161 protein-coding genes are annotated in these 171904 nt (G+C 67.5%); 79 read left to right on the plus strand and 82 right to left on the minus strand.

Going from position 1 to position 171904, the window contains the following annotated elements; translation table 11 throughout:
* Positions 1–932 precede the first annotated feature (932 nt).
* The 5 genes from ABS88_RS05365 to ABS88_RS05385 all read left to right on the plus strand — a co-directional run bounded on the left by ABS88_RS05365 (position 933) and on the right by ABS88_RS05385 (position 8088).
* Positions 933–1196 carry a GlsB/YeaQ/YmgE family stress response membrane protein gene (locus tag ABS88_RS05365; protein ID WP_067110264.1) on the plus strand — a complete coding sequence of 88 codons (264 nt, stop codon included), beginning with the start codon at positions 933–935 and terminating at the stop codon, positions 1194–1196.
* A gap of 324 nt (positions 1197–1520) precedes the next feature.
* Positions 1521–1793: a GlsB/YeaQ/YmgE family stress response membrane protein gene (locus ABS88_RS05370; protein ID WP_174521660.1), complete on the plus strand. Its 273-nt coding sequence runs from the start codon at positions 1521–1523 to the stop codon at positions 1791–1793.
* 281 nt (positions 1794–2074) lie between these two features.
* Positions 2075–3280: an efflux RND transporter periplasmic adaptor subunit gene (locus tag ABS88_RS05375; RefSeq protein ID WP_420894035.1), complete on the plus strand. Its 1206-nt coding sequence runs from the start codon at positions 2075–2077 to the stop codon at positions 3278–3280.
* Positions 3281–3314: 34 nt separating this feature from the next.
* Positions 3315–6731: an efflux RND transporter permease subunit gene (locus tag ABS88_RS05380; protein WP_286749379.1), complete on the plus strand. Its 3417-nt coding sequence runs from the start codon at positions 3315–3317 to the stop codon at positions 6729–6731.
* 73 nt (positions 6732–6804) lie between these two features.
* Entirely contained in the window at positions 6805–8088 is a 1284-nt protein-coding gene (locus tag ABS88_RS05385) for a DUF445 domain-containing protein (RefSeq protein ID WP_420854273.1), read from the plus strand.
* Positions 8089–8368: 280 nt separating this feature from the next.
* Here ABS88_RS05385 and ABS88_RS05390 read toward each other — a convergent pair whose 3' ends face one another.
* Complete coding sequence (locus ABS88_RS05390) at positions 8369–9163, minus strand: Rossmann-fold NAD(P)-binding domain-containing protein (RefSeq protein ID WP_076074317.1); 795 nt, start codon at positions 9161–9163, stop codon at positions 8369–8371.
* Between the two features lie 169 nt (positions 9164–9332).
* Between ABS88_RS05390 and pepN the strand changes: the two genes are divergently transcribed.
* Positions 9333–11918, plus strand: coding sequence for an aminopeptidase N (gene pepN, locus ABS88_RS05395; protein WP_286749381.1), 2586 nt, complete (start codon positions 9333–9335; stop codon positions 11916–11918).
* A 188-nt stretch (positions 11919–12106) separates the two neighbouring features.
* Here pepN and ABS88_RS05400 read toward each other — a convergent pair whose 3' ends face one another.
* The 5 genes from ABS88_RS05400 to ABS88_RS05420 all read right to left on the minus strand — a co-directional run bounded on the left by ABS88_RS05400 (position 12107) and on the right by ABS88_RS05420 (position 16198).
* Positions 12107–12427: a DMT family transporter gene (locus ABS88_RS05400; RefSeq protein ID WP_067181715.1), complete on the minus strand. Its 321-nt coding sequence runs from the start codon at positions 12425–12427 to the stop codon at positions 12107–12109.
* 246 nt (positions 12428–12673) lie between these two features.
* Positions 12674–13273 (minus strand): ABC-type transport auxiliary lipoprotein family protein, encoded by a 600-nt coding sequence (locus ABS88_RS05405; RefSeq protein WP_076074320.1) that lies wholly within the window; start codon positions 13271–13273, stop codon positions 12674–12676.
* A gap of 11 nt (positions 13274–13284) precedes the next feature.
* Positions 13285–14226, minus strand: a complete 942-nt coding sequence (locus ABS88_RS05410) for an MlaD family protein (RefSeq protein WP_067110222.1) — start codon at positions 14224–14226, stop codon at positions 13285–13287.
* Positions 14226–15092, minus strand: a complete 867-nt coding sequence (locus ABS88_RS05415) for an ABC transporter ATP-binding protein (protein WP_076074324.1) — start codon at positions 15090–15092, stop codon at positions 14226–14228. The genes ABS88_RS05410 and ABS88_RS05415 overlap by 1 nt, the downstream gene beginning before the upstream one ends.
* Entirely contained in the window at positions 15092–16198 is a 1107-nt protein-coding gene (locus ABS88_RS05420; protein WP_067110229.1) for an ABC transporter permease, read from the minus strand. Before ABS88_RS05420 ends, ABS88_RS05415 begins: the two co-directional genes overlap by 1 nt.
* 98 nt (positions 16199–16296) lie before the next feature.
* On the opposite strand from ABS88_RS05420, the gene ABS88_RS05425 reads away from it, so the two are divergent.
* Positions 16297–17004 carry an HAD family hydrolase gene (locus ABS88_RS05425; RefSeq protein ID WP_083675021.1) on the plus strand — a complete coding sequence of 236 codons (708 nt, stop codon included), beginning with the start codon at positions 16297–16299 and terminating at the stop codon, positions 17002–17004.
* A gap of 272 nt (positions 17005–17276) precedes the next feature.
* On the opposite strand, the gene ABS88_RS05430 is transcribed toward ABS88_RS05425, so the two are convergent.
* The 6 genes from ABS88_RS05430 to lgt all read right to left on the minus strand — a co-directional run bounded on the left by ABS88_RS05430 (position 17277) and on the right by lgt (position 23308).
* Positions 17277–18569 (minus strand): cystathionine gamma-synthase family protein, encoded by a 1293-nt coding sequence (locus tag ABS88_RS05430; protein WP_067110232.1) that lies wholly within the window; start codon positions 18567–18569, stop codon positions 17277–17279.
* A 94-nt stretch (positions 18570–18663) separates the two neighbouring features.
* A complete protein-coding gene (locus ABS88_RS05435; RefSeq protein ID WP_076074329.1) occupies positions 18664–20070 on the minus strand; it encodes an SLC13 family permease in 1407 nt (468 codons plus the stop codon).
* Between the two features lie 24 nt (positions 20071–20094).
* Entirely contained in the window at positions 20095–20862 is a 768-nt protein-coding gene (pgeF, locus tag ABS88_RS05440) for a peptidoglycan editing factor PgeF (protein ID WP_076074332.1), read from the minus strand.
* Complete coding sequence (locus ABS88_RS05445) at positions 20859–21380, minus strand: GNAT family N-acetyltransferase (RefSeq protein ID WP_076074334.1); 522 nt, start codon at positions 21378–21380, stop codon at positions 20859–20861. Before ABS88_RS05445 ends, pgeF begins: the two co-directional genes overlap by 4 nt.
* Positions 21381–21384: 4 nt before the next feature.
* Complete coding sequence (locus tag ABS88_RS05450) at positions 21385–22380, minus strand: class I SAM-dependent methyltransferase (RefSeq protein ID WP_234002572.1); 996 nt, start codon at positions 22378–22380, stop codon at positions 21385–21387.
* 52 nt (positions 22381–22432) lie between these two features.
* Positions 22433–23308: a prolipoprotein diacylglyceryl transferase gene (gene lgt / locus ABS88_RS05455; protein WP_076074339.1), complete on the minus strand. Its 876-nt coding sequence runs from the start codon at positions 23306–23308 to the stop codon at positions 22433–22435.
* A gap of 76 nt (positions 23309–23384) precedes the next feature.
* On the opposite strand from lgt, the gene ABS88_RS05460 reads away from it, so the two are divergent.
* From ABS88_RS05460 to ABS88_RS05500, 9 genes are all read left to right on the plus strand, one after another.
* Positions 23385–25091: a class I adenylate-forming enzyme family protein gene (locus ABS88_RS05460; protein WP_076074341.1), complete on the plus strand. Its 1707-nt coding sequence runs from the start codon at positions 23385–23387 to the stop codon at positions 25089–25091.
* Between the two features lie 367 nt (positions 25092–25458).
* Positions 25459–26700, plus strand: a complete 1242-nt coding sequence (locus ABS88_RS05465) for an SAM-dependent methyltransferase (protein WP_076074344.1) — start codon at positions 25459–25461, stop codon at positions 26698–26700.
* A gap of 82 nt (positions 26701–26782) precedes the next feature.
* Positions 26783–27037, plus strand: coding sequence for a type II toxin-antitoxin system RelE/ParE family toxin (locus tag ABS88_RS05470; protein ID WP_324787703.1), 255 nt, complete (start codon positions 26783–26785; stop codon positions 27035–27037).
* Complete coding sequence (locus ABS88_RS05475; RefSeq protein ID WP_076074348.1) at positions 27034–27318, plus strand: addiction module antidote protein; 285 nt, start codon at positions 27034–27036, stop codon at positions 27316–27318. Before ABS88_RS05470 ends, ABS88_RS05475 begins: the two co-directional genes overlap by 4 nt.
* A gap of 148 nt (positions 27319–27466) precedes the next feature.
* Entirely contained in the window at positions 27467–28705 is a 1239-nt protein-coding gene (locus ABS88_RS05480) for a mechanosensitive ion channel family protein (protein ID WP_076074351.1), read from the plus strand.
* A gap of 469 nt (positions 28706–29174) precedes the next feature.
* Entirely contained in the window at positions 29175–30392 is a 1218-nt protein-coding gene (locus ABS88_RS05485) for an argininosuccinate synthase (protein ID WP_286749386.1), read from the plus strand.
* Positions 30393–30585: 193 nt separating this feature from the next.
* Positions 30586–30804 carry a hypothetical protein gene (locus ABS88_RS05490; RefSeq protein WP_067181756.1) on the plus strand — a complete coding sequence of 73 codons (219 nt, stop codon included), beginning with the start codon at positions 30586–30588 and terminating at the stop codon, positions 30802–30804.
* Between the two features lie 49 nt (positions 30805–30853).
* A complete protein-coding gene (locus ABS88_RS05495; protein ID WP_076077624.1) occupies positions 30854–31855 on the plus strand; it encodes a threonine aldolase family protein in 1002 nt (333 codons plus the stop codon).
* Entirely contained in the window at positions 31852–32844 is a 993-nt protein-coding gene (locus ABS88_RS05500; RefSeq protein ID WP_076074353.1) for a DMT family transporter, read from the plus strand. Before ABS88_RS05495 ends, ABS88_RS05500 begins: the two co-directional genes overlap by 4 nt.
* Before the next feature lie 299 nt (positions 32845–33143).
* On the opposite strand, the gene murA is transcribed toward ABS88_RS05500, so the two are convergent.
* A complete protein-coding gene (murA, locus tag ABS88_RS05505) occupies positions 33144–34427 on the minus strand; it encodes a UDP-N-acetylglucosamine 1-carboxyvinyltransferase (RefSeq protein ID WP_067113200.1) in 1284 nt (427 codons plus the stop codon).
* Between the two features lie 73 nt (positions 34428–34500).
* Between murA and ABS88_RS05510 the strand changes: the two genes are divergently transcribed.
* A complete protein-coding gene (locus ABS88_RS05510; protein WP_199775058.1) occupies positions 34501–35502 on the plus strand; it encodes a DMT family transporter in 1002 nt (333 codons plus the stop codon).
* Here ABS88_RS05510 and ABS88_RS05515 read toward each other — a convergent pair.
* Positions 35499–36101, minus strand: a complete 603-nt coding sequence (locus ABS88_RS05515; RefSeq protein ID WP_076074361.1) for a 2-hydroxychromene-2-carboxylate isomerase — start codon at positions 36099–36101, stop codon at positions 35499–35501. The two genes, ABS88_RS05510 and ABS88_RS05515, sit on opposite strands and share 4 nt — an antisense overlap.
* Positions 36102–36301: 200 nt before the next feature.
* Positions 36302–37045, minus strand: coding sequence for an SDR family oxidoreductase (locus ABS88_RS05520; protein ID WP_286749387.1), 744 nt, complete (start codon positions 37043–37045; stop codon positions 36302–36304).
* 157 nt (positions 37046–37202) lie between these two features.
* Between ABS88_RS05520 and ABS88_RS05525 the strand changes: the two genes are divergently transcribed.
* A complete protein-coding gene (locus ABS88_RS05525) occupies positions 37203–37697 on the plus strand; it encodes a winged helix-turn-helix transcriptional regulator (protein WP_076077627.1) in 495 nt (164 codons plus the stop codon).
* A gap of 281 nt (positions 37698–37978) precedes the next feature.
* On the opposite strand, the gene clpS is transcribed toward ABS88_RS05525, so the two are convergent.
* The 3 genes from clpS to ABS88_RS05540 form a co-directional block, all read right to left on the minus strand.
* Positions 37979–38344 (minus strand): ATP-dependent Clp protease adapter ClpS, encoded by a 366-nt coding sequence (gene clpS, locus ABS88_RS05530; protein ID WP_067113696.1) that lies wholly within the window; start codon positions 38342–38344, stop codon positions 37979–37981.
* A gap of 183 nt (positions 38345–38527) precedes the next feature.
* On the minus strand, positions 38528–39265 hold the full coding sequence (locus tag ABS88_RS25020; RefSeq protein WP_104959390.1) for a phasin family protein: 738 nt from the start codon (positions 39263–39265) through the stop codon (positions 38528–38530).
* A gap of 122 nt (positions 39266–39387) precedes the next feature.
* Positions 39388–41199: a PHA/PHB synthase family protein gene (locus tag ABS88_RS05540; RefSeq protein WP_076074366.1), complete on the minus strand. Its 1812-nt coding sequence runs from the start codon at positions 41197–41199 to the stop codon at positions 39388–39390.
* A gap of 115 nt (positions 41200–41314) precedes the next feature.
* On the opposite strand from ABS88_RS05540, the gene ABS88_RS05545 reads away from it, so the two are divergent.
* The 3 genes from ABS88_RS05545 (at position 41315) to ABS88_RS05555 (ending at position 44991) form a co-directional block, all read left to right on the plus strand.
* Complete coding sequence (locus tag ABS88_RS05545) at positions 41315–42529, plus strand: LL-diaminopimelate aminotransferase (protein WP_067113702.1); 1215 nt, start codon at positions 41315–41317, stop codon at positions 42527–42529.
* 76 nt (positions 42530–42605) lie between these two features.
* Positions 42606–43085 (plus strand): DUF2721 domain-containing protein, encoded by a 480-nt coding sequence (locus tag ABS88_RS05550; RefSeq protein WP_067113704.1) that lies wholly within the window; start codon positions 42606–42608, stop codon positions 43083–43085.
* Between the two features lie 592 nt (positions 43086–43677).
* Complete coding sequence (locus ABS88_RS05555; RefSeq protein ID WP_076074369.1) at positions 43678–44991, plus strand: spinster family MFS transporter; 1314 nt, start codon at positions 43678–43680, stop codon at positions 44989–44991.
* Here the strand turns inward: ABS88_RS05555 and ABS88_RS05560 are convergent.
* Positions 44988–45578: an NADPH-dependent FMN reductase gene (locus tag ABS88_RS05560; RefSeq protein WP_067113033.1), complete on the minus strand. Its 591-nt coding sequence runs from the start codon at positions 45576–45578 to the stop codon at positions 44988–44990. The two genes, ABS88_RS05555 and ABS88_RS05560, sit on opposite strands and share 4 nt — an antisense overlap.
* Positions 45579–45674: 96 nt before the next feature.
* On the opposite strand from ABS88_RS05560, the gene ABS88_RS05565 reads away from it, so the two are divergent.
* On the plus strand, positions 45675–46559 hold the full coding sequence (locus tag ABS88_RS05565; protein ID WP_076074371.1) for a haloalkane dehalogenase: 885 nt from the start codon (positions 45675–45677) through the stop codon (positions 46557–46559).
* Here ABS88_RS05565 and ABS88_RS05570 read toward each other — a convergent pair.
* From ABS88_RS05570 to ABS88_RS05590, 5 genes are all read right to left on the minus strand, one after another.
* A complete protein-coding gene (locus tag ABS88_RS05570; RefSeq protein ID WP_286749388.1) occupies positions 46556–47158 on the minus strand; it encodes a hypothetical protein in 603 nt (200 codons plus the stop codon). The genes ABS88_RS05565 and ABS88_RS05570 overlap by 4 nt on opposite strands.
* A gap of 46 nt (positions 47159–47204) precedes the next feature.
* On the minus strand, positions 47205–48494 hold the full coding sequence (locus ABS88_RS05575) for an adenylosuccinate synthase (protein WP_067113039.1): 1290 nt from the start codon (positions 48492–48494) through the stop codon (positions 47205–47207).
* 247 nt (positions 48495–48741) lie between these two features.
* Positions 48742–49857: an ATP phosphoribosyltransferase regulatory subunit gene (locus tag ABS88_RS05580; protein WP_286749389.1), complete on the minus strand. Its 1116-nt coding sequence runs from the start codon at positions 49855–49857 to the stop codon at positions 48742–48744.
* Positions 49858–50004: 147 nt separating this feature from the next.
* A complete protein-coding gene (gene serA / locus ABS88_RS05585) occupies positions 50005–51591 on the minus strand; it encodes a phosphoglycerate dehydrogenase (protein WP_076077632.1) in 1587 nt (528 codons plus the stop codon).
* Positions 51592–51711: 120 nt separating this feature from the next.
* Entirely contained in the window at positions 51712–52839 is a 1128-nt protein-coding gene (locus ABS88_RS05590) for a phosphoserine transaminase (RefSeq protein WP_076074376.1), read from the minus strand.
* A gap of 224 nt (positions 52840–53063) precedes the next feature.
* On the opposite strand from ABS88_RS05590, the gene ABS88_RS05595 reads away from it, so the two are divergent.
* Positions 53064–53735, plus strand: coding sequence for an extensin family protein (locus ABS88_RS05595; RefSeq protein WP_234002577.1), 672 nt, complete (start codon positions 53064–53066; stop codon positions 53733–53735).
* Positions 53736–53772: 37 nt separating this feature from the next.
* Positions 53773–54645, plus strand: a complete 873-nt coding sequence (locus ABS88_RS05600; RefSeq protein ID WP_076074379.1) for an LOG family protein — start codon at positions 53773–53775, stop codon at positions 54643–54645.
* A gap of 67 nt (positions 54646–54712) precedes the next feature.
* On the opposite strand, the gene ABS88_RS05605 is transcribed toward ABS88_RS05600, so the two are convergent.
* Together ABS88_RS05605 and ABS88_RS05610 are read right to left on the minus strand one after the other, a co-directional pair.
* Entirely contained in the window at positions 54713–55162 is a 450-nt protein-coding gene (locus ABS88_RS05605) for a c-type cytochrome (protein ID WP_076074381.1), read from the minus strand.
* Positions 55162–55812, minus strand: coding sequence for a c-type cytochrome (locus ABS88_RS05610; RefSeq protein WP_067181810.1), 651 nt, complete (start codon positions 55810–55812; stop codon positions 55162–55164). Before ABS88_RS05610 ends, ABS88_RS05605 begins: the two co-directional genes overlap by 1 nt.
* Positions 55813–55980: 168 nt before the next feature.
* Here ABS88_RS05610 and ABS88_RS05615 point away from each other — a divergent pair, with 168 nt between their 5' ends.
* Positions 55981–56871, plus strand: coding sequence for a prephenate dehydratase (locus tag ABS88_RS05615; RefSeq protein ID WP_067110357.1), 891 nt, complete (start codon positions 55981–55983; stop codon positions 56869–56871).
* 24 nt (positions 56872–56895) lie between these two features.
* Here ABS88_RS05615 and ABS88_RS05620 read toward each other — a convergent pair whose 3' ends face one another.
* The 5 genes from ABS88_RS05620 to guaA all read right to left on the minus strand — a co-directional run bounded on the left by ABS88_RS05620 (position 56896) and on the right by guaA (position 63167).
* Complete coding sequence (locus tag ABS88_RS05620; RefSeq protein ID WP_076074384.1) at positions 56896–57573, minus strand: CDP-alcohol phosphatidyltransferase family protein; 678 nt, start codon at positions 57571–57573, stop codon at positions 56896–56898.
* 123 nt (positions 57574–57696) lie between these two features.
* Positions 57697–58188: a hypothetical protein gene (locus ABS88_RS05625; RefSeq protein WP_104959391.1), complete on the minus strand. Its 492-nt coding sequence runs from the start codon at positions 58186–58188 to the stop codon at positions 57697–57699.
* Positions 58185–60992 (minus strand): DNA polymerase I, encoded by a 2808-nt coding sequence (gene polA, locus ABS88_RS05630; RefSeq protein WP_076074389.1) that lies wholly within the window; start codon positions 60990–60992, stop codon positions 58185–58187. Before polA ends, ABS88_RS05625 begins: the two co-directional genes overlap by 4 nt.
* 66 nt (positions 60993–61058) lie before the next feature.
* Positions 61059–61547: a GFA family protein gene (locus ABS88_RS05635; protein WP_286749390.1), complete on the minus strand. Its 489-nt coding sequence runs from the start codon at positions 61545–61547 to the stop codon at positions 61059–61061.
* A gap of 42 nt (positions 61548–61589) precedes the next feature.
* Positions 61590–63167, minus strand: coding sequence for a glutamine-hydrolyzing GMP synthase (gene guaA / locus ABS88_RS05640; protein WP_076074394.1), 1578 nt, complete (start codon positions 63165–63167; stop codon positions 61590–61592).
* Positions 63168–63392: 225 nt separating this feature from the next.
* Between guaA and ABS88_RS05645 the strand changes: the two genes are divergently transcribed.
* Positions 63393–65825 carry a TonB-dependent receptor plug domain-containing protein gene (locus ABS88_RS05645; protein WP_104959426.1) on the plus strand — a complete coding sequence of 811 codons (2433 nt, stop codon included), beginning with the start codon at positions 63393–63395 and terminating at the stop codon, positions 65823–65825.
* Positions 65826–65845: 20 nt separating this feature from the next.
* Here the strand turns inward: ABS88_RS05645 and ABS88_RS05650 are convergent, their stop codons facing one another.
* From ABS88_RS05650 to ABS88_RS05670, 5 genes are all read right to left on the minus strand, one after another.
* A complete protein-coding gene (locus tag ABS88_RS05650; protein WP_076074397.1) occupies positions 65846–66895 on the minus strand; it encodes a glycosyltransferase family 4 protein in 1050 nt (349 codons plus the stop codon).
* Complete coding sequence (locus ABS88_RS05655; RefSeq protein WP_076074400.1) at positions 66892–67773, minus strand: UDP-2,3-diacylglucosamine diphosphatase; 882 nt, start codon at positions 67771–67773, stop codon at positions 66892–66894. Before ABS88_RS05655 ends, ABS88_RS05650 begins: the two co-directional genes overlap by 4 nt.
* Positions 67774–67890: 117 nt before the next feature.
* Positions 67891–69330 carry an aldehyde dehydrogenase family protein gene (locus ABS88_RS05660; RefSeq protein ID WP_104959427.1) on the minus strand — a complete coding sequence of 480 codons (1440 nt, stop codon included), beginning with the start codon at positions 69328–69330 and terminating at the stop codon, positions 67891–67893.
* Between the two features lie 68 nt (positions 69331–69398).
* Positions 69399–69692 (minus strand): GIY-YIG nuclease family protein, encoded by a 294-nt coding sequence (locus ABS88_RS05665; RefSeq protein ID WP_104959428.1) that lies wholly within the window; start codon positions 69690–69692, stop codon positions 69399–69401.
* Between the two features lie 97 nt (positions 69693–69789).
* Entirely contained in the window at positions 69790–71436 is a 1647-nt protein-coding gene (locus tag ABS88_RS05670; RefSeq protein ID WP_067111237.1) for an acetolactate synthase large subunit, read from the minus strand.
* A gap of 456 nt (positions 71437–71892) precedes the next feature.
* On the opposite strand from ABS88_RS05670, the gene ABS88_RS05675 reads away from it, so the two are divergent.
* The gene (locus tag ABS88_RS05675) at positions 71893–72900 is read left to right on the plus strand and encodes a hypothetical protein (RefSeq protein ID WP_104959429.1); all 1008 of its coding nucleotides are present in this window, start codon (positions 71893–71895) and stop codon (positions 72898–72900) included.
* A gap of 41 nt (positions 72901–72941) precedes the next feature.
* Here ABS88_RS05675 and cobT read toward each other — a convergent pair whose 3' ends face one another.
* Both cobT and ABS88_RS05685 read right to left on the minus strand, forming a co-directional pair.
* Complete coding sequence (cobT, locus tag ABS88_RS05680; protein WP_067111243.1) at positions 72942–74771, minus strand: cobaltochelatase subunit CobT; 1830 nt, start codon at positions 74769–74771, stop codon at positions 72942–72944.
* The gene (locus tag ABS88_RS05685; protein ID WP_076074410.1) at positions 74768–76006 is read right to left on the minus strand and encodes an alpha/beta hydrolase; all 1239 of its coding nucleotides are present in this window, start codon (positions 76004–76006) and stop codon (positions 74768–74770) included. The genes cobT and ABS88_RS05685 overlap by 4 nt, the downstream gene beginning before the upstream one ends.
* Before the next feature lie 119 nt (positions 76007–76125).
* Between ABS88_RS05685 and ABS88_RS05690 the strand changes: the two genes are divergently transcribed.
* Positions 76126–77190, plus strand: a complete 1065-nt coding sequence (locus ABS88_RS05690) for a DUF5694 domain-containing protein (protein WP_076074412.1) — start codon at positions 76126–76128, stop codon at positions 77188–77190.
* Between the two features lie 18 nt (positions 77191–77208).
* On the opposite strand, the gene cobS is transcribed toward ABS88_RS05690, so the two are convergent.
* The 3 genes from cobS to ABS88_RS05705 form a co-directional block, all read right to left on the minus strand.
* Positions 77209–78198 (minus strand): cobaltochelatase subunit CobS, encoded by a 990-nt coding sequence (gene cobS / locus ABS88_RS05695; protein WP_067111248.1) that lies wholly within the window; start codon positions 78196–78198, stop codon positions 77209–77211.
* Between the two features lie 93 nt (positions 78199–78291).
* Positions 78292–78729, minus strand: a complete 438-nt coding sequence (locus tag ABS88_RS05700) for a nuclear transport factor 2 family protein (RefSeq protein WP_076074415.1) — start codon at positions 78727–78729, stop codon at positions 78292–78294.
* 11 nt (positions 78730–78740) lie between these two features.
* Positions 78741–79331, minus strand: coding sequence for a J domain-containing protein (locus tag ABS88_RS05705; protein ID WP_083675022.1), 591 nt, complete (start codon positions 79329–79331; stop codon positions 78741–78743).
* 58 nt (positions 79332–79389) lie between these two features.
* Here ABS88_RS05705 and ABS88_RS05710 point away from each other — a divergent pair, with 58 nt between their 5' ends.
* The 3 genes from ABS88_RS05710 (at position 79390) to ABS88_RS05720 (ending at position 81537) form a co-directional block, all read left to right on the plus strand.
* Positions 79390–79656 carry a BolA family protein gene (locus ABS88_RS05710; protein ID WP_067111256.1) on the plus strand — a complete coding sequence of 89 codons (267 nt, stop codon included), beginning with the start codon at positions 79390–79392 and terminating at the stop codon, positions 79654–79656.
* Positions 79653–80540, plus strand: coding sequence for a pirin family protein (locus ABS88_RS05715; RefSeq protein ID WP_076074421.1), 888 nt, complete (start codon positions 79653–79655; stop codon positions 80538–80540). The genes ABS88_RS05710 and ABS88_RS05715 overlap by 4 nt, the downstream gene beginning before the upstream one ends.
* A gap of 73 nt (positions 80541–80613) precedes the next feature.
* Positions 80614–81537: an alpha/beta fold hydrolase gene (locus tag ABS88_RS05720; protein WP_076074424.1), complete on the plus strand. Its 924-nt coding sequence runs from the start codon at positions 80614–80616 to the stop codon at positions 81535–81537.
* On the opposite strand, the gene ABS88_RS25025 is transcribed toward ABS88_RS05720, so the two are convergent.
* Positions 81534–81971, minus strand: a complete 438-nt coding sequence (locus ABS88_RS25025; protein WP_324787705.1) for a hypothetical protein — start codon at positions 81969–81971, stop codon at positions 81534–81536. The genes ABS88_RS05720 and ABS88_RS25025 overlap by 4 nt on opposite strands.
* A gap of 26 nt (positions 81972–81997) precedes the next feature.
* Here ABS88_RS25025 and ABS88_RS05730 point away from each other — a divergent pair, with 26 nt between their 5' ends.
* Positions 81998–83137 carry a serine hydrolase domain-containing protein gene (locus tag ABS88_RS05730; RefSeq protein WP_286749396.1) on the plus strand — a complete coding sequence of 380 codons (1140 nt, stop codon included), beginning with the start codon at positions 81998–82000 and terminating at the stop codon, positions 83135–83137.
* Between the two features lie 24 nt (positions 83138–83161).
* Here the strand turns inward: ABS88_RS05730 and ABS88_RS05735 are convergent, their stop codons facing one another.
* Both ABS88_RS05735 and pdxH read right to left on the minus strand, forming a co-directional pair.
* Positions 83162–83989 (minus strand): PhzF family phenazine biosynthesis protein, encoded by an 828-nt coding sequence (locus ABS88_RS05735; protein ID WP_076074432.1) that lies wholly within the window; start codon positions 83987–83989, stop codon positions 83162–83164.
* On the minus strand, positions 83986–84564 hold the full coding sequence (gene pdxH, locus ABS88_RS05740; protein ID WP_234002583.1) for a pyridoxamine 5'-phosphate oxidase: 579 nt from the start codon (positions 84562–84564) through the stop codon (positions 83986–83988). Before pdxH ends, ABS88_RS05735 begins: the two co-directional genes overlap by 4 nt.
* 193 nt (positions 84565–84757) lie before the next feature.
* Here pdxH and ABS88_RS05745 point away from each other — a divergent pair, with 193 nt between their 5' ends.
* From ABS88_RS05745 to ABS88_RS05785, 9 genes are all read left to right on the plus strand, one after another.
* Positions 84758–85687 (plus strand): DnaJ C-terminal domain-containing protein, encoded by a 930-nt coding sequence (locus tag ABS88_RS05745; protein WP_067111274.1) that lies wholly within the window; start codon positions 84758–84760, stop codon positions 85685–85687.
* A gap of 3 nt (positions 85688–85690) precedes the next feature.
* Positions 85691–86773, plus strand: a complete 1083-nt coding sequence (locus ABS88_RS05750; RefSeq protein WP_076074434.1) for a YihY/virulence factor BrkB family protein — start codon at positions 85691–85693, stop codon at positions 86771–86773.
* Positions 86770–87597, plus strand: a complete 828-nt coding sequence (locus ABS88_RS05755) for an SDR family oxidoreductase (protein WP_076074437.1) — start codon at positions 86770–86772, stop codon at positions 87595–87597. Before ABS88_RS05750 ends, ABS88_RS05755 begins: the two co-directional genes overlap by 4 nt.
* Positions 87590–88117: a GNAT family N-acetyltransferase gene (locus ABS88_RS05760; RefSeq protein WP_104959430.1), complete on the plus strand. Its 528-nt coding sequence runs from the start codon at positions 87590–87592 to the stop codon at positions 88115–88117. Before ABS88_RS05755 ends, ABS88_RS05760 begins: the two co-directional genes overlap by 8 nt.
* A 68-nt stretch (positions 88118–88185) precedes the next feature.
* Positions 88186–88548, plus strand: a complete 363-nt coding sequence (locus ABS88_RS05765) for a VOC family protein (protein ID WP_234002584.1) — start codon at positions 88186–88188, stop codon at positions 88546–88548.
* Complete coding sequence (aroC, locus tag ABS88_RS05770; protein WP_076074443.1) at positions 88545–89621, plus strand: chorismate synthase; 1077 nt, start codon at positions 88545–88547, stop codon at positions 89619–89621. Before ABS88_RS05765 ends, aroC begins: the two co-directional genes overlap by 4 nt.
* A gap of 7 nt (positions 89622–89628) precedes the next feature.
* The gene (locus ABS88_RS05775) at positions 89629–91398 is read left to right on the plus strand and encodes an SLC13 family permease (protein ID WP_076074445.1); all 1770 of its coding nucleotides are present in this window, start codon (positions 89629–89631) and stop codon (positions 91396–91398) included.
* A gap of 99 nt (positions 91399–91497) precedes the next feature.
* Entirely contained in the window at positions 91498–92844 is a 1347-nt protein-coding gene (locus ABS88_RS05780; RefSeq protein ID WP_067181885.1) for a dicarboxylate/amino acid:cation symporter, read from the plus strand.
* A gap of 53 nt (positions 92845–92897) precedes the next feature.
* Positions 92898–94223, plus strand: a complete 1326-nt coding sequence (locus ABS88_RS05785; RefSeq protein ID WP_212597522.1) for a dicarboxylate/amino acid:cation symporter — start codon at positions 92898–92900, stop codon at positions 94221–94223.
* 50 nt (positions 94224–94273) lie between these two features.
* Here the strand turns inward: ABS88_RS05785 and ABS88_RS05790 are convergent, their stop codons facing one another.
* Positions 94274–95131 carry a chromosomal replication initiator protein DnaA gene (locus tag ABS88_RS05790; RefSeq protein WP_199775061.1) on the minus strand — a complete coding sequence of 286 codons (858 nt, stop codon included), beginning with the start codon at positions 95129–95131 and terminating at the stop codon, positions 94274–94276.
* Between the two features lie 239 nt (positions 95132–95370).
* On the opposite strand from ABS88_RS05790, the gene ABS88_RS05795 reads away from it, so the two are divergent.
* Both ABS88_RS05795 and ABS88_RS05800 read left to right on the plus strand, forming a co-directional pair.
* Positions 95371–96762 carry a cytochrome P450 gene (locus ABS88_RS05795; protein ID WP_083675024.1) on the plus strand — a complete coding sequence of 464 codons (1392 nt, stop codon included), beginning with the start codon at positions 95371–95373 and terminating at the stop codon, positions 96760–96762.
* 37 nt (positions 96763–96799) lie between these two features.
* On the plus strand, positions 96800–97516 hold the full coding sequence (locus ABS88_RS05800) for an extensin-like domain-containing protein (RefSeq protein WP_234002585.1): 717 nt from the start codon (positions 96800–96802) through the stop codon (positions 97514–97516).
* Between the two features lie 224 nt (positions 97517–97740).
* Here the strand turns inward: ABS88_RS05800 and ABS88_RS05805 are convergent, their stop codons facing one another.
* From ABS88_RS05805 to ABS88_RS05845, 9 genes are all read right to left on the minus strand, one after another.
* A complete protein-coding gene (locus tag ABS88_RS05805) occupies positions 97741–98103 on the minus strand; it encodes a HesB/IscA family protein (RefSeq protein ID WP_076074451.1) in 363 nt (120 codons plus the stop codon).
* A 101-nt stretch (positions 98104–98204) separates the two neighbouring features.
* The gene (locus ABS88_RS05810; RefSeq protein ID WP_067110457.1) at positions 98205–98687 is read right to left on the minus strand and encodes an SUF system Fe-S cluster assembly protein; all 483 of its coding nucleotides are present in this window, start codon (positions 98685–98687) and stop codon (positions 98205–98207) included.
* Complete coding sequence (locus ABS88_RS05815; protein WP_083675027.1) at positions 98684–99886, minus strand: aminotransferase class V-fold PLP-dependent enzyme; 1203 nt, start codon at positions 99884–99886, stop codon at positions 98684–98686. Before ABS88_RS05815 ends, ABS88_RS05810 begins: the two co-directional genes overlap by 4 nt.
* 38 nt (positions 99887–99924) lie before the next feature.
* Positions 99925–100656 (minus strand): SufD family Fe-S cluster assembly protein, encoded by a 732-nt coding sequence (locus ABS88_RS05820; protein WP_104959431.1) that lies wholly within the window; start codon positions 100654–100656, stop codon positions 99925–99927.
* A gap of 121 nt (positions 100657–100777) precedes the next feature.
* Positions 100778–101539 carry a Fe-S cluster assembly ATPase SufC gene (gene sufC / locus ABS88_RS05825; RefSeq protein ID WP_104960305.1) on the minus strand — a complete coding sequence of 254 codons (762 nt, stop codon included), beginning with the start codon at positions 101537–101539 and terminating at the stop codon, positions 100778–100780.
* 81 nt (positions 101540–101620) lie between these two features.
* A complete protein-coding gene (gene sufB / locus ABS88_RS05830; RefSeq protein WP_104959432.1) occupies positions 101621–103108 on the minus strand; it encodes a Fe-S cluster assembly protein SufB in 1488 nt (495 codons plus the stop codon).
* Positions 103109–103112: 4 nt separating this feature from the next.
* Entirely contained in the window at positions 103113–103616 is a 504-nt protein-coding gene (locus tag ABS88_RS05835; protein WP_104959433.1) for an Rrf2 family transcriptional regulator, read from the minus strand.
* A 295-nt stretch (positions 103617–103911) separates the two neighbouring features.
* On the minus strand, positions 103912–104793 hold the full coding sequence (locus tag ABS88_RS05840) for a helix-turn-helix domain-containing protein (protein ID WP_076074466.1): 882 nt from the start codon (positions 104791–104793) through the stop codon (positions 103912–103914).
* A gap of 95 nt (positions 104794–104888) precedes the next feature.
* Positions 104889–106697: a DUF885 domain-containing protein gene (locus ABS88_RS05845; protein ID WP_076074468.1), complete on the minus strand. Its 1809-nt coding sequence runs from the start codon at positions 106695–106697 to the stop codon at positions 104889–104891.
* Between the two features lie 83 nt (positions 106698–106780).
* On the opposite strand from ABS88_RS05845, the gene ABS88_RS05850 reads away from it, so the two are divergent.
* From ABS88_RS05850 to ABS88_RS05860, 3 genes are all read left to right on the plus strand, one after another.
* A complete protein-coding gene (locus ABS88_RS05850; protein ID WP_076074471.1) occupies positions 106781–107851 on the plus strand; it encodes a quinone-dependent dihydroorotate dehydrogenase in 1071 nt (356 codons plus the stop codon).
* 70 nt (positions 107852–107921) lie between these two features.
* The gene (gene ggt, locus ABS88_RS05855; protein ID WP_212599090.1) at positions 107922–109613 is read left to right on the plus strand and encodes a gamma-glutamyltransferase; all 1692 of its coding nucleotides are present in this window, start codon (positions 107922–107924) and stop codon (positions 109611–109613) included.
* A 61-nt stretch (positions 109614–109674) separates the two neighbouring features.
* Positions 109675–111504 (plus strand): AMP-dependent synthetase/ligase, encoded by a 1830-nt coding sequence (locus tag ABS88_RS05860; RefSeq protein ID WP_199775062.1) that lies wholly within the window; start codon positions 109675–109677, stop codon positions 111502–111504.
* Between the two features lie 368 nt (positions 111505–111872).
* On the opposite strand, the gene ABS88_RS05865 is transcribed toward ABS88_RS05860, so the two are convergent.
* From ABS88_RS05865 to ABS88_RS05895, 7 genes are all read right to left on the minus strand, one after another.
* Positions 111873–112319, minus strand: a complete 447-nt coding sequence (locus ABS88_RS05865) for a hypothetical protein (RefSeq protein ID WP_234002586.1) — start codon at positions 112317–112319, stop codon at positions 111873–111875.
* A gap of 64 nt (positions 112320–112383) precedes the next feature.
* Positions 112384–113112 (minus strand): hydroxyacylglutathione hydrolase, encoded by a 729-nt coding sequence (gene gloB, locus ABS88_RS05870; RefSeq protein ID WP_067181927.1) that lies wholly within the window; start codon positions 113110–113112, stop codon positions 112384–112386.
* A 67-nt stretch (positions 113113–113179) separates the two neighbouring features.
* Entirely contained in the window at positions 113180–114271 is a 1092-nt protein-coding gene (locus ABS88_RS05875; protein ID WP_076074473.1) for an NAD(P)H-dependent flavin oxidoreductase, read from the minus strand.
* A gap of 1 nt (position 114272) precedes the next feature.
* Positions 114273–114710, minus strand: coding sequence for a VOC family protein (locus ABS88_RS05880; RefSeq protein ID WP_076074476.1), 438 nt, complete (start codon positions 114708–114710; stop codon positions 114273–114275).
* 23 nt (positions 114711–114733) lie between these two features.
* Positions 114734–115171 (minus strand): acyl-CoA thioesterase, encoded by a 438-nt coding sequence (locus tag ABS88_RS05885; protein ID WP_076074478.1) that lies wholly within the window; start codon positions 115169–115171, stop codon positions 114734–114736.
* A 9-nt stretch (positions 115172–115180) separates the two neighbouring features.
* The gene (locus ABS88_RS05890) at positions 115181–115981 is read right to left on the minus strand and encodes an alpha/beta fold hydrolase (protein WP_076074481.1); all 801 of its coding nucleotides are present in this window, start codon (positions 115979–115981) and stop codon (positions 115181–115183) included.
* 117 nt (positions 115982–116098) lie between these two features.
* A complete protein-coding gene (locus tag ABS88_RS05895; RefSeq protein WP_076074483.1) occupies positions 116099–116503 on the minus strand; it encodes a MerC family mercury resistance protein in 405 nt (134 codons plus the stop codon).
* A gap of 149 nt (positions 116504–116652) precedes the next feature.
* Here ABS88_RS05895 and thrS point away from each other — a divergent pair, with 149 nt between their 5' ends.
* From thrS to ABS88_RS05915, 4 genes are all read left to right on the plus strand, one after another.
* On the plus strand, positions 116653–118671 hold the full coding sequence (gene thrS / locus ABS88_RS05900; protein WP_104959434.1) for a threonine--tRNA ligase: 2019 nt from the start codon (positions 116653–116655) through the stop codon (positions 118669–118671).
* The gene (locus ABS88_RS05905) at positions 118668–119429 is read left to right on the plus strand and encodes a sulfite exporter TauE/SafE family protein (protein ID WP_067110498.1); all 762 of its coding nucleotides are present in this window, start codon (positions 118668–118670) and stop codon (positions 119427–119429) included. The genes thrS and ABS88_RS05905 overlap by 4 nt, the downstream gene beginning before the upstream one ends.
* A gap of 77 nt (positions 119430–119506) precedes the next feature.
* Positions 119507–119956 carry a DUF7662 domain-containing protein gene (locus ABS88_RS05910; RefSeq protein WP_234002587.1) on the plus strand — a complete coding sequence of 150 codons (450 nt, stop codon included), beginning with the start codon at positions 119507–119509 and terminating at the stop codon, positions 119954–119956.
* Positions 119953–120318, plus strand: coding sequence for a type II toxin-antitoxin system VapC family toxin (locus tag ABS88_RS05915; RefSeq protein ID WP_067110504.1), 366 nt, complete (start codon positions 119953–119955; stop codon positions 120316–120318). The genes ABS88_RS05910 and ABS88_RS05915 overlap by 4 nt, the downstream gene beginning before the upstream one ends.
* A gap of 9 nt (positions 120319–120327) precedes the next feature.
* Here ABS88_RS05915 and ABS88_RS05920 read toward each other — a convergent pair whose 3' ends face one another.
* Together ABS88_RS05920 and ABS88_RS05925 are read right to left on the minus strand one after the other, a co-directional pair.
* Positions 120328–122832, minus strand: coding sequence for an ABC transporter permease (locus ABS88_RS05920; RefSeq protein ID WP_104959435.1), 2505 nt, complete (start codon positions 122830–122832; stop codon positions 120328–120330).
* A 28-nt stretch (positions 122833–122860) separates the two neighbouring features.
* Entirely contained in the window at positions 122861–123562 is a 702-nt protein-coding gene (locus ABS88_RS05925; protein ID WP_076074491.1) for an ABC transporter ATP-binding protein, read from the minus strand.
* Between the two features lie 17 nt (positions 123563–123579).
* Here ABS88_RS05925 and ABS88_RS05930 point away from each other — a divergent pair, with 17 nt between their 5' ends.
* Positions 123580–124296 carry an arylesterase gene (locus ABS88_RS05930; RefSeq protein ID WP_076074495.1) on the plus strand — a complete coding sequence of 239 codons (717 nt, stop codon included), beginning with the start codon at positions 123580–123582 and terminating at the stop codon, positions 124294–124296.
* A 3-nt stretch (positions 124297–124299) separates the two neighbouring features.
* On the opposite strand, the gene ABS88_RS05935 is transcribed toward ABS88_RS05930, so the two are convergent.
* Both ABS88_RS05935 and ABS88_RS05940 read right to left on the minus strand, forming a co-directional pair.
* Positions 124300–124950 carry an MOSC domain-containing protein gene (locus tag ABS88_RS05935; RefSeq protein WP_076074497.1) on the minus strand — a complete coding sequence of 217 codons (651 nt, stop codon included), beginning with the start codon at positions 124948–124950 and terminating at the stop codon, positions 124300–124302.
* The gene (locus tag ABS88_RS05940; protein ID WP_104959436.1) at positions 124947–125498 is read right to left on the minus strand and encodes a MarR family winged helix-turn-helix transcriptional regulator; all 552 of its coding nucleotides are present in this window, start codon (positions 125496–125498) and stop codon (positions 124947–124949) included. Before ABS88_RS05940 ends, ABS88_RS05935 begins: the two co-directional genes overlap by 4 nt.
* A gap of 95 nt (positions 125499–125593) precedes the next feature.
* On the opposite strand from ABS88_RS05940, the gene ABS88_RS05945 reads away from it, so the two are divergent.
* The gene (locus tag ABS88_RS05945) at positions 125594–125833 is read left to right on the plus strand and encodes a thioredoxin domain-containing protein (protein WP_067113722.1); all 240 of its coding nucleotides are present in this window, start codon (positions 125594–125596) and stop codon (positions 125831–125833) included.
* A gap of 78 nt (positions 125834–125911) precedes the next feature.
* Here the strand turns inward: ABS88_RS05945 and ABS88_RS05950 are convergent, their stop codons facing one another.
* The 3 genes from ABS88_RS05950 to ABS88_RS05960 form a co-directional block, all read right to left on the minus strand.
* Positions 125912–126370 (minus strand): outer membrane beta-barrel protein, encoded by a 459-nt coding sequence (locus tag ABS88_RS05950; RefSeq protein ID WP_067113725.1) that lies wholly within the window; start codon positions 126368–126370, stop codon positions 125912–125914.
* 410 nt (positions 126371–126780) lie between these two features.
* Positions 126781–128013, minus strand: coding sequence for a dual-specificity RNA methyltransferase RlmN (gene rlmN, locus ABS88_RS05955; protein ID WP_199775063.1), 1233 nt, complete (start codon positions 128011–128013; stop codon positions 126781–126783).
* A 61-nt stretch (positions 128014–128074) separates the two neighbouring features.
* Positions 128075–128419, minus strand: a complete 345-nt coding sequence (locus tag ABS88_RS05960) for a hypothetical protein (RefSeq protein WP_067181969.1) — start codon at positions 128417–128419, stop codon at positions 128075–128077.
* Positions 128420–128693: 274 nt separating this feature from the next.
* Here ABS88_RS05960 and ABS88_RS05965 point away from each other — a divergent pair, with 274 nt between their 5' ends.
* Positions 128694–129377 (plus strand): hypothetical protein, encoded by a 684-nt coding sequence (locus tag ABS88_RS05965; protein WP_076074506.1) that lies wholly within the window; start codon positions 128694–128696, stop codon positions 129375–129377.
* Positions 129378–129396: 19 nt separating this feature from the next.
* Here the strand turns inward: ABS88_RS05965 and ABS88_RS05970 are convergent, their stop codons facing one another.
* Positions 129397–129891 (minus strand): hypothetical protein, encoded by a 495-nt coding sequence (locus tag ABS88_RS05970; protein WP_076074508.1) that lies wholly within the window; start codon positions 129889–129891, stop codon positions 129397–129399.
* 161 nt (positions 129892–130052) lie between these two features.
* On the opposite strand from ABS88_RS05970, the gene dnaN reads away from it, so the two are divergent.
* Positions 130053–131168, plus strand: a complete 1116-nt coding sequence (gene dnaN, locus ABS88_RS05975) for a DNA polymerase III subunit beta (RefSeq protein WP_067105679.1) — start codon at positions 130053–130055, stop codon at positions 131166–131168.
* A 267-nt stretch (positions 131169–131435) separates the two neighbouring features.
* Here dnaN and ABS88_RS05980 read toward each other — a convergent pair whose 3' ends face one another.
* Positions 131436–132776 (minus strand): PQQ-dependent sugar dehydrogenase, encoded by a 1341-nt coding sequence (locus ABS88_RS05980; RefSeq protein ID WP_076074511.1) that lies wholly within the window; start codon positions 132774–132776, stop codon positions 131436–131438.
* 159 nt (positions 132777–132935) lie between these two features.
* On the opposite strand from ABS88_RS05980, the gene ABS88_RS05985 reads away from it, so the two are divergent.
* Complete coding sequence (locus ABS88_RS05985; protein WP_082796929.1) at positions 132936–133151, plus strand: hypothetical protein; 216 nt, start codon at positions 132936–132938, stop codon at positions 133149–133151.
* 13 nt (positions 133152–133164) lie between these two features.
* Here the strand turns inward: ABS88_RS05985 and argC are convergent, their stop codons facing one another.
* The 3 genes from argC to ABS88_RS06000 form a co-directional block, all read right to left on the minus strand.
* Entirely contained in the window at positions 133165–134091 is a 927-nt protein-coding gene (gene argC / locus ABS88_RS05990) for an N-acetyl-gamma-glutamyl-phosphate reductase (protein WP_076074514.1), read from the minus strand.
* Positions 134088–135038 carry a C40 family peptidase gene (locus ABS88_RS05995; protein WP_234002588.1) on the minus strand — a complete coding sequence of 317 codons (951 nt, stop codon included), beginning with the start codon at positions 135036–135038 and terminating at the stop codon, positions 134088–134090. The genes argC and ABS88_RS05995 overlap by 4 nt, the downstream gene beginning before the upstream one ends.
* A gap of 84 nt (positions 135039–135122) precedes the next feature.
* On the minus strand, positions 135123–136526 hold the full coding sequence (locus tag ABS88_RS06000; protein ID WP_076074518.1) for a leucyl aminopeptidase family protein: 1404 nt from the start codon (positions 136524–136526) through the stop codon (positions 135123–135125).
* A 205-nt stretch (positions 136527–136731) separates the two neighbouring features.
* Between ABS88_RS06000 and ABS88_RS06005 the strand changes: the two genes are divergently transcribed.
* Genes ABS88_RS06005 through ABS88_RS06015 form a run of 3 tightly spaced genes read left to right on the plus strand, consistent with a single transcriptional unit; the run spans position 136732 to position 138738 of the window.
* Positions 136732–137574, plus strand: coding sequence for a DUF4163 domain-containing protein (locus ABS88_RS06005; RefSeq protein WP_076074521.1), 843 nt, complete (start codon positions 136732–136734; stop codon positions 137572–137574).
* A gap of 5 nt (positions 137575–137579) precedes the next feature.
* Positions 137580–138515: a glucose 1-dehydrogenase gene (locus tag ABS88_RS06010; RefSeq protein WP_104959437.1), complete on the plus strand. Its 936-nt coding sequence runs from the start codon at positions 137580–137582 to the stop codon at positions 138513–138515.
* 40 nt (positions 138516–138555) lie between these two features.
* On the plus strand, positions 138556–138738 hold the full coding sequence (locus ABS88_RS06015) for a DUF3008 family protein (RefSeq protein ID WP_076074523.1): 183 nt from the start codon (positions 138556–138558) through the stop codon (positions 138736–138738).
* 13 nt (positions 138739–138751) lie between these two features.
* On the opposite strand, the gene ABS88_RS06020 is transcribed toward ABS88_RS06015, so the two are convergent.
* Entirely contained in the window at positions 138752–140308 is a 1557-nt protein-coding gene (locus ABS88_RS06020; RefSeq protein WP_076077659.1) for a flavin-containing monooxygenase, read from the minus strand.
* Positions 140309–140499: 191 nt separating this feature from the next.
* Between ABS88_RS06020 and ABS88_RS06025 the strand changes: the two genes are divergently transcribed.
* Entirely contained in the window at positions 140500–141624 is a 1125-nt protein-coding gene (locus ABS88_RS06025) for a DUF47 family protein (protein ID WP_169799626.1), read from the plus strand.
* 173 nt (positions 141625–141797) lie between these two features.
* The gene (locus tag ABS88_RS06030; protein WP_067105665.1) at positions 141798–142811 is read left to right on the plus strand and encodes an inorganic phosphate transporter; all 1014 of its coding nucleotides are present in this window, start codon (positions 141798–141800) and stop codon (positions 142809–142811) included.
* Positions 142812–142857: 46 nt separating this feature from the next.
* On the opposite strand, the gene ABS88_RS06035 is transcribed toward ABS88_RS06030, so the two are convergent.
* Positions 142858–143493: a response regulator transcription factor gene (locus ABS88_RS06035; protein WP_076074526.1), complete on the minus strand. Its 636-nt coding sequence runs from the start codon at positions 143491–143493 to the stop codon at positions 142858–142860.
* Between the two features lie 321 nt (positions 143494–143814).
* On the opposite strand from ABS88_RS06035, the gene ABS88_RS06040 reads away from it, so the two are divergent.
* From ABS88_RS06040 to ABS88_RS06065, 6 genes are all read left to right on the plus strand, one after another.
* Complete coding sequence (locus ABS88_RS06040) at positions 143815–144276, plus strand: curli assembly protein CsgF (RefSeq protein WP_067105661.1); 462 nt, start codon at positions 143815–143817, stop codon at positions 144274–144276.
* Positions 144273–145382 carry a CsgG/HfaB family protein gene (locus tag ABS88_RS06045; protein WP_076074529.1) on the plus strand — a complete coding sequence of 370 codons (1110 nt, stop codon included), beginning with the start codon at positions 144273–144275 and terminating at the stop codon, positions 145380–145382. Before ABS88_RS06040 ends, ABS88_RS06045 begins: the two co-directional genes overlap by 4 nt.
* A 315-nt stretch (positions 145383–145697) precedes the next feature.
* Entirely contained in the window at positions 145698–147113 is a 1416-nt protein-coding gene (locus tag ABS88_RS06050; RefSeq protein WP_076074531.1) for a hypothetical protein, read from the plus strand.
* 64 nt (positions 147114–147177) lie between these two features.
* A complete protein-coding gene (locus ABS88_RS06055; RefSeq protein ID WP_104959438.1) occupies positions 147178–147801 on the plus strand; it encodes a hypothetical protein in 624 nt (207 codons plus the stop codon).
* Positions 147798–148268, plus strand: coding sequence for a hypothetical protein (locus tag ABS88_RS06060; protein WP_104959439.1), 471 nt, complete (start codon positions 147798–147800; stop codon positions 148266–148268). Before ABS88_RS06055 ends, ABS88_RS06060 begins: the two co-directional genes overlap by 4 nt.
* 83 nt (positions 148269–148351) lie before the next feature.
* On the plus strand, positions 148352–148633 hold the full coding sequence (locus ABS88_RS06065; RefSeq protein ID WP_076074539.1) for a hypothetical protein: 282 nt from the start codon (positions 148352–148354) through the stop codon (positions 148631–148633).
* On the opposite strand, the gene ABS88_RS06070 is transcribed toward ABS88_RS06065, so the two are convergent.
* Positions 148634–150115: a DUF4403 family protein gene (locus ABS88_RS06070; protein WP_076074541.1), complete on the minus strand. Its 1482-nt coding sequence runs from the start codon at positions 150113–150115 to the stop codon at positions 148634–148636.
* Positions 150116–150189: 74 nt separating this feature from the next.
* Positions 150190–151560 carry a 30S ribosomal protein S12 methylthiotransferase RimO gene (rimO, locus tag ABS88_RS06075; RefSeq protein WP_286749401.1) on the minus strand — a complete coding sequence of 457 codons (1371 nt, stop codon included), beginning with the start codon at positions 151558–151560 and terminating at the stop codon, positions 150190–150192.
* Between the two features lie 84 nt (positions 151561–151644).
* Between rimO and ABS88_RS06080 the strand changes: the two genes are divergently transcribed.
* The 3 genes from ABS88_RS06080 to ABS88_RS06090 all read left to right on the plus strand — a co-directional run bounded on the left by ABS88_RS06080 (position 151645) and on the right by ABS88_RS06090 (position 154205).
* Complete coding sequence (locus tag ABS88_RS06080) at positions 151645–151971, plus strand: DUF423 domain-containing protein (protein WP_076074544.1); 327 nt, start codon at positions 151645–151647, stop codon at positions 151969–151971.
* Between the two features lie 108 nt (positions 151972–152079).
* The gene (locus tag ABS88_RS06085) at positions 152080–153231 is read left to right on the plus strand and encodes an acyl-CoA dehydrogenase family protein (RefSeq protein WP_234002590.1); all 1152 of its coding nucleotides are present in this window, start codon (positions 152080–152082) and stop codon (positions 153229–153231) included.
* On the plus strand, positions 153228–154205 hold the full coding sequence (locus ABS88_RS06090; RefSeq protein ID WP_234002591.1) for an acyl-CoA dehydrogenase family protein: 978 nt from the start codon (positions 153228–153230) through the stop codon (positions 154203–154205). Before ABS88_RS06085 ends, ABS88_RS06090 begins: the two co-directional genes overlap by 4 nt.
* Here the strand turns inward: ABS88_RS06090 and ABS88_RS06095 are convergent.
* Complete coding sequence (locus tag ABS88_RS06095; protein WP_158682094.1) at positions 154172–154966, minus strand: IclR family transcriptional regulator; 795 nt, start codon at positions 154964–154966, stop codon at positions 154172–154174. The genes ABS88_RS06090 and ABS88_RS06095 overlap by 34 nt on opposite strands.
* A 101-nt stretch (positions 154967–155067) precedes the next feature.
* Here ABS88_RS06095 and ABS88_RS06100 point away from each other — a divergent pair, with 101 nt between their 5' ends.
* The 3 genes from ABS88_RS06100 to dmpG are packed head-to-tail and all read left to right on the plus strand — an operon-like array spanning position 155068 to position 157815.
* A complete protein-coding gene (locus tag ABS88_RS06100; protein ID WP_286749402.1) occupies positions 155068–155847 on the plus strand; it encodes a 2-keto-4-pentenoate hydratase in 780 nt (259 codons plus the stop codon).
* Between the two features lie 4 nt (positions 155848–155851).
* Positions 155852–156781, plus strand: a complete 930-nt coding sequence (locus ABS88_RS06105) for an acetaldehyde dehydrogenase (acetylating) (protein ID WP_104959442.1) — start codon at positions 155852–155854, stop codon at positions 156779–156781.
* Positions 156778–157815 (plus strand): 4-hydroxy-2-oxovalerate aldolase, encoded by a 1038-nt coding sequence (dmpG, locus tag ABS88_RS06110; protein ID WP_286749403.1) that lies wholly within the window; start codon positions 156778–156780, stop codon positions 157813–157815. Before ABS88_RS06105 ends, dmpG begins: the two co-directional genes overlap by 4 nt.
* Before the next feature lie 229 nt (positions 157816–158044).
* On the opposite strand, the gene ABS88_RS06115 is transcribed toward dmpG, so the two are convergent.
* Positions 158045–158860 carry a hypothetical protein gene (locus tag ABS88_RS06115; RefSeq protein ID WP_234002592.1) on the minus strand — a complete coding sequence of 272 codons (816 nt, stop codon included), beginning with the start codon at positions 158858–158860 and terminating at the stop codon, positions 158045–158047.
* A 39-nt stretch (positions 158861–158899) separates the two neighbouring features.
* Here ABS88_RS06115 and ABS88_RS06120 point away from each other — a divergent pair, with 39 nt between their 5' ends.
* From ABS88_RS06120 to ABS88_RS06145, 6 genes are all read left to right on the plus strand, one after another.
* A complete protein-coding gene (locus tag ABS88_RS06120) occupies positions 158900–160084 on the plus strand; it encodes a CaiB/BaiF CoA transferase family protein (protein WP_158682096.1) in 1185 nt (394 codons plus the stop codon).
* 2 nt (positions 160085–160086) lie between these two features.
* Positions 160087–160953, plus strand: coding sequence for a crotonase/enoyl-CoA hydratase family protein (locus ABS88_RS06125; RefSeq protein ID WP_076074561.1), 867 nt, complete (start codon positions 160087–160089; stop codon positions 160951–160953).
* Positions 160954–160964: 11 nt separating this feature from the next.
* Positions 160965–162587, plus strand: a complete 1623-nt coding sequence (locus ABS88_RS06130) for an acyl-CoA dehydrogenase family protein (RefSeq protein ID WP_286749404.1) — start codon at positions 160965–160967, stop codon at positions 162585–162587.
* On the plus strand, positions 162584–163342 hold the full coding sequence (locus ABS88_RS06135) for a crotonase/enoyl-CoA hydratase family protein (protein WP_076074564.1): 759 nt from the start codon (positions 162584–162586) through the stop codon (positions 163340–163342). Before ABS88_RS06130 ends, ABS88_RS06135 begins: the two co-directional genes overlap by 4 nt.
* Positions 163343–163453: 111 nt before the next feature.
* Positions 163454–164056: a Yip1 family protein gene (locus ABS88_RS06140; RefSeq protein WP_076074565.1), complete on the plus strand. Its 603-nt coding sequence runs from the start codon at positions 163454–163456 to the stop codon at positions 164054–164056.
* 170 nt (positions 164057–164226) lie between these two features.
* A complete protein-coding gene (locus tag ABS88_RS06145) occupies positions 164227–166740 on the plus strand; it encodes a TonB-dependent receptor (protein WP_076074567.1) in 2514 nt (837 codons plus the stop codon).
* A gap of 99 nt (positions 166741–166839) precedes the next feature.
* On the opposite strand, the gene ABS88_RS06150 is transcribed toward ABS88_RS06145, so the two are convergent.
* Complete coding sequence (locus ABS88_RS06150) at positions 166840–169926, minus strand: TonB-dependent receptor (RefSeq protein ID WP_286749407.1); 3087 nt, start codon at positions 169924–169926, stop codon at positions 166840–166842.
* A gap of 434 nt (positions 169927–170360) precedes the next feature.
* Here ABS88_RS06150 and folE point away from each other — a divergent pair, with 434 nt between their 5' ends.
* On the plus strand, positions 170361–170957 hold the full coding sequence (gene folE / locus ABS88_RS06155; protein ID WP_067105618.1) for a GTP cyclohydrolase I FolE: 597 nt from the start codon (positions 170361–170363) through the stop codon (positions 170955–170957).
* A 141-nt stretch (positions 170958–171098) separates the two neighbouring features.
* Here folE and rplI read toward each other — a convergent pair whose 3' ends face one another.
* Together rplI and rpsR are read right to left on the minus strand one after the other, a co-directional pair.
* Positions 171099–171728 (minus strand): 50S ribosomal protein L9, encoded by a 630-nt coding sequence (gene rplI / locus ABS88_RS06160; protein WP_067105617.1) that lies wholly within the window; start codon positions 171726–171728, stop codon positions 171099–171101.
* Positions 171729–171741: 13 nt separating this feature from the next.
* Positions 171742–171904, minus strand: a 163-nt coding sequence (gene rpsR / locus ABS88_RS06165; protein ID WP_286749413.1) for a 30S ribosomal protein S18, incomplete at its 5' end; no start/stop codon positions are given.

The following is a 171904-nucleotide window of genomic DNA, read 5'->3' on the forward strand; positions in this document are numbered from 1 at the left end:
AATGGCTTCGATCTCAGGCTCGTGCGGCCTTGCGGGTAGCGATGCTACCCGCTGCGTCCGCCCAAGCCCGATATCTTCGCCATTTCGACGCCTCGAACGGCAAATTAATGGGCCCTGACCCTAAGACCCGTGGGGATTCGGATTTCGGCACGGTTTCTCTTTTCCGTCACCCGAACTTGTCTGGCAATGATCCCTCGACAAGGAACTGTTCCCCGGCGAAAGCCGGGGTCCAGATGGCACAGCGCTGCCCCGCATGGACCCCGGCTTTCGCCGGGGAACAGTTCCTGACTTGCCTGAAGGACATATGTGCCAACCTGTTTCAGAGCCTGCCCCGGAGCCGATCCGGGGGGCCATGGTCCGCCCTCGTCCGAAAGGCGGCGGAAAAGGGAAGGTCCGGCCATGGATGCTGAAACGCGTTCAGCATGACGAACCGATGAGGCAGCGTGACCCATCGTCCCGTTCGTGTCGAGAGCAGTCGAGACACCTGTCAGCGCGGCGCAAGGCCGATGGGTGTCTCGACTGCGCTCGGCACGAACGGATATGGGGGGCGTCGCGGGTTTATGGCACGCCGCTCTATCCTGAGCGTCTGCAAGACAGTCGAAGGCTCGCGATGACCGGGGGCGGGGGGCGGACGCGGCCTGCACCGTGATGCCGCGTCGAACGGGCGATCCGCCCAACTGCGGCGTCGCGGTGTGATGGCTGTCACAACGCCGTCGCCATTCCTCCCCTATGCCTGCTCCTGCGACCCAGATCAGTTCCCCGATCCGGAATTGATCTCCCTTTCCCGGCCGGGCCTTTCGCGGTCCGGCCGGGAACCTTTTTCGCCCTTCTCGCATTATGTCCGCATCGTCGGGACGATGCCCGGATCGCCGGGCATCGGCATCATCTGCCGCCGTCGGCGGCTTCCCGAACCGACAGAGAAAGGGACGGACATGGGTATCATCATCACGTTGATCGTCGGCGGCATCATCGGCTGGCTGGCCAGCATCGTCATGCGGACCGATGCGCAACAGGGCATCCTCCTCAACATCGTCGTCGGCGTCGTCGGCGCATTCCTCGGCAACATCCTCGGCGGGATGTTCGGCATGGGCGCCTCGCTCGACGCGTTCAGCCCGATCGGCCTGCTGTGGTCGTTCATCGGCGCGGTCGTGCTGCTCGGCCTGATCAACCTCGTCCGCCGCGGCAGCGTTCGCTGATCCGAAACGGGGCTTTGTCCGGCGGCTGCCATTTCGCTAGAGCGGCGAGCATGAAATCTGCATCATCCACACGCGTTCGTGCTGAGCTTGTCGAAGCACCGTCCTTCTTCTTACGGCGCTGAAAGCAAGAACGACCCTTCGACAAGCTCAGGGCAAACGGTGCAGATTTGAAGCACGGCGCTCTAGGACATTGTTTTTCCGTGTTTTCCGAGGCGTCGGGCGAGTCCGCCCGACTGGAAAACACTTCTAGGCGGCCGCGGATATTTACGTTACCACCATGTGCCTGCTGCGTCGGGCAGACCAATGATCGTAGGGGGTCAAATCATGATTGATTTCATCATTGCACTTGTCATGGGCGGCATCATCGGCTGGCTGGCCAGCATCGTGATGCGGACCGATGCCCAACAGGGCATCTTCCTGAATATCGTTGTCGGTTGTATCGGTTCGATCCTCGGTCGGCTGCTGCTGGGCGGCCTGATCGGCGGCGGGCATCTGCGCGGCGACGCGTTCGACTGGCGGACGCTGCTGACCGCGTTCGTCGGTGCGGTGATCCTGCTTGCGATCGTCAACCTCGTCCGGCGCGGCCGCGTGCGCTGAAATCCCGTGGCGGCCGGGCGCGACGCCCGGCCGACGCAAGGGCGGCCACCCGCAGGGGTGCGCCGCCCTTTCCGTTGTCCGAAGCCGCTGGAATCGGCCGTCCATCCCGTCTATGAGCGGGCGGCGGACGGAGCGATGGCAGCCGGCGTTTGCCTCTTGCCACTAGTGATGTAATACGGTAATACACCTACGAGGATTTGGGTCCTGTCATGCGGGCGGGGGCGTATCGCTGTCGGCGGTCGTCGCGTCGGCTGCCATGGGCAGCGGATGGGGATTTCGGCGTGAACTACGAGCGGAAAGTGGAAGCGATGGACAGCCTGGCGGGATCGACCCCGAGCTTTTATGACGAGGGCGAGAGCCGCCGCAAGCGCACGCGACTGATCGTCGCGCTGGTGCTGATCGGGTTCGCGCTGGCCGCGACCTGGTATGCCTTCACGCACCGGGGCACCGGCGCCGCGACCGCCGAAGGAGCGGACGGCGCAGCCGCGCAGAGCGTCCCCAACGTCACCGTGGTGATCCCCGGCCGGGTTTCGGTGCAGGCGGCGATCGCCGCGAACGGCACGATTGCCGCGCGCCGCGAAATGCCCGTCGGGGTCGCGGGCGAAGGCGGCCAGGTGATCCGCGTCCTCGTCGAACCCGGCCAGTGGGTCGGCGCCGGACAGGCGCTCGCGGTCATCGACCGTTCGGTGCAGACGCAGCAGGCGGCCAGCCTCTCCGCCTCGATCCGCGTCGCGCAGGCCGACGCGAGCCTCGCGCAGGCCGAACTCGAGCGTGCCGAGGCGCTGGTGTCGCGCGGCTTCATCTCGAAGGCCGACCTCGACCGCAAGCGCGCGACCCGCGACGCCGCCAACGCGCGCGTCCGCGTCGCGCAGGCGCAATATCAGGAAGCCGTCGCGCGCAACGGCCGCCTCAACATCGTCGCGCCCGCCGCGGGGCTGGTGCTGACGCGCGAGGTCGAACCCGGCCAGGTGGTCGGCGCGGGCAGCGGCGTGCTGTTCCGCATGGCGAAGGGCGGCGAGATGGAAATGCTCGCCCAGCTCGCCGAGGCCGACCTCCAGCGCGTCCGCGTCGGCACGCGCGCGACGATCACCCCGGTCGGCACCGACCTGCAGATCGCGGGGCAGGTGTGGCAGGTGTCGCCGATCGTCGACATGAACACGCGGCAGGGCACCGCGCGCATCGCCATCCCCTACAGCAGCGCGCTGCGCCCCGGCGGCTTTGCCGACGCGCGGCTGGTGTCGGGCACGGCGGAGGCCCCGCTGCTCCCCGAAAGCGCGGTGCAGAGCAGCCCCGACGGCAATTTCGTGCTGATCGTCGGCAAGGACGACAAGATCGAGCGGCGCGCCGTGAAGGTCGGGACCGTGACCGACGGCGGCGTATCGATCGCCTCCGGCCTGTCGGGCACCGAAAAGGTGGTCGTGCTTGCCGGCGCCTTCCTCAACCCCGGCGAAAAGGTGAAGCCGGTGATCCAGAAATCGGCGCAATAAGCGCACCCGGACCAGCACGTAAGGCGTTTGAATCATGAGCTTTCGCAACATCTCCGCCTGGTGCATCCGCAATCCGGTGCCGCCGGTCGTGCTGTTCATCCTGTTGCTGCTGGCGGGCCTCGTCAGCTTCAATCGGATGGACGTGAACGACAATCCGGACGTCGAGTTCCCGCTGGTCCAGGTCATCGTCGTGCAGCCCGGCGCCGCGCCGGCGGAGCTGGAGACGCAGGTGACGCAGCGCGTCGAGGCGGCGGTCCGCGGGGTCAGCGGCGTCGACGAAATGTCCTCCTATGTCAGCGAGGGCAACAGCCGCACGATGGTGCAGTTCGCGATCGGCACGCCGATCGACCGCGCCTATAACGACGTCAACCAGGCGGTTCAGCAGATCCGCAGCGACCTGCCCGACGGCATCCTCGAACCGCAGGTGGTGCGTATCGACGCGGCGGGCGGGCCGATCACCTATTTCGCGGTCGAGGCGACCGACATGACGCTGGAACAGCTCAGCTGGTTCGTCGACAACACGGTCGCCAAGGAACTGCTGTCGATCCCCGGCATGGCCAAGGTCAGCCGCGCCGGCGGCGTCGATCGCGAGATCCGCGTCATCCTCGATCCCGCGCGCATGCAAAGCTATGGCCTGACCGCGAGCCAGGTGAACCAGGAACTGCGGCAGGTGAACCTGAACGCCGCGGGCGGGCGGACCGAGATCGCGGGGGCCGAACAGGCGGTGCGCGTGCTCGGCAACGCCGCCAATGCCTTCCAGCTCGGCGAGACGCGCATCGCGATCGGCAACGGCCGCACCGTCCGCCTGGCCGACATCGCCAAGGTGACCGACGGCTATGCCGAACAGCGCAACCTCGCGATGATCCGCGGCAAGCAGGTGCTGTCCTTCTCGATCGAGAAGGCGAAGGGATCGTCGGACGTCACCGTCCACGACGAGACGATGAAGAAGCTCGCCGAGATCAAGAAGAACAACCCCAAGGTCGACTTCAAGATCCTCTTCACCAAGACCGAATATGTGAAGGAGCAGTATCGCAGCTCGATGGCCGCGATGATCGAGGGCGCGGTGCTCGCCGTCGTCGTCGTCTTCCTGTTCCTGCGCGACTGGCGCGCGACGCTGATCAGCGCGATGGCGATCCCGCTGTCGGCGATCCCGACCTTCTGGTTCATGGACATGATGGGCTTTTCGCTGAACAGCCTGTCGCTGCTCGCGCTCAGCCTCGTCGCCGGGGTGCTCGTCGACGACGCGATCGTCGAGATCGAGAATATCGTCCGACACATGCGAATGGGCAAGACGGCCTATCAGGCCGCGATCGACGCCGCCGACGAGATCGGCCTCGCCGTCGTCGCGACGACGTCGTCGATCGTCGCGGTCTTCCTGCCGGTGGCGCTGATGCCCGGCATCTCCGGGCAGTTCTTCATCCAGTTCGGCATGACCGTCGTCTTCGCGGTGCTCGTCAGCCTGGCCGTCGCGCGCATGATCACGCCGATGATCGCCGCCTATTTCCTGTCGGCGCAAGGCGAGCAGGAGCATGCCGGCGGCCCGTGGATCGACCGCTACGAACGCATCCTTGCCTGGACGCTCGACAACAGCAAGCATCACGCGGTTCGCGCGCGTTACGACGCCATCGCGACGCGGCCGGCCTTCCTGTCGGTGCCGCTGATCGCCGCCGGCCTCGCCGTGCTGTTCATGGCCTTGCGCTATTTCCAGCCGGTGCCGGTGGGACAGGACGCGCCGAATCCCGCGATCCATTTCCTGCTGCTGACGCCGATCAGCTTCGTCGCCGCCTATCTGCTCGTCGGGCTGGTGCAGATCGTCGTGGGGGCGCTCGCCTATGCGGCGGGGATGCGGCAATGGGCCTTCACCCACTGGGCCATGTTCATGGCGCGGCGCTTCTGGGCGCGATTGTTCGACCATCGCGTGTGGATCGTCGGGATCGGCCTGTTCGCCTTCCTCGGCAGCATCCTGCTGTTCACGCAGCTGCCGAACCAGTTCCAGCCGACGATCAACAGCGATTACAGCCAGATCAAATATGAGCTGCCGCCGGGCTCGACGCTGGCGCAGAGCACGCATGTCTCGAACGAGATCAACGCGATCCTCGCGGACGACAAGGTGGTGGAGAATGCCTTCTACGACGTCCAGGTCGGCAGCGGCGGGGTCTATATCACGCTGAAGAAGCATCGCGAGGTCACCAGCGTCGAATGGGAACGCGGCCTGCAGCCGAAGCTGGCGGCGATCCCCGACGCGCGCGTCTCGTTCCAGAGCCAGGCGGGCGGCTTCTCGGGCCGCGACATCACCTTCATCATCGGCGGCGACGACCCGGTGCTGCTCGAACGCCATGCGCAGAAGATCGTCGCGGAGATGGGCAAGCTCAAGGAACTGCGCTCGGTGCGGATCGAGGGCGACATTCCGCGGCCGGAGATCATCGTGAAGCCGCGGCTCGACCTCGCGGCGGAACTCGGCGTCACCACCGCGGCGCTCAGCCAGACGATCCGCATCGCGACGATCGGCGACATCGACCAGAATGCCGCGAAATTCTCTCTGTCGGACCGCCAGATTCCGATCCGCGTCCTGCTGTCGGAGGATTCGCGCCGCAGCCTGGCGACGATCGAGACGCTGCCCGTGCCGACCTCGCGCGGGACCACCGTGCCGCTGAAGGCGGTGGCGGAAATCGGCTTCGGGGCCGGCCCGACCGAATTGCGCCGCTACAACCAGACGCGACGCATCGTGATCGGCGCCGACCTCGCGCCGCGGCTGGTGACGAGCGACGCGCAGACCCGGATCGACGCGCTGCCGGCGGTCAAGTCGATGCCGCAGGGGGTGCGCAAGATCATCCAGGGCGACGCCAAGTGGCAGGCCGAACTGGCGACCAACTTCATGATCGCCGTGGTGGCGGGGCTGATGCTCGTCTTCTCGACGCTGGTGCTGCTCTATCGCCGCTTCCTGTCGCCGCTGGTCAACATGTCGTCGCTGCTGCTCGCGCCGCTCGGCGGTCTGCTGGGCCTGTGGATCACGGGCATGGAAATCTCCATGCCGGTCTATATCGGCCTGCTGATGCTGCTCGGCATCGTCGCGAAGAACTCGATCCTGCTCGTCGACTTCGCGATCGAGGAGATGGACCATGGCGTCGACAAGCTCGCGGCGCTCAAGGATGCGGGCCGCAAGCGCGCGCAGCCGATCGTGATGACGACGGTGGCGATGATCGCCGGCATGGTGCCGACCGCGCTGTCGCTGTCGGGCGACGGGGCGTGGCGCGCGCCGATGGGCGTCGTCGTGATCGGCGGGCTGGCGCTGTCGACGCTGCTCACGCTGCTGATCGTCCCGGCGGGCTTCAGCCTGGCCGACAGCATCGAAAAGCGCCTGGGCCGCTTCTTCTCGGCCAACCTGCTCACCTATCGCAAGGGCGACGACACGCGTCCGCACGGCGACCCGGCGCCGTCGCCGGCGGAGTGACGCGGGGGCGGCATCGGCGCGAGCGGACGCCGCGCCGGTTGCAACCTTTGGCGCGCTTCGCCATTTGTTGGGCATGACCGAGCCGACCCCCGCCCGCCCGAGCGCGCCCTCCGACCATTGGGGCGTTGCGGTTCCGACGGGCGGGCTCAATATCCGGGTCGTCGCGACCGGGCTGCTCGTCGTGATGGCGCTGATCTTCGTCAGCGCCAAATATTATCAGGACGTGCACCCCGCGATCGGCTTCGTGCGCGCCTTTGCGGAGGCGGCGATGGTCGGCGGGCTCGCCGACTGGTTCGCGGTCACCGCGCTGTTCCGCCACCCGATGGGGCTGCCGATCCCGCACACCGCGATCGTGCCGCGCAACAAGGACCGCATCGGCGACACGCTGGCGCGGTTCCTGCTCACCAATTTCCTGCTGCCGCGCCTGATCGCGCGCAAGATGCAGACGGTCGACGTCGCGGGCGCGGTCGGCAAGTTCCTGTCGGAACCGGCCGAGGGCGGCGGGCGGCTGAAGCTCGGTGCGTCGCGGATCATCGCCGACGCGCTCGGCGCGCTCGACCAGCAGCGGCTGGGCGGGATGGTCAAGTCGGCGATCGCCGACCGGCTGCGCGAACTCGACGTCGCGCCGCTGCTCGGCCAGGCGTTGCAGGCCGCGCTGGCGGAGGGGCGGCACCAGCCGCTGCTCGATGCGATGGTCGGGTGGGGATCGAAGACGCTCGAACTCAACGAGCATCTGATCCACCAGATGGTCCACGACAACAGCAACGCGATCGTCCGCTTCACCGGGCTCGACGAAAGCATCGCGAACCGCATCGTCGCCGGCCTGTCGAAGCTGCTCGCCGAGATGGCGGTCGACGAGACGCACCCGCTGCGCATCCGCGTCGAGGAGGGGCTCGCCAAGATGGCGCTCGACCTCCAGCACGACCCGGAGGTCAAGGCGAAGGTCGCGCGCGTGCGCGACGAACTGCTCGAGAACAAGGCGGTCAAGCGCTGGCTCGACGGCCTGTGGGAACAGGGCCGCGCCGCGCTGCTCAAGGCGGCGCGCGATCCCGAAACCATGCTCGCGGGGCGCATCGGCGAACTCATCACCCAGTTCGGCGCGATGCTGGGCGAGGACGAGGCGATCCGGCGCACGCTCAATCGCTACGCGCGCCGCGCGGTCGTCGGCATGGTCGACAGCTATGGCGAAACGGCGCTGCGGCTGGTGTCGGACACGATCCGCGGCTGGGACGCCAAGACGATCACCGACCGGCTGGAAAGCGCGGTCGGCGACGACCTGCAATATATCCGCATCAACGGCACGCTGGTCGGCGGGCTGGTCGGGGTGCTGATCCACGCGGTGGATGTGCTGCTGTAGCCGGGGCGGGTTTTTCGGAAAATCTCACGCAAAGGCGCGAAGGCGCGAAGAAGATAATCCGGCGCGGCGTAGCGACAATCTCACACAAAGACACAAAGAGGGCGGAGGAAATATCGACCTCCGTTCATCATCCTGTCGAGTGCATGGAAAAGGACCGGACAAAGTCCGGTCAATTTATCTGCTGTGGCTGCGGATCAAGGGAGAGGTGGCGATATAGGCCGCCCTCTTTGTGTCTTTGTGTGAGATATTTTTCTTCGCGTCTTTGCGTCTTCGCGTGAGATCAATCGAGCATTGCCCTCAACCCCTCGCGCCACGTCGGATAGGTCGGCGCCCATCCCAGCAGCCGCTTCGCCTTGCCGTTCGCGACGCGCCGGTTCTCGGCATAGAAGGCGCGCGCGGCGGGCGACAGGGTCGCGTCGTCCAGCGATTGCAGCGGCGGCAGCGGCGCCCCCAGCATCGCGCAACCCCATTCGACGAGCCGGTTCTGCGAACAGGGTTCGTCGTCGGCAAGGTTGTAGACGCCCGCCGGCCCGCGCATCGACGCGATGACGCCGCCCGCGATGTCGTCGACATGGATGCGGCTGAAGACCTGTCCGGGCAGCGCGATGCGATGCGCGCGCCCGTCGCGAATCCGGTCGAGGATCGACCGGCCGGGGCCGTAGATGCCGGGCAGGCGAAGGACGCGCACGTCGCCGCGCAGCGCCTGCCACGCGGCGTCTGCGGCATTGCGGTCGGCGCGGCGGCCGTGGACGGGGGCGCTCTCGTCGACCCACGCGCCGCGCGCGTCGCCATAGACGCCGGTCGAGGACAGATACCCGACCCAGCGGGCGGGCGCGACGGCGATCGCCTCGCCATAGCGGGCGAGCACCGGATCGCCCCCGTCCGCCGGGGGCACCGACGACAGGATATGCGTCGCGTCGCGCAGCGCCGCCAGCACCGCCGGCGCGTCGGCGAAGGCGGTGCTGCCGCCGCGCCCGTCGCGCGTGGTGCCGATGACCTCCCACCCGCGCGCGCGCAGCCGTGCCGCGAGGTGCCCGGCCGCATAGCCCATTCCGAAAATCAGCATGTTGCTCATGGGTCGCCTTATTGCGCGGCGCAGCCGCCAAGCCTAGGACAATGACCGACAGTTTTTCCCGTTCGTGCTGCGCTTGTCGAAGCATCGTCCTTTCTTTCGGCGCCGAAACGAAGGACGGCCCTTTGGCAAGCCCAGGGCGAACGATTCCCGTTCGAGGTTTCTCCCGCACATGACCGACGCGTCCTCCTCTCCCGTCCCCCCCGTCACCATCCATCGCACCGCCTATCGCCCGCCCGAATGGCGGGTGCCGGAAGTGGCGCTCGATTTCGCGCTCGGGCTCGAAGAGACGCGTGTGACGGCGGCGCTGTCGGTGGTGCGCGATGCCGATGCCGCGGCGCCGCTCGTGCTGCGCGGCGACGCGCTGACGGCAGAAGCGGTGCGCGTCGACGGCGAGGCGTGGAACGGCTGGCGGATGGACGGGCCGGACCTGGTCGTCGACCTGGGCGACCGGACCGCCGCGGTGGTCGAGGTCGATACGCGGATCGACCCCGCCGCCAACAGCCAGCTGATGGGGCTCTATGCCTCGAACTCCATGCTCTGCACGCAGTGCGAGGCGGAAGGGTTCCGCCGCATCACCTTCCACCCCGACCGTCCCGACGTGCTCAGCCGCTACCGGGTGCGGATGGAGGGCGACAAGGCCGGCTTCCCGATCCTGCTGTCGAACGGCAATTGCGTCGCGACCGGCGAGGGAGAAGGCGGAACGCACTGGGCATTGTGGGAAGACCCGTGGCCGAAGCCTTCCTATCTGTTCGCGCTCGTCGCCGGCGACCTCGTCGTCAACCGCGATCATTTCACCACCCTGTCGGGACGCCGCGTCGAACTCGGCATCTGGGTGCGCGCGGGCGATCAGGACCGCACCCACCATGCGATGGCTTCGCTCAAGCACAGCATGGCGTGGGACGAACAGGTCTATGGCCGCGAATATGACCTCGACCTGTTCAACATCGTCGCGGTCAGCGATTTCAACATGGGGGCGATGGAGAACAAGGGGCTGAACGTCTTCAACACCCGCTATATCCTCGCCGACCCCGACACCGCGACCGATGCCGATTACGACGGGGTCGAGGGGGTCGTCGCGCACGAATATTTCCACAACTGGTCGGGCAACCGCGTCACCTGCCGTGACTGGTTCCAGCTCAGCCTGAAAGAGGGCTTCACCGTCCATCGCGACCAGAGCTTTTCGGCCGCGATGGGGTCGGCGGCGGTCAAGCGGATCGAGGATGTGCGCGTGCTGCGCGCCGCGCAGTTCCCCGAGGATGCCGGACCGCTCGCGCACCCGATCCGCCCCGATAGCTATCAGGAAATCTCGAACTTCTATACCGCCACCGTCTATAACAAGGGCGCGGAGATCATCCGCATGATGGCGACGATGGTCGGCCCCGAACGGTTCCGGCGGGGCACCGACCTCTATTTCGACCGCCACGACGGCGAGGCGGCGACCTGCGAGGATTTCGTCCGCGCGATCGAGGACGGCGCGGGCATCGACCTGACGCAATTCCGCCTTTGGTACAGCCAGGCCGGAACGCCGCGGATCGCCGCGCGTCTTGAGGGCGACGCGGCGAGCGGCGAATGGGTGCTGCACCTCGCGCAGACCATCCCGCCGACGCCGGGGCAGCCCGACAAGGCGCCGATGCTGATCCCGCTGCGGATCAAGGCGTTCGACCGCGACGGCGCGGTACAGGATGCGGCGGAGCAACTCGTGCTGCTCGACCGCGCCGACGCGACGGTGTCGCTCGGCCGTTTCGCCGGCCGGCCGATGCTGTCGATCAACCGCGGCTTCTCCGCCCCGGTGATCGTCGATTGCGCGCGCGCGCCGGGCGAACTCGCGTGGCTCGCGGCGCACGACGACGATCCCTTTGCGCGCTACGAAGCGTTGCAGCAGCTGATGCTCGACACGCTCGTCGCGGCGGTGTCGGGGGAGGCGGCGGAGCGCGGCGCGGTGGTCGATGCGGTGCGCGAGACGCTGGCGGGCGCCGCCGTCGCGGAAGCGGTGCTGCTGCCGAGCGAGGCCTTCATCGGCGACCAGATGGTGACGGTCGATCCCGATGCGATCCGCCGCGAACGACTCGCGCTGCAGGCCGCGATCGGCGAGGCGCTCGAAAGCGAATGGCGCGCGATCCTGGCCGATCCCGCGCCGCCCGCGACCGACCTCTCTCCCGCCGCCAAGGGACGCCGCCGGCTGCGCGGGGTCGCGCTCGCCTACCTTGGGGCGACGGCAAGGGACGACGCGCCCGCGCTGGCCTTCGCCATCTTCTCCGACGCCGACGGCATGACCGAGCGGCAGGCGGCGCTCGCGACGCTCGCGCACGGCGACAGCGATGAGCGCGCCCATGCGCTCGACATCTTCTACCAGCGCTACCGCGACAATCCGCTCGTGCTCGACAAATGGTTCCAAGTGCAGGCGTGGTCGCTGCGCCCCGACACCGTCGATGCGGTGCGCGACCTTGCGCGCCATCCCGATTTCACGCTGGCGAACCCCAACCGCGTGCGGGCGCTCTATGGCGCCTTCACCGCCAATCAGGCGGCGTTCCACCGCGCCGACGGCGCCGGCTATCGCCTGCTCGCCGACCTCGTCATCGCGCTCGACCCGAAGAACCCGCAGACCGCCGCGCGCCTGATCCCGCCGCTCGGCCGCTGGAAGCGCTTCGACGAGGCGCGGGCGGCGCTGATGAAGGCGGAACTGGACCGCATCCTGGCGCAACCGGGCCTGTCGCGCGACGCGACCGAGCAGGCGAGCAAGAGTTTGCTGGGGTAGGGGTAGAAGGCCGTCGTTTGCGTCACATACCGGTTCCCCTCCCGCAGGCGGGAGGGGCAGCGAGACTTAAGAACTTGTTCGTTAGTCGCAGCGGGGTGGGCCTTTGCGCCGCTGCTGCCCACCCCCGACCCCTCCCGCAAGCGGGAGGGGAGACAAATGGCGCCTTTCGGCCGTTTCCGCGCTCTTCATCACCCGGCCGAAAACAGCTTGGTGCCCACCACGCCGATCACGATCAGCGCCATGAAGCCGACCTGCACCGCGCTGACCTTTTCGCCGAACAGCAGGATGCCGCCGATGATCACGCCGACCGCGCCCAGCCCGGTCCAGATCGCATAGGCGGTCCCGGCCGAAATCTCGCGCATCGCGAAGGCGAGCAGCGCCATGTTGACGAAACTCAGCGTCACCGGCACCGCCGACGCCTGCCACGTCCCGACCGTCGCCGCCCATTTGAGGCTGAGCGCCCAGCAGATTTCGGTGAAAACGGCGATGGCGAGGATGATCCATCCCATGAAGAGTCCTTTCCGGTCGGCGGGCTCGGGGGAAGGGCGCACGCCGGAAACCCGAAAGAGGCGCGCAAGCCGCAGCATGACTGCGCGGCGCGCTTAGATCGGAACGCCGTGAATTGGAACCGTCATTGCGAGCGAAGCAATCCGGAGGGTGTACGTCAGAGCGGCGCGCCCTTGATCTGACCGATCTTCAGTTCCGCGTTCTACCCGGGTTGCTTCGTTTCGCCCGCAATGACGAGGCGGGATATCTCAATCCCCCAGCCACCCCGCGACGTCGCTCGCGACCTTGTTCGCGGCGCGGGTCAGCGCTTCACCCACCGGCTTGGCCTCGATCCGGCCGCCGATCGGCTCGCGCGCTTCGAAGCGGCGCTGGGTGACGGTCTTGCCGCCCGCGCCGACGCGCATCGCCTGGTAGACGACGATCGCCTCGTTCGACCGCGCATCGACCCCGAACTCCATGAGCTGCCCGGCAAGCTGCTCGCCCGGCGCGGTCAGATACTGGCCTTCGTCGATCACCACGCGGTTCGTGCGCGCGGCGACGGTTTCGGACAGCAGGCGCTGGAACAGCCGCTGCGGCGCCTCGACCCATTGCGCGTCCTTGACATAGGCGACGCTGGCATCGTCCTGTTGCACCGGGATGCGCGTCGTGCGCAGCTTCTGCGGCGCGGCGGGGATCAGGATGGTCAGCGTCGCGGCGTCGCTGGCGGTGCGCGCCTCGCCCGCCGCCGGGGCGGCGTCGGCATCGAGCGTCAGCAGGAAGGGCGGCACCTTGCCGCCGAAACTGACGCACCCCGAAAGCAGCAGGGCGCCGAGCGCGAGGGTCAAGGGAGTACGAAGGCGGCTGGGCATCGGACGAATCCTCATTTCTTGTAGTCGGGCAGCTTGCTGCCGCCGATCACGGCTCCGGCGCCCTGCTGGTCGAGCTTGTCGGTCAGGCTGGAGAGCGACGAGGAGGTGCGGCGCAGGTCGCGGATCAGCGCATTGGCTTCGGGAACGGTCGTCTCGCTGAAGGTGCGAAGGCCCGGCCGCGCGTCCGAAATCGCCTGTTCGAGCGTCTGCATCGACTGGTTGGCGGAGGCGAGCGTGTCGCGCAGATTGCGCATCGCCGGGTCGACGTTGCGGTCGATCGTGCCCTGCGTCGCGGCGGCGAGATTGCCGATCTGCTCGGCGGCGTTGCCCGTCTGCTGGATCGCGATGCGCGTGTCGGCGAGCGCCTTTTCGAGCGCAGGGCCGTTGCGCGCGAGGATCGCGGTCGATTGCTCGACATTGTTGAGGATGCCCTTGATGCTCGCCTGATTCTCGTCATCGACCAGTTCGGCGAGCCGTTCGGACAGCGTTGACAGGCGCTGGAGAAGCTGCGGCGCGGTGTTCAGCAGCTCGCCCAGCCCGCCGACGCGCGTCGGGATCACCGGCTTGCCCGCCGGCCCCTTGTCGCTGATCGGCGGTGCCCCCTTCACCGCGCCGTCGAGCGCGATCTGCGACACGCCGGTGAAGCCGACGCCCTCCAGCGCGGCGGTGGTGCCCTGCAGGATCGGCACGCTCTCCTCCACCTCGATGCGGACGCGGACGAACTGCGGATCGTCGGGCCACAGCGCGATCTGGCGCACCTGTCCCACCGGCACGCCGGAGAATTGCACCTGCGCGCCCTTGTTCAGCCCGTCGACCGACTGTTTGAAGAAGATGTCATATTCGCGCTTCGCGCCGCCGCTGTCGTTCGCCAGCCAGACCACGAAAAAGGCCAGCGCGACGGTGAAGAAGAGGACGAAGGCGCCCACCAGCACATTGTTCGAGCGTGTTTCCATCAGCTTTTCCTATCGCGCGGGACGCGCTCGTGCGATTCCGTCGCGGCGCGGCCGCGCGGTCCGTTGAAATAATCCTGTATCCAGGGGTGTTCGGTGGCAAGCAGTTCCGGGATCGTCCCGACTGCGATCACCTTCTTTTCGGCCAGCACCGCGACGCGGTCGCAGGTCGCATAGAGCGTGTCGAGGTCGTGGGTGATCAGGAAGACGGTCAGCCCCATCGTGTCGGCAAGCTCGCGGATCAGCGCGTCGAACTTGGCGGCGCCGATCGGATCGAGCCCGGCGGTCGGCTCGTCGAGGAACAGCAGCGCCGGGTCGAGTGCGAGCGCGCGCGCCAGCCCGGCGCGCTTGACCATGCCCCCCGACAGTTCGGCCGGATATTTGGGCCCGGCATCGGGCGGCAGGCCGACCATCGCGACCTTGTAGGCGGCGATCTCGTCGAGAAGCTGTTGGTCGATGCGCGGATAATATTCGCGCAGCGGCACCTGGATATTCTCGGCGACACTCAGCGTCGAGAAGAGCGCGCCGCCCTGGAACATCACCCCCCAGCGGCGGCGCAGGTCGCGCGATTCCTCTTCGTTGGCGATCGTGTCGAGCGAGGTGCCATAGACCTCGATCTCGCCCGCGGTCGGAATCTGCAGGCCGACGATCGACCGCATCAGCACCGACTTGCCGGTGCCCGACCCGCCGACCACCCCCAGTATCTCGCCCGACCGCACGTCGAGGTCGAGGCCGTCGTGGACCACCGCGTCGCCGAACCGGTTGACGAGGCCGCGGACGCGGATCGCATATTCGAACTGCTCGGGCCGCACCGCCTCGGCCGCCGCGATCTCCTGCCGGATCTCCTCTTCCTGCTCGTCGGTGCTCATCAGTTCCACCCGATCGTCGAGAAGAAGACGGCGAAGAAGGCGTCGAGGACGATGACGAGGAAGATGGCGGCGACGACCGCAGAGGTCGTGCGGCGCCCGACCTCCTCGGCATTCTGGCGCACCTGCATCCCCTCATAGCAGCCGGTGACGCCGATCAGGATGCCAAACACCGGCGCCTTGATCAGCATGATCCAGAAATCGGTCATCGGGATGATCTCGCGCAGCCGCTGGATATAGGTGAGCGGCGGCAGGTCGAGCCCGACCCAGCAGAAGGCGCCGCCGCCGACGATCGCGCAGATGCTGGCATAAAAGGCGAGCAGCGGCATGGTGATCGTCGACGCGGCGACGCGCGGCAGGATGATCGCCTCCATCGGGGAGACGCCGATCGTGCGCATCGCGTCGACCTCTTCGGTCAGCTTCATCGTGCCGATCTGCGCCGCGAAGGCGGAGCCCGACCGGCCCGCGACCATGATCGCGGTCATCAGCAGCCCCAGCTCGCGGATCGAGGCGCGGCCGACGAGGTTGATCGTGAACACCTCCAACCCGAACTGGCGCAACTGCACCGCGCCCTGCTGCGCGATGACGATGCCGATCAGGAAGCTCATCAGCCCGATGATCGGCAGCGCGTCGACGCCGACGGTCTGGAAGCGGGTGACGATCGCGTGCCAGCGGATGCGCCGGCGGGCGCGAATCTGGATGAACAGCGCGATGATCATCGCGCCGAAGAAATCGACGATGCCGACCAGCTCGCGCCATATGCTGACGCTCGCGGTGCCGATCTGCTCGAGCATGCGCGCCCACATCGGCCGCCGGTCGCGATGGACGCGATATTCGCTCTTGTCGTCGGCCAGCGCCTTCAGCAGCCGCTGCGCCTCCTCACTGGCGCCGACCACCTTCGCGTCGTGCGCCTGCGCGGTGCGCGTCACGATCCAGGCGCCGACGGTGTCGATTCGCTCGATCGCGGAAAGGTCGAGCGTCGCGACGGGTCCCAGCGCGTCGAGCCGGGCGGGCAGGTCGCCGAGCCGCGCGAGCGTCAGACGCCCGGTAAAGCGCACATCGACGCCATCGGCTCCTTCGTCCGTCTCGAAATCCGCCCTGGCCGCCATCGTGCGGACGACCTTGGATTATTTGCCGAATGACGGCAAGCGAATCCGTGGCGCGGGCCGGGCTTGGCCGACGATGGCGGCGGGGGTAAGGAAGGCGCATGGATCGCCCGGCCGCCCCCGATTACGCCCACCGCATCGCGATGTACGACATGGATCGCACGATCACGCGCGCGGGCACCTACAGCGGCTTCCTGATGCACGTCGCGCGGCGGCGCCAGCCGTGGCGGCTGCTGCTGCTGCCGCTCGTCGCGCTCGCGGGGCTGGCCTATGCGCTGCGGCTGATCGACCGGTCGCGGCTCAAGGCGATCAACCTGCGACTGCTGGTCGGCAAAAGCTTTCGCCGGTCGGAGATCGCGCCGCTCGCCGAAAGCTATGCCGACAAGGTCGTCGCGCGCGGGCTGCACCCGGCGGCGCTCGACCAGATCGCGGCCGATCGCGCGGCGGGCTATCGCCTGCTGCTCGCGACCGCCTCCTTCCACCTTTATGTCGATGCGATCGCGCGGCGGCTGGGGATCGACGACGTCCTCGCGACGCGGCTCGACGAACCCGACGGCGCCGACCATGTCCATGCCCGGCTGGCGGGCGACAATTGCTATGGCGAGGCGAAGTTCGCGCGCATCGGCGAATGGCTCGCCGACAACGCCATCATGCGCGAGGCGGCGCATATCCGCGCCTATTCGGACCATGTGTCCGACCGGCCGATGCTGCATTTCGCCGATCAGGCGGTGGCGACGACCCCGTCGCGCCGGCTGAAGAAGCTTGCGCCGACGATGGGCTGGCAGGTTGTCGACTGGCGACGGAAATAGAATGTCGACGTCGCCGCTGCGAAAGCAGGGGTCGCTGTCGTCCTGCCGCCGCGCGTCATGAATTTCGCGCAGAGGCGCAGAGTTCGCGGAGGCTTTCCGAGTTTGTCGAAGCCTGTCCTGAGCGCCTGTCGGGCAGTCGAAAGGGGCCGTTCTTGCTTTTGAGGTCGAAAGATCAAGAACGGTGCTTCGACAAGCTCAGCACGAACGGGAGGGTTCCGTTTCTCTGCGAACTCTGTGCCTCTGCGCGAAAGATCCTACACTGGCTTTGCGGCTCAAACCGCCGCCAGCGCCTGGTCGAAATCGGCGATCAGGTCGTCGGCGTCCTCGATGCCGATCGACACGCGCACCAGATTGTCGGTGATGCCCAGCGCCTTCTTGCGCTCGTCGGGAACCGACAGGTGGGTCATCGCCGCGGGGTGACTGGCGAGCGTTTCGGTGCCGCCGAGGCTGACGGCGAGTTTTGCGATCTTCAGGGCGTCGAGGAAGCGGAAGCTTTCGGCCTCGCCGCCGCGGATGAACAGCGAGAAGGTCGATCCCGCGCCCGAACAGTGCCGGTCGAAGATGTCCTTTTGCCGGGGGTCGGCGATGAAGCCGAGGTAGCCGAGTCCCTCGACCTTCGGATGATCCTTCAGGAAGGTGCAGACCTTCAGCGCATTCTCGCCCGCGCGGCTCATCCTGAGTTCGAGCGTTTCGAGGCTGCGCAGCAGCATCCACGCGGTGTTCGGGTCGCAGATGGTGCCGATGGTGTTGCGCATCGGTCGGATGATGTCGATCAGCCGCTGGTCGCCCGACACGCCCCCGGCGACGAGGTCCGAATGCCCCCCGGCATATTTGGTGAGGCTGTAGACGACGAGTTCGGCGCCCTGTTTCAGCGGCTGCTGCCACAGCGGGCCGAGGAAGGTGTTGTCGATCGCGATCGCGGGCTTCTGATCGCCGGGGAAGGCGGCGTCGCGCGCCGCGCGCACCGCCTCGACATCGACCAGCGCATTGGTCGGGTTCGCCGGGCTTTCGAGATAGACGAGCGCGACCTTGCCGCCCTTTTCGTCGGCCAGCGTCCTGGCGCGCGCGAGCAGCGCGTCGAGTTCCTCGCGCGTCGCGCCGGCGGGGAAATCGACGAAGCTGACCCCGAAGCGCGACAGGATGCGCGCGATCAGCGTCTCGGTCGCGGCATAGAGCGGGCCCGAATGGACGACGACATCATTCTGGTTGACCAGCGACAGTAGCAGCGTGGCGATCGCCGACATGCCGCTGGAAAAGACGAGGCTGTCGTCGGCGCCGTCCCATATCGCGAGGCGGTCTTCGAGGATTTCCTGGTTCGGCCCGTTGAAGCGCGAATAGACGAGGCCGTCGGCCGGCCCCTGCCGCTTGCCGGTGATATGTTCGAAGAAGCGCTTGCCCGCCGCCGCATTCTCGAAGGCGAAGGTCGAGGTGAGGAAGATCGGCGGCTTCAGCGATCCTTCGGACAGCACCGGGTCGTAGCCATGCCCCATCATCAGCGTCGCGGGATTGAGCGTCCGGCCGCCGATCGTCTTGATGTCCGCCTTGGGTTTGCCGCGCATGGCCATGAAATGCTCCTTTGGATGAGGCGTTCCGTCTACAACAGCGCCGGTTGCAATTGAAACGAAATCCGCGCGCGGCGCGTGCCACGGCCGCCCCGCCCTACACCAGCATCGCGACGGTCCAGATCACCCCGATCAGCAGCGGCGCGCCGATGATGTCGAGGACCAGCCCGGCCTTCAGCATGCGCGGCAGCGCGATGTGGCCGGTCGACCAGGCGAGCGCGCTCGGCCCGGTGCCCGACGGCAGCATGAAGCCCCAGCTCGCCGCCATTGCGACGGGCAGGGCGAGCAGGATCGGATCGGCCCCCGTCGCCGCGATCAGCGCGGTCAGCACGGGCATGATGCCGCTCGCGGTCGCGACATTGCTCGCGAACTCGGTGACGAGGATGGTCAGCGCAACGATGATCAGCGCCAGCAGGATCGCGGGCATCGCGCCGAGCGGGGCGAGGATGGTGCCGAGCCACGCCGCGAGCCCGCTTTCGGTCATCGCCGCCGCCAGCGCCAGCCCGCCGCCGAACAGCATGATGACGCCCCACGGCGCCCGGTCGGCTTCCTTCCAGACCAGCAGCGGACGGCCCGTCCCGTCGGGAACGACGAACAGCAGCAGGCTGCCCGCCACCGCGATCGTGCCGTCGGTCAGTGCGCCCTTCGGAAACAGCGGCGCCAGCAGCGGCTGCGCGATCCACGCCGCGACGACCAGCAGCGCGACGGGCACGACGCGGCGCTCGGCGCGGCTCCACGTCGTCGCCTCGCCCAGCGCGCTCGCCGCGGCGGCGGCGTCGAAGGGATGGTCCTTCAATCGCTGGACGCGCGCGAGGACGAAGGTGACGATCGGCACGCTCAGGATCACGACCGGCAGGCCGAACATCAGCCAGTCGAGGAAGGAGATGTGCACGCCCAGCGTCCGCTCGATCAGCCCGGCGGCGATCGCGTTCGTCGGCGTCGCGACCAGCGTCCCGAACCCGCTGATCGTCGCGCCGAAGGCGGTGCCCATGATCACCGCACCGGCGAAACCCTCTGTCTCTCCTTCCGGGATGCCCGCCGCCTCGATCACCGCGAGCGCGATCGGGATCATGATCAGCGCGGTCGAGGTGTTGGAGACGAGCAGGCCGATCGCCGCGGTCGCCGCCATGAAGGCGAAGAGCAGCCCGGTCGCGGTCGGCGGCGCGCGCTTGAGCAGCGCCAGCGCGACCCGGCGGTGCAGGCCGACGCGCTCGATCGCCAGCGCCAGAAAGGCGCCGCCCAGGATCAGGAACAGGATCGGCGAATAATATTCCTTGGCGATGGCGTTGGAATCCATCACCCCGAAGCTGGGCACGAGCAGGAAGGGCAGCAGCGCGGTGACCGTCAGCGGCATCGCCTCGGTCATCCACCACACCGCCATCAGCAGCGTCATCGCCGCGACCGCCCAGGCGCCCGGCTCCATTCCCGCGGGCGCCGGCAGCATCCGCATCAGGGCGAACGCCAGCAGCCCGCCGACCAGCCCGAACAGCCGTGCCCCCGTCATCGCACCTCCCTCATCGCGTTCCCCTCATCGCGCCGCGATGCCGATCAGCGCCATCTGGCGTCCATAGCTGTCCTCGCCCCGGTGGCAGGCGCGGCGATAGCTGAAATACTCCGCGGCCTCGGCATAGGTGTCCTGCCCGTCGATCGCGATCCGCGCCACCCCCGCCGCGGCAAGGCGCGCGGCGACATAGGCGGCGATGTCGAACATCGCGTGGCCGGCGCGCGCGGCGGCGAAGAAGCGCTCGTTTTCGGGGTCATCGTCGACGAAGCGCTGCACGAAAGCCTCGTCGACCTCATAGGAGGCGCGGCCGATGCACGGGCCGATCGCGGCGGTGATGCGCGAGGCGTCGGCGCCCAGTCCCTGCATCGCGTCGAGCGTCGCGTCGGTGACGCCCGCGAGCGCGCCTTTCCACCCGGCATGTGCGGCGCCGACGACGCCGGCCTCGCGGTCGGCGAACAGCACCGGCACGCAGTCGGCGGTCAGGATCGACAGCAGGATGCCCGGGGTGCGGGTCGCAAGCGCGTCCGCCTCCGGCCGCGCGGCGGGGTCGCTTGCCGCATCGACGACGACGCAGCGGTTGCCGTGGACCTGATAGAGGCCGGCCAGCGCCGCGCCGGGCAACAGCGCGTCGGCGGCGCGGCGGCGGTTCTCGGCGATCAGCGCGGGATCGTCGCCCGACCCGAGCCCGCAGTTGAGCGAAGCGAGGTCGCCGCCCGACACCCCGCCGCGGCGTCCGAAGAAACCGTGCGGGACGCCCTCCAGCGGCGCGGCGGTGCGAAAGGGCGGGGTCACAGGTCGAGCCTCCAGATGCGATCTTCGTCGATATGGTTGCCGACCCGGAAAGCGTTGCGGCCGACGTCGACGAAACCATAGCGGCGATAGAAGGCCTGCGCGCGCGGATTTTCGGTGAACACCGACAGATAGAGGATGGCGGCGCGCTCGCGGGCCCAGGCGATGCTCCATTGCATCAGCGCGGCGGCGACCCCGGTGCCCTTCGCCGCCTCGCCGACATAGAGTTGGTGCAGTTCGGTCGCATCGTCGGCGGGCTGGCCTTCGGGCAGCGCGAAGTCGATCGGGCCGAGCTTCGCAAAGCCCGCGATCGCGCCCCCTGCATCGCGCACCAGCCCGATCGTCCAGGCGGGGTCGGCGATCTGCGCGCGGATGCGCGCGGGCGGGTTCCAGTCGGCGAGGAAGGCCGCGAGGTCGGCGGGGTCGTAGAGAGGGCCGAAGGTGTCGACGAAGGCCGCTTCGGCAAAGCGCGACAGCGCCTCGGCATCGTCGGCGCGGGCGGGGACGACGGCGGCGGTCATGCGGTCACTCCGGAAAGCCGGCGGGGCGCGGCCAGCCGGCCGCCGACACCGCGAGGCACTGGAACAGCTCGCCCATCTGGCCGGGCTCGACCAGCCGGTCGCGCTGGCCGCGCAGTTCGGCGGCGCGCGCGGGCGCCGCGGCGCTCAGCGTTTCGAGCCGCGCGTCGATTCCCATCGCGCTCAGCCAGATGCCCTGTCCGACGGGGCCGAGGACGTGGGTCGAGGGGCGCCGCGCGGCATGGGCGAGCGCGGCGAAATCGACATGCGCGGTCAGGTCGGCCTCGCCCGGATCGGCGAAGGGATCGGCGAAGCGATGCGCCTTCACCGCCTGCAGCGTGTCGCCCGCCGCCGGGCCGCTGTAGCCATAGTCGACGGCCAGCATCGCGCCGCCCTGCCGCGCGAGGCGGGCGCTGCACTTGTGCATGACCGCCGCCGCCGCCGGGGCGGTCTCGACGATCGTGCCCTCGCCGCGCACGCGCAGCGCCGGGGGGATGATCTCGTCCACCGGCGTGTCGCCGGGGACCGCGACGAGGCGGCCGTCGCGGCGCTCGACCATGCGCTCGCGCCAGCCGTCCGCCGTCCGCACATATTGATGGATCGGCAGCGCGTCGAAGAATTCATTGGCGACGACGATCAGCGGCAGGTCGTCGGGCAGGGCGTCGACCGCGTCGTGATGCTCGGCCGACGACAGGCGCGCCGCCTGCGCCGCGCGCAGCACCGGGCTCGCCTCGACCAGATGGATGCCCTGCGGCGCGCAGCCGAAGCGCGCGAGCGTGCGCAGCGCGTCGGCGGCCAGCGTGCCGCGGCCGGGGCCGATCTCGACATAGCGAATCGCGGGGCTGCCCGCGCGCCGCCACAGGTCGGCGATCCAGATGCCGATCATCTCGCCGAACATCTGGCTGATCTCGGGCGCGGTGGTGAAGTCGCCGGCGGTCCCCAGCGGGTCGCGCGTCGCATAATAATGCGCGTTGGCGGCCGCCATATAGTCGGCGACCGTCATCGGCCGTCCCGCCGCCACTTCCCTGATCAGCTGCGCCGGCGTGGGCGGGCCGTCACGCAATGCTGTCGGGCCCCGCGATCGGCTCGACGCGCTGGCGGCGGCCCCTGGCGGTCGCGACCAGCCAGATTCCGGCGATCAGCATCGGCACCGTCAGCGTCTGCCCCATCGTCAGCCCCCACGGCAGCGTGCCGAGCTGGACGTCGGGTTCGCGGACGAATTCGAGCGCGAAGCGGCTGAGGCCATAGAGGATCGCCGCCATGCCGAACAGGAAGCCGGGCTTGTAGCGCGCATCGGTGCGCCAGAAGATGAAGGCGAGGACGAGGAAGGTCACGACGCCCTCCAGCCCCGCCTCGTAGAGCTGGCTCGGGTGGCGCGGGTCCATCGTGCCGCTGCCCGGAAAGATGATCGCCCAGGGCACCGTCGTCGGGCGTCCCCACAGCTCGCCGTTGACGAAATTGGCGACGCGGCCGAAGAAGAGGCCGAAAGGCACGACGCACGCGATATAGTCGCAGAAGCGCAGGAAGCTCAGCTTTTCCTTGCGCGTGACGTACCAGATGGCGATCAGCACGCCGACCACGCCGCCGTGCAGCGACATGCCGCCGTCCCACAGGCGGAAGATGGCGATCGGGTCGGCCAGATAGGCGCCGAGATTGTAGAAGAGGACATAGCCGATGCGGCCGCCGAGGATGATGCCGAGCATTGCATAGAAGATCATGTCGTCGGCGTGGCGACGCGCCATCGGGGCGCCCGGCTGCGCGATTAGCCTCAGCAGATACCAATAGCCGACGAAGATGCCGGCGAGATAGGCGAGCGCGTACCAGCGGATCGGCAGGCCGAAGACGTGGAAGGCGATTTCGCTGTTTTCGCCCATCAGATCATGGAAGTTCAAATATTGCGTTGCTTCGGCTAGAAGCGCAGGAAATGTCATAAAGGCTCGGCCCTTCCCCAGGAGAGGCCTTTCCCCATAAGGGGTAAGCGCACCGAGACCAAGAGGAGAGATACTGATGCCATCCGCGCTCGACCTGCGCCTGGACGCCGCTTACGAACAGATCACCGGCCCCGGAGGGCTCATCCAGGTCGGATCGGTCGAACGCTTCGGGCGGGACCTGCCGTTCATCACCAATGCGCCGACCAACCTCGCCGACTATGTCGCCTTCTTCTGCGCGCAGCACGGCGACGCGACCTTCCTGGTCGAGGGCGACGAGCGCCTGTCGTTCCGGCAGACCTATGCGGCCGCGCGGCGGGTCGCGGCGGCGCTGGTCGAAGGGCACGGGGTGCAGCGCGGTGACCGCGTCGCGATCGCGATGCGCAACGCCAACGCCTGGTGCGTCGTCTATATCGGCGTGCTGCTGGCGGGCGGCTGTGCGACGCTGCTCAACGGCTGGTGGCAGGGCGGCGAGCTGGCGGCGGGGATCGCCGACAGCGAGGCGAAGCTGGTCATCGCCGACCCGCAGCGCGCCGAACGGCTCGCCGGAACCGCGCACGGCGCGACGGTGATCACGCTCGACATCGCCAGGCCGATCGACGAGGCGATCGCGCCGATCACCGACGCGGGCGGCAGCGCGGAGACCGAATTGCCGCGGCTGACCGGGCAGGACCTTGCGACCATCCTTTTCACCTCGGGATCGACCGGCCAGTCGAAGGGCGCCTATTCGCGGCACGAGGCGGTGGTGCAGGCGGTCTTCAACTATGTGACCCAGACCGCCAGCATCGTCCATCTGCTGACCCAGGACGGGCTGATGTCGGACATCCAGCCCGCGACGCTGATCTGCACGCCGCTGTTCCACGTCACCGCCGAGATTCCGGTGTTCCTGCAAAGCTTCGCGCTGGGGCGCAAGCTGGTGCTGATGCCGAAATGGAACGCCGAAGAGGCGATGCGGCTGATCCAGGACGAACAGGTCAATTATTTCGTCGGCGTGCCGCTGATGAGCTACGAGATCCTCGTCCATCCGAACCGGTCGAAATACGACCTGTCGACCTGCAAGAGCTATGCGGGCGGCGGTTCGCCGCGTCCGCCCGAGCACGTCAAGCGCCTCGCCACCGAGATGGGCGACGGCAAGCCGCTGCTCGGCTACGGCCTGACCGAGACCAACGCCGTCGGCTGCGGCATCATCAACGAGAATTATCTCGAAAAGCCGCTGTCGACCGGCCCGGCGTCGAAGCCGCTCGTCGACCTCGCGATCCTCGACGACGACGGCAACGCGCTGCCGCAGGGACAGGTCGGCGAAATCTGCATCCGCTCGGTCTGCAATTTCGAAGGCTATTGGAACAATCCCGAGGCGACGAAGGCGGCGATCTTCGCCAACGGCTATTTCCGCTCGGGCGACCTCGGCTATCTCGACGCGGACGGCTATCTGTTCATCGTCGACCGCAAGAAGGACATCATCATCCGCGGCGGCGAGAACATCAGCTGCCAGGAGGTCGAGGCGGCGATCTACGAACATGACGACGTGAACGAATGCGCGGTGTTCGGCCTGCCCGACGAGCGGCTGGGCGAGGTGCCGGGCGCCGTGTTGTGGACGAAGCCGGGCAGCGCGCTCGATGCCGCGGGGCTGGCCGATTTCCTGAAGGCGCGCCTCGCGCCCTTCAAGGTGCCGCAGCGCATCTGGATCGCGCGCGATCCGCTGCCCAAGCTCGGCACCGAAAAGATCGACAAGGTGACGCTGCGCACCCGCTACCGCGAGGAATATGCGGCGGAGGCGGCCGCCTAAGGTCTGTGGGATTCAGATTGCGGCTTGTTCCGGGTCGTGTGTCCCCGCGAAGGCGGGGACCCATCTCCGGTCGGCGCAAGATGGAACCGGTGGGAGATGGACCCCCGCCTTCGCGGGGGAACACGACTTTTACAAATCAACGCGATATGATCTGAATTCCCGCAGTTCTTAGACTGTCCCGCCGTAGCGCTTCGAGGTCGTCCGGCCCCGAACGTCGTGCCGGCTTTCGCTGGGATGACGGACAATCGGGCATTGCGTGCACGACGCGGGCTCCGCGCCGCGACCGGGACGACATCGGCGATCCTGCATGCTATGCCGGCAACCGAGCGCAACCAAATGCCGCCACGGGGGTTCTGAACCGAGACCTATGTCGATCCTGCGTCCCTTCCTTACCCGCGTCGTGCGCCGCGGCAGGTTGACCGTCGTCATGCCCGACGGTCGCGAAGAGCGTTTCGGCGAGCCCGAATCCGGTTTTCCGGAGGTCACCGTCCGCTTCCGGAACCGGCGCGCGATGCGCCGGATCATCTTCGATCCGCGCCTCGGCGCCGGCGAAACCTTCATGGACGGCGACCTCCAGATCGTCGAGGGCGACATCATGGAGCTGATCGCGCTGCTGCGCATGAACACGCCGTGGGACCGCGGGGCGAAGCTCAAGGACAAGACCGTCTTCGGCGAATGGCTGGAAGGGGTGCGGACGCGATTCAACTCGATCAACCGCCGCCGCAGCGCGCGCGCCCACGTCCATCATCACTACGACATCGGCAACGATCTCTATCGCCTCTTCCTCGACGACGACATGCAATATAGCTGCGCCTACTGGCCGCGGCCGGACATGACGCTGGAGCAGGCGCAGGCGGCGAAGAAGGCGCATATCGCGGCAAAGCTCGCGCTCGCGCCCGGGCAGCGCGTGCTCGACATCGGCTGCGGCTGGGGCGGGATGGCGATCACGCTGGCGAAGCTGGAGCAGGTCGAGGTGCTGGGCATCACCCTGTCGGACGAGCAGCTCGCCCTCGCGCGCCAGCGTGCGGAGGCGGCGGGGGTCGCCGACCGCGTGCGCTTCGAACTGATCGATTATCGCGACCTTGCGGCGCGCGAGCCGGGGCGCTTCGACCGCATCGTTTCGGTCGGCATGTTCGAACATGTCGGCGCGCGCAATTTCGAGGCCTTCTTCCGCGCCTGCGCGAACCTGATGACGGCGGACGGGGTGATGCTGCTCCACACCATCGGCCGCTTCGGGGGGGCGGGATCGACCGACGCCTTCACGCGCAAATATATCTTCCCCGGAGGCTATATCCCCGCGCTCAGCGAGACGGTGGCGGCGAGCGAGAAATGCCGGCTGATCGCCACCGACGTCGAGACGCTGCGCCTCCACTATGCGCTGACGCTGCGCCAATGGTATGCGCGCACCGTCGCGCACGAGGCACAGATCGTGGCGATGATGGGCGAGCGCTTCTTTCGCATGTGGACCTTCTACCTCGCCGGCGCGACCGCGGCGTTCGAGAGCGGCAGCATGGGCAATTACCAGATCCAGTTCGCCCGCAGCCGCCGCGCGCTGCCGCTGACGCGGGATTATATGGGCGAGGCGGAAGCGCAATATGGCGCGATGTAATCCGTAGTTGACACGTCTGACCGTGTAATCTATAGTTCACATATGATCGAAATTCGGCGCACGGACGATTTCATCCAGTGGATTGCCGGACTTCCGGGACGTTGCAGCACGCGCTCGTATCGCAAAGCGCCTCAATCGTCTTGCGACGGGTAACTCGGGGGATGTCAAATCGGTCGGCGGCGGAGTCAGCGAACTGCGCTTCACGTTCGGGCCCGGATATCGCGTTTATTTTACGAGGCGGGGCGATGTCGTGGTGATCCTGCTGTGCGGTGGCGACAAGGGATCGCAATCGCGCGACATCGAAAAGGCCAAGGCGATGGCGAAGGAGATCGAATGATGGCTATTGAAACCAAAATCTGGGATCCGGCAGAACTTCTTCGCACGCCCGAGGATATCGCCGCCTATCTCGACACCTATCTGGAAGACGGCGACAGCGAGGAAATCCGCGAGGCGTTGAGGACCATCGCTCGCTCGCAAGGCATGACGGCGCTGGCCCGCAAGACCGGTCTGACGCGGGAAGCCCTCTACAAGGCGCTGGGTGAGAACGGCAATCCGACCCTCGATACGCTGGTCAGGATATGCAGGGCATTGGGGCTGCGACTTTCGCTGGCGGCGTGAAAAGGCGGAAACGGGTTCGGCATGACAAAGGCGTAGGTCAGCCTGCGGAAGTCGGCGAAATTTGACACCGGCGCGCGGGGCGTGCGATGTTTTGATATCCCGTCCATAGCCAAAGGAGACAGGCCTGCGCGCCAGCAGGCACGATGTCATGCATTCCATCACGACCGAAACCCTCTCGATCGCTGCTGTTTTTCCCTTCCTTGCCGACCTGCCGCCCTGGGCCGAGACCTTGATCGGCCTGGGCCTGCTCCTCACCATCGCCTGGGTCGTCAACTTCATCGTCAAGCATGTCGTGTTGCGCGTCGCGCTGCGCTGGCTGCCGCAGGGCGGGCCGACGCCGGTTCCCGTCGCGGCAAGGCTTGCCAACGTCTTTCCCGCGCTTGTCATCTCGTCGGGCATCGGAGCGGTGCCGCATTTGCCCGCGGGCGTCGTCACCGTGGTCGGCAATGTCGTCGCCGCCTCCATCATCCTCTTCATCGCCATGGCGATCAGCCGGGCCTTCAGCCTGGGGAACGAGATATACGAGCGGCGGCCCGACGCCGCGAGCCGGCCGATCAAGGGCTATATGCAGGTGCTGAAGATCATCCTCTATGCCGGGGCGGCGATCCTGATCGTCGCGGCATTGATGGAGCAATCGCCCCTGCTGCTGCTGTCCGGCCTCGGCGCGATGGCCGCGGTGCTGATGCTGGTGTTCAAGGATACGATACTTTCGCTCGTCGCGTCGGTGCAGCTCACCTCGAACGACATGCTGCGCGTCGGCGACTGGATTGAAATGCCGCAGCTCAACGCCGATGGCGACGTGATCGACATCGCGCTGCACACGATCAAGGTGCAGAATTGGGACAAGACGATCACCACCATCCCGACGCATCGCCTGATCGCGGAGAGTTTCAAGAACTGGCGCGGCATGTCGGAATCGGGCGGGCGCCGGATCAAGCGGTCGCTGCTGATCGACCAGAACTGCATCCGCTTTCTGACCGCGGACGAAGAGCAGCAACTGCGCCGCCTGCGGCTGATCGACGATTATCTGGAGAGCAAGCAGGGCGAACTGGGCGAATGGAATGCCCGGGTCGAACGGGCCGGGCACGATCCGGTCAACAGCCGCCGCGTCACCAACGTCGGCACCTTCCGCGCCTATGTCCTCGCCTATCTGCGGGCGAACGGTCGCATATCGAAGGACATGACGTTGCTGGTCCGGCAGCTGGCGCCGACGGCGCAGGGCCTTCCCATCGAAATCTATTGTTTCACCAGCACGACCGCGTGGGCGGAATATGAGGATATCCAGTCGGATATCTTCGATCATCTGTTCGCGATCATGCCCGAATTCGGACTGCGGCCCTTTCAGGACCCGAGCGGCGTCGACTTCCGGCTTCTGCGCGCCGCCTGACGCGCTGTTCCTACGCTCCGCGCGCTCGCGGTGCGGTCAGAGCGCGATGACATCGAATGGACTCGTCATTGCGAGCGGCGAAGCCGCGCGGCAATCCAGAGTGCGCGGTAACCGCCCTGGATTGCTTTTCCCGGATCAGGTCCATCCTTCGTCATGCTGAACTTGTTTCCCTTTTGCGCCGCTTTTCATTCGAGGGCAGGCCATGGACCCCCGGATCGGGTCCGGGGCAGGCTCTGAAACGAGTTGGCGTTTATACCCTTGAGACAGGGACGCTGGTGATCCCCGGCGAAAGCCGGGGTCCATGCGAGGCAGGCGCACGTAGCTGGACCCCGGCTTTCGCCAGGGAAAGTTCCGCATGGCGAAGGATGTGGCCGCGCCCTTTTCCGCCCCTTCGCCCGATCAGGCCGTTGCGCCGCGCGGGCTGGCCTGCTAGCCGCGCCCGCGTCGTCTCCCGCCAGAAGGTGCCATCATGTCCGAGTCCATCAAGCGCGTCGTCCTCGCCTATTCGGGGGGGCTCGACACCAGCGTCATCCTCAAGTGGCTGCAGACCCGCTATGGCTGCGAGGTCGTGACCTTCACCGCCGATCTGGGGCAGGGCGAGGAACTGGAACCCGCGCGCGCCAAGGCCGAGCTGATGGGGATCAAGCCCGAGCATATCTTCATCGACGACCTGCGTGAGGAGTTTGTCCGCGACTTCGTCTTTCCGATGATGCGCGCCAACGCCCGCTACGAGGGCGACTATCTGCTCGGCACCTCGATCGCGCGGCCGCTGATCTCGAAGCGGCTGGTCGAGATTGCGAAGCAGACCGGCGCCGACGCGGTCGCGCACGGTGCGACGGGCAAGGGCAACGATCAGGTGCGCTTCGAGTTGTCCTGCTATGCGCTGAACCCTGACATCAAGGTGATCGCGCCGTGGCGCGAATGGGACCTGACGAGCCGCACCGCGCTGATCGACTTCGCCGAAAAACACCAGATTCCGGTGCCGAAGGACAAGCGTGGCGAAAGTCCCTTCTCGACCGACGCGAACCTTCTCCACACTTCGTCGGAGGGCAAGGTGCTCGAGGATCCGTGGGAAGAGACCCCCGACTATGTCTATTCGCGCACGGTGAACCCCGAGGATGCGCCCGATGCGCCCGAATATGTCACCATCGATTTCGAGCGCGGCGACGGCGTCGCGCTGAACGGGCAGGCGATGTCGCCCGCGACGCTGCTCGCGGCGCTCAACGACCTTGGCCGCAAGCATGGCATCGGCCGGCTCGACCTCGTCGAGAACCGCTTCGTCGGCATGAAGTCGCGCGGCATGTACGAGACGCCGGGCGGCGAAATCTATGCCCGCGCGCATCGCGGGATCGAAAGCATCACGCTCGACCGCGGCGCGGCGCACCTGAAGGACGAGCTGATGCCGAAATATGCCGAGCTCATCTACAACGGCTTCTGGTTCGCGCCCGAGCGCGAGATGCTGCAGGCGGCGATCGACCACAGCCAGGAAAAGGTGACGGGCACGGTGCGGCTCAAGCTCTACAAGGGCAGTGCCGCCGTTGTCGGCCGCAATTCGCCGCACAGCCTGTACAGCGAGCGCCACGTCACCTTCGAGGACGACGCCGGCGCCTATGACCAGAAGGACGCGGCGGGCTTCATCAAGCTGAACGCGCTGCGGCTCAAGCTGCTGGCGAAGCGCGACCGCTGATCGCGCGGCGCGGCGCGGTTTTCGGCTGGCCGCGCTCGCGCGGCCGAAGCCGGTCGGTCCGGTCGTTTCATGCGCCGTGCCGTCCGCCCCTGCCACCACCATGCAACCGAATCGCGGTAAGGACGTTCCGGGTCCGATGGAGTCTCCCGCCATCGGAACGGGGCGATTTTGCTCGGGAGCGGAGTGGTCCGCCATGGAGAATCCTGCCGCGCCGAACGACGGCGTCTACGAATGGCACAGCCGTTCGATCCTGCTGCCCCGTTTCGGTCTGCTGCTCGACCGCAACGGCACGCACTTCCGCCTGCTGATGCCGGGCGAATATCTGGTGCGCCGGTCGCGGACCAAGGGCAAATGGCTCTACCGTCCGCGCTCGCCCGACCGGGACGCCGCGCCGGACGCGTGGAGCAAATAACGGCTTAGCAGGATGCCCGTCCTGCGCTAAGGGCGGCGGCATGACCGCCCTGCGCTTCTTTTCCGACAATGCGGCTGCGGTCCATCCCGCGGTCATGGACGCTCTCGCCGCGGCGAACCACGTCGATACCGCCTATGACGGCGACGCGCTCAGCCGGTCGCTCGACGCGGCCTTTTCGGACCTGTTCGAAACGGAGTGCGAGGTCGTCTGGATTTCGACCGGAACCGCGGCGAACAGCATTATCCTCGCCCATTTCGTGCGGCCGTGGCAGGGCATCCTCTGCTATGAGGAAGCGCATATAGAGGTCGACGAATGCGGCGCCCCGACCTTCTATTCGGGCGGCGCCAAGCTGATGCCGCTGCCCGGCACGGGGGCGAAGATCGACGCCGATGCGCTGAAGGCGCGAATCGCCGGCATCCGCGCCGACGTCCACCAGGTCCAGCCGGCGGCGATCAGCATCACCAACGCGACAGAATATGGCCTGTCCTGGCGTCCCGACGAGGTCGCCGAGATCAGCGAGATCGCGAAGGCCAGCGGCATGAAGCTGCACATGGACGGCGCGCGCTTCGCCAATGCGGTCGCCTTTCTCGGCTGCACGCCGGCCGACGTCACCTGGCGCGCCGGGGTCGACGCGCTGTCGTTCGGCTTCACCAAGAACGGCGCGATGATGGCCGAGGCGCTGGTGTTCTTCGGCGGCAGCGGCGGTGCTGGCGTACGCGAACTCAAGAAGCGCGGCGGGCACCTGCTCAGCAAGGGGCGCTTCGTCGCGGCGCAGATCCGCGCGATGCTGAAGGACGATCTGTGGCTCGCCAACGCGCGCGCCGCCAACGCCGGGGCGGCGGCGCTCGCCGCGGCCTGCGGCGACCGGCTGATGTATCCGGTCGAGGCGAACGAGCTGTTCGTGCGGCTGACCGCCGAAGAGGCGGCCGATCTGCGCGCACAGGGATTCGATTTCTACGACTGGGGCGAAGGCGCCGCGCGCCTCGTCACCAGCTGGGATCAGGACGCCGCCTCGACGGCGCCGCTCGCGGCGGCGATCGCCGCGCTATGAGCCAGCCCGGCGTATCGCTCCTCCATCCGCGCGTCCTTATCCCCTTCGCTCTGGTAACGCTGATCTGGGGATCGACGTGGATCGTCATCAAGGGGCAACTCGGCATCGTCCCGCCGAGCTGGTCGGTGACCTATCGCTTCATCGTCGCGGCGGCCGCGATGTTCCTGTTCGCCGCGATGCGGGGTGAACGGCTGTGGCTCGACCGCCGGGCCTTCGCCTTCGTCGTGCTGCTCGGCATCGCGCAGTTCACCTTCAACTTCAATTTCGTCTATCGCGCCGAACAGCATATCACGTCGGGGCTGGTCGCGGTGCTGTTCGCGCTGCTCATCGTGCCGAACACGCTGTTCGGGCGGCTGTTCCTGAAGACTCCGCTCGAAGGGCGCTTCCTGGCGGGTGCCGGAATCGCGATCGTCGGCGTCGGGCTGATGATCCTGCACGAATATCGCGCCGCGGCGCTCGGTCCGCAGGCGGTGGTCGCGGGCACGCTGCTGACGCTGACGGGGGTTTTCTCGGCCTCGATCGCCAACGTCATGCAGGGGACGAAGATCGCCCGCGCGCAGTCGATGACGGTGATGATCGCATGGGCGATGCTCTTCGGCGCGCTCGCCGATGGCGGCTTTGCATGGATTACGACCGGGCCGCCGACGATCGAGGCGACGCCCGTCTATCTGCTGGGCGTCCTCTATCTGGGTATCGTCGCCAGCGCGGTGTCCTTTCCGCTCTATTTCAGCGTGATCCGCGCCGTCGGCCCGGGGCAGGCGGCGTGGTCGAGCGTGCTGATCCCGATCATCGCGATGGGTTTTTCGACCGTCTTCGAAGACTATCACTGGGCGCCGCTGTCGATCGCAGGCGGCGCGGTGGCGCTCGCCGGACTGATCATCGCGGTGGCGAAGCGGCCCGAGCGCCCCTCGGTCAGCGGAAACATGGTATCGGTCGCGGTCGACGCCCCCGAATGCTCGGCCATGGCGAGCGAGAACCCGCGCGACTGACGCCGGAGCGACCTACGAAAGGCTTTCCTACGTTATCGCGCCGTGCCGGCCTTCGACGCATGACTGCTTCAATTTGTGCATACACGCGTCTCCCCTCCCGCTTGCGGGAGGGGTCGGGGGTGGGCCAGCGGCGTTGCATTTGCCCACCCCGCTGCGGCTAGCGAACAAGTTCGCAAGCCTCGCTGCCCCTCCCGCAAGCGGGAGGGGAGGTCGAATGGACGCACGACCCCTCGAACAAAGGGGCGTACCGTGTGCTCTGTATGCCTTGAAATGATGTTGCGCGCTTTTCGCACACCGCGTCAGTCGTCGCTGACCCGCTCGATATCGGCGCCGACCGCCTGCAATTTTTCTTCCAGCCGCTCATAGCCGCGGTCGAGGTGATAGACGCGGTTGACCTGCGTCTCGCCCTCGGCGGCGAGCCCGGCGATGATCAGGCTCATCGAGGCGCGCAGGTCGGTCGCCATCACCGGCGCGCCGACCAGCTTTTCGACGCCGCGGACGACTGCGGTGCGGCCCTTGACCTGGATGTCGCAGCCCATGCGCGCGAGTTCGGGAACGTGCATGTAGCGATTCTCGAAAATCGTCTCGGTGAACAGCGAAGCGCCGGTGCCCAGCGTCGCCATCGCCATGAACTGCGCCTGCATGTCGGTCGCGAAGCCGGGGTAGGGCGCGGTCGACAGCGTCACGGGTTCGGCGCGGCCCGACATGGCGACGCGGATACCGCCCTTGACCTCCTCCACCGTCGCGCCCGCCTCGCGCAGCGCGGCGAGCGTCGCCTCCATCTCGGCCGCCTTCGCGCCGACCAGTTCGACGTCGCCTTCGGTGATGACCGCGGCGCAGGCATAGCTTCCCGCCTCGATGCGGTCGGCCATGACGCGATAGGTCGCGCCGTGCAGCCGGTCGACGCCCTCGATGGTCAGCGTCTCGCTGCCGATGCCGTCGATCTCGGCGCCCATCGCGGCGAGGCAGTTGCACAGGTCGACGATCTCGGGCTCGCGCGCCGCATTTTCGAGCACGCACGTCCCCTTGGCGAGCACCGCCGCCATCACCGCATTCTCGGTCGCGCCGACCGACACGACGGGAAAGGTGAACCTGCCGCCGGCCAGCCGTCCGCCCGGCGCACTCGCCTTCACATAGCCCGAGGCGAGCTCGATCTCCGCCCCGAAGGCTTCGAGCGCCTTCAGGTGCAGGTCGATCGGCCGGTTGCCGATCGCGCAGCCGCCGGGCAGGCTGACCGTCGCCTCGCCCGCGCGCGCCAGCAGCGGGCCGAGGACGAGGATCGACGCGCGCATCTTGCGCACGATGTCATAGGGGGCGACGGTCGAGGTCAGCGTCGTCGCGCGCGCGGTCATCACGCGCCCGAAATCCTCCGGCCGCGACCCTTCGATCGTCGTCGAGCAGCCGAGCTGGTTGAGCAGGTGGCCGAAACCGTCGACGTCGGCGAGTCGCGGCAGGTTGCGCAGCGTCAGCGGCTCGTCGGTGAGCAGCGCGCAGGGGAGCAGGGTGAGCGCGGCATTCTTGGCGCCGGAAATGGGGATACGGCCCTTGAGTCGCTGGCCGCCGCGAATGACGATTTGATCCATCGAGCGTGTTTAGCGGATGCGCGGGAGCGCGCAAGCGGTTGCCTCCGGATGCCCGGCACGGCACGGAGGCGCGATGAACGACGGAACAGGCATGGAAGAATCGGTGCGCGCGGCTCCGGGGGCGGGGCTGGCGGGATTGTGGGCGCGGCCCTATCTGCTGCTGACGCTGACCGCGGCCTGCTGGGCCGGCAATTCGATCGTCGGGCGGGCCGCGCGCGATTTCGTGCCGCCGATCGCCTTGTCCTTCTGGCGCTGGGCGCTCGCATTGCTGCTGTTGCTGCCGCTCGCCTGGCCGCACCTTCGGCGCGACTGGCCGGTGCTGCGCGCGCACTGGCCGATCATGATCCTACTGGGGATGCTGGGGATCGGGTCGTTCAATACCCTGCTCTACAGCGGGCTCCAGACCACGACCGCGCTCAATGCGATGCTCATGCAGTCGGCGCAGCCGGCGCTGATCCTGCTGATCGGGGCGCTGCTGATGAAGGAGCGCACGACGGCGCGGCAGATCGCGGGCGTGGCCGTCTCGCTGGCCGGGGTATTGACCATCATCTCGCGCGGCGACCTGCAGGCGCTGCTCGCGCTGCGGCTCAACGGCGGCGATGCGATCATCGGTTTCGCGGTGGTGCTGTGGGCGGTCTATTCGGTGCTGCTGCGCCGCCGCCCGCCGGTTCATCCGCTCAGCCTGCTGGCGGGTTCGATCCTGATCGGGATCGTGGCGATCGCGCCCTTCTATGCCGGCGAACTGGTGCAGGGGCGGCGGATCGTCGCCGCGCGCGAAAGCGTGCTGGCCATCGCCTATGTCGCGATCTTCCCCTCGTTCCTTGCCTATCTCTTCTTCAACCGCGGCGTCGAACTGATCGGGTCGGCGGCGACGGGGCAGTATATGAACGTCATGCCGCTGATCGGCGCCGGGCTGGCGATCGCGTTCCTGGGGGAGGAACTGCATCTCTTCCACGTCGCCGGGCTGTTTCTGGTGATCGCGGGAATTTTCGTGGCCGGCCGCAGCATGCAGGCGCCGGTTACGGCGGCCGATGCGGTGGTTCCGGCGCGGCCGTCCGATGGCGGCAGATTCTAGCCCAGCAGCGCCTCTTCGACCTGGGCCAGGCGATCCTTGCCGAAGAACATCGCGTCGCCGACGAAGAAGGTCGGGATGCCGAACACTCCGCGCGCGACGGCGGCCTCGGTATTGGCGGCGAGCTTTTCCTTGATGGCGGGCTCCTGCGTCCGTGCGAGCAACGCCGGGCCGTCGAAACCGTTGGCCGACAGGAAGGCGGCGGCGACGGCGTGGTCGTCCATCTTCAGCCCTTCCTCCCACATCGCGCGGTTCACCGCCTCGACATAAGCGTCGAGCCGCCCTTCGTCCGCGGCGACGATGGCGCCGCGCATGATCAGCAGGGTGTTGACCGGGAAATGGGGGTTGAGCTGGAAGCGGGTCAGCCCATGCCGTTCGATGAAGCGGCGCATTTCCAGATTCTCGTAGGCGAGCTTTGCCGGCACCCCGGCATATTGCACCATCGGCGCCTTGTTGCCCGTCGCCTTGAAGATGCCGCCGAGCAGGCAGGGAGTGACCGCCAGTTCGGCGCCGGTGCGATCGAGGATGCCCGGCAGGACCTTCAACGTCAGATAGGCGTTGGGACTGCCGAAATCGAAGATCAGTTCGAGGGTCTTGGTCATGCTTCAAATCCTTTCCCTTCTCCCCTTGCGGGAGAAGGATAGGGAGCCTTATCGCGAAGCGATTAGGCGGACTTGGATGAGGGGTTGCGAGCGAAGCTCGCGCGATCCTGTGGATCGCATACCCCTCACCCAGCTATGACTAGGCGGCCGAGCCGCCAAGTCTCCGCAACCCTCTCCCGCAAGGGGAGAGGGAATTTCCGTCACCATTTTTCTCCCCATGGGCGAAGGTCGAGTTCGTGCGTCCACGCGCTCCGCGGTTGCTTGTGCAGCGCCACATATTGTGCGGCGATCGCGTCGGGGTTCAGGATCAGATCCTGCGCCCTGGCATTGTCGAAATCGGGGTGGCGGTCGCGGATGAATTCGGTGTCGATCGCGCCGTCGATCACGACATGCGCGACGTGAATGCCCTGCGGCCCCAACTCGCGCGCCATTGACTGGGCGAGCATCCGCAGCGCCGCCTTCGCCCCCGAAAAGGCGGCGAAGCCCGACCCGCCGCGCAAGCTGGCGGTCGCGCCGGTGAATATTATGGTGCCGCGACGGCGCGGCGTCATGCGTTTCGCGGCCTCGCGCCCCATCAGGAACCCGGCCAGGCACGCCATTTCCCAGACCTTGCTGTAGACGCGCACCGTCGTCTCGCCGATCGGGAAATTCACATTGGCGCCGATGTTGAACACCGCGACCTCGACCGGCCCGACCTCTGCCTCGACCTGATCGAACAGGGCGATCATCGCGTCCTCGTCGCGGGCGTCGGCGGGGAAGGCGCGCGCCTGATGCCCCGCGTCGTGGATCGACTGCGCGAGCCTTTCGAGCGCGTCGGCATTGCGCTCGCGCCGGTTGACGCAGACGGTCAGCCCTTCGGCGGCGAAGGCGCGCGCAATGGCGCCGCCCGTCGCATCGCCGGCGCCGACGATGACGGCCGCGCGAGTGGATGCTGGATCGGTCACGGGCGAATCTCCTCTTGCGGGTGATAGTAACTATGATAATCATAGTAACAAGAGTAAAAGTCATTCGTCATTCCCGCGAAAGCGGGAATCCAGCGAACCGGCGTTGGAACTGGATTCCCGCTTTCGCGGGAATGACGAACGAAGGAGGGGCTAGAGTTTGCCCAAACGCACCGACCTGTCGAACACCTTCTGCCCGCTCGGCCGCTCGGCCGAGCTGCTCGGCGACCGGGCGGTGCTGCTGATCCTGCGCGAGCTGTTCTTCGGGCGGCGGCGGTTCGAGACGATCGTCGCGACCACCGGCCTTGGGCCGCAGCTCGTCTCGGCGCGGCTCAAGCGGTTGCTTTCGGAAGGGGTGATCGAGCGCCATGCCTATCGCGACCGGCCGCCGCGCCACGAATATCGGCTGACCGCCAAGGGCAGGGATCTGTTCGACGTGCTCTATGCCCTGCGCGGCTGGGCCGAGCGCTGGGCCTATACGCCCGGCGAGACGGGCGGCGGGCCGGCGATGCGCTATGTGCACCGCGCGTGCGGCGCCGATGTCGGGACGGCGACGATCTGTCCGGGGTGCGGCGAGCCGCTGCGCTATGGCGAGCTGAAAGGCGAGCCGTCGCCCGCGCTCCGGGCCGAACAGGCGGCGCGTTCGGGCGGTTGATTTCCCCTTCGGCTTGCCGCTAGAGCGGCGTGCCATGAATCTGCAACGCCCCTTATCCGTTCGTGTCGAGCGAAGTCGAGACACTCATCGACCTTGCGCCACGCTGATGGGTGTCTCGACGGCGCTCGACACGAACGGGACGATGGGTCAGATTTAACGCTCGATGCTCTAGTCGTAGTGGAGAGGGTAATGGTGCGCGCATTGCAGCCCATCCCGCTGCGAGTAGCGAGCAAGCTCGCAACCCTCGCTGCCCCTCCCGCATGCGGGAGGGGATGAACCGTTTACGCCTTCTCCAGCGTGCACTGCAGCGGGTGCTGGTTCTGCCGTGCCGCGTCCATCACCTGGTTGACCTTGGTCTCGGCGACCTCGTAGCTGAAGACGCCGCAGACGCCGACGCCCTGCTGGTGGACGTGCAGCATCACCTGCGTCGCGCGCTCGATGTCCATGTTGAAGAAGCGCTGGAGCACCATCACGACAAATTCCATCGGCGTGTAGTCGTCGTTGAGCAGCAGCACCTTGTACATCGACGGCTTCTTGGGCTTCGCGCGCGTGCGCGTCGCGATGCCGACGCCGGGGGTGCCGGGCGCGCCATCGTCCTTGTCCGCCATCGCGTGGACCAGATGCGGGATCGAAGCGGGAAGCATCATCGGGGGAATATCGCAAGCCCAGCCGGAATCGCAAGAGGGAGGGGTGGTTAATTCGCCGCGCCGCAAGGGCCGGCGAAAGCAAGAACCGCCCGCTTCCGAAAAGGAAGCGAGCGGTCTTGGGAGTGTCGGCGCGGGCGGGGAGAGGAGGGGGAGTGCCCGCACCAACCGGGAAGAAAAAGGCCCTTAGGCTGCCTTCATCTTCGAGCTGATGACCGAAACGCGGTTCGAGATCGGCGCAAAGCTGTCGTTCGCCAGCTTGACGACCAGCTCGCTGGTCTTCGAGGTCTGCGCGACGGCGGCGTCGAACGCCTTCTTGCTGTTCTCGGCATAGAGCTTCAGGAACTCGGCCGGCGACTTGACGGTGGTGTAGCCCTTCAGCGCGGCGGTGGTGTCCTCGAAGCTCTTGCGGGCGAAGGCAACGCCTTCCTGGCCCAGCGTTTCGAAGCCCTTGGCCGCGATCTTGCCCGATTCGACGATCGCTTCGATGTTCGCCTTGTTGAACTCGGCGGCCTCTTCGGCGATCTTGCCCGACTTCGCCATCGCATCCTTGGCGCGCTGGTTGAAATCGGCGGTCAGGGTCTCGACGCGGGTCTTGGCTTCGTCGGCGAACTTCTTGACGGTGTCGTTCATGGTCTTGAATCCTTTGGTGGCGGCGGCGACCGGCTTCGGCGCGGCCTTGGGGGCGGTCTTCCTGGCAGCCGCCTTCTTGGGGGCGACCTTCTTGACGGCCGGCTTCGCGGCCTTCTTTTGGACCGGCTTGGCCTTCGCCTTCACGGTCGGGGTCTTGGGCGCTTCGGCCTTCGCGGGCGCCGGGGCGGCGTCTGCGGTCACGGCCGGGGCAACCGGAGTCGCCGGCTTGGCGGCGGTTTCCAGCGTCGCGGCTTCGAAAGCCTTTTCAGCACTGTCCATCTTGGTAGCCATCGAAACAACTCCTTTATGTTGCAGTGCACAATATAGGAGGGAGTCGTCGATTTCAAGAGATTTTTTGTGCGCTGCACAAAAAATTCGTGGCGCCTGTCGGGGGCCGCTATATTCGCGCGATATTACCGCTGCTTGACATAGCGGCCGGGGGCATCCTCGATCGCCTTTTTCTTGCCCTTGCCGGGGATGCGCGCGCCCTTGGCGGCCGTTTTCTTGCCGTCCTGCGCCGAGATCCAGCCGATCCAGTGCGGCCACCAGCTTCCCTTGGTCTCGGTCGCGCCGGCCTCGAACTCGGCGAGCGATTTGGCGTCGTTGTCGCCGGTCCAATATTGATATTTGTGCGCCGCAGGCGGGTTGACGACGCCCGCGATATGCCCCGATCCGGCGAGCACGAAGGTCCTGGGACCCGACAGATGGTCCATCAGCCGCCAGACGCTGGCGAGCGGCGCGATATGATCCTCCCGTCCCGCCTGGATATAGGCGGGGGTCTCTATCTTGCGGAGGTCGACGGGCGTGCCGCACACCGACAGGCTGCCGGGAAGGACGAGGCGGTTGTCGCGATAGAGATCGACCAGATATTGCCGGTGCCACTTCGCGGGCAGGTTGGTCGTGTCGCCGTTCCAGTAGAGCAGGTCGAAGGGCGGATAGTCGTTGCCGAGCAGATAATTGTTGACGACATAGTTCCAGATCAGGTCGCGGCCGCGCAGGCTGTTGAAGGTCGCCGCCATGTAGCGCCCATCGAGGAAGCCCGGCGCCGACAACTGCTGGAGCAGCGCGAGATAGCTATCGTCGACGAACAGCTTGAGGTCGCCCGCGAGCTCAAAATCGACCTGCGCGGTGAAAAAGGTCACCGACCTGACCTTGTCCGCCTCGCCCCGCGCCGCGAGCATCGCCAGCGTCGCGGCGAGCGTCGTCCCGGCGACGCAATAGCCGATCGTATGGACGTGCGGCACGCCGAGCAGGTCGCGCACCGTGTCGATCGCATCGACCTGCGCCGCGACATAATCGTCCCACACCACGTCCTTCATCGAGGCGTCGGCCGATTTCCACGACACCATGAACACCGACAATCCCTGATCGACAGCCCAGCGCACGAAGCTTTTCTGCGGGTTGAGGTCGAGGATGTAGAAGCGGTTGATCCATGGCGGGAAGATGACGAGCGGGACGGTGAAGACCTCCGCGGTCGTCGGGGCATAATGGATGAGCTGGTAGAGTTCGGTTTCGTGGATGACCCTGCCGGGAGTCGTCGCGATATTGACCCCGACCTCGAACGCGTCGGTATCGACATGGCTCAATTGCCCGCGCGCGAGGTCCGCGAGCATGTGCTTCAGCCCCTTGAGCAGGCTTTCGCCGCGCGTCTCGACCGCGCGCTTGATGACCTCGGGATTGGTGATCGCAAGGTTGGTCGGCGACAGCGCCTCGGCGGTCGCCTTCGCCGCGAACTCCAGCTTCGCGCGCGCTTCGGGGTCGAGGCCCGAAAGCTGGCGGGTGGTGGCGAGCATCTGGTCGGATAGCAGGCCGTAGGTCTGGCGAATCAGCGCGAACACCGGGTTCTGTGTCCAGTCGGGATCGGTAAAGCGCCGGTCCTTCGGTGCGTCGGCCGGTGCCGCGGGCGCAAAGGGCGGTTGCAGCGTCGCGAGCGACGACCAGAACTGCACCCCCTGTTCCCACATCCTGGCGCTCTGTTCGGCCCACATCTGCGCCGCGGGGTTTGCCAGCCAGGTGGCGGGGTCGAACGGCGACGCCGCGCCCGCGCTTCCATCCTTGTCGGTCTGCCTGTCAGCCCCGGCCTGCCCCATCGCATGGTCGAGCATCATCTGCTGCGCGCGGGCCATCACGCTCGCCCAATGCTGCATGTCGTCGGGGGAGGGGATGAAGGGGTTCGGCGTCGTGCCGTTGTCGTCCCCGCCCGTATTGCCGCCCGCGTCGCTCATGCTCGTTCCTGCTGGTCAGTGCCGATATTATGCCTATAACAAGCCGCGATGCGGCTGGCGAGATTGCCGCTCGCGTCAAGGCCGAACTTAACGAAAAGGAGTTGTTCCAGTTCCCATGTCCGAGGATGAATTCTATCGCATCAAGCGCTTGCCGCCCTATGTCATCGCCGAAGTCAACGCGATGCGAGCGGCAGCACGCGCGGCGGGCGAGGACATCATCGATCTGGGGATGGGCAACCCCGACCTGCCGCCGCCGCAGCACGTCATCGACAAGCTGTGCGAGGTCGCGCAGAAACCGGACGCTCACGGCTATTCGCAGTCGAAGGGGATTCCGGGGCTGCGCCGCGCGCAGGCCAATTATTATGCGCGCCGCTTCAACGTCGAACTCGACCCCGAAAGCGAGGTCGTGGTGACGATGGGGTCGAAGGAAGGGCTCGCGAGCCTCGCCACCGCGATCACCGGGCCCGGCGACGTCGTGCTCGCGCCGAACCCCAGCTATCCGATCCACACCTTCGGCTTCATCATCGCCGGGGCGACGATCCGCAGCGTGCCGACGACCCCCGACGAGAATTACTGGCGGGCGCTCGACCGCGCGATGGCCTTCACCGTGCCGCGTCCGTCGATCCTGGTCGTCAACTACCCGTCGAACCCGACGGCCGAAGCGGTCGACCTCGCCTTCTACGAACGGCTCGTCGCCTGGGCGAAGGAAAACAAGGTCTGGGTGCTCAGCGACCTCGCCTATTCGGAGCTGTATTACGACGGCAACCCGACGCCCTCGATCCTTCAGGTGCCGGGGGCGAAGGATGTCGCGATCGAATTCACCTCGATGTCCAAGACATACTCGATGGCGGGCTGGCGTATGGGGTTCGCGGTCGGCAACAAGCGGCTGATCGCGGCGATGACGCGCGTCAAATCCTATCTCGACTATGGCGCCTTCACGCCGATCCAGGCAGCCGCCTGCGCGGCGCTCAACGGCCCGCAGGACATCGTCGCGCGCAACCGCGACCTGTATCAGAAGCGCCGCGACGTGATGGTCGAAAGCTTCGGCCGCGCGGGTTGGGAGATTCCCAGTCCGCCGGCATCGATGTTCGCCTGGGCGCCGCTGCCCCCCGCGCTGCGGGACATGGGCAGCCTCGAATTCTCGAAACAGCTTCTGACCCACGCCAAGGTCGCGGTCGCGCCGGGCGTCGGCTATGGCGAGGACGGCGAGGGCTTCGTCCGCATCGCGATGGTCGAGAATGAGCAGCGCATCCGGCAGGCGGCGCGCAACATCCGCAAGTTCCTGCAGATGCACGGCGTCAATACGCCGTCGGTTGCGGCGGGCGGCTGACCGGTGACCGGGCGGGCGGGTCGCGGCCCATGAACGGACGGGACTACCGGTTCGCGGCGGAGCGGCCGGCTTGACGATGGCGGCGGACGCGAGCGCGATTGCGCAGACGATCCAGTTGTCGGTGACGCCGGTATTCCTGCTGGTGGCGACCGGCAGCCTGCTCAACGTGCTCGCGGGCCGGCTGTCGCGCGTCGTCGACCGTTCGCGGGTGCTGATGGCGCGCTGGCCGGAAACCGAGGGTGATGAGCATGCGCGCGTCGTCGCCGAACTGCGCGCCGCCGACCGCCGGATGCGGGTCATCAACAATTCGATCCTCGCCGCCGTCGCCTGCGGCATCGTCGTCTGCCTGCTCGTCGCGCTGCTGTTCACCCAGGCGTTCACCGGCCTGAACCTGGGGGTCGCGGCGTCGTGGGCCTTTGCGCTGGCGATGCTGCTGCTGCTCGCGTCGCTGCTGCTGTTCCTCCTCGAGGTGCGCCTTGCCATTCGGGCCATTCAGGTGCCGATGGATTTGCTCGAGGGCGAGGAAGCCGGGTGGCTGCGCCGGTCGCGGCGCTAGACCGTGATGACATCGAATGGAATCGTCATTGCGAGCGGCGGAGCCGCGCGGCAATCCAGAGTGTGCGGTAACCGCTCTGGATTGCTTCCCCCGGATCAGGTCCGGGGTCGCAATGACGAAGTGGGTCAATCTAAAGTCATCAGAGTCTTGAGCGCCGTGTCCTAAGTCCGAACCCTTTGCCCTGAGCCTATCGAAGGGCTTGTTCTTTCCTTTGGCGCCGCAAGAAGAAGCACGGTGCTTCGACAAGCTCAGCACAAACGGACGAGCGGTTCGGATTTAGTACTCGCTGCTCCGGCACTTTTCATGCCGGTTCGGGCGGCGCCCCGGGGCCAGCGAAATTTTCGGCGCATCTCCGTCGATACATGGAGCGGTTCCGGTTCCCCGGCGACAGATGGCCATGCCCGATGGCGCCGCCTCGTCTGGACCCCGGCTTTGGCCGGGGAGCGGATATGGCGGATGAAGCATCCCCATTTTTTTTTGCTGCACGCGGGCCCGGTCGCCGTAACGGCAAAGCCGGCGCGGTCTTTCGCACCGCTTTCAGCGCCATTGACACGCTCGTTTGGCCTCTGCACCCATGGCGGCGGAGAGACGAATGAACGATAAATCTGCCCTTGCACCGGGGCTCGGGTCGCCGCCCACGGACGGCATGGGCACGGGGACGCGCGCGACGCTGTGGCTCCTGCTGATCGTCTATATCTTCAATTTCCTCGACCGGCAGATCGTCAACATCCTTGCCGAACCGATCAAGGGCGACCTCGGCTTGACCGATACCGAACTCGGGCTGCTCGCCGGCCCGGCCTTCGCGGTCTTCTATGCGCTGCTCGGCATCCCGATCGCGCGCCATGCCGACAAAGCCGGGACGAACCGCGTCCGGCTGATCGCGCTGGCGCTCGCCATCTGGTCGGTGATGACTGCGGTGTGCGGGCTAGCGCAGAATTTCGTGCAGCTTCTCCTCGCGCGGATCGGCGTCGGCGTCGGCGAGGCGGGCTGCACCCCGGCGGCGCATTCGCTGATCACCGACAGCGTGCCGGCGGCGAAGCGTTCGTCGGCGATCGCCTTCTACGGCCTCGGCGTCCCGGTCGGCTCGCTGCTCGGATTGATCCTCGGCGGCGTGGTCAACGACCTTTATGGCTGGCGCATCGCGCTGATGCTCGTGGGCCTGCCGGGATTGATCCTCGCGCTCGTCGTGCTCTTCGTCATGCGCGAGCCGCGCCATCACCGCGTCGCGGAGGCGACCGCCGCTTCCGCGACCGCGGCGCTTCCCGCAAGCGCGGCGCTCAGGGAGGTCTTCGCCTCGCGCGCCTTCGTCTACATCCTGATCGCGGCGTCGGTGACGGCCTTCCTCGGCTATGGCAAGGCGTTGTGGACGATCAGCTTCTTCATCCGCAGCCACGGCCTGTCGACGACCGAAGCGGGGCTGTCGATGGCCGTGGTGCTGGGACTGGCGGCGGCGTTCGGCACCTGGCTGGGCGGCAAGGCGGCGGACGTCTTCGGCCGGCGCGACAAGCGGCATATCCTGACCTTTCCGGCCTATGGCATGGCGATCGTCGCGCCGCTGCTGTTCCTCGGCTATTATATGGAGGACTGGCGGGTCGCGATGGCGCTGCTGATCGTGCCCAGCATCGTCAATTCGGCCTATTACGGCCCCGCCTACGCCTGTGTGCAGGGACTGGTGCGGCCGCAGGCGCGCGCGGTCGCGGCGTCGATCATGCTGTTCGGGCAGAATCTGATCGGGCTCGGGTTCGGGCCCTTCCTGTTCGGCGTCCTGTCCGATGCATTGGTGCCGAGCGTCGGCGGGGAAAGCGTGCGCTATGTCCTGTACGGCGCCGCGTGGCTGGGGTTGATCCCCGCCTTCTTCTTCTGGCGCGCCAGCCTGCGCCTGACGGCGGAGCTCAAGACGGGTTAGAAGGGCGGACGCTCGGCGGCGCGCTGCGCTTTCGCCGCGTCGATCCACCAGCACAGATCGTCGGCGAAGCGCGGAAAGGCCTTGATCAGCCGGCCGCCGTCCTCGCCCGCGGGCAGGCCCGCGGTATCGAAGGCGCCGCCGATCCGCGCCAGGCTGAGCGGGGTCGAGGTGACGACCATGCCCATCGCGCCCAGCGTGGTGCGCCACGCCGTCGCGGCGCGGATGCCGGCGAAGGGGCCCGCCGAGTAGGACGCGACCGCGGCCGGACGCCACGCGAACTGCGGCAGATAATGATCGACGAGATTCTTGAGCCCCGGCTGCAGGCCGCCGTTATATTCGCCCGCCACGAAGACGAAGCCGTCGGCGGCCGCGATCCGGTCGGCCAGCGCGGCCATCGCCGCGGGCGCTTCGCCCTCGCGATAGTCGCTGTGCCGCCGGTCGAGCATCGGCAGGTCGACGGCCTTCGCATCGACCAGTTCGGCGCGGTCGCCGCGCGCGGCGAGGGCTTCGACGATCCAGCGGGCGAGCTTGATGCCCTGCCGGTCCTGGCGATAGCTGCCGTAGAAGACGAGGATGACGCGGCTCATGCGCCTCTCGTGCCACGTCTGCCGCCCGAACGGAAGCGGGTTGCGCCTGCCGGGCGCGTGTCTAAGCTGGATCGGGGAGAAGTGGGGGAGAAGGATATGCGCGTATACCGCACGCCGGACGACCGGTTCGCCGGGTTGCCGGACTGGCCCTTTGCGCCGCAATATGTCGAGATCGCGGACGGTCTGCGCGTCCATCATGTCGATGAAGGCGACGCCGCGGCGCAGCCGGTGCTGATGCTCCACGGCGAGCCGACCTGGGGGTATCTGTATCGCAAGATGATCGGTCCGGCGGTCGATGCCGGGTTTCGCGTCGTCGTGCCCGACCTGATCGGCTTTGGCCGGTCCGACAAGCCGCTTGAGGCATCGGCCTACAGCTATGCGCAGCAGGTCGCGTGGATGCGGCAGTGGATCGAGGCACTGGATCTGAAGGACATCATCCTCGCCTGTCAGGACTGGGGTTCGCTGATCGGCCTGCGGCTGGTGGCGGAAATGCCCGAGCGGTTCGCCGGCGTCGCGCTGTCGAACGGCGGCCTGCCGGAAGGGCAGCCGGCGCCGCGCGCCTTTGCCATCTGGCGCGCCTTTTCGCGATACAGCCCGGTCTTTCCGATCGGGCGCATCGTCAATGCCGGGGCGAAGCGGTCGCTGACACCAGAGGAAATCGCCGCCTATGACGCGCCCTTTCCGACGCGCGCGTCGAAGGTTGCGGCGCGTATCTTCCCGTCTTTCGTGCCGCTGGGCGACAATGTCGCGGTGCCCGACCAGAAACGGGCGTGGGCGGCGCTGGAGGCATTCGACAAGCCGTTCCTGTGCTGCTTTGCCGACGGCGATCCGATCACGCGCGGCGGCGATGCGCTGTTCGTCGAGCGCATCCCCGGCGCGCGCGGCATGGCGCACCGTACGCTGCACGGCGGGCATTTCATTCAGGAGAACGACCCGGCGGGCTTCGTCGCCGCGATCCGCGACGTGGCGGCGGCGCGCTAGGCAGTCGCCCTCTTTCGCGCCGGAACGAACCGGACCGCGGCGGCGGCGATCAGCAGTAGCGCCGGCGGGATATACATCGGGGCGATCGCCGCGCGGCCCCCATAGCTGACCATGAAGATCAGCCAGATGTACCAGACGCCGGCCTTGCGCAGCCGCTGCCAGTTCTTTGTGCCGAGCGTCCGCACGGCGCCGTCGAACGAGGTCGCCGCGAGCAGGGCGATGAAGACATAGGCGATTCCCCCGCCGACGAGCGTCGAGATCGGGGGCGGAGGTGTCCGGTCGCCATAGGCGCCGAACAGCCACAGGATGGCGAGCAGGTGGATGAGGTGCGAGAAGGCGAAACCGAGCCCGAGCCAGCGCCGGTTGCGGATCGTCCAGCGTGTTGCCGGCGTCGACCGCAGCCGGAAGAGCGCACCGGCGGTGAAGGCGGCGACGAACAGGAGAAGCGAGGAGCGCGCGCTCGCGCGGATCAGCATGCGCGTGCCGTCGATTCCGCTGCCCGCGATGGCGAGGACGATCGCGCTCATCACGAGCAGCATCGCCATCAGCAGGATCAGCAGCCGCCCGCCTTCGCTCCATCCATCGGTTCGCGTCGCCATAGGCCCCCTCCCGATGGCAGGGTTATAGCGCGTTCGCGCGCGCTTCCTAGTCGCTGAACGGATCGCGGATCAGGATAGTGTCCTCGCGCTCGGGACTGGTCGAGACGAGCGCGATCGGGGTTTCGATCAGTTCCTGCACGCGCTGGATATATTTGATCGCCTGCGCCGGCAGATCGGCGTAGCTGCGCGCGCCCGCGGTCGATTCGGCCCAGCCCTCCATCTCCTCGTAGATCGGTTCCACCGCGGCCTGATCGGCGGCGTGGCTCGGGAAATAGTCGAGGATCTTGCCGTGCAGACGGTATCCGGTGCAGATGCGCACCTTCTCGAACCCGTCGAGCACGTCGAGTTTGGTCAGCGCGATGCCGGTGACGCCCGACACCGCGCAGCTCTGCCGCACCAGCACCGCGTCGAACCAGCCGCAGCGGCGCTTGCGGCCGGTGACGGTGCCGAATTCATGCCCGCGCTCGCCGAGCTGCTGGCCGGTCTCGTCCTCCAGTTCGGTCGGAAAGGGGCCGCTGCCGACGCGCGTCGTATAGGCCTTGGCGATGCCGAGCACGAAACCCACCGCCGAGGGGCCGAGGCCCGAGCCCGCCGCCGCGGTGCCGCTGACGGTGTTCGAACTGGTGACGAAGGGGTAGGTGCCGTGGTCGATGTCGAGCAGCACGCCCTGCGCGCCCTCGAACAGGATGCGCGCGCCCGCCTTGCGCACCTTCTTCAGCCGCTTCCACACCGGCTGCGCATATTCGAGCACGAAGTCGGCGATCTCGGCGAGGTCGGCGAGCAGGCGCTCGCGGTCGATCGGCGGCTCACCGAAGCCCGCGCGCAGCGCGTCGTGGTGCGCGGTCAGGCGGTCGATCTGCGGTTCGAGATGGTCGAGGTGCGCAAGGTCGCAGACGCGGATCGCGCGGCGGCCGACCTTGTCTTCATAGGCGGGACCGATGCCGCGCCCGGTGGTGCCGATCTTCCCCGCGCCCGCCGCCGTCTCGCGCAGCGCGTCGAGGTCGCGGTGAAAGGGCAGGATCAGCGCGCAATTGTCGGCGATGGCGAAATTGTCGGGATTGATCTCGACCCCCTGTCCGCGCAGCTTTGCGATTTCGTCGCGCAGCGCCCACGGATCGAGCACGACGCCGTTGCCGATGATCGACAGCGTGCCGGTGACGATGCCCGAGGGCAGCAGCGACAGCTTGTAGGTCTGGTTGCCGACGACGAGCGTATGGCCGGCGTTATGCCCGCCCTGAAAGCGGACGACCGCGTCGGCCCGATTGGCGAGCCAGTCGACGATCTTGCCCTTGCCCTCGTCGCCCCATTGCGACCCGATGACGGTGACATTTGCCATGATGCTGTCCTGCTGAATGCGGCCCGGTCCGGCCCGGCGCGGGCTTAGCGGATTTGGCCGCAGAGGCAAGGGGCGGGGCGTGGAATATGCGGTGGGTCCGTGCCGGATCCCGGTCGTGCAGGGGAACACCCCCAAGGTCGTTTGTGCTGAGCTTGTCGAAGCACCGTCCTTCTTCTGCGGCGCCTGATAGAAAGAACGGCCCTTCGACAAGCTCAGGGCAAACGGTGCATATTTAAGGCATGATGCTCTATACCGCGACCGGCCCGTCGGGCCCCAGGCTCCACCCGCAACCGAGTCGTCCGGCCTCGTCGGCGTCGGTGAGCGCGGCGATCGTCCGCCAGCCATCGGCGCGCAGGCTGGCGGCGAGCGCCGCGTCGTGGCCCAGCGGCAGGAAGATGCGGCGCTCGGCCTCGTTCGCGGCGCCCAGGCCGTCGTCGATCAGCGGGTCGGGATAGAGCGAAAAGCCGACCGCCGGCTCCTCCTGTTCCTCGCCGAGCGGGATCGCATAGCCGCCGCCGCGGCCGATCGCGTCGCCATGGCCGGGAACGAAGATCTGGAAACCGAACCAGCTTTGATAGGCGAAGCCGTGGCGCTCGGTGGGATCGAGGGTCAGCGCGGCGCGCTGGCGGATCGGCGCGGCGATCGCCTCGAGCGCGTCGAGGCGGCTTGCCAGCGTGCCGTCGCGGTCGAAGGCGCGCAGGTCAGCGAGCGCGCGGTCGAACGGCCCGGTCGCGCGGAGCAGCGGCAGATAGGCCTGGGCGCCGAGACGGACGAGCGCGCCCGCATCCTTGGCGTCGAGCGCGTCGCGCAGATTTTCGCGGTCGGCGGCGACGGGCAACGGACCGTTGGCGAGCAGGTCGACGACGTCTGGGAGGGTGAAGTCGATCGTCGCCGATCCGATCCCCGCCGCGTCGAGCGCGTCGATCGCGACCGAGACGATCTCGCGCGCCGCCGCGACGCTGTCGCTGCCGATCAGTTCGGCGCCGACCTGCAGCATCTCGCGCGCCGGGCGAAGCTGACTCGCGCGCAGCTTCACCACCTGCCCCGCGTAGCAGAGGCGCAGGGGGCGCGGCGCGGCGGCGAGCAGGGAGGTGGCGATGCGCCCGACCTGCCGCGTGATGTCGGGGCGCAGCGCCAGCGTGCGCTGCGACACCGGGTCGGTGAAGCGCAGCAGGTCGCGCGCCGCGCGGGCGTCGTCTCCGCTCAGCGTCTCGCGGAACTCGGCGAGCGGCGGCGCGACGCGGCCGTAACCGTGCGCGCGCATCGCATCGACCAGCGCGCGCGTCACGCGCGACGCCGCCTCCGCCTGGCGCGGCAGGCGGTCGCGGAGGCCTTCGGGAAGCAGAGCGGGGGCCTTGGTCATGGGGCTGGCCTTAGGAGGGTGAAGGCAGGGATTCAACCGACCTCGAAATCCGTTCGTGTCGAGCGTAGTCGAGACACCCCGAAGGGAAGCGTTTCATCGATGGGCATCTCGACTTCGCTCGATGCGAACGGGATTTGAAAAGCTGGCTTAAAACGTCAGTCCCTTCACCGTCTTCACGCCGGGAAGCTGGCAGACCTGCCACAGCAGCGGTTCGGGCATCGGCGAATCGAGGCTGAGCAGCAGCACCGCTTCGCCCCCCGCGGCGCGGCGGCCGAGGTGGAAGGTGCCGATGTTGAGCCCCGCCTCGCCGAGCGCGGTGCCGATGCGGCCGATGAAGCCGGGCGCGTCCTCGTTGACGATATAGAGCATATGGCCGTCGAGGTCGGCCTCGACCTTGATCCCGAACATCTCGACGAGGCGCGGTTCGTTGTTGCCGAACAGCGTGCCCGCGACCGACCGATCGCCCGCCTCGGTCGCCACGGTGACGCGGACGAGCGTCTGGTAATCGCCCTCGCGGTCGTGGCGCACCTCGCGCACGTCCAGCCCGCGCTCGCGCGCGAGGTGGGGGGCGTTGACCATGTTCACGCTGTCCGAATAGCGCCGCATCAGGCCGGTGAGCACCGCGGCGGTGATCGGCTTCATGTTGAGCTCGGCCGCCGCGCCCTCGACCTCGACCGAGATCGTGGTCAGATTGTCGTGCGCGAGCTGGCCGACGAGGCTGCCGAGCTTTTCGGCCAGGCTCATATAGGGGCGCAGCTTGGGCGCTTCCTCGGCCGACAGGCTGGGGACGTTGAGCGCGTTGGTGATGCCGCCGGTCAGCAGATAGTCCGAAATCTGTTCGGCGACCTGGATCGCGACATTGACCTGCGCTTCGTCGGTCGAGGCGCCGAGGTGCGGCGTGCAGATGAAGTTCGGCGTACCGAGCAGCGGATTGTCCGCGGCCGGCGGTTCGGTCGCGAAGACGTCGAGCGCGGCGCCCGCGACATGGCCCGAATCGAGCGCTTCCTTCAACGCCGCCTCGTCGATCAGGCCGCCGCGCGCGCAGTTGATGATGCGCACGCCCGGCTTGGTCTTTGCGATATTCTCTTTCGACAGGATGCCGCGCGTCTGATCGGTCAGCGGCGTGTGCAGCGTGATGAAGTCGGCCTTTGCCAGCAGCGTGTCGAGGTCGACCTTCTCGACGCCCAGTTCGATCGCGCGCTCGGGGGTCAGGAAGGGGTCGAAGGCGACGACCTTCATCCTCAGGCCCAGCGCGCGTTCGGCGACGATGCTGCCGATGTTGCCGCAGCCGATCAGGCCGAGCGTCTTCGACGTGAGTTCGACGCCCATGAAATCATTCTTCGGCCATTTACCCGCCTGTGTCAGCGCATTGGCTTCGGGAATCTGCCGCGCCAGCGCGAACATCATCGCGATCGCATGCTCGGCGGTGGTGATGCTGTTGCCGAAGGGGGTGTTCATCACGACGACGCCCTTCTTCGACGCTTCGGGGATGTCGACATTGTCGACGCCGATCCCGGCGCGGCCGACGACCTTCAGATTGGTTGCGGCGGCGAGGACGTCGGCGGTGACCTTGGTCGCCGAGCGGATCGCGAGGCCGTCGTAATCGCCGATGATCGCGATCAGCTCGTCCCTGGTCTTGCCGGTGATCTCGTCGACCTGGATGCCGCGCTCCTTGAAGATCTGCGCGGCCTTGGGGTCCATTTTGTCGCTGATGAGGACTTTGGGTGTGGTCATTTCGGTGACTTTCAAAAACGCCGTTCGTCCCGAGCCTGTCGAAGGACAGTTCCTCTTTTGGACGTCGGAAGAAAAGGGCGGCCCTTCGACAAGCTCAGGGCCAACGGAAAAGAGGGAGCGTCAGGTCGACAGTTCGGCGTAAGCCCAGTCGAGCCACGGCCCGAGCGCTTCGATGTCGGCGGTGTCGACGGTCGCGCCGCACCAGATGCGCAGGCCCGGCGGGGCATCGCGATAGCCCGCGATGTCATAGGCCGCGCCCTCGGCTTCGAGCAGGCCGGCGAATTTCTTGATGAAATCCGCGTCCGCGCCGGCGACCGACAGGCAGACCGAGGTTTTCGACCGGCTCGCCGGATCGGCTGCGAGGTGGCTCAGCCAGTCGCGGTCCGCGACGATCGCGTCGAGCGCCGCGGCGTTCGCATCGCTGCGCGCCTTCAGGCCGTCGAGCCCGCCGAGCGCCTTTGCCCATTCGAGCGCGAAGATCGCATCCTCGACCGCGAGCATCGACGGGGTGTTAATCGTCTCGCCCTTGAACACGCCCTCGGTCAGCTTGCCGCCCTTCGTCAGGCGGAACACCTTGGGCAGCGGCCATGCGGGGGTGTGGCTTTCGAGCCGCTCGACCGCGCGCGGGCCGAGGATCAGGACGCCGTGCGCGCCTTCGCCGCCCAGCACTTTCTGCCAGCTGAAGGTCGCGACGTCGATCTTGTCCCACGGCAGGTCATAGGCGAACACGGCGCTGGTCGCGTCGGCGAAGCACAGCCCCTGCCGGTCGTCGGCGATCCAGTCGCCGTCCGGCACGCGCACGCCGCTGGTGGTGCCGTTCCAGGTGAACAGCACGTCATTCGACCAGTCGACCTGGTTCAGGTCGGGAAGCTGGCCGTAATCGGCGCGGACGACCGTCGGGTCGAGCTTGAGCTGCTTCGCGGCATCGGTGATCCAACCTTCACCGAAGCTTTCCCAGGCCAGCGCCGTGACCGGTCGCGCGCCCAGCATCGTCCACATCGCCATTTCGAACGCGCCGGTGTCCGATCCGGGGACGATGCCGATGCGGTGCGTGTCGGGCAGGCGCAGCATCTCGCGCATCAGGTCGATGCAAAGGGCGAGACGCGCCTTGCCGATCTTCGCACGATGCGAACGGCCGAGCGATTCAGTAGCGATCTTCTGGGGGGACCAGCCCGGCGGCTTGGCGCAGGGACCGGAAGAGAAAAAGGGGCGCGCAGGCTTGGCCTGCGGTTTACGCACTTCAGTCATGTCAACTCTCCTTACAGAGAGCACGCGCGGCGTTGGGACCGCGTGGCCCGGCGCCGCGTTTAAGGAGGAGGGCGCAACTGTCAAATGATTTGTGCGGGCGGCGGCGATGCGGGGGCTTCCGCTCTCGCATCATTTGCGACGAACCGCGAAGATGGTTTACGGGCTGTTAACCCTTTCGTCGATAATTTGACGGCATGGCGATCCCGACGGTCTTGAAGCCCCGGATGCTCGTTGCGGCCACCGCGGCTTTTGCGCTGTCGGCCTGCTTCGGCGCTCCCGACGTGATGAAGCGGTCCGATGCGAAGCGTCCCGGCGCGACGACGGTCCAGCGCCCGCAGGTCACCGGCGCACCGTCCTTCACCAGCACCGACGCGCAGCAATGCGCCTTCGACCTCAAGCAGGCGGGGGTGCGCTTCACGCCGCTGCCGAACCAGGATCATGGCGGCGGGTGCAGTTCGATCGATTCGGTGAAACTGCTCGACATCGGCACTCCGGTGACGAACCTCGGGCCGATGACCTGTCCGCTCGCGCGCAACTTCGCGGCGTGGGCGCAATATGCGGTGCGCCCCGCGGCGCGGAAATATTTCGGGACCGAGGTCGTGAAGATCGAGACCTATGGCACCTACAGCTGCCGCAACATCTATGGCGGCCGGTCGGGGCGGCTGTCGCAGCACGCCTATTCGAACGCGATTGACGTCGCGGGCTTCGTGCTTGCCGACGGGCGGCGGATCATGCTCGACGGCGGGTGGAAGGGCGACAGGCCGTCGCAGGACTTTCTGCGCGCGCTGCACAAATCGGCATGCCGGCGCTTTGGGACGGTGCTCAGCCCCGACTATAACGCCGCCCATTACAATCATTTCCACCTCGACATGAGCGGCAACGGTTTCTGCCGCTGACTTGGCAAGCGCGGCGCGGGCGGCTAGCTGCGGCGGCATGGCAAAAGACAAGCAACCCCATCGCTCGCGTTTCCACAAGGCCAAGGACGACGCGCAATTCGCCCAGCAGGCGACCACCACGCCGCAGACCGCCAGCGCCGCCTATCGGCTGGCCTTTCAGGACACCGATTTCCTGCTGCGCGAGGATCTGCGCCCGGTCCGTTTCCAGCTCGAACTGCTCAAGCCCGAACTGCTGCTCGACGAGGCGGGGATCGAGTCGACCCTCGTCATCTATGGTTCGGCGCGTATTCCCGAACCCGGTCAGGCCGATGCGCTCGAAACCGCGGCCACCGACGACGTCCAGCGCAACATCGCGCGCCGGCTGAAGGCGAAGGCCAAATATTACGACGAGGCGCGCCAGCTTGCGCGGCTTGCGAGCCAGACGCCGTGCGACGACCGGGGATGCCGGCATTTCGTCGTCTGCTCGGGGGGTGGTCCCTCGATCATGGAGGCGGCGAACCGCGGCGCGGCGGACGAGGGGCGCGAGTCGATCGGGCTCAACATCGTGCTGCCGCACGAGCAGGCCCCCAACCGCTACGTCACCCCGTCGCTGAGCTTCCAGTTCCACTATTTCGCGCTGCGCAAGATGCACTTCCTGCTCCGCGCGCGCGCGGTCGCGGTGTTCCCCGGCGGCTTCGGCACCTTCGACGAGATGTTCGAACTGCTGACGCTGATCCAGACGGGCAAGATCAAGCCGATTCCCGTGCTGTTGTTCGGCAAGAGCTTCTGGAACCGGGTCGTCGATTTCGAGGCGCTGGTGGAGGAAGGCGTGATCAGCGCCCGCGACCTCGACCTCTTCGCCTTCGTCGAGACGGCGGACGAGGCGTGGCGCATCATCCGGGATTTCTACGCGAACGACGATCATCATTGACCGCCGTCGCTCCGGCGAAAGCCGGGGCTGCGAGCAGCCCGGACAGATGGAAATCGCCCGGCCGGCGCTATTCCGACTGCGCCGCCAGATAGAGGATCAGCGCCTTGCGTTCGGCGGCGTCGGGGATGCCGGCAAAGGCCATGCGGGTGCCGGGGAGATTCTTCATCGGCGCGGCCAGATAGGCGTCGAGCGCGGCTTCGTCCCAGACGCCGCCTCTGGCCTTCATCGCGCCCGAATAGGAGAAGCCGGGGTGCGAGGCGACCGCGCGGCCGACGATGCCGTGCAGGTTCGGACCGACCCCGTTGCGCCCGTCCTTGTCGATCGTGTGGCAGGCGACGCAGCGCTTGAACAGCGGCTCGCCCATCGCCGCGGTCGGTTCTACCGCAGCCGCAGGCTCAGCCGGTTCTGCCGGTGTCGCGGATTCCGACGCCGGATCGTCCGTGGAGGCGGGCTGGTCCGGCTGTCCGCAGCTGGCGAGCGCGAAGGCGACCGCCAGCAAGGCGGGCGCGCGGCGCATCACTTTTTCGCTTCGGCCGGTGCAGGTGCGGCCGCATCGGCGGGCGCGGCAGCCGCGTCACCTGCCGCGGGCGCGGCGCCCTCTGCCGGGGCTTCGCCTTCGGCGGCGGCGTCTTCAGCCGGCGCGGCTTCGGGCGCGGGCAGCGGCAGGTTGGACCCCATGCTGTTCATATAGACGATCAGGTTGGCGCGATCCTCGGGGTTCGACAGGCCGGCGAACGACATCTTCGTGCCCGGGGCATATTTGCGCGGGCTCGTCACCCACTTGTCCATGCCTTCGAAATCCCAGTTGCCCGGGACGCTCTTCAGCGCATCCGAATAGGCGAAGCCGGGAACGTGGCCGTGCGGCTTGCCCAGCGCGCCCCACAGGTTCGGGCCGATGCCGTTGGCGCCGCCCGAGTTGATCGTGTGGCAGGCGGCGCACTTCGCGAACACCGCCTCGCCCTTTGCCGGATCGGCGGCGGCGAGCAGGTTGGCGAGCGGCACGGCCGATTCGGCGGCACCCCCGCCACCTTCGGCGTCCTCGATCGGATAGCCGGGCTTTTCGGGGTTGTGGCTCGCAAACAGCATCCCGGTCCCGATCGACAGGCCGAGAGCGCAAATACCGGCGAACAATACCCAGCCGGCAATAGTGTTGTTGCGATTGTCCATGCTTGCAGCCCCGTTCGCTGGCGCCCTTGATCAACAGGCGCATGATATGATTGGCCGCTCCCTTACTGGTGCGCGCGCGGCGGCGCAAGGGGATGAAATCGGCGACGCCGCCATTGCGCCGCCGCGGACGGCCCGCTATGCGCCGCGGCGCAGCTGGGGAAGGCAGATATGGGCAGCTATTCGGCGTCGGCGCAGCGACTGGTGGACGAGATGAAGGCGGCGGCGCTGGCCGAGCCCGCGCGCGGCCTGGCGTTTCAGGGCGCCCCCGGCGCGAACAGCGACCTTGCTGCGCGCGAATATGACCCCGACGCGCTGCCCTTGCCCTGCTATGCCTTCGAGGACGCGATCGACGCGGTGCGCGAAGGGCGCGTCGACCGTGCGATCATCCCGATCGAGAACAGCCTGCACGGCCGCGTCGCCGACATCCATTTCCTGCTGCCCGAATCCGGCCTGTCGATCGTCGGCGAGCATTTCCTGCGCATCCGCTATGGGCTGATGAGCCGGGACCTCGGCCCGGTGACGCGCGCGATGAGCCACGAGCAGGCGCTGGGTCAGTGCCGCAAATGGCTGCGCGCGAACCGGATCGACCCGGTGGCGCACAGCGACACCGCCGGGGCCGCCGCCTGGGTCGCCGACAGCGACGAGGTCGGGCTCGCCGCGCTCGCACCGCCGCATGCCGCCGACCTGTACGGCCTGACGCTTCACGCGACGGGACTCGAGGACGCCGATCACAATATGACGCGCTTCGTCGTCCTCGCGCGCACGCCGCGCGATACGCAGCCGCAGGGCGTGCCGCTGATGACGACCTTCGTCTTCGAGGTGAAGAATATCCCCGCCGCGCTCTACAAGGCGCTCGGCGGCTTCGCGACCAACGGCGTCAACATGACCAAGCTCGAAAGCTATCAACTCGGCGGCAGTTTCGCGGCGACCAAATTCTATGCCGACATCGTCGGGGCGCCGGGCGAGGAAGCCGTCGACCGCGCGCTGGAGGAACTCGATTTCCAGACCAAGTCGGTGAGCCTGCTCGGCACCTATCCGATGGCGCGCGTGCGCGGATAGCGCGCCGCTGGAACCGACCGGCGCCTAGCCGCCGCGATGGCGGAGCATCCGTGCGGTCGTGAAGCTCTGGACGACGAACAGCGTCACCAGGATGCTCGCGACGAACAGGCCGAACAGGTCGAATGCCGAAAAATCGGTGCCCGCCACCATGTCGGGGCCGACGAGCGGCATCGCCGCGGTCATCGCCATCAGCATCAGCCGCAGCTCGGTAGGGCCGCCCGCGAGATAGGAGAGGCGGAATTCGCCGATGATCTTCGCCGCCAGAAAGGTGTGGATCGACAGCATGAAATAGCCGGTGACGGCGAGCAGCGCGACTTCGAAGCGCATGTGCGGGCCAAGCCCCAAGGCGCCGATCATCAGGAAGGTCGCCATCGCGTCGACGCTGTGATCGACGAAATAGCCGTAGGCGGGGCGCTCGATCCGCCGCCAGCGCGCCAGGCTGCCGTCGAGCGAGTCGCCGAACCAGTTGACGACATAGCCGGCGAGCGACAGGCCGAGCCATTCATTGTCGAGCCAGCTCAGCATGTAACCCGCGGCGACCATCAGCGCGCCGACGAAACCGAGCAGGGTGAGCTGATCGGGCGTCACCCAGGCGGGCAGGCGCGCGCACAGCCAGTTCAGAAGGCGGCGCTCGCTGCGCGCCAGGATATTGTGCTGGATACGCGTCGGGGCCTTCATCTCGGCGCTCGGGATACCGGACATGTCTGCCTTTCGTTTCTGGCTGTCACATCTGCGTCAGCCAGACGTCACCGAACCGCCATAGAGCGAAAGGCCGCGCGGCGAAAGGGCGCTGGAGCCGGCCGCCGCTTCAGTCGCGATGGGCCGTTAATCGCGCCAGGGACCGATCTCCCCGACCTCGCCGATGGTACGGAAACGCGCGGCGCCGTCGATCCACGCGACTTCCCACATCGGCGCGGGGCGTGCCCATTCGCCGATCACGAACAGCGGCAATCGGTTCGTCGTGACGAAGGCGAGGTCGTCGGGGGTTGGACCGGGAACGATGGTTTCGGGTCGCTGGTGCAGCCGCACGACCGCGAGCGTGCCCGCTGGCGGGGCGGGGAGCGACTGGCGCACCGAAAAGCCGAAGCTGCCCGCGACGGCGGGAAATCCCTTGTCGTCGCGCGCGAGCAGCAGAATCTTGTCGCCGGTGCCGAGCGGGCCGCCGACCGGCCGGCCCACCGCCTTGCGGCCGACGACGGCCGCGAACTCGCGCAGATCACTTTCGGCGACGGGTGCCGGCGCGGCGGTTTCGGCGGGGGGAGGGGCCGCGAGCGGATCGAGGGCGAAGGCGGCGAGCAGAAGGGCGATGCCGGTCAATGCGCGTCGCCCCAGCTCTTGCCGACTCCGATCTCGACGTCGATCGGGACCGACAGCTTCAGTATCGGCTCGGCAGCGCCCATCATCACGCGGCGGATCACCGCGCCCGCGGCTTCGGCCTTGGCCTCGGGGGCTTCGAAGACCAGTTCGTCGTGGACCTGCAACAGCATCGTCACGTCGGACAGTCCGGCATCGGCGAGCGCCCCGGGCATGCGCGCCATCGCGCGCTTGATCAGGTCGGCGCTGGTGCCCTGGATCGGTGCGTTGATTGCAGCGCGCTCGCTGCCCTGCCGCTCGTTCTGGTTCGCGGCCTTGATGCGCGGGAACCAGGTTTTCCGGCCGAACAGCGTCTCGGTATAGCCATGTTCGCGCGCGCCCTCCAGCGTGGCCTGGATATAGTCGCTGATGCCGGGAAAGCGCTCGAAATAGCGGCTGATCAAGGCTTGTGCCTCGTCGGGCGTGATTTCCAGCCGTCCCGCGAGGCCCCAGCGCGAAATGCCGTAGAGGATGGCGAAGTTGATCGTCTTGGCCTTGGCGCGCGTATCGCGGTTCACCTCGCCGAACAGCTCGATCGCGGTCGCGGCGTGAATGTCCTGCCCCTGCGCAAAGGCCTGTTTCAGTTCGGGCACATCGGCCATGTGCGCCGCGAGCCGCAGCTCGATCTGGCTATAGTCCGCCGCCATCAGGACATGGTCCGGCGCAGCGATGAAGGCGTCGCGGATCTGCCGACCGACCTCGGTACGGATCGGGATGTTCTGAAGGTTCGGGTCGGTCGACGACAGCCGCCCGGTCTGCGCGCCGACGAGGCTGTAGCTGGTGTGGACGCGGCCGGTCTTCGCGTTGATCTGTTGCTGCAGCGCGTCGGTATAGGTGGATTTCAGCTTGGCGAGCTGCCGCCACTCGAGGACCTTCCGCGCGATCGGCACGCCGTCGCGCTCGAGCCGTTCCAGTTCGTTCTGGTCGGTCGACCAGTCGCCCGACTTGCCCTTGCGCCCGCCCTTCAGGCCCAGCTTGTCGAACAATATCTCGCCGAGCTGCTTGGGGCTGCCGATCACGAACGGCTGGCCCGCGAGCGCATGAATCTCGCCTTCCGTGCGCAGCATGGCGTTCGCGAACTCGCCCGACAGCCGCGCCAGATAGTCGCGGTCGACCATGATCCCCGCGCGCTCCATCGCCTCGACGGTCGCGACGAGCGGGCGATCGACCATCTCGTAAACGCGCGTCCCGCCTTCGAGCGGCAGGCGCAGCTTGAGCAGCTTCCACAGCCGCCACGCGACCTCGGCATCCTCGGCCGCATATTCGGTCGCCCGCGCCAGCTGCACCTCGGCGAAGCTGATCTGCGACTTGCCGGTTCCGCACATCTCCTTGAAGGTCAGGCAGGTGTGATCGAGGTGCAGCTTGGCCAGTTCGTCGAGCCCGTGGCCGTGCTTGCCCGCGTCGAGCGCGAAGCTCATCACCAGCGTGTCGTCATAGGGCGCGATGCGCACGCCGTGCTGCGCGAGCACGCCGATGTCATATTTGAGGTTGTGGCCGACCTTGAGCACCGCCTCGTCGGTGAACAGCGAATGGAGGCGGCCGAGTGCATCGGCGACCGGCACCTGTTCGGGTTTTTCGGCGAACATGTCGGTGCCGCCGTGGCCGAGCGGGATGTAGCAGGCCTTGCCCGGACCGGTCGACAGGCTGACCCCGACGAGCGTCCCGGTGACGCTGTCGAGGCTCGCGGTCTCGGTATCTACCGCGACGACATGCGCGGCGCGCGCCGCCTCGATCCAGCGGTCGAGCGCCTCGATCGTCGTCACCGTCTCGTAGAGCGAGCGGTCGATCGGTGGCATCGGCGGCAGCGTCGGGGTCGAAGGCGCGGCGGTGGCAGCGCCCGCATCCACCGCGCGCGGCAGCGTCGGCGGACCGCCCGGCGTCGTCCCGGTGTCGAGCTTCGCCGACAGCGAACGGAAGCCATGCTCGTCGAGGAAGAGCTTCAACGGCTCGGGCGGGATGGCATCCAGCCGGAAATCCTCCATCGGCTCGGGCAGCGGGCAGTCGCGCTTGAGGTCGACCAGAATGCGCGACAGCCGCGCCATCTCCGCATGTTCGATCAGATTGTCGCGCAGCTTCGACGGCTTCATCGTCGCGGCGCCCGCCAGCGCCGCCTCCAGGTCGCCATATTCGACGATCAGCTTGGTCGCGGTCTTGGGCCCGACCCCACGCACGCCGGGGACGTTGTCGACGCTGTCGCCCATCAGCGCCAGCACGTCGCCGACCAGCTCGGGACCGACGCCGAATTTTTCCTGCACCGCGTCGAGACCGAGCCGGACGTTCTTCATCGTGTCGAGCATGTCGACCTCCGGCGCGCCATTGCCCTCGCGGACGAGCTGCATCAGGTCCTTGTCGCTGCTGACGATGGTGACGTCCCACCCCTCGCGAACCGCGGCCTCGGTATAGCTGGCGATCAGGTCGTCGGCCTCGAAACCCTCCATCTCGATGCACGGCAGCGAGAAGGCGCGCGTCGCGTCGCGGATCAGCGGGAATTGCGGAACCAGGTCGGCGGGCGGCTCGGGCCGGTTCGCCTTGTACTGGTCATAGATTTCGTTGCGGAACGACTGGCTCGAATGGTCGAGGATGACGGCGAGGTGCGTCGGGCCGTCGGCGGCGTGCAGATCCTTCGCGAGCTTCCACAACATGGTGGTGTAGCCATAGACCGCGCCGACCGGCACGCCCCGGGGGTTCGTCAGCGGCGGCAGGCGGTGATAGGCGCGAAAGATGTAGCTGGAGCCATCGACCAGATAGAGGTGATTCTTCTCGGACATGGCGGCGGTGTAGCAGGGCGGACCCGGCCTAGCGATAGGCGATCCGGCTCCGCGGCGCCGGCCTTGTCAGGGCCAGCTTTCGGTGTCGTGATCGGGATGCTGGTGGTTGCTCGCGGCGATGGCTTCGGCGATACCCGACATCGTCTGCTCGGTGGTGCCTTCCTCGCGCAGCGTGACGAGCGTCTCGAACCAGGGCATCCGCGCCTCGATGCCGAACTGCATTTTTGGCGGAAAGCGCGCGGGCTCGTCGAGCGATCCGGTCGTGACGCTCAGATGCCGGCTTTCGGGATAGTCATAATAGAGCGGCGTCCCGCAGTCGCGGCAATAGCCGCGCTCGATCTGGTCGGAACTGTTGAAGATCGCGGGCGTGCCGCGCGTCCAGCGCAGCGCATCCTTCGGCACGCCAACCAGCGCCGCGAAGAAATGCCCCGTCGCCTTCTGGCACATGCGGCAATGGCAGATGTGCGACGTGTCGAGCATCGCCGACGCATGATAGCGCACCGCGCCGCACTGGCAGCCACCCGATGCTTCGGTTTCGATGCGGGTCGGGGTCATCCTCTTCGTCTCCTCATGCGGACGGGATGGTCCCCTTTCCGATCACTCCCACTCGATCGTTCCCGGCGGCTTCGAGGTATAGTCGTACACCACCCGGTTGATCCCCTCCACCTCGTTGATGATCCGCGTCGCGCAGCGCGACAGGAAACTCGCGTCGAAGGGATAGATATCGGCGGTCATGCCGTCGGTCGAGGTCACGGCGCGCAGAGCGCAGACATGGTCGTAGGTGCGCCCGTCGCCCATCACGCCGACCGTCTTGACCGGCAGCAGCACAGCGAACGCCTGCCAGATCGCATCGTAGAGGCCCGCGCCGCGAATCTCTTCCAGATAGACGGCGTCGGCCTTGCGCAGGATGTCGCAGCGCTCCTTCGATACTTCGCCGGGGATGCGGATCGCCAGACCGGGGCCGGGGAAGGGGTGGCGGCCGACGAAGATGTCGGGCAGGCCGAGCTCCTTGCCGAGCAGGCGGACCTCGTCCTTGAACAGCTCGCGCAGCGGCTCGACCAGTTTCATGTTCATGCGTTCGGGCAGGCCGCCGACATTGTGGTGGCTCTTGATCGTCACGCTCGGCCCGCCGGTGAAGGACACCGATTCGATCACGTCGGGATAGAGCGTGCCCTGCGCCAGGAAGTCGGCGCCGCCGAGCTTCTTCGCTTCTTCCTCGAAAACGTTGATGAACTCGCCGCCGATGAACTTGCGTTTCTTCTCGGGATCGGTGACGCCGGCGAGGCCGGCCATGAAGCGGGCCTCGGCGTCCACCACCACCAGCGGGATGTTGTAATGATCGCGGAACAGCGTTTCGACTTGTTCGCGCTCGTTGAGGCGGAGGAGGCCGTGGTCGACGAAGACGCAGGTGAGCTGCTCGCCGATCGCTTCGTGGATCAGCACCGCGGCGACGGCGCTGTCGACGCCGCCCGACAGGCCGCACAGCACGCGCTGGTCGCCGACCTGCGCGCGGATCTCGGCTATCTTGGTCGCGCGGAACTCGGCCATGGTCCAGTCGCCCGAGCAGCCGCAGACGTGGCGCACGAAATTGGCGATCAGCTTCGCGCCGTCGGGGGTGTGAACGACCTCGGGGTGGAACTGCGTGCCGTAATAGCGGCGCGCGTCGTCGGCGATCAGCGCGAAAGGCGCACCGTCGCTGACCGCGACGATGCGGAAACCCGGCGCGAACTCGGTCACGCGGTCGCCGTGGCTCATCCATACCTGATGGCGCTCGCCGACCTCCCATAGCCCGTCGAACAGTACGCAGGGCTCGGTGACGGTCAGGAAGGCGCGGCCGAACTCGCCGTCGCGCGTCCCATCGCTGCCCCCCGGTTCGACCTGTCCGCCGAGCTGCTGGCTCATCACCTGCTGGCCGTAGCAGATGCCGAGGATCGGCAGGCCGCTGTCGAACACCGCCTGCGGCGCGCGCGGGCTGCCCGCCGCGGGCACCGAAGCGGGCGAGCCCGACAGGATCACGCCCTTCGGCTGCATGCGCTGGAGCGCGGCCTCGGCGCTGCCGAACGGCACGATCTCGCTATAGACGCCGGCCTCGCGGACGCGCCGCGCGATCAACTGCGTCACCTGGCTGCCGAAGTCGACGATCAGGATGGATTCGGAGGGAGCTGGAGTCTGCATGGCTGGCCGATAGAGAGGCGCGCCCTCGCTGTCCAGCCGTCGCCGTGCCATCGTGCCCGGGCCGGCCCACAAGCAAACCGCCCCCTTCGCATGCCCTGCCATATTGTTGCGACAAATTGTGACCAGATGAACGCGCGGTGCCAATCCTCGTCAGGGCGCGTTCAGTCGCCGCTGCTAGGGAAAAACCAAGACAAGATATACGGATAACGGAAAGCGCCTCTCCCGATGAAAAGCCCTTCTCTCTCTCTCCGCTCGGCCCTGCTTGCGGCGACTGCGCTTGCCGCGACGCCCGCGCTGGCGGTCGATGACCAGCCCGTCGATACCGTTTCGGTGCAGTCGGATTCCGATTTCGGCGACGACTATGAGGACGAGATCGTCGTCACCGCGCCGCGGCTGGCGGGGCAGCTCGACACCGATTTCGCGGCCGAGGTCGAACTCGATGAGGCCGATATCGCCAGCTATGGCGCGTCGTCGATCGCGGAACTGCTCGACGCGCTCGAACCGCAGACGCGGTCGGGCCGCGGGCGCGGCGGCGGGCGTCCGGTGATCCTGGTCAACGGGCGGCGCATCTCCGGCTTCGGCGCGGTCCGCAACATCCCGCCGGAGGCCATCGCCAAGGTCGAGGTGTTTCCCGAACAGGTCGCGCTGCAATATGGCTATGCCGCGACCGAGCGCGTCGTCAATTTCGTGCTCAAGTCCGATTTCCGCCAGATTTCGGCGGAAGCGGAGGCGGGTATCCCGACGCAGGGCGGGCAGTTCAAGAGCGAGCTCGAACCCGCCTTCATGGCGATCGGCAACAATGGCCGGCTCAACCTCAACGCGAGTTGGGAGCATCAGACGATGCTGCGCGAAAGCGACCGCGACCTGATCCCGGTCACCGGCAGCGCCGCTGACGCCGAGGCGCGCAGTCTGTCGCCCGCCAGCGACACCTATGTCATTGACGGCACGCTGGTGCGCGGCATCGACAAGGTGACCGAGGCGTCGGTCAGCCTGCGCTTCGACCAGACCGACAGCCTCAGTTTGCTCGGCCCCGGTGCCGGCGGTGCGGGCGATCCGCTGCGCCGCGACAGCCGCACCCAGAACTGGACGAGCTCGGCGAGCGTCAACGGCATGCTCGGCGACTGGCGCTGGTCGGCGACCGGCAATTATTCCGATGCCGACCAGCGCATCTTCACCGATCGCCTCGGCGGCACGAGCGACCGCTTCGACAGCAGCCAGCAGAGCTTCGGCGGCAACGCCAATATCTCGGGCAGCGTCATCGACGGCTGGGCCGGGCCGATCCGCGCGTCGATCACCGGCAGCTATACCGGATTGCGCTTCGACAGCCGTTCCGAACGGGGCGGCACGATCACCGTCACCGATCTGGCGCGCGATACCCCCAGCGTCTTCGGGTCGCTGACCGTGCCGCTGCTCGATCCCGATTACGAGGTCGGCAAGCTCGGCCGCCTGTCGCTGACTCTCAACGCCGAGGTCGAGCGGCCGAGCGACTTTTCCGCGCTCAAGAGCTGGGGCGCGACGCTCAACTGGGGCCTGACCGGCAACCTGTCGCTGCTCGCGAGCTTCGCGAGCGACGAGGCGGCGCCCAGCATGACGCAGCTCGGCGCGGCGCCGCTGGTGACGCCCGCGGTCACCTATTACGACTTCGCGACCGGCCAGACGGTGCAGATCACGACGACCACCGGCGGCAATCCGTTCCTGCTCGCCGAGCAGCGCCGCGACCTGAAGCTCGGGCTCAACTGGAATGTGCCGATGGTCGACGGGCTGCGCTTCTCGATCGACTATAACCGCAACCGCAGTCTCGACACCGCGAACAGCTTCCCGCTGCTGACGCCGGAGATCGAGGCGGCGTTCCCCGGCCGCGTGGTCCGCGACGGCAGCGGCACGCTGATCGCGCTCGACCAGCGGCCGGTCAATTTCGATCGCGCGACCAATTCGCAGATCCGCTGGGGGATCAACTATGGCGCGAGCTTCGGGCAGAAGGAAGCGACCGCGAGCGAAGGCGCCGGCGGCCGGGCCGGCGGACGCCGCGGTGCGGAGGGGGCCGATGCGCCGCCGCCGCCTGACGGCAGCGCGGCGCCGCGGGGCGAAGGCGGCCCGCCGCCGTCCGCGGGCGGGCGCGGCTTCGGCCGGCCCGGCGGCGGCGCGCGCGGACCGGGCGGCATGTTCGGGGGGCGGCCGCAGGGCGGCCGCTGGAACATCTCGCTCTATCACACCGTCAAGCTCACCGACAAAGTGCTGATCGGGCCCGGCGTGCCTGAACTCGACCTGCTCGGCGGTTCGGCGACCGGCAACGGCGGCGGCAGCAACCGGCACCTGCTCGAACTCGACGGCGGCGTCTTCTACAAGGGCTTCGGCGCGCGGGTCAGCGCCAAATACGACAGCGGCAGCACCATCGTCGGCGGTGCGAACGGTAACCTCGATTTCCACGATCTGGCGACCTTCAACCTGCGCGTCTTCGCCGATTTCAACCAGATGCCGAAGCTGACCGGGAGTCTGCCTTTCCTCAAGAACTCGCGCGTGCGGCTGTCGGTCGACAATCTGTTCGATGCGCAGCGGCGGATCACCGATGCGAGCGGAGTGGTACCGCTGAACTATCAGCCGGGCTACATCGATCCGCTCGGCCGCTATATCGAGCTGCAATGGCGCAAGGCATTCTAGGGGCCTGTCCCTAGGTGTTCCTAGGCCGCGAGGCCGGGCGCGGCGAGCGCGCTGGGCTCCGGGTCTCGCGGAATGAAGGTCAAGGCGTTCAGGAACTGCGCCGTGCAGCTTGTCCAGCCATAGCGTGCGCCGAGGGCTGCGGCGTCCTCGCGGCGGCAGGTCAGCGCGCGCGAGATGGCGGCATCCAGGTCTTCGTCGAGGGCACCCGCACCGTCGCGGACGATGTCGCCCGGTCCCGGCACCGGATAGGCCGCGACGGGCGTTCCGCACGCCAGCGCTTCGATGACGACGAGGCCGAACGTGTCCGTCCGGCTGGGGAAGACGAAGACATCCGCGCCGGCATAGGCCGACGCCAGTGCTTCGCCGCCGAGCTTGCCGAGAAATACCGCTTCGGGGTGGCGCATCCGCAGGTCGGTGAGCGCCGGGCCGTCGCCGACGACGACCCTGGTCCCCGGCTGCGTGGTGGCGAGGAACGCCGCGATGTTCTTTTCGACCGCGACGCGGCCGACGTAAAGCTGGATCGGGCGCGCAAGGCCGGCGAAGAGGGGGTGGGGCGCACGATCGGGGCGGAATAGGCGCGGGTCGACGCCACGTTCCCACAGCATCGTCCGGTCGAGGCCGTGCGCGGCCAGTTCGCGTTGCAACGAGCGCGTCGCGACCATGATGTGCCGGGCGGGGCGGTGGAACCAGCGGATGAAGCGCCAGACGCGGCCGGGCGATATGGGCAGGCGCGCCGCGACATATTCCGGAAAGCGCGTGTGATAGGCGGTGGTGAAGGGAAAATCATGGTCGAGGCACCAGCGCCGGGCCGCGAGGCCGAGCGGACCTTCGGTCGAGATATGGATCGCCTGCGGGGCGAAGGCGCGGATGCGCCGCCCGACCGCGCGCTTGCCCGCAAGGGCGAGGCGGATTTCGCCATAGGTGGGGCAGGGAATCGAGCGGAACAGGTCGGGCGAGATCACCTCGACCGCGTGCCCCTGTGCGCGCAGTTCGGCGATCGTCGCCTGAAGCGTGCGGACGACGCCGTTGACCTGCGGTTCCCAAGCGTCGGTGACGATGGCGATCCTCATGCGGCGCGTGCCGATGCGGGCTGTTCGAGCGGCGTCGGGGCTGAGCGCGCCGCAACTTCCTCGGCCCAGCGCACGATCTCCATGCGACCGTCGGCATGTTCGACCAGCGCGGTGCAGCCTTCGACCCAGTCGCCGTCGTTATAGTAATCGACACCGTCGATCGCCCGCATCTCCGCGCTGTGGATATGGCCGCAGACGACGCCGTCGACGCCGCGCGAGCGGGCGGCGTGGGCGACGACTTCCTCGTAGCGGCCGATGAACTGGACGGCGTTCTTGACCTTGTGCTTGGCGACGAGCGACAGCGACCAATAGGGCAGGCCCATCCGACTGCGGATGGCGTTGACCACCACATTCGCCTTCATCAGCGCGGTGTAGGCGGCATCGCCGACGAAGGCGAGCCAGCGGTGCGCGAGCATCACCGCGTCGAACTCGTCGCCGTGGACGACCAGCAGGCGGCGCCCGTCGGCGGTCTCGTGCACCGCCTCGCGCCGGATTTCGACCCCGCCGAAATCGAAGCCATCGAAAGGTTTGACCATCTCGTCATGGTTGCCCGGGACATAGACGACGCGCGTGCCGCGCTTGGCGCGCTTGAGCACGCGCCAGACGACGTCGTTATGTTCGGGCGGCCAGAAATGGCGTTTCTTGAGCCGCCAGCCGTCGATGATGTCGCCGACGAGGTAGAGCGTCTCGCAATCGACATGGTCGAAGAAGTCGATCAGCAGCGCCGCATTGCACCCGCGGGTGCCGAGATGGATGTCGCTGATCCACACGGTGCGGTAGCTGCGCCGTTCGCCGACGACGCATTCGGGCACGTGCGGTTCGGCGGCGAAGGGATCGGCGAAACGCGCCGGGATGGGCAGGGTCGAGATAGAAGCCATGTCGCACTCCGTAAGCAGCCTTGGCTGCCCACGGCCTAGACACGGCTTTTGTTACACCCTGCGAATCGAAGCGAAGACGGTTCGGTGACGGTCTGGCGACGGTCCGGTGACAAGCGCTCACGCGCGCCGGATCACCATGTTCCGGATTTCGGTCATATCTTCCATCGCGAATCTGATGCCTTCGCGGCCCAGCCCCGAATCCTTCACCCCGCCATAGGGCATGTTGTCGACGCGATAGCTCGACACGTCGTTGACGACGATGCCGCCGACATCGAGGTCGTCCCACGCCGCCAGCACCTTGTGCAGGTCGCGCGTGAAGAGCCCCGCCTGAAGGCCGAACTTGCTGTCGTTGACCTCTACCAGCGCGTCGTCCCAGTCGGTGAATTTCGACAGGATGGCGAGCGGGCCGAACGCCTCCTCGCGATAGGCATCGGCCTTGCGATCAACATTCTCCAGCAGGGTCGCCTCCAGCATCGCGCCGTCGCGCCGGCCGCCGGTCAGCAGCGTCGCGCCGCCCGCGACCGCATCCTCGATCCAGCCGCCGAGCCGCGCCGCTTCCTTTTCGGAGATCATCGGGCCGATGAACGTGTCGCGGTCCTTGGGGTCGCCGGAGACGAGCGTCTTCGTCTTTTCGACCAGCATATCGCGGAAGCGGTCGTAGACGTCGGCGTGGATCAATATCCGCTGCACCCCGATGCACGACTGGCCCGACTGGTAGAAGGCGCCGAAGATGATCCGCGCGAGCGCATGGTCGAGGTCGGCGTCCTTGTCGACGATCACCGCGGCGTTGCCGCCGAGTTCGAGGATGACCTTCTTTTTCCCCGCCTTCGCCTTCAGGTCCCAGCCGACGCCGGGCGAACCGGTGAAGGACAGCAGCTTCAGCCGGTCGTCGCTGGTGAACAGGTCGGCGCCGTCGCGGCTCGCGGGCAGGATGCTGAACGCGCCTTCGGGAAGGATGTCGCATTCGGCGAGCACCTCGCCGATGATGATCGCGCCGAGCGGGGTCATCGACGCGGGCTTCATCACGAAGGGACAGCCGACCGCGATCGCCGGCGCGATCTTGTGCGCGGCGAGGTTGAGCGGGAAGTTGAACGGCGAGATGAAGCTGCACGGGCCGATCGGCACGCGCCTCCACATCCCCATATAGCCCTTCGAGCGCGGCGAGATGTCGAGCGGCTGGATCTCGCCGTAATTGCGCACCGCTTCCTCGGCGGCGATGCGGAAGGTGTCGATCAGGCGGCCGACCTCGCCCTCGGCATCGGCGATCGGCTTGCCCGCCTCGACGCACAGCGCATAGGCGAGTTCGTCGAAGCGCTCGCGGAAACGCGCCACGCAGTGATTGAGGACGTCCTGCTTCTCGAAACTCGCGAGCTTCGCCATCGGCGCCGCGGCGCGCACCGCACCGGCAATCGCCTCGTCGATCACGTCGGGGGTCGCGAGCGCGGTGCGGAAGGCGACCTCGCCGGTGAACTTGTCGGTGACGGCAAGGTCGGTGTTCGGCTGCACCGCCTTGTTGTTGAGGTAGAGGGGGTAGACGTCCTTGAGTTTCACAATCATTCTCCAACACTCTCAACCTTCCCCAACGCCGTCATCCCCGCGAAAGCGGGGATCCAGGGGCCGGGCCATCAGCCGTTGAGCCTTTCATATAGGTCGAGCCATTGCGGATTGTCGCGCTCGATCAATTCCAGTTTCCACGCCCGACGCCATTTCTTGATCGCTTTTTCGCGGGCGATGGCTTCGTTTACATCGGCGAAGGCTTCCGCGTATACCAAACGCTCTACACCATATTTCGCCGTAAATTTCGAGCCTTCGCCGTTCCGATGCTGCCAGCATCGTTGGGCCAAATCCCCGGTCACGCCGATGTAAAGCGTGCCGTTCCGTCTGCTGGCAAGGATATAGACGTGATAGGTCTGTTCCATCAGACTCCTGGATCCCCGCTTTCGCGGGGATGACAAGAACGGCGCCCTATCTGTCTTCCCCGCGAAAGCGGGGATCCAGGGGCGGCCAAAGGCGATCCTACAACTCCTTCGACAGCCGCTTGATGTCGATGTTCAAAATCTGGTCGTTCTCCGAATAGTCGACGGGGCAGTCGATCAGGTGGACGCCCGGCGTGTCGCGCGTGTGGGCCAGAAGCTGCTTCAGATGCGCCGCGCTTTCGACGCGATAGCCGTTCGCGCCATAGCTTTCGGCATATTGGACGAAATCGGGGTTGTTGTAGGTGAGGCCGAAGTCGGCGAACCCCATGTTCGCCTGTTTCCAGCGGATCATGCCATAGGCGCTGTCGTTGAGGATCAGCACGGTCAGGTTGAGGCCCAGCCGTACCGCGGTCTCCATCTCCTGGCTGTTCATCATGAAGCCGCCGTCGCCGCAGATCGCCATCACCTTGCGTTCGGGATAGAGCATCGCCGACATCATCGCGCTCGGCAGCCCCGCGCCCATCGATGCGAGTGCGTTGTCGAGCAGCACCGTGTTGGGGCGATAGGCGGTATAGCCGCGCGCGAACCATATCTTGTAGACGCCGTTGTCGAGGCAGATGATGCCGTCGTCGGGCATCGCGTCGCGTACCTGCTGCACCAGATGCGGTGGAAAGATCGGGAAGCGCGCATCCGCGGCGAGCGACCGCGTATGCTCCAGATCGGCCTTCCGATAGGCGAGCATGTGGTCGAAGTTCCAGCCGCCGTTGGGGACGATGTCCTCCTTGATCTGCCAGATGGCGTTGGCGATATCGCCGATCACCTCGATATCGGGGAAATAGACCGGATCGACCTCTGCGGTCCTGGTCGAGACATGGATGACGCGCGGTCCGCCCTGCTGCATGAAGAAGGGCGGTTTTTCGATGACGTCGTGGCCGATGTTGACGATGCAGTCCGACGCCTCGACCGCGCGGTGGACGAAGTCGCCCGCCGACAGCGCCGCGCAGCCGAGGAAGCGCGGGTGCCGTTCGTCGATCACCCCCTTGCCGAGCTGCGTCGTCAGGAAGGGGATTCCGGTCTTTTCGACGAATTGCAGCAGCATGCGGCCGGTCATCGTGCGGTTGGCGCCCGCGCCGATTACCAGCACCGGCGCCCGCGCCGCCTCGAGCGCCTTCACCGCCTCGCGCACCGATTTGACGTCGGCGATGGGGCGGCGGACATGGCTGCGCTTCAGCGGCACCGACGCGGTGTCCTCTTCGGCGATATCCTCCGGAAACTCGATATGGGCGGCGCCGGGTTTTTCCTCCTCGGCCAGCCGGAAGGCCTCGCGCACCCGGCTCGGGATATTGTCGGCGCTGGCGAGCTGATGGGTGAATTTGGTGATCGGCTTCATCATCCCGACGACGTCGAGGATCTGGAAGCGGCCCTGCTTCGATTTCTTGATCGGCTTTTGCCCCGTCACCATCAGCATCGGCATGCCGCCCAGTTGCGCATAGGCGGCGGCGGTGACGAAATTGGTCGCGCCGGGGCCGAGCGTCGCCATGCAGACGCCGGTCCGGCCGGTGTGGCGGCCATAGGTCGCCGCCATGAATCCCGCGCCCTGTTCGTGACGGGTCAGGATCAGCCTGATCTGCTTCGATCGCGACAGGCTGTCGAGCATGTCGAGATTCTCCTCGCCCGGAACGCCGAAGATATATTCGACGCCCTCTTCCTCGAGGCATGCGATGAACAGGTCGGATGCTTTGGTCATGGTCGGTCGCCCCCTTTTCGGACCGCTTCCCGATCGTGCGGCCCCAAGCCTGCGCCGGCGACCTCGGCGCGGATCATGGCCCAGCGGCCCCGTCCTGCGATCGCGAGTCCCTGCTGTGCCGGAGGGGATGTGTAACGAGAGGGGGAAGGGTTGTCACGCGGGGCGCGAGGCAAAGCATCTAGGACAGCGGTTCTGTGTTCCCATCAAGGTTAGGCAATCATCCCCTTCGGCAGGTCACCGCTCCCCGGCGAAAGCCGGGGTCCAGATGGCGTGGCGCTGCCCCGCGTGGCTCCCGGCTTTCGCCGGGGAACGGTGACCTTACGTGTCTGATGGATGTACGCCTTGAGGTTATACCGGTCTCATAGATTTTTCGTTTTCCCGCCTTGCCCTGTCCACGACTATCCGGTGGATGGCGCGATGGCGAAATCGCGTTTGCAAGGCAGTGAGGGGGAGCAGATGATCGATCGGGTTCGCAGGGCATGGGGCGTGCCGATCCGGATGGTTGTCGCGGGCGGCGCCGGCTTCGCGCTGGCTTGGGCCGCCGTCCCATCCGCTTCGGCTTCGGAGGCTGCCGCGTTCGAGGTCGGCAAGTCCTACGGCCATTATATCGAATATCTGCCGGGCAATGCACCGGTGATCCTCGTCGCTCCGCACGGCGGCACGCTGCTGCCGGAGGATATTCCCGACCGGACGAAGGAACGCTGCGGCGGCGCGCGTACCGTGGTCGGGCCCGACCGGAACACCGCCGAACTGGTGCAGGCGATGCGCCAGTCCTTTCACGACCGGTTCGGCACCTATCCGCACGTGATCATCAATCGGCTGGCGCGGCAGAAGCTCGATGCCAACCGGTCGGCGGCGGAAGCCGCCTGCGGCAATGCCGACGCCGAGCAGGCGTACAAGGAATGGCACGCCTTCATCGATATCGCGAAGAAGGAGGTCCTGCGGACGAGCGAGCGCGGATGGTTCATGGACATCCACGGGCACGGGCACAAGGTGCAGCGGCTCGAACTCGGCTATCTGCTCACCGGGGGGCTGCTCGACCGCTCGGACGAGGCGATCGACGGCGACGCCGGCGCTCTCGAAAGGACGAGCATCCGCAGCCTTGCCAAAGGTGGGGAGACGCCGCTTTCGGCGCTGCTTCGCGGACCGACGAGCCTCGGCACGCTATTTGCGGACGCGGGCTTTCCCGCGGTCCCGAGCGTGAGCGATCCCGGCCCCGGGGGCCAGCCCTATTTCAACGGCGGCCCCAATACCCGCCGCCACGCCTGCGGTTCGGGGAGCGATTCGCCCGAAGGCCGCATCTGCGGGCTGCAGATCGAGGCGCCTTTCAGGGGCGTTCGCGATACGGCGGAAAGCCGGAAGCGATTCGGCGACGCGACCGCGAAAGTCCTCGAGCAATTCTTCGCCGCGCACTGGGATGTCGGGCTGGCCGGGAAGGCCAAGGCGGTGGGCGCGCACGACTGATATGCGGCGACCGAACCCCTCATCGAGGGGAAGGGTGATGCTCAGTCGATGTCGAACAGCCCCGCCAGTTGCTCGACCATCGTGCCGCCGAGCTGTTCGGCGTCCATGATCGTCACCGCGCGGCTGTAATAGCGCGTCACGTCGTGGCCGATGCCGATCGCGCAGAGTTCGACCGGCGAGCGGTTCTCGATCCATTCGATCACCTGCCGCAGATGCTGATCGAGATAGGCGCCGTGGTTGACCGACAGCGTGCTGTCGTCGACCGGCGCGCCGTCGCTGATCACCATCAGGATGCGGCGTTCCTCGGGCCGGGCGACGATGCGGCTGTGCGCCCACATCAGCGCCTCGCCGTCGATATTCTCCTTGAGCAGCCCCTCCCGCATCATCAGGCCCAACGACTTGCGGGCGCGTCGATAGGGCTCGTCGGCGGGCTTGTAGATGATGTGCCGCAGGTCGTTGAGGCGGCCGGGGTGCGGCGGACGGCCCGCGGCGAGCCAATCCTCGCGGCTCTGCCCGCCCTTCCACGTCCGCGTGGTGAAGCCGAGGATCTCGGTCTTGACGCCGCAGCGTTCGAGCGTGCGCGCGAGGATGTCGGCGCTGATCGCCGCGATGCTGATCGGCCGTCCGCGCATCGAGCCGCTGTTGTCGATCAGCAGCGTGACGACGGTGTCGCGGAAATCGGTGTCGCGCTCGATCTTGTAGGACAAGGAATGGCCGGGCGAGACGATGACGCGGGCGAGGCGGGCGGCGTCGAGCTGGCCTTCCTCCTGGTCGAAATCCCACGCGCGGTTCTGCTGCGCCATCAGGCGGCGCTGGAGCCGGTTGGCGAGCTTGGTCACCGCACCCTGCAGATGCGTCATCTGCTGGTCGAGATAGGCGCGCAGCCGCGTCAGTTCGTCGGCGTCGCACAGTTCGGTCGCCGCGATGATCTCGTCATGCTTTTCGGTGAAGCGGATATAGTTGAAGTCGGGAACGTCGGTCGGCAGGCGGTTGGGGCGGACGGGCAGCATGCCCTCGTCGCCCTCGCCGCCCATTTCGGGGTCGCCGTCGCCCTCCATCTCCTGCGCGTCGGGGTCGCTGTCGCCATCGTCGGCCTGGTCGCCGTCCATCTCGGCGCGCGCGTCGACCTGGCTTTCGCCGCTGCCGCCCTCTTCGCTGTCCTGCTGGTCCGGGCTCTCGTCGGCCTCGGCTTCGGCCTCTTCCTGATCGCCGCCGTCCTCGCTGCCGTCCTCCAGCGGGTCGTCGCCGTGGATGAGGTCGAGGTTGCGGAGCGCCACTCGCGCGGTCTCGGCAAAGGCGGCCTGGTCGTCGAGCAGCATCGACAGCGCGGTCAGGTCGGCGCCGGCATCCTTGGCGATCCATTCGCGCACCAGCGACAGCCCGGTCTCGGTACCGTGCGGGGCCTGCTCGCCGGTCAGCACCTCGCGCAGCATCAGTTCGAGCGCGCTCGACACCGGCACGTCGTCGCGGTTCTGCGCGCGGCTGATCGGATCGGAGCGCATCCGCATCGCGAGGCTGGCCGACAGGTTGGCGCGCATCCCCGCCATGGAGCGCGCGCCGAGCGCCTCGACCCGCGCGCGTTCCATCGCATCGAAGGCGGCGGCGGCGATCGGCTCGGCCGGACGCGCCGCGGCGTGCGTCCGCTCGTTGTGATGCTTCATCCGCAGCGCATAGGCGTCGGCGAAACCGCGCGCCTCCGCGACCTGGTCGCGCGGTAGCGTGCGCGACGGGGTCGGGACCTTGATCGCCTTGCCGACCTGTGCCGGCGCGTCGGCGGTGAAGCCGACCTCGACCTCCGGATCGCGCGTCACCGCGCGGGCGACGCTCGACAGCGCGGTCTTGAAATCGTCGAGGGGAGAGGATTGGCTCATGGTGCTTCGGGATCGGGGATTCGGTTGCAGATGCTGTCGTCGCCGTTCTTGGGCGCTGCCGGGTCGGGAAGCAAGCGGAAGACATGCGAAACATGCGTCGCGATGCGCTCCGGGCGCGTCCGCCGGCCCGCGACGACATCGACGAAATCGCGGCAGGCCGCCGCGCTGCGCAGGAAATTGCTGTGCCCGGTCGACCCGCGCGACACGTCGGTGGTGTCGACGACGGTAAGGCCGGGGATCGCGACGGGATAGCAGCGTTCGGGAAGCCCGCGGGCCTTCAGGTCGGCGGCCTCGAACGGATCGAAGCAATAGGGCGAGCCCAGCCGGGGATAGCCATGCAGCGCGCGCGAGGCGGCGAGCGCCTTGTCGCGCAGCGAGACATAGATGGTGATGTGCCGGTCGCGGGCGACCTTGGCGGGCGTGAGCGCACCGTCGGCGATGTCGCGTTCGAAGGTTTCGCGGTCGATGTCGGGCGAGGCGAGGATGATGTTCGAGATGTTGCGGCTGTCGGCGCTCGGCGCGGCGCGGTCGACATAGGCGATGGCGGGAACGACGAGCCGCGCGCCGAGCGAGTGCGAGACGATCACGATCTCCTTCACCCACGGCTGCTCGGCGAGCGCCTTCAGGAAATCGCGGAAGTTGCGGACGTCGTGATACATGTTGGTCTCGTCGACCATGTAGCCGAACACGTCGTGCTGCGACGGCCAGCTATAGGCGACCGTCGGGCCGTCGAAGCCGGTCATGCGCGCGATCTGCGCCGCGTCCCTGGCGGTCGTCTCGAAACTTTCGCGGTAACCGTGGACATAGAGCAGCACGCGCCCCTGGCGCCGATCGGTCTCGGCCTGCAGCGCGCGCCACCAGTCGCCTTCCGCCTGCAGCGCGAGCGGAGTGCGGGTTCGCGTCTTGCCGTCGACCTTTTCCTCGCGCGGCGCCGCGAAGCGGCCGTGGCGCACCCGGTCGCCGCGATAAACGAGCAGCGCAAGGTCGCTCGTCCGGCAGTCGGGCAGGCGGCTGGTGACGACGAAGAGCGGCAGCGCCTCGCCATCGACCGGCGCGCCCGTCTTCGGATCGCAGCGCGGATCGGCGACATAGGCGGCGTGGCGAATCTTGCCGTAATCGACCGGTGTGATGCAGCCGGCGAGCGATAGCGCGGCAAGCGCAGCGGCGGCGGCGGACAGGCGGCGCGCCGGCGCACGGCGGCGATGGAAAACGCGGATCGCACGAAGTCGGCGCATCGCGGGACGCTGGCAGAGGCGGCGCGGCTTGGAAAGCCGAAATCGGTCGGCGCAATGTGTATTGATTGAATAATACACTTCGTCTATCGAGGGGCAGTTCTGATGCAGGAGAGAAGCCGATGTCCGCAATGCTGGCCCTGTTGCTCGCCGCGGGGGCGGAGGTCCCCTATGTTCCGGCTTTCGATCCGGCCGCGCTCAAGAGCCAGGTCGCGGGGCCGCCGAACCTCGTCGTCGTGCTCGGTACGCCGCATCTTTCGGGCTTGCCCGCCGATTTCGATCCCGCGCATCTCGAACCGCTGCTGGCGCGGCTCGCGGCGTGGAAGCCAGATATCATCACCATCGAGGCGGTGTCGGGCCCCGAATGCGAGATGATGCTGCGCTACAAGGCGCGCTATCCGGGAACCTACGACTCCTATTGCCGCGATCCGGGCCCGGCGCAGAAGGCGCTGGGGCTCGACATGGCCGCGGCGACGGCCGAGGCCGACCGGCGGCTCGCCGCCTGGCCCGCGCAGCCGCAGCCGGCCGACCGGCGCCATCTGGCGGCGCTGTTCCTCGCGGGCGGCGAGCCGGCGTCGGCTCTGGTCCAGTGGCTGCGCCTGCCGGCCGCCGAGCGGCGGGCCGGCGACGGGCTGGACGAAGCCCTGGCGTCCGAAATCACGGCGCTGACGACGCGGCGCAACGAGGATTATCTGATCGCGGCGGCGCTCGCGGCGCGGCTCGGGCTCGAGCGCGTCCATGCGGCGGACGATCACAGTTCCGACGCGATCAATGCGTCGCTCGACAATGATCCGGGTTTCGAGGCGGCGATGCGCCGCGCCTGGAACAATCCCGTGGCCGAGCGGCGCAAGGCGCGGGACGATGCGCTGACGGCCCGGCTCGACGGCGAGGGCGTGCTGGCGCTCTATCGCGACTATAACCGACCGGAAACGGCGCAGGTCGCCTTCGACAGCGATTTCGGCGCCGCGCTCGCCGATCCCTCGCCGGAGGGCTATGGCCGGCGCTATGTCGGCTGGTGGGAGGCGCGCAACCTGCGCATGGTCGCCAACATCCGCGCGGCGATCGCGGCGCAGCCGGGGTCGCGGACGCTGTCGATCGTCGGCGCCTCGCACAAGGGCTATTTCGAGGCTTATCTCCACCGGATGCACGACGTCCGGCTGGTCGATGCCGAAACGGTGCTGCAATAGCGGGAGGTCGCTCCCGCTTTACTTGCCGACCACGCTTTCGGGCAGGTCCTCGCCGAACACGCGCTGATAATATTCGGCGACGATCATCCGCTCCGCCTCGTCACACTTGTTGAGGAAGGAAAGGCGGAAGGCGAAGCCGAGGCTGTTGAAGATGGCGGTGTTCTGCGCCCAGCTGATCACCGTGCGCGGCGACATGACGGTTGAGATATCACCGGCCATGAAGCCCTGGCGCGTCAGGTCGGCGACCTTGACCATGTTGGCGACGGTCGCGTCGTCGGCGGTCGGCACCTTGGCGAGGATGATGGCGCTTTCGGTGGCGGCGGGCAGATAGTTGAGCGTGACGACGATGTTCCAGCGGTCCATCTGCCCTTGGTTGATCTGCTGCGTGCCGTGATAGAGCCCGCTGGTGTCGCCGAGTCCGACTGTGTTCGCAGTCGAGAACAGGCGGAAGTGCGGGTTCGGGCGGATCACGCGATTCTGGTCGAGCAGCGTCAGCTTGCCCTCCGTCTCCAGCACGCGCTGGATCACGAACATCACGTCGGGGCGCCCGGCGTCATATTCGTCGAAGACCAGCGCAGTCGGCGTCTGCAGCGCCCAGGGCAGCAGCCCTTCGCGGAACTCGGTGACCTGCTGGCCGTCGCGCAGCACGATCGCGTCGCGGCCGACGAGGTCGATGCGGCTGATGTGCGCGTCGAGGTTGACGCGGATGCACGGCCATTTCAGCCGCGCCGCGATCTGCTCGATATGCGTCGACTTGCCGGTGCCGTGGTAGCCCTGCACCATCACGCGGCGGTTGTATTTGAAGCCCGCGAGAATCGCGAGGGTGGTGTCGCCGTCGAAGACATAGGCGGGGTCGAGGTCGGGCACGCGCTCATCGGCCTCGCTGAACGCGGGCACCTTCATGTCGATATCCACGCCGAAGACCTCGCGCGCGTCGATCTCGGTATCGGGCGCCGCGAGAAGCGTCGAACCGTGATGATCGGGGAGGCTGTTCGGAATATCGGTCATGGCAAATGTCCAGCAGGGCAAAGAGGGAGAGTCGCCGCCGGCGGCGCTACGCCGTCGCGGTATCGCCATGGGTTGCGGCTTGCAACGCCTTATTCAGAACAGGTCGAGCGCCTTCATCACCGCCGATTGGTCGTAATAGGGCCGTTCGCAGACGATCCGGTCGCTGCCGGGCGCGAATTCGAAGCTTGCCGCCATGCGGATGCGGAACGCCTTGCCGGTCGGCTCGACGGTGCGCAGGCCGAGGCGCAGCGGGCCGAGATGGGTGCCGGTCAGCCAGAATTCGACGAGCACCGTGTCGGTCGCGGCGTCGGCGGCGATCGCGATGATCTCGTTCGCCTGGTCGGGGAACGGCTCGCGCGACGAGGCGAAATAGGAGCGCACCGCCGCCTCGCCGTCGAAGACGGTGCCGGGGCCGAGCAGTTCGTAGCGCGGGTGGTCGAAGGTCGCGAGGACGCCGTCCCAATCCTGCGCGATCTCCAGCGCCATGTGGCGCTTCACGGTTTCGATCCGCCGTTTGTCGAGGTCGCTCATCCATCCTCTCCCTATGCGAAGGCCGCGTTCTTTCGCAGCAGCTGATAGGCCGCGACCACTTCGCTGAGCCGCGTCTCGTGGCTGCGGTCGCCGCCGTTGCGGTCGGGGTGATAGCGGCGGACCAGTTCGCTGTAGCGGCGACGGAGCGCGGCGCGCCCGGCGTCGGCGGGCAGGCCCATCATCGCCAGCGCGCGATGCTCGTCGCGGGTGAAGCGCGGGTCGGCGGCCTGCCGCCGCGCCTCGTCCATCCGCTGGCGGAAGCGCGCGCCTAACGCGTCGATCGGATCGCGGAAATCGGCCCAGCGCGGCGGCAGGTCGGCGCTGCCGGCGGCGCGGAAGGCACGGCTCTCGGTCTCCCAGCCCGCGGTCGGCGACTGCGCGGCCAGAATCTGCTCGGCGTTCATTCCGTCGAAGAAATTATAGACGGCGTTGAATTCGCGCACATGGTCGAGGCACAGCCAGCGCCACGGCGGCGGCCCGTCGGGCGAGCGGTGGCCGGTGACGGGCGCGCGGAACTCGCCGGGCTCGGTGCAGCCGGGGGCTTCGCATTGCGCCTCGCGGGGCACGCGGCCGTGGAATCGGTTGGGGCGGGGGCTTGTCATAGGGAACGTCCGCGCCCAACATGGGGGCATGACGCAAAAAGGTCCAGTCCAACGCGAAATGCCAATCCAACGCGAAATGGAGGAGCGGCTGCGTGCCGCTTTCCCCGACGCCGATTTCATCCTCAGCAACGACAGCGCGAAGCATCATGGTCATGCCGGCGACGATGGATCGGGCGAGTCGCATTTCAGCCTGAGCATCGAATGGGCGGGCTTTGCGGGCCAGAACCGCGTCGCGCGCCAGCGGACGGTCAACAAGGCGCTGGGCGATCTGCCGGGGCAGCGCGTCCATGCGCTGGCGATCAGGGCGACCGCGCCGGGAGAATGACGATGCAGGTGATCACCCCCTCGACGCACGACATCGGCGCCTTCGACGTGCGGCGGACCCTGCCCGACAAGGCACGGACGATGGTCGGGCCCTTCATCTTCGTCGACCAGTTCGGCCCGGCGCATTTCGATATCGGCAAGGGGATGGACGTGCGGCCGCACCCGCACATCAACCTGGCGACCGTCACCTATCTGTTCGAGGGCGCGATCGATCATCGCGACAGCCTGGGCACCTATGCGACGATCCGTCCGGGCGCCTGCAACCTGATGACCGCCGGACGCGGCATCGTCCATTCGGAGCGCACCCCGGCGGCCGAGCGCGCGACCGGATCGGCGATCTCCGGCATGCAGACGTGGCTCGCGCTGCCCGACGGCAAGGAGGAGGTCGACCCGGCGTTCGAGCATGCCGCGCAGGACGAGCTGCCGCTGATCGACGACGGGCAGGTATCGGCGCGCGTCATCATGGGCAGCCTGTGGGGCGCAAGCTCGCCGATCACCCAGCATGCCGCGACCATCTATGCCGACATCGCGATGAAGGCGGGATCGGCGATCCCGATCGAGGCGGAGGCCGACGAGCGCGCGGTGGTCGTCGCGCTGGGCGACGCGAGCCTCGATGGCGAGAGGCTCGATCGCTACAGCCTCTATATCCTGAAGCCCGGCGAGGCGATGACGCTGCGCGCGGCGAGCGATGCGCGGGTGATGCTGCTCGGCGGCGAGGCCTTCACGACGCCGCGGCACCTGTGGTGGAATTTCGTCAGCTCGTCGCGCGACCGGATCAACGAGGCCAAGCACGACTGGAAGGATCGCAAATTCCCGCTCGTCCCCGGCGACAGCGAGGAATATATCCCGCTGCCCGGGATGCCGAAGACGCCCGCCTATCCCTGATCGAACTGACAGGCTTGTCAGCGGGAAATAATCCCGCCACCTTCGCGCCGACGGAAGATGGAAGGAGCGCGAGATGGTGGGCGATTTCGAACAGAAGCGGGTGGCGCTTTCGACCGGGGTAGAGCTCGACGTCGTCGACATGGGGCCACGCGACGCGCCGGCGCTGGTCTTCCTCCACGGATTTCCCGAATCGCACCGCACCTGGCGCCACCAGCTTCCGCATTTCGCCGACCGCTTCCGCTGCATCGCGCCCGACCAGCGCGGCTATCGCGGCTCGTCGAAGCCGCAGGGCGCGGACTCCTATACGCCCGACAAGCTGATCGCCGACGTCTTCGCGCTCGCCGATGCGCTCGGCGTCGAGCGTTTCACGGTCGTCGGCCACGACTGGGGCGGGGCGATCGCGTGGGGCGTCGCGCTCGGCGGCCAGCCCGGCGGGCTGCACCCGCAATGGGCGGGGCGCGTGACGCGCGCGGTGATCGCCAATGCGCCGCACCCGGCCATTTTCCAGCGCCTGCTGCTCACCAACCCGGAGCAGCGCGCGGCGAGCCAGTATATCCGCACCTTCCGCGACCCGGCGAGCGACGCGCTGATCGAGGAGCAGGGCATCGCCGGGCTGCTCGCGCATGCCTTTGCCGGCCGCGTGCCGAGCGGCGGTATCCAGCCGCCCGAGGAGATCGCCCGGCTGATCGTCGATTGGGAGGATCGCGACGCGTGCCGCGCGATGATCAACTGGTATCGCGGCTCGCCGGCCGAGGTGCCGCCGATGGACGCGCCCTATGGCGAACCGCCCGCGACGCCTTTCCCGAAGCTGACGATCCCGACGCTGGTGATCTGGGCGCTCGACGATGTCGCGCTGCCGGCGTGCAATCTCGACGGGCTGGACGAGCTGGTTCCCGACGCGACGATCGTCGAGGTGCCGGGCTGCGGCCATTTCGTGCCGTGGGAAGCCCCCGACCGGGTCAATGCAGCGATGGACGCTTTCCTGGCGGCGGGTTAGCGCACCGGATCGAGCAGGCAGCCGTTGGCGCCCGCATAGCGCGCGCTGCGCGAGGCGAGGAGGGGGACGCTGCCCGTCACCGTCTTGGTCGCCGGATCCTCGCTCAGCGATACCAGCTCCATTCCCGGCTCGAAATCGCTCTGGCAGCTTTCGAGGCTGCGGCCCTGAACGTAGCGGCACGAGCAGCCGACCCGCGCGGCATAGGCCGAGCCGAGTTCGGCCTGCGCCTTGAACGACGGGAATTTCCAGATCAGGAAGGCGAGCAGCAGGACGCCGACGATCGCCGCCCACGGCAGGCAGCCGCCCCAGCGGCTCGCGCCACGTTTGCGCCCGCGCAGGTGCGCCGGCACCTCGGGCCTCGGCGGCGGCGGGGTGGGCGCGGCCGGCGGTGTCGGTTCGCCCGTTGCCGTCTGTGGCGGGTTGGTGTTACTCACGGGGTGCCATGATCACGAAAAAAGCCATGCTGGCAAGTGCCGTGCTCGCGATGCTGGGCGGCTGGTCGCTGACGCAGGCGGCGGGGCAGGGCGCGACCGCGGCGCCGGTGCCGGCCCCGCGGTTCGGCGCGGCGCCCGACCCGGCGATCGCCGCCGAGACGCTGCCGCCGCTTCCCGCGCTCGATCCGGCGGTGAAGGCGCGCGCCGACGCGCTGTTCGCCGACGCCAGCGCGGTCGGCGAGACGCGCGCGCTCTATGTGCTGCGCGACGGCAAGCCGATCTATGAACGCTATGGCGAGGGCTTCGGGCCCGACAGCAAGCTGATCAGCTGGTCGATGGCGAAGAGCATCACCGCGGTGCTCACCGGCTTCCTCGTCGCCGACGGGCAATTGTCGCTCGACGGTCCGGCGCCGGTCGCGGCGTGGCAGCGCAGCGGCGATCCGCGCGCCGCGATCGCGCTGCGCGACCTGCTCCACATGACCTCCGGCATCGAGCATGTCGAGGTGGGCGACCCGGTCTGGAAGGGCGACACGGTCGACATGCTCTTCGGTCCCGGCGCGCAGGACATGGCGGGTTTCGCCGAGGCGAAGCCGGCGGTCGCGCGGCCGGGCGAACTGTTCAACTACAGCTCGGCGACCAGCGTCATCCTCGCCGATATCCTCGCCGACACGCTGACCCCGTCGCCCAGCCCCGAGGCGCGGCGCGAGGCGGTGCGCGACTTCATCCAGGGGCGGCTGATCGAGCCGCTCGGCATGACCAGCCTGACCCCCGAGTTCGACGCGAAGGGAACGATGATCGGCGGGTCGATCATGCATGCCACCGCGCGCGACTATGCGAAGTTCGGCGAATTCCTGCGCAATCACGGCGTGGTCGATGGCCAGCGGCTGCTGCCCGAAAGCTGGATGCGCTTCATGCTGTCGCCGTCGCCCGCCGACGCGGGCTATGGCGGGCATATCTGGCTGAACCGTCAGCGGCCGCGCGGCGCCGACATCGCGCTATGGCCCGACCGCGGCCCCAACGACCTGTTCGCCTGCATCGGGCATCAGGGGCAATATATCATCGTTTCGCCGTCGCAGCGGGTGACGATCGTGCGGCTGGGAATCACCAGCGACGACCAGTTTCCGGCGCTGCGGCGGCACCTGGCGGATTTGCAGGAGGCGCTGTGACGACGGCGCCGGCAGGGCGTCCGGTCAGAGCAGGAAATCGCCCACCAGCGTCGTCACGCAGCATCCCGTGAGTTCGACCTGATCGCCGTCCATGCGGCAACCGACCGAGCCGCCGCGCCTGCTGGCCTGCCACGCCGAAAGGCGTTCGCGACCGAGCCGCGCGGACCAGTATGGCGTCAGCACGCAATGCGCCGATCCCGTCACGGGATCTTCGTCGACGCCCGCGCCGGGGACGAAGACCCGGCTGACGAAATCGGCGGCCGAGGGATCGTCCGCGCCGGGCGCCGTCGCGATCGCCTGCACATCGCCCAGCGCGCGCAGCGCCGCCATGTCGGGCGTCAGTGCACGCACCTCGGCCGCGCTCGCATAGACCAGCAGGGCATAGCCGCCGCCATGCCACAGCGTCTCGACCGGCCGCCCGCCGACCGCCGCCGCGATGTCGGGCAAAGGCTTTGGTTCGGGGCGATAGGCGGGCAGAGTCATGCGATAGACGTCGTCGCCGTCGTCGTCCCCGGCGCGCGCGACCGTCAATATTCCCGCCTTGCGCGTGCGGAAGGTCATCGCGTCGCGCCACGGCGCGGCCGACAGCAGGACATGGCCGCTCGCCAGCGTCGCATGGCCGCACAGCGCGATTTCGACGCCCGGCGTGAACCAGCGCAGCTCATAATCGGCGGCTTCGCTTTCGTCGGGGACCAGAAAGGCGGTTTCGGACAGGTTGTTCTCCGCCGCCATCGCCAGCAGCGTCGCGTCGTCGAGCCATTCGTCGAGCGGCATCACCGCGGCGGGGTTGCCTGTGAAGGCGCGGTCGGCAAAGGCGTCGACGCGCGTGACGGGAAAGCGGCGCCAGCTCATGGGAACAGCAGTCCTTTCGACCATGTATCGCCTTCGCGCACGAACAGCGTGCGCTCGTGCAGGCGGTGCGCGCGGTCCTGCCAGAACTCGATTCGTTCGGGCGTCACGCGCCAGCCCGACCAGCGCGGCGGGCGCGGCACGTCCTGCCCCTCGAAGCGCGCCTGCATCGCGGCGAAGCGCGCCTCGAAGGTCGCATAGCTGTCGAGCGGCCGCGACTGCTCGCTGGCCCAGGCGCCGAGCTGCGAATCGCGGCCGCGGGTTGCGAAATAGGCGTCGGCGACGCTTTCCTCGACCGGCGCCGCCGCCCCTTCGATGCGAATCTGGCGGCGCAGCGATTTCCAGTGGAACAGCAGCGCGACGTGACGGTTCGCGGCCAGTTCCTCGCCCTTGCGGCTGTCGAGGTTGGTGTAGAAGACGAAGCCGTCGGGGCCATGCTCCTTGAGCAGCACCATCCGCACCGACGGGCGGCCGTCGGGCGTCGCGGTGGCGAGCGCCATCGCATTGCTGTCGTTGGGTTCGCCGGCGCGCGCTTCGGCATACCAGGCATCGAACAGGGCGAAGGGGTCGGTGGTCATGCGGGCGCTTCTAATGCGCTGCCGGCCTGTGGTCGAGCAAAAGCCGTCCCCGACCGTGTCGTCACCCCGGAGCAAGTCGGGGGTGACGGAAGACGGAGCTGTTGTCGGGGAACTTGACCGCCCCGCGCGCCATTCCCACATCGCCGCGCAATGGGCCTTCACGGCCAGTCACTTATCGGGCTACAGAAGATATATGGCAGATCCCTATTCCACCCTCGGCGTGGCGAAAAACGCCAGCGAAGCGGAGATCAAGTCCGCTTATCGCAAGCTCGCCAAGCAGTTGCACCCCGACCGGAACAAGGACAATCCGAAGGCGGCGGAGAAATTCTCCGACGTCACCAAGGCCTATGACCTGCTGTCCGACAAGGAAAAGCGCGGGCAGTTCGACCGCGGCGAGATCGACGCCGACGGCAATCCCGCCATGCCCTTCGGCTATGGCGGCGGCGGCTTTCGCGGCGACCCACGCGGCGGGCCGCAGGGCGACTTCCGGGGGTTCGGCGGCGAGAGCGCCGATTTCGGCGATATCTTCGAGGGTCTGTTCGGCGGGCGCGGCGGCGGCGGGGGGCCGTTCGGCGGCTTCGGCGCGCGCAGCGCCCCGCCGCCGAAGGGCGCCAATGTCGCCTATCGCCTGTCGGTGTCCTTCATCGACGCCGCGACGCAGGCGATGCAGCGCATCACCCTGGCCGACGGCAAGACCATCGACCTCAAGCTGCCCGCGGGGGTCGAGACGGGGACGCAGATGCGGCTCGCCGGAAAGGGGCAGCCGGGACCGGGCGGCAATGGCGACGGCATCGTCACCATCACGGTCAAGGACCATCCCTTCTTCGTGCGCGACGGCAGCAACATCCGCCTCGACCTGCCGGTGACGCTGGCCGAGGCGGTGAAGGGCGCGAAGGTCAAGGTGCCGACGGTCGACGGGCCGGTGATGCTGTCGATCCCGGCCGGGTCGACGTCGGGCAAGGTGATGCGGCTCAAGGGCAAGGGATTCAGCCAGAAGAGCGGCGGGCGCGGCGATCAGCTGGTGCGGCTGATGGTCGACCTGCCGAAGGACGACCCCGCGCTCCGCCGGATCGTGGACGAATGGACCGATACGCGCGCCGTCCGGGCCGAACTCGGCGTGTGATGCGTGGCTGATCGCAGCCAGAGGAAATCGTCCGCCGCGCTCGAGCGCGAAATCGCCGACGAGGTCGAGCGGGAGTTCCGCGCCGAAGGGCATTCGCCGCACTCGCCCGAAGCGCGCGCCGAACGCGCCAAGCGCCTGCATCTGCGCGCGCGGGCGCAGGGGGTCATCGAACGCGGGCGCGAGACGCTGGGGCCCGGAACGCGCGCCTTCGCGATCGTCCGCCGCGTGCTGGTGGGCACCTATACCGACGGCTTCATCCACGCGGGGAACCTTGCCTATCTCGCGCTGATCGCGCTCTTTCCCTTCTTCATCCTGCTCGCCGCCGCGCTGAGCCTGTTCGGCGGCAGCGCGGGCGGCGAGGAAGCGATCGCCGCGGTCTTTTCGCTGATGCCGCCGACGGTCGCCAAGGCGCTGGCCGGGCCGATCCGCGAGGTGATGGGCGCGCGCACCGGCCTGTTCCTGTGGCTCGGCGCGATCGTCGCGCTGTGGACGGTGGGCAGCCTGGTCGAAACGATCCGCGACATTTTGCGCCGCGCCTACGGCACCCATTTCTCCAAGGGCTTCTTCCATTACCGGCTGCTGTCGATCGGCATCATCACTGGCGCGGTGGTGCTGATGCTGCTGTCGTTCAGCATGCAGGTGCTGATCGTCGGGATCGAACAGTTCGTCACGCGCGTGCTGCCCGAACAATATCAGGCGTGGGGCGTCGTGCTGATTTCGCGCGGGGTGTCGGGGGCGGGGCTGTTCCTGGCCATCTACATGCTCTTCTATTCGCTGACGCCGTCGAAATACCGCAAGCTCAAATGCCCGAAATGGCCGGGCGCGCTGTTCACGACCTCGTGGTGGATCGCGGTGACGCTGGCGCTGCCGCCGCTGCTCGCCAGCCTGCTCAGCTATGACGCGACCTATGGCAGCCTCGCGGGGGTGATGGTCGCGCTTTTCTTTTTCTACCTCGTCGGATTGGGTATGGTGATGGGTGCCGAGCTCAATGCCGCGCTGGTCGAGGTTGAGGATCTGGGTCACGACGCTATTGGGCGCGTGGACGACATCATAATCGAAGACGACAAGACCGGAGAAACGGAATGACGGGTCTGATGAAGGGCAAGCGCGGGTTGATCATGGGCCTCGCGAACGACAAGTCGCTCGCATGGGGGATCGCGAAAGCGCTGCACGGCGCGGGCGCCGAACTCGCGATCAGCTATCAGGGCGAGGTGATGCTCAAGCGGGTGAAGCCGCTGGCGGACGAACTGGGCTGCGACCTGCTGATCGACTGCGACGTGTCCGACATGGCGAATCTCGACCAGGCTTTCGCGACGCTCGCGGCGCGCTGGCCGACGATCGATTTCGTCGTCCACGCGATCGGCTATACCAACAAGGAGGCGCTGCGCGGTAACTATGCCGACATCGGGCTCGAGGATTTCCTGATGACGATGAACATCAGCGTCTACAGCTTCACCGCGGTCGCCAGGCGTGCCGCGGCGATGATGCCGCCGAAGGATCCCGAGACGGGCGAGGGCGGGGGCGCGATGCTGACCTTGTCCTATTACGGCGCCGAAAAGGTGATCCCGCATTACAACGTCATGGGCGTCGCCAAGTCGGCGCTGGAAACCAGCGTCAAATATCTCGCCAACGACTATGGCCCGCAGGGGGTGCGCGTGAACGCCATCTCGGCGGGGCCGATCAAGACGCTGGCGGCGAGCGGCATCGGCGATTTCCGCCTGATCCTGAAATGGAACGAATATAACGCCCCGCTGCGGCGCAACGTCACCATCGACGATGTCGGCGGCTCGGCACTCTATCTGCTGAGCGATCTCGCGAGCGGCGTCACCGGCGAGACGCACCATGTCGATGCGGGCTATCACACCATCGGCATGAAGCAGGAAGACGCGCCGGACATCGCGCTTGCCTGATGCGCCGGTGATCCGGCCCGCGCGCGCGGAGGATCCGGGCGCGATCGACGCCATCATCCGCGCCGCCTTCGCCGGGTCGGAGCATGGCCATCAGGGCGAGGCGGAACTGGTGCGGATGCTGGAGGCGGACGGCGACGCGCTGGTCTCGCTCGTCGCGGAAGCGGGCGGTGCGGTCGCGGGGCATGTGCTGTTCAGCCGCATGGACGTCGAGGCCGATGGCGCGGCGCTGTCCGCCGCCGGCCTCGCGCCCGTGTCGGTGGCGCCGGCGCTGCAGGGACGGGGCATCGGCGCCGCGCTGATCCGCGCCGGGCTCGACGCGCTGCGCGCGCAGGGTGTGGCAATCAGCTTCGTGCTCGGGAACGAGGCCTATTACCCGCGCTTCGGCTATTCGCCCGATCTCGCCGCGCGCTTCGCTTCGCCCTTCGCGGGGCCGCATTTCATGGCGATGATGCTCGGGGATAGAGCATGGCCCGAGCGTGGCCGGGCCAAATATGCGCCCGCATTTTCCCGCCTCGGCTGAACGCGGAGCGCGCCACGGCGCTTGAATTGCGGCGCGAATCCCGCCATCGCGCGAACATGGATTTCGCATTGGCCATCGATCATGTGCAGGTCGCCATGCCTGTCAGCGGCGAGGCGCGGGCCCGGGCCTTCTTCGGTGCTCTGCTCGGGCTGGCCGAATTGCCCAAGCCCCCCGACATGGCGGCGCGCGGAGGCTGCTGGTTCGCGCTCGGCGACCGTCAGCTTCATCTGGGCGTGGAAGCGGATTTCCGGGCGGCGAAAAAGGCGCATGTCGCGCTCGCGACCGACGCGCTCGATGCGCTGCGCGCGCGCCTCGATGCGGCGGGCTTCGTGACCCACGACGATAGCGTCATCGACGGTCGCTATCGCTTCTTCACCGAGGACCCTTTCGGTAACCGAATCGAATTCATGGACAGGACCGCGCGCGCATGAGTTTCAACAGCTTCGGACGCGTGCTGCGCTTCACCACCTGGGGGGAAAGCCATGGACCGGCGCTCGGCGCGGTCGTCGATGGCTGCCCGTCGCGGCTTGCGCTGTCGGAGGGGGATATCCAGCCGTTCCTCGACAAGCGCCGTCCCGGCCAGTCGCGCCACACGACGCAGCGGCAGGAACCCGACCAGGTGCGCATCCTGTCGGGCACGTTCGAGGGCAGGACGACCGGCACGCCGATCAGCCTGATGATCGAGAACGTCGACCAGCGCTCGAAGGATTATGGCGAGATCGCGCAGGCCTACCGTCCCGGCCACGCCGATTATGCCTATGACGCCAAATACGGCATCCGCGACTATCGCGGCGGCGGCCGGTCGAGCGCGCGCGAGACGGCGGCGCGCGTCGCCGCGGGCGCGGTGGCGCGGCTGGTGATCCCCGAGGTGCAGATTCACGCCTGGGTGGCGGAGATCGGCGGCGATGCGATCGATCCCGCCAACTTCGACCTCGACGAAATCGACCGTAATCCCTTTTTCTGTCCCGATCCCGCCGCGGCGCAGCGCTGGGAAGCGCTGATGGACGGCGCGCGCAAGGCGGGCAGTTCGCTGGGCGCGGTGATCGAATGCGCGGCGAGCGGAGTGCCCGCGGGCTGGGGCGCCCCGATCTATGCCAAGCTCGACGCCGACCTCGCCGCCGCGATGATGGGGATCAACGCGGTAAAAGGGGTCGAGATTGGCGCGGGATTCCACGCGGCGCGCCTGCGCGGCGAAGAGAATGCCGACGCGATGCGCCCAGCCAGTGACGGCAGCAACCGTCCCGATTTCCTGTCGAATCATGCGGGCGGCATCGCCGGCGGCATCTCGACCGGGCAGCCGGTGGTCCTGCGCGTCGCCTTCAAGCCGACCAGTTCGATCCTCACGCCCGTCCCGACGATCAACCGCGCTGGCGAGGCGGCCGACATCATTACTAAGGGACGCCACGACCCTTGCGTCGGCATCCGCGGCGCGCCGGTCGTCGAGGCGATGATGGCGCTCGTCCTTGCCGACCACAAGCTGCTCCACCGGGCGCAGTGCGGATAGGGGGCGGGTGGAGCTTCTCGCCGACTTCATCGCCGCGCACCGCGCCGTCATCGGCCTGGTCCTGCTGGCGGGCATCTTCATCGCCTTCCTGTGGGAACGCTTTCCGCCCTCGGTCGTCGCGGTCGGGGGCGCGGGGGTCATGCTCGCGCTCGGACTGCTCGATGAAAAGGCCGCCTACGGCGTCTTCTCCAACAGCGCGCCGCTGACCGTCGGGGCGATGTTCGTCCTCTCCGGCGCGCTGATCCGCACCGGGGTGATCGACCGCGTCGGCAATTATGTCGTCGACCTTGCCAGGCGGAGTCCGCGGCTCGCGGTGGTCGCGGTGTTCGGCGGCGGGCTGGTCGTGTCGGGCTTCATCAACAGCACGCCCTTCGTCGTCGTGATGATGCCCGTCTGCTTCCGGCTGGCCGAGGCGATGGGCGTGTCGCCGAAGCGGCTGCTGATGCCGCTGTCGATCGTCGCGGTGCTTGGCGGCTGCCTGACGCTGGTCGGCACCTCGACCAATCTCGTCGTCGCGGGCATCGCCGAGCAGGCGGGGCTCGAGCCCTTCGGCCTGTTCAGCATCACCCCCTATGGCCTTGCGATCGCCGGTGCGGGCATCCTCGGCCTGCTGGTCATGGCGCGTTTCCTGCCGTCGGATTCGCCGCGCATCACCGAAAAGGCCGACGGGTCCGAACAGCTTTATCTGACCGAGTTGACGCTGCGTGAGGACGATCCGGCGATCGGCAGCGCGCTGGGCGAGGCGAATCTGGATTTCGCGCCGATCGGCGTGATCAGCGGTGGACGCTTCATCACGGGTCCCGACGCGCGCGCGCATGTACTGGCGGCGGGCAACCGGATCGTCGCGCGGATCGACGGCGCCAGCCTGATGACGCTGCGCGGCGGCGGCCGCTTCGGCATCGGCATCGGCGACAAGCTCGACAAGGAGGCGATGGTCGCCGAGGTGACGGTATCGCCCAGTCACCGCGAGATCGACCGTCGGCTGGGCGAAATCCCCTTCCTTCAGGGACAGCCCGTCCGCATCCTCGGCGTCTCGCGCTTTCGCCACAATCCCGGGCCGACGCTGTCCGAAAACCGCATCCGCGCCGCCGACCGGCTGCTGGTCGAGGCCGACGAGGCCGACATCGCAAGGCTGCGCGCCAATCCCGGCCTGATCGGCGTGGCGATGACTTCGATCACTGCCTTCCGACGTCGCAAGGCATGGATCGCGATCCTCGTCATGGCCGGCGCGGTGCTGCTGTCGGCGCTGGGGGCGATGTCGATCGGCATCGCAGCCTTCATCGGGGTCGGCATCGTGTTGCTGACGCGCTGCATCGACGCGTCGGAGGCGTGGGCGAGCATCGACGGCGACGTGCTGATCCTGATTTTCGCGATGCTCGCCGTCGGCGCCGCGCTCGAGGCGGCGGGATCGGTCGCGCTGGTCGTCGGCGCGCTCGAGCCGCTGCTGACCCACGCGCCGCCATGGGCGGTGATCGCGATCGTCTATTTCTCCGCGATGCTGCTTTCCGAACTGCTCAGCAACAATGCGGTGGCGGCGCTGATGGGGCCGCTGGTCATCGGCATCGCCGACGTGTCGGGGGTGGCGCCCTATCCGCTGCTGATCGCGCTGATGATGGGGGCGTCGGCCTGCTTCGCGACCCCGGTAGGTTATCAGACCAATACCCTGGTCTATGCGGCGGGCGACTATCGCTTCGTCGATTTCGTTCGCGTTGGCGTTCCGCTCAATATCCTGACCGGGATCGCGGGCTGCACGGCGCTGGCTTTCTGGTCGCCCTGACGGCCGTTCGCCGCATCGGTGATTGCCCGCGGTCCGCCGGGCTGTTACCCGAACCACGAAAACAGACCCGGACGATCCGGGAAAAGGGGAACATCTTTCATGGCTAAACGCCTCACGCTCTACATCCTGATCGGCATGATCCTCGGCATCGTCGCCGGGGCGATCTCCTATGCGCAGGTCGGCGCCGACAAGGAGGCGGCGACGCAGGTCGCCGGCTATTTCAAGCTGCTCGCCGACGTCTTCCTGCAGCTCATCAAGATGATCATCGCGCCGCTGGTGCTGGCGACGATCGTCGCCGGCATCGCCAACATGGGCGACAGCGCGGCGCTCGGCCGCATCGGCGGGCGCGCCCTGCTGTGGTTCATCACCGCCAGCCTCGTCTCGCTGTCACTGGGGCTGCTGCTCGTCAACCTGCTCCAGCCCGGCGTCCGGCTCGACCTGACGCCGATGGCCGACATCGGCGAGGTCAAGACCGACGCGCTCAACCTGCGCGATTTCGTGATGCACATCTTCCCCAAGTCGATCTTCGACGCGATGGCGCAGAACGATATCCTCCAGATCCTCGTCTTCTCGCTCTTCGCCGGGGTCGGCCTGTCGGCGCTCGGCGAGCGCGGTGCGCCGCTGGTGCGCGCCGCCGACGCGCTCGGCGAGCTGATGCTCCAGATCACCAACTATGTGATGCTGTTCGCCCCCTTTGCAGTGTTCGGCGCGCTCGCCGGCGTCATCACGGTCAACGGGCTGGGTATCCTGCTCGATTTCCTGCGGCTGATCGTCGAATTCTATTTCGGGCTGCTGCTGCTGTGGGTGGTGCTGCTCGCGCTCGGTGCGATCTTCCTGGGCAAGCGCATTCTGATGCTGGTGCGCTATATCATCGAGCCGCTGCTGCTCGCCTTCTCGACCGCCTCGTCGGAGGCGGCGCTGCCCAAGCTGTTCGAGCAGCTCGACCGCTTCGGCGTCCCGCGCCGCATCTCGGGCTTCGTGCTGCCGCTCGGCTACAGCTTCAACCTCGACGGGTCGATGATGTACATGAGCTTCGCGACGCTGTTCATCGCGCAGGCCTATGGCATCGACCTGTCGATCGGGACGCAGATATTGATCCTGCTGACGCTGATGATCACGTCGAAGGGAATCGCCGGCGTGCCGCGCGCCAGCCTGGTCGTGATCACCGCGACGCTGGCGCAGTTCGGCCTGCCGGTCGAGGGCGTCGCGCTGATCCTGGGCATCGACCAGTTCCTCGACATGGGCCGGTCGGCGACCAACGTCGTCGGCAACGCGGTCGCCACGTCGGTCATCACGCGGTGGGAAGGGATGCTGGAAACGGCCGATCCCGCGGACATGGATTACCCCCACGCGCCGAGCCGGACCGCGCACCGCGGCGCGCGTGGGCTTGAGCTGCAGGAGGATATGGTGGAGGATAGCGGCCCGCCCGCGGCCGGCCGCACCTGACGCCCAGCATTCCGGCCGCTCCCCCCGACACGGGCGCGCAAGGGAGCCGAACCATGGCCGACACGACGGCGAGCGCGAGCGCGCGCAGCGAGGAGGTGCGCGCCCGCCGCCTGCAATGGCGCATGCTGATCGGCTTCGCCGCGGGACTGATCGCCGGTCTGGCGGTGCATTATGGCGCCGCCGACGCCGGCTGGGTCGATGCGCTCACCGCTTACGTCACGGGGCCGATCGGGCAGATTTTCCTGCGCCTGCTGTTCATGCTCGTCATCCCGCTGCTGGTATCGGCGCTGATCGTCGGGGTGGCCGAGATGGGCGAGATGCGCGCGCTGAAGTCGGTCGGCGTGCGCACGCTGGTCTACACGGTATGCGTCTCGGCCGTGGCGGTGGCGATCAGCCTGCTGCTCGTCAACCTGCTCCAGCCCGGCGCGGGGGTCGACCCCGCGCTGGCCCGGACGCTGATCGCGCAGGGCGCCGACGGGGCGAAGGCGATCACCAGCCAGGCGGGCGAGGCGAAGACGGGTATGGATGCGCTCGTCGCGATCATCCCCAGCAATTTCGTCGGCGCGATGAGCCAGAACGACGTGCTGGCGGTGATGTTCTTCGCGCTGTTCTTCGGCATCGGCCTGATGATCGTGCAAACCCCGCAGACCGCGACGCTCAAGAGCGCGATCGAAGGGGTGTTCGAGGTCGCGATGACGCTGATCGGCATCGTCATCCAGCTCGCGCCGGTCGCGATCTTCTGTTTCATGTTCAATCTGGCCGCCGAGTTCGGCTGGGACCTGATGGTTCGCCTGTCGGCCTATGTCGGCGTCGTGCTGCTCGCGCTCGGCCTCCAGATGTTCGTGGTCTTTCCCATCGTGCTGCGGCTGCTCGCGCGCAAGTCCCCGCTCGCCTTCTTCCGCGAGACGCAGGAGGCCTTCGTGATGGCCTTCGCCACCTCTTCGTCGAACGCGACGCTGCCGACCGCGCTGCGCGTCGCGCACGATGGGCTGCGCCTGCCCGACCGGGTGGCGCGCTTCGTCCTCACGCTCGGCGCCACCGCCAACCAGAACGGCACCGCGATGTTCGAGGGCGTGACGGTGATTTTCCTCGCGCAGTTCTTCGGCGTCGACCTGACGATGCAACAGCAGGTGATGGTGATGCTCGTCTGCATCCTTGGCGGGATCGGCACGGCGGGAGTGCCCGCGGGATCGCTGCCCGTGATCGCGCTGATCCTCGCCTCGATCGGCGTGCCGCCGGAAGGGATCGGGCTGGTGCTGGGGGTCGACCGCTTCCTCGACATGTGCCGCACGACACTGAACGTCGTCGGCGACCTCGTCGCCGCGACGGTGGTGTCGGCGGGCGTCGGCGATGCGGAGGGCGCGGAGCCGGCCGCCTGACGCGGGCGTTCAGGCCCCTCTCCCGAAGGAGAGGGGCGAGAGCGGAGATTCTACTGTTCGCGAACCGGCCCGGTGGGCTCGATCCGGCTGCCGCGCACCGGACCACTCGGCCGTGCGGGCGGGGTGGCGCGGGGTGGCGGGGCCGGCCGCGAGGCGCGCGGGGGCGGCGCACCCGCTTCGGGCGCCGGGCGCGGGGGGCGGACTGCCCCGTTGCCGCCGGGGCGGTTGCCCGCCGCCGGAGGCGTGCCACGGCCCGGGCGCGTGCCTTGCGATCGATCGCCGTCGCGACCCTGCCAGCCACCGGGTCGGGTGCCCTGAGGTCGGTCGCCATCGCGACCCTGCCAACCGCCGGGACGGCGCGGGGGCTGGGCGGTGCCATTGTCGGGACGGGTGGGGTTATGGCCGGCCGCCGGGGGCGTCCCGCGGCCGGGCCGGGTGCCTTGCGGCCGGTCGCCGTCATGGCCTTGCCAGCCGCCGGGGCGTCCCGGGCGGACGGGCGGGTTGCCGGGGCGGGTACTGCCCTGCCACTGACCGCCGCCGCGATCGCCGCGGTGCTTCCACCACGCGCGCCGACCGCCCCAATAGTTCAGATATTGGCCGCGTAGCGGATAGCGGTTGCGGTAATTGTCGTACATCCACATCCCGTAGCCGGGATAATAATAATCGTCGTACCAGCCGCCACCGAAGCCGATCTGGACGAAGCCGCCGCCGTAATCGGCCGGATCGTAGCAGCCATAGCCGTAACCGTCGTCATAGCTGTAGGGGTCGTAGTCGTAATAGGCGTCGGGGCAGGCCCCGGCGGAGGCATAGCTGCTGCCATAGACGTCGCCGTAATAGCAGCCGCCGAGCGCGGTCGTCGCGACCACGCCAAGCGCGAGGGAGAGGGGGCGACGGATCGTCTTGCGCATGATCTTGTCCTTTCCGGACCAGCGAGGCGGTCCGTTTTCCGTCGGACAAACTGCCCGAGTCGAGTTGAATTCGCGGTGAATGGAGAATGGATGCGCGACACGACGCCGGCTCTCGCTTCCTGCTTGCGCGAGGGGGGAGGCCGACGGGTCCCATTGTCGCGTCCGGCACTTGCTTGCATCGGTGTCAATAGGGCGATAGCGTCGGCGCGATCGGGTGAATCAGCAAGGATGATGCGACAATGAATGTCCCCGCGAATAGCATGTGGTCCGAACGCCGCTTCGGTCCCGACACCGCGCACTGGTTGCCGCGCGGCCCCGAAAGCGCGCTCGATCATATCCCGGGCGACGACGGGATTCCCCTGCTCGGCACGACGCTGGCGCAGCTTCGCGATCCCGTCGGCTTCACCAACCGCATGGTCGACCGCCACGGCAAGGTCTATCGCACCCGCAGCTTCGGCGGGCGCGGGGTATCGCTCGTCGGGCCGGAAGCGAACGAGCTGGTGCTGTTCGACCGCGACAAGCTGTTCTCGTCCGAACAGGGTTGGGGGCCGGTGCTCAACCTGCTGTTCCCGCGCGGGCTGATGCTGATGGATTTCGACAAGCATCGCGCCGACCGCCGTACGCTGTCGGTCGCCTTCAAGCCCGAGCCGATGCGCCTCTATGCCGATGCGCTCAACGAAGGGATCAGGGACCGTGTCGCGCGCTGGAGCGGGACGCGCTTCGCCTTCTATCCCGCGATCAAGCAGCTGACGCTCGACCTTGCGGCGACCAGCTTTCTGGGCATCCCCTGGGGTCCGGAGGCGGAACGGATCAACAAGGCGTTCGTCGACATGGTGCAGGCGTCGATCGGCGTTGTCCGCGTGCCCCTGCCGTTCACCGCGATGGGGCGCGGGGTCGCCGGGCGGAAATTCCTGGTCGAATATTTCACGAAGATGGTCCCCGAACGCCGCGCCTCGACCGGCGACGACATCTTCACCCAGATTTGCCAGGCGAAGGACGAGGGGGGCGAATATCTGTCGGTCGAGGCGATCGTCGACCATATGAATTTCCTGATGATGGCGGCGCACGACACGATCACCAGTTCGGTGACGTCGCTCGTCTGGCTGCTCGGCCGGCATCCCGAATGGCAAGACCGGCTGTGCGAGGAGATGCTGCGCGTCGCGCCCGCGGGCGAGGGTGTCGGGCACAACAGCCTGGGCGAACTCGAACTCACCGAATGGGCGTTCAAGGAGGCGCTGCGGATGATCCCGCCGGTTCCGGTGATCCCGCGCCGCGCGCTGCGCGATTTCGAATTCGGCGGCTATCGCATTCCCGCCGGCACCAACGTCGGCGTCAGCCCCAGCTATACGCACATGATGGACGAATATTGGCCCGATCCCGAACGGTTCGACCCGATGCGCTTTGCCCCCGACGCGGCGAAGGGGCGGCACAAATATGCATGGGTGCCCTTCGGCGGCGGCGCGCACATGTGCCTGGGGCTGCATTTCGCGCACATGCAGGCGAAGATCTTCTTTCACCACGTCCTGACGACGCATCGCATCGAGATCGCGGACGGCTATGCGCCCGATTGGCAGATGTGGCCGATCCCGCGGCCGAAGGACGGGCTGACGGTGACGCTGACGCCGCTCTGACCTTGCCGGGCGGGGCGCGATCCGCCACGTGGGGGCGGTGAAGAGTTTCCGGCCCTATCTGCTGTGGTTCGTCGCTGCCCTGCTGGTGACCGTCGCCGCGATCCGCGCGATGACATGGGTGCGCGATCATCCCGAACATTGGCCGGGCGCGCGGTTCGAGCTTGCGCATCCGCAGGGCTGGGCGACGCATCGCAAGCTGATCGGCCTCGTCGGCGACGATGCCGGCTGCTTCGCGGCGTTCGAGCGGGCGGGGGCGGGGTATCAGCGGCGGCCTGTCGTCGGCGAGGGCGCCTGCCGTGCCAGCCAGCGCATGGTGCTCACCGGCGACCGCCTCGTTCCCTCGCTCCGTCCCGCCAACGCCGCCCCCGGCTGCGCGGTGACCGCGGCAATGGCGCTGTGGACCCGCGACGTCGTGCAGCCGCTCGCACAGCGATATTTCGGCCAGAAGGTCGTCGAACTGGAGAATCTGGGCAGCTACAACTGCCGCACCATCGCCGGGCGCGCGGCGCAGAGCGAGCATTCGACCGCCAATGCGATCGACATTTCGGCCTTCGTCCTTGCCGACGGAACGCGCATCGCGTTGATCAACGACTGGGACGACGGCGACCGGCGGAGCGAGTTCCTGCACGCGGTGCGCGACGGCTCGTGCGGCCTGTTCAGCACCGTGCTGTCGCCCGACCACGACGCGGCGCACGCCAACCATTTCCACCTCGACATGGCGGCGCGCACCGCGGGCTGGTCGGTCTGCCGTTGAGGGGTGGGCGCGGATGCTCTCGATCCGACCTTTCTTCCCGTTCGACACGAACGGGTTGGGTGTTCCGATCCGGGGGCGCTTGTTCCTTAAAGCGTGATGATATTGGATTGACCCGCTTCGTCATTGCGAGCGGAGCGAAGCAATCCAGAGCGGTTTACGCACACTCTGGATTGCCGCGCGGCTTCGCCGCTCGCAATGACGAGTCCATTCGATATCGTCACGCCTTAAACGGTGAAGCTCTCGCCGCAGCCGCAGCTTCCCTTGGCGTTGGGGTTCTGGAAGACGAAGCCTGCGGCGAAATCATCCTCGACCCAGTCCATGACGCTGCCAATCAGGTAGAGCACCGAGGCGCCGTCGATGTAGAAGGTGCCGCCGGGCGTCTCGATCTTTTCGTCGAACCGGTCCTCTTCGGTCACATAGTCGACCGAGTAGGCGAGCCCCGAGCAGCCGCGGCGCGGCGTCGACAGCTTGACGCCGATCGCGCCCGCGGGGGCGTTTTCCATCAGCGCCGCGACGCGCGCCTCGGCACCGGGGGTCAGCGTTACCGCGGCGGGGCGGATTCTGGTTTTCGTGTCCGTCATCGTCATCTCCCCCCTCCCGCCTGGGGAGGGGCCGGGGGTGGTTCATTCTATATAGGGATGATTCGGCCCGCGGCCCACCCCCAACCTCCTCGCGCTTGCGAGAGGGGTCATAGCATCCCCAGTTCCAGCCGCGCTTCGTCGCTCATCGCCTCGGGCGACCAGGGCGGGTCCCAGACGAGGTTGACCTCGGCATCGCCGACGCCGGGCACGGCGCCGACGCGCAGTTCGACCTCGCCCGGCATCGATTCGGCGACCGGGCAATGCGGGGTCGTCAGCGTCATGGTGATCGCCACATGCCCCTCGTCGATCTCGACATTGTAGATCAGCCCGAGGTCGTAGATGTTCACCGGGATTTCCGGGTCGTAGATATCCTTGAGCGCGGCGACGACGGCTTCGTACAGGTCACCGCCGACTGCGTTCGGGTCGGCCGCGGCCGGTTTGGCGGACAGGAAGCCATCCAGATAGTCGCGCTTGCGTTCGAGCTTCGCGCCCATCGTTTCCGGCGCCGCCTCGGCATCGGCGACGCGCGCCCTGGGCGGCGCGTCGACGCTTTCGACTTCCTCGATACGGATCGTGCGTTCGTCGGTCATCCGAAAATCCTTTCGACGCGGGCGAGGCCGTCGATCAGCGCCGCCACATCGTCGTCGTTGCTGTAAAGCCCGAAACTCGCGCGGGCGGTCGCGGCCACGCCCAGATGCTCCATCAGCGGCTGGGCGCAATGATGCCCGGCGCGGATCGCGACCGAGCTTTCGTCGAGGATCGTGCCGATGTCGTGCGGATGGACGCCCGCCATCGCGAAGCTGACGATCCCGGCGCTGGTGTCGGGACCGAACAGCGTGACGCTGTTCCGCCGTGCGAGCTGTTCGCGCAGCGACCCGACCAGCACACATTCGTGCGCGTGGATCGCGTCGAGGCCGATCGCATCGACATAATCGATCGCCGCCGCGAGCCCCAGCGCCTCGACGATCGCCGGCGTTCCCGCCTCGAAGCGGGTTGGGGCGGGGGCGTAGCTCGTCTTCTCGAACGTCACGCGGTCGATCATCGACCCGCCGCCCTGCCACGGCGGCAGCGTGTCGAGCCTGTCGCTCCACAGGACGCCGATGCCGGTCGGGCCATAGAGCTTGTGACCCGAGAAGACATAATAGTCGCAGCCTGATGCCGCGACGTCGACCGGCAGCCGCGGCACCGCCTGGCAGCCGTCGACCAGCAACTCGGCGCCGACGCGGTGCGCAAGCTCCGCTGCGCGCGCGACGTCGAGCGGGCTGCCGAGCACGTTCGACACATGCGCGAAGGCGACCATGGTATGATCGGGCGTCAACATGCGTTCGGCCGCGTCGAGGTCGATCCGGCCGTCAGCGGTCAGCGGGCAGACGTCGATCTGCCAGCCCGCGAGCTGCCACGGCACGATATTGCTGTGATGCTCGAGCAGCGACAGCAGCACGCGGCCCTTCTTCGGATGGGCATAGGCGACGAGGTTGATCGCCTCGGTCGCACCGCGCACGAAGGCGATCTGGTCCTCGGTCGCGCCGATGAACGCCGCAATCCGCCGCCGTGCCGCCTCATAGGCGAGCGTCATGTCGGCCGAGCGCGCATAGACACCGCGGTGGACGGTCGCATAATCGCGCCCCATCGCCAGCGTGCAGGCGTCGATCACCGCCTGCGGCTTCTGCGCGGTGGCGGCGCTGTCGAGATAATGCCAGCCGGGGGTAAGGCCGGGAAACTGATCCCGAATGCCGTTCGTGTCGAGCGAAGTCGAGACACCGGGCGTGCGTCCGCTGCCGAGAGGCATCTCGACTTCGCTCGATGCGAACGGAGAAGAGAGGTTGGTCACACCAATTCTCCCAGCTTCGCCAGCGCCAGCTCCTGCAGCCGCGTCTCGTCCTCGGCGCCGTCGAACACGCCGGCGACGAAGGCCTGGAGCAATATCTTCTTCGCGCCGGCGGGCGGAAGCCCGCGCGACTGGAGGTAGAAGAGCGCCTGCGCGTCGAGCTCGCCGATCGCGCAGCCGTGCGCGCATTGCACGTCGTCGGCGAAGATTTCGAGCTCGGGCTTGGCGTTGGCGGTGGCGCTGCGGTCGAGCAGCATCGCCTTCACGTCCTGTTCGCTGTCGGTCTGCTGCGCGCCGCGTGCGACCGCGACCTTGCCGAGATAGGTGCCCGTCGCGGTGCCGCCGAGCACCGACCGCACCATCTGCCGCGAGCGCGCGCCGGGTTCGGCATGGGTGACGGTGGTGACGATCTCCAGCGTCTGCTCGCTCCCGCCGATCTGCGCCGCGCCGAGCGTGAAGTCGGCGCCCTCGTGCAGCGTGACGTTCAGTTCGATGCGGCCATAGGCGCCGCCGATGTTGAGGACGTGCAGCGACGCGGCCGAGCCCTTGCCGAGCACCAGCTCGATCTGCCGGATCGCGCCGGTATCCTGCACGATGGCGCGTGCGAAGTTGCCACCCGCGGGCACGATGATGCTCTCGGGCGCGGGCAGGGGCCATGCCGCGGCGACCGCTTCGATGTCGGCATAGCGCCACGCTTCGTCGCGACGGGTGGGGAGGATGGCGGTCGTCACGCCTCTACCTCCCGCATTTCGTCACCCCGGACTTGATCCGGGGTCCCGCTTCCCACGTCGGAAAAGCGGGATGCCGGATCAAGTCCGGCATGACAATGGAAGGAAGGGTACGCGTATAGGGTCACGCCACCACCTCGGCATAGCCATGTTCTTCCAGCTCGCGCGCCAGTTCCGGCCCGCCCGACTTGACGATGCGCCCGGCCGCGAGGACGTGGACGAAATCGGGCTGCACATAGTCGAGCAGACGCTGGTAATGGGTGATCAGCAGGACCGCCTTGTCGGGTTTGCGCATGATCGCGTTGATCCCCTCGCCGACGACGCGCAGCGCGTCGATGTCGAGGCCGCTGTCGGTCTCGTCGAGGATCGCGAGCGTCGGGTCGAGGATGCCCATCTGCACCATCTCGTTGCGCTTCTTCTCGCCGCCCGAAAAACCGACGTTCACCGGGCGCTTGAGCATGTCCATGTCGAGCCCCAGCAGCCCCGCCTTCTCGCGCGCGATCTTCAGGAACTCGCCGCCCGAAAGCGGCTCCTGCCCGCGCGCCTTGCGCTGGGCGTTCAGGCTTTCGCGCAGGAACTGGACGTTCGACACGCCGGGGATTTCGACCGGATACTGGAAGCCGAGGAACAGGCCGGCGGCGGCGCGCTCGTGCGGGTCGAGGGCGAGCAGGTCGATCGCCCCCGCCTGAGGCGAAGGCGTGAAGGTCGCCGATCCCTCGGTGACCTCATACCCCGGCCGACCGCCGAGCACATAAGACAGCGTCGACTTGCCCGCGCCGTTCGGCCCCATGATCGCATGAATCTCGCCCGCGTTGATGGTGAGCGACAGCCCCTTCAGGATCGGCTTGTCTGCGACAGTGGCGTGGAGGTTTTCAATTTTGAGCATATTCATCTTTCAAGCCTCTCCCCTCCAGGAGAGAGGTTGGGGTGGAAAGGCGTCTTGCCTGATCTATGAGCGTGGGGTTTATCACCCGACCGACCCCTCCAGCGAAATCCCCAGCAGCTTCTGCGCCTCCACCGCGAACTCCATCGGCAGCTGCTGCAGCACTTCTTTCGCGAAGCCGTTGACGATCAGCGCCACCGCCTCTTCCTGCGAAAGCCCGCGCTGCATCGCATAGAAAAGCTGGTCGTCGCTGATCTTGCTCGTCGTCGCTTCATGCTCGACCTGCGCGCTCGGGTTGCGGACCTCGATATAGGGCACGGTGTGCGCGCCGCACTGGTCGCCCAGCAGCAGGCTGTCGCACTGGGTGAAGTTGCGCACGCCCTCGGCGTTCGGCGCGACGCGGACGAGGCCGCGGTAGGTGCCGTTCGACTTGCCGGCGCTGATCCCCTTGCTGACGATGGTCGAGCGGGTGCGCTTGCCGTTGTGGATCATCTTGGTGCCGGTGTCGGCCTGCTGGTAATTGTTCGTCACCGCGACCGAATAGAATTCGCCGACGCTGTCGTCGCCGTTGAGGACGCAGCTCGGATATTTCCACGTGATCGCGCTGCCGGTCTCGACCTGCGTCCACGACGTCTTCGACCGCGCGCCCTGGCACAGCGCGCGCTTGGTCACGAAATTATAGATGCCGCCCTTGCCTTCGGCATCGCCGGGATACCAGTTCTGGACGGTCGAATATTTGATCTCGGCATCGTCGAGCGCGACCAGTTCGACTACCGCGGCGTGAAGCTGGTTCTCGTCGCGCATCGGCGCCGTGCAGCCTTCGAGATAGCTGACATAGGCGCCCTTGTCGGCGACGATCAGCGTCCGTTCGAACTGCCCGGTATTTTCGGCATTGATGCGGAAATAGGTCGACAGCTCCATCGGGCAGCGCACGCCCTCCGGCACATAGACGAAGGTGCCGTCCGAGAAGACCGCGCAGTTGAGCGCCGCGAAATAATTGTCGTGCATCGGCACGACGCGGCCGAGCCACTTCTTCACGAGGTCGGGATGCTCGCGGATCGCCTCGCTGATCGACAGGAAGATGACGCCGGCCTTCTTGAGCTCTTCGCGGAAGGTCGTCGCGACAGAAACGCTGTCGAACACGGCGTCGACCGCGACCTTGCGCGCGCCCTCGACCCCGGCGAGCACCTTCTGCTCCTCGATCGGGATGCCGAGCTTTTCGTAGACTTTCAGAATCTCGGGATCGACCTCGTCGAGGCTCGACACCTTCGGCTTCGTCTTGGGCGCCGCATAATAGTACGCGTCCTGATAGTCGATCGGCGGGACGTTGAGCTTCGCCCAGTCGGGCGGCGTCATCGTCAGCCAGTGGCGATAGGCCTTCAGGCGCCAGTCGAGCATCCATGCGGGCTCGCCCTTCTTGGCGCTGATGAAGCGCACCGTGTCTTCGCTCAGCCCCTTGGGCGCGAATTCCTGTTCGATCGGCGAGGACCAGCCATGCTCGTAATCGGCGACGCGCAACGCGGCCTCGCGAGCGGCCTGGTCCTTGAGGGCGGTTTCGGGTGTATCGGTCATGTCTCTAACTCGTCGCCCCGGCGAAGGCCGGGGTCGCTGTCTTTTTATCCTGCGGCGCCGGAGCGGGCCCACCGGCGACCTCCGCCTTTGCAGGCGCAACGGTAAGGGTCGCGAGGCTGATGTCCGCGAGCGCCGCGCGCACCGCGCCGTTGACGATGCCGAGGTGCGGCTGAATCTGGCAACTGCCCTCGAAACCGCAGTCGTGGCGGCCTTCGTCGCAGCAGGCGGTCAGCGCGATCGGGCCTTCGACCGCCTCGATGATCTCGGCGATGTTGATCGCCGCGGCGGGCCGTGCCAGCCGGACGCCGCCGCCGCTGCCGCGCGAGGCGACCAGCAGTCCGGCGCGGGCAAGCAGGCTCACCAGCTTCTGCGCCGTCGGCCCCGGAATGCCCGTCTGCTCGGCCAGCCGCGCGGCGTGCAGCGGCCCGGAACCGACTTGGGACCCGCACTGACGCGCGGCGGCGCTCATCAGCACCACGGCATAATCGGCAAGGTTGGACAGGCGCACGGATTTCCTCGCTGGAATTGCGAATGATTCTTAACTGGAGTAAATTACTCCACTTATATAGGCGAGCCAAGCGCGGGGTGCAAGCAAGGCGATTTTGTGCGGCGCAAATAAAAAGGCACCCGCCCGGCCGAAGCCGAACGAGTGCCGAGATGAAGGTCTCAGTCCTCGTGAAAAGGAAGAGCTCTTCTGGGTCGCAATGCCCGATTATGCGCGCGCCGCGATTCGCGATTGTATGAAAACGCCAAATCGACGCGATCAAAAATTTTGATGGTAAATGCGGCCATCGCCGACTCGCCTATGTGTCCGACACGATCGGGCTGACCTTGCCCGCGAGCTGCTTGCGTCCGCGCGTCGTTGCCTCGGTATAGAGCGTCGGCGTCGCCAGCTGTCCCGGCGTCGCGCCGGCGAAGCGCTTGATCTCGCGGATCAGGTGCGACTGGTCGTAGAAGGCGTCGCCAAGATGCGCCGATTCGAGATCCTCGCCGCGCGCCAGCGCCGCGGCGGCGCGGACGGCGCGATATTTGCGCGCCAGCATGCGCGGCGATAGGCCATAGAAATGCTTGGTCATCCGTTCGACCGAGCGGATCGACATGCCGGTGGCCGCGACCAGGTCGGGAACGTGGGGGGATGCCGTCTCGGTCAGCCAGCGGTCGACGGTGCGGATGAACCACATCGGCGCCGGCTCGCCCCGCTTCAGCACCTCGCGCACGAAATTGTTGCCGATGACCAGCCGTTCGGCGTCGCTCGACGCATCGTGGAAGCGGCTTGCGACCTCGTTCACCCAGTCGCCGAACAGGTCGGCGGCGTCGATCGCGCGATCGGTCAGCTTTTCGGCGTCGGCGCCCATCAGCGCCGCCCAGCCCGCCGGCAGCATGCCGAAGCCGAAGATCTGCGTCGGGCCATTGCTGATCGCGCGCACCCGCCCGCTCGTCGGCCCGACGATATTGGCGCGGCACACCGATGTGCGATGACCGTCGGCAAAGACATATTCGCCGTCGGCCACGGTCAGGAAGCGGAACTGCGGCCGGTCGGCGCGTTCATATTCGTCGAAGCGCGGCATGTTGATGCGCGCGCAGTAAAAGCTCGACACCATCTCCGCCAGATCGGGATCGGGCGGAAAATAGTGAAGCTCGAACGGCGCGCTGCTCCCCGCGCCCGCGGACGCATTGTCTGACATGACGAACGACCCTCGGCGGCTTTATTGCCGCCTTGTTTCCAACATGTATAATTTTCCATAAGCGGCGGGGCGTCAAGCCGCAATGATCGGAGGTGTCAGGCGCTTTCGTGCGCGATCCACGCATCGACGCGCCGTTCCATGACGTCGAGCGGCACCGGCCCCGATTGCAGCACCACGTCGTGGAAGGCGCGGATGTCGAAACGCTCGCCCAGCGCCGCCTGCGCGCGGGTGCGCAATTCCATGATCTTGAGCTTGCCGATCAGATAGGCGGTCGCCTGACCCGGATAGACGATATAGCGCTCGATCGCCTTTTCGATGTCGCCGTCGGGGTTGGGGGTGTTGTCCTTGAGATAGCGGATCGCCTGCTCGCGGCTCCAGCGCTTGTCGTGGATGCCGGTATCGACGACGAGCCGGCACGCGCGCCACAATTCCATGCCGAGCCGGCCGAAGTCGCTGTAGGGGTCGGTATAGAAACCCATGTCCTTCGCCAGCTCCTCCGAATAGAGGCCCCAGCCCTCGGTATAGGCGGTGAAGCCGCCGAAGCGGCGGAAGGGCGGCAGGCCGGTGAGTTCGGTCTGCACCGCGCGCTGGAGGTGGTGGCCGGGAACCCCCTCATGATAGGCGAGTGCCTCGAGTTCGGTCTTCGACATGTCGCGCAGGTCGTAGAGATTGACGTAATAGGTGCCCGGCCGCGACCCGTCGGGCGACGGCGACTGGTAAAAGGCCTTGCCCGCCGATTTCTCGCGGAACGCCTCGACCGCCTTCACCTGCAGATGCGCCTTGGGCAGCGTGTTGAAGAAGGCGGGCAGCCGCGCCTCCATCGCCGTGACCCGCGTCGCGACGTCGGCGAGATAGGCCTCGCGCGTCGTGTGATAATATTGCGGGCTGGTGCGCAGATGCTCGAAGAACTGCGGCAGCGTGCCTTTGAAGCCGACCTTCGCCATGATCGCCTTCATCTCGCCGTGGATGCGCGCGACTTCGCGCAGGCCAAGGTCGTGGATCTCGGCCGCGCTCATGTCGGTGGTCGTGTAATTGGCGAGCAGCGCCTGATAATAAGCGGCGCCGTCGGGCAGGCGCCAGATGCCGTCGGCGGTCGGCGCGTCCGCCTGCTGGCGCTTCATCTCGGCGAGCAGGCGGCCATAGGCCGGCCCGGCGCTTTCGGTCCACGCCGCCCGCGCGGCGTCGACCAGCCGCGCCTTCTCCGCATCGGTCGCCTCGAGCTTGCCGACCTTCGCGGCGATGTCCTCGATCACCGCATTGTCGGGCTTCATCAGATTCTCGATGTCGGAGATGACATAGGCATAGACCCATTTGGGCGGCTGGATGCCCTTTCGCGCGCGCGCGGCCGATTGGGCGCTCAGCGCGTCGAGAACGGGGCCGAGGCCGCGGATGCGGTCGACATAGGCCTGCGCCTCGGCGGCGCTGGAGACGCGGTGGATATTGATGAGGAAGGCGGGAAGCCGGCTCTGCGCGCCGTTCATCTGGTCGAAGATATAGGCATGGTCGCGAAAGGCGAACAGCCGGTCCGCCCGCTCCGCCTGCGCGTTGAACAGTTCGAACGACAGCGCGTCGTCGGGCGAAAGCGTCCGCGGGTCGAAGCTGGCGCGCATCGCCTCCGCCGTCGCCTGCTGGAGCTTGTGGCTCGCGACCTCGGCCTCGTCGCCGACATCGTTCCAGCGGCCATAATCCTGGTCGCGGATGCCGCGATAGGCCTTGCCCTGCGGGCTCAGCGAAAGCTGCGCGGCATCATATTGCTCGAAGAAATCGGCAAGCCCCGCGCCGGCGGGCGGAACGGGGATCGACGCGGCGGCGGGCGCCCGCTCGGCGGCCACCGGGGCGCAGCCCGCGATAGCGAGCGCGATCAGGCAGGTGGACAGGCTGGCGGCGATGCGGCGGTGCGACACGATAATCTCCTGTTATGTCCGGCGGATTTGCCCGATCCGCTGTGGGGCTTGCCATAGCGGCCGGCGCGGCGCAATGGCGGGCCATGTCGCTCTTCGCCTCCGCCTGCGATGCCGCCTATGCGCTGGCCCGCCCGATCGTCCACGCCACCGATGGCGAGGCCGCGCACAATCTGACGCTCGCCGCGCTCCAGCCGCTGCCGCGCGCGCGGCGCGCGCTGACCAGCCCGGCGCTCGCGACCGAATTCGCGGGTCTGTCCTTCCCCAATCCGGTCGGGCTCGCGCCCGGCTTCGACAAGGATGCGCGCGTCGCGCACGCGATGCCGCATTTCGGCTTCGGCTTCGTCGAGGTCGGGACGCTGACCCCGCTGCCGCAGGCGGGCAATCCGCGCCCGCGCCTGTTCCGGCTGGTCGAGGACGGCGCGATCATCAACCGCATGGGCTTCAACAACGGCGGGCAGGCGGCGGCGGCCGGACGGATCGCCTGCCTGCGCCGCCACGGCCTGCCGGTGCCGCTCGGCATCAACATCGGCGCGAACAAGGATAGCGTCGATCGCATCGCCGACTATGCGAAGGGCACCGCGGCGATGGCGCCGCTCGCCGATTATCTGACCGTCAACATCAGCTCGCCGAACACGCCGGGACTGCGCGCCCTGCAGGACAAGGGCGCGCTCGAGGCGCTGCTTGACGGCGTCGCGGCGGCGCAGCTCGCAGGGGCCGTGAAACCCGTGTTTCTGAAGGTCGCGCCCGATCTGGAGCCCGCCGACATCGACGATATCGTCGCAGTGGCGCTCGACAAGCGGCTCGCGGCGGTGATCGTGTCGAACACGACGATCACGCGCCCGCCGCTCGCGTCGCGCCACGCGGGCGAGACCGGGGGGCTGTCGGGCGCGCCGCTCGCCGAACTGGCGCTTCGGCGCGTCCGGGATTTCCGCACCGCGAGCGGGGGCACGCTGCCGCTGATCGCCGCGGGCGGCATCGCGTCGCCCGAACAGGCGTGGGAGCGCATCCGCGCGGGCGCCAGCCTCGTCCAGCTCTATTCGGCGATGGTCTATGAAGGGCCGGGCCTTGCCGGCCGCATCGCGCGCGGACTGGAAGCGCTCGCCGCGCGCGACGGCTTCGTGCGGGTGGCCGACGCGGTGGGAGCGGGCGGCTAGGCGAAGACCCGTGCCAAGGAAGAAGAGGTCGGGGTTGCGCTGGCCCAAGGGCCGCGCCAATGTCGCGCGCATGATCAAACGACTCCTCGCCGCGCTCAGCCTCTTCGTCCTTGCCGTTCCCTCCCTCGCCGTCGCGCAGGGCGTGACCTCGTCCGCCGACCCGCGCGCGACCGAGGCGGGGCGCGCGATCCTCGCCGACGGCGGTTCGGCCGCCGATGCGGCGATGGCGATGATGCTCGTCCTGACCCTCGTCGAGCCGCAGTCGAGCGGGGTCGGCGGCGGCGGGCTGCTCGTCTATCACGACGCCGCGAGCGACAGCATCGCGACGATCGACGGCCGCGAAACCGCGCCCGCGGCGGCGAAGCCCGACCGCTTCCTGGGGCCCGACGGCAAGCCGCGCCCGTTCATGGAGGTGGTGCCGGGCGGCCTGTCGGTCGGCGTGCCCGGCAACGTCCGCCTGATGGAGATGGCGCACGGGAAATGGGGCAAGCTCGAATGGAAGGCGCTGTTCCAGCCCGCGATCAGGCTGGCGGAGGAGGGGTATCAGGTGACGCCGGTCCTCCACAACTGGCTGGTCCGGTTCGAGGAGCTGTGGAAGGATTTCCCCGCCGCGCGCGCGATCTATTATATCGACGGCAAGCCCGCACCGGTCGGCGCGACGATCCGCAACCCCGCCTATGCCGCGCTGCTCCGCGACATGGCGGCGCGCGGTCCCGATGCCTTCTATACCGGCGCCAATGCCCGCGCGATCAGCGCGGCGGTCGCCGGATCGAAGCGTAACCCGGCGCAGATCTCCGCGAAGGATCTCGCCGCCTATCGGGCGAAGGACCGGCCGGCGGTGTGCACCACCTACCGCGTCTACAAGGTCTGCGGCATGGGGCCGCCCTCGTCGGGGGCGACCACCGTCTTCGGCATCCTCGGCCTGCTCGAAGGTTGGGACATGAAGGCGATGGGCAAGGACAACCCGATGAGCTGGCACCTGCTGGCGGAGGCGATGCAGCTTGCCTATGCCGATCGCGCCAAATATCTGGGCGACGGCGATTTCGTTTCGGTGCCCGTCGCCGGGCTGCTCGACAAGGCGTATCTGGCCGGGCGGCGCCAGCTCATCTCGCCCTTCGGCGCGGCGGGCCGTTATGAAGCGGGCAACCCGCCGGGGGCCGAACCGCGCACCACTTCGGGGCCGGTCGCCGAACATGGCACGACGCATTTCGTCGTCGTCGACCGCGCCGGCGACGTCGCCTCGATGACCTCGACGGTCGAGAGCATTTTCGGCAGCCACCTCAACGTCAACGGCTATTTCCTCAACAACGAGCTGACCGATTTCGACCACAGCCCGGTGCAGGGTGGCGCGCCCGCAGCCAATCGGGTGCAGGCGGGCAAGCGGCCGCTGTCGTCGATGTCGCCGACGATCGTCTATGGTCCCGACGGCAAGGTCGTGCTCGCGGTCGGCTCGGCGGGGGGCAAGCGCATCATCATGCACGTGACCAAGACGCTGATCGGCGTGCTCGACTGGGGCCTGTCGGCCGAGGATGCGATCGCGCTGCCCAACCTGTTCTTCGGCCAGCAGGGCGTGCTGATCGAGGACGATGCGGCGGGCAAGGCGATCGCCGCGAAGATGCAGCCCTTCGGCTATGCCTTCACGCCGACCGAACTGGGATCGAAACTCAACGCGGCGCAGCGCGTCGACGGCGTCTGGCACGGCGCCGCCGATCCGCGCGGCCCCGGATCGGCGTCGGTCGACGGCTCGCCGCCGCAGGGGTGATGCGCCGGCTTTCCGGTCGGCACGATGACGAACGATCCAACCTCTCTGGGAGAGTAGAGGAATGAAGCTGGAAAACCCCCATCTCGACCATTTCCCCAGTCTCGTCGCGATGTTCTTCGACCGCGCCGAGCGGGGCGGCGAGACGCCTTTCCTGTGGCGCAAGGCCGATCGCGCTTGGCAGCCGCTGTCGTGGCGGCAGGTCATGAACCAGGTCGCCGCGCTGGCATATAATCTGCGCCGGCTGGGGCTGCGCGACGGCGACCGCGTCGTGCTGGTCAGCGAGAATCGCCCCGAATTCTGTATCGCCGACCTCGCCATCATGGCGGCGGGGTGCATCACCGTGCCGACCTACACCACCAACACCGAGCGCGACCACCAGCATATCCTCGACAACAGCGGCGCCAGCGCGGTGATCGTCTCCACCGCCAAACTCGCGCGGACGCTGATGCCTGCGGTGCTGCGCTCGAACGTGCGGCTGGTTATCAGCATGGAAAGCCTGCGCGTCGGCCAGCAGGGCAATGTCGCGATCCACGACTGGGACCCGCTGGTCACGGGGGGCGAGGCGCATCTGGAGGAGGCAAAGGCGCGGGGCCTGGCGATGACGCGCGACGACACTGCCTGCCTCATCTACACCAGCGGCACCGGCGGCGCGCCGCGCGGCGTGATGCAGCATCATGGCGCGATCCTGCACAATGCGGCGGGCGCGGCCGAAGTGCTGGTCAATGATTTCGGCATCGGCGACGAGGAGGTGTTCCTGTCCTTCCTGCCGCTCAGCCATGCCTATGAGCATTCGGGCGGACAGTTCCTGCCGATCATGGTCGGCGCGCAAATCTATTACAGCGAGGGGCTCGAAAAGCTCGTCTCGAACATCGAGGAGACGCGGCCGACGATCATGGTCGTCGTCCCGCGCCTGTTCGAGGTCATCCGCGCGCGGATGATCAAGGCGGTCGAAAAGCAGGGCAAGCTGGCGAACTGGATGCTGAGCCAGGCGCTGCGCGTCGGCGAAAAGGATTATGAGCGGCGCATGGGCGTGCTCGACCGTCCGGTCGACCTGCTGCTCAACAAACTGTTCCGCCCGAAGATCCAGAAGCGTTTCGGCGGCCGGATGAAGGCGCTGGTGTCGGGCGGCGCGCCGCTGAACCCCGAAATCGGCGTTTTCTTCCATTCGATCGGCCTGACCCTGCTGCAAGGCTATGGCCAGACCGAGGCGGGGCCGGTGATCAGCTGCAACCGCCCCGCGGCGGGGCTGAAGATGGACACGGTCGGCCCGCCGCTGATGAATACCGAGGTGCGGATCGCCGACGACGGCGAGATCTGCGTGCGCGGCGAACTGGTCATGAAGGGCTATTGGCGCAACCCGGCCGAGACCGAGCGCGTGCTGGTCCCCGATCCGGCCGAGCCCGACAAGGGGCCGTGGCTGCACACCGGCGACATCGGCCATATCGACGAGGCGGGCCGCATCGTCATCACCGACCGCAAGAAGGACCTGATCGTCAACGACAAGGGCGACAATGTCTCGCCGCAGCGTGTCGAGGGAATGCTGACGCTCCAGCCCGAGATATTGCAGGCGATGGTCTATGGCGACAAGCGCCCGCACCTGGTCGGCCTGCTGGTTCCCGATCCCGAATGGATGGACGAATGGGCCGAGGCGGAGGGGTTGCCGAAAGACCTGAAGCTGCTGCGCGAGCACGAGAAATTCCGCGCCGCGATCCGCGCTGCGGTCGACCGGGTCAACGCCCAGCTCTCGGTGATCGAGAAGGTGCGCAAGTTCGACTTCGCCGACGAACCCTTCACGATCGAGAATGAACAGATGACGCCGTCGATGAAGATCCGCCGCCACGTGCTGAAGCAGGTCTATGCCGACAAGATCGCGGCGCTGTATCGGGGGTGATGCATGTCGTGTCCCCGCGCAGACGGGTCGGAAAGAGTCCATGGTCTGCGGGGATCCGGGTTCGGCTTCCTTCCGTCAGCCTGAACTCGTTTGGCGTATATATCCTTCGGACGGAACGCGGCACGTTATGACATGGTGCTTCGGACTCTGATGACTTTGGATTGACCACGTCATTGCGAGCGGAGCGAAGCAATCCAGAGCGATTTATGCATGCTCTGGATTGCCGCGCGGCTTCGCCGCTCGCAATGACGAGTCCGTCTGATGTCGTCATGGTCTAACGAAAAGGATGGCTTTTCATCGGAGCAGGCGGGGCTGCGACCCGAGAGCTCGGCGCAAACCGAACCCCGCCTGCGGCCGGGCCTGTCGGCTCAGCCTTCGTCCCCCGCCGGTTTGCGATAGGGGATGAAATCGCCGAAGACGCACGTCGGTCCGCGGATGCCGCTGCCGCGGTCGACCAGGTGGAAGAAATCGCCGCTGCATGTCTGGGTGCCGAACTGGCGCACCACCATGATGTCGCTGTCGCGCGCGAGGCCGGGGCAGCGGCCTTTCAGGTCGTTGCGATAGACGATGCGACTTCCCTGCCGATAGAGCAATATATCGTCCGACACGCGGATCGTATCGGCGCTCGCATAGTGCGGCAGGCACCGGACCGGCTCGCCCGCGACCTTGCCGGCCAGATATTTGTCGAGCGTCCGGCTCTGTTTCGGGGTCAGCGCCGCGGCGCCGGCATCGGCGCTGCCGGCGGGAGCGCAACTCGCGATCAGCGGCATCGCGCCGATCAGCGCCGCCGCATATACCGGATTCAGCCTGGCCATGATCGGACTCCTTGCATTCGGCACGATGCGCCAGGGAGGATGAATGCGCGCTGAAGCCGCCGCATCACGCGGCATCCTTGAGCGCGCGGATGCGCCCGAGCTCGGCGGCGGTGGGCGCGCGCAGGAAGGGGTTCGTCGCGCGTTCCGCGCCGATGCTCGTCGGCACCGTCGGCTCGCCGGCGGCGCGCGCCGCCTCGACCGCGGCAAGGCGGTCCGCGAGCGCCCGGTTGTCGGGGTCGACCGTCACCGCGAAGCGCGCGTTCGACAGCGTATATTCGTGCGCGCAATAGACGCGCGTCGCGTCGTCGAGCGTCGCGAGCCGCTGCATGTTGGCGAACATCTGCTCGGCCGTTCCCTCGAACAGCCGGCCGCATCCCATCGCGAACAGCGTGTCGCCGACGAAGATCGCGGCGTCGTCGGCGAAATGATAGGCGATATGGCCCGCCGTATGCGCGGGCACGTCCCAGACGTCGGCGACATGCGATCCCAGCCGTACCCGGTCGCCGTCCTTCACCAGTCGGTCGGCGGTCGGAATGCGTTCGCGCTCGGCGGCGGGGGCGATGATCTCGCAGCCCGTCTTCGCCTTGATATCGGCGTTGCCGCCGGTGTGGTCGGGGTGCCAGTGGGTGTTCCAGATCGCGGTGATCGGCCAGCCGCGCCGGTCGGCTTCGGCCAGCACCGGATCGGCGACCGACGGGTCGACCACCATCGTCTCGAAGCTTTCGGGATCGTGGACCAGCCAGACATAATTGTCGCTGAGGACGGGGATGCGGACGATGTCGAGCGCAGCCATGCTCTTTTCTCCTTCGCGGTCCGGCCTCTTGCCCTGATGACGGAGCGGGCGGGCGCCGACCTTGGCGTCAGCGCGATTGTGGCGGGTGCGATCCGCTTCCGTCAAGCCGCGCGAGGGCTTCGCTGGCGAGCCGCTCGGTCAGGGCACGGGCGGTGCCGGCGCGGCCCAGCGGTGCCGCCTGTCCCGCCCACAGCGGCGAGAAATCGCCGCCGCCCTGCGCTTCGTTCGCCTTGCGCAGCGGTGCGAGCGCGGCGGACGCATGGGGGAAGGGCGGCGCGGCGTCGGCCATCGGCCCCAGTTCCGCGACCAGCCGGTTGCGCATGCCGCGCGCGACGCCGCCCGAAAACAGGTTGGTGAGCAGCGTCGCCTCGGCCTCCGGTCCGTTCAGCGCACGGCGGTGCGCGGCACTGATCGGCGCCTCGTCGGTGAACAGATAGGCGGTGCCGATCTGCACCCCCGCCGCGCCGAGCATCAGCGCGGCGGCAACCCCGCGCGCGTCGGCGATGCCGCCCGCCGCGATGACCGGGCAGGCGACGGCGTCGACGACCTGCGGCACCAGCGCCATCGTCCCGATCTGGCTGTCCGGTTCTTCGCCCAGGAACCAGCCGCGATGGCCGCCCGCTTCATAACCCATGGCGATGATCGCGTCGCAGCCGCGCGCCGCTAGGTGTCGCGCCTCGGCAACGGTGGTGGCGCTCGACACGATCGCGATGCCGGCGGCGCGCAGCGGCGCGAGCAGCGCCTCGTCGGGCAGGCCGTAATGGAAGCTGGCGACCGCGGGCTTCGCCGCGACCGCCGTTTCGCCCATCGCGGCGTCGAACGGCGCGCGCAGCGGCGGCGGGGGGCCGGCGTTGGCGATGCCATATTCGGCATAATAGGGTGCCAGTGCTGCCTGCCATGCCGCGGTGTCGGGTGCGGGCGGCAGGCGATGGCAGAAGAAGTTGAGGTTGAGCGGCGCGTCGCTCCGCTCGCGGATCGCCGCCACCGCCGCGGCGACGCCGTCGGGGGTCAGCATGCCGCACGGCAGCGAGCCGAGCGCGCCCCCGGCCATCGCGCCGACGATCATGTCGGTCGACGTCGCGCCCGCCATCGGCGCCTGGACGATCGGATGCCGCGTCCCGAACAGCCCGGTCAACCGGCGATCGGGCCAGCCGGGCATCCTACCAGCTTCCGACGTTCGGCATCGACGCCCAGGGTTCCTGCGGCGGCAGATGGCCGTCCTGCAGCAGCTCGACCGAAATGCCGTCGGGCGAGCGCACGAACGCCATATGCCCGTCGCGCGGCGGACGGTTGATCGTCACTCCCGCGTCCATCAGCCGCTGGCACGTCGCATAGATGTCGTCGACGCGATAGGCGAGGTGGCCGAAGTTGCGGCCGCCCGTATAGGTTTCGGGGGCGCTGCCGTCCTCGGGCGGCCAGTTGTGCGTCAGCTCGACCTCGGCGATCCCCGCCTGTCCCGGCGCGGCGAGGAAGATCAGCGTGAAGCGGCCCTGCTTGCTGTCGAAGCGGCGCACTTCCTCGATCCCGATCAGCTTGAAGAAGGCGATGGTGGCGTCGGGGTCGGTGACCCGGATCATCGTGTGGAGATATTGAACCATGAAACCTGTCTAGGATCAGGACCCTAGGCGCGCAACGCCCGTCCTTCAAACGCTTCGAACAACGCCAGGAACGCCTCCGGCACCGGCGAAGCCGCCCCGCGCGCCTCGGCGACGTGGACGTTGACGATCCGCCCGGCGGCGCGCAGCTCGTCCTTGCCCTTGCCGTGCAGCTCGAACAGGAAGGTCAGCGAACTGCGCCCGGCGCGCTCGGCGCGGACGCAGATGTCGATCTCTTCGTCGAGCAGGATCGGAGCCTTGTAATCGACCTCCGCGCGCGCGACGTGGAATTCGGGGCTGCTGTGATCCGGCCAGCGGTCATAGACGCCCGCCGCGCGCCAATATTCGGTGACGCCGATGTCGAAATATTCGAGATAGCGGCTGTTGAACACCACCGCCTGCGCATCGATCTCCGCATAGCGGACGCGCTTGGTGACGTGAAAACGAAAGTCGCTGCGGGCCATGGTTGTCCTTCAGGCTGGATGGGCCGCGAATCGCGCGACCGTGTCGATGAGCAGGGCGATGTCGCCGTCGCGCGACAGGCGGTGGTCGCCGCCCTTGACGAGCGTCACCTGCACGTCGTCGCTCGCCAACGCCGCGGCGAGGCGCAGGCTGATGTCGGGCGGGACGTCGCCGTCCTCCTGCCCGTGGAGCAGGCGGACCGGGCAGGTAAGGGGGATCGTGCCATCCAGCAGCCGGTTCGCTTCGCCCGATTCGAAGAGGGCGCGCGTCGTCACATAGGGCTGGTCGCCGTAGGGCGTATCTTCGATCAGCGCGCCCTCTGTGCGGATGATCGCCTTTTCGGCGTCGCTGAAACCCCATTCGGTGAAATCGGGCGCTGCGGCGATGCCGACGAGGCCCGCGACGCGCCGCGGCCCGTCGCGCTGCGTCAGCGCGAGCGCCGTCAGCAGCATCAGCCAGCCGCCCATCGACGATCCGACGAGCAGCACGCGCCCTTCGACCTTCGCGTCGATCAGGTCGAGCACGTCGCCGCGCCAGTCGAGCAGCGTCTGTTCGGCGAACTGACCTTCGGACAATCCGCATCCCGCATAATCGAGCAGCAGGCAGGCGCGCCCTTCCGCCGCCGCCCAGGCGAGCAGCGCCGTCGCCTTGCCGCCCGCCATGTCGGACATATAGCCGGGCAGGAAGACGATCGTCGGTCCCGCGCCAGTGACATGGCGATAGGCGAGGCGCGGGCGCCCCGGCCGATCGAGCCAGGCGGGCGCTGCGGCCGTGCCGGCAACGGGGAGGGGAGGGAGCTGTCGTCTCTCCATGGACGGGGGCGGTTCCTGTTCTGGCGGCGGCGGATCGAATATCGAGACCCGCTGCCCCTAGCCCGCGTGCAGGGGGCCTGCAAGCTCTCCGCCCCGCTGCCCCCGGAAGCCGCCGATTTATCCGCGGCGATGGCGGAACCGCCAGTTGAGGCCGTGCGCGCTCGCGAGACTCAGCGCGCCGAGCGAGGTGAACAGCCGGTCGGCGGTCTCGGGATCGCCAAGCGCGATCCATTGCCCGTGCGCCGCCAGCCCCAGCGTCAGCAGCAGCAAGCCCGCCGCTGCCAGTATCGCGGGCAGCCGTCGGCGATGATGCCGCCAACCGCCGGCCATCGCGACCCACGCCGCGGGCAGCGCCAGCAGCAGCACCGCGGCATGAAAGCTTTCGGGCAGGCCGAGCCACGGCGCGAGCGCCGGCGCCAGCAGCAGGAGCAGCGGCAGCAAAAGGCAATGGACGAGGCAACCGAACGAGAGGGTGATTCCCGCAAGGTCGGCGACGCGGGAACGGGGGACGGGAATGCACATGGGGCGAATCCTTCGCGGTGGCGATGCGTGCCGCCTCCATAATGATACATTATATCATTGCAACCCCGATTGCGAATCCGCCCCTTGCCGCCCATATCGCATGCTGGCAAAGGGGCGCAGTTTCCCTCGCCAGAAAGGCCGATTTCCCAATGTCCGAGATGATCCGCGTCACCCTTCCCGATGGCTCTGCCCGAGAAGTCGCGCGCGGCACGACCCCGGCGCAGATCGCGGCGGATATCGGCCCCGGGCTCGCGAAGGCCGCGCTTGCCGCGCGTGTCGACGGCGAGGTGCGCGACATCATGCGCCCGCTGGAGGCCGATAGCAGTCTCGCGCTCATCACCAGCCGCGACGAGGCCGACGCGCTCGAACTCGTACGCCACGACTATGCGCATATCCTGGCCGAGGCGGTGCAGGCGCTGTGGCCGGGGACGCAGATCACCTTCGGCCCCGCGACCGACGACGGCTTCTACTATGACGTGAAGGCGCCCGACAGCCGCGAACCCTTCTCGATGGACGACCTGCCCGCGATCGAGGAGAAGATGCGCGAGATCATCCGCGCCGACAAGCCGCTGCGCCGCGAGGTCTGGAGCCGCGACGCCCTGATCGCCAAGTGGGAAAAGGACGGCGAGGTCTTCAAGGCCGAATGGGCGAAAGAGCTGCCCGAGGGCGAGGATCTGACCGTCTATTGGTCGGGCCCCCCTCATCAACCCGGCTCCTGGCTCGACATGTGCCGCGGCCCGCACCTCGCGAGCACGGGCAAGGTCGATCCGCAGGCGTTCAAGCTGATGCGGGTGGCGGGCGCCTATTGGCGCGGCGATCAGCGCAATGCACAGCTGACGCGCATCTACGGCACCGGCTGGCTGAGCAAGAAGCAGCTCGACGCGCATCTCCACAAGCTGGAGGAAGCCGCGAAGCGCGACCATCGCCGGCTGGCGCAGGAGATGGACCTGTTCCACCTCCAGCAGGAAGCGCACGGCAGCGTCTTCTGGCACCCCAAGGGCTATATCGTCTGGCGCGAGCTCGAGGCCTATATGCGCCGCGCGATCGACGGCGCGGGCTACAAGGAGGTCAAGACCCCGCAGGTGATGGACGCGCGCCAGTGGGAGCAGTCGGGCCATTGGGGCAAGTATCGCGAGAATATGTTCGTCATCCCCGACGAGGTGCCGAACACCGAGGACGAGGGCCCGCTCGTCTCCGACGCCGCCGAATGGATGGCGCTCAAGCCGATGAACTGTCCGGCGCACGTCCTGATCTTCCGCCAGGGGATCAAATCCTATCGCGACCTGCCGCTGCGCATCTACGAGAATGGCTGCTGCCACCGCAACGAGCCGCACGGCGCGCTCCACGGGTTGATGCGCGTCCGCCAGTTCACGCAGGACGACGCGCATATCTTCTGCCGCGAGGACCAGATCATCGACGAGGTGCAGAGCTTCTGCCAGCTCGCCGACCGCATCTACAAGGATTTCGGCTTCTCCTATGCGATCAAGCTCGCGCTGCGGCCCGACAATCGCTTCGGCAGCGATGAGATCTGGGACGTCGCAGAGGCCGAACTGCGCGACGCGGTGGTGCGCGCGGGGCTCGCGACCGACGACTATGGCTGGGGGGAACTGCCGGGCGAGGGGGCTTTCTACGCGCCCAAGCTCGAATGGCACCTGACCGACGCGATCGGGCGGACGTGGCAGGTCGGCACGATCCAGTCCGACCGCGTGCTGCCCGAGCGGCTCGACGCCAGCTATATCGGCGAAGACGGCGAGCGGCACCGGCCGATCATGCTCCACCGCGCGATCTTCGGCAGCTACGAGCGCTTCATCGGCATATTGATCGAACATTATGCGGGTCGCTTCCCGACCTGGCTCGCGCCCGTGCAGGCCGTGGTCGCGACGATCGTCAGCGACGCCGACGATTATGCCACGGGCGCCGCGGCGCAGCTTGCGGCCGCGGGCATCCGCGTCGAGACCGATCTGCGCAACGAGAAGATCAATTACAAGGTGCGCGAACACAGCCTGGCGAAGGTTCCCTACCTCCTGGTCGTCGGCAAGCGCGAGGCCGAGGAAGGGACGGTCGCGATCCGCACCCTCGGCCAGGACGGCCAGCGTATCCTGCCGCTTGCAGAGGCGATCGCGATGCTGAAGGACGAGGCGACGCCGCCGGACCTGCGGCCCGCTTGACGGGCCTCGACGATCTGGTCGGCCTCGCGCCGCTGACGATCGCGGGGGCGGCGGCGATGACGTTCGGCGCCGCCTATGTGCGCGGACTCACCGGTTTCGGCATGGCGATCATCCTCGTGCCGCTGCTCGGCCTGATCATCGCGCCGGCGCAGGCGGTGACGCTGGGCATCCTGCTGCAACTGCTGATCGGTCCGGTCGGGCTGGGGCCGATCATCCACGATTCGGACCGCGCGAGCGCGATTCCGATCGCTCTGATCGCGGTGGTCACGACGCCGCTGGGGATGCTGGCGCTGAAAGGCGTGACGCCCGATGTCGCGCGGCTGCTCATCACCAGTGTCGCGGTGGGCGCCTTCGTCGCGGTGCTGCTGCCCAAACAGCCCGAGGGACACCAGCCGGGTCGGCTCGCAATCGGGGGCACCGGGTTCGCCGCTGGGATATTGACGGGTTTTGCGGCGATGCCGGGGCCTCCGGTCGTTCCTTTCTATTACCGTCGTCCCCTCGAACCGCGCGTCGCGCGGGCGTCGATGCTGCTGATCTTCTTTGCGACCGCCATCGCCGGTACGCTCGCGTCGATGTGGGTCGGGCTGGCGACGTGGCGGCTGTTCCTGCTGGCCGTGCTGCTGTTCCTGCCGATGTGGCTGGGCAACCGCCTCGGCGGCCGCCACTTCGGCCGCGTGGCGCCGCATGTCTGGCAGGCGATGGTGGCGGTCGTGCTGGGCGTTGCCGCCGTTTCCGCCGTGGTGCGGCTGCTGAACTGACCGTTTCAGCGGGAGAATAGTTTTCTTGACATAAAAATAGTTTCGAACTATTCTGGCTGCGAAATGGAGTGACGATCATGGGAAAATATCGGCCACTTGCCGATTTCCTGGCGACGGTTCCGGATGATAGCTGGGACGCGACCTTCGCCGAAATCGAAAGGATTCTTCGCTTCAAGCTTCCTCCGAGCGCGCACCAGCACCGTGCGTGGTGGGCTAACCAGTTTCGCGGCCATCATAGCCAGGCGAAGGCGTGGATCGATGCCGGATGGGAAACGCGCGAAATCGACCAGCAACGCGGACGGGTCCGCTTCGAACGGGTGAGAAACCATAGCCGCACTGGGCGCGCTGTCGCGGATGACGACCTGTGGGACCAAGCCGCGCGGATCAGTGGCATTCGCGACCGCAAGGCGCTCGAACGCGCGGCGGTGTCGGCGCTGCTGCAGCGCGAAGCCGGCCGGGCGCTGGCGCTGATGGGGGGAACGATGCCCGATGCGGCTGCGCCGCCGCGCGAACGACCCTCTGTATGATATTAGTCGATACGTCGGTCTGGATCGATCATCTGCGCCGCGCCAATGCAGCGCTTGCCCTTGCCCTGTCCGAGGGAGAGGTATGCCAGCATCCATTCGTCACCGCCGAATTGGCGCTGGGATCGCTTGCGGAGCGGGCGAGATTCATCGCGATGCTGGCCTACCTTCCTCCGATGCCCGTCGTCGATCATAGTCGCCTGCTCGCATTCATTTCCGATCACCGCCTGTTCGCTACCGGATTGGGCATGGTCGATGCTCATCTGCTGGCATCGGTTGCCGGCGAATCGGGCGTGCGGCTATGGACCCTCGACAAGCGGCTGTTCGACCACGCCAAGCGTCTTGGGTGCTCGTATCGCCCGTGAAGGGATCGGTCACAGACTCCGCAGCGCCTGCGCGGGGCGGGCCGAGAGCAGGGGCCAGCTTCCCGCGATGCCGATCAGGAAAGCGAGGCCGGCACCGCCGAGCAGGGTCAGGCCGACGATCAGCGGATCGGGCGCGAAGGTGAAATCGAACAGCTCGACGACCACATAGGCGGCTGCGGCGAGCCCGAGCCCCAGCGCGAGCAAAGCGACGATGCCGGCCAGCGCCGCATATTCGAGCGCCTGCGCGCCCAGTATCTGTCCGCGCGTCGCGCCGAGCAGCTTCAGGATCACGCTGTCGTAGACGCGCCGCTCGCGACTGGCGGCGATCGCGCCGATCAGCACCGCGATGCCCGCGAGGATCGCGATGCTTGCCGCGACCGCGATCGCCTGGCTCATCTGGGTGAGGAGGGTCGTGACCTGGCTGACGACGTCGCGCACCGCGATCAGCGAGGCCGAGGGAAAGGCGCGCGGCACGCTCCGCGAAAGTTCGGTCTCTGCCGTCGGTCCCACGGCCACGGTCGCGACCATGTTGTGCGGCGCCGCGTCGAAGGTGCCGGGCGAGAAGACGAGGACGTAGTTGAGCCCGAAATTCTCCCAATCGACGGTGCGGAAGGAGGCGACCTTCGCCTGCACCTCGACCCCCAGCACGTTGACGCCAAGCGTGTCGCCGAGCCGCAGCCCCAGCGACGCCGCGACCTCCTGCTCGACGCTGACGAGCGGTGGGCCCCGATAGCCCGCGTCCCACCAACGCCCGGCAACGAGCGTGCTGCCCGCGGGTAACGTGGCGCTGTAGGTCAGGCCGCGGTCGCCGCGTAGCACCCATGCGCCCTCCGGCAGTTCGGCCAGTTCGTCGACGCGCTGACCCCGGAACTCGGTGACGCTGCCGCGCAGCGCCGGGATCATGTTGATCGCGGCATCGGGATCGGCGCGCGTCACCAGCGATCGGAAATCGGCGGCGCGGTCGCGCGGAATATCGAGGATGAAGAAACTCGGCGCGCGCTGCGGCACGGTGCGCGCGATCTCCGCCGTGATGCTCGTCTGAATCGCCGCGAGCGCGACGAACAGGGTGAGGCCGAGCCCGAGCGCGACGACGAGCGCGCCGGTCGCGGCGCCGGGGCGGTGGAGATTGGCGAGGGCGAGGCGCGGCAGCGGGCGGTGCGGTCGCGGAAGGCGGCCCGCGACGCGCCGCACCAGCCAGCCGAGCCCGACCAGCACGACGAGCAGCGCGGCGGCTGCGGCGACGAAGCCCAGCGCGAACAGCGGCTCGCGCGCCGTCGCGACCGCGAGCGCGACGATGGCGGCGAAGGCGACGCCGACCGCCGCCAGCACGCGCGCCTCGATCCGTCCGGCGCCGCTCACCGTCGCGCGGTAGAGTCCGGCAGCAGGAACGCGGCGGGTCGCCGCGAGCGGCGGCAGCGCGAAGGCGACGGCGATCAGCAGACCATAGGCGGCGCTGACCGCGAGCGGCAGCGGATAGAGCGCGAAACCGGGCCGCACCGGCAGCACGTCGCCCGCGATCGCGCCGATCGCTGCCGGCGCGACGGCACCGGCGGCAAGCCCGGCGACGATGGCGAGCGCCGCCACGGTCAGAATCTGCAAGCCATAGATGCGCGCGACGGTCGCGCTGTCGGCGCCCAGCACCTTCAGCGTGGCGAGGCCGGGCCGCTTTCCCGCGAGATAGCTGGCGACGCCGTTGCCGACGCCGATCCCGGCGATCACCAGCGCCGCGAGCCCGACGAGCGACAGGAACTGACCCATGCGCTCGATGAAGCGGCGCGTTCCCGGTGCGCCGTTGCTGCGGTCGGTGAGGTCCCAGCCCGCATCGGGAAAGGCGGCGGTCAGGTTCTTGCCCACCGCGGCCGGATCGGCGTCCGCTGGCAGGCGGATGCGATACTTGCTTTCGTAGAGGCTGCCCGGCTGGATGAGCTGCGTCGCCGGCAGGTCGTCGATGCCGATGATCGCGACCGGCCCCAGCGTGAATCCCTCGCCCAGCCGGTCGGGCTCGTCGGCGATGATACCGTCGATGCGGAACGCCTTTTCGCCGAATTTCAAACTCGATTGCGGTTCCAGCCCAAGCCGCGAGGCGAGGTCGGTGCCGATCCAGACCGTTCCCGGCGGCGGGGAGCCGCGCCGTGCGCCGCTCGCCAGCCGCATTGTGCCATAGAGCGGATAGGCGTCGTCGACCGCCTTCAGCTCGGCGAGCAAAGCCTCGCCGTCCGGCGCATTCGCCATCGCGCGCATCCGTACCGTGGCGGAGGTTGTCCCCGCGAGGCGGAACGCCGCCATCTCTTCGGCGCTCGCCTGCCGCTGCGGCAGCGCGAGCTGGAGGTCGCCGCCGAGGATCGTCTGGCCGCGCGCCTCGAGCTCGGCGGTGATGCCGCTGGTCAGGCTGCCGATCGCGGCGAGCGTCGCGACGCCGAGGAACAGGCAGACCGCGAGCAGCCGCAGGCCGCGGATGCGCGCGGCGAGGTCGCGCCGCGCGATCCGCCAGAGCGTGGCGAGGGCGGGGGTCAATTTGCGCCTCTTCGAAGGATGAGCCTGTTCACGGTGCCCGCTCCTCGATCCGGCCGTCGTGCATCACGACGACGCGGTCGCAATGGTCGGCGAGTGCCGGGTCGTGGGTGATGATGAGCAGCGTCGCGCCCAGCGCGGCGCGGCGTGCGAAGATCAGGTCGATGATCGCGTGGCCGGTCGCGGTATCGAGGTTGCCGGTCGGCTCGTCGGCGAAGATGATCGCGGGCTCGCCCGCCATCGCGCGCGCGATGGCGACGCGCTGCTGCTCGCCCCCCGAAAGCTGTGCGGGATAATGCGTCAGGCGGTGGCCGAGCCCGACCGCCTCCAGCTCCGCCTGCGCGCGTCCGAACGGATCGGCGTGCCCTGCGAGTTCGAGCGGCACCGCGACATTTTCGAGCGCGGTCATCGTCGGGAGCAGATGGAAAGCCTGGAGCACGATCCCGATCCGCCCGCGCCGCGCCCGTGCGAGCGCATCCTCGTCCATCGTGCCGAAATCGAGCCCGGCGACGCGGATCGTCCCGCCGCTCGCGCGTTCGAGCCCCGCAAGCACCGCCATCAGCGAGCTTTTGCCCGAGCCCGAGGGGCCGAGCAGCGCGACCGATGTGCCTGCGTCGACCGTCAGGCCGACCCCGCGCAAAATTTCGACCGGGGCCTTGCCGGTTCCCAGCGTCAGCGTCACATTATGGGCGGCGATCGCCGGTTCGGGCGATGCGGAGAGCGCGTCGGTCAAGAAAGGACCCTTTGGAGATGAAAACGGCCGGATGGCGTTCGATGCTGCTATATGGTTGCATGCTCGCGCTTTGCCAACCGCTCGCGGGTTGCGGGTCGGCGGATACGCCCGCGGCCCCGAAGGGCGACGGCGCATCGCATGCGCAGGCCGCGCCCGCGCTCCCCGCCGATGCGCCGTTGGTCATCGCATTCGGCGACAGCCTCTATGCGGGCTATCAGCTCGGACCGAAAGAGGGGCTGGCGCCGCAACTTCAGGCCGCGCTGACCGCCGATGGCGTCGTGGCGCGGGTGCAGAATGCCGGCGTGTCGGGCGATACCAGCGCGGCGGGACGCCAGCGGCTGGCCTATGTCCTCGACAATGCCCGACAGAAACCCGCGCTCGTGCTGCTGGGGCTCGGCGGCAACGACATGCTGCGCGGCATCGGTCCCGATCAGACGCGCGCCAACCTCGACGCGATGCTGGCGGAACTCAAGCGGCGCGATATCCCGGTGCTGCTCACCGGGATGATGGCGGCGCCCAATCTCGGCAGCGATTATGAGAAGAAATTCAACCCCATATATCCCGATCTTGCCGCGAAATATGGGGTCAGCTTCTATCCCTTCATCCTCGACGATGTCGTCACCGACCCGTCGCTGATGCTCGCCGACCATCTGCACCCCAATGCCAAGGGAGTGAAAGTCGTCGTGCAGGGCCTTGCGCCGCTGGTCGAGGCGGCGCTCCCCGCCGCCGGGTAGCGATCAGGGCGCGATCAGCTTCTCGGCGCGCCTGCGCCAGTTTCCCGCCAGCGTGTCGAGCGCCGCCAGATCGCGGACCGCCGCCGGATCGCGCTTTCCGGCGCCGCCGATCAGCAGCGCGAAGACGCGCGCGATCGTCCAGTCGGGCAGCGGCCGCGCGATCAGATCGAGCGTGTCGCCCGCCGCGACCGTTCCTTCCTCGATCACCCGGTAATACCAGCCGCTGCGGCCGGTCTTCACCACCGTCGCGGGCACGCTTGCGATGCCGAAGCGGTGGCCGAGCTTCCAGCACGGCTGGCGCCCCTGGCTGACCTCGATCAGCGCGGTGCCGAGCCGGTAGCGGTCGCCGATGCACACCGCGTCCTCGACCATGTCACGGGTCGACAGATTCTCTCCGAACGCACCGGGCGCGGCGAGCAGGGGATGGCCGCCCAGTCGCTTTATCCACCAGGGATAATGGTCGCGCGGATAATGATGGATCGCCTTGTCGGGACCGCCATGCACGGTCAGGTCGCCCTGCTCGTCGCCCGCGATGCCGAGGAAGCCGACGTGCCGCGACCCGGCGACGGGCGTCTTGCCGATCGCGCTCGGTTCGCCGCTATCGCCGAAGGCGCGCGCCTTGCCGGTCAGAAGCGCGTCGATGGCGATGCTCATGCGGCCTCCTGCTCGATGCAGATGGCGCGCGAATCGGTTTCGTCGAGCGGCACGTCGAGCAAGGCGCAGCGATGCGGGTTCCCGCCTTCGGCATCGCGGCGGAAATGCCGGCAGTTGGCGCACAGGCCGAAGGGGCGGTGGCCGCGCGCGGCGAGAAAGCCGCCGAGCATGCGGGCGAGCAGCGCCTCCAGCGCCGCGCGGTCGGCCGGCGCCATCGGGGCGAGCATCGCCTCGGCAATCGTGTCGGGGGCGGAGGCGAGCAGCGTCTCCCCTTGGGGTGTGAGGGCGAGCCGGACCAGCCGCCGGTCGCCCGCGTCGCCCGTCCGCGCGACGAGCCCCTTGCGTTCGAGCGTCGCCACGGTCTGCGACACCGTTCCCTTGGTCTGTCCCAGCCATGCGGCGAGCGCCCCCGGCGTGCGCGAAAAGCGGTTCGCGGCCGCCAGATAGCGCAGCGCCTGCCACTGCACGGGCTTGAGCCCCGCGGCGTGGCCGTCGCCCGCGATCAGGCGCGCGGTGCGCGTCAGCATGTCGGTCAGGTCCTGCGTCATCTCTTTTTAGTATCGACTAAAAACCATTTGCACAATCCCGGTGGGCATGACAGATGCATTGTATCGACTCGATACTTTTTAAAAGGAGACGAACCATGACCGAGAAGGCGATTTTCTATCATGCCGGATGCAGCGTCTGCCTCGACGCCGAGCAGGTGGTGGCCGACGCGATCGACCCCGCGCGCTACGACGTCGAACGCGTCCATCTGGGCGAAACACCGGGCCGCGTCCCGGAAGCCGAAAACGCCGGGGTCCGCTCGGTGCCGGCGCTGGTGCTCGGCGGGCAGGCCTATCATATCAATTTCGGCGCTCCGATCGACGCGCTGAGGGCATGACCGTCCCGGCGCCCTGACGCCAATGAAAAAGGGGCGCACCGCGGTGCGCCCCTTTCCTTTTCAGCTCTGGCGGTCGCCTTAGAAGGCGAGGCCGACGCCGACGCCGAAGGTGTCGTGGTCGCTGAAGTTGTTGATGAACTGATGGCGATATTCGATCTTGCCATAGACGTTCTGGCCCAGCTTGTGCTGATAGCCGGCGCCGACATAGGGGTCGTCGATCTGGCCGAAGGTGTAACCCGCGTTGACATAGGCCTTGCCGTTGGTGCCGACATTGGCGCCCGCGCGGCCACCGGCCGAGAACTGGACGTCGAAGCCCTTCTTGAGAACCTTGTCGCCGGCGATCTCGGCGCCGATGAAGGTCGTCTGGCCGGCGTTCAGGTCATAGCCGCCCGCGATGCCGAGCGTGGCGTCGTCGAGCCCGCCGCCCGAGATGTAGCCGCCGCGCACTTCGACGCGGGCTTCGCCGCCGTCGGCGGCAAGGGCGGGGGTGGCAACGACCGCGGTGAGGAGAGCGGCGGCAACTGCGAACTTTTTCATGTCATTTTCCTTTTTTCTTCAATCGGGACGCGCCCTGTTGGGTCGCGACCCGGCCCCTAAATGGGGTTGCGGCCTGTCGCTGCCATGAATGGATCGTTCAGAATAAGACAATTTTCTTACCTGTGTTGTTTTTGCAACACGGTCAGAATGGAGCAGGCCTCCTCATCCCGCGAAAGCTGGAATCGCTTGCGGGTTTGGGTCGGGTCGACAGCGATCCCGGCTTTCGCTAGGATGACGGTTGGGAGCTTGATTTCGGCGAAGCCGATTAGCGTTTAGACTCTGATGACTTTGGATTGACCGACTTGCGTCATTGCGAGCGGAGCGAAGCAATCCAGGGCGGTTTGCGCCACTCTGGATTGCCGCGCGGCTTCGCCGCTCGCAATGACGAGTCCTTCCAAAGTCATCATGCTTTAGCCCAGCGCGGCCTGCTTTTCCTCAGCGATGCGGTCGAGTTCGGCGCGGGTGGGCTTGGTCGCCGCGCTCTTGAGCTGGCCGCAGGCGGCCATGATATCGCGCCCGCGCGGGGTGCGGATCGGCGCCGAAATCCCCCCCTCGAAAATCAGGTTGCTGAACGCGCGCACCCGCTCGGGCGGCGAGCATTCATAAGGCGCGCCGGGCCACGGGTTGAACGGAATCAGGTTGACCTTCGCGGGCAGCCGGTACTGCTTGAGCAGTCGCACCAGTTCGCGCGCGTCGGCGTCGCTGTCGTTCTTGTCCTTCAGCATCACATATTCGAAGGTGATGCGCCGGGCATTGTTCGCGCCCGGATAGGCGGCGCAGGCGGCGAGCAGTTCCTCGATGCCGTATTTGCGATTGAGCGGCACGATCTCGTCGCGGATTTCCTTGCTGACCGCGTGGAGCGATACCGCGAGGTTGACGCCGATCTCCTCGCCCGCGCGCGCCATCATCGGCACGACTCCGCTCGTCGACAGGGTGATGCGGCGCTTGGACAGCGCCAGCCCGTCGCCGTCCATGACGATCTTCAGCGCGCTCTTGACCTCGTCGAAATTGTAGAGCGGCTCGCCCATCCCCATCATCACGATGTTGGTGAGCATGCGGCCATCGGCGGTGTAGTGGCCGGCGTCGTCTTCCTCGTCTTCCGCGCCTCCTGCCATCGTTCCCTTCGGCCATTCGCCGAGTGCGTCGCGCGCGAGCAGCACCTGCCCGACGATCTCGCCGGCCCCCAGATTGCGGACGAGGCGCATGGTGCCGGTGTGGCAGAAGCGGCAGTTGAGGGTACAGCCGACCTGGCTCGACACGCACAGCGTTCCCCGATCTGCGTCGGGGATGAACACCATCTCATATTCCTGACCGTCGGCGGCGGCGAGCAGCCATTTGCGGGTGCCGTCGTTCGACACCTGCGCGGTGACGACGGTGGGGCGGCCGACGATGAACCGCTCGGTCAGCCACGGACGCATCGTCTTGGCGATGTCGGTCATCGCATCGAATTCGGTGACGCCGCGGTGATAGATCCAGTGCCAGATCTGCTTGGCGCGCAGCTTGGCCGCCTTGGCGTCGAGCCCGGCTTCTTCCAGCGCGGCGCGAATCCCTTCGCGCGTCAACCCGACCAGGTCGATGCGGTTGCCGCCGCGCAACGGCACGGTGCCGGTCGTGACCGGGTCGATATGGCCGGGAATCTGCATGATGCGCGGCGATATAGGAGGGAAGGGGGGCTTGCGCAATCGCGCATCGCCCGCCTTCATCTCAGTGCGGCAGGCCTTCCTCGATCGCTTCCTCGAAATCGGTGAGCGGGCCGACCGGCTCCTCGGGCGGGCGGCCGGGCGCCTGCGGAAAGATCGCGTCGAGGCGGCGGCGCAGCGTGTCGTCGAAGTTCGACTGCCCTGAAATCCGGGCATTGCACACGGTCAGTTCCATGCGGATCGCATCCTTGATGCGCTGCAATCCCTCTGCGCTCAGCACGCCGGCGTTCATCAGCTCCTCGCAAAGCTGGATCAGCCCGACGGTCGTCGCATGGGCGCGCAAACCGATGAAATCGAGCGTCTTGTGCCGCTCGCGGGCGGTACCGTCACAGCGCACGGGCGCGTTCATCTTGCTGTCTCCTCATCCCAATCGTTCGACCGGGCAGGGCGCGTCTTTCTGCTGGACGCGTCCCCGGCAGTCATCCGCGATCATGCGCAAAGAAGCGGGTGGGGGCAAGCGTCATCGCAACAATCTGTCGAACCCGTGTCGGTCGGCGTAACGATCCATCCGCTCGGAGAAAAAGGGAGCGAATGCTTGACGGTTCCGGCCGCCACCGGGCAAGGATGCGGGCCCGCCGGGTCGTTTCCATCGGTTCCTCTCCTCTTTTCTGCGAGATACCATCATGCCTCCGCGATATGCCCTTCCCTTGCTGCTCGTCGGATCGCTGACCGCGGCGCCCGCGATCGCCCGGCCGGCGGCGCCTTCGATCGAGACGCTCGAGAAGATCATCGCCGATCGCGATCCCGCCGTGCGCGTCGAATCGGTCGATCACGAGCGCATTACCGCCAAGCGAATCGACATCGTCGGAGACGACGGAACGATCCGCATGACCCTGGCCGCCGACACGCCGGCGCCGATCATCGACGGCATCCAGTACAAGCGGGCGTTCGACGTATCGGGACTGATCCTCTACGATGCCAGGGGCAGCGAGCGCGGCGGGTTCGGCGTCGCCGACCTGCCGAACGGCAGCATGGCGGTGCTGGCGCTCGACCATCCGGCGCAGGATGCCATCGGCTGGCGTGTCGCGCCCGACGGCGCGGTGAGCTTCTCGATCAACCAGGCGCCACCGCCGCTTCGCGAGCCGGCGCTGGGAAATCGTCTGGTGCCCGGCGTGGCGACCTCGACCCGGATCAAGCTGGACGTTGCGGCGGACGGCACGCCATCGGTGGCGCTTGCCGATGCGGAGGACCGGGCGCGGGTGCGGCTGACGGTGACCCCCGAAGGCTATGGTGCGATCGAATTCCTCAACGCGGCGGGCGAGGTCGTCGAAACGCTGGCGCCGGAGGCTAAGGCGGCGCGGAAGTAGGCACAGCGCAGCGAAGGCGCTATCCCGCCCGCGCGCATCCCAGCGCCGCCGCGTCGATCGCGGTCGCCGCGCCGCGCAGGCGGTAGGTGTCGGCGATCGCGCCGCCGCTTTCGGTGCCGCTCTCGACGCTCATGCTCGGGGCCGATCGCATCGCGGCGATGATCGCGGCGTCCATGCGGGCGTCGCTCGCCCAGCCATGAACGCCGTTGCCGGTGAGGATGAAGCGGCGGCTGCCGACGGTCAGCCGCAATTCGCGGTTGGCGCCGCGCGGTTTCGACAGGCGGACATAGAATTGGCCACGGATGCGCGCCTTGGGCCAATAGCCGACGCTGGCATAGGGCTTCGTGCGGGGCGTGCCGATCGTCGCCGCGGGCGCGGCGATGGCGTAGCAGCGCGGCGTCGCCGCCTCGCGAAAGGCGCCCCAGCCGTCGAAGACGCCGAGCGCGGTGCGCGGGGCCGCCCAGGCGGCGGCCGGCTGCGCCGCAAGCAGGAGGAGGAAAAGCGCCGGGCGCATCCGGTCCGATTGCGCGAAACGCTCGGCTTTGCAAGCATTGGGTTGCGCGGCGCGATGCGTTCGGTAAGGAAGGTTGGCATTTTCGGGGGCAGGGAATCGGGGCGCCGAATCGCCCGCCCCCGCAGGGACTTCTCCCGCAAGACACAGGATGGCGGACAAGAATGAAAGCGACGATCGAACGCGCAGTGCTTCTGAAGAGCCTCGGCCACGTCCAGTCGGTGGTCGAACGGCGCAATACCATTCCGATCCTGTCGAACGTCCTGATTGAAGCCGACGCTAGCGGACAGCTGAAACTCATGGCGACCGACCTCGACCTTCAGGTCGTCGAGACCGTCGCCGCGAAGGTCGAAACGCCCGGCACGACGACCGTGTCGGCGCACACGCTGTTCGAGATCGCACGCAAGCTGCCCGAGGGGGCTGAGGTCAGCCTCGCCGCCGCCGACGGCAAGATGCAGGTCAAGGCGGGCCGCTCGAACTTCAACCTGCCGACGCTGCCGCGCGATGATTTTCCGGTGATCGCCGAGGGCGACCTGCCGACCAGCTTCGAGCTGCCCGTCGCCGAGCTGATCCAGATCATCGACAAGACGCGCTTCGCCATCTCGACCGAGGAAACGCGCTATTATCTCAACGGCATCTTCCTGCACGTCGCGGAGGATGCGAGCGGGCCGGTGCTGAAGGCCGCGGCAACCGACGGCCACCGCCTCGCGCGCTATACGGTGACGCGGCCCGACGGTGCGAGCGCGATGCCCGACGTGATCGTGCCGCGCAAATGCGTCGGCGAGATCCGCAAGCTGCTCGACGAGGCCGAGGGCAATGTCGAGGTGAGCCTGTCGGCGACCAAGATCCGCTTCCAGCTCGGCCATGCGGTGCTGACGTCGAAGCTGATCGACGGCACTTTCCCCGACTATAGCCGCGTCATCCCGACCGCGAACGACAAGCTGCTGAAGGTCGATCCCAAGAGCCTGTTTCAGGGCGTCGACCGCGTGTCGACGATCGCGAGCGAAAAGACGCGCGCGGTGAAGGTCGGGCTCGACAAGGATCGCATCACCCTGTCGGTGACCAGCCCCGAAAACGGCACTGCGGCCGAGGAACTGCCCGCCGGATACGACAGCGAGCCGCTGGAGATCGGCTTCAACGCCCGCTACCTCAGCGACATATTGGGGCAGGTCGATGGCGACACGGTCGAACTGCATCTCGCCGATGCCAATGCGCCGACGCTGATCCGCGAAAGCGAGAAAAGCCCGGCGCTCTATGTGCTGATGCCGATGCGGGTGTGATGCCGCGGGGCGTGAAAACGCTGCCTTGAGCTTCGGCCGCAGGAGCATGGCGGCGATGATGTTGGCGCTGATCCATGGTATCGGCTGAATTCGATCCATCGTCCCGTTCGTGTCGAGCGTAGTCGAGACACCCGTAAGCATTGCACCAGGTTGATGGGTGTCTCGACTACGCTCGACACGAACGGACATGGAAGTCCGTCCAAGTCATCGCGTCATGGATGGCTTCGTCGTTACCGCTGAACCCTGCGAGTGACGCAGGACTTGTCGTCATCCCGCCTTCGCGATCCGCCAGATCACGCCGCCGGTGTCGTCGGCAACCAGCGCGCTGCCGTCTTTCGCGACCTTGACGTCGGCGGGGCGGCCGCGCGTCGTCTTGCCGTCGGCGGCGAGGAAGCGGTCGAGGAGGATGACGGGCAGCGCGTCGGCGGGGCGCTTGTTGGTGCCGAACCGGACGAAGACGACGTCATAGCCCGTCGCGGGTTCGCGGTTCCACGATCCGTGGCGCGCGACCAGCACGCCGTTCGCCCAGCGCTCGCCAAGGTCGAGTCCCTGGGTGAAGGTCATCCCCAGCGGCGCGACATGCGCGCCGAGGCCATAGGCGGGGCGCTTGGTATATTGGCGCTGATCCTCCTCGGGCGGCGCAACGCGCGGATCGATGTAGCCGCCCCAATAATACCAGGGCCAGCCATAGAAATCGCCTTCGTCGATCTCGGCCAGATAGTCGGGAACGAGGTCGCTGCCCAGCATGTCGCGTTCGTTGACCACGGTCCAGAGCTGGTCGCTGCCAGGATAGAAGGCGAGGCCGACGGGATTGCGGATGCCCGCGGCGAACGTCCGCACATAGCCGTTCTCCGGCCGCACCTCGAGCACCGAGGCACGCTTCACCTCGTTCGCCATGCCCTTTTCGCCGATGTTGCTGTCGGCGCCGACGCCGACATAGAGCCAGCCATTGGGCGCCGCGGCGAGGCTTTTCGTCCAGTGGCGGTTGGTGCCCTTTGCGGGCAGGTCGGCGATCTTCTTCGCCTGGCCCGCCATCTTGGTCGCGCCCTCGACATAGGGGAAGGCGAGAATGGCGTCGGTGTTGGCGACGTAGAGCGTATCCTTCACCAGCGCCATGCCGTAAGGCGAGTTGAGGCCGGTGATATAGGCGCTGCGCACTTCCGCCTTGCCGTCACCGTCGGCGTCGCGCAGCAGCGTGATGCGGTTTGCCGACACGCCGCCGGCACCCGCCTTGCCCATCAGCGATTTCATCACCTTGCCTTCGATCCCGCCATCCTCGCGCGGCGGGCTCTGCGCCTCGGCGACCAGCACGTCGCCATTGGGCAGCACCAGCATCGCGCGCGGGTGGTCGAGCCCGTCGGCGAAGCGCGCGACGGTCAGGCCTTCGGCAGCCCGCGGTGCTTCGCCGGCCGACCAGCTCGTCGCCTCGGGGACGTTCATCGTCGGAAAGCTCTCGGGATGCTGCGAGGCCATCACCGGCACCCGGCCGCTGAGTTCGGCGGTCGAGAAGCGCGCCACGTCGGGGCGCGACAGGATGTAGAGGACGATGCCGCCGGCGATCAGGATCAACAGCAGGACGAGGGCGGCATATTTGACGATCTTGCGCATGGCGCCTGTCTACACCGGCGCTTCGCCGCGGCAAAGCGCGAAACGCGGGCGGGACGGAACGTGCCCGTTAACCTTACTGGATCGTTCATCACGGTTGGGAACGGCGCGGTGATGCGGCCGCGCTAGACGGCGGGTTCGATGCAACGGATCGGGGTTTCCATGCAGCTGCCCGCACCTTTCCTGGCCGACCGCACGGCGGTCGACGAAGCCGATGCGCTGATCCGCGATCATGGCGAGGAAGCGGGCTTCGCCGCGGCGGCGCGCGCCGAGCAATATCGCGTGCTGGGCAACCACGTCCATTTCGCGCGCTGGCGGCAGATCGAGCGGCTGATCACCTATCTGTCGATCGAGGCTCCGCTCGATACCGTTCACTGAGCGCGGCGGCGCTTTACAGGCGCAGCCCCGCGGTCTCGGGCAAACCCGCCATGATGTTGAGGTTCTGGATGCAGGCGCCGCTGGCGCCCTTGCCCAGATTGTCGAGGCGCGCGACGAGCCGGACCTGGCTGGCATCGGCACTGGCGAACAGGAACAGGTCGAGCCGGTCGCTGCCTTCGTCGGAGGCGCGCAGCAGCATTTCACCGCTTTCGGGCGCTGTGCCCATCGCGACGACCGTGCTGTCCGCATAATGATCGGCGAGCGCGGCGCGCAGCGCGTCGGGCGAGGCGGCGCCGGGCATCGCCGCGAGCGGCAACGGCACCTCGACCACCATGCCGCGGTGCGCGGGGACGACGGCGGGCGAGAAGAGCGGGGCGACCGCCAGACCGCAGCGCGCCTGCATCTCCGGCACATGCTTGTGGCCGAGCGCCAGCGCATAGCCGCGCCAGGCGATGTCGGGGTCGGCCTCGAAGCGTTCGATCAGTGCCTTGCCGCCGCCCGAATAGCCGCTGACCGCATGGCAGATATAGGGCCAGTCGGCAGGCAGCAGATCCGCGCGGACGAGCGGCGCGACGAGCGCGATGAAGCCGGTCGAATAGCAGCCGGGGTTGGAGACGCGCGCGGCCTGCGCGACCGCGTCATGGCCGCTGACTTCCGGAAAGCCGTAGATCCAGCCGGAGGCGACGCGGTGCGCGGTCGAGGCGTCGATCACGCGCGTGCGGTCGTTGTCGATCATCGCCACCGCCTGCCGCGCCGCGTCGTCGGGCAGGCAGAGGATGACGAAATCGGCGGCGTTCAGCGCCTCGCGCCGTGCCGCCGCGTCCTTGCGCCGCGCATCGTCGAGCGTGAGCAGGGCGAATTCGGTTCGTCCCGCGAGCCGCTCGGCGATCTCGAGGCCGGTGGTTCCGGCGGCGCCGTCGATGAAGACCGTGTGTGTCATGCCTGCCCCGGCCGCCGGGCGCCGATGATCGGCGGATCCTTGCCTTCGGCCGCGACGCGCGCGACCAGATCGGCGAGCGGCTCGGCCTTGACCGCGCCCCAATGCCGGCTCGCATGGACGATCGTTTCGGGGTCCGTCATGATGCCGACATGGCCGGGAAAGAAGACGAGGTCGCCGCGCGCGAGAGCGGCCGGATCGACCGCCCTGTCGGGGCCGAGCGCCGCGAACTGCAGGTCGCTGTCGCGCGGAAGCGGAACGCCCGCCGCGCTCCAGGCCAGTTGGACGAGCCCTGAGCAGTCGATGCCCTTTGCGGTGCGGCCGCCCCACAGATAGGGTGCGCCGACCAGCGCTTCGGCTATGCCGGCCGGATCGTCGTCGCGGCCGTCCGCTTCGACCAGCGAGGCGCGGGGCAGGAAGCCGTGCGGCGTCGCGAGCCATTCGCCCTGCTCCTCGCCCATGACCAGCGCGCCGCGCGGCAGGATGGCCGATCCGCCGCTGGCGGCGTCGGGCGCGCTGTGCAGGATCGCCTCGGCGGCCGTGACGCGGTGGGTCGGGGCGATCGGCGCGCCGAGCGCTTCGGCGGCGAGATAGCCGACATAATGATCGGCAAGGCTGTAGCCCCACGCCCAGCCGCCGGTGAGGTCGAGCAGCGCGAAGGCCTCGCCGAACAGCAACTCGCTCGTCTGCCGGGCGTCGGGCGCCGGGTCGGCGCGCAGCGCCGTCGCCGGAAGCACGCAGCTCCGCATCATCGGCGCGGCATAGTGCGGGGCGAAATAGTGGCCGGCGACCGCGATGTCGGCGAGGTCGGGGCGGATCGCGACGACGCGGGGGTCGAACGGCTGCGACGTTCCGGCGAGGGCGAAGCGGTCGCGGCCCGCACCGGCCGCGCCGGGGCGCCCCATGCGTACCCGGCTCGCCGCGGATTTATCGCCAATCTCTGCTTTCACTAGCCGTCCTGAAAATGGATGAGGTCCGCCGGGACGGACAATCGCGCGCCATTAGACCAGCGGGACGCGCTTTATCAAGGATGTTCAGGCCTTGCCGCGCCGGTCGTAGCGTCCTTGCAGCATCGCCCAGGCCGCGCGCAGCCCAAGCGCCGCGCCGCCCTTCGGCCGTCCGGGCTTCGCCGACGGGCGCCACGCGAAGGTGTCGAAATGCGCCCAGGCCGCGCCTTCCGGAACGAAGCGCTTGAGAAACAGCGCGGCGGTGATCGACCCCGCGAACGCTGATGTCCCAGCATTGCCGAGGTCGGCGATATCGGTTTCGAGAAGGTCGGCATAGCCATCCCACAGCGGCATCCGCCACAGCGGATCGTCGCGCTCGACGCCGCCCTTCAGCAACTCGTCGGCAAGCACGTCGTCGTTCGCATAGAGCGCCGGAAGATCGGGGCCGAGCGCGACGCGCGCGGCGCCGGTCAGCGTCGCGAAGTCGACGACCAGCTCGGGAGCATCCTCGCCTGCCTTCGCCAGCGCATCGGCGAGCACGAGCCGCCCCTCGGCATCGGTGTTGCCGATCTCGACCGTCAGCCCCTTGCGGCTGCGCAGCACATCGCCGGGGCGAAAGGCGTCGGCCGATATGGCGTTCTCCGCCGCCGCGACGAGGCAATGCAGGCGGACGGGGAGGCCGGTCGCCATGACGAGCTCGGCGAGCGCGAGAACGTGCGCGGCACCGCCCATGTCCTTCTTCATCAGCCGCATCCCCGCCGCGGGCTTGATGTCGAGCCCGCCGCTGTCGAACGCGATCCCCTTGCCGACCAGCGCGATGCGCGGATGATCTTCCTTGCCCCAGACGATCTCGATCAGGCGCGGCGCATGGTGGCGCGCGGCGGCGCGGCCGACCGCGTGGATCATCGGATAACCCTGTTCGAGCGCTTCGCCCTTCGTCACCGTCAGCGTCCCGCCGTGCGCCCTGGCGATGCGCTCGGCCGCGGCCTCGAGTGCGGCGGGGCCCATGTCGGCGGCCGGGGTGTTGACGAGGTCGCGGACCAGCGCGACGCCGCGCATCTCGGCGACGGCCGGCGCGATCGCCGCGACGTCGGTGGTCAGCAGCACGCGGCCCCCGCGTGCTTCGGCCTTCGAACGATAGGTGTCGAAGCGATATTGTCCGCTCAGCCAGCCGAACAGCGCCTTGCCGGGCTGGCGGCCTTCGACGCGGTAGCGGCCTTCGGGCAGCGTTTGCGCCAGCTTGGCGAGGCACCATGCCGACAGGCTGTCGACATTGGCGACCGCGGTCACCACCGACCAGCTTTCGGCATCGTCGCCGGGCAGAATGGCGTGAGCGTAGCCGTCGGGTTTGTAGCCGGCGGCGGCGAGGGCGGTGCGTTCGCGGGCGCTGCGCCCCTTCAGCCAATCGTCATAGCTTGTCTTGTCGACCAGATGGATGGTGCGGGCGTCCTGCCCCTTGTCGGGCTGGATCAGGTCGGAATAATCGAACATGGCGGTCCTGCATAAAAATGCGGCGCATCCGATCCACGCCGTTCGCCCTGAGCTTGTCGAAGGGCCGTTCTTTCTTTCAGCGTTGAGGAGAGAGAAGGACGGTGCTTCGACAAGCTCAGCACGAACGGAAGAAAGATCGACGCCGCCGGGCGCGCCTTACCTAAGCCGACGTGGAAACTTTGTCGATTCCCGGCGTTGTTGGCGCATGACGAGGATATTCCCCCATCGCTCCGCGGCGCTCCTGTGCATGGGCGCGCTGCTTGTCGCCGGCTGTTCGGAAAAGGCCGCGCCGACCCGCGCCGAAAAGGAGGCCGCGGCGTCGGTCCCGGGCGCGCCGCTGAACGGTGCCGCCGATGTCGCGGCGAAGGAAGCGACAGCCTCCAAGGTCGAGGAAAAGACCGACCTCATCGAATTCGCGTACAGCTATCCGGTCGAGGCGGCGCGCATTGCGGGGCTTGCGGCATGGCTCGACAACGACCGCGGGGTCCAGCGCGCGGCGCTGGTCGCGGCGGCCGAGCGCGACAGGGCAGCGGCGGCGAAGGAGGGGTTTCCCTATCACGCGCACAGCCACCTCCAGAGCTGGCAGCGTGTCACCGATACGCCGCGCTTCCTGAGCCTGTCGGCCGAGATCGGAACCTATATGGGCGGCGCGCACGGGATGCAGAGCTTCGACACGCTGGTGTGGGACCGTAACAAGGCGACGCGGCTGAAGCCGCTCGACATGTTCACGAGCGGCGCGGCGTTCGACAAGGCGGCGAACGACGACCTGTGCGCCGGCGTCGAGCGCGCCAAGACCGCACGCGGCGTCGAATGGAACCGCGATACCGACAGCGTTTCCGGCAAATGCCCGGTGGCGTCGGCGCAGACGATCTGGCTCGGCTCGTCCGACGGGAAGAAGCTCGACCGGCTGACGATCGGGATCGGTCCCTATGAAGTGGGCCCCTATGTCGAGGGCAGCTACAGGATCGACCTGCCGATGTCGGCGGCGCTGATCCACGCGCTCAAGCCCGAATATCGCGGCGATTTCCGTCCGGCAACACGAGGATAGCGACGATGGCCAAGCAGCCCAAGGCCGGCAAGGTCGGCGAAACCCCCACCGAGAAGCGCGGCAAGAAGCGCGCGGCGGCGAAGCTCGAAAAGGCGGTCGGCAAGGCGAAGACGATCGCCGATCCGCCCAGCGACCGCGAATCCGACCTCGACCGCCCGCCCCGGTGGGAACCGCGCTATCCGGGATCGGGCCGGCTCGACGGCAAGGTCGCCATTGTCACCGGCGGCGACAGCGGCATCGGCCGCGCGGTCTGTGCGCTTTTCGCGCGCGAGGGCGCTGACATCGCGATCGTCTACAAGGACAACAAGGCGGACGCCGCGGACAGCGTCGCGATCGTCGAGGGCGAGGGGCGCCACGCGATCGCGGTCAAGGCTGATGTCGGCAAGCCCGCGGCGGGCGCGAAGATCGTCGAGCGGACGATCGAGCGCTTCGGGCGGCTCGACATACTCGTCAACAATGCGGGGGAACAGCATCCGGCGGAGGACATCCGCGACATCGACCCCGACCAGCTTCAGCGCACTTTCGCGACCAACATCTTCGGCATGTTCTACCTCGTGCAGGCGGCGCTGCCGCATCTGCGCAAGGGCGCGGCGATCGTCAATTGCACCAGCGTGACGATGTACCAGGGTTCGCCGGGCTTGCTGGACTACAGCGCGACCAAGGGGGCGATCACCGCCTTCACGCGGTCGTTGAGCGAGAATCTGGTGGCGAAGGGAATCCGCGTCAACGCGGTGGCGCCGGGGCCGATCTGGACCCCGCTGAACCCGCGCGGCGGCGCCCCCGCCGACAAGGTCGCGCATTTCGGGGAGAGCACGCCGATGCAGCGGCCGGGCGAACCCAATGAGGTGGCGCCCTGCTTCCTGTTCCTCGCCTGCGACGACAGCAGCTATATGTCGGGTCAGGTGTTGCATCCCAACGGTGGGACGATCGTTAACGGATAGGGGGCGTTAACGGATAGCGGGGGCAGACAGGAGACAGGTCATGCCAGCCAGATCCAAGGCTCAGCAGAAAGCCGCCGGCGCCGCGCTCAGCGCCAAGCGCGGCGACACCCCTAAGTCCGACCTGAAGGGCGCGTCGCGCGAGATGGTCGACAGCATGAGCGAAAAGCAGCTCGAAGAGCTTGCCAGGGGCGCGCGCAAGGGCAAGCCCGAGCACGTCGATTGACGGCGGTGGCCTATTACTCGGCCGCCTCCAGTTCCGCCGGCGGCGATGCCGCCGCCTTGCGCGCGTGGCCGAAGGTCAGGATGCCGTCGGCGATCGTGCCCGTACGCATGTCGACGCGGTCGCGCACATAATTCTGGCTGAGCCGCCAAGGCATGTCGACCGCGCTTTTCGGCATGATGTGTAGCGCGCGCTGGATATAGCCCGACGAGAAGTCGAAGATGTCGTCCTCGACCAGCGTTGACGGGTCTTCGAGCACCGGCGTCGCGACCGTGGTGTCGGTATCGCGCATATGGTTGAGGACGCGGCAGACATATTCGGAAACGAGGTCGGCGCGCAGCGTCCAGCTCGCGTTGAGATAGCCGAACACCGCCGCAAAGTTCGGCACGTTCGAGAACATGCACGCCTTGTAGTAGAAATGCTGGCTCCAATCGACGGTCTCGCCATCGACGCGCACCGGAATCTTGCCCGCGACCGCGAGCTTGAGGCCCGTCGCGGTGATGATGATGTCGGCGTCGAGGTGCCCGCCCGATTTGAGCTGGATGCCGGTCCGGTCGAAGCGCTCGATATGATCGGTGACGACCGATGCCTGTCCGGCCTTCATCGCCTCGAAGAAATCGGCGTCGGGGACGAGGCACAGGCGCTGGTCCCATGGATTGTAGGGCGGAGTGAAAGCGACCGGATCATATTTGTCGCCGAGCGCCTGCTTAAGCTTCTTGGTCAGGAAATCGGCGACCTTCTCGGGCTTTTCGCGCGCGCGGCGGAACACGATGTCCTGCAGGCGGATATTCTTGAAGCGCGTGATGCTGTAGGCGAGCTTTTCGGGCAGGATCTTGCGCAGGAAATTGGCGATCCCGTCCTTCGCCGGACGGATCGCGTACCAGGTCGGCGTGCGCTGGAGCATCGTCACATGTGCCGCGCCCTTGCCGTCGCCTCTTTCGGTCATCGACGGAACAATGGTCACGGCGGTCGCGCCCGACCCGATCACCACCACCTTCTTGCCCGCATAGTCGAAATCCTTCGGCCAGAATTGCGGATGGACGATCTGGCCCGCGAAATCCTCGCGCCCCGGGAAATGCGCGTCATAGGGCTCGTCATAGTCGTAATAGCCGGAGCCGAGATAGAGCCAGCGCGCGGTCGTCGTCGTGGTCGCGCCCGCGTCATCTTCCAGCGTCACGGTCCAGCGCGCCTCGGCGCTGCTCCAGTCGGCGCCGACCACCTTGCGGTTGAAGCGGATATGGTCGCGGATATGGCGCTCGTCGACGATGCGGTTCAGATAGGCGAGGATCGACGGACCGTCGGCGATCGACTTTTCATGCTTCCACGGTTCGAAGATGAACCCCAGCGTGTGCATGTCGCTGTCCGAGCGGATGCCGGGATAGCGGAACAGATCCCAGGTGCCGCCCAGATTCGCGCGCCGCTCGACAAGCGCGAAGCTGCGGTCGGGACAGTTCATCTGAAGATGCACGGCCATGCCGATGCCGGAGATGCCCGCGCCGACGATCAGCACATCCTGATCGACGGGGGCGGCCGCCGTCCGTTCGCTGCGATCAAGGGTCGCGCTGCCAGCCATCATGTCGTCTCCCGTTCGTCTTTGGCAAACAGCTTACGCACAGCGTTGCATTTTGCAATCGAATTGACGGGTACGGAAACCGGGCTCGACACCATGCGCCATTGCCGCTGTCACAATATTGTCATAGGGGCGTCACCAATTCGCAATCACGGGTTCGCTTGCGCGGACCGCAAGGGGTAAACGCCGACGACATGCGGCAGATCGCTGTCCTTCCCTATCGATTCGGCGGGCCAGGCATGGACGGCCCGACCGAGATTCTGCTGATCACCTCACGCGGGACCGGGCGCTGGGTGATCCCGAAAGGCAATCCGCTGAACGGCATGGAACGGCACGCCTCCGCCGCGGTCGAGGCGGAGGAGGAGGCCGGGGTGGTCGGCGCGGTCTGTCCGACGCCGATCGGCAGCTTCCAATACCGCAAGCGCCGCCCGAACGGCGCGGCGATCATGTACGATGTCGAGGTGTTTCCGCTCGCGGTGACGCGCGAACTCGACGAATGGAAGGAAATGGACGAGCGCGAACGGCGCTGGTTCCCCTTCGACGCGGCGGCGGCGTCGGTCGACGAGCCCGACCTTCAGGCGCTGATCCGGTCGTTCGGGGACAGCGGCTTTCGCGCCGCGGCGCAGCGGTCGGGGTTCATGTTCCACGTGGCCGAAAAGACAGGGGTCAATCGCATGTTTGCCTGGTTCCAGCGCCTGCTGCCGAGGCAGGGCAATTTCTTCGACCTGTTCGAGGCGCATGCGGCGACATTGGCGGCGGGCGCCGAGGCGCTCGCGCGGCTGCTGCAGGGCGGCGAGGGGATGGCCGATCACGTCCAGGAGATTGTCGAGCGCGAGCATGACGCCGACGAGATTACGCGCGAGGTCCTGCAGACGGTGCGCCGCACCTTCCTGACCCCCTTCGACCGCAGCGCGATCACCGACCTCATCGCCTCGATGGACGATGCGATCGACGAGATGCAGAAGACCGCCGGCGCCATCGACCTCTACGACGTCAAGACGTTCGAGCCCGAGATGTGCGACATCGCCGCGATCATCGTCGATGCGGCGCGGCTTACGGTCGAGGCGCTGCCGCTGCTGCGCAACGTCGCCGCCAACGGCGCGCGCCTGCACGAACTGACCGAGCGGCTCGTCCGCATGGAGGGGCATGCCGACGAGATCCACGACGCGGGCCTCCGCCGCCTGTTCAAGGAACATGGCGCGACGAACACCATCCATTTCATGATCGCGCGCGAGCTTTACAGCCATCTCGAACGCGTCGTCGACCGCTTCGAGGACGTCGCGAACGAGATCGATGGCCTGGTCATCGATCACGCGTGAGCGGACGGAAGACATGCCCGGCATGAAAAATCGCGTTCGCATCGAGCCCTTCGGCTGCCTTGCAGGCGCTCAGGATAAACGATGTCGAGATGCCCATCGGGACCGTACGGGGTCGGGGGGTGTCCCGCCTTCGCTCGACACGAACGGCTCTCTGGCACTGGACGGATAGGCCCATGCACGAACTGGCCTTTCCCCTTCTCGCCGGGCTGATCCTGCTCGCTTTGGCGTTCGACTTCCTGAACGGGCTGCACGACGCCGCGAACAGCATTGCGACGGTGGTCGCCACGCGCCTGCTGCGGCCGGTGCAGGCGGTGATGTTCGCCGCCTTCTTCAACTTCGCGGCCTATTTCCTGTCGATCAGCTTCCCCGAACTGCACCGGGTCGCGGAGACGATCGGGGCCGGACTGATCGACAAGAATCTGGTGACGCCCGCGGTCGTGTTCGGCGCGCTGGTCGGTGCGATGTTCTGGAACATCGTCACCTGGATCAAAGGCATTCCTTCCTCGTCGAGCCACGCGCTGGTCGGCGGCATCGTCGGGGCGGGCGTCGCGCATGCGGGCTTCGAAGGCATCCAGTGGTCGGGGCTCAACAAGACCGTGATCGCCATCTTCCTGTCGCCGATGCTCGGCATGCTGCTGGCGATGCTGGTCATGCTCGCGAGCAGCTGGGCGCTGCGCCGCGCGACCGCGAAATTCGCCGAGAAGAGCTTTCGCCGCCTCCACCTCTTCTCCTCGGCCGCCTATTCGATCAGCCACGGACTCAACGACGCGCAGAAGACGATGGGGATCATCGCGGTGCTGCTCTATTCGACCGGCTATCTGGACGGCGAATTCCACGTGCCGCACTGGGTTGCGATCAGCTGCTATGTCGCGATCGCGCTCGGCACGCTGTCGGGCGGGTGGAAGATCATCGAGACGATGGGCGGGCGCATCACCAAGCTGTCGCATCATCAGGGCTTCGCCGCGTCGACCGGCGGGTCGATCATGGTGTTCGCGGCAAGCTGGTTCGGCATCCCGGTGTCGACGACGCACACCATCACCGGCAGCGTCATCGGCGCGGGCGTCGCCCGCCGCGCGAGCGCGGTGCGCTGGGGCGTCGCGAGCAACGTCGTCGTCGCCTGGTTCATCACCATTCCCGCGAGCGCGGTGGTCGCAGCGATCTTCTATTCGTTGACGCGGCTTTTCTGATCGCGGAGCCGCTATCGCCGGTCTCGCACGACCCGTGCCGCCACGATCAGGCGGCGCCCGCGATGACGTTGTCCTCCAGCAGTCCGGCAATGAATGCGATTCTCAATATTCCGGCGAGGGTCCTGCAGTTCATCTTTTCCATGATGTTCGCGCGATAGACCTCCACCGTACGGGGGCTGATCCCCAGTTCGAGCGCGATGACCTTGTTCTGCTTGCCGCTGGCGACGCCATACAGCACCTCGAGCTCCCTGGGCGACAGCTTGCCGAGCTGGGCGATCGCGTCGCGGCGCCGCGCGTCCGCCGCCTGCCGATTGTGCAGCGAGCCGAGAACGTCGCGGATGCCGTTCAGCAGCAATTCGCTTTCGGCGGGCATCGCGATGAAATTGGCGGCGCCGCGTTGCAGGGCGGCGACGGCGGTCCGAACATCCGCCTGTTCCGAAAGGATGATCGTCGCGACCATCGTGCCGCGCCGGTTGATGGCTTCCAGAAGGTCGAGGTCCGCCGCGGTCGGCGCGCGCAGGTCGATCAGCACGCAGGCCGGCTCGCTGTCGAAATCGTTCGCCAGCATCGCCTCGCCGCTGGACCATGGCCGCACCCGGTAGCCATTGGCGTGAAGCAGGAGGGAGAGCGTGTTGCGAACGGCCTCGTCGTCGTCAACGACATGGACCAGGTCGTGTTTCATCTCCCTAACTCCCAACCGTTGTTCGATGATTTGCTTTCGAAACTTCGTCGGGCGACCTCGTATGACGTCTTTGGCCTATTACTCCCTTAGCCATCTACCCGTAAAGCCACCATCCGTAGTGGTACGGGTAGGCGACTCGCCCATCCTGGCATAGCGTCATCCACTTCGGCGGTTGCCAATCGGCTGCCGCGACAAATGTTTCGGCTCTCCACGTCGCGATAACGGGCGGTTGGTCGAAGCACCCCGAGCCTCAAACGCTTTCCGGGCGACCGGCAGGCGGGTCGCGAATTTGCGGCGGGGATAGCAGGCGGAGGACGTGCCATGATTTTCCGGGCGAAGTGGGCCGCGCCAGCGGCGCTGGGGGCGTGTGCCGTGCTGATGCCGGCGGGGGGGCACGCGCAGGACATCGTCTACACGCCCGTCAATCCCTCGTTCGGCGGCAACCCCTTCAATTCCGCCCACCTTCTGGGCATCGCCTCCGCGCAGAACAAATATAAGGACCCGAACGCCGTCACCTCGACCGATCCGGCGCAGCAGTTCCTGCGCACGCTGCAAAGCCGCCTGCTGTCGTCTCTGGCCACCCAGATCACCGACATCATCTTTGGCGAGAACGCGCAGGACAGCGGCCTGATCCAGTTCGGGGACCAGGAGATTTCCTTCGTCCGCGGCCTTGATTCGGTCACGTTGACGATCACCAACAACGCCGACGGCAGCGTGACCGAGATCGTCATCCCGCTGCTGCAAGGCAGCGATGACGGCGGCCTGACGGGACCGGGCGAATGACCTCTCCCCTGCGCCTTCGCACCGCCGTCGTAGCGGCGGCCACGACGCTGCTCTGCGCGTGCGCCGTGAACGACGGGGCGAGCTGGTCGGCGCCGCAGCCGGTGCTGCCGACCCCCGCGACCCACACCTTGCAGAGCCTGCCGGCACCCGGCGATAATATCTCGGTCGCGGTCTATAATTTCGCCGATCAGACGGGCCAGTTCAAACCCACCGAAGGGGTCCAGACGCTGTCGCGCGCGGTCACGCAGGGTGCGACCTCGATTCTGGTCAAGGCACTGCAGGAATCGGGGCGCGGGCGCTGGTTCACCGTCATCGAGCGCGAGCGCCTCGACAATCTGCTGCGCGAGCGCGCCGTGATCCGCGAGATGCGGGCGTCCTACCTGGGCGAGACGAAACTCAATCGCCAGGCGCTTCCCCCGCTGCTTTTCGCGGGCGTCATCCTGGAAGGCGGCATCATCGGATACGATACCAACACCAAGTCGGGCGGTATCGGCGCGCGGTTCCTGGGCATCGGCGGCAGCACCAAATATCGCGAGGATACGGTGACCGTCTATCTCCGTGCCGTCAGCGTGAAGACGGGCGAGGTGCTGCTGACCGTCAGCGTACGCAAGTCGATCGCGTCGATCGGGCTCGACGCCAATGCCTTCCGCTATGTCGCGTTCAAGGACCTACTCGAACTGGAGGGCGGTGTCGCGACCAACGAGCCCGACGCTCTTGCGCTTCAGCAGGCGATCGAATCCGCGGTCTACGGCCTGATCATCGAAGGCGCGGGGCGCGATCTGTGGTGCATGTCGACGCAGCCGGAGTTCGGCGAAAAGCTGCTCCGCCAATATTATGCGCGCCGCGACAATATCGAACCCGAGGCGGTCGAACTGGTGCGCCGCACCGATGGCAGCACGATCACCGGCGCATGCACGCCCGGCTATGTCCAGGCGCGTGCGCCAGCGGCGCCGGCGCATCGCGGCGATGCACCGCAGCTTTCGGCGCGGCCCGCGCAGCCGGCTGCACGCCCGACCGGACCGGCGCAACCCGCGCCGCCCATACCGACGCTAAACACGCTGGATACGACGAACGTCACGGCCCAGCCGAACAAGGGAGGGGAATAGAAGGAATCGCCCGGATCATCCGGGCACGAAAGGCGGTCCCGTCGACACTCTGATTGGCATCGTGATGTCGACGAGACCGGACTTGGCAAGGTTTACGGGAAACCTCGCCAGACGCGAGCGTCCGTCCGGCTTCATATCGCAGCCGCGGCGGAATCGCAAGGTGCGGCGGCGCCGATACCCCCCCGTCGCCGTCGCACCCGACCGCGTTCTCTCTTCCCGTCGGCAACCAGCGGGGCCGGCGCTGGATGACGCAACGGATCCGGCCTTTGTATTGCGGAGGCGCATCGCCTGCCGCAAAAGCCAAGGAGCAGGAAGATGAAGAAGATGATGATGAGCGCGGCTTCTGTTCTCGCGCTAGCAATCGCCGGACCGGCGCTCGCCCAATCGGTCAGCACCGTCAACCAGTCGAACACCGGCAATACCGCCAATGTCGACCAGACGGGTTCGCTGGACGGCGGCGATTCGCTGGTCACCCAGAGCGGCGCCAACAACCTCGCCAACGTCACCCAGGCCGACGACGGATCGGGTTCGACCCCGATCAACGTGTCGGAGGTCGACCAGTCCGGCGACAATAATGTCGCCACGGTATCGCAGGACACGTCGACCATCGCGATCCAGACCGAATCGTTCGTCAATCAGTCGGGCAACAACAATAATGCCGACGTGACGCAGGTCGACGACTGGCAGTCCTCGACGATCAACCAGACCAGCGACGGCAACAGCGCGACGGTGGTTCAGGGCGATGCGACGGCGGCGCTGACCGACGACAGCTACGGCAACAACAGCATGATCAACCAGGGCGGCACCGGCAGCCAGATCGCCGAGGTGACGCAGACCGGGCTGCGAAACGACAGCACGGTCGATCAGATCGGCGACGTCGGCGAGGCCTATGTCGTGCAGAGCGGGGCCGACAATTTCTCGACCGTCCTGCAGACCGGAACCGACGACGACGCCGACGTCAACCAGAGCGGCGACGGCAACAGTTCCGACATCGTCCAGGACGGCGAATCGGTGCTGGCGACCGTCGACCAGTCGGGCAACGGCAACAGCAGCCTTGTCGACCAGACGTCGCCGGGCGGCATCCGGCCGATCAATTCGTCGGTCTATGTCGACCAGTCCGGGGACGGCAACGACTCCGAAGTCTTCCAGCGGGCCAACGACGGCTATGCGGAGGTCCTGCAGTGGGGCACGAACAGCGTGTCGAGCGTGCTGAACCACGGCAACCGTTCGGTCGCTTATGTCTGGCAGCTTGCCGGCGACGACAATGACGCATCGATCGTCCAGCGGTCCGAGGACAGCGACGCCCTGGTCTATCAGGTCGGCAACCGCAATACGGGCAGCATCATCCAGCGCGAGGATAGCCCGCCGACGGAGAATTTCTCTGCGGCGATCTACCAATATGGCAATGACGGCACGTCGTCGATCGACCAGGATGGCGACAACCATGTCGCGGTCAACGAGCAGACGGGCAATTTCGACAGCTCGTCGATCGTCCAGACCGGCAGCGGCAGCTATGCCGGTGTCGGCCAGTATGCCGACAACAACAGCTCGACCGTGACCCAGGCAGGCAACTCGCAATATGCGCTCGTCCTGCAATTTGGTTCGGGCAACACTTCGTCGGTCGATCAGAGCGGCAACAACAACACCGCGAATGTGACGCAGCTCACCAACGGAAACGTCTCGACCGTTCTTCAGTCGGGATCGTTCAACGTGGCGAACGTCGCACAGTGACCCCGCGCCCCGGAGGACGCCCCCGGGCGCCCTCCGGGGACTTTTTATTGCAGGGAGAAGTCCGATGAAACGCCGTGATCTATGGCTTCTCGCCGCCGGGGCCTTGTCGGCCGGGCCGGGCGTCGCTATGGCCCAGTCCACCGCGACGATCGACCAGTCGGGGACCGGGCTTTCGGCCGCGGTCGCGCAGGGCCAGCATCCCGGCCAGAGCGTGACGATCGAGCAGATCGGCTCCGCCGGCGGCGTCGACGTGGCGCAGGACGCTCCTCATGCGGCCGTCGACATCACGCTGACCGGCGACGCGCTTCGGGCCGACATCGTCCAGCAGGGCGATGCGCTGGCCGCCGTCACGCTGGCGATGGAAGGGAGCGACGGCACCGTCGGCGTTCGCCAGACCGGCGCGCCAGGGGGCAGCAATATCGCGAGCATATGGCAATCCGGCCAAGCGAACAGCGCGCTGGTGACCCAGCAGGCGGACGCCGGCGCGGCCAACCATGTCGGCCTGCTTCAGGACGGTATCGGCAATATAGCCATGCTGACACAGACCGGCGCGGGGAACGCGCTCGACGTCACCCAGCAGGGGAACGATAATCTGGCCGCCATCGATCAGATCGGCACGGGCCTGATCCTACAAATCCTTCAGGAGGGCGGTGCCTCGATCGGCATCACCCAGACGGGAAGCCGTTGATCGTCGCCTTCGCCTTGCTTCTGGCCGCGCCGACCGCGGAACCGCCGCCGAGCGGGGGCGAGGCGACCACAGTGAGCCAGATCGGCTCGCCCCGCGAAAAGGGCGGCGATCAGGTCGAGCAGGTCGACGCCCGCAAATCCACGAGCGTCGCCGTCGAGCAACTGCCGGACACGATCGACCTGCCGCGCGACGATAGCGGTCCCGAAGGCAGCCTGGAAAAGCTGACGGTGGAGCATCCGCGCGCGGAACTGTACCGGGAGGTCGCGACGGCCTGGGAAATGATACGCCGCCGGGGCCAGCAGCCCACGCCTGAATTAATCGCGCGCGAGATCGGCCCCGACATGCTGGCGCGGTTCCTGAACCAGTTTCCGGGGTCCGAAGGGATATTCGGCGCCGATTCCGACCAGCTGCCGATCGGGCCGCCCGATCCGCCGGTCCAGCAACCCAAGCCGGGCAATCGCCGGTGAAACCGTGGAGCGCCTGGGTGCGGGCGGCGCAATTTCTGTTGGCGGCACCGCTTGCCGCTTTTCTCGCTTCGGGATCGACCGCCATGACATCTCGCGACGCCTCACCGATTCTGCTGCAGACCGAACGGCATGCGGGATATGTCGAACTGACCCTCGAAGGCCGGCCGGGGCATGGCGAGCGCTATGTCTATACGGTCGAGGTGACGGGCAAGTCGCGCTCGCGCAATTCGGCGAGCTATGTCGCCGGCGCGAAGCCCCATGTGCTCGGCCGGACGCGCTTCCCCGACGAGGTGCCGTGGCGCGTCACCTTCACGATCGCGGATGGCGCGGGCCGCATTCTCCACAAAGAGACGGTGGCCGGCTGACTATCGGGCGGGTCGATAGGCGATGCTGGCCGATCCGCTCATCCGGACCGGCAGATAGAGGCCCGCGCCATAGGCCTTAATCTCGCCGGTCTCGAAGCCCGTGACGGTCGTGCGAATCTCGAAATCGCCCTCGCGCCGCTGATCGACCGCGCGGCGGATCTTGCCTTCCAGTTCTTCCACGTCGCGGGTGAAATTCTGCGTCAGCGCGGACGCGATCAGGGTCGAGAAGCCGGGGCTTTGCCCAAGCTTCAGCAGCAGATCGCCCCCGATCCCGTCGGTGTCGCCCAGAATCGTCAGATCGGCAAAGCGGACCTCGGCCGACCCCGGATCGTTCACAGGGATCGCGGTGGCCCAGATGCGGCCGTGCGTCGGCCCCTGCGGGATGCGCTGCGGCTGCGCTGTGACCGAGACGCCGACCGCGACGCGGCCGCCCGGCGCGCCATAGACCGTCACCTTGTAGAACTTCGCCATCACCGGCCCGACCTTCGGAACCTCGAACGGCTGCGCCGACCGTTTGACCAGCGCGCGCAGGATCACCGGTTCCAGTTCCGCATAATCGGCGATGACGGGCACGAATACGTCGAGGTGCGGGCGCGGCGTTTCGTGCACCAGCCGCGGCAGCGCCGTCGGCGCAGGGTCGGCGGGGCGATCGCCGACGAAGCTTTCGGTCATCGCCTCGAGCGCAAGGTTCAGCTTGATGCGCTGTCCGTCGACGCGGTAGCCGCCATAGAGGAGGCGCTGCGGCGTCAGGCGCATCCACACCGGCGGATTCTCGCGATTGAGTTCGAGGGTGGTGAAGCTGCGCCGCCAGATGTCGGCGGCCTGTCGCTTCACGTCGACCCGGGCGATCTCCCGGTTCACCTCGCGCTCGACATCGCGCACGACGGGCTTCAGCTTCGCGTCGGCCTGGTCGGTGAAGGTGATGCGCCGGCCGAGGAAGTCGATCCCCGGTGGTTTCGTCCAGCCATAGGCGATGCGCGCCTTGCCCTGCAGCCGCCAGTCGGGGGTCAGTTCGACGCGGATGCGCGCGTGCGCCATCGCCGATCCGGTCGCAGTCTCCCCTTTCAGGACGCCGCCGACGTCGCGTGCGCTGACCCGCGCGTTCAGCGGCACGTCGACGACGATCTCCTGCCCTTCGCCGCGCAGCCGCAGGGGGCCGCGCGTCACCTGCCCGACGATGGTGCAGGCGATCGGCGGCGTGACCTTCACCTTCTTGCCGAAAACCTTGACGTCCTGCGGCGGCACGCACTTCGGTTCGCGTCGGTCGATCGTCCACAGCGTGCGCGGCACCGCGCGTTCGAGCGCGGTGCGCAGCGCCGCTGCGTCGGCGTCGATCGGCACCGCGACCAGCGAGGTCTGCTTCGGTGTCGGCGCGGTGTCGGTGGCGCGGGGCGGCGCCATGTCCGCGACCGTCTGCGCCTTGCAGCCGGCAAGCGCCGTCGCGATGACGATCAGATATGGCAGTCGCTGTGCTATCCGCATATGTCGGCCCCCGGTCGATATCTGTTCTACCACCGACCGGGCCGAAGCGTTCCCGTAAAAATGTCGCCCGGAAATCAGGCGGTCACGACCCCGAACAGGTCATGCTCGTCGGCGTCCTCGACCAGCACGTCGACGATGTCGCCCGCCTTCAGCCCTGCGGCGACGTCGCGGAGGTAGACATGGCCGTCGATCTCCGGCGCGTCGGCCTGGCTGCGGCCGGTGGCGCCGATGCTGCCATCCTCGTCGGCTTCGCCCACCTCGTCGATGATGACGGGGAGGGTACGGCCGACCTTCGCCGCGAGCTTCGCGGCGCTGATCGCGGCGGTCTTTTCCATGATCCGCTGATAGCGCTCTTCCTTGACCGCGTCCGGCACCGGTTCGGGCAGCGCGTTCGCCTGCGCGCCAGCGACGGGCTCGAAACGGAAAGCGCCGACGCGATCGAGCTGCGCCTCGTCGAGCCAGTCGAGCAGATAGCGGAAATCCTCCTCGGTCTCGCCGGGGAAGCCGACGACGAAGCTCGACCGCACCGCGATGTCGGGCGCGATCGCGCGCCACGCGGCCAACCGTTCGAGCACCTTCGCTTCGTTCGCGGGGCGCTTCATTGCCTTCAGCACCTTCGGGCTCGCATGCTGGAAGGGAATGTCGAGATAGGGGGTGAGCAGCCCCTCCGCCATCAGCGGGATCACCGCATCGACGTGCGGATAGGGATAGACATAGTGCAGCCGCACCCATGGCGCGCGGCCTTCGCTCGTCCGAAGCTGGCCGAGTTCGCGCGCGAGATCGGTCATGTGCGCGCGCACCTCGCGCCCCTTCCACTCGCGCGGGTCGTGGCGGATATCGACGCCATAGGCCGAGGTGTCCTGGCTGATCACCAGCAGTTCCTTCGTCCCCGCCGCGACGAGCTTCTCCGCCTCGCGCAGCACTGCGTCGATGCGGCGGCTGACCAGCCGGCCGCGCAGGTCGGGGATGATGCAGAAAGCGCAGCTATGGTTGCAGCCTTCGCTGATCTTCAGATAGCTGTAGTGGCGCGGGGTCAGCTTGAGCCCGCCCTCCGGCACCAGGTCGACGAAGGGCCCCTGCGTCGGCGGCGCGGCGTCGTGGACCGCGTCGACCACCTGCTCATACTGGTGGGCACCGGTGACCGCGAGCACCTTCGGGAAGCGCGCGCGGATCAGGTCGGCCTCGCTGCCCATGCAGCCGGTGACGATGACGCGGCCGTTCTCCGCCATCGCCTCGCCGATCGCCTCGAGGCTTTCCTCCTTCGCGCTGTCGAGGAAGCCGCAGGTGTTGACGAGCACCACGTCGGCCCCGGCGTAATCGGGCGACAGGCCATAGCCGTCGGCGCGCAATTTCGTCAGGATGCGTTCGCTGTCGACCAGCGCCTTCGGGCAGCCGAGCGAAACCATGCCGACTTTCGGCTGGGCGGGGAGGGTCTTGACTGGCATGATTGGCGGCGCCCTTATGCGATTTTTGCGGCTTTGTCACGCGCGGCGCCATCGGGCGGCCGCGCGAAGGAAGGAAAAGGATCGATGATCGGATTGTTTGCGGCGATTTCCGCGGCCGTCGCGGTGGCGGCGGGCGCGTTCGGCGCCCATGGCGCGGCGGGGCAGCAAGAGGCCGAATGGCTGCGGACCGGCGGCCTCTATCAGTTGATCCACGCGGTCGGGGCGCTCGCCGTGATGGGCGCCGCGCGCGGGCCGGCGGCGATGCTGCTGGCCGGTTCGATCCTGTTCGCCGCCACCCTCTATGCGATGGCGCTGGGCGCGCCGCGGTGGCTGGGCGCGGTGACGCCGATCGGCGGCGCCCTGATGATTGCCGGCTGGCTGTGGGCGGCGTGGGCGATGCCGCGAGGGTGACCGAATCGGCCTTCGGGAAAGAGGCTGGCATATCTATTGCTGCCGGGGCGGCGATGGGGCATGCGGCATCTGCCGCGGTGCGGCCGGCGACAGAGGAGGGAAGAACGGGTGTTCGACACATTGACCCTCGCGGCGCTGCCCGCCGAAGACGAAGCGCTGCGCCCGGCGATCCGCGCGCTCGCCGCCGAAGTCGTCGCGGCGCGCGGTGACGCGGTTCGCGCCCGGTCGTGGGCGGGGTTCGACGCGGCGTTCAGCCGCAGGCTGGGCGAAGCGGGCTTCCTCGGCCTGACGCTGCCCCGGCGCTATGGCGGCGGCGAACGCGGGCCGTTCGCGCGGTTCGTCGTCGTCGAGGAACTGCTCGCGGTGGGTGCGCCGGTCGCGGCGCACTGGATCGCCGATCGCCAGAGCGCGCCGTTGATCCTGCGCTTCGGCTCCGAGGCGCAACGTGAAGACTATCTTCCGCGCATCTGCCGCGGCGAGATTTTCTTCTGCATCGGGATGAGCGAGCCGGGGTCGGGGTCCGACCTTGCCAGCGTGCGCACCCGCGCCGAGCGCACCGAAAGCGGCTGGCGCGTCAACGGCCAGAAGATCTGGACGAGCAACGCGATGCACAGCGCCTATATGATCGCGCTGCTCCGCACCTCGGGCACCAGCGAGGATAGGCACGGCGGCCTGTCGCAGCTCATCATCGACCTCAAGGCGCCGGGCGTGACGGTGCGGCCGATCGCCGATCTGGCGGGCGACGCGCATTTCGCCGAGGTGTTCTTCGAGGATGTCGACCTGCCCGCCGACGCGCTGATCGGGCAGGAGGGCGAGGGCTGGAAGCAGGTCACGGCCGAACTCGCCTTCGAACGCAGCGGGCCCGAGCGCATCTATTCGAGCGTCGTGCTGCTCGACGCTTGGGTTCGGCATCTGCAGGCGATGGGGCGCGAGGATTCGGCGACGCTGGCGCTGGTCGGCGATTTCACCGCGCGGCTGGGGACGCTGCGGGCGATGTCGATCGCCTGCACCGCGCGGCTCGCGCTCGGCGAGAGCCCGGTGGTCGAGGCGTCGCTGGTCAAGGACCTCGGAACCAGCTTCGAACAGGAACTGCCGATCGCGATCGGCGACGACCTCGCCGCGCATCCGGACGAGCCGGTCGATGCGGAGCTGTATCGCACCTTGCTCTATGTGACGCACGTCGCGCCGAGCTTTTCGCTGCGCGGCGGCACGCGGGAAATATTGCGCGGGATCATCGCGCGCGGAATGGGACTGCGATGATGGATCACGACGCGCTTCTTTCGCCCTTCGAGCGGATGTTCGAAACCGTCGCCGCGCCCGCCGCGGTGCGCGCGGTCGAGGCGGGCGGCGATATCGATGCGATATGGGATGCGGTCGCCGGATCGGGGTTCCTCGACGCGCTGGTTGCCGAGGCGGCGGGCGGCTTCGGCCTGCCGGTCGCGGCGGTGCAGCCGCTATGGCAGGCGCTGGGGCGCCACGCGGTGCCGCTGCCGGTCGGCGAGACGATGATCGCGCGGGCGTTACTGGCGGACGCCGGTGCGCCGCTGCCCGACGGACCGGTCGCGCTCGCCGTGGCGGCGCCGGGACAGACGGTGGTGGTGCCGCTCGGGCTCGTCGCGCGCCATGTGCTGGTCGAACAGGACGAGCGGCTCGCCCTCGTCGCGGCGGACGGGGCCGAAGCGACAGGGGTTGCCCGCAGCCTCGCGGCGCGGATGCGATGGGACGGGCTCGACGGGATGCTGCCGGCGCCGGCGGGGGGATTGCGCGCGCTTGCGGCGGTGCTGCGCGGGGCGCTGATCGCCGGCGCGGCGGATCGGCTCGTCGTCATGACCGCTGCCTATGCCAACGAGCGCGTCCAGTTCGGCAAGCCGATCGGCCGCCAGCAGGCGCTCCAGCAGAATTTGGCGACGATGGCCGAAGAGGCGGTCGCGGCGCGCATCGCGTCGCAGCTCGGCTGCGCCGGGGCCTGGCCGCCTTCGCTAGCCGCCGCTGCGACCGCCAAATCGGTGGCGAGCAGGGCCGCGACGCGCGTCGCCGCAACCGCGCACGCGGTGCACGGCGCGATCGGGATCAGCGCCGAGCATGACCTCCAGCTCTTCACCCGCCGCCTGCACGAATGGCGGCTCGCCGACGGGTCCGAAAGCTGGTGGAACCGGCGGCTCGGCGCCCAGCGGCTGACAAGCGGCGCCGGGTCGGTCGACTATGTGCGGGCGGAACTGGCGGCGCCCGCCTGACCGGCCTCTCCGGCGAGGTGGCGGGCTACTGCGCGCAGCCGCGCGATCGCCTTGCGCCGCACCGCCGCATCGGGTGTGCGCCCAAGGAAGGATAGCGAAATCGCGCCCTCGATGCGCCCGTCCTCCGGCGGCAGCGGCACCGCGATGCAGAACAGGTCGTTGCGGATTTCATGGCGGTCATAGGCGATGCCGGTCCGGCGGATCGTCGCCAGCTCGTCTCGCAGCACCGCCGCATCGGTGATCGTGTTCGGGGTCAGCGCGATCAGCGGGCCGCCGGCGAGATAGGCGGCCAGCGCGGGCTCGGGCAGCGCGGCGAGCAATATCTTGCCGATCGCCGAGCAATAGGCTTCGAGCTGCATCCGTTCGGCGGTGAACAGCTCGGCGGCGTCGCCGCGCTCCTTGACAATGTAGGTGACCATCGAATCCTCAAGAATTCCGGCATGGGCATAGGCGCCGAACTGTGCCGCCAGCCGCGCGAGCGGGCGGCGCAGGCCGGCGGCAAGCGCGGGGCGCGGCTCGCTGGGCTGCGCGAGGGCCGCGAGGCGCGGCGCGGCGCGATAGACGCCCTTCGCGGTGCGGACCAGATAGCCTTCGGCCTCGAGCGTCAGCGCAAGGCGATGCGCCGTCTGCGGCGGCAGCGCCAGCCGCGCCGCCACCGCCGACAGGGTCGAGCGCCCGCCGTCGCGAACCAGCGCTTCGAGCAGCCGCAGTCCCTTGATCAGCGTCTGCGACGTGTAAGCGGGGGGCGAGGGCGAATTCATGCCACCTTTTGGCAGGCTTGCTCTCGAATATTAAGAGATAATCGCAATCGCGCGGTGGCGCCCGGCGCGATCCCTGATAGCAGGCGCGCAGGGAGATCGAGATGACAGCGACATTCGAAGACCTCGCGCGGCGACTGCGCGACGCCTATGCGGGCGGGACAGTGCCCCCGCTTCGCGACGGGCTGGACCCGACCGATGCCGACGGCGCCTATGCGGTGCAGACGATCAACACGCGCTTCTGGGAAGCGCAAGGGCGGCGCATCGTCGGGCGCAAGGCGGGATTGACGGCGAAGGCGGTGCAGCAGCAGCTTGACGTCGACCAGCCCGATTTCGGGGTGCTGTTCGACGACATGCGCATCGCCGACGGCGGCCGACTCGACCCGGCACGGGCGATCCAGCCGAAGGCGGAGGCGGAGATCGCCTTCATCCTTGGCGCCGACCTGCCCGACCCGGCGACGACTGCGGAACAGGCGGCGGCGGCGGTCGCACGCGTCCATGCGGCGATCGAGATCGTCGACAGCCGCATCGCCGACTGGAAGATCAGCTTTGCCGACACGGTCGCCGACAATGGATCGTCGGCCTTCTTCCTGCTCGCCGACGCAGGTCGGCCGCTCGCCGGGCTCGACCTCGAAGGCGCGGCGATGGAGATGACCGTCAATGGCGCGGTCGCCTCGACCGGGGTCGGCGCCGCGGCGCTCGGCAACCCGCTCAACGCCGCCGCATGGCTGGCGCGGACGCTGGCGGCCCACGGCGAGCCGCTGAAGGCGGGCGACATCCTGCTCGCCGGCGCGCTGGGGCCGATGGTCGCGCTGACGCCCGGCGACGCGGTGGTCGCGCGCGTCGCGGGCATCGGCGAATGCCGCTTCACCTACGGGAACTGAGATCGTGACGAAAACCAAAGTGGCGATCATCGGTTCGGGCAATATCGGCACCGATCTGATGATCAAGATCATGCGCGTGTCGAAGGGGCTGGAGATGGGAGCGTTCGTCGGCATCGATCCCGAATCCGACGGCCTGAAACGCGCCGAGCGGCTCGGCGTGCCGATTACTGCCGAGGGGCTCGACGGGCTCGTCGCGATGCCGGGCTTTGCCGACATCGGCATCGTCTTCGATGCAACCTCCGCAGGTGCGCACCAGCGGCATAGCGAGGTGCTGATCGCCCATGGCAAGCGGGTGATCGATCTGACCCCGGCGGCGGTCGGGCCCTACACGATCCCGCCGATCAACGGCGATGCGCATCTGGATGCGCCCAACGTCAACATGGTGACGTGCGGCGGGCAGGCGACGATCCCGATCGTCGCGGCGGTGAATCGGGTGGCGAAGGTGCATTATGGAGAAATCGTGGCGTCCATCGCGTCGAAGAGCGCCGGCCCCGGCACCCGCGCCAATATCGACGAGTTCACCGAGACGACGAGCCAGGCGATCGTCGAGGTCGGCGGTGCGGCGCGCGGCAAGGCGATCATCGTCCTCAACCCCGCCGAACCGCCGCTGATCATGCGCGACACCGTCTATTGCCTGTGCGACGACGGCGACCGCGACGCGATCCGCCGGTCGGTCGAGGCCTTGGTGGCCGAGGTGCAGAGCTATGTCCCCGGATACCGGCTGAAGCAGGCGGTGCAGTTCGAAAGCATCGGCGGCAACGCGCCGCTGACCATTCCGGAAATGGGCGGCAGCTTCACGGGCTTGAAGGTCAGCGTCTTTCTGGAGGTCGAGGGGGCGGCGCATTATCTGCCGGCTTACGCGGGCAATCTCGACATCATGACCTCGGCGGCGCTGAAGACCGCCGAGAAGATCGCCGAAAGGATGGCGGCATGAGCTTCGACCCCATCACCACAAAGCTCTATATCCAGGACGTGACGCTGCGCGACGGGATGCATGCGATCCGCCACCAGTACGGCCTCGACCATGCGCGCGCGATCGCGCGGGCGCTCGACGCTGCGAAGGTCGACGCGATCGAGGTGTCGCACGGCGATGGCCTGCAAGGATCGAGCTTCAACTATGGCTTCGGCGCGCATACCGACTGGGACTGGATCGGCGCAGTGGCCGAGGTGCTGGAGCATAGCGTGCTCACGACCTTGCTTCTCCCCGGCATCGGGACGATCCACGATCTGAAGCACGCCTATGAAATGGGCGTGCGATCGGTCCGCATCGCGACGCATTGCACCGAGGCCGACGTCGCAAAGCAGCATATCGAGTTCGCGCGCGGCATCGGTATGGACGTCGCGGGCTTTCTGATGATGAGCCATATGTCCGAGCCCGAAGCGCTGGCGGGCCAGGCGAAGCTGATGGAAAGCTATGGCGCGCATTGCGTCTATGTCACCGATTCGGGCGGTGCGCTGACGATGGACGGCTATGCGGCGCGGCTCGCCGCCTATGACCGCGTGCTGAAGCCCGAGACGCAGCGCGGCGTCCACGCGCACCACAATCTCAGCCTCGGCGTCGCGAACAGCATCGTCGCGGTGCAGAACGGTGCGATCCGCGTCGACGCCAGCCTTGCCGGCATGGGCGCGGGGGCGGGCAATGCGCCGCTGGAGGTCTTCATCGCCGCCGCCGACGTCTATGGCTGGAACCATGGCTGCGACCTTTTCGCGCTGATGGACGCCGTCGAGGAACTGGTGCGCCCATTGCAGGACCGCCCGGTGCGCGTCGATCGCGAGACGCTGACCCTCGGCTATGCCGGGGTCTATTCCTCCTTCCTGCGTCACGCCGAAAAGGCCGCCGCCGACCACGGACTCGACACGCGCGCGATCCTCGTCGAACTCGGCCGCCGCAAGATGGTCGGCGGTCAGGAGGACATGATCGTCGACGTCGCGCTCGACATGGTGCGCCGCCGCGAGGTCGCGGGCTGATGTGTCGAGTTTGGAGCGTGATGATGTTTGGATGAGCCTTGCCGTGTCCCCGCGCAGGCGGAGACTCAGAGCGATGTGGCGCCGCCCTTGGCTCTTCGAAGCTCTGGACTTCCGCATTCGCGGGAGCACGCGGCTTTGCGAGCCAAGACAACCATGCATTGGTATCCAAATTACCGTCCCAACGGATTTGGGATGGTGCAGATAAAGGCGCGGCTGAAGGCGCCGCGCTTTATCCCCGCAGATAGGCTTGCCAGATCGCCTTGCCGACGCGGTCGTAGCGGTTCATCGCCTCGATCAGGCGCGACAGGCCGTCGGCCGGGCCGAACGCGTCGGGAAGCAGCGGATCGCGCATGATGGCGCGGATCGCCTGCCGTCCGAGCAGCAGCGTCTCCGCCGCCGCGGCGTGTAGCGGCATGGCGTCGATGCGCGCGCCGCTGCGGTCGAGCGCCCCGGCCAGTTCCAGATAGGCCGCGCGCCGGGCGTCGGCGGGCCACAGCGTCGGGAAGCGTTCCGCGCGCCCCGCGTCGAGCCCCGCCGCCTCGACGACGCACAGCGATGCGGCCGCGTCGAGCGTCGCCAGCCTTTGCCGCGCCCCCTCGGCGCCGCCTTCCAGATTGTCGGGGCGCGCCCAGACGTTCGTTTCGGCCTCGGCAAAGCCTTCGAGGTCCAGCGCGCGCAGCGTGCGGCGCCACGCCGTCCGGTCGGCGCGTTCCAGCGGCCCCGCGATCGCCAGCAGCCAGCCGCCGCCCCACGCCCGCCGCAGGTCGAGCCGCGTCCGCCAGCCCAGGATGAGCTGCTGGAGCGGTGCGCCGCCCGAACCGATCGTGTAACGGCCCCGCGCGATCGCGCGCACCCGGTCCTCGGTCTTGAGGCGCGTCAGCGCGGTGCGGATTCCCGGGGCCTCGATGCCGAAGGCGGCACCCGCCCGCACCAGTTCGCCGACCGAGAAGGCCGGCGGCTCGCCGGTGTCGAGCAGGTCGAGGATCAGCATCCGTGCGCTCATCGTGCCGCCGCCAGCGATTATTATGTTGCGTTCTGCGTCCATATCCGACTTATTGTGCAATAAATAATGGAGGAGAGGAAGATGCTGCCCCTCGAAGGCATCACGGTAATCGATCTGACCAGCGTTGTCGCGGGACCGCTCGCGACGCAGATCATGGCGCAGCAGGGTGCGCGCGTGTGGAAGATCGAACCGCCCGAGGGCGACCGGGCGCGCCTGCTGGGCGCGATCGCGGCGCCGGGGTTCAGTTCGGCGCACGTCGCGCTCAACGCAGGAAAACAATCGATCGCGCTCGACCTTGCCCGCACCGAGGGCCGCGCTCTGCTCTGCCGCCTCGTTCCGCATGCCGACCTGCTGATACACAATTTCCGGCCGGGGGTGATGGAACGGCTGGGGCTGGGCATCGCGGCACTGCACGCGCTCCGCCCCGATCTGGTGATCGCGCGGATCAGCGGTTTCGGGCAAGATGGGCCGATGTGCGGCACCCGCGCCTATGACCCGATCATCCAGGCCGAATCGGGGATGGTGAGCTGGGACGACAGCGGCGAGCCGACGCTGGCGCCGCAGTGGATCTGCGACAAGACGGCGGGTCTCTATGCCGCGCAAGCTGCGACCGCGGCGCTCGTCGCGCGCGGGCGCAGCGGCGAGGGGACGGTGGTCGATATCTCGATGCTCGAAGCGGCGGTCGCTTATGGCTGGATCGACCTGCACGGGGCCGAAGTCTTTCCCGACGCGCCGTCGCGGATGCCGAACATCGCCGCGGTCTATCGTCCCTGGGCGACGGCGGACGGATGGATCGTCGTCGTCATGCTGTCGCAATCGGAGTTCGAAGGCTGGGCGCGGGCGATCGGCGCACCCGAGCTGCTGTCCGATCCGCGCTATGCCGACATGGCGACGCGTTTCCTCAACTGGGACGATCTGCGCGCCTTTTCGGCCCCGCGCGTCGCGGCGATGACGACGGCCGAGGCGGTCGAGCGGTTGGCCGAGGCGGGGGTGCCGTGCGGCGTCGCCAACCGCTCGGCGGCGCTGCCGGGGCATGCGCAGCTCGCCCACGACGATTTCGTCGCGCTGACCGACCATCCGCAGGCGGGACCGGTGCGCCGCGCCCGCGCGGTCGCACGCTTCGACGGCGCGCGGGCGGCGACCGATGCCCATGCGCCGCGGGTCGGCGAACATGGCCGCGCCATCCTCGCCGCCGCCGGCCTCGACGCCGCTGAAATCGCCGCTGCGCTCGCCATGGGCGCGGTCCATGTTCCCCGGGAGATTTGACCATGCGTTTCGAAACCCTGTCCTATGCGACCGACAACCGGGTCGCGACGATCACGCTCGACCGGCCCGAATATTTCAACGCGATCGCGCACGGCATGCCGCGCGAGATCCGCGCCGCGGTCGAGAAGGCGGAGGCCGACCCCGACGTCCATGTCATCGTCGTGCGCGGCGCGGGGCCGGGCTTTTGCGGCGGCTATGACCTCAAGCATTATGCCGAGCGCAAGGGAGAGATCAGCGGGTCGCAGGACATGCCGTGGGACCCGACGCTCGATTTCCAGATGATGTGGCGCAACACGCAGGATTTCATGGCGCTGTGGCGCGCGACCAAGCCGACGATCGCGCGCGTCCACGGCGCCGCGGTCGCGGGCGGATCGGACATCGCGCTGTGCTGCGACTTCCTGATCATGGCGGAGGATGCGCGCATCGGCTATCCGCCCGCGCGCGTCTGGGGCGTGCCGACGCCCGCGATGTGGGTCTACCGGCTGGGGCCGCAGATGGCGAAGCGGATGATGATGACCGGCGACCTGATCGACGGGCGCGAGGCGGCGCGCATCGGTCTGGCGCTGGAGGCGGTGCCCGAGGCGGAGCTCGACGATGCGGTCGAGCGGCTGGCGGGGCGGCTGCGCGGCGTGCCCCGCAACCAGTTGATGATGACGAAGACCGTCGTCAATCAAGCCTATGACAATATGGGCCTCAATAACACGCAGATGTTCGCGACGCTGTTCGACGGCGTTTCGCGCCATTCGCCAGAGGGTATATGGTTCCGCGAGCGCGCGCAGGAGGTCGGCTTCAAGCAGGCGGTGGCCGAGCGCGACAGCGGCGATCCGATCGCGAGCCAGGTGTCGAAGCGCCTGCCGGTCGAAGATTGAGGAGACAGACGATGACCGCCATCCGCCCGATCGACCGGCTCGACACGCACGAGGTGTTCAACCAGCCGCCGCCGCTCGAAAACACGAACCTGTTCACCGGCGATCGGGCGCTGGTCGATGCGGTGACGCAGGCGGGGGCGGCGGGCCATGCCGACCAGCTGGCGGCGCTGGGGCAGCGCTGCGGCTCGGCCGAGGTGATCGAATGGGGCGTCGAGGCGAACCGGCAGGTGCCGGTGCTCGAAACGTTCGACCGCTATGGCCACCGCGTCGATGAAGTGCGTTTCCATCCCGCCTATCACGAACTGATGCGGCTGGGGCTCGACAGCGGCTTCGCGTCGGCCGCGTGGGACGGCAGCGCGCACGGACATGCGCTGCATTCGGCGATCCTCTTCCTGACCGGGCAGGCCGATTCGGGGACGAGCTGTCCAATGACGATGACCTATGCCGCGGTGCCTGCGCTGCGTGCCGAGCCGGCGGTCGCCGATATGTGGGTGCCGCGCGTCGCCGCCGGCCGCTATGACCCGGCGGTTCGCCCCACCGCCGAAAAGGCGGGGGTGACGATTGGCATGGCGATGACCGAGAAGCAGGGCGGCAGCGACGTGCGCGCCAACACGACGCGCGCCGAGCCGACGGGCGAGGAGGGCTGGTACAGCCTCACGGGGCACAAATGGTTCTGTTCGGCGCCGATGTGCGATGCCTTCCTGACGCTTGCCTATGCCGGGGGCGGGCTGACCTGCTTCCTCGTGCCGCGCTGGCTGCCCGACGGGACGCGCAACGCGGGCTTTCGTGTCATGCGGCTCAAAGACAAGATGGGCGACCGGTCGAACGCCTCATCGGAGATCGAATATCATGGCGCGCTGGCGCAGCGGCTGGGGCCCGAAGGGCGCGGTGTGGCGACGATCATCCAGATGGTTCAGCACACGCGGCTCGACTGCGTCGTCGGATCGGCGCAGCAGATGCGCGGCGCGCTCGCGCAGGCCTTGTGGCACACCGCGAACCGCTCAGCCTTCCAGCGCCGCCTGATCGACCAGCCGGCGATGGCGGCGGTGCTCGCCGACCTCGCGGTCGAAAGCGAGGCGGCGACCGCGCTCGGCTTCCGGCTGGCGCAGGCTTTCGATGCGGACGATCCCCTCGCGCGGCTGCTGACCCCCGTCGCCAAATATTGGGTGTGCAAGCGCGCGCCCGGCCTCGTCTATGAAGCGATGGAGGCGCATGGCGGCGCCGGCTATATCGAGGCGGGGCCGATGCCGCGCCTGTTCCGCCAGTCGCCGCTCAACGCGATCTGGGAAGGGTCGGGCAACGTCATCGCGCTCGACCTGCTGCGCGCCATCGCGCGCGAACCCGACGGGGTCGAGGCATTGCACGCCTTTCTGGCGGCGCAGCGCGGGCACGACGGCGCCTATGATCGCTGGATCGACGCGATCGACCTGCGCGCCGCGCACGAAGGCACCGCGCGGCTGCTGATCGAGCGGCTCGCGCTCGCGGCGCAGGCGGCGGTGCTGATCGGCCAGGGCAACCCGCTCGCGGAGGCTTTCTGCCGCCTGCGGCTGATCCCGCGTGGCAGCGCCTATGGCGCCTTCGATGCCGCGATCGACACGCGTATGATCGTCGACCGCGCGATGCCCGCGACATGACGGTCCGCGTCACGAACGACGGTGCGGTGCGCACCGTCACCATCGACCGGCCCGCGTGCCGCAACGCGGTCGACCCGGCGACCGCCGACGCGTTGCGCGCCGCATTCGCCGATTTCGAGGCCGACGACGACAGCGCGGTCGCGGTGCTGACCGGGGCGGGCGGCCATTTCTGCGCCGGTTTCGACCTGAAGGCGGTGGGGCAGGGCGAACGCCGCTACGAGCCCGAGGGCGACGGGCCGATGGGGCCGACGCGGATGCTGCTGTCGAAGCCGGTGATTGCCGCGGTCGAGGGCTATGCGGTCGCGGGCGGGCTCGAACTCGCGCTGTGGTGCGATCTGCGCGTCGCCGCCGAAAGCGCGACCTTCGGCGTCTTCTGCCGCCGCTGGGGCGTGCCGCTGATCGACGGCGGCACGGTGCGCCTGCCGCGCGTCGTCGGTCAGGGGCGGGCGCTCGACATGATCCTGACCGGGCGGCCGGTCGCGGCGGACGAGGCATTGGCGATGGGACTGGCCAGCCGCGTCGTGCCGGACGGTGCCGCGCTGTCGGCCGCGCAGGCGCTGGCGGCGGAGATCGCGCGCTTTCCGGCGCTGTGCATGCGCACCGACCGGGCGTCGGCCTATCGCCAATGGGATTTCGACCTGGCCGAGGCGCTGCGGTTTGAGGGACGCGAGGGCGAAAAACCGCTGCGCGCCGAGGCGAAGGCCGGCGCGGGCCGCTTCGCCGATGGTGCCGGGCGCGGCGGCCGGTTCGAGTAGCCCCGGACGCGTCTTTCCCGTTTCCGCCGTCCCTGTGCTATGGAGCACAGCGGCGACGGGCCGGAATCCCGCATATGGCTCCGTCGAAAGCCGCGAAATGGGGAGAGGAAGATGACAGCGAATGATGGCAAGCCGGCGCTCGTCGCGCGCGTGAAGGGCATTCTTCTGCGTCCGGCGGAGGAATGGGCGAAGATCGATACGGAGGCGGACACGATCGGCGACATCTATCGCCGCCACGTCCTGCCGCTCGCGGCGATTCCCGCCGCCTCCCACTTCATCGGGTCGACCGTCTTCGGCTATTCGGCGATGGGCTTCACCTTTCGGCCGTCGGTCGGCGCGGCGCTCGGCACCGCGCTCGTCCAATATGGCGCGGCGCTGGTCGGCGTGTTCGTGCTGGCGCTGATCATCGACGCCCTCGCGCCGACCTTCGACGCGACGCCCAATCGCGTGCAGGCGTTCAAGGTCTCCGCCTATTCGGCAACCGCGAGTTGGGTGGCCGGAATCTTCGGCCTCGTCCCGGCGCTCGCCGTGCTGATGCTGCTCGGCCTCTACAGCCTGTATCTGCTCTACCTCGGGCTGCCAAAGCTGATGCGGGCGCCGGAAGCGAAGGCGCTGGGCTATACCGCCGTCGTCATCATCGCCGCGATCGTGGTCGCGCTGCTGCTCAGCCTCATCATGGCGCCGGTTTCCGGCCTGTTCAGCGGACGGCTGTAGGGGGTCTCGCACGGGGACTGTTGCTTTTCGGCCACTATCGGACGGAAAAGCCAAGGTTTTTCTTTCTCCGCGTTGACGGTGTCCGGCGGCGCGCTAGGGCCACTGGCACCCCCGGAGCATCCCCTCCTCAGGCCCCTGTGGGCTGCGCTTCGCGGGTCGGAGAGAGAATCATGACCTTGCGCAACATGCTGCTGGGCGCCACGATGCTGTGCGCCGCCGCGACCCCCGCCATCGCCGCTGCCCAGAACACGGGTGCCGGCGATAATGATTACGGCAACGAGATCATCGTCACCGCGAGCAAGCGGTCGCAGACGCTGCAGGATACGCCGATCGCCGTGTCGGTGGCCTCGGCGGCCGACATCGAAAATTCGCAGATCCGCGACCTCATCGACCTGCAATCGGCGGTGCCCAGCCTGCGCGTGGCGCAGCTTCAGTCGAGCGCCAATACCAATTTCATCATCCGCGGTTTCGGCAACGGCGCCAACAACCCCGGCATCGAGCCGTCGGTCGGCGTCTTCATCGACGGTGTCTATCGCTCGCGTTCGGCGGCGCAGATCGGCGACCTGCCCAATCTCGAGCGCGTCGAAGTGCTGCGCGGCCCGCAATCGACGCTGTTCGGCAAGAACGCCTCGGCGGGCGTCATCAGCATCGTCACGCAAAAGCCGCAATATGATTTCGGCGGCTCGATCGAGGCGACCTACGGCAATTACGACGCGATCACGGTGAAGGGCAATGTCACCGGCCCGATCGGTGAAAATGTCGCTTTCTCGCTCGGCGGCAATTTCAACCGCCGCGACGGCTATGCGCAGGATCTGCGGCTGGGCAAGGACGTCAACGACCGCAACCGCTGGGGCGTGCGCGGGCAGCTGCTGTTCGAGCCCACCGACGCGCTGTCGATCCGCCTGATCGGCGATTACGACAAGATCGACGAGAATTGCTGCATCGCGGCGAACGTCATCGCCGGGCCGACGGTCGCGATCACCGACCTGCTGGCGGGCGGGACGAGCGTCGATGCCGCCAATCCCTTTTCCTACCGCGTCTACAACAATTTCCTGTCGTCGAACGAGATCGAGAATTACGGCGGATCGGCGCAGATCGACTATGATCTCGGTGCGCTCGCGCTGACCTCGATCACCGCCTATCGCGAGGTGCGCGCCGACACCAATCAGGATTCGGATTTCTCGGGCGCCGACCTGATCGGGCAGAAATCGGACGATACCGCGATCAACACTTTCACCCAGGAACTGCGGCTGACGTCGGACTTCGACGGGCCGGTCAACTTTCTGATCGGCGGCTATTATTTCCACGAGAAGATTCGGCAGCACAGTCAGATCTATTTCGGCGACGACTTCCGTCCCTATGGCAACGCGCTGATCCAGGCGGCCAGCGGCGGGCTGCTGGACGTTCCGACGCTCGAGGCCGCGCTGGGTGCGCCGAACGATTCCTTCTTCCACGCCGGCGACGGCATGGATGAACGTTACCGGATGAAGAACACCGCCTGGTCGATCTTCGGCACGCTCGATTTCGGGATCAGCGACCGGCTGACGCTGACGCTCGGCGGCAACTATACGAAGGACAAGAAGCGCTTCACGACCGACGTCACCAGCACCGACGTCTTTTCGGGGATCGACCTCGACGCGGCCGCCTATACGCCGTTCCGTGAATTCGTGCTTGTCAGCAGTGGGGTGGATCCGGCGACCGCCGCTTTCCTCGCGGCGAATCCGACGCTGATCCTGCCCGATGGCAGTAGCGCGAACCCCCTCGCCGGCCTCAAGGATTTTCAGTTCCTGCCGCCTTTCCTCGACGTTCCGAACAGCGTCGAGCCGGGCCGGGTCAGCGATGGCGATTTTTCGTGGAGCGCGCGTCTGTCCTATGAACTGACCGACACGGTCAACGTCTATGCGACCTATGCGACCGGCTTCAAGGCCGCCTCGGTCAACCTGTCGCGCGACAGCCGCCCGCTGGCGGCGGACCTGCCCGCGATCGTCGCGGGCGGCCTCGCGACGCCGAACCTGGTGGCGGGCACGCGCTTCGCGGCGCCCGAGGAATCGGAAGTCTATGAGGCGGGACTGAAGGCCAACTGGTCGGTCGCGGCGCTGAACCTCGCGGTGTTCAAGCAGTCGATCAAGGGGTTCCAGTCGAACGTCTTCACCGGCACCGGCTTCGCGCTCGCCAACGCCGGCAAGCAGTCGACCTTCGGGATCGAGTTCGACGGATCGGTGCGGCCGGTCCGCGGGCTCAACCTGAACCTCGCCGTCACCTATCTCGACGCCAAATACGACAGCTTCGTCGCTTCGGCGTTCGGCGACCTGTCGGGCATGAAGCCCGCGGGCATCCCCGACCTGTCGGTTTCGATGGGCGGCACCTACACCCACGAATTCGCGGGCGGGACGCGGGCGATCGCGCATGTCGACTATCAGTATGAAAGCCCGACGCAGATCGTCGACGGCCTCGCCGCCCTGCCGGCGAGCGTCGCGCAGAATCTGAAGCGCGAGGTCAACCAGCTCAACGCGTCCTTCACCGTCGCGCTGACCAACGGCCTCGAACTCGGCGTGTGGGCCCGCAATCTGACCAATGCGCGCTATCTGACGACGATCTTCAACGCCGTCGCGCAGTCGGGCAGCGTCTCGGGCTATCCCAGCCAGCCGCGGACCTACGGTGTGACCGCGCGCTTCAAATTCTGATCGGAAGGCGGGCGTCCGCGCCCGTCCTTCGACGATGGACAAAAGAAACCCCGGCCTCTCGTTCGAGAGGCCAGGGCTTTTTTTGCCTATTTGGGCTGGTTAGAACCGCACGCCCGCCGCGATGCCGTAGCGCCGCGGTTCGAGGGTGAAGATGTTGGTGTAGTTACCCGACGACTGGTCGGTGATGTAGAGACCGGTGACGCTATTCACGTCGAAGACGTTCTGGATGAACCCCTTCACGAACCATTTGTCCTCGGCTCCGTTCAGCTGAAGCTGCGCGTTGACCTGGGCATAGCCTTTGATCTTGTTGACGTTGCCGTTGAAGATGCCGCCATAGCTGTCGCCGGTGTAGGCGAGGTCGAAGCGCGGGACGAGCGTCATGTCGCTGTCGCCGAGGTGCGCGGTATATTGCACGCCAGCGCTGAACTTGTAGTTCGGCGCCTGCGGCAGCTTGTTGCCCTTCAGGTTCACATTGACGCCGGCCGAATGATATTCGATCCCGCCGAACGCCGCCGGGTCGAGACCGGCCCCCGCGAAGGCGCCGCTGGCAGCGGCGCCGAGCACGCCGCAAATGCCGAACGCACCGGTCGAAGCGATGCCTCCGTCTGCCGGGAAGGTCGTCGTTCCCTGCAAGCCAGCGCCGGCGGCGAGGCCGGGGACGAGGCCGGCGTTGATGACGTTGTTCACCGTGTTGACGAAGGCGTTGACACCGGTGACGTTGCCCGAAGTCGACGAAACCGCGCAGTTCGCACCGTTGGTGATGTCCTTGATGATGACGGCATCGGCCCGGCCGCCGCCGAAATCGCGCGGGTTGCTGGTGAGCTTGTCTTCGGTCACCTTCGTATGCAGGTAGCTGAAGCCGAGGTTGATCAGCCAGTTCGGGTCGGGCCGCACCATGCCTTCGATTTCGAAGCCGTAGATGTCGGCGCTGACGTTGTCGTTGACCGCGGTACGGGCGACGATCTTGCTGAGCTGGAGATCCTTGTACTTGTAGTAGAAAGCGGTGGCGTTGAGCTGCAGTGCGCCGTTGCCGAAGCTGTTCTTCGACCCGATTTCGAACGCGTCGACCTGTTCGGGCTTGAACGATTCGGGCACCGCGAAGACCGGCTGCAGCGGCGGGTTGATGCCGCCCGATTTATAGCCCCGCGAATAGGAGGCATAGATCAGATTGTCCTCGGTGATCTTGAAGTCGATCACCGCGCGGCCAGTCAGCTTGTTATAGGAGACGCTGCGACTCTGATAGGCTTCGCATCCCGGTTTCGATCCGACCGCGCCCACCGGAGTAGCGGGGGTGCCATCCATGAAGGCCGTGCTGCCATCGGGCAACGTCTGGGTACAGGGCGTCGCGCTGTCGCCATCGAAAAGGGCGCCATAGGGTGTGTCGAACAGATCGCCGGCAAAGCTGTGGGGTGCGAAGATATTGCCGTTCGAACTGGCGAGCAGCGACCGTGCGCGGACGCTCTTCTTGTCGTTGTTGTAGCGCAGGCCGAGGGTCAGTTTCAGCCGATCGCTGAACTCGACATAGGCTTCCCCGAAAAGACCGTAGGATTTGATCTTCAAATCATCCGTGTTGTTGCGGAAGAAGGGCTGACCCAGCACCGACGGCGGCAATCCCGCCTTAAAGGACGAGAACGCTCCCAGCACACCCGCGAGATAATCGATCGGGAAGGCGTTCACATAATAGCTATTCTCGGTCAGGTGATAATCGGCATAGATGCCGCCGAGCAGGAAGTTGAACGGACCATCAAGGTCGCTAGACAGGATGGCTTCCCCCGACCAACTGCTGTTATACTGGTTCGATCGATCGAATTGCAGCGATTGGTCGCTGCAGATGCCGTTGCCGCCGAAGACGCCCCGTCCCGTATCGTCGGACTGCGAAGTGCAAAGAACGCCGTTTGGACCGTTCGGAATCAGGGCTGCGGCCACGGGCGCGAAATAGGCTGCAGAGCCAGGAACAAACGCCGGAGCAGGCGCCGGCAGGCCGGTCGGAATACCGTTGGCGGCAAAGAAAGCCAACGTGTTCAAGGCCCCCGCATAGAGTGAGCGGTCGCCGATATTGCTGTTGTAATCCTGCTGCGCCTCGAGCTTAACCTTCTGATACTGGCCGGACACCTGCAAGGCGACCGGGCCGAAATTATGTTCGATCTGGCCCTGGAGGATCAGTTCGCTAGTGAAATAGGACGGCGTGAAGGCCGTCTTTACCTCGCGCGGGTCGCTCGAAATCGACGTATTGCCATAGACGTTGGGGCCGTAAATGCTGCCAAGCGCGAAGGCGGCCGGAATGCCCTGCGTTGCCAGGAATTCCTTTGACGTCAGTGCGGCGGTGAAGGTCGCATTGCCGTTGAACGGCGACGCATCGAGCCGGTTGTTCAGACAGCCGAGGATGCCCGTCGGGTCATATTGACAAAGCTGCTTCTGGATGCGCGTGCGCTGGTCGCGTTCGTGGAAATACGACCCCATCAGGTCGATCGTGGTGTCGGACGACGGCTCCCAGCGCAGCGAGCCGCGGACCGAGTAGAGGTCGCGGTCGTCGATGCGGGTATTGAGGAAGGTGTTCTTGGTGTAGCCGTCGCGGTTGAGGTAGATGCCCGCGACGCGGATGCCCGCAGTGTCGCCAAGGGGGATGTTGACCATCGCCTTGCCCTTGATCGAGTCATAATTGCCATATTCGGCTTCGGCCGACGCCTGGAACACGCCGAGCTTCGGCTTGGCGGTGATCACGTTGACCACGCCCGAGGTCGCGTTGCGGCCGAACAGCGTGCCCTGCGGCCCGCGCAGCACTTCGACGCGTTCGAGGTCGAAGAATTCGGTTTCGAACAGGCGGGTCGAAAACAGCGGGTCGCCGTTCAGATGGATCGCGGTCGCGCTGTCGCAGGTCGTGCCGACGCACAGGTCGCCGATGCCGCGGATGGTGAAGCTTGCGCCGGTGAAGTTCGTCTTGGTGAAGGTGACGTTCGGCAGCGTGAGCTGAAGGTCCGACGGCGTCTTGATCTGCTGCGCCTCGAGCGCTTCCGACGAGAAGGCGCTGACCGCGATCGGCACGTCCTGCAGACGTTCGGACTGGCGCTGCGCGGTGACGACGATCTCGCCGCCGAACGCGTCGGTCGTGGAACCGCTCTGCGCATAGGCCGGTGTCGCCACCGTCATGGCCAGGATGGACGTTCCGATCAGTGCGTTGAACTTCATTTATATCCTCCCATTTTCGATCCCGCGGTTGCGGGTCGCCCAAATCTGATTTGTGGTTGGGGAAGGGACGCCGATCAGGCATGCGAACGGGCACCGGACCCGTCCGATCCGACGCCAGAGCAGTTGCTGCTCGCCAGCGATGCTGGTCATCGTCCTCTCCCACCGGCGTCGGGGAAAACGCCGGCCTCTCCGGATTACGGTCCGCTCAAGCGAACTCTGTAATGGTCCAAAGGTGCGCTTAGTTGACGAAAGCGTCAAGCCACTTGTGCGGGAGAAAAAATCGCGGGAAAGCGCGCTCCTCGGCTCCTTCCGAAAAGCCACGATTCCCCAACGTAAACTTGTCCCGGGGTGGGAATTTCTTCGCGCCATGGGCTTGCGCAAAGCCATTTGGGGGGCGACATGTGCGACATGATAGCAACAGTGAAAGAGGGGCGATGACCGAGGTGGAACTGGGGCCGGACGGCAAGATTCTCGTGCCCGGTCCCGTGCAGGACGCGATCCGCACGCTGATCGAATGGGCGGGCGACGACCCGTCGCGCGAGGGTTTGCTCGACACGCCGAAGCGCGTCGCGCGGGCGTGGAAGGAATATTGCCAGGGCTATGCCGAGGACCCGGGCCTCCATCTGTCGCGCACTTTCGAAGAGGTCGGCGGCTATGATGAGATCGTTCTGCTGCGCGACATTCCGTTCCAGTCGCACTGCGAGCATCATATGGCGCCGATCACCGGCAAGGCGTCGATCGCCTATCTGCCGAAGGATCGCGTCGTCGGCATCTCGAAACTGGCGCGCGTCCTGAACGGCTATGCCCGCCGGCTCCAGGTGCAGGAGCGGCTGACGGCCGAGGTCGCGCGGTGCATCTGGGACCATCTCCAGCCGCACGGCGTCGCGGTGGTCATCGATGCCCAGCACGGCTGCATGACCGGCCGCGGCGTGCGCACGCCGGGCGTCGGCATGGTGACGAGCCGCCTGCTCGGCTGCTTCCTCGACGACGAACGCAGCCGCAAGGAAGTACTGAGCCTGATGGGGTATTGATCGAAACCTCGCCCCAGCTTTCGTCGGGGCGACGGCAGGGGATAGGGCAGCGATATGGAAGCCCTGGCGAGACGATGACAAAAAGGCTCCGAAACCATGCGGTTTCGGAGCCTTTTTGCCTCTTGCGAGAGGAAGAGAGGCTTAGGCCTCTTCGCCCTCGTCGGCCGCAGGCGCGTCTTCCGCAACCGCTTCCGACGGCGGGGTCGCGTCCTCGAACTCGTCCTCGCTGTCGGGTTCCAGCGCCGCGGCGACCGCTTCGGCATGTTCTTCCTCGAACATGGCCGCGATCACGTCGATGCCCTGGCTCTGCATTTCGGCCTCGTCGGGCGAGCGGGCGACGTTGACGCCGACGGTGACGCTCACCTCGGGATGCAGCCGGACCTTGACGTCGAACAGTCCGAGCGACTTGATCGGGCGTTCGAGCTCGACCATCGCCTTGGTGATGTTGGTCACGCCGTCCTCGACCAGCGCGTCGACGATGTCGCGCACCGACACCGAGCCGTAGAGCTGGCCGGTGTTCGACGCCTGGCGGATCAGCACGACCTGCTTGCCGTCGACGTCCTTGGCGCGGCCTTCGGCGGCGCTGCGGCGTTCGGCGTTGTCGGCCTCGATCTTCGAGCGGTTCGCTTCGAACAGCTTGCGGTTGGCGTCGTTCGCGCGCAGCGCCTTGTGGTTGGGCAGCAGATAGTTGCGCGCAAAGCCGTTCTTGACGGTGACGACGTCGCCGATACCGCCCAGTTTCTCGATACGTTCGAGCAGGATGATTTCCATCGGTCCGCCCTCCTTACTTCACGATGTAGGGAAGCAGGCCGATGTGGCGGGCGCGCTTGATCGCACGGGCCAGCTCACGCTGCTTCTTGGTGGACACCGCGGTGATCCGCGACGGGACGATCTTGCCGCGCTCCGACAGGTAACCCTGGAGCAGGCGGACGTCCTTGTAATCGATG

The organism is Sphingopyxis sp. SCN 67-31 (assembly GCF_001725095.1).

Bases quoted from the DNA above. Each gene is read 5' to 3' on its own strand.
- ABS88_RS05365 (WP_067110264.1), top strand. From the start codon at position 933: ATGGGTATCATCATCACGTTGATCGTCGGCGGCATCATCGGCTGGCTG.
- ABS88_RS05370 (WP_174521660.1), top strand. From the start codon at position 1,521: ATGATTGATTTCATCATTGCACTTGTCATGGGCGGCATCATCGGCTGG.
- ABS88_RS05380 (WP_286749379.1), top strand. From the start codon at position 3,315: ATGAGCTTTCGCAACATCTCCGCCTGGTGCATCCGCAATCCGGTGCCG.
- ABS88_RS05385 (WP_420854273.1), top strand. From the start codon at position 6,805: ATGACCGAGCCGACCCCCGCCCGCCCGAGCGCGCCCTCCGACCATTGG.
- ABS88_RS05390 (WP_076074317.1), bottom strand. From the start codon at position 9,163: ATGAGCAACATGCTGATTTTCGGAATGGGCTATGCGGCCGGGCACCTC.
- pepN (WP_286749381.1), top strand. From the start codon at position 9,333: ATGACCGACGCGTCCTCCTCTCCCGTCCCCCCCGTCACCATCCATCGC.
- ABS88_RS05400 (WP_067181715.1), bottom strand. From the start codon at position 12,427: ATGGGATGGATCATCCTCGCCATCGCCGTTTTCACCGAAATCTGCTGG.
- ABS88_RS05405 (WP_076074320.1), bottom strand. From the start codon at position 13,273: ATGCCCAGCCGCCTTCGTACTCCCTTGACCCTCGCGCTCGGCGCCCTG.
- ABS88_RS05410 (WP_067110222.1), bottom strand. From the start codon at position 14,226: ATGGAAACACGCTCGAACAATGTGCTGGTGGGCGCCTTCGTCCTCTTC.
- ABS88_RS05415 (WP_076074324.1), bottom strand. From the start codon at position 15,092: ATGAGCACCGACGAGCAGGAAGAGGAGATCCGGCAGGAGATCGCGGCG.
- ABS88_RS05420 (WP_067110229.1), bottom strand. From the start codon at position 16,198: ATGGCGGCCAGGGCGGATTTCGAGACGGACGAAGGAGCCGATGGCGTC.
- ABS88_RS05425 (WP_083675021.1), top strand. From the start codon at position 16,297: ATGGATCGCCCGGCCGCCCCCGATTACGCCCACCGCATCGCGATGTAC.
- ABS88_RS05430 (WP_067110232.1), bottom strand. From the start codon at position 18,569: ATGGCCATGCGCGGCAAACCCAAGGCGGACATCAAGACGATCGGCGGC.
- ABS88_RS05435 (WP_076074329.1), bottom strand. From the start codon at position 20,070: ATGACGGGGGCACGGCTGTTCGGGCTGGTCGGCGGGCTGCTGGCGTTC.
- ABS88_RS05445 (WP_076074334.1), bottom strand. From the start codon at position 21,380: ATGACCGCCGCCGTCGTCCCCGCCCGCGCCGACGATGCCGAGGCGCTG.
- ABS88_RS05450 (WP_234002572.1), bottom strand. From the start codon at position 22,380: ATGACGGTCGCCGACTATATGGCGGCCGCCAACGCGCATTATTATGCG.
- lgt (WP_076074339.1), bottom strand. From the start codon at position 23,308: ATGACATTTCCTGCGCTTCTAGCCGAAGCAACGCAATATTTGAACTTC.
- ABS88_RS05460 (WP_076074341.1), top strand. From the start codon at position 23,385: ATGCCATCCGCGCTCGACCTGCGCCTGGACGCCGCTTACGAACAGATC.
- ABS88_RS05465 (WP_076074344.1), top strand. From the start codon at position 25,459: ATGTCGATCCTGCGTCCCTTCCTTACCCGCGTCGTGCGCCGCGGCAGG.
- ABS88_RS05475 (WP_076074348.1), top strand. From the start codon at position 27,034: ATGATGGCTATTGAAACCAAAATCTGGGATCCGGCAGAACTTCTTCGC.
- ABS88_RS05480 (WP_076074351.1), top strand. From the start codon at position 27,467: ATGCATTCCATCACGACCGAAACCCTCTCGATCGCTGCTGTTTTTCCC.
- ABS88_RS05485 (WP_286749386.1), top strand. From the start codon at position 29,175: ATGTCCGAGTCCATCAAGCGCGTCGTCCTCGCCTATTCGGGGGGGCTC.
- ABS88_RS05490 (WP_067181756.1), top strand. From the start codon at position 30,586: ATGGAGAATCCTGCCGCGCCGAACGACGGCGTCTACGAATGGCACAGC.
- ABS88_RS05500 (WP_076074353.1), top strand. From the start codon at position 31,852: ATGAGCCAGCCCGGCGTATCGCTCCTCCATCCGCGCGTCCTTATCCCC.
- murA (WP_067113200.1), bottom strand. From the start codon at position 34,427: ATGGATCAAATCGTCATTCGCGGCGGCCAGCGACTCAAGGGCCGTATC.
- ABS88_RS05510 (WP_199775058.1), top strand. From the start codon at position 34,501: ATGAACGACGGAACAGGCATGGAAGAATCGGTGCGCGCGGCTCCGGGG.
- ABS88_RS05515 (WP_076074361.1), bottom strand. From the start codon at position 36,101: ATGACCAAGACCCTCGAACTGATCTTCGATTTCGGCAGTCCCAACGCC.
- clpS (WP_067113696.1), bottom strand. From the start codon at position 38,344: ATGATGCTTCCCGCTTCGATCCCGCATCTGGTCCACGCGATGGCGGAC.
- ABS88_RS25020 (WP_104959390.1), bottom strand. From the start codon at position 39,265: ATGGCTACCAAGATGGACAGTGCTGAAAAGGCTTTCGAAGCCGCGACG.
- ABS88_RS05540 (WP_076074366.1), bottom strand. From the start codon at position 41,199: ATGAGCGACGCGGGCGGCAATACGGGCGGGGACGACAACGGCACGACG.
- ABS88_RS05545 (WP_067113702.1), top strand. From the start codon at position 41,315: ATGTCCGAGGATGAATTCTATCGCATCAAGCGCTTGCCGCCCTATGTC.
- ABS88_RS05550 (WP_067113704.1), top strand. From the start codon at position 42,606: ATGGCGGCGGACGCGAGCGCGATTGCGCAGACGATCCAGTTGTCGGTG.
- ABS88_RS05555 (WP_076074369.1), top strand. From the start codon at position 43,678: ATGAACGATAAATCTGCCCTTGCACCGGGGCTCGGGTCGCCGCCCACG.
- ABS88_RS05560 (WP_067113033.1), bottom strand. From the start codon at position 45,578: ATGAGCCGCGTCATCCTCGTCTTCTACGGCAGCTATCGCCAGGACCGG.
- ABS88_RS05565 (WP_076074371.1), top strand. From the start codon at position 45,675: ATGCGCGTATACCGCACGCCGGACGACCGGTTCGCCGGGTTGCCGGAC.
- ABS88_RS05570 (WP_286749388.1), bottom strand. From the start codon at position 47,158: ATGGCGACGCGAACCGATGGATGGAGCGAAGGCGGGCGGCTGCTGATC.
- ABS88_RS05575 (WP_067113039.1), bottom strand. From the start codon at position 48,494: ATGGCAAATGTCACCGTCATCGGGTCGCAATGGGGCGACGAGGGCAAG.
- ABS88_RS05580 (WP_286749389.1), bottom strand. From the start codon at position 49,857: ATGACCAAGGCCCCCGCTCTGCTTCCCGAAGGCCTCCGCGACCGCCTG.
- serA (WP_076077632.1), bottom strand. From the start codon at position 51,591: ATGACCACACCCAAAGTCCTCATCAGCGACAAAATGGACCCCAAGGCC.
- ABS88_RS05590 (WP_076074376.1), bottom strand. From the start codon at position 52,839: ATGACTGAAGTGCGTAAACCGCAGGCCAAGCCTGCGCGCCCCTTTTTC.
- ABS88_RS05595 (WP_234002577.1), top strand. From the start codon at position 53,064: ATGCTCGTTGCGGCCACCGCGGCTTTTGCGCTGTCGGCCTGCTTCGGC.
- ABS88_RS05600 (WP_076074379.1), top strand. From the start codon at position 53,773: ATGGCAAAAGACAAGCAACCCCATCGCTCGCGTTTCCACAAGGCCAAG.
- ABS88_RS05605 (WP_076074381.1), bottom strand. From the start codon at position 55,162: ATGCGCCGCGCGCCCGCCTTGCTGGCGGTCGCCTTCGCGCTCGCCAGC.
- ABS88_RS05610 (WP_067181810.1), bottom strand. From the start codon at position 55,812: ATGGACAATCGCAACAACACTATTGCCGGCTGGGTATTGTTCGCCGGT.
- ABS88_RS05615 (WP_067110357.1), top strand. From the start codon at position 55,981: ATGGGCAGCTATTCGGCGTCGGCGCAGCGACTGGTGGACGAGATGAAG.
- ABS88_RS05620 (WP_076074384.1), bottom strand. From the start codon at position 57,573: ATGTCCGGTATCCCGAGCGCCGAGATGAAGGCCCCGACGCGTATCCAG.
- polA (WP_076074389.1), bottom strand. From the start codon at position 60,992: ATGTCCGAGAAGAATCACCTCTATCTGGTCGATGGCTCCAGCTACATC.
- ABS88_RS05635 (WP_286749390.1), bottom strand. From the start codon at position 61,547: ATGACCCCGACCCGCATCGAAACCGAAGCATCGGGTGGCTGCCAGTGC.
- guaA (WP_076074394.1), bottom strand. From the start codon at position 63,167: ATGCAGACTCCAGCTCCCTCCGAATCCATCCTGATCGTCGACTTCGGC.
- ABS88_RS05645 (WP_104959426.1), top strand. From the start codon at position 63,393: ATGAAAAGCCCTTCTCTCTCTCTCCGCTCGGCCCTGCTTGCGGCGACT.
- ABS88_RS05650 (WP_076074397.1), bottom strand. From the start codon at position 66,895: ATGAGGATCGCCATCGTCACCGACGCTTGGGAACCGCAGGTCAACGGC.
- ABS88_RS05655 (WP_076074400.1), bottom strand. From the start codon at position 67,773: ATGGCTTCTATCTCGACCCTGCCCATCCCGGCGCGTTTCGCCGATCCC.
- ABS88_RS05660 (WP_104959427.1), bottom strand. From the start codon at position 69,330: ATGATTGTGAAACTCAAGGACGTCTACCCCCTCTACCTCAACAACAAG.
- ABS88_RS05665 (WP_104959428.1), bottom strand. From the start codon at position 69,692: ATGGAACAGACCTATCACGTCTATATCCTTGCCAGCAGACGGAACGGC.
- ABS88_RS05670 (WP_067111237.1), bottom strand. From the start codon at position 71,436: ATGACCAAAGCATCCGACCTGTTCATCGCATGCCTCGAGGAAGAGGGC.
- ABS88_RS05675 (WP_104959429.1), top strand. From the start codon at position 71,893: ATGATCGATCGGGTTCGCAGGGCATGGGGCGTGCCGATCCGGATGGTT.
- cobT (WP_067111243.1), bottom strand. From the start codon at position 74,771: ATGAGCCAATCCTCTCCCCTCGACGATTTCAAGACCGCGCTGTCGAGC.
- ABS88_RS05685 (WP_076074410.1), bottom strand. From the start codon at position 76,006: ATGCGCCGACTTCGTGCGATCCGCGTTTTCCATCGCCGCCGTGCGCCG.
- ABS88_RS05690 (WP_076074412.1), top strand. From the start codon at position 76,126: ATGTCCGCAATGCTGGCCCTGTTGCTCGCCGCGGGGGCGGAGGTCCCC.
- cobS (WP_067111248.1), bottom strand. From the start codon at position 78,198: ATGACCGATATTCCGAACAGCCTCCCCGATCATCACGGTTCGACGCTT.
- ABS88_RS05700 (WP_076074415.1), bottom strand. From the start codon at position 78,729: ATGAGCGACCTCGACAAACGGCGGATCGAAACCGTGAAGCGCCACATG.
- ABS88_RS05705 (WP_083675022.1), bottom strand. From the start codon at position 79,331: ATGACAAGCCCCCGCCCCAACCGATTCCACGGCCGCGTGCCCCGCGAG.
- ABS88_RS05710 (WP_067111256.1), top strand. From the start codon at position 79,390: ATGCCAATCCAACGCGAAATGGAGGAGCGGCTGCGTGCCGCTTTCCCC.
- ABS88_RS05715 (WP_076074421.1), top strand. From the start codon at position 79,653: ATGACGATGCAGGTGATCACCCCCTCGACGCACGACATCGGCGCCTTC.
- ABS88_RS05720 (WP_076074424.1), top strand. From the start codon at position 80,614: ATGGTGGGCGATTTCGAACAGAAGCGGGTGGCGCTTTCGACCGGGGTA.
- ABS88_RS05730 (WP_286749396.1), top strand. From the start codon at position 81,998: ATGCTGGCAAGTGCCGTGCTCGCGATGCTGGGCGGCTGGTCGCTGACG.
- ABS88_RS05735 (WP_076074432.1), bottom strand. From the start codon at position 83,989: ATGAGCTGGCGCCGCTTTCCCGTCACGCGCGTCGACGCCTTTGCCGAC.
- pdxH (WP_234002583.1), bottom strand. From the start codon at position 84,564: ATGACCACCGACCCCTTCGCCCTGTTCGATGCCTGGTATGCCGAAGCG.
- ABS88_RS05745 (WP_067111274.1), top strand. From the start codon at position 84,758: ATGGCAGATCCCTATTCCACCCTCGGCGTGGCGAAAAACGCCAGCGAA.
- ABS88_RS05755 (WP_076074437.1), top strand. From the start codon at position 86,770: ATGACGGGTCTGATGAAGGGCAAGCGCGGGTTGATCATGGGCCTCGCG.
- aroC (WP_076074443.1), top strand. From the start codon at position 88,545: ATGAGTTTCAACAGCTTCGGACGCGTGCTGCGCTTCACCACCTGGGGG.
- ABS88_RS05780 (WP_067181885.1), top strand. From the start codon at position 91,498: ATGGCTAAACGCCTCACGCTCTACATCCTGATCGGCATGATCCTCGGC.
- ABS88_RS05785 (WP_212597522.1), top strand. From the start codon at position 92,898: ATGGCCGACACGACGGCGAGCGCGAGCGCGCGCAGCGAGGAGGTGCGC.
- ABS88_RS05790 (WP_199775061.1), bottom strand. From the start codon at position 95,131: ATGCGCAAGACGATCCGTCGCCCCCTCTCCCTCGCGCTTGGCGTGGTC.
- ABS88_RS05795 (WP_083675024.1), top strand. From the start codon at position 95,371: ATGAATGTCCCCGCGAATAGCATGTGGTCCGAACGCCGCTTCGGTCCC.
- ABS88_RS05805 (WP_076074451.1), bottom strand. From the start codon at position 98,103: ATGACGATGACGGACACGAAAACCAGAATCCGCCCCGCCGCGGTAACG.
- ABS88_RS05810 (WP_067110457.1), bottom strand. From the start codon at position 98,687: ATGACCGACGAACGCACGATCCGTATCGAGGAAGTCGAAAGCGTCGAC.
- ABS88_RS05815 (WP_083675027.1), bottom strand. From the start codon at position 99,886: ATGCCTCTCGGCAGCGGACGCACGCCCGGTGTCTCGACTTCGCTCGAC.
- sufC (WP_104960305.1), bottom strand. From the start codon at position 101,539: ATGCTCAAAATTGAAAACCTCCACGCCACTGTCGCAGACAAGCCGATC.
- sufB (WP_104959432.1), bottom strand. From the start codon at position 103,108: ATGACCGATACACCCGAAACCGCCCTCAAGGACCAGGCCGCTCGCGAG.
- ABS88_RS05840 (WP_076074466.1), bottom strand. From the start codon at position 104,793: ATGTCAGACAATGCGTCCGCGGGCGCGGGGAGCAGCGCGCCGTTCGAG.
- ABS88_RS05850 (WP_076074471.1), top strand. From the start codon at position 106,781: ATGTCGCTCTTCGCCTCCGCCTGCGATGCCGCCTATGCGCTGGCCCGC.
- ggt (WP_212599090.1), top strand. From the start codon at position 107,922: ATGATCAAACGACTCCTCGCCGCGCTCAGCCTCTTCGTCCTTGCCGTT.
- ABS88_RS05860 (WP_199775062.1), top strand. From the start codon at position 109,675: ATGAAGCTGGAAAACCCCCATCTCGACCATTTCCCCAGTCTCGTCGCG.
- ABS88_RS05865 (WP_234002586.1), bottom strand. From the start codon at position 112,319: ATGGCCAGGCTGAATCCGGTATATGCGGCGGCGCTGATCGGCGCGATG.
- gloB (WP_067181927.1), bottom strand. From the start codon at position 113,112: ATGGCTGCGCTCGACATCGTCCGCATCCCCGTCCTCAGCGACAATTAT.
- ABS88_RS05875 (WP_076074473.1), bottom strand. From the start codon at position 114,271: ATGCCCGGCTGGCCCGATCGCCGGTTGACCGGGCTGTTCGGGACGCGG.
- ABS88_RS05880 (WP_076074476.1), bottom strand. From the start codon at position 114,710: ATGGTTCAATATCTCCACACGATGATCCGGGTCACCGACCCCGACGCC.
- ABS88_RS05885 (WP_076074478.1), bottom strand. From the start codon at position 115,171: ATGGCCCGCAGCGACTTTCGTTTTCACGTCACCAAGCGCGTCCGCTAT.
- ABS88_RS05890 (WP_076074481.1), bottom strand. From the start codon at position 115,981: ATGGAGAGACGACAGCTCCCTCCCCTCCCCGTTGCCGGCACGGCCGCA.
- ABS88_RS05895 (WP_076074483.1), bottom strand. From the start codon at position 116,503: ATGTGCATTCCCGTCCCCCGTTCCCGCGTCGCCGACCTTGCGGGAATC.
- thrS (WP_104959434.1), top strand. From the start codon at position 116,653: ATGTCCGAGATGATCCGCGTCACCCTTCCCGATGGCTCTGCCCGAGAA.
- ABS88_RS05910 (WP_234002587.1), top strand. From the start codon at position 119,507: ATGGGAAAATATCGGCCACTTGCCGATTTCCTGGCGACGGTTCCGGAT.
- ABS88_RS05915 (WP_067110504.1), top strand. From the start codon at position 119,953: ATGATATTAGTCGATACGTCGGTCTGGATCGATCATCTGCGCCGCGCC.
- ABS88_RS05930 (WP_076074495.1), top strand. From the start codon at position 123,580: ATGAAAACGGCCGGATGGCGTTCGATGCTGCTATATGGTTGCATGCTC.
- ABS88_RS05935 (WP_076074497.1), bottom strand. From the start codon at position 124,950: ATGAGCATCGCCATCGACGCGCTTCTGACCGGCAAGGCGCGCGCCTTC.
- ABS88_RS05940 (WP_104959436.1), bottom strand. From the start codon at position 125,498: ATGACGCAGGACCTGACCGACATGCTGACGCGCACCGCGCGCCTGATC.
- ABS88_RS05945 (WP_067113722.1), top strand. From the start codon at position 125,594: ATGACCGAGAAGGCGATTTTCTATCATGCCGGATGCAGCGTCTGCCTC.
- ABS88_RS05950 (WP_067113725.1), bottom strand. From the start codon at position 126,370: ATGAAAAAGTTCGCAGTTGCCGCCGCTCTCCTCACCGCGGTCGTTGCC.
- rlmN (WP_199775063.1), bottom strand. From the start codon at position 128,013: ATGCAGATTCCCGGCCATATCGACCCGGTCACGACCGGCACCGTGCCG.
- ABS88_RS05960 (WP_067181969.1), bottom strand. From the start codon at position 128,419: ATGAACGCGCCCGTGCGCTGTGACGGTACCGCCCGCGAGCGGCACAAG.
- ABS88_RS05965 (WP_076074506.1), top strand. From the start codon at position 128,694: ATGCCTCCGCGATATGCCCTTCCCTTGCTGCTCGTCGGATCGCTGACC.
- ABS88_RS05970 (WP_076074508.1), bottom strand. From the start codon at position 129,891: ATGCGCCCGGCGCTTTTCCTCCTCCTGCTTGCGGCGCAGCCGGCCGCC.
- dnaN (WP_067105679.1), top strand. From the start codon at position 130,053: ATGAAAGCGACGATCGAACGCGCAGTGCTTCTGAAGAGCCTCGGCCAC.
- ABS88_RS05980 (WP_076074511.1), bottom strand. From the start codon at position 132,776: ATGCGCAAGATCGTCAAATATGCCGCCCTCGTCCTGCTGTTGATCCTG.
- ABS88_RS05985 (WP_082796929.1), top strand. From the start codon at position 132,936: ATGCAGCTGCCCGCACCTTTCCTGGCCGACCGCACGGCGGTCGACGAA.
- argC (WP_076074514.1), bottom strand. From the start codon at position 134,091: ATGACACACACGGTCTTCATCGACGGCGCCGCCGGAACCACCGGCCTC.
- ABS88_RS06000 (WP_076074518.1), bottom strand. From the start codon at position 136,526: ATGTTCGATTATTCCGACCTGATCCAGCCCGACAAGGGGCAGGACGCC.
- ABS88_RS06005 (WP_076074521.1), top strand. From the start codon at position 136,732: ATGACGAGGATATTCCCCCATCGCTCCGCGGCGCTCCTGTGCATGGGC.
- ABS88_RS06010 (WP_104959437.1), top strand. From the start codon at position 137,580: ATGGCCAAGCAGCCCAAGGCCGGCAAGGTCGGCGAAACCCCCACCGAG.
- ABS88_RS06015 (WP_076074523.1), top strand. From the start codon at position 138,556: ATGCCAGCCAGATCCAAGGCTCAGCAGAAAGCCGCCGGCGCCGCGCTC.
- ABS88_RS06020 (WP_076077659.1), bottom strand. From the start codon at position 140,308: ATGGCTGGCAGCGCGACCCTTGATCGCAGCGAACGGACGGCGGCCGCC.
- ABS88_RS06025 (WP_169799626.1), top strand. From the start codon at position 140,500: ATGCGGCAGATCGCTGTCCTTCCCTATCGATTCGGCGGGCCAGGCATG.
- ABS88_RS06030 (WP_067105665.1), top strand. From the start codon at position 141,798: ATGCACGAACTGGCCTTTCCCCTTCTCGCCGGGCTGATCCTGCTCGCT.
- ABS88_RS06035 (WP_076074526.1), bottom strand. From the start codon at position 143,493: ATGAAACACGACCTGGTCCATGTCGTTGACGACGACGAGGCCGTTCGC.
- ABS88_RS06040 (WP_067105661.1), top strand. From the start codon at position 143,815: ATGATTTTCCGGGCGAAGTGGGCCGCGCCAGCGGCGCTGGGGGCGTGT.
- ABS88_RS06045 (WP_076074529.1), top strand. From the start codon at position 144,273: ATGACCTCTCCCCTGCGCCTTCGCACCGCCGTCGTAGCGGCGGCCACG.
- ABS88_RS06050 (WP_076074531.1), top strand. From the start codon at position 145,698: ATGAAGAAGATGATGATGAGCGCGGCTTCTGTTCTCGCGCTAGCAATC.
- ABS88_RS06055 (WP_104959438.1), top strand. From the start codon at position 147,178: ATGAAACGCCGTGATCTATGGCTTCTCGCCGCCGGGGCCTTGTCGGCC.
- ABS88_RS06065 (WP_076074539.1), top strand. From the start codon at position 148,352: ATGACATCTCGCGACGCCTCACCGATTCTGCTGCAGACCGAACGGCAT.
- ABS88_RS06070 (WP_076074541.1), bottom strand. From the start codon at position 150,115: ATGCGGATAGCACAGCGACTGCCATATCTGATCGTCATCGCGACGGCG.
- rimO (WP_286749401.1), bottom strand. From the start codon at position 151,560: ATGCCAGTCAAGACCCTCCCCGCCCAGCCGAAAGTCGGCATGGTTTCG.
- ABS88_RS06080 (WP_076074544.1), top strand. From the start codon at position 151,645: ATGATCGGATTGTTTGCGGCGATTTCCGCGGCCGTCGCGGTGGCGGCG.
- ABS88_RS06090 (WP_234002591.1), top strand. From the start codon at position 153,228: ATGATGGATCACGACGCGCTTCTTTCGCCCTTCGAGCGGATGTTCGAA.
- ABS88_RS06095 (WP_158682094.1), bottom strand. From the start codon at position 154,966: ATGAATTCGCCCTCGCCCCCCGCTTACACGTCGCAGACGCTGATCAAG.
- ABS88_RS06100 (WP_286749402.1), top strand. From the start codon at position 155,068: ATGACAGCGACATTCGAAGACCTCGCGCGGCGACTGCGCGACGCCTAT.
- dmpG (WP_286749403.1), top strand. From the start codon at position 156,778: ATGAGCTTCGACCCCATCACCACAAAGCTCTATATCCAGGACGTGACG.
- ABS88_RS06115 (WP_234002592.1), bottom strand. From the start codon at position 158,860: ATGGACGCAGAACGCAACATAATAATCGCTGGCGGCGGCACGATGAGC.
- ABS88_RS06120 (WP_158682096.1), top strand. From the start codon at position 158,900: ATGCTGCCCCTCGAAGGCATCACGGTAATCGATCTGACCAGCGTTGTC.
- ABS88_RS06125 (WP_076074561.1), top strand. From the start codon at position 160,087: ATGCGTTTCGAAACCCTGTCCTATGCGACCGACAACCGGGTCGCGACG.
- ABS88_RS06130 (WP_286749404.1), top strand. From the start codon at position 160,965: ATGACCGCCATCCGCCCGATCGACCGGCTCGACACGCACGAGGTGTTC.
- ABS88_RS06135 (WP_076074564.1), top strand. From the start codon at position 162,584: ATGACGGTCCGCGTCACGAACGACGGTGCGGTGCGCACCGTCACCATC.
- ABS88_RS06140 (WP_076074565.1), top strand. From the start codon at position 163,454: ATGACAGCGAATGATGGCAAGCCGGCGCTCGTCGCGCGCGTGAAGGGC.
- ABS88_RS06145 (WP_076074567.1), top strand. From the start codon at position 164,227: ATGACCTTGCGCAACATGCTGCTGGGCGCCACGATGCTGTGCGCCGCC.
- ABS88_RS06150 (WP_286749407.1), bottom strand. From the start codon at position 169,926: ATGAAGTTCAACGCACTGATCGGAACGTCCATCCTGGCCATGACGGTG.
- folE (WP_067105618.1), top strand. From the start codon at position 170,361: ATGACCGAGGTGGAACTGGGGCCGGACGGCAAGATTCTCGTGCCCGGT.
- rplI (WP_067105617.1), bottom strand. From the start codon at position 171,728: ATGGAAATCATCCTGCTCGAACGTATCGAGAAACTGGGCGGTATCGGC.